General features: G+C 70.6%; 202 protein-coding genes, 1 tRNA gene and 8 pseudogenes (1 of these 211 cut by a window edge). 85 read left to right on the forward strand and 126 right to left on the reverse strand.

The annotated features are described in order from the left end of the window. On the reverse strand, positions 1-252 hold a 252-nt coding region (locus ABTY98_RS07820; protein ID WP_502994169.1), incomplete at its 3' end, for a hypothetical protein. An 873-nt stretch (positions 253-1,125) separates the two neighbouring features. On the opposite strand from ABTY98_RS07820, the gene ABTY98_RS07825 reads away from it, so the two are divergent. Continuing rightward, entirely contained in the window at positions 1,126-2,328 is a 1,203-nt protein-coding gene (locus ABTY98_RS07825) for an amino acid deaminase/aldolase (protein ID WP_352219985.1), read from the forward strand. Between the two features lie 4 nt (positions 2,329-2,332). Here ABTY98_RS07825 and ABTY98_RS07830 read toward each other — a convergent pair whose 3' ends face one another. Genes ABTY98_RS07830 through ABTY98_RS07845 form a run of 4 tightly spaced genes read right to left on the reverse strand, consistent with a single transcriptional unit; the run spans position 2,333 to position 6,722 of the window. Further along, the gene (locus ABTY98_RS07830; protein ID WP_352220195.1) at positions 2,333-3,148 is read right to left on the reverse strand and encodes a DUF2510 domain-containing protein; all 816 of its coding nucleotides are present in this window, start codon (positions 3,146-3,148) and stop codon (positions 2,333-2,335) included. Between the two features lie 39 nt (positions 3,149-3,187). Further along, complete coding sequence (locus ABTY98_RS07835; protein WP_352219986.1) at positions 3,188-3,979, reverse strand: 3-oxoacyl-ACP reductase; 792 nt, start codon at positions 3,977-3,979, stop codon at positions 3,188-3,190. Then, positions 3,976-5,355: an aldehyde dehydrogenase family protein gene (locus ABTY98_RS07840; protein ID WP_352219987.1), complete on the reverse strand. Its 1,380-nt coding sequence runs from the start codon at positions 5,353-5,355 to the stop codon at positions 3,976-3,978. Before ABTY98_RS07840 ends, ABTY98_RS07835 begins: the two co-directional genes overlap by 4 nt. Before the next feature lie 8 nt (positions 5,356-5,363). Then, entirely contained in the window at positions 5,364-6,722 is a 1,359-nt protein-coding gene (locus tag ABTY98_RS07845) for a glutamine synthetase family protein (RefSeq protein WP_352219988.1), read from the reverse strand. A gap of 95 nt (positions 6,723-6,817) precedes the next feature. Here ABTY98_RS07845 and ABTY98_RS07850 point away from each other — a divergent pair, with 95 nt between their 5' ends. After that, complete coding sequence (locus tag ABTY98_RS07850; RefSeq protein WP_352219989.1) at positions 6,818-7,552, forward strand: FadR/GntR family transcriptional regulator; 735 nt, start codon at positions 6,818-6,820, stop codon at positions 7,550-7,552. A 54-nt stretch (positions 7,553-7,606) separates the two neighbouring features. Beyond that, a complete protein-coding gene (locus ABTY98_RS07855; RefSeq protein WP_352219990.1) occupies positions 7,607-8,293 on the forward strand; it encodes a gamma-glutamyl-gamma-aminobutyrate hydrolase family protein in 687 nt (228 codons plus the stop codon). A 471-nt stretch (positions 8,294-8,764) separates the two neighbouring features. Here ABTY98_RS07855 and ABTY98_RS07860 read toward each other — a convergent pair whose 3' ends face one another. Then, on the reverse strand, positions 8,765-9,685 hold the full coding sequence (locus tag ABTY98_RS07860) for a LysR family transcriptional regulator (RefSeq protein WP_352219991.1): 921 nt from the start codon (positions 9,683-9,685) through the stop codon (positions 8,765-8,767). A 70-nt stretch (positions 9,686-9,755) separates the two neighbouring features. Here ABTY98_RS07860 and ABTY98_RS07865 point away from each other — a divergent pair, with 70 nt between their 5' ends. Continuing rightward, on the forward strand, positions 9,756-10,874 hold the full coding sequence (locus tag ABTY98_RS07865) for a TDT family transporter (protein ID WP_352219992.1): 1,119 nt from the start codon (positions 9,756-9,758) through the stop codon (positions 10,872-10,874). Here ABTY98_RS07865 and ABTY98_RS07870 read toward each other — a convergent pair. The 6 genes from ABTY98_RS07870 to ABTY98_RS07895 form a co-directional block, all read right to left on the reverse strand. Next, positions 10,786-11,505 (reverse strand): helical backbone metal receptor, encoded by a 720-nt coding sequence (locus ABTY98_RS07870; RefSeq protein WP_352219993.1) that lies wholly within the window; start codon positions 11,503-11,505, stop codon positions 10,786-10,788. The genes ABTY98_RS07865 and ABTY98_RS07870 overlap by 89 nt on opposite strands. Beyond that, entirely contained in the window at positions 11,505-12,074 is a 570-nt protein-coding gene (locus tag ABTY98_RS07875) for a helix-turn-helix domain-containing protein (RefSeq protein WP_352219994.1), read from the reverse strand. The genes ABTY98_RS07870 and ABTY98_RS07875 overlap by 1 nt, the downstream gene beginning before the upstream one ends. Positions 12,075-12,191: 117 nt before the next feature. Then, complete coding sequence (locus tag ABTY98_RS07880) at positions 12,192-12,659, reverse strand: hypothetical protein (protein ID WP_352219995.1); 468 nt, start codon at positions 12,657-12,659, stop codon at positions 12,192-12,194. Positions 12,660-12,787: 128 nt separating this feature from the next. After that, complete coding sequence (locus ABTY98_RS07885; protein WP_352219996.1) at positions 12,788-13,201, reverse strand: hypothetical protein; 414 nt, start codon at positions 13,199-13,201, stop codon at positions 12,788-12,790. Between the two features lie 173 nt (positions 13,202-13,374). Next, the gene (locus tag ABTY98_RS07890) at positions 13,375-15,162 is read right to left on the reverse strand and encodes an ABC transporter permease/substrate binding protein (RefSeq protein WP_352219997.1); all 1,788 of its coding nucleotides are present in this window, start codon (positions 15,160-15,162) and stop codon (positions 13,375-13,377) included. Continuing rightward, positions 15,155-16,228: a quaternary amine ABC transporter ATP-binding protein gene (locus tag ABTY98_RS07895; protein WP_352219998.1), complete on the reverse strand. Its 1,074-nt coding sequence runs from the start codon at positions 16,226-16,228 to the stop codon at positions 15,155-15,157. Before ABTY98_RS07895 ends, ABTY98_RS07890 begins: the two co-directional genes overlap by 8 nt. 186 nt (positions 16,229-16,414) lie before the next feature. Between ABTY98_RS07895 and ABTY98_RS07900 the strand changes: the two genes are divergently transcribed. Together ABTY98_RS07900 and ABTY98_RS07905 are read left to right on the forward strand one after the other, a co-directional pair. Then, entirely contained in the window at positions 16,415-17,344 is a 930-nt protein-coding gene (locus tag ABTY98_RS07900) for a 5'-3' exonuclease (RefSeq protein WP_352220196.1), read from the forward strand. A gap of 115 nt (positions 17,345-17,459) precedes the next feature. Next, positions 17,460-18,311, forward strand: a complete 852-nt coding sequence (locus ABTY98_RS07905; protein ID WP_352219999.1) for a siderophore-interacting protein — start codon at positions 17,460-17,462, stop codon at positions 18,309-18,311. Between the two features lie 90 nt (positions 18,312-18,401). Here ABTY98_RS07905 and ABTY98_RS07910 read toward each other — a convergent pair whose 3' ends face one another. From ABTY98_RS07910 to ABTY98_RS07920, 3 genes are all read right to left on the reverse strand, one after another. Continuing rightward, a complete protein-coding gene (locus tag ABTY98_RS07910) occupies positions 18,402-19,178 on the reverse strand; it encodes an ABC transporter permease (protein ID WP_352220000.1) in 777 nt (258 codons plus the stop codon). Next, a complete protein-coding gene (locus ABTY98_RS07915) occupies positions 19,175-20,182 on the reverse strand; it encodes an ATP-binding cassette domain-containing protein (RefSeq protein ID WP_352220001.1) in 1,008 nt (335 codons plus the stop codon). Before ABTY98_RS07915 ends, ABTY98_RS07910 begins: the two co-directional genes overlap by 4 nt. A gap of 178 nt (positions 20,183-20,360) precedes the next feature. After that, positions 20,361-20,993 (reverse strand): PadR family transcriptional regulator, encoded by a 633-nt coding sequence (locus tag ABTY98_RS07920; protein ID WP_352220002.1) that lies wholly within the window; start codon positions 20,991-20,993, stop codon positions 20,361-20,363. A gap of 211 nt (positions 20,994-21,204) precedes the next feature. On the opposite strand from ABTY98_RS07920, the gene ABTY98_RS07925 reads away from it, so the two are divergent. From ABTY98_RS07925 to ABTY98_RS07935, 3 genes are all read left to right on the forward strand, one after another. After that, positions 21,205-22,731 (forward strand): amino acid permease, encoded by a 1,527-nt coding sequence (locus ABTY98_RS07925; RefSeq protein WP_352220003.1) that lies wholly within the window; start codon positions 21,205-21,207, stop codon positions 22,729-22,731. Between the two features lie 599 nt (positions 22,732-23,330). Then, positions 23,331-24,341 (forward strand): hypothetical protein, encoded by a 1,011-nt coding sequence (locus ABTY98_RS07930; protein WP_352220004.1) that lies wholly within the window; start codon positions 23,331-23,333, stop codon positions 24,339-24,341. 99 nt (positions 24,342-24,440) lie between these two features. Beyond that, complete coding sequence (locus ABTY98_RS07935) at positions 24,441-25,382, forward strand: RluA family pseudouridine synthase (protein WP_352220005.1); 942 nt, start codon at positions 24,441-24,443, stop codon at positions 25,380-25,382. A 21-nt stretch (positions 25,383-25,403) separates the two neighbouring features. On the opposite strand, the gene ABTY98_RS07940 is transcribed toward ABTY98_RS07935, so the two are convergent. From ABTY98_RS07940 to ABTY98_RS07965, 6 genes are all read right to left on the reverse strand, one after another. Next, complete coding sequence (locus ABTY98_RS07940) at positions 25,404-26,876, reverse strand: cytochrome P450 (protein WP_352220006.1); 1,473 nt, start codon at positions 26,874-26,876, stop codon at positions 25,404-25,406. 50 nt (positions 26,877-26,926) lie between these two features. Further along, on the reverse strand, positions 26,927-27,547 hold the full coding sequence (locus ABTY98_RS07945) for a GTP-binding protein (RefSeq protein WP_352220007.1): 621 nt from the start codon (positions 27,545-27,547) through the stop codon (positions 26,927-26,929). Next, entirely contained in the window at positions 27,528-27,941 is a 414-nt protein-coding gene (locus ABTY98_RS07950) for a DUF742 domain-containing protein (protein WP_352220008.1), read from the reverse strand. The genes ABTY98_RS07945 and ABTY98_RS07950 overlap by 20 nt, the downstream gene beginning before the upstream one ends. Then, entirely contained in the window at positions 27,938-28,345 is a 408-nt protein-coding gene (locus tag ABTY98_RS07955; protein WP_352220009.1) for a roadblock/LC7 domain-containing protein, read from the reverse strand. Before ABTY98_RS07955 ends, ABTY98_RS07950 begins: the two co-directional genes overlap by 4 nt. Next, complete coding sequence (locus ABTY98_RS07960; RefSeq protein WP_352220010.1) at positions 28,342-29,928, reverse strand: sensor histidine kinase; 1,587 nt, start codon at positions 29,926-29,928, stop codon at positions 28,342-28,344. Before ABTY98_RS07960 ends, ABTY98_RS07955 begins: the two co-directional genes overlap by 4 nt. A gap of 323 nt (positions 29,929-30,251) precedes the next feature. Next, positions 30,252-30,878, reverse strand: coding sequence for a TetR/AcrR family transcriptional regulator (locus tag ABTY98_RS07965; protein ID WP_352220011.1), 627 nt, complete (start codon positions 30,876-30,878; stop codon positions 30,252-30,254). Between the two features lie 185 nt (positions 30,879-31,063). On the opposite strand from ABTY98_RS07965, the gene ABTY98_RS07970 reads away from it, so the two are divergent. From ABTY98_RS07970 to atzF, 4 genes and pseudogenes are all read left to right on the forward strand, one after another. Then, positions 31,064-31,888, forward strand: coding sequence for an urea amidolyase associated protein UAAP1 (locus ABTY98_RS07970; protein WP_352220012.1), 825 nt, complete (start codon positions 31,064-31,066; stop codon positions 31,886-31,888). Then, positions 31,885-32,487: an urea amidolyase associated protein UAAP2 gene (locus tag ABTY98_RS07975; protein WP_352220013.1), complete on the forward strand. Its 603-nt coding sequence runs from the start codon at positions 31,885-31,887 to the stop codon at positions 32,485-32,487. The genes ABTY98_RS07970 and ABTY98_RS07975 overlap by 4 nt, the downstream gene beginning before the upstream one ends. After that, positions 32,484-35,996, forward strand: coding sequence for a 5-oxoprolinase/urea amidolyase family protein (locus tag ABTY98_RS07980; RefSeq protein WP_352220014.1), 3,513 nt, complete (start codon positions 32,484-32,486; stop codon positions 35,994-35,996). The genes ABTY98_RS07975 and ABTY98_RS07980 overlap by 4 nt, the downstream gene beginning before the upstream one ends. A 4-nt stretch (positions 35,997-36,000) precedes the next feature. Continuing rightward, positions 36,001-37,677: pseudogene (gene atzF / locus ABTY98_RS07985) on the forward strand (allophanate hydrolase); the annotation flags it as partial. Positions 37,678-37,750: 73 nt separating this feature from the next. Here atzF and ABTY98_RS07990 read toward each other — a convergent pair. The 11 genes from ABTY98_RS07990 to ABTY98_RS08040 all read right to left on the reverse strand — a co-directional run bounded on the left by ABTY98_RS07990 (position 37,751) and on the right by ABTY98_RS08040 (position 49,166). Then, on the reverse strand, positions 37,751-40,603 hold the full coding sequence (locus ABTY98_RS07990) for a DEAD/DEAH box helicase (protein ID WP_352220197.1): 2,853 nt from the start codon (positions 40,601-40,603) through the stop codon (positions 37,751-37,753). A 94-nt stretch (positions 40,604-40,697) separates the two neighbouring features. Beyond that, on the reverse strand, positions 40,698-41,642 hold the full coding sequence (tatC, locus tag ABTY98_RS07995) for a twin-arginine translocase subunit TatC (RefSeq protein ID WP_352220015.1): 945 nt from the start codon (positions 41,640-41,642) through the stop codon (positions 40,698-40,700). Between the two features lie 47 nt (positions 41,643-41,689). After that, positions 41,690-41,974, reverse strand: coding sequence for a Sec-independent protein translocase subunit TatA (gene tatA, locus ABTY98_RS08000; protein WP_352220016.1), 285 nt, complete (start codon positions 41,972-41,974; stop codon positions 41,690-41,692). 260 nt (positions 41,975-42,234) lie between these two features. After that, positions 42,235-42,429 (reverse strand): hypothetical protein, encoded by a 195-nt coding sequence (locus ABTY98_RS08005; protein ID WP_352220017.1) that lies wholly within the window; start codon positions 42,427-42,429, stop codon positions 42,235-42,237. 10 nt (positions 42,430-42,439) lie between these two features. Next, positions 42,440-42,700: a hypothetical protein gene (locus ABTY98_RS08010; protein WP_352220018.1), complete on the reverse strand. Its 261-nt coding sequence runs from the start codon at positions 42,698-42,700 to the stop codon at positions 42,440-42,442. Between the two features lie 84 nt (positions 42,701-42,784). Then, positions 42,785-43,804, reverse strand: a complete 1,020-nt coding sequence (locus ABTY98_RS08015) for a helix-turn-helix transcriptional regulator (RefSeq protein WP_352220019.1) — start codon at positions 43,802-43,804, stop codon at positions 42,785-42,787. 19 nt (positions 43,805-43,823) lie between these two features. Further along, complete coding sequence (locus tag ABTY98_RS08020; protein ID WP_352220020.1) at positions 43,824-44,777, reverse strand: helix-turn-helix transcriptional regulator; 954 nt, start codon at positions 44,775-44,777, stop codon at positions 43,824-43,826. Between the two features lie 206 nt (positions 44,778-44,983). Next, entirely contained in the window at positions 44,984-45,355 is a 372-nt protein-coding gene (locus ABTY98_RS08025) for an FKBP-type peptidyl-prolyl cis-trans isomerase (RefSeq protein WP_352220021.1), read from the reverse strand. A 74-nt stretch (positions 45,356-45,429) separates the two neighbouring features. Next, complete coding sequence (locus ABTY98_RS08030; RefSeq protein ID WP_352220022.1) at positions 45,430-46,431, reverse strand: FKBP-type peptidyl-prolyl cis-trans isomerase; 1,002 nt, start codon at positions 46,429-46,431, stop codon at positions 45,430-45,432. A gap of 104 nt (positions 46,432-46,535) precedes the next feature. After that, on the reverse strand, positions 46,536-47,897 hold the full coding sequence (gene pafA, locus ABTY98_RS08035; protein WP_020117715.1) for a Pup--protein ligase: 1,362 nt from the start codon (positions 47,895-47,897) through the stop codon (positions 46,536-46,538). Positions 47,898-47,906: 9 nt separating this feature from the next. Beyond that, on the reverse strand, positions 47,907-49,166 hold the full coding sequence (locus tag ABTY98_RS08040) for an MFS transporter (protein WP_352220023.1): 1,260 nt from the start codon (positions 49,164-49,166) through the stop codon (positions 47,907-47,909). Positions 49,167-49,254: 88 nt separating this feature from the next. Here ABTY98_RS08040 and ABTY98_RS08045 point away from each other — a divergent pair, with 88 nt between their 5' ends. Continuing rightward, entirely contained in the window at positions 49,255-50,271 is a 1,017-nt protein-coding gene (locus tag ABTY98_RS08045) for a LacI family DNA-binding transcriptional regulator (protein WP_352220024.1), read from the forward strand. 77 nt (positions 50,272-50,348) lie between these two features. On the opposite strand, the gene prcA is transcribed toward ABTY98_RS08045, so the two are convergent. From prcA to arc, 6 genes are all read right to left on the reverse strand, one after another. After that, entirely contained in the window at positions 50,349-51,116 is a 768-nt protein-coding gene (gene prcA, locus ABTY98_RS08050; RefSeq protein WP_352220025.1) for a proteasome subunit alpha, read from the reverse strand. A gap of 71 nt (positions 51,117-51,187) precedes the next feature. Next, on the reverse strand, positions 51,188-52,033 hold the full coding sequence (prcB, locus tag ABTY98_RS08055) for a proteasome subunit beta (RefSeq protein WP_352220026.1): 846 nt from the start codon (positions 52,031-52,033) through the stop codon (positions 51,188-51,190). After that, on the reverse strand, positions 51,985-52,218 hold the full coding sequence (locus ABTY98_RS08060; RefSeq protein ID WP_352220027.1) for an endonuclease VII domain-containing protein: 234 nt from the start codon (positions 52,216-52,218) through the stop codon (positions 51,985-51,987). The genes prcB and ABTY98_RS08060 overlap by 49 nt, the downstream gene beginning before the upstream one ends. A 297-nt stretch (positions 52,219-52,515) precedes the next feature. Continuing rightward, entirely contained in the window at positions 52,516-52,734 is a 219-nt protein-coding gene (locus tag ABTY98_RS08065) for a ubiquitin-like protein Pup (RefSeq protein WP_351739822.1), read from the reverse strand. 188 nt (positions 52,735-52,922) lie between these two features. Further along, on the reverse strand, positions 52,923-54,434 hold the full coding sequence (dop, locus tag ABTY98_RS08070; protein WP_352220028.1) for a depupylase/deamidase Dop: 1,512 nt from the start codon (positions 54,432-54,434) through the stop codon (positions 52,923-52,925). A 244-nt stretch (positions 54,435-54,678) separates the two neighbouring features. Further along, a complete protein-coding gene (gene arc / locus ABTY98_RS08075; RefSeq protein WP_352220029.1) occupies positions 54,679-56,445 on the reverse strand; it encodes a proteasome ATPase in 1,767 nt (588 codons plus the stop codon). A 536-nt stretch (positions 56,446-56,981) separates the two neighbouring features. Between arc and ABTY98_RS08080 the strand changes: the two genes are divergently transcribed. Next, complete coding sequence (locus ABTY98_RS08080) at positions 56,982-57,287, forward strand: ferredoxin (protein ID WP_352220030.1); 306 nt, start codon at positions 56,982-56,984, stop codon at positions 57,285-57,287. 45 nt (positions 57,288-57,332) lie between these two features. Here the strand turns inward: ABTY98_RS08080 and ABTY98_RS08085 are convergent, their stop codons facing one another. The 3 genes from ABTY98_RS08085 to ABTY98_RS08095 form a co-directional block, all read right to left on the reverse strand. Beyond that, positions 57,333-57,914 carry a hypothetical protein gene (locus tag ABTY98_RS08085; RefSeq protein WP_352220031.1) on the reverse strand — a complete coding sequence of 194 codons (582 nt, stop codon included), beginning with the start codon at positions 57,912-57,914 and terminating at the stop codon, positions 57,333-57,335. 291 nt (positions 57,915-58,205) lie between these two features. Continuing rightward, a complete protein-coding gene (locus tag ABTY98_RS08090) occupies positions 58,206-59,108 on the reverse strand; it encodes a tRNA (adenine-N1)-methyltransferase (RefSeq protein WP_352220032.1) in 903 nt (300 codons plus the stop codon). Positions 59,109-59,338: 230 nt separating this feature from the next. Next, a complete protein-coding gene (locus ABTY98_RS08095) occupies positions 59,339-60,826 on the reverse strand; it encodes a site-2 protease family protein (RefSeq protein ID WP_352220033.1) in 1,488 nt (495 codons plus the stop codon). A gap of 140 nt (positions 60,827-60,966) precedes the next feature. Here ABTY98_RS08095 and ABTY98_RS08100 point away from each other — a divergent pair, with 140 nt between their 5' ends. Both ABTY98_RS08100 and ABTY98_RS08105 read left to right on the forward strand, forming a co-directional pair. After that, positions 60,967-61,908 carry a RecB family exonuclease gene (locus ABTY98_RS08100; protein ID WP_471505162.1) on the forward strand — a complete coding sequence of 314 codons (942 nt, stop codon included), beginning with the start codon at positions 60,967-60,969 and terminating at the stop codon, positions 61,906-61,908. Positions 61,909-61,923: 15 nt separating this feature from the next. After that, positions 61,924-62,595, forward strand: a complete 672-nt coding sequence (locus ABTY98_RS08105) for a response regulator (protein WP_020939010.1) — start codon at positions 61,924-61,926, stop codon at positions 62,593-62,595. 103 nt (positions 62,596-62,698) lie between these two features. Here ABTY98_RS08105 and ABTY98_RS08110 read toward each other — a convergent pair whose 3' ends face one another. The 3 genes from ABTY98_RS08110 to metH all read right to left on the reverse strand — a co-directional run bounded on the left by ABTY98_RS08110 (position 62,699) and on the right by metH (position 69,081). Continuing rightward, positions 62,699-64,303, reverse strand: a complete 1,605-nt coding sequence (locus ABTY98_RS08110; RefSeq protein WP_352220034.1) for an ABC transporter substrate-binding protein — start codon at positions 64,301-64,303, stop codon at positions 62,699-62,701. A 422-nt stretch (positions 64,304-64,725) separates the two neighbouring features. Beyond that, positions 64,726-65,427, reverse strand: a complete 702-nt coding sequence (locus tag ABTY98_RS08115) for an HAD family hydrolase (protein ID WP_352220035.1) — start codon at positions 65,425-65,427, stop codon at positions 64,726-64,728. Positions 65,428-65,565: 138 nt separating this feature from the next. Further along, a complete protein-coding gene (gene metH / locus ABTY98_RS08120; RefSeq protein WP_352220036.1) occupies positions 65,566-69,081 on the reverse strand; it encodes a methionine synthase in 3,516 nt (1,171 codons plus the stop codon). Positions 69,082-69,446: 365 nt separating this feature from the next. On the opposite strand from metH, the gene ABTY98_RS08125 reads away from it, so the two are divergent. From ABTY98_RS08125 to ABTY98_RS08155, 7 genes and pseudogenes are all read left to right on the forward strand, one after another. Further along, on the forward strand, positions 69,447-70,211 hold the full coding sequence (locus tag ABTY98_RS08125) for an IclR family transcriptional regulator (RefSeq protein ID WP_352220037.1): 765 nt from the start codon (positions 69,447-69,449) through the stop codon (positions 70,209-70,211). Positions 70,212-70,611: 400 nt separating this feature from the next. Next, complete coding sequence (locus tag ABTY98_RS08130) at positions 70,612-71,406, forward strand: MIP/aquaporin family protein (protein WP_352220038.1); 795 nt, start codon at positions 70,612-70,614, stop codon at positions 71,404-71,406. Between the two features lie 81 nt (positions 71,407-71,487). Then, positions 71,488-73,026, forward strand: a complete 1,539-nt coding sequence (gene glpK / locus ABTY98_RS08135) for a glycerol kinase GlpK (RefSeq protein WP_352220039.1) — start codon at positions 71,488-71,490, stop codon at positions 73,024-73,026. Positions 73,027-73,079: 53 nt separating this feature from the next. Continuing rightward, positions 73,080-74,696: a glycerol-3-phosphate dehydrogenase/oxidase gene (locus tag ABTY98_RS08140; protein ID WP_352220040.1), complete on the forward strand. Its 1,617-nt coding sequence runs from the start codon at positions 73,080-73,082 to the stop codon at positions 74,694-74,696. A gap of 148 nt (positions 74,697-74,844) precedes the next feature. Continuing rightward, positions 74,845-75,611 (forward strand): annotated as a pseudogene (locus ABTY98_RS08145) (phosphorylase family protein). A gap of 55 nt (positions 75,612-75,666) precedes the next feature. After that, positions 75,667-76,338, forward strand: coding sequence for a FadR/GntR family transcriptional regulator (locus ABTY98_RS08150; RefSeq protein WP_352220041.1), 672 nt, complete (start codon positions 75,667-75,669; stop codon positions 76,336-76,338). A gap of 163 nt (positions 76,339-76,501) precedes the next feature. Beyond that, positions 76,502-77,542: a PAC2 family protein gene (locus ABTY98_RS08155; RefSeq protein ID WP_352220042.1), complete on the forward strand. Its 1,041-nt coding sequence runs from the start codon at positions 76,502-76,504 to the stop codon at positions 77,540-77,542. Positions 77,543-77,599: 57 nt separating this feature from the next. Here ABTY98_RS08155 and ABTY98_RS08160 read toward each other — a convergent pair whose 3' ends face one another. The 5 genes from ABTY98_RS08160 to ABTY98_RS08180 form a co-directional block, all read right to left on the reverse strand. Beyond that, positions 77,600-77,998: an SMP-30/gluconolactonase/LRE family protein gene (locus ABTY98_RS08160; RefSeq protein ID WP_352220043.1), complete on the reverse strand. Its 399-nt coding sequence runs from the start codon at positions 77,996-77,998 to the stop codon at positions 77,600-77,602. Between the two features lie 171 nt (positions 77,999-78,169). Next, a complete protein-coding gene (mshC, locus tag ABTY98_RS08165; RefSeq protein ID WP_352220044.1) occupies positions 78,170-79,399 on the reverse strand; it encodes a cysteine--1-D-myo-inosityl 2-amino-2-deoxy-alpha-D-glucopyranoside ligase in 1,230 nt (409 codons plus the stop codon). 103 nt (positions 79,400-79,502) lie between these two features. Then, positions 79,503-80,318: an SCO1664 family protein gene (locus tag ABTY98_RS08170; RefSeq protein ID WP_352220045.1), complete on the reverse strand. Its 816-nt coding sequence runs from the start codon at positions 80,316-80,318 to the stop codon at positions 79,503-79,505. Further along, a complete protein-coding gene (locus tag ABTY98_RS08175; RefSeq protein ID WP_352220046.1) occupies positions 80,282-80,872 on the reverse strand; it encodes a DUF3090 domain-containing protein in 591 nt (196 codons plus the stop codon). Before ABTY98_RS08175 ends, ABTY98_RS08170 begins: the two co-directional genes overlap by 37 nt. A 108-nt stretch (positions 80,873-80,980) precedes the next feature. Next, positions 80,981-81,667 carry a histidine phosphatase family protein gene (locus ABTY98_RS08180; RefSeq protein WP_352220047.1) on the reverse strand — a complete coding sequence of 229 codons (687 nt, stop codon included), beginning with the start codon at positions 81,665-81,667 and terminating at the stop codon, positions 80,981-80,983. A 62-nt stretch (positions 81,668-81,729) separates the two neighbouring features. Between ABTY98_RS08180 and corA the strand changes: the two genes are divergently transcribed. Continuing rightward, entirely contained in the window at positions 81,730-82,731 is a 1,002-nt protein-coding gene (gene corA / locus ABTY98_RS08185; RefSeq protein ID WP_352220048.1) for a magnesium/cobalt transporter CorA, read from the forward strand. 19 nt (positions 82,732-82,750) lie between these two features. Here the strand turns inward: corA and ABTY98_RS08190 are convergent. Both ABTY98_RS08190 and ABTY98_RS08195 read right to left on the reverse strand, forming a co-directional pair. Next, positions 82,751-83,407: pseudogene (locus ABTY98_RS08190) on the reverse strand (ferritin-like domain-containing protein); the annotation flags it as partial. A 192-nt stretch (positions 83,408-83,599) separates the two neighbouring features. Continuing rightward, entirely contained in the window at positions 83,600-84,655 is a 1,056-nt protein-coding gene (locus ABTY98_RS08195) for an LLM class F420-dependent oxidoreductase (protein ID WP_352220049.1), read from the reverse strand. Positions 84,656-84,819: 164 nt separating this feature from the next. On the opposite strand from ABTY98_RS08195, the gene ABTY98_RS08200 reads away from it, so the two are divergent. Beyond that, positions 84,820-85,803 carry an aldo/keto reductase gene (locus ABTY98_RS08200; RefSeq protein ID WP_352220050.1) on the forward strand — a complete coding sequence of 328 codons (984 nt, stop codon included), beginning with the start codon at positions 84,820-84,822 and terminating at the stop codon, positions 85,801-85,803. Beyond that, the gene (locus tag ABTY98_RS08205) at positions 85,800-87,980 is read left to right on the forward strand and encodes a helix-hairpin-helix domain-containing protein (RefSeq protein ID WP_352220051.1); all 2,181 of its coding nucleotides are present in this window, start codon (positions 85,800-85,802) and stop codon (positions 87,978-87,980) included. The genes ABTY98_RS08200 and ABTY98_RS08205 overlap by 4 nt, the downstream gene beginning before the upstream one ends. A gap of 87 nt (positions 87,981-88,067) precedes the next feature. On the opposite strand, the gene ABTY98_RS08210 is transcribed toward ABTY98_RS08205, so the two are convergent. Next, the gene (locus tag ABTY98_RS08210; protein WP_352220052.1) at positions 88,068-88,781 is read right to left on the reverse strand and encodes a hypothetical protein; all 714 of its coding nucleotides are present in this window, start codon (positions 88,779-88,781) and stop codon (positions 88,068-88,070) included. A 47-nt stretch (positions 88,782-88,828) separates the two neighbouring features. Here ABTY98_RS08210 and ABTY98_RS08215 point away from each other — a divergent pair, with 47 nt between their 5' ends. Continuing rightward, positions 88,829-89,017 carry a DUF5703 family protein gene (locus ABTY98_RS08215; protein WP_046732800.1) on the forward strand — a complete coding sequence of 63 codons (189 nt, stop codon included), beginning with the start codon at positions 88,829-88,831 and terminating at the stop codon, positions 89,015-89,017. A gap of 85 nt (positions 89,018-89,102) precedes the next feature. On the opposite strand, the gene ABTY98_RS08220 is transcribed toward ABTY98_RS08215, so the two are convergent. The 4 genes from ABTY98_RS08220 to ABTY98_RS08235 all read right to left on the reverse strand — a co-directional run bounded on the left by ABTY98_RS08220 (position 89,103) and on the right by ABTY98_RS08235 (position 93,521). Further along, complete coding sequence (locus ABTY98_RS08220; protein ID WP_352220053.1) at positions 89,103-89,963, reverse strand: chaplin; 861 nt, start codon at positions 89,961-89,963, stop codon at positions 89,103-89,105. A 133-nt stretch (positions 89,964-90,096) separates the two neighbouring features. Continuing rightward, positions 90,097-90,330 carry a chaplin ChpH gene (chpH, locus tag ABTY98_RS08225; protein ID WP_352220054.1) on the reverse strand — a complete coding sequence of 78 codons (234 nt, stop codon included), beginning with the start codon at positions 90,328-90,330 and terminating at the stop codon, positions 90,097-90,099. Positions 90,331-90,631: 301 nt separating this feature from the next. After that, the gene (locus ABTY98_RS08230; protein ID WP_352220055.1) at positions 90,632-92,059 is read right to left on the reverse strand and encodes an IS1380 family transposase; all 1,428 of its coding nucleotides are present in this window, start codon (positions 92,057-92,059) and stop codon (positions 90,632-90,634) included. A gap of 136 nt (positions 92,060-92,195) precedes the next feature. Next, the gene (locus ABTY98_RS08235; protein ID WP_352220056.1) at positions 92,196-93,521 is read right to left on the reverse strand and encodes a M20/M25/M40 family metallo-hydrolase; all 1,326 of its coding nucleotides are present in this window, start codon (positions 93,519-93,521) and stop codon (positions 92,196-92,198) included. A 209-nt stretch (positions 93,522-93,730) separates the two neighbouring features. Between ABTY98_RS08235 and ABTY98_RS08240 the strand changes: the two genes are divergently transcribed. Continuing rightward, positions 93,731-93,818: transfer RNA gene (locus ABTY98_RS08240), tRNA-Leu, on the forward strand. 52 nt (positions 93,819-93,870) lie between these two features. Here the strand turns inward: ABTY98_RS08240 and ABTY98_RS08245 are convergent. Beyond that, on the reverse strand, positions 93,871-94,098 hold the full coding sequence (locus tag ABTY98_RS08245) for a DUF397 domain-containing protein (RefSeq protein WP_352220057.1): 228 nt from the start codon (positions 94,096-94,098) through the stop codon (positions 93,871-93,873). Positions 94,099-94,101: 3 nt separating this feature from the next. Continuing rightward, the gene (locus ABTY98_RS08250) at positions 94,102-94,968 is read right to left on the reverse strand and encodes a helix-turn-helix domain-containing protein (RefSeq protein ID WP_352220058.1); all 867 of its coding nucleotides are present in this window, start codon (positions 94,966-94,968) and stop codon (positions 94,102-94,104) included. 211 nt (positions 94,969-95,179) lie between these two features. Here ABTY98_RS08250 and ABTY98_RS08255 point away from each other — a divergent pair, with 211 nt between their 5' ends. The 4 genes from ABTY98_RS08255 to ABTY98_RS08270 all read left to right on the forward strand — a co-directional run bounded on the left by ABTY98_RS08255 (position 95,180) and on the right by ABTY98_RS08270 (position 101,787). After that, positions 95,180-95,650: an ATP-binding protein gene (locus ABTY98_RS08255; RefSeq protein WP_352220059.1), complete on the forward strand. Its 471-nt coding sequence runs from the start codon at positions 95,180-95,182 to the stop codon at positions 95,648-95,650. 313 nt (positions 95,651-95,963) lie between these two features. Then, positions 95,964-99,830 (forward strand): Pls/PosA family non-ribosomal peptide synthetase, encoded by a 3,867-nt coding sequence (locus tag ABTY98_RS08260; protein WP_352220060.1) that lies wholly within the window; start codon positions 95,964-95,966, stop codon positions 99,828-99,830. Positions 99,831-99,910: 80 nt separating this feature from the next. Next, positions 99,911-101,284 carry a M1 family metallopeptidase gene (locus ABTY98_RS08265; protein WP_352220199.1) on the forward strand — a complete coding sequence of 458 codons (1,374 nt, stop codon included), beginning with the start codon at positions 99,911-99,913 and terminating at the stop codon, positions 101,282-101,284. A gap of 83 nt (positions 101,285-101,367) precedes the next feature. Next, a complete protein-coding gene (locus ABTY98_RS08270; RefSeq protein WP_352220061.1) occupies positions 101,368-101,787 on the forward strand; it encodes a YchJ family protein in 420 nt (139 codons plus the stop codon). Positions 101,788-101,794: 7 nt separating this feature from the next. Here ABTY98_RS08270 and ABTY98_RS08275 read toward each other — a convergent pair whose 3' ends face one another. Beyond that, positions 101,795-102,496, reverse strand: coding sequence for a FadR/GntR family transcriptional regulator (locus ABTY98_RS08275; protein WP_352220062.1), 702 nt, complete (start codon positions 102,494-102,496; stop codon positions 101,795-101,797). A 160-nt stretch (positions 102,497-102,656) separates the two neighbouring features. On the opposite strand from ABTY98_RS08275, the gene ABTY98_RS08280 reads away from it, so the two are divergent. Genes ABTY98_RS08280 through ABTY98_RS08295 form a run of 4 tightly spaced genes read left to right on the forward strand, consistent with a single transcriptional unit; the run spans position 102,657 to position 106,414 of the window. Continuing rightward, a complete protein-coding gene (locus ABTY98_RS08280) occupies positions 102,657-103,178 on the forward strand; it encodes a gluconokinase (RefSeq protein ID WP_352220063.1) in 522 nt (173 codons plus the stop codon). Between the two features lie 38 nt (positions 103,179-103,216). Next, entirely contained in the window at positions 103,217-104,614 is a 1,398-nt protein-coding gene (locus ABTY98_RS08285; RefSeq protein WP_352220064.1) for a GntT/GntP/DsdX family permease, read from the forward strand. 13 nt (positions 104,615-104,627) lie between these two features. Beyond that, a complete protein-coding gene (locus ABTY98_RS08290; protein ID WP_352220065.1) occupies positions 104,628-105,386 on the forward strand; it encodes an SDR family oxidoreductase in 759 nt (252 codons plus the stop codon). A gap of 14 nt (positions 105,387-105,400) precedes the next feature. Continuing rightward, complete coding sequence (locus tag ABTY98_RS08295; RefSeq protein WP_352220066.1) at positions 105,401-106,414, forward strand: L-idonate 5-dehydrogenase; 1,014 nt, start codon at positions 105,401-105,403, stop codon at positions 106,412-106,414. Positions 106,415-106,421: 7 nt separating this feature from the next. Here ABTY98_RS08295 and ABTY98_RS08300 read toward each other — a convergent pair whose 3' ends face one another. The 3 genes from ABTY98_RS08300 to ABTY98_RS08310 all read right to left on the reverse strand — a co-directional run bounded on the left by ABTY98_RS08300 (position 106,422) and on the right by ABTY98_RS08310 (position 108,796). After that, complete coding sequence (locus ABTY98_RS08300) at positions 106,422-107,045, reverse strand: cytochrome b/b6 domain-containing protein (protein WP_352220067.1); 624 nt, start codon at positions 107,043-107,045, stop codon at positions 106,422-106,424. Further along, entirely contained in the window at positions 107,029-107,751 is a 723-nt protein-coding gene (locus ABTY98_RS08305; protein WP_352220068.1) for a molybdopterin-dependent oxidoreductase, read from the reverse strand. Before ABTY98_RS08305 ends, ABTY98_RS08300 begins: the two co-directional genes overlap by 17 nt. 76 nt (positions 107,752-107,827) lie before the next feature. After that, complete coding sequence (locus ABTY98_RS08310) at positions 107,828-108,796, reverse strand: hypothetical protein (protein WP_502994171.1); 969 nt, start codon at positions 108,794-108,796, stop codon at positions 107,828-107,830. Positions 108,797-109,170: 374 nt separating this feature from the next. On the opposite strand from ABTY98_RS08310, the gene ABTY98_RS08315 reads away from it, so the two are divergent. The 4 genes from ABTY98_RS08315 to ABTY98_RS08330 all read left to right on the forward strand — a co-directional run bounded on the left by ABTY98_RS08315 (position 109,171) and on the right by ABTY98_RS08330 (position 111,386). Next, positions 109,171-110,064: a DMT family transporter gene (locus ABTY98_RS08315; RefSeq protein ID WP_352220070.1), complete on the forward strand. Its 894-nt coding sequence runs from the start codon at positions 109,171-109,173 to the stop codon at positions 110,062-110,064. Positions 110,065-110,097: 33 nt separating this feature from the next. Continuing rightward, the gene (locus ABTY98_RS08320; RefSeq protein WP_352220071.1) at positions 110,098-110,607 is read left to right on the forward strand and encodes an NUDIX hydrolase; all 510 of its coding nucleotides are present in this window, start codon (positions 110,098-110,100) and stop codon (positions 110,605-110,607) included. 75 nt (positions 110,608-110,682) lie between these two features. Beyond that, the gene (locus ABTY98_RS08325; protein ID WP_352220072.1) at positions 110,683-111,075 is read left to right on the forward strand and encodes a YidH family protein; all 393 of its coding nucleotides are present in this window, start codon (positions 110,683-110,685) and stop codon (positions 111,073-111,075) included. Then, positions 111,072-111,386 carry a DUF202 domain-containing protein gene (locus ABTY98_RS08330; RefSeq protein ID WP_352220073.1) on the forward strand — a complete coding sequence of 105 codons (315 nt, stop codon included), beginning with the start codon at positions 111,072-111,074 and terminating at the stop codon, positions 111,384-111,386. The genes ABTY98_RS08325 and ABTY98_RS08330 overlap by 4 nt, the downstream gene beginning before the upstream one ends. A 41-nt stretch (positions 111,387-111,427) precedes the next feature. On the opposite strand, the gene ABTY98_RS08335 is transcribed toward ABTY98_RS08330, so the two are convergent. Then, the gene (locus ABTY98_RS08335) at positions 111,428-112,369 is read right to left on the reverse strand and encodes an NADP-dependent oxidoreductase (RefSeq protein ID WP_352220074.1); all 942 of its coding nucleotides are present in this window, start codon (positions 112,367-112,369) and stop codon (positions 111,428-111,430) included. 128 nt (positions 112,370-112,497) lie between these two features. On the opposite strand from ABTY98_RS08335, the gene ABTY98_RS08340 reads away from it, so the two are divergent. The 3 genes from ABTY98_RS08340 (at position 112,498) to ABTY98_RS08350 (ending at position 115,207) form a co-directional block, all read left to right on the forward strand. Continuing rightward, positions 112,498-112,794, forward strand: a complete 297-nt coding sequence (locus ABTY98_RS08340) for a hypothetical protein (protein WP_352220075.1) — start codon at positions 112,498-112,500, stop codon at positions 112,792-112,794. Between the two features lie 169 nt (positions 112,795-112,963). Continuing rightward, positions 112,964-113,986, forward strand: a complete 1,023-nt coding sequence (locus tag ABTY98_RS08345; RefSeq protein WP_352220076.1) for a phosphotransferase family protein — start codon at positions 112,964-112,966, stop codon at positions 113,984-113,986. 6 nt (positions 113,987-113,992) lie between these two features. Beyond that, positions 113,993-115,207, forward strand: a complete 1,215-nt coding sequence (locus ABTY98_RS08350) for an acyl-CoA dehydrogenase family protein (RefSeq protein WP_352220077.1) — start codon at positions 113,993-113,995, stop codon at positions 115,205-115,207. Between the two features lie 100 nt (positions 115,208-115,307). On the opposite strand, the gene ABTY98_RS08355 is transcribed toward ABTY98_RS08350, so the two are convergent. The 3 genes from ABTY98_RS08355 to ABTY98_RS08365 are packed head-to-tail and all read right to left on the reverse strand — an operon-like array spanning position 115,308 to position 118,368. After that, on the reverse strand, positions 115,308-115,901 hold the full coding sequence (locus ABTY98_RS08355) for a TetR/AcrR family transcriptional regulator (protein WP_352220078.1): 594 nt from the start codon (positions 115,899-115,901) through the stop codon (positions 115,308-115,310). Between the two features lie 29 nt (positions 115,902-115,930). Beyond that, positions 115,931-117,607 (reverse strand): class I adenylate-forming enzyme family protein, encoded by a 1,677-nt coding sequence (locus ABTY98_RS08360; RefSeq protein WP_352220079.1) that lies wholly within the window; start codon positions 117,605-117,607, stop codon positions 115,931-115,933. Beyond that, entirely contained in the window at positions 117,604-118,368 is a 765-nt protein-coding gene (locus ABTY98_RS08365; RefSeq protein ID WP_352220080.1) for an SDR family oxidoreductase, read from the reverse strand. The genes ABTY98_RS08360 and ABTY98_RS08365 overlap by 4 nt, the downstream gene beginning before the upstream one ends. 185 nt (positions 118,369-118,553) lie before the next feature. Between ABTY98_RS08365 and ABTY98_RS08370 the strand changes: the two genes are divergently transcribed. Together ABTY98_RS08370 and ABTY98_RS08375 are read left to right on the forward strand one after the other, a co-directional pair. Continuing rightward, positions 118,554-119,792, forward strand: coding sequence for an exo-beta-N-acetylmuramidase NamZ family protein (locus ABTY98_RS08370; RefSeq protein ID WP_352220081.1), 1,239 nt, complete (start codon positions 118,554-118,556; stop codon positions 119,790-119,792). A gap of 80 nt (positions 119,793-119,872) precedes the next feature. After that, the gene (locus ABTY98_RS08375) at positions 119,873-121,192 is read left to right on the forward strand and encodes a serine-threonine protein kinase (RefSeq protein WP_352220082.1); all 1,320 of its coding nucleotides are present in this window, start codon (positions 119,873-119,875) and stop codon (positions 121,190-121,192) included. Positions 121,193-121,267: 75 nt separating this feature from the next. Here ABTY98_RS08375 and ABTY98_RS08380 read toward each other — a convergent pair whose 3' ends face one another. Continuing rightward, positions 121,268-124,057 carry a penicillin acylase family protein gene (locus ABTY98_RS08380; protein ID WP_352220083.1) on the reverse strand — a complete coding sequence of 930 codons (2,790 nt, stop codon included), beginning with the start codon at positions 124,055-124,057 and terminating at the stop codon, positions 121,268-121,270. A gap of 271 nt (positions 124,058-124,328) precedes the next feature. Here ABTY98_RS08380 and ABTY98_RS08385 point away from each other — a divergent pair, with 271 nt between their 5' ends. Then, positions 124,329-124,931 (forward strand): hypothetical protein, encoded by a 603-nt coding sequence (locus ABTY98_RS08385; protein ID WP_352220084.1) that lies wholly within the window; start codon positions 124,329-124,331, stop codon positions 124,929-124,931. Between the two features lie 85 nt (positions 124,932-125,016). Further along, positions 125,017-125,748, forward strand: a complete 732-nt coding sequence (locus tag ABTY98_RS08390) for a 3-keto-5-aminohexanoate cleavage protein (protein ID WP_352220085.1) — start codon at positions 125,017-125,019, stop codon at positions 125,746-125,748. A gap of 52 nt (positions 125,749-125,800) precedes the next feature. Here the strand turns inward: ABTY98_RS08390 and soxR are convergent, their stop codons facing one another. Continuing rightward, positions 125,801-126,259, reverse strand: a complete 459-nt coding sequence (gene soxR / locus ABTY98_RS08395; protein WP_352220086.1) for a redox-sensitive transcriptional activator SoxR — start codon at positions 126,257-126,259, stop codon at positions 125,801-125,803. A 113-nt stretch (positions 126,260-126,372) separates the two neighbouring features. Here soxR and ABTY98_RS08400 point away from each other — a divergent pair, with 113 nt between their 5' ends. Then, the gene (locus tag ABTY98_RS08400; protein ID WP_352220087.1) at positions 126,373-126,834 is read left to right on the forward strand and encodes a MaoC family dehydratase; all 462 of its coding nucleotides are present in this window, start codon (positions 126,373-126,375) and stop codon (positions 126,832-126,834) included. A gap of 213 nt (positions 126,835-127,047) precedes the next feature. On the opposite strand, the gene ABTY98_RS08405 is transcribed toward ABTY98_RS08400, so the two are convergent. The 3 genes and pseudogenes from ABTY98_RS08405 to ABTY98_RS08415 all read right to left on the reverse strand — a co-directional run bounded on the left by ABTY98_RS08405 (position 127,048) and on the right by ABTY98_RS08415 (position 129,261). After that, complete coding sequence (locus tag ABTY98_RS08405; protein WP_352220088.1) at positions 127,048-127,671, reverse strand: TetR/AcrR family transcriptional regulator; 624 nt, start codon at positions 127,669-127,671, stop codon at positions 127,048-127,050. 91 nt (positions 127,672-127,762) lie between these two features. Further along, positions 127,763-128,050, reverse strand: a pseudogene (locus ABTY98_RS08410) (YiaA/YiaB family inner membrane protein). Between the two features lie 59 nt (positions 128,051-128,109). Next, positions 128,110-129,261, reverse strand: a complete 1,152-nt coding sequence (locus ABTY98_RS08415) for an acyl-CoA dehydrogenase family protein (RefSeq protein ID WP_352220200.1) — start codon at positions 129,259-129,261, stop codon at positions 128,110-128,112. Positions 129,262-129,326: 65 nt separating this feature from the next. Here ABTY98_RS08415 and ABTY98_RS08420 point away from each other — a divergent pair, with 65 nt between their 5' ends. Both ABTY98_RS08420 and ABTY98_RS08425 read left to right on the forward strand, forming a co-directional pair. Beyond that, a complete protein-coding gene (locus ABTY98_RS08420; protein WP_352220089.1) occupies positions 129,327-129,974 on the forward strand; it encodes a TetR/AcrR family transcriptional regulator in 648 nt (215 codons plus the stop codon). Between the two features lie 87 nt (positions 129,975-130,061). Then, on the forward strand, positions 130,062-131,003 hold the full coding sequence (locus ABTY98_RS08425; protein ID WP_352220090.1) for a DMT family transporter: 942 nt from the start codon (positions 130,062-130,064) through the stop codon (positions 131,001-131,003). 14 nt (positions 131,004-131,017) lie between these two features. On the opposite strand, the gene ABTY98_RS08430 is transcribed toward ABTY98_RS08425, so the two are convergent. From ABTY98_RS08430 to ABTY98_RS08470, 9 genes are all read right to left on the reverse strand, one after another. After that, positions 131,018-132,106 carry a Zn-dependent alcohol dehydrogenase gene (locus tag ABTY98_RS08430; RefSeq protein WP_352220091.1) on the reverse strand — a complete coding sequence of 363 codons (1,089 nt, stop codon included), beginning with the start codon at positions 132,104-132,106 and terminating at the stop codon, positions 131,018-131,020. 13 nt (positions 132,107-132,119) lie between these two features. After that, positions 132,120-133,508 carry an aldehyde dehydrogenase family protein gene (locus tag ABTY98_RS08435; RefSeq protein WP_352220092.1) on the reverse strand — a complete coding sequence of 463 codons (1,389 nt, stop codon included), beginning with the start codon at positions 133,506-133,508 and terminating at the stop codon, positions 132,120-132,122. Between the two features lie 89 nt (positions 133,509-133,597). Then, on the reverse strand, positions 133,598-134,050 hold the full coding sequence (locus ABTY98_RS08440; RefSeq protein WP_352220093.1) for a DUF3574 domain-containing protein: 453 nt from the start codon (positions 134,048-134,050) through the stop codon (positions 133,598-133,600). Positions 134,051-134,490: 440 nt separating this feature from the next. After that, the gene (locus ABTY98_RS08445) at positions 134,491-135,138 is read right to left on the reverse strand and encodes a class F sortase (RefSeq protein ID WP_352220094.1); all 648 of its coding nucleotides are present in this window, start codon (positions 135,136-135,138) and stop codon (positions 134,491-134,493) included. Then, positions 135,125-135,904 carry a hypothetical protein gene (locus tag ABTY98_RS08450; protein ID WP_352220095.1) on the reverse strand — a complete coding sequence of 260 codons (780 nt, stop codon included), beginning with the start codon at positions 135,902-135,904 and terminating at the stop codon, positions 135,125-135,127. The genes ABTY98_RS08445 and ABTY98_RS08450 overlap by 14 nt, the downstream gene beginning before the upstream one ends. 101 nt (positions 135,905-136,005) lie before the next feature. Further along, positions 136,006-137,250: an MFS transporter gene (locus tag ABTY98_RS08455; protein WP_352220096.1), complete on the reverse strand. Its 1,245-nt coding sequence runs from the start codon at positions 137,248-137,250 to the stop codon at positions 136,006-136,008. A 22-nt stretch (positions 137,251-137,272) separates the two neighbouring features. Then, positions 137,273-138,652: a CitMHS family transporter gene (locus ABTY98_RS08460; RefSeq protein ID WP_352220097.1), complete on the reverse strand. Its 1,380-nt coding sequence runs from the start codon at positions 138,650-138,652 to the stop codon at positions 137,273-137,275. Positions 138,653-138,811: 159 nt separating this feature from the next. After that, the gene (locus ABTY98_RS08465) at positions 138,812-139,429 is read right to left on the reverse strand and encodes a TetR/AcrR family transcriptional regulator (RefSeq protein WP_352220098.1); all 618 of its coding nucleotides are present in this window, start codon (positions 139,427-139,429) and stop codon (positions 138,812-138,814) included. Between the two features lie 64 nt (positions 139,430-139,493). Further along, positions 139,494-140,063 carry a hypothetical protein gene (locus tag ABTY98_RS08470; RefSeq protein ID WP_352220099.1) on the reverse strand — a complete coding sequence of 190 codons (570 nt, stop codon included), beginning with the start codon at positions 140,061-140,063 and terminating at the stop codon, positions 139,494-139,496. A gap of 157 nt (positions 140,064-140,220) precedes the next feature. Between ABTY98_RS08470 and hmgA the strand changes: the two genes are divergently transcribed. Genes hmgA through ABTY98_RS08485 form a run of 3 tightly spaced genes read left to right on the forward strand, consistent with a single transcriptional unit; the run spans position 140,221 to position 143,516 of the window. After that, positions 140,221-141,576, forward strand: coding sequence for a homogentisate 1,2-dioxygenase (gene hmgA, locus ABTY98_RS08475; RefSeq protein ID WP_352220100.1), 1,356 nt, complete (start codon positions 140,221-140,223; stop codon positions 141,574-141,576). Positions 141,577-141,602: 26 nt separating this feature from the next. After that, a complete protein-coding gene (locus ABTY98_RS08480; RefSeq protein ID WP_352220101.1) occupies positions 141,603-142,352 on the forward strand; it encodes a GntR family transcriptional regulator in 750 nt (249 codons plus the stop codon). Positions 142,353-142,364: 12 nt separating this feature from the next. Continuing rightward, a complete protein-coding gene (locus ABTY98_RS08485) occupies positions 142,365-143,516 on the forward strand; it encodes a type ISP restriction/modification enzyme (protein WP_352220102.1) in 1,152 nt (383 codons plus the stop codon). Positions 143,517-143,535: 19 nt separating this feature from the next. Here the strand turns inward: ABTY98_RS08485 and ABTY98_RS08490 are convergent. Continuing rightward, positions 143,536-143,853: pseudogene (locus ABTY98_RS08490) on the reverse strand (TetR/AcrR family transcriptional regulator); the annotation flags it as partial. A gap of 81 nt (positions 143,854-143,934) precedes the next feature. Here ABTY98_RS08490 and ABTY98_RS08495 point away from each other — a divergent pair. Further along, positions 143,935-145,131: a CaiB/BaiF CoA transferase family protein gene (locus ABTY98_RS08495; protein WP_502994174.1), complete on the forward strand. Its 1,197-nt coding sequence runs from the start codon at positions 143,935-143,937 to the stop codon at positions 145,129-145,131. A gap of 15 nt (positions 145,132-145,146) precedes the next feature. On the opposite strand, the gene ABTY98_RS08500 is transcribed toward ABTY98_RS08495, so the two are convergent. From ABTY98_RS08500 to ABTY98_RS08510, 3 genes are all read right to left on the reverse strand, one after another. Further along, the gene (locus tag ABTY98_RS08500; RefSeq protein ID WP_352220104.1) at positions 145,147-145,416 is read right to left on the reverse strand and encodes a hypothetical protein; all 270 of its coding nucleotides are present in this window, start codon (positions 145,414-145,416) and stop codon (positions 145,147-145,149) included. A 126-nt stretch (positions 145,417-145,542) separates the two neighbouring features. After that, a complete protein-coding gene (locus ABTY98_RS08505; RefSeq protein WP_352220105.1) occupies positions 145,543-146,346 on the reverse strand; it encodes an anti-sigma factor in 804 nt (267 codons plus the stop codon). Beyond that, positions 146,343-146,885: a sigma-70 family RNA polymerase sigma factor gene (locus ABTY98_RS08510; protein ID WP_352220106.1), complete on the reverse strand. Its 543-nt coding sequence runs from the start codon at positions 146,883-146,885 to the stop codon at positions 146,343-146,345. The genes ABTY98_RS08505 and ABTY98_RS08510 overlap by 4 nt, the downstream gene beginning before the upstream one ends. Before the next feature lie 207 nt (positions 146,886-147,092). On the opposite strand from ABTY98_RS08510, the gene ABTY98_RS08515 reads away from it, so the two are divergent. The 4 genes from ABTY98_RS08515 to ABTY98_RS08530 all read left to right on the forward strand — a co-directional run bounded on the left by ABTY98_RS08515 (position 147,093) and on the right by ABTY98_RS08530 (position 153,583). After that, the gene (locus ABTY98_RS08515) at positions 147,093-148,622 is read left to right on the forward strand and encodes a DUF4331 domain-containing protein (RefSeq protein WP_352220107.1); all 1,530 of its coding nucleotides are present in this window, start codon (positions 147,093-147,095) and stop codon (positions 148,620-148,622) included. Between the two features lie 201 nt (positions 148,623-148,823). Further along, the gene (locus ABTY98_RS08520) at positions 148,824-150,233 is read left to right on the forward strand and encodes a tetratricopeptide repeat protein (RefSeq protein ID WP_352220108.1); all 1,410 of its coding nucleotides are present in this window, start codon (positions 148,824-148,826) and stop codon (positions 150,231-150,233) included. Further along, positions 150,230-151,933, forward strand: a complete 1,704-nt coding sequence (locus ABTY98_RS08525; RefSeq protein WP_352220109.1) for a nickel transporter — start codon at positions 150,230-150,232, stop codon at positions 151,931-151,933. The genes ABTY98_RS08520 and ABTY98_RS08525 overlap by 4 nt, the downstream gene beginning before the upstream one ends. A gap of 12 nt (positions 151,934-151,945) precedes the next feature. Further along, positions 151,946-153,583, forward strand: coding sequence for a serine/threonine-protein kinase (locus ABTY98_RS08530; RefSeq protein WP_352220110.1), 1,638 nt, complete (start codon positions 151,946-151,948; stop codon positions 153,581-153,583). 26 nt (positions 153,584-153,609) lie between these two features. On the opposite strand, the gene ABTY98_RS08535 is transcribed toward ABTY98_RS08530, so the two are convergent. Next, on the reverse strand, positions 153,610-154,410 hold the full coding sequence (locus ABTY98_RS08535) for an SGNH/GDSL hydrolase family protein (RefSeq protein ID WP_352220111.1): 801 nt from the start codon (positions 154,408-154,410) through the stop codon (positions 153,610-153,612). Between the two features lie 328 nt (positions 154,411-154,738). Here ABTY98_RS08535 and ABTY98_RS08540 point away from each other — a divergent pair, with 328 nt between their 5' ends. The 6 genes from ABTY98_RS08540 to ABTY98_RS08565 all read left to right on the forward strand — a co-directional run bounded on the left by ABTY98_RS08540 (position 154,739) and on the right by ABTY98_RS08565 (position 163,388). Next, positions 154,739-155,947 (forward strand): S8 family peptidase, encoded by a 1,209-nt coding sequence (locus ABTY98_RS08540; protein WP_352220112.1) that lies wholly within the window; start codon positions 154,739-154,741, stop codon positions 155,945-155,947. A gap of 161 nt (positions 155,948-156,108) precedes the next feature. After that, positions 156,109-156,555: a hypothetical protein gene (locus ABTY98_RS08545; RefSeq protein ID WP_352220113.1), complete on the forward strand. Its 447-nt coding sequence runs from the start codon at positions 156,109-156,111 to the stop codon at positions 156,553-156,555. Positions 156,556-156,976: 421 nt separating this feature from the next. After that, positions 156,977-157,798, forward strand: a complete 822-nt coding sequence (locus tag ABTY98_RS08550) for a glycosyltransferase family 2 protein (protein WP_352220114.1) — start codon at positions 156,977-156,979, stop codon at positions 157,796-157,798. Then, positions 157,795-158,793 (forward strand): glycosyltransferase family 2 protein, encoded by a 999-nt coding sequence (locus ABTY98_RS08555; protein WP_352220115.1) that lies wholly within the window; start codon positions 157,795-157,797, stop codon positions 158,791-158,793. Before ABTY98_RS08550 ends, ABTY98_RS08555 begins: the two co-directional genes overlap by 4 nt. Further along, a complete protein-coding gene (locus ABTY98_RS08560) occupies positions 158,786-159,586 on the forward strand; it encodes a polysaccharide deacetylase family protein (RefSeq protein WP_352220116.1) in 801 nt (266 codons plus the stop codon). The genes ABTY98_RS08555 and ABTY98_RS08560 overlap by 8 nt, the downstream gene beginning before the upstream one ends. Continuing rightward, positions 159,579-163,388, forward strand: a complete 3,810-nt coding sequence (locus ABTY98_RS08565; protein WP_352220117.1) for a lipopolysaccharide biosynthesis protein — start codon at positions 159,579-159,581, stop codon at positions 163,386-163,388. The genes ABTY98_RS08560 and ABTY98_RS08565 overlap by 8 nt, the downstream gene beginning before the upstream one ends. 43 nt (positions 163,389-163,431) lie before the next feature. Here the strand turns inward: ABTY98_RS08565 and ABTY98_RS08570 are convergent, their stop codons facing one another. Then, entirely contained in the window at positions 163,432-164,853 is a 1,422-nt protein-coding gene (locus ABTY98_RS08570; protein WP_352220118.1) for a GH39 family glycosyl hydrolase, read from the reverse strand. Positions 164,854-165,028: 175 nt separating this feature from the next. Between ABTY98_RS08570 and ABTY98_RS08575 the strand changes: the two genes are divergently transcribed. After that, positions 165,029-166,123 carry a DUF5925 domain-containing protein gene (locus ABTY98_RS08575; RefSeq protein ID WP_352220119.1) on the forward strand — a complete coding sequence of 365 codons (1,095 nt, stop codon included), beginning with the start codon at positions 165,029-165,031 and terminating at the stop codon, positions 166,121-166,123. A gap of 16 nt (positions 166,124-166,139) precedes the next feature. Further along, entirely contained in the window at positions 166,140-166,910 is a 771-nt protein-coding gene (locus tag ABTY98_RS08580) for a DUF72 domain-containing protein (RefSeq protein ID WP_352220120.1), read from the forward strand. Between the two features lie 34 nt (positions 166,911-166,944). Here the strand turns inward: ABTY98_RS08580 and ABTY98_RS08585 are convergent, their stop codons facing one another. Next, positions 166,945-167,313 (reverse strand): GntR family transcriptional regulator, encoded by a 369-nt coding sequence (locus ABTY98_RS08585; RefSeq protein WP_352220121.1) that lies wholly within the window; start codon positions 167,311-167,313, stop codon positions 166,945-166,947. 68 nt (positions 167,314-167,381) lie between these two features. Here ABTY98_RS08585 and ABTY98_RS08590 point away from each other — a divergent pair, with 68 nt between their 5' ends. Both ABTY98_RS08590 and ABTY98_RS08595 read left to right on the forward strand, forming a co-directional pair. After that, complete coding sequence (locus tag ABTY98_RS08590; protein WP_352220122.1) at positions 167,382-168,311, forward strand: GNAT family N-acetyltransferase; 930 nt, start codon at positions 167,382-167,384, stop codon at positions 168,309-168,311. After that, positions 168,292-168,792 (forward strand): ribonuclease FAU-1 family protein, encoded by a 501-nt coding sequence (locus ABTY98_RS08595; RefSeq protein WP_352220123.1) that lies wholly within the window; start codon positions 168,292-168,294, stop codon positions 168,790-168,792. Before ABTY98_RS08590 ends, ABTY98_RS08595 begins: the two co-directional genes overlap by 20 nt. Before the next feature lie 41 nt (positions 168,793-168,833). Here ABTY98_RS08595 and ABTY98_RS08600 read toward each other — a convergent pair whose 3' ends face one another. After that, a complete protein-coding gene (locus tag ABTY98_RS08600; RefSeq protein ID WP_352220124.1) occupies positions 168,834-169,448 on the reverse strand; it encodes a class I SAM-dependent methyltransferase in 615 nt (204 codons plus the stop codon). Positions 169,449-169,588: 140 nt separating this feature from the next. On the opposite strand from ABTY98_RS08600, the gene ABTY98_RS08605 reads away from it, so the two are divergent. Further along, positions 169,589-169,723, forward strand: coding sequence for a hypothetical protein (locus ABTY98_RS08605; protein WP_352220125.1), 135 nt, complete (start codon positions 169,589-169,591; stop codon positions 169,721-169,723). 21 nt (positions 169,724-169,744) lie between these two features. On the opposite strand, the gene ABTY98_RS08610 is transcribed toward ABTY98_RS08605, so the two are convergent. After that, positions 169,745-170,194, reverse strand: coding sequence for a GNAT family N-acetyltransferase (locus tag ABTY98_RS08610; protein WP_352220126.1), 450 nt, complete (start codon positions 170,192-170,194; stop codon positions 169,745-169,747). Between the two features lie 183 nt (positions 170,195-170,377). On the opposite strand from ABTY98_RS08610, the gene ABTY98_RS08615 reads away from it, so the two are divergent. Then, positions 170,378-171,340, forward strand: a complete 963-nt coding sequence (locus tag ABTY98_RS08615) for a lytic polysaccharide monooxygenase auxiliary activity family 9 protein (RefSeq protein ID WP_352220127.1) — start codon at positions 170,378-170,380, stop codon at positions 171,338-171,340. 74 nt (positions 171,341-171,414) lie between these two features. On the opposite strand, the gene ABTY98_RS08620 is transcribed toward ABTY98_RS08615, so the two are convergent. Continuing rightward, the gene (locus tag ABTY98_RS08620) at positions 171,415-172,275 is read right to left on the reverse strand and encodes an esterase/lipase family protein (RefSeq protein WP_352220128.1); all 861 of its coding nucleotides are present in this window, start codon (positions 172,273-172,275) and stop codon (positions 171,415-171,417) included. A gap of 169 nt (positions 172,276-172,444) precedes the next feature. Beyond that, positions 172,445-172,891 carry a MarR family winged helix-turn-helix transcriptional regulator gene (locus ABTY98_RS08625; RefSeq protein ID WP_352220129.1) on the reverse strand — a complete coding sequence of 149 codons (447 nt, stop codon included), beginning with the start codon at positions 172,889-172,891 and terminating at the stop codon, positions 172,445-172,447. A gap of 94 nt (positions 172,892-172,985) precedes the next feature. Between ABTY98_RS08625 and ABTY98_RS08630 the strand changes: the two genes are divergently transcribed. Continuing rightward, complete coding sequence (locus ABTY98_RS08630) at positions 172,986-173,360, forward strand: cupin domain-containing protein (RefSeq protein WP_352220130.1); 375 nt, start codon at positions 172,986-172,988, stop codon at positions 173,358-173,360. A 229-nt stretch (positions 173,361-173,589) separates the two neighbouring features. Here ABTY98_RS08630 and ABTY98_RS08635 read toward each other — a convergent pair whose 3' ends face one another. Continuing rightward, positions 173,590-174,039: a DNA-3-methyladenine glycosylase I gene (locus ABTY98_RS08635; protein ID WP_352220131.1), complete on the reverse strand. Its 450-nt coding sequence runs from the start codon at positions 174,037-174,039 to the stop codon at positions 173,590-173,592. A gap of 78 nt (positions 174,040-174,117) precedes the next feature. Next, the gene (locus ABTY98_RS08640; RefSeq protein WP_352220132.1) at positions 174,118-174,837 is read right to left on the reverse strand and encodes a hypothetical protein; all 720 of its coding nucleotides are present in this window, start codon (positions 174,835-174,837) and stop codon (positions 174,118-174,120) included. A gap of 187 nt (positions 174,838-175,024) precedes the next feature. Here ABTY98_RS08640 and ABTY98_RS08645 point away from each other — a divergent pair, with 187 nt between their 5' ends. Further along, positions 175,025-175,804 carry an endo alpha-1,4 polygalactosaminidase gene (locus ABTY98_RS08645; protein ID WP_502994177.1) on the forward strand — a complete coding sequence of 260 codons (780 nt, stop codon included), beginning with the start codon at positions 175,025-175,027 and terminating at the stop codon, positions 175,802-175,804. Positions 175,805-176,035: 231 nt separating this feature from the next. Here ABTY98_RS08645 and ABTY98_RS08650 read toward each other — a convergent pair whose 3' ends face one another. The 3 genes from ABTY98_RS08650 to ABTY98_RS08660 all read right to left on the reverse strand — a co-directional run bounded on the left by ABTY98_RS08650 (position 176,036) and on the right by ABTY98_RS08660 (position 180,249). Next, positions 176,036-177,481 (reverse strand): ricin-type beta-trefoil lectin domain protein, encoded by a 1,446-nt coding sequence (locus tag ABTY98_RS08650; protein ID WP_352220133.1) that lies wholly within the window; start codon positions 177,479-177,481, stop codon positions 176,036-176,038. A 61-nt stretch (positions 177,482-177,542) separates the two neighbouring features. Beyond that, positions 177,543-178,679: a ricin-type beta-trefoil lectin domain protein gene (locus ABTY98_RS08655; RefSeq protein WP_352220134.1), complete on the reverse strand. Its 1,137-nt coding sequence runs from the start codon at positions 178,677-178,679 to the stop codon at positions 177,543-177,545. Positions 178,680-178,809: 130 nt separating this feature from the next. Then, complete coding sequence (locus ABTY98_RS08660) at positions 178,810-180,249, reverse strand: RICIN domain-containing protein (RefSeq protein ID WP_352220135.1); 1,440 nt, start codon at positions 180,247-180,249, stop codon at positions 178,810-178,812. A gap of 352 nt (positions 180,250-180,601) precedes the next feature. Between ABTY98_RS08660 and ABTY98_RS08665 the strand changes: the two genes are divergently transcribed. Next, entirely contained in the window at positions 180,602-182,944 is a 2,343-nt protein-coding gene (locus tag ABTY98_RS08665) for an alpha-L-fucosidase (RefSeq protein ID WP_352220136.1), read from the forward strand. A gap of 171 nt (positions 182,945-183,115) precedes the next feature. Here ABTY98_RS08665 and ABTY98_RS08670 read toward each other — a convergent pair whose 3' ends face one another. Continuing rightward, positions 183,116-184,744, reverse strand: a complete 1,629-nt coding sequence (locus tag ABTY98_RS08670) for an RICIN domain-containing protein (protein WP_352220137.1) — start codon at positions 184,742-184,744, stop codon at positions 183,116-183,118. 363 nt (positions 184,745-185,107) lie between these two features. After that, positions 185,108-185,425, reverse strand: a pseudogene (locus ABTY98_RS08675) (aldo/keto reductase); the annotation flags it as partial. 753 nt (positions 185,426-186,178) lie between these two features. Between ABTY98_RS08675 and ABTY98_RS08680 the strand changes: the two are divergent. Together ABTY98_RS08680 and ABTY98_RS08685 are read left to right on the forward strand one after the other, a co-directional pair. Beyond that, positions 186,179-189,631, forward strand: a complete 3,453-nt coding sequence (locus ABTY98_RS08680; protein WP_352220138.1) for a DNA polymerase III subunit alpha — start codon at positions 186,179-186,181, stop codon at positions 189,629-189,631. After that, complete coding sequence (locus ABTY98_RS08685; protein WP_352220139.1) at positions 189,628-190,641, forward strand: DNA polymerase Y family protein; 1,014 nt, start codon at positions 189,628-189,630, stop codon at positions 190,639-190,641. Before ABTY98_RS08680 ends, ABTY98_RS08685 begins: the two co-directional genes overlap by 4 nt. A 48-nt stretch (positions 190,642-190,689) precedes the next feature. Here the strand turns inward: ABTY98_RS08685 and ABTY98_RS08690 are convergent, their stop codons facing one another. From ABTY98_RS08690 to ABTY98_RS08730, 9 genes are all read right to left on the reverse strand, one after another. Then, on the reverse strand, positions 190,690-192,777 hold the full coding sequence (locus ABTY98_RS08690) for a SpoIIE family protein phosphatase (protein ID WP_352220140.1): 2,088 nt from the start codon (positions 192,775-192,777) through the stop codon (positions 190,690-190,692). A 208-nt stretch (positions 192,778-192,985) separates the two neighbouring features. Further along, positions 192,986-194,065 carry a S1 family peptidase gene (locus tag ABTY98_RS08695; protein ID WP_352220141.1) on the reverse strand — a complete coding sequence of 360 codons (1,080 nt, stop codon included), beginning with the start codon at positions 194,063-194,065 and terminating at the stop codon, positions 192,986-192,988. A gap of 241 nt (positions 194,066-194,306) precedes the next feature. Next, entirely contained in the window at positions 194,307-195,146 is an 840-nt protein-coding gene (locus ABTY98_RS08700; RefSeq protein ID WP_352220142.1) for a slipin family protein, read from the reverse strand. Positions 195,147-195,272: 126 nt separating this feature from the next. After that, positions 195,273-196,172, reverse strand: coding sequence for a S1 family peptidase (locus tag ABTY98_RS08705; RefSeq protein WP_352220143.1), 900 nt, complete (start codon positions 196,170-196,172; stop codon positions 195,273-195,275). Between the two features lie 251 nt (positions 196,173-196,423). Continuing rightward, entirely contained in the window at positions 196,424-197,203 is a 780-nt protein-coding gene (locus ABTY98_RS08710) for a DUF1684 domain-containing protein (protein WP_352220144.1), read from the reverse strand. A gap of 90 nt (positions 197,204-197,293) precedes the next feature. Further along, on the reverse strand, positions 197,294-198,109 hold the full coding sequence (locus ABTY98_RS08715) for an LLM class flavin-dependent oxidoreductase (RefSeq protein ID WP_352220145.1): 816 nt from the start codon (positions 198,107-198,109) through the stop codon (positions 197,294-197,296). 22 nt (positions 198,110-198,131) lie between these two features. Further along, positions 198,132-198,893 carry an amino acid ABC transporter ATP-binding protein gene (locus ABTY98_RS08720; protein WP_352220146.1) on the reverse strand — a complete coding sequence of 254 codons (762 nt, stop codon included), beginning with the start codon at positions 198,891-198,893 and terminating at the stop codon, positions 198,132-198,134. Positions 198,894-198,932: 39 nt separating this feature from the next. Then, the gene (locus ABTY98_RS08725; RefSeq protein WP_352220147.1) at positions 198,933-200,690 is read right to left on the reverse strand and encodes an FAD/NAD(P)-binding protein; all 1,758 of its coding nucleotides are present in this window, start codon (positions 200,688-200,690) and stop codon (positions 198,933-198,935) included. After that, positions 200,687-201,544: an amino acid ABC transporter permease gene (locus tag ABTY98_RS08730; protein WP_352220148.1), complete on the reverse strand. Its 858-nt coding sequence runs from the start codon at positions 201,542-201,544 to the stop codon at positions 200,687-200,689. Before ABTY98_RS08730 ends, ABTY98_RS08725 begins: the two co-directional genes overlap by 4 nt. A 441-nt stretch (positions 201,545-201,985) precedes the next feature. Between ABTY98_RS08730 and ABTY98_RS08735 the strand changes: the two genes are divergently transcribed. After that, a complete protein-coding gene (locus ABTY98_RS08735) occupies positions 201,986-202,948 on the forward strand; it encodes an ABC transporter substrate-binding protein (RefSeq protein WP_352220149.1) in 963 nt (320 codons plus the stop codon). A 307-nt stretch (positions 202,949-203,255) separates the two neighbouring features. Beyond that, positions 203,256-203,696, forward strand: coding sequence for a cell division protein SepF (locus ABTY98_RS08740; protein WP_351699550.1), 441 nt, complete (start codon positions 203,256-203,258; stop codon positions 203,694-203,696). A 37-nt stretch (positions 203,697-203,733) separates the two neighbouring features. Here ABTY98_RS08740 and ABTY98_RS08745 read toward each other — a convergent pair whose 3' ends face one another. Then, positions 203,734-204,927 (reverse strand): acyl-CoA dehydrogenase family protein, encoded by a 1,194-nt coding sequence (locus ABTY98_RS08745; RefSeq protein WP_352220150.1) that lies wholly within the window; start codon positions 204,925-204,927, stop codon positions 203,734-203,736. 227 nt (positions 204,928-205,154) lie between these two features. Then, positions 205,155-206,756, reverse strand: coding sequence for an MFS transporter (locus tag ABTY98_RS08750; protein ID WP_352220151.1), 1,602 nt, complete (start codon positions 206,754-206,756; stop codon positions 205,155-205,157). A 261-nt stretch (positions 206,757-207,017) separates the two neighbouring features. On the opposite strand from ABTY98_RS08750, the gene ABTY98_RS08755 reads away from it, so the two are divergent. Both ABTY98_RS08755 and ABTY98_RS08760 read left to right on the forward strand, forming a co-directional pair. Further along, the gene (locus ABTY98_RS08755; RefSeq protein ID WP_352220152.1) at positions 207,018-208,349 is read left to right on the forward strand and encodes a mannosyltransferase family protein; all 1,332 of its coding nucleotides are present in this window, start codon (positions 207,018-207,020) and stop codon (positions 208,347-208,349) included. Positions 208,350-208,587: 238 nt separating this feature from the next. Beyond that, positions 208,588-209,619, forward strand: a complete 1,032-nt coding sequence (locus ABTY98_RS08760) for a phosphatase PAP2 family protein (RefSeq protein ID WP_352220153.1) — start codon at positions 208,588-208,590, stop codon at positions 209,617-209,619. 106 nt (positions 209,620-209,725) lie between these two features. On the opposite strand, the gene ABTY98_RS08765 is transcribed toward ABTY98_RS08760, so the two are convergent. Then, positions 209,726-209,941 (reverse strand): I78 family peptidase inhibitor, encoded by a 216-nt coding sequence (locus ABTY98_RS08765; RefSeq protein ID WP_352220154.1) that lies wholly within the window; start codon positions 209,939-209,941, stop codon positions 209,726-209,728. A 474-nt stretch (positions 209,942-210,415) separates the two neighbouring features. Next, positions 210,416-211,111, reverse strand: coding sequence for a transglycosylase family protein (locus ABTY98_RS08770; protein WP_352220155.1), 696 nt, complete (start codon positions 211,109-211,111; stop codon positions 210,416-210,418). Positions 211,112-211,653: 542 nt separating this feature from the next. On the opposite strand from ABTY98_RS08770, the gene ABTY98_RS08775 reads away from it, so the two are divergent. Together ABTY98_RS08775 and ABTY98_RS08780 are read left to right on the forward strand one after the other, a co-directional pair. After that, complete coding sequence (locus tag ABTY98_RS08775; protein ID WP_352220156.1) at positions 211,654-212,439, forward strand: DUF8842 C-terminal domain-containing protein; 786 nt, start codon at positions 211,654-211,656, stop codon at positions 212,437-212,439. Positions 212,440-212,542: 103 nt separating this feature from the next. Beyond that, a complete protein-coding gene (locus tag ABTY98_RS08780; RefSeq protein WP_352220157.1) occupies positions 212,543-212,950 on the forward strand; it encodes a hypothetical protein in 408 nt (135 codons plus the stop codon). Between the two features lie 53 nt (positions 212,951-213,003). Here ABTY98_RS08780 and der read toward each other — a convergent pair whose 3' ends face one another. From der to ABTY98_RS08810, 6 genes and pseudogenes are all read right to left on the reverse strand, one after another. Further along, the gene (gene der, locus ABTY98_RS08785; protein WP_352220158.1) at positions 213,004-214,482 is read right to left on the reverse strand and encodes a ribosome biogenesis GTPase Der; all 1,479 of its coding nucleotides are present in this window, start codon (positions 214,480-214,482) and stop codon (positions 213,004-213,006) included. 77 nt (positions 214,483-214,559) lie between these two features. After that, the gene (locus ABTY98_RS08790) at positions 214,560-215,162 is read right to left on the reverse strand and encodes a lysophospholipid acyltransferase family protein (protein ID WP_352220159.1); all 603 of its coding nucleotides are present in this window, start codon (positions 215,160-215,162) and stop codon (positions 214,560-214,562) included. Between the two features lie 47 nt (positions 215,163-215,209). Continuing rightward, the gene (cmk, locus tag ABTY98_RS08795; protein WP_352220160.1) at positions 215,210-215,896 is read right to left on the reverse strand and encodes a (d)CMP kinase; all 687 of its coding nucleotides are present in this window, start codon (positions 215,894-215,896) and stop codon (positions 215,210-215,212) included. Positions 215,897-215,990: 94 nt separating this feature from the next. Next, the gene (locus tag ABTY98_RS08800) at positions 215,991-217,076 is read right to left on the reverse strand and encodes a prephenate dehydrogenase (protein ID WP_352220161.1); all 1,086 of its coding nucleotides are present in this window, start codon (positions 217,074-217,076) and stop codon (positions 215,991-215,993) included. Then, the gene (gene aroH / locus ABTY98_RS08805) at positions 217,073-217,435 is read right to left on the reverse strand and encodes a chorismate mutase (RefSeq protein WP_352220162.1); all 363 of its coding nucleotides are present in this window, start codon (positions 217,433-217,435) and stop codon (positions 217,073-217,075) included. The genes ABTY98_RS08800 and aroH overlap by 4 nt, the downstream gene beginning before the upstream one ends. Positions 217,436-217,532: 97 nt before the next feature. Further along, a pseudogene (locus tag ABTY98_RS08810) lies at positions 217,533-217,952 on the reverse strand (YidB family protein); the annotation flags it as partial. 158 nt (positions 217,953-218,110) lie between these two features. Here ABTY98_RS08810 and ABTY98_RS08815 point away from each other — a divergent pair. From ABTY98_RS08815 to ABTY98_RS08825, 3 genes and pseudogenes are all read left to right on the forward strand, one after another. Next, positions 218,111-218,188, forward strand: a pseudogene (locus ABTY98_RS08815) (DUF6529 family protein); the annotation flags it as partial. 33 nt (positions 218,189-218,221) lie between these two features. Further along, on the forward strand, positions 218,222-218,737 hold the full coding sequence (locus tag ABTY98_RS08820; protein WP_352220164.1) for a Rieske (2Fe-2S) protein: 516 nt from the start codon (positions 218,222-218,224) through the stop codon (positions 218,735-218,737). A gap of 22 nt (positions 218,738-218,759) precedes the next feature. Next, positions 218,760-219,503, forward strand: coding sequence for a nucleotidyltransferase domain-containing protein (locus ABTY98_RS08825; protein ID WP_352220165.1), 744 nt, complete (start codon positions 218,760-218,762; stop codon positions 219,501-219,503). On the opposite strand, the gene ABTY98_RS08830 is transcribed toward ABTY98_RS08825, so the two are convergent. The 9 genes from ABTY98_RS08830 to ald all read right to left on the reverse strand — a co-directional run. Continuing rightward, the gene (locus ABTY98_RS08830) at positions 219,429-220,187 is read right to left on the reverse strand and encodes a nucleotidyltransferase domain-containing protein (protein ID WP_352220166.1); all 759 of its coding nucleotides are present in this window, start codon (positions 220,185-220,187) and stop codon (positions 219,429-219,431) included. The genes ABTY98_RS08825 and ABTY98_RS08830 overlap by 75 nt on opposite strands. Positions 220,188-220,191: 4 nt before the next feature. Further along, positions 220,192-221,214, reverse strand: coding sequence for an ADP-ribosylglycohydrolase family protein (locus tag ABTY98_RS08835; protein ID WP_352220167.1), 1,023 nt, complete (start codon positions 221,212-221,214; stop codon positions 220,192-220,194). Then, positions 221,211-221,930, reverse strand: coding sequence for an NUDIX hydrolase (locus ABTY98_RS08840; RefSeq protein WP_352220168.1), 720 nt, complete (start codon positions 221,928-221,930; stop codon positions 221,211-221,213). Before ABTY98_RS08840 ends, ABTY98_RS08835 begins: the two co-directional genes overlap by 4 nt. 178 nt (positions 221,931-222,108) lie before the next feature. Beyond that, positions 222,109-223,230 (reverse strand): pseudouridine synthase, encoded by a 1,122-nt coding sequence (locus ABTY98_RS08845; protein WP_352220169.1) that lies wholly within the window; start codon positions 223,228-223,230, stop codon positions 222,109-222,111. After that, complete coding sequence (scpB, locus tag ABTY98_RS08850) at positions 223,230-223,883, reverse strand: SMC-Scp complex subunit ScpB (protein WP_352220170.1); 654 nt, start codon at positions 223,881-223,883, stop codon at positions 223,230-223,232. Before scpB ends, ABTY98_RS08845 begins: the two co-directional genes overlap by 1 nt. Then, positions 223,880-224,998: a segregation and condensation protein A gene (locus ABTY98_RS08855; protein WP_352220171.1), complete on the reverse strand. Its 1,119-nt coding sequence runs from the start codon at positions 224,996-224,998 to the stop codon at positions 223,880-223,882. Before ABTY98_RS08855 ends, scpB begins: the two co-directional genes overlap by 4 nt. A gap of 18 nt (positions 224,999-225,016) precedes the next feature. Beyond that, positions 225,017-225,643, reverse strand: coding sequence for a hypothetical protein (locus tag ABTY98_RS08860; protein WP_352220172.1), 627 nt, complete (start codon positions 225,641-225,643; stop codon positions 225,017-225,019). Further along, positions 225,628-226,755, reverse strand: a complete 1,128-nt coding sequence (locus tag ABTY98_RS08865; protein WP_352220173.1) for a ParA family protein — start codon at positions 226,753-226,755, stop codon at positions 225,628-225,630. The genes ABTY98_RS08860 and ABTY98_RS08865 overlap by 16 nt, the downstream gene beginning before the upstream one ends. Positions 226,756-227,167: 412 nt before the next feature. Next, positions 227,168-227,440 carry the end of an alanine dehydrogenase gene (gene ald, locus ABTY98_RS08870; RefSeq protein ID WP_352220174.1) on the reverse strand. It continues 852 nt past the right edge of the window, so only the last 273 of its 1,125 coding nucleotides appear in the window; its start codon lies off the right edge, out of view; it ends in the stop codon at positions 227,168-227,170.

Consider the following 227,440-nt stretch of genomic DNA (forward strand, 5'->3'; position numbering starts at 1 on the left):
CTCCTGCCCGGGGGACACGGGCGGCACCGTCCGACCCGGCTCCAGACCCGAGGCGGCAGACGGCGTGGCACGGCCTGCCTCCCGCCCAGAAGACGCGAACGGCTCGATCCGCCGGGCCTCCTGCCCGGCGAACGCGGACGACACCGTCCGACCCGGCTCCACACCGGAGGCGGCAGACGGCGTGGCACGGCCTGCCTCCCGTCCGGGCGACGCGAACGGCTCGATACGGCGGGCCTCCTGCCCGGGGGACACGGGCGGCACCGTCCGACCCGGCTCCAGACCCGAGGCGGCAGACGGCGTGGCACGGCCTGCCTCCCGCCCAGAAGACGAGAACGGCTCGATACGGCGGGTCTCCTGCCCCGGCAACGCGGACGGCACCGTCCGGCCCGGCTCCAGAGCGGAGGTGTCAGGCGGGGTGTCCGGGAAGCGGGCCGGGGCCGGCGGTCGGGGGGGTGACGAGGTGGGCTCGCTCTGCGGGGGGCGGAGGTCGGGGTAGCGGGGACGCGTGATGCGTTCGGCGGACGTCTGGCGGTCGACCGCCCGGTCCCCCGGACCCTGTTCGCCCTGCGCCACCGCACCGCCCCGACTCGTCCGGTCATCACGACTCTGCTGCACGCCGGGCCGTCCCGGCAGCTGGTCCCGCCCGGTGGTGTCGGCCCTACCCGTGGATACGTCGGACCGCTGCGACCAGTTCACTCGGCTCGGCCGGTCGAAGAACCCCGGCCCGTCGGTCCGCCCGGACGCATCGGCCGCAGCCGCACCTGGCGGCTCACTCCCGCCGGCCGCCCCGTCGGCGTCCGGCGCGGGGTCGGGCGAAGGGCGTCGCGGGATCGGGGCGTGCCGCGCTTCCGTGCTCATGCGCCCCCCGTTTCCTCCTGCCCGGGCCAACTCCGCGTACGGGCCGCCGGCGTGCTCCCCGGCGCGGAGACGTCCGCCCCCGGGCACGCATACCCACACGTGCGGATCCACATCCCGGCGCGGGTCAGGCGCCCGGGGGCGTTCCGCCGTACGTGCGCGTCACTCTACGGGTTGTACGAGGGCGAACGGGAACCAGTCCACGCCCCCGGGGCATCTGCCCGTATCGTCCCCCTACCCTGCGGTAATCCTGTCTGGCAGGCTTCGTTCATGACTGCGCGCGCCGCCGACCGGGCCCGTTACGACCGGGCCACAGCCCATCTTGACGCCCCTCTCGCGATCGTCGATCTGGAGGCCTTCGACGCCAACGCGGACGATCTCGTGCGCCGGGCCGGCGGCAAGCCGGTACGGGTCGCGAGCAAGTCCGTGCGCTGCCGGCACCTGCTGGAACGGGTCCTCGCGAAGGACGGTTTCGCCGGGATCATGTCCTTCACGCTCGCGGAGTCGCTGTGGCTCGCGCGCTCGGGGTTCGAGGACATCCTGCTGGCCTATCCGTCCGCCGACCGGACCCGGTTCGCCGAACTGGCCGCCGATCCCAAGCTCGCCGCCGCCGTGACGGTGATGATCGACGACCCGGCACACCTCGACCTGATCGACGCCGCGCGTGACGGCGGGAGCGAAGTGGTGCGGGTCTGCCTGGAGTTGGACACCTCGCTGAAGCTGCTCGGGGGCCGGCTGCGGGTCGGGGCCCGGCGTTCACCGCTGTACTCCCCCGCCCAGCTCGCCGACCTGGCGCGGACCGTGGCCCGGCGGCCGGGCTTCAGGCTGGTCGGGATCATGGGGTACGAGGGGCACATCGCCGGGGTCGGGGACGATGTCGCCGGCCGGCCGCTGCGCTCCCGCGCGGTCCGGCTGATGCAGGCCACCGCCCGCCGTGAGCTGGCCGAGCGGCGCGCCGCCGTGGTGCGGGCGGTCCGGGCGGTGGCGCCGGAACTGGAGTTCGTCAACGGCGGCGGCACGGGCAGTGTGCAGACCACGGCGGCGGAGGACGCGGTCACCGAGATCGCGGCCGGGTCAGGCCTGTACGTGCCCCGGCTCTTCGACAACTACACGTCGTTCACCGGCCGTCCGGCCGCCCTGTTCGCCATGCCGGTGGTACGGCGGCCCGGTGTCAGGGTCGTCACCGTCCTCGGCGGCGGCTACCCGGCCTCGGGTGCCGCGGGTCCCGACCGGCTGCCGGTGCCGTACCTCCCGCAGGGGCTGTCGTACGACCCGCAGGAGGGCCCGGGCGAGGTGCAGACCCCGCTGCTCGGCTCCGCGGCGGACGATCTGCTGATCGGCGACAAGGTGTGGTTCCGGCACGCCAAGGCGGGCGAGCTGTGCGAGCGGTTCGCCGAGCTGCATCTGGTCGAGGGCGACCGGGTGACGGCGACCGTACCGACGTACCGGGGTGAAGGTCAGACCTTCCTCTGACCGTTCAACCCGTCGGCTTCTGGCCCACGGCTCGGATGCCGCTGGTGATCGCGTCCATGTCGGACAGCGGCGGTCCGTCCGGGCCGGCGTCGAAGACGAACCGGACGACGGCCGGGGCCGGGATGCCGGAGTGGGAGGGGAAGGCGAGGGACTGGACGTAGCCGCCGGGTCCCTGGGCCGTCTTCACCCGCCAGCGCACCAGGTAGCCGTCACGGCCGGCGACCGCGACCCGCCCTGACTTGACGACCCGATGGGACCGGATGCCGCCGAAGGGCCGCCGGCCGCCGGGATCGTGCCCGTACGCCGCCTCGGCCGCGTCCGGTAGGTCCCGTTCGGCGACGGTGCGCGCGGAGGCGCCGTGGGCATCGGAGGCCGTACGGCTGATGACCTCGCCGTGGCGGCACCGGCCGGTGTCGGCCGGGCAGTGGTAGGTGCCGTCGGTGGTCATCACTATGTCGTTCTGGGCGAGGTCCGAGGAGCTGGTCCAGCCGGTCGGGACCGGCAGGGTGATGCCGTTGAGCTGGTCGACGACGAGGGACGGGGGCGGTGGGCCGGTGGGGGCGGTGTTGAGCGTGGTGTCCATGCCGTCGCGCACCTCGTCCGTGCGGAGCACGCTCGCGCCGCCGACGATCGCCGTCGCCAGCACGGCCCCGGCGGATATCAGCGCGATCGCCTTGGCGCGTCCGGACGCCCCGGCCGCCGGGGTCGGCGGCGCGGGGAGGCCTGACGCGGTGCGCCGGTGCTCGGTCCAGGTCCTGCCGTCCCACCAGCGCTCCAGGTGCGGGGCCTGTGGGTCGGAGTACCAGCCGGGCGGCGTCATGCTCACTCCCGCACTGTAGGGCGGGAGTCGAGACGGCTCCTACAGGGGTGTGACATACGCCCCGGAGATCCCGCCGTCCACCAGGAAGTCGCTGGCGTTGACGAAGGAGGAGTCGTCGCTGGCCAGGAAGGCGACGGCGGCGGCGATCTCCTCGGCCTCGGCGAACCGGCCCAGCGGGATGTGGACCAGGCGGCGGGCGGCCCGCTCGGGGTCCTTGGCGAACAGCTCCTGGAGGAGGGGGGTGTTGACCGGTCCCGGGCACAGCGCGTTCACCCGGATGCCCTCCCGGGCGAACTGGACGCCCAGTTCCCGGGACATGGCCAGAACTCCACCCTTGGACGCGGTGTAGGAGATCTGCGAGGTCGCCGCGCCCATCCGGGCCACGAAGGACGCGGTGTTGATGATGGAGCCCTTGCCCTGGCGCCGCATGTAGGGGATGGCGGCCTTGCAGCACAGGTAGACGGAGGTCAGGTTGACCTCCTGGACGCGCTTCCAGGCCTCCAGGCCGGTCTCCAGGATGGAGTCGTCGTCGGGCGGCGAGATGCCGGCGTTGTTGAAGGCGATGTCAACGCTGCCGTAGGTGTCGTAGGCGGTCTTGAAGAGCGCCTCGACCTGTTCCGGGTCGGTGACGTCGACCTTCACGAAGAGCCCTCCGACCTCCTCGGCGGCGGCCTTGCCACGGGTGTCGTCGACATCGCCGCAGACGACGTGCGCGCCCTCGGAGGCCAGCCGCCGCGCGGTGGCGAGCCCGATGCCGCTGCCGGCTCCGGTGATGACGGCGGTACGGCCGACGAGTCGGCGGCAGACGGTCTCTTCGGTGGATGCGGTCACTGTGCGGGGCCCTCCGTGCTGATGAAGACGTTCTTGGTCTCGGTGAAGGCGGTGAGCGCGTCCGGGCCGAGTTCGCGGCCGATCCCCGACTGCTTGAAGCCGCCGAAGGGAGTCCAGTAGCGGACGCTGGAGTGGGAGTTGACGGACAGGTTGCCGGCCTTGACGGCTTGCGAGACGCGCAGGGCGCGGCCGACGTCACGGGTCCAGAGGGAGCCGGAGAGGCCGTAGTCGGTGTCGTTGGCGATGCGGATCGCGTCGGCCTCGTCGTCGAAGGGGATGACCGCGGCGACCGGGCCGAAGACCTCCTCGACGGCCACGCGCGCGTGCGGGTCGACGCCGGTGAGGACGGTCGGCGGGAACCAGAAGCCGGGGCCCTCGGGGGCCTTGCCGCGGATGCCGGGCGCGTCGGTGTCGACGTACGAACGGACGCGTTCCAGCTGAGCCTTGGAGATCAGCGGGCCCATGTCGGTCCTCTCGTCGGCCGGGTCGCCGACGATGACGGACTCGATCGCGGGGGCGAGGAGTTCCAGGAAGCGGTCGTGGACGGCCCGTTGGACGAGGATGCGGGTGCGGGCGCAGCAGTCCTGCCCGGAGTTGTCCAGGAAGGACATGGGGGCGGCGGCCGCGGCGGCCTCGATGTCGGCGTCGGCGAAGACGATGTTGGGGCTCTTGCCGCCGAGTTCCAGGGTCACGCGCTTCACCTGGTCGGCACAGAGCGCCATGATGCGCTTGCCGACGCGGGTGGAGCCGGTGAACACGATCTTGGCGACGCCGGGGTGGCGGACCAGGGCCTCGCCCGCGATGTCGCCGCGGCCGGGCAGCACCTGGAAGAGGTGCTCGGGAAGACCCGCCTCCAGGGCGAGTTCGGCGAGGCGGAGTGCGGTGAGGGGGGTGGTTTCGGCGGGCTTCAGGATCACCGCGTTGCCGGCCGCGAGGGCTGGGGCCGTGCCCCAGGCCGCGATGGGCATGGGGAAGTTCCAGGGGGCGATGACACCGACGACCCCGAGGGGTTCGAGGAGGGTGACGTCGAGGCCGCCGGGGACCGGGATCTGGCGTCCGGTCAGGCGTTCCACTCCGCCGGCAGCGTAGTCGAGCAGGTCCCGGACGTTGCCCGCCTCCCAGCGGGCGTTGCCGACGGTGTGCCCGGCCTCGCGGACCTCCAGCCGGGCTAGTTCCTCGCGGTGTTCGTCGACGACGACGGCGAACCGGCGCAGCAGCCGGGCCCGGTCGGCGGGTGCGAGCGCGGCCCACCGCTGCTGGGCCTGGGCGGCCCGTCGTACGGCGGTGTCCACGTCCTGTTCCACGGCTCCCGGGACGGTCGCGATCACCTCCTCCGTGGCCGGGTTGAGGACGTCGAGTTCGTACTGTTGCGACAAGGGATGCCTCACATGCGTTCGAAGGAGCGGCGCAGCTCCCAGTCGGTCACCGCGGCGTCGAAGGCCGCCAGTTCGACGCGGGCCATGTTGCGGTAGTGCGCTACGACCTCGTCACCGAAGGCGGCCTTGGCGATGGGGCTGTTCTCCCAGAGCTCGGCGGCCTCCCGGAGCGTGGTCGGGACATGCGCGAAGTCGGCGGTGTAGGCGTTGCCGGGGCAGGGCTCGGGGAGTTCGAGCTTCTGCTCGACGCCGTACAGCCCGGCCGCGACCAGGCCGGCGACGGCAAGGTGCGGGTTGACGTCACCACCGGGCAGCCGGTTCTCGAAGCGCAGCGAGCGGCCGTGGCCGACGACCCGGAGGGAACAGGTGCGGTTGTCGTGGCCCCAGGCGACCGCGGTCGGGGCGAAGGAGCCCGGCTGGAACCGCTTGTAGCTGTTGATGTTGGGCGCGTAGAGGAGTGAGAAGTCACGGAGCGCGGCGAGCTGTCCGGCGAGGAAGTGCCGCATGACCTCGGACATGCCGTCCTCGGAGGCGAAGACGTTGGCGCCGTCCGCGTCCGTCAACGACAGGTGAATATGGCAGGAGTTGCCCTCCCGCTCGTTGTACTTGGCCATGAAGGTGAGGGAGACGCCCTCCTGGGCGGCGATCTCCTTGGCGCCGGTCTTGTAGACGGCGTGCTGGTCGCAGGTGACCAGGGCCTCGTCGTAGCGGAAGGCGATCTCGTGCTGGCCGGGGTTGCACTCGCCCTTGGCGGACTCGACCGTCAGGCCCGCGGCCGCCATCTCGTTCCGGATCCGGCGCAGCAGCGGCTCGATCCGCCCGGTCCCCAGCACCGAGTAGTCGATGTTGTACTGGTTGGCCGGGGTCAGCCCGCGGTAGTTGGCATCCCAGGCCGCCTCGTAGGTGTCCTTGAACACGATGAACTCCAGCTCCGTACCGACCTGTGCGGTGTAGCCGAGTTCGGCGAGGCGCTCCAGCTGGCGGCGGAGGATCTGCCGGGGCGCGGCGACGACCGGGGAACCGTCGTTCCAGGCGAGGTCGGCGATGAGCATCGCGGTACCCGCGTTCCAGGGCACACGGCGGAGGGTGGCGAGGTCGGGATGCATGGCGAAGTCGCCGTAACCGCGGTCCCAGGAGGACATGTCATAGCCCTCGACCGTGTTCATCTCGGTGTCGACGGCGAGGAGGTAGTTGCAGCCCTCGGTGCCGTGGCGCAGGACCTCGTCGAGGAAGAAACGGGCGGCGAACCGCTTTCCCTGCAGTCGCCCTTGCATGTCGGGGAAGGCCAGGACGACAGTGTCGATCTCACCGCTCGCGACAAGGGTGTGCAGTTCCTCGACGCTGAGCGGGGGTGTGCGGTCTGCCACGGGAGGACTCCTTGGGCTTCATCGCGCTGCTGCGGCCGGGCCGGGAGCTCTAAGGTATTGGTGAGAACCATTGCTTGGGAAGGGGGTACGGCCATATGTCGCTGGATGCGGACGGCGCCCTCGACGACCCGTTGACGCCGGTGCTGCGACCGGTACGGGCGGGCAACGGCTTCGAGGAGGCGCTGGAGCAGATCCTCCAGGTCGTCCGGCTGGGCCTGGTTCCGGGCGGGGAGCGGCTGCCCGCCGAGCGGGAACTGGCGGAGCGGCTGGGGATCAGCCGGGTGACGCTGCGCGAGGTGCTGAAGGTGCTCCAGGACCAGGGTCTGGTGGAGTCCCGGCGCGGCCGGTACGGCGGGACGTTCGTGCTGCCGCGCACCGACGCGGGCGGCGAGGACGAGCTGCGGCGCCGGATCGCCGAGGTCGACATCGAGGACGTGCTGCGCTTCCGCGAGGTGCTGGAGGTGGGCGCGGCCGGGCTGTGCGCGGCGCACGGGCTGACCGACGACCAGGCGGGCCGCCTCCGGGAGGCCCTGGCCCGCACCCATGAGGCACCGCTGACGGACTACCGCCGTCTCGACACCCTGTTGCATCTGACGATCGCCGAGTTGTGCGGCTCCCCCTCCCTCACCGCCCAGTACGCCGGAGTACGGGCCACGGTCAACGACCTCCTCGACTGCATCCCGCTCCTGGTCCGCAACCTGGAGCACTCGCAGCGCCAGCACATCGCCCTGGTGGAGGCGGTCCTGGACGGGGACGCGGACGGCGCCCGGGAGATGATGCGGGAACACTGCGCGGGGACGGCCGCTCTGCTCCGGGGCTTTCTGGCGTAGCGGCCGGTCGTCGTGCCATAAAGGTGCGGACGCACACCTTTGAGGGAGGGGCCCATGGCCGGACGGCCGCTGATCGGCGTGAGCACATATCTGGAGGCCGGGGCGCGCTGGGGCGTCTGGGAGCTGGAGGCGGCCCTGCTGCCGGCCGGCTACCCACGTCTGGTCCAGCGGGCGGGTGGCCTGGCCGCGCTGCTGCCGCCGGACGACCCCGGGCACGCGGCGGCTACGGTGGACCGCCTTGACGGCCTGGTGATCGCGGGCGGCCCGGACGTGGAGCCGGTCCGCTACGGCGCCGAACCCGACCCCCGCACCGGCCGCCCCGCGCGTGCCCGGGACGCCTGGGAGCTGGCCCTGATCGACGCGGCGCTGACGGCGGGCACACCGCTGCTGGGGATCTGCCGGGGCATGCAGCTCCTGAACGTCGCCCTCGGCGGCACCCTCGTCCAGCACATGGACGGGCACGCGGAGGTGCCCGGTGTCTTCGGCCGCCACGAGGTGAAGCCGGTTCCCGGGACCCGGTACGCCGACACGGTCCCGGAGGAGACCGCCGTCCCCACCTTCCACCACCAGGCGGTGGACCGCCTCGGCAACGGCCTGGTCGCCTCGGCGTACGCGCCCGACGGCACGGTCGAGGCGATCGAACTCCCCGCCGACCGCGGCTGGGTCCTCGGCGTGCAGTGGCATCCCGAAATGGGCGAGGACCTGCGGGTGATGCGCGCACTGATCACAGCCGCGACCTGAGCGGCGCCGGGGCGGCGTCGGCCTGAGCGAGGCCGGCGCAGCACCGGGCTGCGCACGCCGGCGCGGCATCGGCCTGAGCGAGGCCGGCGCAGCACCGGGCCGCGCGCGCCGGCGCGGCATCGGCCCGAGCGAGGCCGGCGCGGCACCGGGCTGCGCACGCCGGGGCGGCATCGGCCTGAGCGAGGCCGGCGCGGCATCGGCCTGAGCGGGGTCGGCGCGGCACCGGGCTGCGCGCTGGGGCGGCGTCGGCCTGAGCGGGGTCGGCGCGGCACCGGGCTGCGCGCTGGGGCGGTCGCGGCCATGGGTTCCGCCCCCGCCGCCCCTACCCGTCCCATCACCAGGGGGCTGCGCCCCCCTTCCACCCCCGCTTCCGGGGGCTGCCGCCCCCAGGCCCCCGCTTCGGCCTGAACGGCCTCGTCCTCGAACGCCGGACGGGCTGGCCGAGCGGTGGGTGGGCGAAGGTCTCCGGCGTCAGCCGCGGGTCAGGGAAAGCAGTTCGCGCGCCGGGCCGGTCGGGCGGTGGCCCGTCGGCCAGACCGCGCGCAGGTCACGGCGCAGCGCGATCCCCTCCACCGGGATGCTGACCAGCCGTCTCATCGCCAGTTCCTCCCCCACCGCCAGTTCGCTCAGCACCGCCGGGCCCGCGCCGCTGACCGCCGACGCCTTCACGGCCGTAGTGGACGACAGTTCGATCAGTGGGCGGGCCAGGCCGCCCAGTGCCGCGTCCAGGACCTGGCGGGTGCCGGAGCCGCGTTCGCGGAGGATCAAGGGGGTCGCCGCCAGTTCCTCGGCCGCCAGCGGGCGTCGGCGGCGGGCCCAGGGGTGCGCGGGGGCCGTCACCACGATCAGGCGGTCGTGGGCTATCACCGCAGAGTCCAGGCCCTGCGGAACCGTCAGCCCCTCCACGAAGCCCAGGTCCGCCTCGTCCGCGAGCAGCCGTTCCGCCACCGCCGCCGAGTTGCCGGCGAGCAGGGAGACCGCCGTGTCGGGGCGCTGGGCGCGCAGCGCGAGCAGCCAGCCGGGGAGGAGGTACTCGGCGATGGTCATGCTCGCCGCGACCCGCAGGCGCGAGTCCCGTCGGTCCCGCAGCGCCTGCGCCCCCGCGTCGAACGCCTCCGCCGCCTCCACCACCCGCCGCGCCCAGTCGGTCACCAGCGCCCCCGCGTCGGTGAGCCGCGAGCCACGTGGTGAGCGGTCGACGAGAGCCACGCCCAACTGCCGTTCCATCGAGCGGATCCGGCTGCTGGCCGCCGGCTGGGTGATGCCGACCTCCCGGGCCGCCGCCCCGAGGCTGCCCAGCCGCGCCACCGCCAGGAGCAGCTCCAGCGCACCGAGATCCGGCACGCGATGCGCCAGCGCGCCGCCTGCCGCCCGACCCTCCGTCTCGCTCATAAGACCAGCTTATGCCCCCATAGAACCGGACTCCCTGGTCGTGGCCCCGCGTCGGGAGCACGGTGGGCTCATGGTCACCGCACTCCGGCATCTCGGCCCCAACTGGTACGCCTCCGTCATGGGCACCGCAGCCCTCGCCCTCGGCGGCGCCGCGCTCGGCGACGACGGCTTGCGGGAGCTCTTCGTCGGCATCTGGGCACTGTCCCTTCTGCAACTCGTGGTCCTGCTGACCGCCCGCGCCCTGCACTGGACCTACCATCCCGACCAGGCCCGCGCCCACCTCCGCGATCCGGCCATGGCCCCCTTCTACGGCTGCCTCTCCATGGCCCTGCTCGCGGTCGGCGGCGGCGCCCTCACGCTGGGGCGGGACTGGATCGGCGAGCCCGCGGCCGTGGACCTCGACTCCGTGCTGTTCGTCGCCGGGACCGCCGTGGGGCTCGCGGCCGCCGTCGCCGTGCCGTACCTGCTGGCCGTACGGCACCGGGTCGAGCCCGGTCAGGCCACCCCGGTGTGGCTGCTGCCGCTGGTCGCACCCATGGTGTCGGCCGCGCTCGGCCCGCTGCTGGTCCCGCATCTGCCGGCCGGGCAGCCGCGCGAGACCCTGCTCTACGGCTGCTTCGCACTCTTCGGGCTGAGCCTGCTGGCCACCCTGCTGATGCTGACGCTCGTCTTCGCCCGGCTGGTCACCAGTAGTCCGCTGCCCCTCGTGCTCATCCCCACGATCTTCCTGGTGCTGGGCCCGCTCGGGCAGTCCACGACGGCGGTCGGCGCCTTCGCGGACCTCGCCCCCGGGGTCGTACCGCCCCAGTACGCCACCGGTTTCGGCCTCCTCGCGGTGCTCTACGGCGTTCCCGTCATGGGATTCGCGATGCTGTGGCTGGCGCTGGCAGTCACGCATGTGGTGCGGGCGCGGCGGCACGGCATGGGGTTCGCCATGACGTGGTGGGCCTTCACCTTCCCGGTGGGGACGTGTGTCACGGGCGCCGCCGCGCTGGGGCGGCACACCGGTCTCGCCGTGTACGACTGGCTGGCGGTGGGTCTGTACGCCGTGCTCGTCGTCGGCTGGCTCGCGGCCGCCTCCGGCACCGTACGCGGGCTGCTCAGCGGTGAACTGCTCGCAGGGCCTCGTCCAGCACCCCTGGCGCCTCGGCCAGTGACGGCCCGTACCACGTCAGGTGCCGTCCGCTGACCAGGGCGCACGGCAGGCCGGGGAAGGCCTCCGGACCGTCGTCGGCGGTGAAACGGTAGGGCTCGTCCGGGAGGACGACCAGGCCGGGCCGCGCCTCGATCAGTTCCTCGACCGCGATGCGGGGATACCGCTCGGGGTGAGCGGCGTAGAGATTCTCGAGGCCGAGCCGCTCGAGGACATCCCCGGCGAAGGTGTCCCTGCCCAGGACCATCCACGGCCGCCGCCAGATCGGTACGACCGCCGTCGCACGGGGTCCAGCGGGCACCGGCGCGGACCAGGCCGCCTCCGCCTCGTCCAGCCAGCGGGGCCGGCCGCTCACCCCGCACGCGGTCAGCACGCGGGCCAGCTCCCGGAACGCCTGGGGTACCTCCCGTACCTCTGTGACCAGCACCTCCACCCCGGCCGCGCGCAGGGCGTCGAGGTCGGGGGCGCGGTTCTCCTCCTCGTTGGCGATCACCAGGTCGGGGGCGAGGGCGAGGATCCGGTCGAGCTTGGGGTTCTTGGTGCCGCCGACACGGGTGACGTCGAGGTCGGCCGGATGGGTGCACCAGTCGGTGGCGCCGACGAGGACGTCCGGCGCGGACACGGCCACCGTCTCGGTGAGCGACGGGACCAGGGAGACCACCCTCATCAGCGGGGGCGGTCCTGGACCGCCTCGATGTGTTCCGCCACCGCCACCACGATCACCCGGGTGTCCGGGACCGTCGCCCGCCAGCGGTGACGGACTCCGCCGGTCAGATAGAGGGTGTCGCCGCGGCCGAGGCGGTAGGCGCGGCCCTCGGCCTCGATCTCCACCGCGCCGTCGGCGACGTACATCAACTCGTCGTTGCGGTGCTGGAATTCGCGGCCGGCGTCGTGGTCGCCGGTGAACTCGGAGGCGTGCAGCTGGTGGTGGCCGCGCACCAGGGAGCGCACCCTGGGTGCGAAGTCCGGTTCGGTGACGTCGGCGCGTACGACGTCCACGCTGCACGCCGGGTCGGCGGCGGCGAGGAGTTCGACGGCCGTGGTGCGCAGGGCGTCGGCGACCTTCTCCAGGGAGGTGCGGCTGGGCCGGGCTCTTTCGTTCTCGATCTGGCTCAGGAAGGGCACCGAAAGGCCGCTGCGCTCGGCCACGACGGCGAGGGTGAGCTCCAGCGCGCGGCGGCGCCGCCGGACTGCCGCGCCCACCCGCACGGGCTGCTGGTCTTTGTGGTCGCCCATCGCTCCGGCTCCCTCCTTCGCTCGTCGTTCCGTCTTCCGGGTGCCCCGCTCGGGCCGGACCCCTTCGTCGGGTTCTCTGCACCCTACGCATGTTCGGCAAACCGTTTCAGGCGGGCGTCACATCCCCGTCACGTCAGGTGAGGGCGACCCGCACAGTTCGCGCCAGTAGACGAGCTCGCCGGACTCGCCGGGTGCGGACTCCTCCTTCGGGATGAAGACGCTGACCAGGAGGGCCGGGCGGCCGTCGGGGTCGGTGAGCGGCGTGGCCGACGGACTGGCGAAGGCGCGACTGCCGCCGGGGGTGCGCAGGCTCAGCCGGTCGGCCCGGCCGGAGGCGGGGTCGTAGGCGCAGGTCGACCAGCTGCCGAAGTCGTTGCGCAGGCGCTGGCCCTCGATCAGGACGAGGGGGCGCCCCATCAGTTCAATGCGTGAGCGGTCCCCGATGTTCCCGGCGGTGCCCCAGGCCAGGAGGGCCAGGTCGAGACGCTGATCCGGGCCTGCCCGCCAGACGCTGAAGTCCCGCAGGGTGGCGCGGAGTTGGCGGTCGGTGGCGCAGTCGGCGCGGTAGTGGCCGGTCAGTTCCACGGTGTCGCCGTGGACCGCGGTGATGTCCGAGGTGCCCTCGGCACAGCGGGACAGTGTGCGGGGCGCGTCGAACGCGCGGTCGGCCGTTCCGGTCAGCAGAGCGGTGAGGCTTGGGCAGTGCCGTAGCGCTATGTGGTTGGCCGGATCCTTTTCGTAGGCGAGGACCCGTCCGCCGCTGCCGTCGGTGTGCAGGGAGGGCCGGCTGGTGCCCGGGCCGAAGTCGTGGCGGCGGGTCCAGGTGCGCAGGTCGATGGAGGTGGCGACGGCCGAATGGAAGCGGCCGTCGGCGGGGGTGGTGTGGTGGACGGCGAGGCAGCCGCCGCCGTCGCCTCGGGTACCCGGGTGATCTCGGCGGTGTCCATGGTGCGGCCGGTGTCGTCCCGTGCGTCGAAGACCGCGCCGTCCGCCAGCGTCGCGTCCGCGGCGAGCGCCTCGAACCGGGAGGTGGCGACCGAGGCCGGGTCCGGGCTCGCCTCGGAGAGCTGCGGCACGGCCACCGCGGCCGTCAGCAGCAGCAGAAGCGGCAGAAGCCGGCGGATCACGGGCTGCTCACAGGAAGGGGCGGGACCGGGGCGTCAGAGGGTACGGGCCCCGCCCCCACCCGAAGCGGGCCGGAGAAGGTGGGCTTCGCCACATAGACGCGTCCGGGCAGCCCCGGGACGATGCCCGGCAGCCCTGGGGCTGACGGGGAGGTGCCCGTCAGCCCCTCCCCCGGTCACTTCTGGATCGGCGTCCACTTGTCGGTCAGCCCCGGGTTCCGCTTCAGCCAGGCCCGCACCGCGTCCTGTTCCTTGCCCTGGCCGGCCTTCTGGATCTCGGCCTCAAGGCCGGTGAGCTGCTGCTCCGTCATCGAGAAGTCCTTGAGCCACTTGCCGATCTGGGGGTTGTCCTCGGCGAAGCCCTTGCGGGACAGGGTGTGCACGCCGTCGCCGGAGCCCCAGGCGCCCTGCGGGTCCTTCAGCTTCTTCAGGTGGTAGTCGCTGTAGGCCCAGTGCGGCGACCACAGGGTGACGAGGATCGGCTGCTGCTTGGCGTAGGCCCGCTTGAGCTCGGCGAGCATGGCGGGCGTGGAGCCGTCGACGACCTGGTAGCTGCCGTCGAGACCGTACGCCTTGAGGACCTTGGACTTGAGCAGGCCCATCATGCCGGCGCTGGGTTCGATACCGACGATCTTCCCGCCGAACTCGGAGGCGTGGTTCTTCAGATCCGCAAGGGAGTTGACGTCCTTCACATACGACGGGACGGTCAGCTCCAGCGAGGTGGGGCCGTACCAGGAGCCGAGGTCGTCGAGCTGCTTGCCGTACTTCTTCCAGTACTCGGCGTGCGTGGTGGGCAGCCAGGAGTCGGTCTCGAAGTCCAGCTGGCCGGTGGCGAGGCCGGTGTAGAGGGGGCCGGCCGCGTACTGGCTGGTGGTGACCTGGTAGCCGCGCTCCTCCAGGAGTTCCTTCCAGAGGAAGGTGGAGGCGATGCCCTCGTCCCAGGGGATGTAGCCGATCTTGATCTCCTTGCCCTGGCCGACGTTCGTGGCGGACGCCTGGGTCGTGCCGGGCGAGGAGCCGAAGACGCCCATGCCGCCCGCGACCAGGGCCAGGACGACCACCCCGACGACGGCGACGGCCGGACGGGGGCGGTAGGTCCAGGGGGTGGGGCGGACCTTGGCGGCGGCGCGGCGGCCCAGCGGGGAGAGCTGGGTGCCGAGCGCGCTGGTCATCCGGTCGAGGTAGATGGCGAGGACGACGATGCCGACGCCCGCCTCGAAGCCGAAGCCGATGTCGAGCTGACCGATGGCCTCGTTGACGGCGCCGCCGAGACCGCCGGTGCCGACCATGCCGGCGATGACGACCATCGACAGGCCCAGCATGATGACCTGGTTGACGCCGGCCATGATGGTCGGCAGCGCGAGCGGCAGCTGGACGCGCAGCAGGGTGTCACGGGGTGTGGTGCCGAACGCCTCGGCGGCCTCGACCAGTTCGGCGTCCACCTGGCGGATGCCCAGCTCGGTCATGCGGACGCCGGGGGCCAGCGCGAAGATCAGGGTGGCGATCACGCCCGCGGCGGTGCCCAGGCCGAAGAAGAGGATGGCCGGGATGAGCAGGACCATCGACGGCATGGTCTGGAGCAGGTCCAGGACCGGTCGTACGGCCGCGCTGACCGCCCTGGAGCGGGCCGCCCAGATGCCCAGCGGGACCGAGATGACCAGTGCGATCACCGTGGCGACCAGGACCAGCGCCAGGGTGGACATCGCTCGGTCCCACAGGTCGAGGGAGTCCACGAGCGCGAATCCGGCGAAGGCGAGGACGCCCGGGGCCACTCCGCGCAGCCACCAGGCCAGTACCGCGAAGATGCCTGCCAGCAGCAGGGGTTCGGGGGCGGTGAGGACGCCGTCGATGCCGTCGTACATGCCCTCGACGACCGCGCGGATCGCGTCGAAGAGCCAGGACATGTGCGCGACCAGCCAGTTCACACCGGAGTCGACCCAGTCGCCGAGATGCAGCCTAGGCACGGGCGGTCACCTTCTCCTCGCCGTCGCAGACGACGGGTTCACCCGGGTCCTCCGCGAGGAAGCCGACCAGACGCTCTCGCGCTACGACGCCCACGACAGCGTTGTCCTGGCCCAGGACGGCGACCGGGTGGGGCAAGCGGGCGCTGAGCGCGCACAGTTCGGTGAACGAGGTGTCCGGGGTGGCGGTGGCGCAGCCGCAGTTCGCCTCGTCGCCGTCCACGTCGGTGTCCATGACGGCGGCGGCGGTCAGGACGCGGGAGCGGTCGACGTCCTGGGTGAAGGAGGCGACATAGTCGTCGGCGGGGCGCAGCAGGATGTCCTCGGCGGTGCCGGTCTGGACGACACGGCCGTCGCGCATCACGGCGATGCGGTCACCCAGGCGCATCGCCTCGTTGAGGTCGTGGGTGATGAAGACGATCGTCTTCTTCAGGGATTTCTGCAGTTCAAGGAGCTGGTCCTGCATGTCGCGGCGGATCAGCGGGTCCAGGGCGCTGAACGACTCGTCCATGAGCAGCAGATCGGCGTCGGTGGCCAGGGCGCGGGCCAGGCCGACGCGCTGCTGCATACCGCCGGACAGTTCGTCGGGCCAGGAGCCCTCCCAGCCGGCCAGTCCGCACAGGGCGAGCGCCTCGTCGGCGCGGCGGACGCGCTCGGCGCGGGGCACGCCCTGCACGGCCAGGCCGTAGGCGGCGTTGTCGCGGACGCTGCGGTGCGGGAAGAGCGCGAAGTGCTGGAAGACCATGCTGATCTTCTTCGAGCGCAGCTCGCGCAGTTCGCGGTCGGTGAGCGTGGTGAGGTCCTGGCCGTCGAAGCGGACCTGTCCCGCGGTCGGTTCCAGCAGGCCGTTGAGCATGCGCAGCAGAGTGGACTTGCCGGAGCCGGACAGGCCCATCACGACGAATATCTCGCCGGGGTCGACCCGGAAGGAGGCGTCGATCACGGCGGCGGTGGCGCCGTCGGCGCGCAGTTCCTCCCGGTCGGCTCCCTGGCGGAGCCGCTCCACGGCGGTGTCCGGTCGTCTGCCGAAGACTTTGTACAGGTGCTCGGTCTCTAGCCTGGGCGTCACGCGAACCTCTCTCTCGGGGGCGCAAGGCCTTGGAAACGCAGGGCCCAGCGCCTCGGGGGCAGGGGACAGGAGCCGCGCCTGCCCTGGTCGGCGCGGGTCAAACCCACAAGTGGGCCAGGTCACGAGGTCTCCGCAAGCCGCACCTCGGCACGGAGCACCCCGCCGCTGTCAGTGCCGTGCGGCATGATGCGAGGCGTGACCGCACGACTGATGCTTCTCGACACCGCCTCGCTGTACTTCCGCGCCTACTTCGGCGTCCCGGACTCCGTGAGGGCGCCGGACGGCACGCCGGTGAACGCCGTGCGCGGGCTGCTGGACTTCATCGACCGGCTGGTCAAGGACCACCGTCCGGACCGGCTGGTGGCCTGTATGGACGCCGACTGGCGGCCGCAGTGGCGGGTCGACCTCATCCCTTCCTACAAGGCCCACCGCGTCGCCGAGGAACACGAGGCTGGACCGGACGAGGAGGAGGTGCCGGACACCCTCTCCCCGCAGGTGCCGGTCATCGAGGAGGTGCTGGACGCGATCGGTGTCGCCCGGGTCGGCGTCGCCGGCTATGAGGCGGACGACGTGATCGGCACGTTCACCGCGCGCGCCGACGGCCCGGTCGACATCGTCACCGGCGACCGTGACCTCTACCAGCTGGTGGACGACGGGCGCGGGGTGCGGGTGCTGTACCCGCTCAAGGGCGTCGGCACGCTGCAGACGACCGACGAGGCGTGGCTGCGCGAGAAGTACGGGGTGGACGGACGCGGGTACGCGGATCTGGCGCTGCTGCGCGGCGACCCGAGCGACGGTCTGCCGGGCGTGCCGGGCATCGGTGAGAAGACGGCCGCCAAGCTGCTCGCCGAGTTCGGTGACCTGGCCGGGATCATGGCCGCCGTCGACGACCCGAAGGCCAGGCTCACCCCGTCGCAGCGCAAGCGGCTCGACGAGGCCCGGCCGTATGTGGCCGTCGCGCCGACGGTCGTCCGGGTGGCCGGGGACGTCCCGTTGCCGGACGTCGACACCACGCTGCCGAAGGCCCCGCGCGATCCCGCCCGGCTGGACGCGCTGTCGGCGCGCTGGGGACTGGGCGGCTCGCTGCACCGGCTGCTGCTGACACTCGGCGGGTGACTGTCGGAGAATTGTTCCGGCAAAACCCGCTCATCAAGTGTTCATGGAGGAGGTGTTAACTGGGAAGGAGATGCTAACTTAGGCAAACCTAACCAGTGGAGCAGGGAGGCCGGTCATGGCAGAGCGCCCGGGACGTAAGCCGCGTAAGCCCCATTCCGCCCAGGTGGTGCGCACCGAGCGGCTGAGCCCGCATATGCAGCGCGTCGTTCTCGGCGGTGACGGACTGGCCGGTTTCGCCGCGGACACCTGCACCGATCATTATGTGAAACTCCTCTTCGGTGCGGAAGGTGTCACCTATCCGGAGCCCTTCGACATGGAGCGGATCCGCGCCGAGTTCCCACGCGAGCACTGGCCCGTTACCCGGACCTACACGGTGCGTTCCTGGGACGCCGAACACCGCGAGCTGACCCTGGACTTCGTCGTGCATGGCGACGAGGGCCTGGCCGGCCCCTGGGCGTGCCGTGTCCAGCCCGGCGAGACGGTGCACTTCATGGGCCCCGGCGGCGCCTACGCCCCCGACGCGGACGCCGACTGGCATCTGCTCGCCGGCGACGAGAGCGCGCTGCCCGCGATCGCCCGCTCCCTGGAGTCCCTGCCCCCCGAGGCGAAGGCCTTCGCCTTCATCGAGATCTCCGGCCCCGAGGAGGAGCAGAAGATCGACTCCCATGTGGAGGTCGTCTGGCTGCACCGGGGCGAGCGGCCCATCGGCGAGGCCCTGGTCGCGGCCGTACGGGCGCTGGAGTTCCCGGAGGGCCGGGTGCACGCCTTCGTCCACGGCGAGGCGAGCTTCGTGAAGGAGCTGCGGGCGCTGCTGCGCGTCGAGCGCCAGATCCCGCGCGAGGATCTGTCGATCTCCGGCTACTGGCGCCTGGGTCACAACGAGGACGGCTGGCAGGCCTCCAAGCGCGACTGGAACGCCCGTATCGAGGCGGAGCAGGAGGGCGGCGCAGCGGCGGCCGCCGCCTGAGAGGTTCCCCGAGGCCACGAGGCCGTACGCGGTTGGGCCGCGCGGCCTCGGGACCGGCGGCACCCGGAGGCGCCGCCGGTCCCGTGTCGGTCACACCGAACGCTGGTACGACCGGAACGTCCTGATGGACAGCCACACGGCCGCGACCGCCAGCGCCAGCAGCGCGCCGCCGCGGCCGAGCACCGCACCCCAGTCGGGATCCGCCGACATCGCCGAACGCCCGGCCACCATCGCCCAGTTGAGCGGATTGAAGTCGGCTGTGTGCCGCATCCAGCCCGGCATCTGGGACGGCGCCATGAAGGCGCTGGACAGGAAGGTCAGCGGCAGCAGCAGGAAGGTGTTGATCCCGATGAGCGACTCCCGCTCCTGCACCAGCATCCCGAGCGCGTTGGACAGCGCCCCGAAGACGGTGCCGAGCAGTACGGCGGCCACCACCAGAACCGCGATGCCCCCGATCCCGCCCGGGTAGTCGGCGCCGCCCAGCAGCCCGAGCAGCACGATGATCAGCGACTGGCCGGCGGTGACCAGGCCGTTGTTCACCACGTTGCCGTTCATCAGCGCGGCCCGGCTGACCGGTGTGGTCAGGAAGCGGTTGAGGGTGCCGCGCTGAATCTCCTCCAAGGTACCCATGCCCGCCCACATGTTGGCACTGAGGGCGCTCATCACGACCACGCCCGGCACCAGGTAGTCGAGATAGCTGGTGGTGCCGAAGCCGCCCAGCTCGACGACCTTCTTGAAGAGGTTGCCGAACAGGAACAGCCAGATCACCGGCTGGATCAGGGTGATGACGGCGTAGGCGGGCTGGCGGGCGAACACCAGCAGCTGGCGCTGGGTCATGTACCAGGTCTGGGACAGGGCGTTGCTCATCGGGCACCTCCGGCCGGGGCGAGCGTGTCGGCGGTGTCGGCCTCGGCGTAACGGCGGCCCGCGTAGCGCAGGTAGACGTCGTCGAGGGAGGGGCGGGCGACGGTCGCGGCCACCACGGTCACCCCGGCCCGCTCAAGGACGGCGAGCAGTGCGGGCATGGCGGCGGCGCCGTCGTCGGCACGGGCACTGATCCGGCGGCCGTCGAAGAGCGTCTCGCGCACGCCCGCCAGTCCGGTCAGTGCGCCCGTGAGCAGGGTGCGGCCGGCCTCGCCGGGCGCCTCGCGCAGCTCCACATGGACGGCGTCGCCGCGTAGTTCGCCCTTGAGGGAGTCGGGGGTGCCCTCGACCACGACCCGGCCGCGGTCGACGATCGCGATCCGCTCGGCGAGCCGGTCGGCCTCCTCCAGATAGTGGGTGGTGAGCAGGATGGTCAGGCCCTCCTCCCCGGCCAGCCGGCCGATCTCGTCCCACATCGCGGTGCGGGCCTCGGGGTCGAGACCGGTGGTGGGCTCGTCGAGGAACAGCACCTCGGGGCGGTGGACCAGGCCGAGGGCCACGTCGAGGCGGCGCCGCATCCCGCCGGAGTAGCCCTTGACCTGACGCCCTGCGTCGTCGGTGAGGGTGAAACGGGCCAGCAGCTCGTCGACCCGGCGGTTCAGCGCGGCTCCGCGCAGGCCGTAGAGCCTGCCCTGGAGCTGGAGGTTCTCGCGGCCGGTGGCGACCGGGTCGGCGCCCGAGTTCTGGGCGACCACGCCGATCGCCCGGCGCACCCGGTCCGGATGGCGCAGCACGTCGTGGCCGGCCACGGTGGCGGTGCCCGAGTCGGGGCTGGCCAGAGTGGTGAGGATCTTGACGGTGGTGGACTTGCCGGCGCCGTTGGGCCCGAGGAGCCCGAAGACGGTGCCGGGTTCGACGGTGACGTCCATGCCGTTCAGCGCGGTGACATCACCGGGGTAGGTCTTGATCAGCTGGCGCGCCTGCACTGCGGGCGCACGGGTGTTCATGACAGGGCTCTCCTGAATGAGCGGATGACAGGGGATGACAGCTGATCCGCCTGAGGAGCGCCGGGATATCCTGGGTGTGCCGCACCTCGATCGCCCGGATCTGCCTCACGGCGGATTCAGCTCGGGGTTCGAGACCCTGGCGGAGCTGCTGCAACAGCTCTGCCGGGGTCTGTTTCTGTTACTGGTCCACCTCCGTGAACTCCGGCGGGTACTCGCCGGTCTCATGGAACCGGCGCCAGCCCTCGACGCCCGCCAGTGAACCGTCCTGTATCTCCCGCACGAAGCCGCGGACCCATTCCGTCTGCGCCTCCAGCATGTGCAGGTGGTACTCGACCTCGACGACGAACAGCCGGGGCAGCGTCTCGTGCAGCTTCTCCAGCACGGCCCGGCCGCCGGTGACCTCCACCTCCAGGGAGCGCAGCCGCTCCTCCAGCAGGCGCGCGACCTCGTCGGGCGGCAGGGCGCCCATCAGTGAGAGCGCTGTCTCGAAGATCGGGTACTCCTTCACCGGGACGGCCACCAGGTCCGACAGCCAGTGGACCATCTCCTCGCGCCCGGCGTCGGTGATGCCGTAGACCGTGCGCTCCGGGCGGTTGCCCTGCCGCTCCACGTCGGCCACCTCGACGAAGCCGTGCTTCTCCAGGTTCTGCATGACCGTGTAGAGCGAGCCGTAGTTGATCCGGGTGCTGGTGTCCTTGCCCTGACGGCGCATGGTCTGGGCGATCTCGTACGGATGCATCGGCTTCTGCCAGAGGGTCGTCAGCACGACGAGCGCCAGCGGATTGCTGAGCTTGCGCCGCTTCGCCGCCATATCGAACCACCTCGCTTCCGAATATCCGCGGCCGAACATATCGCGTCCCCAGCGTGACCGTCAATACACACGATGTATCGCGTTCGGAGTGGCTTCGCAAGGGCGTGAGGACTTGGGCCCGCCCCGGATACGCCGGCGTGACGCCGTCGAAACAGCGTGTCCCTAATTTCTGTCGCCCGACAGGAAATCCGCCTGACAGGCAGGTACCGCCGTGACGACCACCTACGACCGCTCCCTGAAGGAGACCGACGACCACTCCCTGGAGGAGTTCGGCTACCGCCAGGAGCTGCACCGCAGCCTCGGCCGGTACGCCTCGTTCGCCGCCGGGTTCTCCTTCATCTCCGTACTGACGACCGTCTTCCAGTTCTTCGCCTTCGGGTACGCCTTCGGCGGCCCGGTCTTCTTCTGGGCCTGGCCGGCCGTGCTGATCGGCCAGTTGCTGGTGGCCGCCTGCTTCGCCGAACTCGCGGGGCGCTATCCGATCTCGGGCGCGATCTACCAGTGGTCCTCACGCCTGTCGAACCCGTCCTTCGGCTGGTTCGCCGGCTGGATCATGGTGATCGGGCAGATCGTGGTGGTCGCGGCGGCGGCGCTGGCCCTGCAGATGGTGCTGCCCGCGCTCTGGTCCGGCTTCCAGCTCGTCGGCACGGACTCCGCGCCGACTTCGGCCGACGGAGCCGCCAACGCGGCCGTCCTGGGCGTCGTCCTGCTGCTGCTGACCACCCTCGTGAACATCATGGACAACCGGGTGATGTCCGTGATCAACCGGGTCGGGGTGACTGCCGAGATCATCGGCGCGGTCCTGATCATCGTGCTGCTGCTCACCCATTCCAAGCGCTCCCCCGGCATCACCTTCCACACCGGGACGGCCGCGGAGGGAGGCCTGCTGGGCGCCCTGCTGATCGGTTCGTTCACGGCCGCCTACGTGATGATCGGCTTCGACAGCGCGGGCGAGATGAGCGAGGAGACGCACCAGCCGCGGCGGACGGCGCCGCGCACGATCCTTACGGCGCTCGGGGCGGCGGGGCTGCTGGGCGGCCTTGTCGTCCTCGGCGGCCTGCTGGCCGCGCCGAGTCTGACCGACGGGCGGCTGGGAGTGGACGGGCTGAGTTACGTCCTGACCAGCAGCCTCGGCGACGGGGTGGGCCGGGCGTTGCTGGCCGACGTGGTGGTGGCCATCGCGGTGGCGACGCTGGCCATCCAGACCGCGGCCTCTCGCATGCTGTTCTCCATGGCCCGTGACGGGCAACTGCCGTTCGCCGGCCGGCTGGCGCGGGTCAATCCCCGTACGGGGATGCCAGGAGCGCCGGCCGTGGTGGTCGGGGTGCTGGCCGCCGTGTTGCTGCTGCTCAACTTCGCCTCGCCGGATGCGTTCCTGGCGATCGGTACGACGTGCATCGTGATGCTGTATCTCGCGTACGCGATGGTCACCGGGCCGCTGCTGGTGCGGCGGCTGCGGGGTGAGTTCCGTGCCGAGGGGACGGACGAGACCGGGGCGGCGTTGTTCTCGCTGGGGCGGTGGGGGGTGCCGGTCAACGCGGTCGCGCTGCTGTACGGGCTGGCGATGTCCGTGAACCTGGCCTGGCCTCGGGGGGCGGTGTACGACCCCAGTGGGGGCCACTGGTACTTCCGGTGGTTCACCGTCCTCTTCCTGGCGGTGACGGTTGGACTGGGTGCCTTGTGGCGGTTGACCCGGGCCGAGCAGCCGGCGGCGGTGGCCGTGCCGGAGGCGGCCTAGTGATCTGGTCTTGAGTTCACGTCCCGCCACATGCGTCGTCGGCGTCACATCACCCCCGTGCGACCGAACAACGTCAGAAACGATCAGATGTCGCAAGACCTGAGGGTGTATGAGAATCAACTATTGCCTGATCAAGCCCAACAGCTATCATCGGTGACGACATTTCAGCCAAGTGCGCCCCCTCGTATGCCGCTGTACGCTCGCAATACGCCCCTGCACGGCGACCGACGTCGACGCACGCTTGGCATCACGGCCAGAAGTGGGAATTTCTTGCGGAGGCTCGGGCTATGACAGCAAGTGGCGTTGAGGTCGGGACAATAACCCCGGACATGCTCGCTTGGAAGGGCTCTGCCCAGGAGGCTCTGGAGCAGCTGTCAGAATCACAGGGCACTCAGGAACTGCTGCATCGTGCGCACGATCTTTGGTGCGGACGGGACTGTGATCGCAGTACGGCGTGTACATTCCTGCACTACCCGCGAAATCCGGCGACAACTGTCCGCCCCTCGACCATGAGGTCGCGTTACAACAAGCAGACCGCTCATCTGTACGCCGTTATGGGGGGAAAGGGCTACGTAGGCCCGGTCACACAGCGCCACCGCGTGAATGTGTGGCCGTTACTGGACAAGGTCGTAGAACAGTGGGACACGGCCGGAGGACGACGCGTCAGGAACCCGGAACACTACTCCGACTGGACAAAGAAGCATGATGTCAATGCTGCTGACACGGTGTCACGCGCATGCCGTGACACCATCCAGTGGATGGCCTGTTGGTGTGGCGAGCGGTATGGCGCGGATCCGCTGGGCCTTCACTACATAGCCTTCGCCACCATCATCGACGACATCTGCATCCCCCCGCTCGATCTGGTCAATGGCCGCTTCCGCATGTACGGCCGGTCCGTACCTGACCTGGTGCAGGCGATGGACGCGGCCGACTGGGGGCGTGACGCGACCCATGCGTTGCTGTCGCTGGTCCGGCAAGCGGTGGTCCAGTACGCGGAGAAGATGGACTTCCACCCGGGGAACGAACAAATCGGCCTCCACGCCGAGCTGAGCGACTCGCCGGACATGTGGGACGGGGTCATGTTCCGGGGTAACACCGGAAATGCCTATGGCACCGCCATCATGGTTGCCCGGAACAGCGGAACGGGCCCGGTTTCCTTCAACTGGCTCATGGACAGCGCCATTTGCGACTGCCTCTCCATGGATCTGTGCAAGTCGGCGCTCGGCATCTACTCGGTGGACAACCATCAGCCGACATCAAATGAAACCCGGTCGGAGGAAAGGAAGGCAAACTACCGGTCGATCTACCTCGACCTCATCGACGACCTGGTCTTCTCCGGTGCACCCGAGCCATTGGTTCACTTTGGCCGCAGCGGCTTTCTCTTCGTGCAGATTCAGGACCGTTACCAGGAACGCCGACATGGAAGGCGGTTCCCGCTGGCTCCGCCGATGGCCCGCGAGCTCGAGCGGCTCTTCGGCAAGGTGCCGACAGATGAATGGCTCGAGAAGGTATTCGATGCGGCAAGGCGGCATCGGATCGCCGAGTCGTGCGGTCACCCCCTCCACCAGAGTGCGCGGCCGGAGACACAACCGACGAGGCTCCCCGCCTGAACAGGCGAGAGAGCAAGCGCCTCGGGAGCCGACCTGCGGCGCAAGAACCACTGGACGAGCGCCGAGCGAGCTCGCCACGGCCCTCGTATGCTTGATCGGATGAGACGCCGTGCTCCGTCCCCGCCCTCTCCCCTGCCGCAGCGCGAGGGAGTGGATGCGGTGCGGGTGCGGTTGCCTGCCGGGGACGCGTGGGCGACCGTGCGGGATCATCTCGTGGCGCGGCTCGCGGCCGAGGCCGGGGTGATCGACGGAATGCTCGACGCGGGGCGGATCGTGGACGTCCACGGGCGTCCGGTGCCGCGGGACATGGCGTACGTGCCTGGGATGTTCATCTGGTTCCACCGGGAGCTGCCAGCCGAGGAGCAAGTGCCCTTCACGGTCGAAGTCCTCTACCAGGACGAGCACGTGGTGGTGGCCGACAAGCCGCACTTCCTGGCCACCACGCCGCGTGGCAGCCATGTCGCCGAGACGGCCCTGGCACGGCTGCGGAGGCAGCTGGGCGTCCCGACGCTGGGCGCTGCACACCGGCTGGACCGGTTGACGGCCGGGCTGGTGCTGTTCACCGTGCGGCCCGAGGAGCGCGGCGCGTACCAGTCGCTGTTCCGGGACAAGCGGGTGGCGAAGGAGTACGAGGCCGTGGCGCCGTACGACCCCGTGCTGGTCCTGCCCCGTACCGTGCGCAGCCGGATCGTCAAGGAGCGCGGGGTCGTGGCGGCTCGCGAGGTCGACGGCGAGCCCAACGCCGTTACCCGGGTCGAGTTGCTGGAGCACCGGAACGGGCGTGCCCGGTACCGGCTGATGCCTCGTACCGGGCAGACACACCAGCTGAGGGCGCACATGAGCGCGTTGGGGGTGCCGATCCTCGGCGATCCTCTCTATCCGGTGGTCACCGGCCCCGTGGCGGCCGGTGACTTCCGTCGTCCGCTCCAACTGCTGGCGCGGGTCCTGGAGTTCACCGACCCGGTCACGGGCCGCGAGCACCGGTTCGTCAGCCCGCGTGTGCTGAGGGCCTGGTCGTCGTACGAGGAGTGGGCGGCATAGCCCTCCCGGTGCCCGGTCGGCTCAGTTGCCGCGCCACCATTCCAGGATGCGCCGGAACACGCCCGGTCGGCGCGCCGGTTCGGGTGCCGACGTGGGCTCGCCGGCCGGGATGGGCGGCTCCGGAGCCTCTGGCTGTGGCTGCTCCGTGCCGGTCTGCCGGCTGTTCGGGCGCTGCGGCGGCACCGGATTGACAGCGGGCCGCTGCATGATGTCCTGCTGGGGCTTCGGTGCGAACGTCACCGGCAGTTCCACCAGGTGCCGGTTCGAGATGGACGACCGCCAGCGCAGCTCGTCCTCTTCGCAGGCGAGTTGGACGTCCGGGACGCGGGTCAGCAGCGCATCGACGCCGACGTCGGCGATGGCGCGGCCGATGTCCTGACCCGGGCACTCGTGGGGGCCACCGCTGAAGGCGAGGTGGGAGCGGTTGCCCTGCATGTTGGCCCTGAGGTCGGGGCGGACTCGCGGGTCGACGTTGCCCGGTGCGATACCGAGGAGGAGTCCGTCGCCCTTGCGGATGCGCTGGCCGCCCAGCTCGGTGTCCTGCTTGGCGAAGTAGGCGAACACGGTACTGAACGGCGGCTCGTCCCACAGGGTCTGCTCGACCGCCTCGGGCACAGTCATCTGGCCGCCGTTCAGCTGGGCGCGGAAGCCGGGGTCGGTGAGCACCACGCGCAGCACGTTGGCGAGGAGATTGGCGGTGGCCTCGTAGGCGGCGAGGAGCACCACGCGCAGGTGTTCCCTGACCTCGTCGTCGGTGAGTCCGGCCGGGTGCGTGACGAGGTGGCTGGTGAAGTCCTCCTGGGGCTGGGCGCGGCGGCGGGCGGCGAGCCGGCCAAGGACGTCCATGACGTAGGAGTGACTGGCGAGCGCGGTCTCGCTGCCTTTGAGACAGTCGCGGGCGGCCTGCACCAACCGGTCGCCGTACTCCTCAGGCATGCCGAGGATCTCGCACATCACCGCCATCGGCAGGTGCTCGGCGAACTGACCGACCAGGTCTGCGGTGCCCTCCTCGCAGAATTTGTTGACGAGGTACTGCGTCGCGCGGTTGATGTGGCGGCGGATGCCCCGGTGGTCGATGGTCGACATCGCGCCGGTGACCGCGCCGCGCAACCGCAGGTGCTCGTCACCCTCGGCGTGGGCGCAGATGGGCTGCCAGGCGAAGTGCGGCATGAGCGGGTGGTCGGGCTTGACCATGCCGTCCCGCATCGGGGCCCACAACCGGTTGTCCTTGCAGTACTGCGAGGGGGTGCTCACCATGTGCATGTTCTCGCTGTGGCCGAGCACCACCCAGATCGGCACGTCGTCGTGGAGCAGCGCGGGAGCCACGGAGCCGTGTTCGGCGCGGAGTTTCTCGTACACGGCTCCCAGGTCCTCGGCCTCGGCGCCGTAGAGCCGGCGCAGCCCGCCGGGGCCCAGGCCGTGTGCGGGGCAGCCGGGGGGCGGCCCGAGCGAGGGGTCGTCCGTACCGGTCAGGGAGTTGGATTCAGGCGTCACTGTGATCGCTCCGAAACTGAAATGGATCTGCGGATTGCTGATTGCTGCGTTCAGACGGACGTCTTCGCCATCTCCAGGGAATGCAGAAAGCGCATCAGCGTCATGAGCGTGTCGCGGCTGGAGGCCCGGCGGCGTGCGTCGCACTCCACGATGGGGATCTCCGGCGTCAGGTCGAGTGCCGAGCGGAGGTCCTCGATCGGGTAACGGGGCGCATCCGGGAAGGAGTTGACGGCGATGACGAAGGGCACGCCTCGCTCCTCCAGTCGCCCTATGACGTCGAAGCTCACTTCGAGGCGCCGGGTGTCGATCAGGACGACAGCGCCGAGGGCGCCTTCGAACAGGCCGCTCCACAGGAACCAGAAGCGTTCCTGGCCCGGGGTGCCGAAGAGGTACAGCACCAGTTGCTCGGTGATGCTGATGCGGCCGAAGTCCATGGCGACGGTGGTGGCCGTCTTGGTGTCCGAGCCGTAGTTGTCGTCGACTCCGACGCCGGCCTGCGTCATGGTCTCCTCGGTGGTCAGCGGAGTGATTTCGCTGACCGAGCCGACCATGGTCGTCTTGCCGACCCCGAAGCCGCCGACGATCACGATCTTCACCGCGGCCTGGGCCGTGTGCGGAAGATGGTTCTCTGTTCGTGGACCCGTGATGGTGTCAGAGCTTTTGAAGTCCATGCATCACTGTTTCGAGGAGGGAACGGTCGGGGAGCGCCTGGCGGACGATCGGGGCGCGCGCCTGTACCAGTTCCGCCGTCAGCAGCTCGGTGAGCAGGACGGTCACCACGCTGAACGGCAGACTGAGGTAGGCCGACAACTCGGCCACGGACAGGGGGGCCTTGCAGAGCCGGATCAGCGCCGACTGCTCCGGCGGAGAGGACGGCGGCGGGTCGGCGCGCGCCACGATTAAGGTGACCAGGTCGAGGGGCGCGCGCTCGCCGTCCGTGACCGCGCCCGTGAGCACGTACAGCCGCTCGACGTCCTTGTCCTCGCCCTTCTCCTCGCCCGATGTGCGGGGCTCCGGAAGGGGCTCTTCCCTGAGATGGCGCCGCTGGCGTTTCGGAGGAGTCATACGGTCTGCCCGTTGCGCCTGGGGGGACTGGTCAGATGGGCGCCGATCCGCACGACGAGGTCGCGCATGTGGCCACTCATGTACCCGGGTTCGGCGACCACGTCGGAGAGCACCGCGAGGTAGGCGTTGGGTCCCGCGGCCATCAGGTAGAAGTAGCCGCCGTCGATCTCGATGATGACCATCTTCATCTTGCCGGTGCTGTCCGGGATCTCCTGGGCGACGGCGCCCGCCAGGCTCTGCAGTCCCGCGCAGGCCGCCGCGACACGGTCGGCGGCGTCCGGATCGCCGCCGTGGCGGGCGATGCGCAGGCCGTCGGCGGAGAGCACCACGATCTGCTCGATGCCGGGTACGCCGTTGGCGAGATCCCTGAGCATCCAGTCGAAGTTGCCACGCTGCTGGATCACTTGAGGTCCCCCTCGTCATCGGCCTCGTCGCGGGCCGGCTCGGTCTTCTGGGTGATAGCGGTCGGGTCCGGGGCGCCCTTGAGTCCTTTCATGAACGCCTCGACCCACAACCCCGGTTCGGGTTCGTCCCTCTGCTCCGGCTCGGGGTCGGGCGCCCACGGCCGGGCCGCCCGGGCGGCCTCCTCGGCGGCTTCCGCGGCCGCCGCCTCGGCGTACCGCTGGGAGAGTGGGATCTTGACCCGGCTGCGGCGCTGGGGCAGGCCGTTCGCCGTCCACTCGGTGACCTCGGGGACGTCGTCCTCCATGCTGACCGTCACCGGGATCCGCGGTGCGGTGGTGGGGCGGCGACGCTTGGGCGCGCGCTTGGGACCCTCCACGGCACCGAGTTCGAGCTTGGGCGCGGCGGTGGCGCCGATGCCGTGCGCCTTCCCGACTGCGGCGTCGGTGGTCATCATGTCGGACGGCACGATCAGGACCGCGCGGACTCCGCCGTACGCCGACGGCCGCAGCGAGACCTGCATGTTGTACGCCCGGCACAGGCGGCCCACGACGGCCAGGCCGAGACGGGGGCTCTCGCCGAGGTCCTGGAGGTCGACACCGGCCTTGGCCCGTTCGATCATGTCCTCGGCACGGGCCCGGGCCTCCTCGCTCAGGCTGACGCCGGAGTCCTCGATCTCGATGGCGACGCCGGTCTGCACCTCGACGGCGGTGACATGCACCTTGGTCTGCGGCGGCGAGTAGCGCGTCGCGTTGTCGAGGAGTTCGGCGGCGGCGTGGATGACCGGCTCGACGGAGATGCCCTTGATGTTGACCTGGGCGATGGAGTCCAGCGAGATCCGGCGGTACTCCAGGATCCGCGACATCGCGCCGCGCAGCGTGCTGTACAGCGTAATGGGCTGCGGCCACTGGCGGCCGGGCCGGCCGCCGCCGAGGACGGAGATGGAGTCGGCGAGGCGGCCGATCAGCGCGTTGCCGTGGTCGATGCGCAGCAGGTCGTCGAAGACCTCGGGGTTACGACCGTGGTCCTCCTCCATCTCCCGGAGTTCTTTGGCCTGTTGGTGGACGATTGCCTGGACGCGGCGGGCGACGCTGACGAAGGAGCGCTGCGCGGAGTCGCGCATGATCTCCTCGGTGTCCACGATGCCGAGCACGTAGCGGAGCAACGCGCGCTGCGACTCCGGGATGTCACGCCAGGCCGGTTCGCTGTCGACGGTCTGGCGAATCGCCTCTGCGGGGGATTCGCCGGAGCGCAGCCGGTAGAGCGCTTCGGGCAGGATCTCCTGTCCGAAGCGGACGATCTCCTGGTCGTGGGCGGCGATGCGCTGTTCCAAGTACGCGGAGTTACGGGCATGGTCCGCACGCACATCCCGCACAGTGCGGCCGCGACGTACCGCTTCCGCCGCCGTCGCGAGCACCAGCAGCAGGCCGACGGCCCCGCACCCGCCTACGGCGGTTCGGGCAGCGGTCCCCGCCACCAGGATGACGCCGGTCACGGTTGCCGCGGCCATCAGTATGGCGGGCAGCAACAGCACGCGCGCCACGGGAAGTTCACGGCCTTTGGGAGGCGATTGCACACTCACCATGTATGCCTTCTGAGACGAATCGGCTGGGTGTCGGGGAAGTTCGTGGGGGGAAGGTTCATGGAGCAGTCAGGATCTTCCGTATGATTGGGAACAGGCGCCCGAATTCACCTCAACTCGGTGCGCCGCGGGCGAGCTTAGTCCGACCGGATCAACGCCGTGTCATATTCGGCAAGCACCTGAAAGCGCCCAAACGACTGGAGTACCCTCGGTCGTTTTGCACGCAGGGCATTTGTTCGCACACATTGCGTCACGATGTACGGGCGTACGAAGATGACTCACCGTGACGGGTGAAACAGTCCCCCGAGCCGAAACCTCCGCCGGGTTCAGACCCCCGCGATCCGCAGCGCCGCGTCGGCCGTGGCGCGGGCGAACTCGTCGACGGGACGGTCCGGTTCGGAGCGGTGGATCAGGATGACGCCCTCGATCAGCCCGAAGACGAGATCGGTCCGCAGCTCCAGCTCCCCCTTGGCGAGCCCCCCACCGACGACCGTCGCGGCGATCAACTGCCGGTAGGCGTCCTTGAGTTCGGCCCGCACGGCATGGAATCCGGCGAACCGCTCGGTGTGCACCTCGGGCAGCAGGTAGAGCGCGCCGAGGTTGTGCGGCCCGGTGCACAGCAGCTCCACGTCGGCCCGGCACAGGGCCCGCAGCCGCTCCTCGGCCGGGGCCATGTCGTCCGCGAGCAGCTCACGCGCCCAGTCCAGCGACGGCGTGACGGTGGACTCCAGGAGCGCGGCAAGGAGTTCCTCCTTGCCGGAGACGTAGTGGTACATCGACGCCTGCCGCATGCCCGCCCGCTCGGCGACGGCCCGGGTGGTGGTGGCCGCGTAGCCACGGGTGGTGAACAACTCGGCCGCGGCCACGAGCAGTTCGGCCCGCGGGTCCAGGCCGCTGTCCGGCCGCTGCGCCGCCCGCGGCCGGCCGACCCGACGGCCACTGCTCGTCCCCATGCGCTCGATCCTCGCACACGACGCCGTACGACGATCACCACGAGGCCCGGCAGTCCGGCCGCGCTCCCCCGGTGAGCCCTCGGTAACCGGGCCGGAACACCCCGGCAACGCCCTCGACCCGCCCCGCCCCTAATTTCTGTCGGGCGACAGAAACAACACCGAGCCCACGGAGCCGGAGGTCAGCGATGGCGACAGCGACCACGTACGGAGCCCGGGCGCATGCCCGCGCCCAAGAGGGCACCCGCGCCGAGGCCATGCCCGTCGTACCGGCGGCCGACTGGCCGGACCCGCCCTGCGAGGCCGGCCACCTGGTGTGGGCGGAGACGGTGGCGGGGGGCAACTACACGCACCGCGTCCTGGCCCGCGGCACCGAGGTGCGCCTGACCGACCCGCTCGGCGACGCCTGCGCCCACCTCCTGCTCTACGTCGCGGGCCGCCCCTGGGAGCGGCTGAACGTCGCCGACACGGTCAAGGTCCAGTGGAACGCCTACCTCGGCGAGGGTGTGCTGCTCCTCTCCGACCAGGGCCGGGTCCTCGCCTCCGTCGTCGCCGACACCTCCGGCAGGCACGACGCCCTGTGCGGCACCTCCACCCTGGTCCGCAACACCGCCCGCTACGGCGACGGCACCCCGCAGTCGCCCTCCCCCGCCGGCCGCGAGCTGTTCAAGCTGGCGGCGGCCAAGAACGGCCTCGAACCGCGCGACCTGCCGCCGTCCCTGTCGTTCTTCCAGGGCGTGGAGGTACGCGACGACGGCACGCTGGACTTCACCGGCTCGGCCGGCCCCGGCGGCAGCGTCACGCTCCGCGCCGAGCAGGACGTGACCGTACTGATCGCGAACGTCCCGCACCCGGCCGACCCACGCCCCGACTACGTCAGCACCCCCCTGGAGGTCCTGGCCTGGCGCGCCGCCCCGACCCCGCCCGGCGACCCGCTCTGGGACGCCACCCCCGAGGGCCGCCGCGCCTTCCTGAACACCGCCGAATTCCTCGCCGCGAGGGGGCTCGCATGACCACGCAGACCGTCGTCCCGGCCCGCGCCGCCTGGTCCGCCGTCATCCGCGACGGCGAGACCCTGACCATCACCGACCTGCACGGCAACCAGGCCGTCGACTTCCTCGTCTACGACGCCCACGACACGGCGGTCCGCTACAGCGCTCCCGACACCGTCCACGCCCAGGGCGGCATCTTCCTCACCACCGGCAGTGTGCTGCTCTCCAACGAACACACCCCGCTGATGACCGTGGTCGCCGACGAGGTCGGCCGCCACGACACGGTCGGCGGCGCCTGCTCCAAGGAGTCCAACACCCTGCGCTACGGCCACCACACCTGGTCGCAGCACGCCTGCGTGGACAACTTCCTGGCGGAGGGCGCGAAGCACGGCCTCGGCAAGCGCGACCTGGTGTCCAACATCAACTGGTACATGAACGTGCCGGTCGAGAAGGACGGCACGCTCGGCATCGTCGACGGCCTCTCGGCACCGGGCCGGAAACTGACCCTGCGCGCCGAACGGGACGTCCTCGTCCTGGTCTCCAACTGCCCCCAGATCAACAACCCGTGCAACGGCTTCGACCCGACAGCGGTGGAGATGACGATCGGGGCCGCCGGATGAGCTTCGACACCCTGCTGATCGCCAACCGGGGCGAGATAGCCGTCCGTGTCATCCGCACCGCCCGCGAACTGGGCCTGCGCACGGTCGCCGTCTACTCCGACCCCGACCGCTCGGCTCCCCATGTCCGCCTCGCCGACGAGGCGGTACGGCTCGGCCCGGCCCCGGCGAAGGAGTCGTACCTCGACGCCGACCTGGTCCTGAAGGCCGCCAAGGACACCGGCGCGGGGGCGATCCACCCCGGGTACGGCTTCCTGTCCGAGGACGCCGCTTTCGCACGGCGCTGCGAGGAGGCCGGGATCGTGTTCGTCGGCCCGACGCCGGAGCAGCTGGAGCTGTTCGGCGCGAAGCACACGGCGCGGGCGGCGGCTCAGGCGGCCGGAGTGCCCCTCGCACCGGGCACCGGGCTCCTCTCCGACCTGGCCGAGGCGCTGCGCGAGGCGTCCGCCATCGGCTATCCCGTGATGCTCAAGGCCACCGGCGGCGGTGGCGGCATCGGTATGTCGGCATGTCGATCGGCCGCCGAACTGACCGACGCCTGGGACCGGGTCCAGCGCGTGGCCGCCGCCTCCTTCTCCTCCGCCGGGGTCTTCCTGGAACGCCTGGTCGAGCACGCCCGCCATGTCGAGGTCCAGGTCTTCGGCGACGGCACGGGCAGGGTCGTCACCTTCGGCGACCGGGACTGTTCCCTCCAGCGCCGCAACCAGAAGGTGGTCGAGGAGGCCCCGGCCCCCGGCCTGCCGTCGCAGGTGCGTGCACAGCTCGCCGCCTCCGCGCGCGACCTGTGCGCTGCGGTGGGCTACCGCTCCGCGGGCACCGTCGAGTTCGTGTACGACGCGGCACGCGAGGAGCCCTACTTCCTGGAGGTCAACACCCGGCTCCAGGTGGAACATCCGGTCACCGAGGAGATCTACGGCGTCGACCTCGTCGCCTGGATGCTCCGCCTGGCGAGGGGCGAGAGCGACGTCGTCCGGGATCCGGGCGAGCCGCGCGGTCATGCCGTCGAGGCCCGTGTCTACGCCGAGGGCCCCTCCCGCGACCACCGGCCCAGCGCCGGTCTGCTGACCCGGGTGGAGTTCCCGGAGGGGGTACGCGTCGACGGCTGGGTGGAGACCGGCACCGAGGTGACGACGTCGTACGACCCGATGCTCGCGAAGGTGATCGCCTACGGCCCCGACCGCACCCAGGCCCTGCGCGCCCTCGACGAGGCGCTGGCCCGCACCCGTGTCGACGGCATCGAGACCAACCTGGGTCTGGTGCGTGCCGCACTCACCGAACCGGACTTCCGGGCCGCCGCCCACTCGACGGCGACCCTCGCCACGGTCACCGACCCGACCCCCCGGATCGAGGTCGTCGCCGCCGGCACGCTCACCACGGTCCAGGACTGGCCGGGCCGCACCGGCTACTGGCAGGTCGGGGTGCCCCCGTGCGGTCCGATGGACGACCGCTCCTTCCGGCTCGGCAACCGCGCACTGGGCAACCCGGAGGGCGCCCCCGGCCTGGAATGCACCCTCCAGGGGCCGGCCCTGCGCTTCACCCACCCCACAACCGTCTGCGTGACCGGCGCCCCGGCCCCGGTGACCCTCGACGGCACGCCGATCGCCCAGTGGGAGCCTGTGACGGTCCCGGCGGGCGGGCTGCTGGAGATCGGCGCCCCCACCGAACACGGCCTGCGCACCTACGTCCTCTTCGCCGGCGGCGGCCTGGACGTGCCCGCCTTCCTCGGCAGTGCGAGCACCTTCACGCTGGGCCGTTTCGGCGGCCACGGCGGCAGGGCGCTGCGAACGGGTGACGTCCTGCACGGCGGCGCCGTCGCGGACGGCGAGCCCGTCGCCGAGCGCCCGCGCTTCACCGCCGTCTGGCACATCGCGGCCGCCGAAGGCCCCCATGCCGCCCCGGAGTTCTTCACCGAGGACGACATCCGCGACTTCTACGCCGCCGAGTGGAAGGTGCACTTCAACTCGGCGCGCACCGGGGTCCGGCTGGTCGGCCCCAAACCGCGCTGGGCACGCACCGACGGCGGCGAGGCGGGTCTGCACCCGTCCAACATCCATGACACCCCGTACTCGGTCGGCGCCGTGGACTACACCGGCGACATGCCCGTCCTGCTCGGCCCCGACGGCCCCTCCCTCGGCGGCTTCGTGTGCCCGGCGACCGTTCTGAGCGGCGAGCGCTGGAAGCTGGGCCAGCTCCGCCCCGGCGACACGGTCCGATTCGCCCCGGTAGACGTGACGGGCGCGCCCCGCCCCGAGATCGTCGACGGCGGTGTCCTGGCCCGCGACGGGGACGTGACCTACCGTCGCAGCGGCGACGACAACCTGCTGGTCGAGTTCGGCCCGATGCAACTGGATCTGGCCCTGCGGATGCGCGTCCACGCGCTGATGGAGGCGGTGACGGCAGCGGACCTGCACGGCGTCACCGACCTCACCCCGGGCATCCGTTCGCTCCAGATCCGGACCGACCCGGGTCTTCTCACCCAGTCCGAACTCCTTTCCGCCGTAAGGGAGATCGTCGTGGGACTCCCGCCCACCGACGAACTGGTGGTCCCGTCCCGCACGGTCCATCTCCCCCTCTCCTGGGACGACCCGGCGACCCGTGAGGCGATCGCCCGCTACATGGCGGGCGTCCGCGACGACGCCCCCTGGTGCCCGTGGAACATCGAGTTCATCCGCCGGATCAACGGCCTGGACTCGGTCGAGGACGTCTATCGCACGGTCTTCGACGCGGAGTACCTGGTCCTGGGCCTCGGCGATGTCTACCTGGGAGCCCCGGTCGCCACCCCGCTCGACCCGCGCCACCGCCTGGTCACCACGAAGTACAACCCGGCCCGGACCTGGACCGCCGAGAACTCCGTCGGCATCGGCGGCGCCTACCTGTGCGTCTACGGCATGGAGGGCCCGGGCGGCTACCAGTTCGTGGGCCGTACGACCCAGGTGTGGTCGGGCTGGCAGCAACGCGGGGCGTTCGAGCCGGGCTCGCCGTGGCTGTTGCGCTTCTTCGACCGGATCAGTTGGTATCCGGTGTCCGCGGAGGAACTCCTGGACCTGCGGGCCGACATCACCTCCGGCAGGTTCGTGCCGCGTATCGAGGAGGGGACCTTCTCGATGGCGTCCTACCAGGAGTTTCTCTCCGAACACGCGGATGCCGTCGAGGAGTTCAGGACACGCCAGCAGCAGGCCTTCGCCGCGGAGCGCGACGCCTGGGAGGCGGCCGGCGAGTTCGCGAGGGCACAGACGGCGACGGCACCCGCCTCCACCGCACCGGCCGAGGTGTCCGTCCCGCCGGGCGGCCGTCTGATAGAGGCCGAATTCGCGGCCTCCGTATGGCAGTTGAACGTGGCACCCGGCGACGAGGTGACCACCGGCCAACCCCTCCTCGCCCTGGAGGCGATGAAGATGGAGTCCAGGGTGCATGCGCCGATGGCCGGAGTGGTGACGGAGATCCTGGCGAGGCCGGGCGACCAGGTGGAGGCGGGGACGGCACTGCTGGTCCTCGCACCGAGCGCGAACTGACCGACAGGAGCAAGAGAGCATGTCCAGCACCGTCTCCCGTGTCCGTGCCGCCTACGCGCGTATCGAAGCGGTCGACCGCCCCGAGATCTGGATCGACCTGCGCCCACGCAAGGAGGTGGAGGCGGAGGCCCGAGCGATCGACGAACGGGTGGCCACGGGCGAGCGCCTCCCCCTCGCCGGGCGCCTGTTCGCCGCCAAGGGCAACATCGACGTACAGGGACTGCCCACGACGGCGGGCTGCCCGGCATACGCCTACGAGCCGGAGGGCGACGCCCCGGTGGTGGCCCGCCTGCGCGCGGCCGGCGCACTGGTCCTGGGCACCACCAACCTCGACCAGTTCGCGACGGGCCTGGTCGGCACCCGTTCCCCGTACGGCGCGGTCCGCAACGCGATCGACCCCGCCAGGATCAGCGGCGGCTCCAGCTCGGGTTCGGCGGTGGCGGTGGCCCTCGGGATCGTCGACTTCGCCCTCGGCACGGACACGGCGGGTTCGGGCCGGATCCCGGCCGCCTTCAACGGCATCGTCGGACTGAAGCCGACCAGGGGCCTGGTGCCCACGGCCGGGGTGGTCCCGGCCTGCGCCTCGATCGACTGCGTGACGGTGTTCGCCCGCACGCTCCCGGAGGCCGAGCAGGCACTGTCGTACATGGCGTCCCCGCCGGACCGCACACTCCCGCCCCTGCCCCAGCGAGCCCCGGGCCCCTGGCGGATCGCCGTCCCGCCGCTCTCTCAGCTCGGCGAACTGGACGAGGGCTGGGCGGAGGCGTACGAGGAAGCGGTCGCGCGGCTGGCCGCTTCGGGCGCCTCGATCCGCCCGCTCGACCTGACCCCCTTCGCCGAGGCGGCGGCGATGCTCTACGAGGGCGCGTTCGTGGCCGAGCGCTACACGGCGGTGGGCTCCTTTGTCGACAAGTTGCTGTCTTCCGGCGGCGAAGGCCTGGACCCCACGGTCACCGGCATCATCACCCGGGCCCGCGACATCACGGCCCACCGACTCTTCACCGACCAGGACCGCTTGTCCGCCCTGCGCGCCCGCGCCCTGGCCGAACTGGCCGACGCGGATGCCCTGCTGCTCCCCACGGCCCCCGGCCACCCCACCCTGGCCGAGGTGGCGGCCGACCCCCTGGGCGCCAACGCCCGCCTGGGCCGCTTCACCAACTTCACGAACCTCTTCGACCTGGCGGCGGTGGCGGTGCCGGCGGGAGAGGTGAACGGACTGCCGTTCGGTGTGATGCTGATCGGCCCCGCCTTCACCGACGACCGCCTGGCCACGATCGCCCGCTCCCTGGAGCCAAGGGTGAGCCTTGCGGTGGTGGGCGCACACCTGACAGGCCAGCCACTGAATTCACAGCTCCTGGCCATGGGAGCCGTACTGGACCGCACGACGACGACAGCACCGACGTACCGGCTCTACGCCCTGCCGACCACTCCACCGAAGCCGGGCCTGGTGCGGGTGGACGAGGGAGGTGCAGCGATCGAGACGGAGATCTGGCGCCTACCGGCGGAGGGCCTGGGCCACCTGCTCGCACAGCTCCCCCACCCGATGGCTCTGGGCAGGGTGGACCTGGCAGACAACACAAGCGCCCCCGGTTTCCTGTGCGAACCGAGCGCTTTGAGGGGCGCCGAGGACATCACGTCGTACGACGGCTGGCGCAAGTACTTGGAGCGCCGGGAAGCGTGACCTACCCAAAGGGGCGCGGGGGACTGCGCGACCAGCCCCCACCCACCCGCACCCGCACCCGCCGCCGAAGCCGTCACCCCACCGACGAGTAGGCCACGACTCCCCGCAGTACCAGATCAACCGCCTTCCGAGCGGTCTTCGCCACAGTCGGCCCCTCCACCGGAGCCGCCGCGGCAATCTGTCCGAGCACGTCGATGACCTGCTTGCACCACCGCACGAAGTCCCCCGCGGGCATCTCCGCCTCCCGCAGCACCTCGTCCAGCCCCGTCCCCGACGCCCACATGTACGCGGCCCAGGCGAAGCCGAGGTCCGGTTCCCGCTGACCGACGCCCTCGGTCTGGGTGATCCGGAACTCCTCCTCCAGCGCGTCAAGCCGCCCCCAGATCCGCACCATCTCACCGAGCGCGGCCTTGGCCTTCCCGGAGGGCAGCTTCGGGGCCATCGCGTCGTCAGCGGCACGCGACTCGTAGACCAGCGCCGAAACGCACGCGGCCAGTTCGGCGGGACCGAGCCCCTCCCAGACCCCGGCCCGCAGGCATTCGCTGGCGAGCAGATCCAGCTCGCCGTACAGCCGGGCCAGCCGCTTTCCGTGCTTGGTGACCTCGTCGCCGCGCAGGTAGTCCAACTCGGTCAGCAGTGCCACGATCCGGTCGAAGGTGCGGGCGATGGTGTTGGTCCGACCTTCGATCCGCCGCTCCAGCTGTGAGGTGTCCCGCATCAGCCGGTGGTAGCGCTCGGCCCAGCGGGCGTGGTCCTCCCGGTCGTTGCAGCCATGGCAGGGGTGCGCCCGGAGCGCGGTCCGCAGCCGTGCGATCTCGCGGTCGTCGGCGGCCTGAGACCGCTTCTTGCGGGCCCGCTCCGGCGGAATGTGCCCGGCCTTGGTGCGCAGCGCGGACGCGAGGTCGCGACGGGACTGCGGGGAGCGGGGGTTGAAGGACTTGGGGATCCGCATCCGCTCCAGCGCCTCGACGGGCACCGGGAAGTCCATCGATGCCAGCCGCTTGACCTGTCGTTCGGCGGTCAGCACCAGCGGCCGTGGCCCGTCGTGCTGCTCGAAGCCGCGGTGGCCGTTGGACCGCCCGGCGGGCAGCCCGGGGTCCAGCACCAGGGCGAGCCCGGCGTACTTGCCCGTCGGCACATGGATGACATCGCCCGGCTTGAGCTTCTCCAGCGCCACCGCCGCCTCGGCGCGCCGATCGGCCGCGCCCTGCCGAACGAGTTCGGTCTCGCGGTCCTTCAGCTCACGCCGCAGTCGCGCGTACTCCTCGAAGTCGCCGAGGTGGCAGGTCATGGACTCCTTGTAGCCTTCGAGTCCTTCCTCGTTGCGCTGCACCTGGCGGGAGATCCCGACGACCGACTTGTCGGCCTGGAACTGCGCGAACGAGGTCTCCAGGAGTTCCCGCGACCGGTGCCGCCCGAACTGCTCGACCAGGTTGACCGCCATGTTGTACGACGGCTTGAAGCTGGAGCGCAGCGGATAGGTACGCGTACCCGCGAGCCCTGCGAGATGCTCGGGGCTGAATCCCCGCTGCCACAGCACCACGGCATGACCCTCGATGTCGATGCCCCGCCGGCCCGCACGGCCCGTCAGCTGGGTGTACTCGCCGGGGGTGATGTCGGCGTGCTGCTCGCCGTTCCACTTGACGAGCTTCTCCAACACCACCGAGCGCGCGGGCATGTTGATGCCGAGCGCGAGGGTCTCGGTGGCGAACACGGCCTTCACCAGGCCGCGTACGAAGAGTTCCTCGACGACCTCCTTGAAGGTCGGGAGCATGCCCGCGTGGTGGGCGGCGATACCGCGCTCCAGGCCCTCCAGCCATTCGTAGTAGCCGAGGACGTGCAGGTCCTCGTGCGGGATCGACGAGGTGCGCTCCTCTACGAGGGCGCGCACCCGTTCCCGCGCTTCGTCGTCGTTGAGCCGGAGGCCGGCGTACAGGCACTGCTGGACGGCGGCTTCGCAGGCGGCGCGGCTGAAGATGAAGGTGATGGCGGGCAGCAGGCCCTCGGAGTCGAGCCGCTCGATGACCTCGGGGCGTCCGGGTGTCCACACCCTGGACCGCTGCCGGCGCTCCCGCTCCCGGTCGGCCTCGCGCATGGCACGCCCGCGCCTGCGGTCCTGGTAGGACGGTCTGCTCGCCTCCATCCGGGCCAGCCGGGTGAGGTCGGGGTTGACGGCCTTCTTCTGACCCTCGCCCTCCTCGAACAGGTCGTACATCCGGCGTCCGGCGAGCACATGCTGGAACAGCGGGACGGGCCGGTGTTCGGAGACGATGACCTCGGTGTCGCCGCGGACCGTGTCGAGCCAGTCACCGAACTCCTCGGCGTTGGACACGGTCGCCGACAGGGAGACCAGGGTCACGGACTCGGGGAGATGGATGATCACCTCTTCCCAGACGGCGCCGCGGAAGCGGTCGGAGAGGTAGTGGACCTCGTCCATGACCACATAGCCGAGGCCGAGGAGGGTCTGGGAGCCCGCGTACAGCATGTTCCGCAGGACCTCGGTGGTCATGACGACCACGGCGGCGTCCGGGTTGATGCTGTTGTCTCCGGTGAGCAGGCCGACCATGCCGTCGCCGTAGCGGCGGCAGAGGTCGGCGTACTTCTGGTTCGACAGCGCCTTGATGGGTGTCGTGTAGAAGCACTTCTTGCCCTGCATGAGGGCGAGGTGGACGGCGAACTCGCCCACGATCGTCTTGCCGGAGCCGGTGGGGGCGGCCACCAGTACGCCCTTCCCTGCTTCGAGCGCCTGGCAGGCCTCGATCTGGAAGGGGTCGAGGCCGAATTCGTACATCTCGCGGAAAGACGCGAGCGCGGTGGCCTGCTCGGCGGCCCGCCTGCGGGCCGCCGCATACCGCTCGGCCGGTGAGAGGTCCTCTGTCATCGTGCTTTCGAGCGTACCGGTCCCCACTGACAACAGGACGATCATTATCCGGAACATGGGACAACGGACAACAACGAGGTGCCCGCGTCGTGGGACGCGGGCACCTCTCGGTGGCTTCGGTGACTGGCGCGGGTCCCGGTCAGGTCACGTCGTCGTAGCCGTTGACCCGCTCCGGGGTCTCGGGCAGCGCGCGGGTGGCGGAGACGGTCTCGATCTCGCCGATGTCCTCGGGGGTGAGGTCGAGGTCGGAGGCCTCGTCGTCGTCGGGCCCGTCGGCCTCGCGGCGGCGCTTGCGCCGGTCATTGCCCAGCGAGAAGAGGACGGCGCCGAAGTACAGCACCCAGATCGGCCCGGCGAGTGCCAGCATGGAGAGCGGGTCGGTGCTCGGCGTGGCGACGGCGGCGAAGACCGTGATGCCGAGGATCATGCCCCGCCACCAGCCGAGCATCCGCTTGCCGGTGATGATGCCGGTGAGATTGAGCATCACCAGCAGCAGGGGAAGTTCGAAGGAGAGCCCGAAGACGATCACCATGCGGGTGACCAGCTGAAGCAGGTCGTCCAGTGGCAGCAGGTTGGTGATGCTGCCGTTCGGCGTGAAGTCGATCAGCACCTTCGCGGTGGTGGGCAGCACCTCGTACGCGAAGAACGCGCCGGCCAGGAACAGCGGGGCGCCGGTGAAGACGAAGGCGTACGCGTACTTCTTCTCGTGCCGGTGCAGACCGGGCGCGACGAAGGCCCACAGCTGGTACAGCCAGATCGGCGACGCGAACACGACACCGGCCGTCAGCGAGACCTGGAGGGCGAGCGTGAAGGGGGCGAGCAGACCGTTGATGGTGATCTGCGCGCACTTCTTGTTGTCGCTCGCCTTGGCCAGCTCAGCGAAGGTCTGGTGGCAACCGACCGAGTCGAGGATCGGCGTGGTCAGAAAGTTGATGATGTCGTTGTAGAAGAAGGCGGCGACCACCGTCACGATGACGATGGCCAGCATGGCCTTCGCGAGCCGGTTGCGGAGCTCACGAAGGTGATCCGCGAGGGGCATCCGCCCCTCGGGATCCCTCTCCTGTTTGCGGGCAGACTTGGGCAACCCACGTCCTCATCTCGTGCGGCAGGCCGGGGGTCACCGGCCTTGCGTCAGCGCTGGGTGGTGTCCGACGGCTCGTTGACCGGGCGGGAGCTGGTCACGTCGCCGGGGGACGCCTGGATGGTGCGCTGGGCCTGGGCCTGCTCGCCGGAGGCGGGCGCCTGGGCGGAGGAGGTGCTGTTGCCGTCTTCCTTCATCGCCTTGGCCTCGCTCTTGAGGATGCGCGCGGACTTGCCGAGCGAGCGAGCCATGTCCGGAAGCTTCTTCGCGCCGAACAGCAGGATGACGACGACAAGGATGAGAATGATCTCGGGAGCGCCGAGCCTTCCGAACATAAGTCTTTACCTTCTCACCGAGGCGGCTGGGTGGGGTGCTGTCCGATCAGCCGGACATCTGTCCGAGTAATCGTGCTCACAGCGATCGTAACGCTCAGGGGTAAACGTCAGGCAATCCCCGTGCGTACGCCCGGTCCGCGGTACGGGCCTCGTTCTCCGCCCCGCGAGCAGCAGCGTACCTGCCGGGGCGGGCACCGTGACAGGGCGAAGTGACACAAACCGCTTACGGCGCAGTACTCACACCGCTTCCACAGCAGGTCTCAGAGGGTGTCCACAGTACGGGCGGCACTGGCCGCGGCCCGCTCCAGGTCCTCGGCGGCCCGGTTGATGCGCCGTGCCGAGTCCGCGACCTGCGCGCCGAGGCGCCGTGCCTCCAGGAAGACCCGGACGGCGAGCACGCCGAGCACGGCGAGACCCACGAAACCCACAGCTACCGCGAACATCGGCCAGAACATGCGGGTGAGCCTAGACGGTGGGGTGCAGCCGCAGGGTCCTGACCCCGCCGCCGGTCAGCAGCTCGATGATCCGCTCGCCCGCGGGCTTGCGGACCAGGACGCCGCAGTCGGGGCAGGTGAAGGAGTAGAACGTGGTCTTGCTGGTGGCTCCGATGGCCAGGCGCAGGGCGCTCGCGGCGAGCTCGAAACTGCCCCGGCAGTCCGGGCAGCCGGCCCTGAACACCACGGGGACCGCTCTTCTCATCCCGGCGAATGCGGCCGCGACCGTCATGTCCCTCGCGCCTGCGACACCGGAACCCGAAGCCTCGTCCAAATCCCTCGGCCCTCCTTCTTGATCGTTCGCCTTCGGAGCGGCTCAGGCTCCCTCATGCCCTTCGTCATCGCCGTACACAGCATGGTCGTCGTACGCCGCCAGGGCCTCGCGGGCCGCCCGGCGGGCGCTGTCGGCCAGCTCGGGCGGTGACACGATCCGCCCGTCGCCGCCGAGCCTGAGTGCCAGCCGGCGCAGGGAGGCCGGTTCGGGGGTGCGCAGACTGATACGCAGACCGCCGTCGGGAAGCTCATCGGCGCTGTCGTGCGGGTAGTACTCGGCGACCCAGCGGCCTGCCGGGCCGACCTCGACGACCACCTCCGGGTCCTCGGCGGCCGGCTGCACCAGGGCCTCGGACAGGTCCCGCAGCTCGATCTCGGGGGGCGCGGACGGCTCGTCGAGGATCTTGATCTCGGCGACGCGGTCGAGGCGGAAGGTGCGCCGGGCCTCGGAGCGGCGGCACCAGGCCTCCACATAGGTGTGGCCGACGCTGACCAGGCGGATGGGGTCGATCTCGCGCTCGGTGACCTCGTCGCGGGCCGGCGAGTAGTAGCGGATCCACAGCCGGCGGCGCTCGGAGATCGCCCGGTCGACGTCGGCGAAGACCCCGCCCTCGGACTCGAAGGTCACGGAAAGCCGGGCGCTGGCGCCGGCCGCCTCGCCGGCCGCGGTCTCCACCTTGGCGGTGGCCCGCAGCAGGGCCTGCCGGTCGCCCTCGCGCAGTCCGGGCAGGGTGGACACGGCACGGGCGGCGACCAGCAGCGCGGTCGCCTCGTCGGCGGCCAGTCTCAGCGGCTCGGCGGCCTCCTCGCCGAGGGCGGCCGCGTTGTGCCACCAGATGCGCTCGCCGTCGGTGTCGATGTCCAGCAGATCGCCGCCCCGGAAGCTGGTGCCGCACATGGGCAGCACATCGAGGTCGGAGACCAGCTCGTCCTCGGTGATGCCGAAGGCACGGGCCACGTCCGCGACCCGGGCGCCGGGGCGCTCGCGCAGATAGGTCACCAGGGAGAGCATCCGTCGGGTCTGGTCGATGGCGTTCACGGGCCTGACCGGTTTGCCTGCCACTGTCTTGCTCCGCTCCCCCTCAGCCCTTGGCCACGGCACGCAGCCGGTCCACCACGTCCGCGCGCAGCTCGGCCGGCTCCAGCACCACCACGTCCGGCCCGAACTCCACCAGCCAGGCGTCCAGGCCGTGCCCGTACGGAATCTCCAACTCGTCCCAGCCGTCGCCGAGTTCCCGCACCGCCGTGGCCTTCGCCCGAAGGGGGTAGCCGGCGCCGGAACGCAGCCGGATCAGGGCCGAGCGGTCGGCGATCTCACCGGCCCAGCTCGAGACGGTCTCCCGGACGGTGACCACGTCCGGGACCGGCGCGGTGAAACGCGTGCCCCGGGAACGGACCCGGCCGGTGATCCGGGACAGCCGGAACACCCGCTCGGCGCCCCGGTCCCGGTCCCAGCCCGCCAGATACCAGTGGCCGCGCCAGCACTCCAGCGCCCACGGCTCCACATTCCGGGTCTCGGGGCGGGCGGCGGTGGCCTTGCGGTAGTCGAAGACGACCGGGCGTCGGTCGCGGCAGGCCAGCATCAGCGGCTCGAACGCGGCCTCGTGCACCGGGATGCGCGGCTCCAGGGCGCTGTGCGCCTCGTAGGGGTCGACGTCCTCGGGCAGCCCGGCCGCGCGCAGCTTCTGCAGGGCGCCGCTGGCCGCGCCGGCGAGCCGGGCCTGCTGCCAGACCTTGGCGGCCAGCCCCAGGGCGGCGGCCTCCTCGGCGTCCAGGGTGATGGGCGGGAGGCGGTTGCTGTCGCGGCGGGCGAGATAGCCGACCTCGCCGTCCAGGTTCTCGACGGTCTCGATCACCAGTCCGAGCTCGCGCAGATCGTCCTTGTCCCGCTCGAACATCCGGCTGAAGGAGTCGTCACTGCCCGCCTCGAGGTAGGCCTCGATCGATTCGCGCAGCTCGCGCTTGCTGAGCGGCCGACTCGTCCCCAGCAGACACAGCGCCAGGTTCATCAGCCGCTCGGCCTTGGCAATGGCCATCGACGCCCTTCACCTTCCCTATGGTGCTTCTGATCGATGACCGTACCGCTCCGGAGTGTCACGGCAAAAGCCAGTACAAACGACGAGGACCGAAACGGACAGGCCACGACAGACAACAAGGGCCCGCGCGTGCGGCACGGGCCCTCGTCCAGCCGGTTTCCGACCAGGTACGGTCAGCGCCGGACGGCGCCGACCAGGCACGGGGATCAGACCCCGAGCAGGTCCACGACGAAGATCAGCGTCTCCCCGGGCTGGATCGCCGGCGTCGGGCTCTGGTTGCCGTAGGCGAGGTGGGCCGGGATGGTCAGCTGGCGACGGCCGCCGACCTTCATGCCCTCCACCCCCTGGTCCCAGCCCTTGATGACACGGCCTCCGCCCAGCGGGAAGCGGAACGGCGTACCCCGGTTCCAGCTGGCGTCGAACTCCTCGCCCGTGCTGAACGCGACACCCACGTAGTGCACGGTGACGGTCTGGCCGGCCTTGGCCACCTCGCCGTCGCCCTCCCAGATGTCCTTGATCTCCAGGTCGGCCGGGGGCTCGCCGCCGGGGAAGTCGATCTCGGGCTTGTCGATGCTCACGTCTCTAGCTCCTGCTTGTGTACGACACGGAACCCGGCCAGTCTTTCATCCCCGCCCGCGTCCCGCCCGCGTGACTACATCGCCGCCAGCACATCCACCGAGAACACCAGCGTCGAACCCTTCTTCACCACACCACCGCTCGGCGGGTTGTTCCCGTAGGCCAGATCCGGCGGTACGACGATCATCAGCCGGCTGCCCACCTTCTTCCCGGTGATCCCCTGCGCCAGCCCCTTGACGACCTCCTGCATCTGCGCGATCGCGAACTGGGCCAGGCGCCCGCTGTCGTACGTCTGCTCGAAGGCCTTGCCGCTGTCCCAGACCACGCCCTTGAACTGGCACAGGATCGTCTGCGACGACTTCACCTCCGGGCCGTCGCCCTCAAGGACGTAGTTCGCCACCAGCTTCTTCGGCGGGTCGGTCTTGGGAATGTCGATCGACGGAGCCTTCCCGTCGGTGTTGGTGCCGATCTTGGGCAGCGCGGAGTCGCTCTGCGCGACCTCCTTGCCGGTGCTGGAGCTCTTGGAGTTGAACGAGTTCAGCACATCCACGACGAACACCAGCGTGTCCGTGCCCTTGATCCCCGCCTGCGGGTTGCCCGACGAGCCGTAACCCCAGGTCGGGGGCACGGCCATCAGCACCCGGCTGCCGACCTTCTTCCCGGCCAGCGCGTACCGCCAGCCGTCGATGATGCTGCCCTGGGCGAGCTGCATGAGCAGCGGCGTACGGTCGTACGACTGGTCGAAGACCTTCGCCGTGGACCAGATCTGCCCGAGGTAGTTGGCCTGGATGAAGTCGTTCTCCGCGACCGACTTGCCGCTGCCCGCGACCACCGTCTTGACCGCAAGGTCCTTCGACGGGTCCCCGGAACCCTTGGCCACCGTCGGCTTCTCGTCGAACTTCGTACCCGCCGTGATCGCCGGCAACGGCCCCTCCACGATCTTCGGCGGCGGCACCGAGGAAGCGGAACCCGACGGTGCCGCGCTGGCCTTGCTGGAAGCGGACTTGTCGTCGCCACACGCGGCAAGCGTGACCAGTCCTGCGGGTACGGCGGCAAGGAGAAGAGAGCGTCGGCGCACGGAAACAGCCTCATAATCGGTCGATCTTGCGGATGCGTGCGCGCAACTCTACGACGTGACACGGGCGCCGTACGGTAAACGTACGGCGCCCGTGTGGCGTTCGCTCACATACCGGCGATGAGCTTCTCCACCCGGTCGTCGACCGAACGGAACGGGTCCTTGCACAACACCGTCCGCTGCGCCTGGTCATTGAGCTTCAGATGCACCCAGTCGACCGTGAAGTCCCGCCGCTGCTCCTGAGCCCGCCGGATGAAGTCACCGCGCAACCGCGCCCTAGTCGTCTGCGGCGGCACCGACTTGCCCTCGAAGATCTTCAAGTCATTGCAGATCCGCGCGGCTTGACCCTTCCTCTCCAGCAGGTAATACAGACCCCGACGACGGTGAATGTCGTGATAAGCGAGGTCTATCTGCGCCACCCGCGGATGAGACATGGTCATGTTGTGCTTGGCCCGGTACCGCTCGATGAGCTTGTACTTCATCACCCAGTCGATCTCGGTGCCGATCCGGTCCAGGTCCTCGGCCTCGATGGCGTCCAGGGTGCGGCCCCACAGCTCCAGGACCTGGTCGACCGTGCCGGTACGGATACCGCGGCGCTCGACGAAGTCCACGGCCTTCTCGTAGTACTCCCGCTGCACCTCCAGGGCGGAGGCCTCACGGCCGCTGGCCAGGCGCACCTTGCGTCGGCCCGTGATGTCATGGCTGACCTCGCGGATCGCCCGGATCGGGTTCTCCAGGGTCAGGTCCCGCATCACCGTGCCCGCCTCGATCATGCGCAGCACCAGGTCGGTGGCGCCGACCTTCAGCAGCATGGTCGTCTCGGACATGTTCGAGTCGCCCACGATGACATGCAGCCGGCGGTAGCGCTCGGCGTCGGCGTGCGGCTCGTCGCGTGTGTTGATGATCGGCCGGGAGCGGGTCGTCGCCGAGGAGACGCCCTCCCAGATGTGCTCCGCCCGCTGGCTGACGCAGTACACCGCACCGCGCGGTGTCTGCAGCACCTTGCCGGCGCCGCACAGCAGCTGCCGGGTCACCAGGAACGGAATGAGGATGTCCGCGAGCCGGGAGAACTCCCCGTGCCGCGCCACCAGATAGTTCTCGTGGCAACCGTAGGAGTTGCCCGCCGAGTCCGTGTTGTTCTTGAAAAGGTAGACGTCGCCCGCGATTCCTTCCTCGTGCAGGCGTCGTTCGGCGTCCACCAACAGTCCTTCGAGAATGCGCTCGCCGGCCTTGTCGTGGGTGACCAGTTCGGTCACGTTGTCACATTCGGGTGTCGCGTATTCCGGATGTGAGCCCACGTCGAGATAGAGCCGGGCGCCGTTGCGAAGAAAGACATTGCTGCTACGGCCCCATGACACGACACGGCGGAAGAGGTACCGCGCCACCTCGTCAGGCGACAGGCGGCGCTGTCCCCTGAACGTGCACGTGACGCCGTACTCGTTCTCCAGCCCGAAAATGCGGCGGTCCATGACTGAACATTACGCCCGATCCCCTGAGCTGAAACGGGGTTCGGCAGCACGATTTGGATCATTTTCCGATGAAGCCGCAACCACCGCGCCCCCACCGGGAGCTGCGAGGACCCGACCCGTGACCGCCAGGACCAGCAACGACACACCCCCCGCCGCCCCCGGCACCGCGAACCCCCACAGCGCCCCGCCCGCCTCTACGACCGGTCCCGCCAGGCCCGTTCCCACCGACGCCCCCACTGTGAACGTCGTCACAAGCCAGGAGAAAGCCTCGGTGACCGTCCCCGCCGGCGCATGCCGGTCCACCAGCACGAACGCACATGCGATCGCCGGCGCCAGGAACACCCCCGCCAGCACGGTGAGCAACACCATGGCCGGCGCACCCGGCATCACCATCAGCGGCAGATAACACACCGCCAGAAGCGCCACCAGGACGCGCAGTCGCACCGCCGGCTCCCCCCGCCAGAGCCGCGCCCCGTACACCGAGCCACCGAGCAGCGCACCCAACCCCAGCCCCGCCATCATCCAGCCGTACACCCCGTCACCACCGTGCTCGTCCGCGTACGGCACCGACGCCACCGTGATGGAACCCAGCGCGATCCCGACGAACAGAAACGCACCCAGCAGAGCCAGCAACCCGGACGACCGCAGCGCACCCAGCCAGTGCGCCGCACGCGGCGCCGAACGCCACGCGCGCGAAGGCGGCGAGACGACCACGGAGAGCGCCCCGAGCACCCCCACCGCGTTCACCACCAGCAGCGCCGCCTGCGCCGACCAAAGCGACACGCACAACGTCACCAGCAACGGCCCCACCGTGAACATGACTTCCTGGGCCACCGCGTCCATCGCGTACGCCGTGTGCACCTGGTCCTCCCTGCCGAGCACACTCGGCCACAGCGCACGCAGACCGCCCTCCAGAGGCGGCGTGAACAGCCCCGCCGCCGCCACGCACGCACAGGCGAGCGGCAGCGGACCGGTGCCGGCGAAGGCGAACCCGGCCATGGCCAGAGCCGACGCGAGAGCGGCGGGCAACTGGACACGCGGCTGCCCGTGCACATCCACCAGCCGGCCCAGCACCGGCTGACCCACCGCGTTGGCGACGCCGTACACCGCCGCGAGCGCCCCCGCCAGGCTGTACGTGCCACCCTCCGCACGCACGAACAGCACGATCGCGAGCGCGGCCGTGGCGTTCGGCAACCGCCCCACCAAGGTGCCCGTCAGCAAGCGGACCGCGTGCCTCGCCCTGAGGATCTCCAGGTACCCCGCGGCCATGCCCCGCCTCCAAGTTTTACGTATAACCCTTGCTTCCATACGTACCATGTGCGCTGTTCACACGTCCAGACGAAGGAGCCCACACCCGGTGGCACGCAGCAGCACGCGCCCGACGAGCCGCGACGTCGCCCAAGCCGCCGGCGTCTCCCAGGCAGCCGTCTCCCTCGTCCTCGGCGACAAATGGCGCGGCCGCGTCTCCGAGGCCACCGCCGAACGAGTCCGGGAAGCCGCCCGCGACCTCGGCTACCGGCCCAACCTCGCCGCCCGCAACCTCCGCCTCGGCCGCACCCGCACCGTCCTCCTCGTCGTCCCCGCACTCACCACCGAGTTCTTCGCCGGCGTCTACACCGGCGCCGCCCGCGTGGCCGCCGACAACGGCTTCGGCGTCGTCCTCTATCCCTCCCCCGAAGGCATCGGCCCGGCCCGCGACCCCTTCGCCTCCTCCCAGGCCGCCCTCGACGGCGTCATCGCCTCCTCCATGGCCGCCGACGCCCTCACCGCCATCCGCGGCGACCAGCTCCCCCTGGTCATGCTCGACAGCGACCCCGAAGGCAGCCTCGGAGCCGCCACCGTCAACCTCGACATCGCCGACGGCGTACGCCAGGTCGCCGAACACCTGCTGGCCCTCGGCCACCGCCGCTTCCTGCACCTCGCCGCCGACGTCGCCTCCTGGACCTTCGAGGTGCGCGCGCGCGAACTGGCCGCACGCACGGCAGAGGTGCCCGGCACCTCCGTACGCACCGTCCACGCCCCGATCTCCATCGAAGGCGCCCTGACGGCCACCGAAGCCGCCCTCGCCACATCCGGCCCCCACCCCACCGCCCTCGTCTGCGACGACGACAAACTCGCCGCCGGCGCCTACAAGGCCCTGCGCCGCCGAGGCCTGCGCATCCCCGACGACATCTCCGTCACCGGCCTCGACGACCTGGCCCTCGCCACCGCCATCGACCCCGAGCTCACGACCGTACGACTGGACGCGGAACTCTTCGGCGAACGCGGCATGCACGCCCTCCTCGCCGTCCTGGAAGGCCGCGAACCGGAGGGCCGGGACATCCCGGTAGAACTGGTCGTACGAGGCTCCACAGCACCCCCACGGCAGCCCTAGGCCCTGTCGTCACAAACACCCGCGCCCCACCCGGAGGACTCGCCGGGCGGGGCGCACAGAGCGGGGTGGGAGCGGGGTTACTCGACGTCGCCGCCGGAGTCCTCCGTCGCGTCGGCCTCATCGGCGGCCGTGGCGGTGGCCGCGCCCTCCGACTCCAGCAACCGGGACAGCTGCGGACCGCCGATGCGCTTGAACTTGCGCTTCTGCGGACGCGTACGGTCCAGCACCGCAACCTCCAGACCCTCGGCCGGAATCTCCCGCTGAGTGCCGTTCGACTCCCGCGACAGAGCCGTCACAGCCAGCTTCAGAGCCTCCGCCAAGGTCATACCGTCCCGGTGCTCACGGTCCAGATAACTGCTGATCTGCTCCGCATTGCCACCGACCGCGACCGAACCGTGCTCGTCGACGATCGAACCGTCATGCGGCAGCCGATAGATCTGGTCGCCCTCCGGGGTCTCCCCGACCTCGGCCACCACCAGCTCCACCTCGTACGGCTTCTCGGCCGCACTGGAGAAGATCGTGCCCAGCGTCTGCGCATACACGTTGGCAAGACCACGCGCCGTCACATCGTCACGGTCATAGGTGTAACCACGCAGGTCGGCGTAGCGCACCCCACCGATCCGCAGATTCTCGTACTCGTTGTACTTACCGGCGGCCGCGAAACCGATCCGGTCATAGATCTCGCTGAACTTGTGCAGCGCACGGGACGGGTTCTCACCGACGAACACGATGCCGTCGGCGAACTGGAGCACAACCAGACTCCGGCCGCGCGCGATGCCCTTCCGGGCGTACTCCGCACGGTCCGCCATGGCCTGCTGAGGTGAGACATAGAACGGCGTCGACACCGGTATCCGTCCCCTTCCTTAGGGTTCCGTCGAAGTCACTGGGATCACCTTCACAACAAGCGCCGGGCGCCTCAGAGCAGCGCCGCGCGCGGGCCGTCCGGCTCCTCCAGACGGCGCGCCAGCACCGCGCGGGCGAGCTCGGAGGACTCGTCGTTGGTGAGCCGACGGAACCCGTCCTCGGTGATCACGGTGATGATCGGGTAGATCCGGCGGGCGACATCCGGACCACCGGTCGCCGAGTCGTCGTCAGCCGCGTCATACAGAGCCTGCACCACCAGTGTGGTCGCCTGCTCCTCGCTCAGGTCCTCACGGAACAGCTTCTTCATGGCCCCGCGCGCGAAGATCGAGCCGGAACCCGTCGCGGAGAAGTGGTGCTCCTCGGAACGGCCACCCGTCACGTCGTACGAGAAGATCCGCCCCTTCCCCCGGTCCACGTCGAACCCGGCGAACAGCGGCACGACCGCCAGGCCCTGCATGGCCATACCGAGGTTGGAACGGATCATCGTCGACAGCCGGTTCGCCTTGCCCTCCAGCGACAGCTGCGCACCCTCGACCTTCTCGAAGTGCTCCAGCTCCAGCTGGAAGAGCTTCACCATCTCCACGGCGAGACCCGCGGTGCCGGCGATACCGACCGCCGAGTACTCGTCGGCCGGGAAGACCTTCTCGATGTCGCGCTGGGCGATCACATTCCCCATCGTGGCCCGGCGGTCACCGGCGAGCACCACGCCCCCGGGGAAGGTCACCGCGACGATCGTCGTCCCGTGCGGCGCCTCGATCACTCCCTGCGTGGGCGGCAACTGCCGCTTGCCGGGCAGCAACTCCGGCTGGTGGTCGGAGAGAAAGTCCATGAACGAAGAGGACCCAGGCGTCAGGAAGGCAGCTGGTAGACGCCCGGTGCTACGAGTGTTGGCTTCCACGCGTTTCCTTCCAGATAGGCGGCGGCCCGGCGAGCGACGTCGGGCTTGTCCCTCAATTTACCGATGGCCGAATTGCAGTTGAAGCACAGTACGCCTCGGACCCTACCCGTCTTGCGGCAGTGATCCACATGAACGGGCGGGGCATCGAGACAGATCACACAGAGCCCGCGCTGAGCAGCGATCACCGCGTCGCGCCCGGCTTCGGTGAGCCCGTAGTTGCGCTTCAGATGGTGCGCACGTCCGTGGACAACCCGACAGGCCCTGCCCGCAAGACCGGCGGAGCTTGTACCCCTCCGGTACCTCCACCTTCTCGCGAACCGTCTTACCCCGGGCTTTCCGGCGACGTCGGTAGTACTCGGCGGCGCAGTCGCGACGATTGGCCTGCAGGCCGTCAGCCCGAGACTTGTTCGCCGCGACTGCGCCGACCGGAAGCACCTGCTGGCACGCCGAGCACTTCGACCCCCCGTCGTTCATGAAGGTGACTACTGTCCACCCTTTTGAACGAAGGATCGCACGAAGTCCTCCGCGTTCTCCTCCAAGACGTCATCGATCTCGTCCAGGACGGAGTCCACGTCGTCGCTCAGCTTCTCGTGGCGCTCCTTGAGGTCTTCCGAGGCCTGCGCTTCCTGTGTCTGCTCCTCGGCCTCCTCGGTGGAGCGCGTGGCCTTCTGCTGTCCGCCGCCGGTGTCCTTGGTTGCCATAACCGTCACCCCGCTCAGTTCGCCCGACATGGTCGACAGGTCGGCTTTCCTGCCGATCGGTGATGATCAGACCCTACAAGCCGGGTCCGACATCGGCCCCGCAGTTTCTCCAACGTACGGGGGCCACCTCGATGATTCCCGGGCAGCGGGATTTTGACCCCGGCCGCCCGGTGCGGTCCGAGTCCCGTTCAGCCGCCGGAGAGGACCCTGACCAGGTCTTCCGCGGTGCGGCAGCGGTCCAGGAGCTCCTTGACGTGATTTCGCGTTCCGCGTAGTGGTTCCAGGGTTGGGACGCGCTGGAGGCTGTCCCGGCCCGGGAGGTCGAAGATGACCGAGTCCCAGCTGGCGGCGGCGACGTCGTCGGCGTACTGCTCCAGGCAGCGGCCGCGGAAGTACGCGCGGGTGTCCTCCGGCGGGTTTGTGCGGGCCCTGTCGACGTCGGCCTCGGCCAGGAGGCGCTTGATGCGCCCGCGGGCCGCGAGGCGGTTGTAGAGGCCCTTCTCGGCCCGTACGTCGGCGTACTGGAGGTCGAGGAGGTGGAGCTTGGCGGCGTCCCAGTCGAGGTCGTCGCGGCGGCGGTAGCCCTCCATGAGTTCCTTCTTGGCCACCCAGTCGAGTTCGCCGGAGAGACTCATGGGGTCGTTCTCCAGGCGGTTGAGGGTGTCCTCCCAGCGCTGCAGGACGTCCCTGGTCTGTTCGTCGGCGTCGGCGCCGTAGCGCTCCTCGACGTATTTGCGGGAGAGCTCGTAGTACTCCATCTGGAGCTGGACGGCGGTGAGCGTGCGTCCGCTGCGGAGAGTGACGAGGCGCTTGAGGGTGGGGTCGTGGGAGACCTGGTGGAGGGTGCGCACGGGCTGGTCGACGGCAAGGTCGACGGCGATGAAGCCGTCCTCGATCATCGAGAGGACCAGGGCCGTGGTCCCGAGCTTCAGGTAGGTCGAGATCTCCGACAGGTTCGCGTCGCCGATGATCACGTGCAGGCGGCGGTACTTCTCGGCATCCGCGTGCGGTTCGTCGCGGGTGTTGATGATGGGGCGCTTGAGGGTCGTCTCCAGGCCGACCTCGACCTCGAAGTAGTCGGCGCGCTGGCTGAGCTGGAAGCCGTGTTCGTGGCCGTCCTGGCCGATGCCGACGCGGCCGGCGCCGGTCACGACCTGGCGGGATACGAAGAACGGGGTGAGGTGGCGCACGATGTCGGAGAAGGGGGTTTCCCGCTTCATCAGGTAGTTCTCGTGCGTGCCGTAGGAGGCGCCCTTGTTGTCGGTGTTGTTCTTGTACAGGTGGATGGGCTGGGCGCCGGGGAGCTGGGCGGCTCGTTCGGCGGCCTCGGCCATGATGCGCTCGCCGGCCTTGTCCCAGAGGACGGCGTCGCGCGGGTTGGTGACCTCGGGGGCGCTGTACTCGGGGTGCGCGTGGTCCACGTAGAGCCGGGCGCCGTTGGTGAGGATGACGTTGGCGAGGCCGATGTCCTCGTCGGTGAGCTGGCTGGCGTCGGCGGCCTCGCGGGCGAGGTCGAAGCCTCGGGCGTCCCGCAGCGGGTTCTCCTCCTCGAAGTCCCAGCGGGCCCGGCGGGCCCGGTGCATCGCCGCGGCGTAGGCGTTGACGATCTGGGATGAGGTGAGCATGGCATTGGCATTGGGGTGGCCGGGGACGGAGATGCCGTACTCCGTCTCGATGCCCATTACTCGCCGTACGGTCATGCGGCCCTCCTTGCCCGGCGGAGCCCTCGGTCGTGGGCTCCGCTCGCGTACCGCTGGCGCTCCGGTGCGTGTGCGGTGCCCGTCCCCGCACTGCGCGACTCGGCGGTAGGAAAGAGCCTAGAACGCCTTTGCGCTGGTGGGGAGATCATTTGCGTCATTGCCTTGCTCGCCTCGGTTCCGGTTCTGGCCGGAAAAACAGTCGGCTGCGGGTACCCGGTGGGGGCACCCGCAGCCGCCCTGTGTTTTACAGGTACTGCCCGGTGTTTGCCACCGTGTCGATGGAGCGCCCGGTGTCCGCGCCCTGCTTTCCGGTGATGAGGGTACGGATGTAGACGATCCGTTCGCCCTTCTTTCCGGAGATTCGGGCCCAGTCGTCGGGGTTGGTGGTGTTCGGCAGGTCCTCGTTCTCCTTGAACTCGTCCACGCAGGCCTGGAGGAGGTGGGAGACGCGGAGGCCCTTCTGCTTGTGCTCGAGGAAGTCCTTGATCGCCATCTTCTTGGCGCGTCCGACGATGTTTTCGATCATTGCGCCGGAGTTGAAGTCCTTGAAGTAGAGGACTTCCTTGTCGCCGTTGGCGTAGGTGACTTCCAGGAAGCGGTTCTCCTCGGATTCGGCGTACATGTGTTCCACTGCCGTCTGGATCATGCTGGCGACGGTGGTGGCCTTGCTGCCGCCGTGCTCGCCGACGTCGTCGGAGTGCAGCGGGAGGCGTTCGGTGAGGTACTTGCCGAAGATGTCCTTGGCTGCCTCGGCGTCCGGGCGCTCGATCTTGATCTTCACGTCGAGGCGGCCGGGGCGGAGGATGGCGGGGTCGATCATGTCCTCGCGGTTGGAGGCGCCGATGACGACCACGTTCTGCAGGCCTTCGACACCGTCGATCTCGGCGAGCAGCTGGGGGACGATGGTGTTCTCCACGTCCGAGCTGACACCGGAGCCTCGGGTGCGGAAGAGGGATTCCATCTCGTCGAAGAAGACGATGACGGGGGTGCCCTCGCTGGCCTTCTCCCTTGCACGCTGGAAGACGAGGCGGATCTGCCGCTCGGTCTCGCCGACGTACTTGTTCAGGAGCTCGGGGCCCTTGATGTTGAGGAAGAAGCTCTTGCCGGCGGCCTGGCCGGTGACTTCGGCGACCTTCTTCGCCAGTGAGTTGGCGACGGCCTTGGCGATGAGCGTCTTGCCGCACCCGGGGGGTCCGTAGAGCAGGACGCCCTTCGGGGGCCGCAGTTCGTGCTCCTTGAACAGGTCCGGGTAGAGGTACGGCAGCTCGACCGCGTCGCGGATGGCCTCGATCTGGTTGCCGAGGCCGCCGATCTGGTCGTAGCCGATGTCGGGTACTTCTTCGAGGACGAGTTCCTCGACCTCGCTCTTGGGCACGACTTCGTAGACGTAGCCGGAGCGGGGTTCGAGCAGGAGGGCGTCGCCGGGACGGATGGTGACGTCCAGGAGCGGCTCGGCGAGCCGTACCACCCGTTCCTCGTCGGTGTGCCCCAGGACGAGGGCGCGTTCGCCGTCCTCGAGGATCTCCTTGAGGGTGACGATGTCACCGACGCGCTCGTACTCCATGGCCTCGACCACGTTGAGCGCTTCGTTCAGCATGACTTCCTGGCCGCGCCTGAGCTCGTCCAGGTCGACGCTTGGGCTGACGTTCACCCGCAGTTTGCGGCCGCCGGTGAAGATGTCTGCGGTGCCGTCCTCGTTGGCTTGCAGGAAGACACCGAAGCCGGCCGGCGGCTGTGCGAGTCGGTCGACTTCCTCCTTGAGGGCCACGATCTGGTCGCGGGCCTCGCGGAGTGTGTTCGCGAGTCGCTCGTTCTGGGCGGACACGCCGGCCAGGTTCGTCTGCAGCTCGACGATCCGCTCTTCGAGAATCCTCGTGTGTCGCGGAGAGTCGGCGAGCTTGCGTCGCAGGACGGCGATCTCCTGCTCAAGGTATGCAATCTGCCCGGCCGGGTCGTCGGACCCTCGTCCCGGGCGGATGCCGCGGTTCATGTCGTCGTCGTGGGCTGCCACGGTCCTCACCTCCTCCAAGGGGAGCTGGACGCTTCCAGACCCTACCTGGGTGGGTGTCGATTGAAACCCCTAGATCACCAAGACTGTCAAGGTGTGTCGTCGGTCACCCATCGCTTCTCCCTCGTGCCCGGTGGATACCCACTCAACGCGATTCGGAAGCTGCGTGTTCCAGGCCTGGAGCGGTCAAAACCCTTCGTGACTGACCGGAGTTGTCCGCTCGATGCCGGTTCAGGGGTTGTGCCCCGGTGAGGCCGTCCTTACACAGAGCAACCGGACGGGCGGTGTGGGTGATCGAGAACACGGGTTGAGGGTTGGCTCAAGTCGATCGATCCGGTGGCCGAGCGCCGTCGTCCCGCGCGGCCCGGTGCGCCGTGCGCGCGGCCGGAAGGGGCGCCGGGCGCGGGCGGGTGCCCCCGGCGGAGGGCACGGCCGGGGGTGGTTCGGGCGGAGGTAGGGTCGAAGGAGTTCAACACCCGCCGGGGCGGGACCGGGTGACCGCCGGGTCCGGCCGTCCGGCGCTTTCGACGGCAGGAGAGATGACCGTGCAGCAGGAGGCCCTGGCCGGCGCGGAGGCGCTTGAGGTCTGGATCGACCAGGATCTTTGTACGGGTGACGGGATCTGTGCCCAGTACGCCCCGGAGGTGTTCGAGCTGGACATCGACGGCCTGGCCTATGTGAAGGGCGCCGAAGACGAACTGTTGCAGGCGCAGGGGGCGACGGCGCCGGTGCCGTTGCCGCTGCTGACGGATGTGGTGGATTCGGCTCGGGAGTGTCCGGGTGAGTGCATTCATGTGCGCCGGGTCGCGGACCGGGTCGAGGTGTACGGGCCGGACGCGGAGTGACTTTCCGGCCACCCCGCGTGGCCCGGGGTCGGGCTGGTGCGGCGGTCAGACGCTGTGGGCGGCCGCGGGGGTGGAGCGCACGAAGGTGTGGCCGTTCCACTGCCAGGTGGCGCCGGTCTTCACGTCCGGACAGCAACTGGGCACATTGTCCGAGGAATAGCCGAGCAGGGTCGCGGTGACCGTTTTGGCGGCGACCGTGAAGTCGGTGACCGTGAGCCGGTCCTTGGGGTCGACGAGGGTGGCGACGACGCGCGGGCGGGTGGCGTCGGCGGCCTGGGTGAGGACGTAGACGCCGTCGGGCGGCGTGCCCATGGCCGAGTCGCAGTGGACCACCGCCACGGTTTCCGGTCTGCCGTCGCCGTCGAGGTCGCCGGTGACCTTCTTGACGACCCTCTCTTTCACGGGGCCGCAGTCGAGGGGGAAGTCCACGCCGGTGGTGCTGGGCGGCGCGGTGGCCGCGGGGGCGGGCTTCGTCTCGGAGCCGGCGGCGGGCTGGGCGGCTTTGGCCGCGCCCGGCTGGAAGAGGGACGACAGAGCGATGACGCCCGTCACGGCAGTGGCGGTGGCGAGCCAGTGCATGGGGCGGGTGTCGGTGTGAGCGAGCTCCGGGACCACGGATTGCTGCACTAGGAGTGTCTCCTGCGAGGCCTGTGCCGGTGGGGGATGGCCTGCATGGTGCCACACGTCACAGTGGGTGGGAACGGCGGGGGTGGGCTTCTGCGACGGCGGGTGGGTTTCCGCGACGGCGAGGTGGACTTCCGCGACGGCGGGGGTGGTTTGTGCGGGGTCCCGGGGCCGCGCGGTCCTGCGCCGGGTGGACGTGCTGCCGCGTCAACGCGTGAGCGCCGCTGCCCAGTTCCGGTCGGTCGGAGGGAACTGGGCAGCGGCGCTCGTACGTTGAAGCGGCGACGGGACGGCTCAGCGGCCGGCGCCACCGTCGGCGTTGGGGCCCTCGTAGTCCTCGCCGTAGGCGCCCTTGGCGGGGCGGCGGCGGCGCATGGGGGGCTCGACGCCGTCGGCGAGGCGGCGGGCGGTGAGCAGGAAGCCGGTGTGGCCGATCATCCGGTGGTCGGGGCGGACGGCGAGGCCCTCCACGTGCCAGTTGCGGATCATCGTCTCCCAGGAGGTCGGCTCGTTGAAGCAGCCGATCTCGCGGATGGACTCGACGGTCCGCGCGAGCTGGGTGGTGGTGGCGACGTAGCAGCACAGGATGCCGCCGGGCACGAGCGCCTTGGAGACGGCCTCCAGGCACTCCCAGGGGGCGAGCATGTCGAGGATGACACGGTCGACGTCGGTGTCCGACAGGTTGTCCTGGAGGTCGCCGACGGTGAGCTGCCAGGCGGGGTGCGGGCCGCCGAAGTAGCGTTCCACGTTCTGCTGGGCGATCTCGGCGAAGTCCGCGCGGCGCTCGTAGCTGTGCAGCATGCCCTGGTCGCCGATGGCCCGCAGCAGGAAGCTGCTGAGCGAGCCGGATCCGACGCCGGCCTCGACGACGCGGGCGCCGGGGAAGATGTCGGCGAAGGAGAGGATCTGCCCCGCGTCCTTGGGGTAGACGACGGCTGCCCCGCGGGGCATGGACAGGACGTAGTCGGGGAGCAGGGGGCGCAGCGCGAGGTAGGCGACGTTGCCGGTGGTGCGGACAACGCTGCCCTCGGGAGCGCCGATCAGTTCGTCGTGCGGGAAGGAGCCCTTGTGGGTGTGGAAGTTCTTCCCGGCTTCGAGCGTGAACGTGTAGTGGCGGCCCTTGGGGTCGGTCAGCTGTACCTGGTCCCCGACCTTGAAGGGCCCGCGCCTGCGGGCGGCACCGGTCGGTTCGGACATGTGAACAGCCTACCGGGGTTTGTGGAGGCCACCGACCACGGGGAACGCGCACCGCTGCGGCGTCGGTGAGGGTCCTCGACCCGGAGCAGACGGGTCTGCTCGGACGGACCCGGGTGCGCCAGGAAGCAGCCCTGTCCGGTACACCCCACTGCGACCGCGTGGTCCGGCGGGACCGTGTGATGCGGCCGTCCGCTCGCCGGAGTGTGGGACCCGCTTCGGGAAGAGCGGGCTCAGCTTGGGCGGGCCATGGCCCGTACGAAGGCGCGCTCGACGTCCGCCGCCGACAGGACACCGTAGATCTCACCGGTCTCCTCCACCACCAGGTACTCGGTGGCGGGGGTGGCGCGCAGCACGTCGAGGAGGTCCTCTCCCGCCAGTTCCGCGGAGACGCGCATCCCGTCGGTGAGTTCCTGGGCGAGGCCGCTGACGGCGACCCAGGGGCGGCGGTGCTCGGGTACGCCGACGATGGCGGCCTCGCGGACCAGGGAGAGGGGGTTGCCGTCGGCGTCGACGACGACCAGGGCGCGGGCCCCGGCGGCGTTGGCGCGGCGCAGGGCCTCGGAGAGGGGGGTCTCGGTCTCGACGGGGACGGCGCGGCGGGTGAGGGTGCGGGCGCGCAGCTCCGGGAGGTGTTCGCGCAGCCGTGCCATGCGCAGGCTGTTGCCGGCGCCGGTCCAGATGATCGCGGCGAGGACGGCGGCGAGCAGGCCGTCGGTGAGTGCGTCCATGCCGTTGGCGTCGGAGGTGCCGCCGCCGAAGGCGCCCGAGTAGTTGAGCAGCGGGAGGCCGATCAGGACGGAGACGGCGAGGGCGCGGCCGACCCACGCGGCGGCGATGGTGCCGCTCATGGGTCTGCCGGTGATCTTCCAGACGACGGCGCGGAGCATCCGGCCGCCGTCGAGGGGCAGTCCTGGCAGCAGGTTGAAGATGGCCACGATGAGGTTGGAGACCATCAGGCCGGCCAGCAGGACGCCGGGGACCGTGCCGGGTTGGACGGGCTGCATGGCGAGGTAGAAGAGGCCGGAGAGGACGAGGGAGAGCAGCGGGCCGACGAAGGCCAGCACGAACTCCCGTCCGGGGGTCTCGGCCTCTTTCTCGATCTCGGAGACGCCGCCGAAGAACTGGAGCTGGATGCGGCGGACGGGGAGATCGAACCGGATCGCGGCGACCGTGTGGGCGAGTTCGTGGACCAGGACGGAGGCGTAGAAGGCGATGGCGAAGAAGAGGGAGACGAGGTAGCGGGCGGCGCCCAGTTCGGGCAGCACGCGGTCGAGCTGGCCGCCGAAGACCCAGGTGATCAGCGCGGCGACGACGAACCAGCTGGGGGCGACGTACACGGGCACGCCGAAGGGCCGTCCCATGAGCAGCCCGCCGCCGGGTTCCTTGGGCCGCTGCGGCGGCTGCCCCTTGGCCATGCCGGCGTGAGCGTGCGCGCGGGCGTGGCCGTCGGTTTCGTCGGGGCCGGAGGCCGGTGGCCCGGGAGGCGTCCGGGCGTTCTCATCCTCCGGTGCGGGTGCTTCCGCGGTCGGCTCCGCGGACGGCTCCGGCTTCGGCTCCGGTTCGCCGGTGTCGGCGGGTGCCTCGGCGCGTGGAGGAGCCGTGGGGGCGTCGGTGGGGTCCGGGCCTCCGTCGTTGGTCGGGGCCGTAGGACCTGCGGGCTGCTCGGTCGGTTCGGCGTCGTCCGACCGGGGCTGCCCGCTGCCGCCGCTCACGTCCACGGTGTCCCCTCGTTAGAAGCATCGTCTCTGGTCGATGGTATGCGGCCGTCGGGACGCGTTTCGCCCCGGCACCCCTGGTGTTGGCCGGGGCGTCGTGCGGGTTGGGTGACTGTCAGTGGCGGGCCGTATGGTCTGTGGTCATGGAGAGCAGCATCGAGGACGCCTCGCGGGCTCAGGGCGCGGACGTCGCGCAGGGGGAAGGGCCGGTCATGCCGGTGCGGGCGGCGGCGGCCGGGCCGCCGGCCTCGCTGTCGCCGTCGCGGGCCAGTGACTTCATGCAGTGTCCGTTGCTGTACCGATTCCGGGTGATCGACCGGCTGCCGGAGAAGCCGAGCGAGGCGGCGACCCGGGGGACGCTGGTGCACGCGGTCCTGGAGCGGCTCTTCGACGCGCCCGCGGCGGAGCGGACGGCGCCGCGGGCCAAGTCGCTGGTGCCGGGGCAGTGGGACCGGCTGCGGGAGAGCAGGCCGGAGGTCGGTGAGCTGTTCGCGGACGATCCCGAGGGCGAGCGGCTGGCGCGCTGGCTGGGTGAGGCGGAGCAGCTCGTGGAGCGCTGGTTCACGCTGGAGGATCCGTCGCGGCTGGAGCCGGTGGAGCGGGAGCTGTTCGTCGAGACCGAGCTGGAGTCGGGGCTGCGGCTGCGCGGGATCATCGACCGGGTCGACGTGGCGCCGACGGGTGAGGTGCGGATCGTCGACTACAAGACCGGCAAGGCGCCGAGACCGGAGTACGCCGAGGGCGCGCTGTTCCAGATGAAGTTCTACGCCCTGGTGGTGTGGCGGCTGAAGAACGTGGTGCCGAGGCGGCTGCAGCTGGTGTATCTCGGCAGCGGTGATGTGCTGACGTACGACCCGGTGCTCGCCGACCTGGAGCGGGTGGAGCGCAAGCTGCTCGCGCTGTGGGAGTCGATCCGGCGGGCGACGGAGTCCGGGGACTGGCGGCCGCGTCCGACCAAGCTGTGCGGGTGGTGCGACCACCAGGCGCACTGCCCGGAGTTCGGCGGCACTCCCCCGCCGTACCCGCTGCCGGTGAGGTCGGTCGAGTCGGGTGACCTTCCGCAGGGCAGAATGGGCGCGGACTAGCGAAGGAGACTCACCGTGGCCATCCGCGTCCTACTGGTCGACGACCAGCCGCTGCTGCGAACCGGGTTCCGGATGATCCTGGAGGCCGAGCAGGACATCGCGGTCGTGGGCGAGGCCGGAGACGGCCTGCAGGCCCTCGACCAGGTGCGCGCCCTCCAGCCGGATGTGGTGCTGATGGACATCCGGATGCCGCGGATGGACGGCGTGGAGGCGACCCGGCAGATCACCGGGCCCGGCCGGGACGGACCGGCGAAGGTGCTGGTGCTGACGACGTTCGATCTCGACGAGTACGTGGTGGAGGCGCTGCGCGCGGGCGCCAGCGGCTTCCTGCTGAAGGACGCCCCGGCCAATGAGCTGGTGCAGGCGATCCGGGTGGTGGCGGGCGGCGAGGCGATGCTGGCGCCGAGCATCACGCGTCGGCTGCTGGACAAGTACGCCACGCATCTGCCGTCCGGTGAGGAGCCGGTGCCGGACACCCTGCACACGCTCACCGACCGTGAGGTGGAGGTGCTGAAGCTGGTCGCGCGGGGGCTGTCGAATGCGGAGATCGCCGCCGACCTGTTCGTCAGCGAGACCACTGTGAAGACGCATGTGGGGCATGTGCTGACCAAGCTGGGGCTGCGGGACCGGGTGCAGGCGGCGGTGTACGCGTACGAGAGCGGCCTGGTGCGTCCCGGCGCCCAGTAGAACGCGCCGCGAAGCCCGGTAGGACGCGCTGACGACGGGAAGGGCGCCCCACTCCGTGGAGTGGGGCGCCCTTCCCGTCGTATGAACCGCGTATGACCGGTCGTCAGCTGCTGGAGCCGCGGCCGAGCTCCCACAGCTGGAGGCTGGCGGAGGAGTTGAGGGCGTAGGCGACGCCCGTGATGTCGTCGCGGGCGGCGACGTACTGCTTGCCCTGCCACAGCGGCAGCACCGGAACGTCGTCGGCGACGATGTCCTGGATCTCGGTCAGGCTGCTGGACGCGGTGAGCCGGTCGGCCTCGAGGCGGGACTTGGGGATCAGCGTGTTGATGATCTTGTTGTTGGCGTAGGGCGAGGCGAGGAAGTTGTCCTTGTCGAGGAACGGCGCGAGGAAGTTGTCGGCGTCCGGGAAGTCGGGGAACCAGCCCATGCCGTAGACGTCGTACTCGCCCTTGCGTTCGGCCGTCTGGTAGGTCGACCAGGGGGTGCCCTCGATGCTGACGTCGAACAGGCCGCTGTCGTTGAGCTGCTGCTTCAGGACCTCGAACTCCTGCTTGGTGGCGGAGCCGTAGTGGTCGGTCGTGTAGTGCAGCGTCAGCTTCACGGGCGTGGTGATGTTCGCCGCGGTCAGCAGGTTCTTGGCCTTGGAGACGCTGGGGTCGCCGTACTTGTTGAAGAAGGAGTTGGAGTGGCCGGTCACGGAGGCCGGGACCAGGGAGTACAGCGGCTCGGCCTGGGAGCCGTACACCTTGGCGACGAGTGCGGCGCGGTCGATGATCTGGGCCATCGCCTGGCGGACGGCCTTGGACTTGACCGTGGGCGCGTTGGTGTCGAAGCCGAGGTAGCGGATCTCCAGGCCGGACATCTCGACGAGGTCGACGTTGGAGTCGTCGCCGGCGTCGAGCTTGTTGATCTGGGACGGCGACATGGTGCGGGTCATCACGTCGATGTCGCCCTTGTCGATCGCCTGGCCCATGGCGTCGGCGTCCTTGAAGGAGCGCATGACGACCTGCTCGTTGTTCACCGTCACGCTGCCCTTGTAACTGGGGTTCTTGGTGAAGGTGGCGGAGACGAGCTCGTCGTTCTGGACGTCGGCCTTGAAGGTGTAGGGGCCGGAGCCGTCGATGTCGAAGCCGTCGCGGAGCTTGTCCTTCGCGTAGTCCTTCGGGTTCACGATGCCCGCGACCGGGGTGGACAGCTTGTACGGGAAGGTGGCGTCGGCGGACTTGAGGTGGAAGATGACCTCTCGGTCGCCCTGGGTCTCGATGGTGTCGATGTTCGAGAGGAGGGCGAAGACACCGGTGTCGGCCTTGATGCGCAGGGCGCGCTCGATGGAGTACTTGACGTCCGCGGCGGTGACGGCGTCGCCGTCGGAGAACTTCAGGCCCTCGCGCAGCTTGCAGGCGTAGCGCTCGCTGCCGCTGTCGGTGAAGGAGCAGCTCTCGGCGGCGTCGGGGACCGGTTCGCCGTCGCCCTTCGGCTGGGACATGAGGGTCTGCACGGTCTGGCGCAGGATGTTCCAGCCGCCGACGTCGTAGGAGTAGGCGGGGTCGACCGGCGCCGGGGCGTCCTTCGAGGCGGTGAACCGGTCGGTGGTGCCGACAACGATCGCGCCGTCACTCTTGCTTCCACTGTCGGATCCACCGCACGCGGCGAGAACCGGAGTGAGCAGACCGACGACGGCCGGCAGCACCAAGGTCTTGCGGTTCATGCTCGAAGTTCTCCAGAGCTGTTCGAGTCCGTGTATCCGGCATGCAGGGGTGTCGAAGCGGATCACGGGGGTAACGGCGATGTTCTCGCGATGAGATTAGTCCGCGCCCGCAGGAGGGTTCACAGGCGCGTGAGTTGAGGTCCCATCACGCAGTGGAACCGGCTGCGGACAGACCGAAAACCCGACGGCGGCAGGATTAGTGCAGCGTCTCCCCAATCGGGACACAAGGGCGCCTGAAATCCCCCCGATCGGGGGCGAGCGGCACACCAGGGCAACGTTGTCGACCCCTTTGCGCGTGGGGAACGTCACACGCTCAATTGTGGGAGCAGGTAGCGGAATTCAGCCGGTTGAACAGTTGCGAATTCCGTTGAATGACCGCCGCCGGGATTTCACCCAATGCTCTTTGCACGCTGGGTGAACGGCTAGCGCATTTCCGTCATCAGTCCGCGCAGGAATGCCAGGTCGACCTCTTCCAGTGAGGTGACCACGGTGCGCCGTGCGGCCGGGGCGATGGGTGCGACGGACGGGACGGCGACCACCTGGCAACCGGCGGCCTCGGCGGCGGCCACGCCGGTCGCGGTGTCCTCGACGACCGCGCATCTGGCCGGATCGACCCCGAGGCCGGCGGCGGCCAGCAGATACGGGTCCGGATAGGGCTTGGTGCGGGAGACCTCGTCGCCGGCGACGGACAGGGTGAAGTACTGGGGGCCCAGTGAGGCCAGGACACGGTCGATGATGCGCCGGTGCGAGGCGGAGACCAGGGCGGTGGGAATCTGCTGCTCGTAGAGTTCGGCGAGCAGCCTCTTGGCGCCCGGCATCAGCGGCAGGGCGGCGCCGATGCGCTCCTCGAAGCCGTCGTTGAGCAGCACGCTGAGTTCGGCGAGCGTGATGGCCGCGCCGGTGGCCTCGATGAGGAACCCGGCGCTGCGGGTCATGGGGCCGCCGACCACGACATGGCGCCAGGACTCGTCGAGGGTGTGGCCGAGGCGGGCGAAGACCTCGACCTCGACGTCCCACCAGAAGCCCTCGGTGTCCACCAGGGTGCCGTCCATGTCGAGGAGCACCGCCTGAAGCGCGGAGCCTTCCGCCGTACGGGTTCCGAGCGCGGGGACCGTACTGGTCATCCGGGCGCACCTCCTTGAGGGACGACCAGGCCGGTTCCCATGCGGGGAACCGGCCTGCTGTGGACCGACCAGTGTACGACTTATCCGATCAGTGTGCTGTGTGGCACGCGTCTCGCTGCCGCGCAGCACCCATACGGCTCAGCGTGCGTTGAAGTACTTCGCCTCCGGGTGATGGATCACGATGGCGTCCGTGGACTGCTCGGGGTGCAGCTGGAACTCCTCGGACAACTGGACGCCGATCCGCTCGGGGTGCAGCAGGTCGGCGATCTTGGCGCGGTCCTCCAGGTTGGGGCAGGCGCCGTAACCGAGGGAGAAGCGGGCGCCCCGGTACTTCAGGGCGAACATCGCCTCGATGTCGCCGGGGTCCTCGCCGGCGAAGCCCAGCTCGGAGCGGACGCGCGCGTGCCAGTACTCGGCGAGGGCCTCGGCCAACTGGACGGACAGGCCGTGCAGTTCCAGGTAGTCACGGTAGGAGTTGGCCTCGAAGAGCTTGGCGGTCTCCTCGCCGATGCGGGAGCCGACGGTGACGACCTGGAGGCCGACCACGTCCGTCTCCCCCGACTCCTCCGGGCGGAAGAAGTCGGCGAGGCACAGCCGGCGGCCGCGGCGCTGACGCGGGAAGGTGAACCGGGTGCGCTCGTTGCCGCGTTCGTCCAGGATGATCAGGTCGTCGTCCTTGGAGACACAGGGGAAGTAGCCGTAGACGACGGCCGCTTCCAGCAGGTTCTCGGTCTGGAGCCTGTCCAGGAGACCGCGCAGCCGGGGGCGGCCGTCGGTCTCGACGAGTTCCTCGTACGACGGTCCCTCGCCGGTGCGGGCCTGCTTGAGGCCCCACTGGCCCTTGAAGAGGGCGCCCTCGTCCAGCCAGCTCGCGTACTCCTTGAGCTGGACGCCCTTGATGACGCGGGTGTCCCAGAACGGCGGGGTCGGCACCGGGTTGTCGACGGCGACGTCGGAGCGGACATGGCCCTCCTCGGGCCGCTCCTCGACCTCGACGGTGGCGGTCGGCCGCACCCGCCGCTGCTTCAGCTCCGGCAGGCTGGCGCCGGGCACTCCGCGCTTGACGCCGATGAGCGCGTCCATCAGGCGCAGGCCCTCGAAGGCGTCGCGGGCGTAGCGGACCTCGCCCTCGTAGATCTCGTACAGGTCCTGCTCGACATAGGCGCGGGTGAGGGCGGCTCCGCCCAGGATCACCGGGTAACTGGCCGACAGGCCGCGCTGGTTGAGCTCCTCCAGGTTCTCCTTCATGATCACCGTGGACTTGACCAGCAGGCCTGACATGCCGATGACGTCGGCCCGGTGCTCGTCGGCGGCCTCCAGGATCGCGGAGACGGGCTGCTTGATGCCGAGGTTGACGACGTTGTAGCCGTTGTTGGACAGGATGATGTCGACGAGGTTCTTGCCGATGTCGTGGACGTCGCCGCGCACGGTGGCGAGGACGATGGTGCCCTTGCCCTCGGCGTCGGACTTCTCCATGTGCGGTTCGAGGTAGGCGACCGCGGACTTCATGACCTCGGCGGACTGGAGGACGAACGGCAGCTGCATCTGGCCGGAGCCGAACAGCTCGCCGACGACCTTCATGCCGTCCAGCAGGGTCTCGTTGACGATGTCGAGGGCGGGGCGGTCCTGGAGGGCCGCGGCCAGGTCGTCCTCCAGGCCGTTCTTCTCGCCGTCGATGATGCGGCGCTTGAGGCGCTCCTCCAGCGGGAGGGCGGCCAGTTCCTCGGCCTTGCCGGCCTTGAGGGACTTGGCGGTGGCGCCCTCGAAGAGGGCCATCAGCTTCTGGAGCGGGTCGTAGCCCTCACTGCGGCGGTCGTAGACGAGGTCGAGGGCGGTCTGGACCTCTTCCTCGGTGAAGCGGGCGATCGGCAGGATCTTGCTCGCGTGCACGATCGCGGAGTCCAGGCCCGCCTTGACGCACTCGTCGAGGAAGACGGAGTTCAGCAGGATGCGGGCGGCCGGGTTGAGGCCGAAGGAGATGTTGGACAGACCGAGGGTGGTCTGGACGTCCGGGTGGCGGCGCTTGAGTTCGCGGATCGCCTCGATGGTGGCGATGCCGTCTTTCCGGGACTCCTCCTGACCGGTGCAGATGGTGAAGGTCAGGGTGTCGATGAGGATGTCCGACTCATGGATGCCCCAGTTCCCGGTCAGGTCCTCGATCAGCCGTTCGGCGATCTCGACCTTCTTCTCCGGGGTACGGGCCTGGCCCTCCTCGTCGATGGTCAGCGCGATGAGTGCGGCGCCATGCTCGCGGGCCAGCGTGGTGACCTTCGCGAAGCGGGACTCCGGGCCGTCGCCGTCCTCGTAGTTGACGGAGTTGATGACCGCGCGGCCGCCGAGCTTCTCCAGACCCGCCTGGATGACGGGGACCTCGGTGGAGTCCAGGACGATCGGCAGGGTGGAGGCGGTGGCGAAGCGGCCGGCCAGCTCCTCCATGTCGGCGACGCCGTCCCGGCCGACGTAGTCCACACAGAGGTCCAGCATGTGGGCGCCCTCGCGGATCTGCTCGCGGGCCATCTCCACACAGTCGTCCCAGCGGCCCTCCAGCATGGCCTCGCGGAACTTCTTCGAGCCGTTGGCGTTGGTGCGCTCGCCGATCGCCAGGTACGAGGTGTCCTGGCGGAACGGGACCGTCTGGTAGAGGGAGGCGGCGCCCGGCTCGGGGCGCGGATGGCGCTCGGGCGGGGTGACGCCCTGGACGCGCTCGACGACCTGGCGCAGATGCTCGGGGGTGGTGCCGCAGCAGCCGCCGATGAGGGAGAGGCCGTAGTCCCGTACGAAGTTCTCCTGGGCCTCGGCCAGGCCCTCGGGGCCGAGCGGGAAGTGGGCGCCGTCCTTGGTGAGGACCGGCAGACCGGCGTTCGGCATGCACAGCAGCGGGATGCGGGAGTGCCGGGTGAGGTAGCGCAGGTGCTCGCTCATCTCGGCGGGGCCGGTCGAGCAGTTCAGGCCGATCATGTCGATGCCGAGCGGCTCCAGGGCGGTCAGCGCGGCGCCGATCTCGGAGCCGAGGAGCATGGTGCCGGTGGTCTCGAAGGCCATGGAGACCAGGAGCGGGACGTCGATGCCGAGGGCGGCCATGGCGCGGCGGGCGCCCAGGACGGAGGACTTGGTCTGGAGGAGGTCCTGGGTGGTCTCGACGATCAGGGCGTCGGCGCCGCCGGTGAGCAGGCCCTCGGCGTTCCGCTGGAAGCCGTCACGGATGGTGACGTACGGCACATGGCCGAGGGTGGGGAGCTTGGTGCCGGGGCCGATGGAGCCGAGCACCCAGCGCTGCCGGCCGTCCCGCGCGGTGAAGTCGTCGGCCACCGCGCGGGCGATGCGGGCGCCGGCCTCGGACAGTTCGTGGACGCGGTCGGCGATGTCGTACTCCGCCATGGCCGCGTGGTTGGCCCCGAAGGTGTTGGTCTCGACGCAGTCGACGCCCACGGCGAAGTACGCCTCGTGGACGGAGCGGACGATGTCGGGGCGGGTGACGTTGAGGATCTCGTTGCAACCCTCGAGATTCTCGAAGTCCTCCAGGGTGGGGTCCTGGGCCTGGAGCATGGTGCCCATGGCTCCGTCGGCGACCACCACACGGGTGGCGAGCGCCTCTCGGAGCGCGGACACACGGGTCCGGCTGTCGGCGGAAGGGGACGGCGGCAACGAGGCCATGTAGGGCTCTCCCTTGGATGCGACGGCTGTCGGCTATGCGGCTTCCCGGAGCGGTCCCGGGTATGGACGCACGGCGCCAGCGTAACCGGGAGTGGGCTTGCATGGGCAGGGCGTCCATGTGGCGGACGAGTGAGGCACGCGGCCGTCACGGAAGGCTCACATGTGGAGCCGAGTGAGGCACTCTGCCGTCACGGACCGGTCATGTGCGGGGCGGGTGAGGGTGACCGGTTCGCCACAGCAGGTGTAACAGGTGTCGACCGACCATTGGCGGTGAGTCGACGTGGACCGGTAGTGTTCGGCATTGCCGAACGGCGGTTACGGCAGTCGTTACGGCGAAGGTCAAGGGGACGGAGGCAGCAACGCCGATGGCACGGAACATCCAGTCGCTCGAACGGGCGGCCGCGATGCTGCGCCTGCTCGCGGGCGGCGAGCGACGGCTCGGCCTCTCCGACATCGCCTCGTCACTGGGCCTTGCCAAGGGCACCGCGCACGGCATACTGCGCACCCTCCAGCAGGAGGGGTTCGTCGAGCAGGACGACGCCTCGGGGCGCTACCAGCTGGGCGCCGAGCTGCTGCGGCTCGGCACCACCTATCTGGACGTGCACGAGCTGCGGGCACGGGCGCTGGTGTGGACGGACGACCTGGCCCGGTCCAGCGGGGAGAGCGTCTACCTGGGCGTTCTCCATCAGCAGGGCGTGCTGATCGTGCACCACGTCTTCCGGCCCGACGACAGCCGGCAGGTGCTGGAGATCGGGGCGATGCAGCCGCTGCACTCCACAGCCCTGGGCAAGGTGCTGTCGGCCTACGACCCGGTGGCACACAGCGAGGCCCTGGAGGCCGACCGCAAGCCCTTCACGGACCGCACGACCTGCGACCTGGGCGCTTTCGAACACGTCCTCGACATCACGCGCGCGCGGGGGTACGCGGCGGACGTGGAGGAGACCTGGGAGGGCGTGGCGTCGGTCGCGGCGCCCATCCACGACCGGCGGCGCATGCCCGTCGGCGCTGTGGGCATCACGGGTGCGGTGGAACGGCTCTGCAAGGACGGGGAGTTGCAACCCGAGCTGATCGCCGCGGTGCGGGACTGCGCCCGCGCGGTGTCGCGGGACCTGGGCGCCGGGCGGTTCTGACCGCCCGCCACCGACGGACGACCGAGGCCGGTTCGCGTTTCGGCGAACCGGCCTCAGTCGTACCCTGAGATGGACAAAGCAGGATAAAACCGCAGTTCAGTGACGCTATCCGGGCACACCCGGCGTACGACCCCGACGTAGATCGATTTGGTCCGACTCAGACAGACGACCCACAGCAATCAATAACGATCGTGCTTACGAGAACAGAACTCTTGACGCATGCGTAACGCCGGGGCGAGACTCCCGTCCATCGGTCGGCATTGTCGAACACCTACCGGCAATACGCGCTAGAGTGTGACAACGCCAAGGGCCGGATTCGCTCTCACCCACGAGGGCGGCGCCAACACCCCGAAGGGACTCGGGGTTCGGCTTCCCTGGACGAAGGACAAAGGAGTCGCGGGTGTCCAGCTCCGACATCTTCATCGGCGAGACCATCGGTACCGCCATACTCATCCTGCTCGGCGGCGGTGTGTGCGCCGCCGTCACACTCAAGGCCTCCAAGGCCCGTAACGCCGGCTGGCTCGCCATCGCCTTCGGTTGGGGCTTCGCCGTCATGACGGCGGTCTACATCTCCGGACCGCTGTCCGGCGCCCATCTCAACCCGGCCGTCACCGTCGCCCTCGCGATCAAGAACAGCGACTGGAGCAACGTTCCGGTCTACTTCGCCGGTCAGCTGCTCGGTGCGATGATCGGCGCGACCCTGGTGTGGGTCGCCTACTACGGCCAGTTCCACGCGCACCTGACCGACAAGGAGATCGTCGGCGGTCCGGGCGCCCAGGCCACCAAGGTCAAGGCCGTCGAGGCGCAGGAGAAGGGCGCCGGCCCGGTCCTCGGCATCTTCTCCACCGGCCCGGAGATCCGGAACGTGGTGCAGAACCTCGCCACGGAGATCATCGGCACCGTCGTGCTGATCCTGGCGGTCCTCACCCAGGGCCTCAACGCCAACGGCAACGGCCTCGGTGTGCTGGGCGGCCTGATCACCGCTCTGGTGGTCGTCTCGATCGGTCTCTCGCTCGGCGGCCCGACGGGTTACGCGATCAACCCGGCCCGTGACCTCGGCCCGCGTATCGTGCACGCGCTGCTCCCCCTGCCCAACAAGGGCGGTTCCGACTGGAGCTACGCCTGGATCCCGGTGGTCGGCCCGCTGGTCGGCGGAGCGATAGCCGCAGGCATCTACAACGTCGCCTTCGCCTAGAAGCAGGCCTCCGCTGCCGGCAGACCTCCGCCGAAGCAGCAGACGTACCGCCTCACACCACGGATCTTCGAGGAGCACACAGTGACCGACGCCCACACCGCAGGCCCCTTCATCGCCGCGATCGACCAGGGCACGACCTCCAGCCGCTGCATCGTCTTCGACAAGGACGGCCGTATCGTCTCGGTCGACCAGAAGGAGCACGAGCAGATCTTCCCCAAGCCGGGCTGGGTCGAGCACAACGCCAACGAGATCTGGACCAACGTCCAGGAAGTCGTCGCCGGAGCCATCCAGAAGGCCGGCATCACCCGCGACGACATCAAGGCCATCGGCATCACCAACCAGCGCGAGACCACCGTGCTGTGGGACAAGAACACCGGTGAGCCCGTCCACAACGCCATCGTCTGGCAGGACACCCGCACCGACGCCCTCTGCCGGGAGCTCGGCCGCAACGTCGGCCAGGACCGCTTCCGCCGTGAGACCGGCCTGCCGCTGGCCTCCTACTTCGCCGGTCCCAAGGCCCGCTGGCTGCTCGACAACGTCGACGGCCTCAAGGAGCGCGCCCAGGCGGGCGACATCCTCTTCGGCACCATGGACTCCTGGGTCATCTGGAACCTGACCGGCGGTGTCGACGGCGGCCGACACGTCACCGACGTCACCAACGCCTCCCGCACCATGTTGATGAACCTGCACACGATGCAGTGGGACCCGAAGATCGCCGAGTCCATCGGTGTGCCGCTGCAGATCCTGCCCGAGATCCGCTCCTCCGCCGAGATCTACGGCGAGGTCACCGGCGGACCGCTGGGCGAGCTGCTCGGTGGCATCCCGGTCGCCTCCGCGCTCGGCGACCAGCAGGCGGCCCTGTTCGGCCAGACCTGCTTCTCCGAGGGCGAGACCAAGTCCACCTACGGCACCGGCACCTTCATGGTGATGAACACCGGTGACAAGATCATCAACTCCTACGCGGGCCTGCTGACCACGGTCGGCTACAAGATCGGCGACCAGCCGACGGTCTACGCGCTCGAGGGCTCGATCGCCGTCACCGGCTCGCTGGTGCAGTGGATGCGCGACCAGATGGGCCTGATCTCCACCGCGGCCGAGATCGAGACGCTCGCGCTCTCGGTCGAGGACAACGGCGGCGCCTACTTCGTGCCGGCCTTCTCCGGTCTGTTCGCCCCGCACTGGCGCTCCGACGCCCGCGGTGTGATCGCCGGCCTCACCCGGTACGTCACCAAGGCGCACCTGGCCCGCGCGGTCCTGGAGGCCACCGCCTGGCAGACCCGCGAGATCGCCGACGCCATGGTCAAGGACTCCGGCGACGAGCTGATCGCGCTCAAGGTCGACGGTGGCATGACCTCCAACAACCTGCTGATGCAGACCCTCGCGGACGTCCTGGACGCACCGGTGGTGCGCCCGATGGTCGCCGAGACCACCTGCCTCGGCGCCGCCTACGCCGCCGGCCTCGCCGTCGGCTTCTGGTCCAGCACCGACGAACTGCGCGCCAACTGGCGCCGGGCCGCCGAGTGGACCCCCCAGATGGACGCGGAGACCCGCGACCGTGAGTACAAGAACTGGCTCAAGGCCGTCGACCGGACCATGGGCTGGATCGACGACGAGAGCTGACGAGAGCGAGCGCGCTCTCACGATCGAGCTCTGACGAGGAGTAAGAACCCGACATGACCAGTCAGTCCACCCTGCAGTCCGTGCCTGCCCTGGGGACGCACCCGGCCTCCGGCTCGCTTCCGAGCCGGGCCGAGACCAGGGAGCAGCTCTCCAAGGCGTCGTACGACCTTCTCGTGATCGGCGGCGGCATCCTGGGCATCTCCACCGCCTGGCACGCCGCGCAGTCCGGCCTCAGGGTGGCCCTGGTCGACGCCGGCGACTTCGCCGGCGCCACCTCCTCCGCCTCCTCCAAGCTCCTCCACGGCGGTCTGCGCTATCTGCAGACCGGCGCGGTGAAGCTGGTGGCGGAGAACCACTTCGAACGCCGTGCGGTCTCCCGCCAGGTGGCCCCCCACCTGGCGAACCCGCTCACGTTCTACCTCCCCGTGTACAAGGGCGGTCCGCACGGCGCGGCGAAGCTCGGGGCGGGCGTGTTCGCCTACTCCGCGCTCTCCGCGTTCGGTGACGGCGTCGGCCACCTGCTCTCGCCCGCGCGGGCGCAGCGGGACGTGCCGGAGCTGCGCACCGAGAACCTCAAGGCCGTGGCCGTGTACGGCGACGACCAGATGAACGACGCGCGCATGGCGCTGATGACGGTCCGCGCGGCCGTCGAGGCGGGCGCGGTCGTCCTCAACCACGCCCAGGTCACCGGTCTGCGCTTCACCAGGGGCCGGGTGACCGGCGCCGACCTGAAGGACGCGGTCTCCGGCGAGGAGTTCGGCGTCAACGCCCGTCTGGTGCTCAACGCGACCGGCCCCTGGGTCGACCACCTGCGCCGGATGGAGGACCCGAACGCGGCCCCGTCCATCCGTCTCTCGAAGGGCGCGCACCTGGTCCTGAAGCGGACGGCCCCGTGGAAGGCCGCGCTGGCCACCCCCATCGACAAGTACCGGATCACCTTCGCCCTCCCCTGGGAGGACATGCTCCTGCTCGGTACGACCGACGAGGAGTTCGAGGGCGACCCGGCGGATGTCGCCGTCACCGAGAAGGACATCGCCCAGATCCTGGACGAGGCCGCGTTCTCGGTGCGGGACCAGCAGCTCCAGCGTGATCTGATCACCTATGCCTTCGCGGGCCTGCGGGTGCTGCCGGGCGGTCCCGGCGACACGGCGAAGGCCAAGCGTGAGACGGTCGTCACGGAGGGCCGCGGCGGCATGCTGTCGGTCGCGGGCGGCAAGTGGACCACCTTCCGGCACATCGGCCGTACGGTGATGGAGAAGCTGGAGGCGCTGCCGGGCCACCCGCTGGGCGACGACTTCGAGCCGATCTCCTCGCTGCCGAAGAAGCTGCCGCTGCCCGGTGTCGCCAACCCGCGCGCCGTCGCCCACCGTCTGCTGGTGGACAACCCGGCCCCCGGCCCGCGCATGGCCGCCGACACGGCGAAGCACCTGGCCACCCACTACGGTTCGCTGGCCTTCGACATAGCCCGGCTCGCCAACGAGCACCCGGAGCTGGCCCAGCGTGTCCACCCGGACGCCCCGGAGATCTGGGCGCAGGTCGTCTGGGCCCGGGACAACGAGTGGGCCGAGACCACGGACGACGTGCTGCGCCGGCGGACGACCCTGACGATCCGCGGTCTGGCCACGGACGACGTCAGGGCCAGGGTCCAGGACCTGCTCGACAAGAAGTGACCCGCCGCGAGGCGGACGAGATACGGGCGGCGCGCCGGGTCCCCTGACCGGTCCGGTAGCCGCTGGAGCCCCGGCCCCGCCGTACCGGGGCCGGGTCTGCGAGGGGGTGGCTCCTCTCCCCTAGGGAGCCGCCCCCTTCGCGCGCCCGTTGTCAGTGCCGGGGCTGCCGGCCCACGCGATCGTGGTCGGGGACCCGGCACGGGCGGCGGCGGTGGCCGCGCTGCTCGACGGTGCCGAGGAGGTGTCGTACCACCGCGAGTACCGGGTGTTCGGCGGGAGTCGGCAGGGGCTGCTGGTGGCGGTGGCCTCGCACGGGGTGGGGCCCCGGGGGCGATCCTGCTGTTCCAGGAGATGGCCGACGCGGGGGTGACCACCTTTCTGCGGTTCGGTACGGCTGGGGCGATGAAGCCCGGGATCGGGGACGGTGACCTGGTCATCGCGGAGGCGGCCGTGCGGGACGACGGGGTGCCCCAGCAGTTGCTGCCGCCCGAGTATCCGGCGTACTCCTCGCCGGAGGCGGTGTTCGCGCTCCAGCGGGCCGCGCGGCAGGCGTGCGCGCCGCACCACCGGGGTGTGGTGTGGACGCGGGCGGCCTTCCAGCCGGGTCTGCTGCCGCTGTTCTCCTACCGGGGCGCGGGGCTCGCCGCGATCGAGATGGAGCTGTCCGCGCCGCTGGTGACGGCCTCGCCGCGCGGGCTGGTCGCGGGCGGGGCCGTGATCGTCGACGGGGTCAACGCCGACGAACTGGTCGACGCCCGGGCCACCGGCGGGTACAACCCGCGCCGGGACGTCGTCGCGGCCGGTGTCGAGCGCGGGGCGGTGGTGTCCCTGGAGGCGCTGCGCCTGCCGGCGGAGGACAGCGGGGCGCTCACCGGTCCCGGCCGGTGCCCGGCACCACGGTCTGCCCCTGCCTGACCAGGCCGCATAATGTGGCTGAGACATCGGATGTCTAAGCCACAAGGAGGCCGGTATGGCAGTCACCGATGAGGCGATCGAGAAGATCAAGGACATGATCGTCTCCGGTGCGCTGCGCCCCGGTGACCGGTTGCCGAAGGAGAGCGAACTCGCCGCCGAACTCGGCCTGTCCCGCAACTCGTTGCGGGAGGCGGTGCGGGCCCTGTCGCTGATCCGGATCCTGGACGTACGACAGGGCGACGGTACTTATGTCACCAGCCTGGACCCGCAGTTGCTCCTGGAGGCGATGAGCTTCGTCGTCGACTTCCATCGCGACGACACGGTGCTGGAGTTCCTGGCGGTGCGCCGGATCCTGGAGCCGGCCGCGACCGCGATGGCCGCCTCCCGGATCAGCGAGCAGCAACTGGGCGCGCTGGACGCCCAGTTGGACGCGCTGGGTGCCGCGCCCTCGGTGGAGGAGCTGGTCGCCTGCGACCTGGAGTTCCACCGGGGCATCGTGCAGAGTTCCGGGAACTCGGTGCTCTGCTCGCTCCTTGACGGGCTGTCCGGGCCGACCACCCGGGCCCGGATCTGGCGCGGACTCACCCAGGAGGACGCGGTCGCCCGGACCCTGCGCGAGCACCGCGCGATCCTGGCCGCGCTGCGCGACCGGGACGCGGAGGCGGCCCGCTCCTGGGCGACCGTGCACATCGCGAGCGTGGAGCAGTGGCTGCGCAGCAGTCTGTGAAGCGCTTACTGCCCGTGGCCGGTTCCTCGCCGAAACGGGGTGTTCGAGGGCGGCGAACGGGGCAGTGATCCGTTCACTCCCCCGTGCAAGGGGGCTGCGGGCGCCCCCGCCAGACGCCGTAAGGTTGGGGCGTACGCGAGGGTACGTCGGAAGGAGGCGCTGGGTGATCGAGCTGGAGGGGGTTCCCGAGCTGATCGACCCAGTCATGGTGGCCGCGTTCGAAGGCTGGAACGATGCCGGCGACGCCGCCTCCACCGCGGTCGCGCATCTGGAGCGGGAGTGGAAGGGCGAGGTGTTCGCGGCGCTGGACGCCGAGGACTACTACGACTTCCAGGTGAACCGCCCCACGGTGTGGATGGACGCCGGCGTGCGAAAGATCACATGGCCGACGACACGGCTGTCCGTGGTCCGGGTCGGCGGCGACAAGCCGCGCGACCTGGTGCTGGTGAGGGGCATCGAGCCGTCCATGCGCTGGCGCTCGTTCTGCAACGAGCTGCTCGGCTTCGCCCATGAGCTGGGCGTGGAGCTGGTGGTCATCCTGGGTGCCCTGCTCGGTGACACCCCGCACACGCGTCCGGTGCCGGTCAGCGGGGTCACGTCCGACTCGGACCTGGCCCAGCGGATGGACCTGGAGGAGACCAAGTACGAGGGTCCGACGGGCATCGTCGGCGTCCTCCAGGAGGCCTGCACCCACGCGGGCGTCCCGGCGGTCTCGCTCTGGGCGGCCGTCCCGCACTACGTCTCCCAGCCGCCCAACCCGAAGGCCACGCTGGCGCTGCTGAACCGTCTGGAGGACCTGCTCGACCTGCGGATCCCGCTGGGCGAGCTGCCCGAGGACGCGCGTGCCTGGCAGGTCGGCGTGGACCAGCTGGCCGCCGAGGACACCGAGGTCGCGGAGTACGTACAGACGCTCGAGGAGGCCCGGGACACCGCCGAGCTGCCGGAGGCGTCGGGCGAGGCGATCGCCCGTGAGTTCGAGCGCTATCTGAGGCGCCGGGATGTGAACCCGCCCGGCGGCCACGCCACGGCGGACGGCACGGACAGCGCGTCGTACCTGCGGGACAACCCGAGCGGCAAGACCCGGCCGCCCAGACCCCCGAAGCCCGACACGCCCGGGAACACGGGGAATCCCGCGGACCCCGACGATTCCACGGACTCCGGCGGGGATCCCGGCCCGGACGGCGAGGACACGTCCGAGGACTGAACGAGTCCGAACGAGGGCGGTACGCGCGGTGCGTACCGCCCTTCTTCATGTCCTGTCTCAGGCGTCGACCGCGGTGACGGAGTACGTAGTGCCGGGTGTCGGCGTGGTCGTGAAGCGTGCGTTGGGCAGATACAGCCGCCCGCGGGCGTCGAGTTCGAGGCCGACGGCGGGGGTGCCGGGGCCGGTGGAGATCACCTTTCCGGTGCCGGTGCGCAGGTCGGCGCGGTAGATGGAGCCGTCGGTGAGGGAGCCGAGGTAGGCGTAGGGGGCGGCGCCGATGGCGATGCCTTCCGGCTGCCAGCCGTTCGGTTCGGGAGGGGAAGGGAGGTGGGGCAGGGGCCCGCGTCTGCGCGGGTGCCTATGGCGAAGGCGCCGAGAGTTGCCGTGCCGATGCCGAGCAGTCGGCGTCGGCTCACGGGGTGGGCCACGGGGTGCCTTGCGCGTGGGGACCGGCAAACAGTTGGCCGGTCCGTTCGGTCAACTGACCGTAATGGCCCATCACATGAATCGCGTCGGCCGCAGGGGTCGACAGGGGGGTACGCGTCGAGACGCGCCTGCGGGTGGGTTGTGGCTGGTCGCGCAGTTCCCCGCGCCCCCAAGCGGAGGCGCGGGGTGCCGGCGTCTGTTTTAAAGGGCCACGCCCAGCAGCGCGTCCACCGCTCGCGATACGACCCCGGGTGCGCCCGTGTCCGTACCGCCCTGGTCGTGCTGGAGCGCCGCCCAGCGGTCCACCGCGGCCAGCGCAGCCGGAGCGTCCAGGTCGTTGGACAGGGCCTCGCGGATCTCCTCCACCAAGGCCTCCGCCGGCGGGCCGTCCGGGCGGGAGACCGCCGCTCGCCAGCGGTCCAGGCGGGACACCGCGTCCGCGAGGACCTGGTCGGTCCACTCCCAGTCGGAGCGGTAGTGGTGGGAGAGCAGGGAGAGGCGGATGGCGGCCGGGTCGACGCCGTCGCGCCGCAGCCGGGAGACGAAGACCAGGTTTCCCTTGGACTTGGACATCTTCTCGCCGTCGAGGCCGACCATGCCGGCGTGGACGTACGCCTTGGCCATCGGGAACTCGCCGGTGAGCACCTGGGCGTGCGAGGCGCCCATCTCGTGGTGCGGGAAGGCGAGGTCGGAGCCGCCCCCCTGGACGTCGAAGGTCATGCCGAGGTGGTCGAGAGCGATGGCCACGCACTCGATGTGCCAGCCCGGCCGGCCGGCGCCGAGGGAGCCGCCGTCCCAGCTGGGTTCGCCCTCGCGGGCGGCCATCCACAGCATCGGGTCGAGGGGGTTCTTCTTGCCGGGGCGGTCCGGGTCGCCGCCGCGCTCGGCGGACAGCAGCCGCATGGCGGCGGCGTCGAGGTTCGAGACCTTGCCGAAGTCGGGGTCGGACTCGACCGAGAAGTAGGTGTCGCCTTCGAGTTCGTAGGCGGCGCCGAGGTCGCGCAACCGCTCGACCAGCGGCACGATGCCGGGTATGGCCTCGACCGCGCCTATGTAGTGCTGCGGCGGCAGCATCCGCAGGGCGGTCATGTCCTCGCGGAAGAGGGTGGTCTCCTTCTCGGCGAGGGCGACCCAGTCGACGCCGTCGCGCACGGCGCGTTCCAGGAGCGGGTCGTCGACGTCCGTCACGTTCTGGACGTAGTGCACCTGCCGCTTGGTGTCGAGCCACACGCGCTGAACCAGGTCGAACGCGTTGTAGGTCGCCGCGTGCCCCATGTGGGTCGCGTCGTACGGCGTGATGCCGCAGACATAGATACGGGCGACGGGACCGGGGTCAAGGGTGACCAGACCGCCGGTCGCGGTGTCGTGGATCCTCAGGTCGCGACCCTGACCAGGCAGGGCGGGGACCTCGGAAGCGGGCCAGGCATGCATGTACATGAGCGTAACCGGACCCGAGTTCGGTATACGAACCGGACCGGTCCGGATGGCCGGGAAGGCACTCTTGATCTTGCGCCCGCGATGTGCTGCGGGCCGGTTACACGGGTGGCCAGGGGATGGCCGGCCACTCACCGCTCGGCTCCGGGTGCTTTCCGGCGGTGAGCAGCGCGTCGACACGCGCGCGCGTGGCATCGAGTTCGGCTGGGGTGATCAGCTCGGCCAGCCGGGCCCCCAGCGCCCCGCCGAGCCCCTCACGGAGCCCCTTGAGGGCCTCCACGGCCTCACCGGTGAGCGACTCCCCCGCCCACCCCCACAGCAGGGTGCGCAGCTTGTTGTCGACGTTGAAGGTGACCCCGTGGTCGATGCCGTACAGCCGTCCGTCGGCGGTGGGCAGCAGATGGCCGCCCTTGCGGTCGGCGTTGTTGATCACGGCGTCGAGAACGGCGAGCCGGCGCAGCCGTTCGTCGTCGGCGTGCACGAGGAGCGCGGTCTTTCCCTCGCCGACCTCGGCGAACCCGATCGCCTTCCAGCCGGGTTCCGGCTCCTCCGCGTCGACCAGGGCGAGCAGGTCGGCGCCCTCGGGGTCGACGTCGATCCACAGCTGGCACATGCCCTCGCCGTAGGGCCCGTCGCGCAGCACGGTGGGCGGGACCAGGTCCCAGCCGGTGGCCGCGGAGACCTCGTAGGCGGCGACCTCGCGCTGCGCGAGGGTGCCGTCGGGGAAGTCCCACAGCGGGCGTTCCCCGGCGACCGGCTTGTAGACGCAGGAGGCCTCCTCGCCGTCGTGCGCGACCGTGCAGAACAGTGCCGCGTTGGAGGCGTCGCGGATGCGGCCGCGTACCTTCAGCTCACCGTGGGCGAGCAGCTCGGCGGCGGTCACGCTCCGCGGCGGTATCCGTTCTGGCGCGGACATACGTGTCCTTCCGGGTCGAGCGGGAGGCTGCACAGCGGGCACGGCGGCCGCCCGGCGTTGACGACGTCGAGGGCGCGCTTGGCGAAGGCCCTGGCCTGCGCGCCGGTCAGCCGGACCCGCAGCATCGGGGGCCCGTTCTCCTCGTCCTGGAGGAGCCGCTCCTCGGCCTCGGCGAGGTCCTCCTCGGAGTCGGCGTCCAGTTCCACGAGGGCCTGCGCCTCGACGATCATGCGCTCTTCCTCGCCGTCCCAGGCGAGCGCCATGGTGCCGACGCGGAACTCCTCCTCGATGGGGGCGTCCAGCGGGCCGCTGTCGGCGATCTCGGTGGGCGCGACGGCGGGGACGGCCGCGTTGCCGCCGCTGCGCCGTACGACCTCGTCGAGGAGCTCGTCCATGCGTTCGGCGAGCGCGGCGACCTGGGTCTTCTCCAGGGCCACGCTGGTCGTCCGGGGGCCGGCCGTGGCCTGGAGGAAGAACGTACGGCGTCCGGGCAGTCCGACCGTGCCCGCCACGAAGCGGTCCGGCGGATCGTAGAGGAACACCTGACGGGACACGTCCTGTCTCCATGGGAATCGAGAGTGCGTGGGATCGGAAGGGCGACTGACCGTGCGGGGCGTCGGTCGGCGACTACGTGGATCGCTTCACCCTACTGCGGCTGACGATCACGGCGCGCCGGCACCGCCACCGACCGGGGCGTCTTCCCCGGGAGGTTCCTCGCGGGGGGCAAGGGAGGCGAAATCCCCGGTGTCCCCGAGACGAACGAGAAACGGCCTGAGACGGGTGTAACGGATCGCGGTGATGGAACACGGTTCGACGGAGATCCGCTGGAAGAGGTCGAGATGCATACCGAGCGCGTCCGCGACGAGCGACTTGATGATGTCGCCGTGCGAGCACATGAGGTAGACGGCGTCGGCGCCGTGGTCGCGCTCCACGCGCGCGTTCCACTCGCGAACGGCCTCGGCGGCGCGGGTCTGCATGGCCCGCATGGACTCCCCGCCCGGGAAGGCGGCCGCCGACGGGTGCGCCTGCACCACCTCCATCAGCGGCTCGTCCTTGAGCTCGGCGAGCTTGCGGCCGGACCAGTCGCCGTAGTGGGCCTCCCCGATCCGCTCGTCGCTGTGGGCGGTGAGTTCGGGGTGGGCCTCCAGCAGAGGGCGGATCGTCTCCTGGCAGCGCTGCAGAGGGCTGGCGACGACCTCCGAGATCGGCAGCCCGGCGAGCCGGCCGGGCAGCGCGGCGGCCTGGGCGGCCCCGCGCTCGTCGAGGGCGACGCCGGGCGTCCAGCCGGCGAGCAGCCCGGAGGTGTTGGCGGTGGACCGTCCGTGCCTTACGAGGATCAGCGTGGGCATGCGGCCCAGGGTAGGCGTACGCCGGAATGCGGTGCGGACCGGGCGACGGGAGAATACTCTCAGTGATCGTCGACTGTGCCATCTACCGGGACGGGGAGCGGACGGAGACCCCCCAGGACTTCTCCGACGCCCTCGCGGAGGCGCGCGCGCGTGGCAACAGCTTTCTCTGGATCGGCCTGTACGAGCCGACGGAGCACGAGTTCAGCCTGGTCACAGACGAGTTCGGGCTGCATCCGCTGGCCGTCGAGGACGCCCTGACCGCCCACCAGCGGCCCAAACTGGAGGTGTACGACGACTCGCTGTTCGTCGTACTGAAGCCGGTGACGTACGAGCCGAAGAGCGACACGGTGACCTCCGGCGAGCTGATGATCTTCATCGGGGACTCCTTCGTGGTCACCGTGCGCCACGGGACGCCCTCGCCGCTCGGGGACATCCGGCGGCATCTGGAGGAGCAGCACGATCTGCTCAAGCACGGGCCGACGGGGGTGCTGTACTCGATCTCCGACGCGATCGTCGACAGCTACCTGGAGGTCGCGACCGAGCTGCAGAACGACCTGGAGGAGCTGGAGGCCGAGGTGTTCTCGCCGATCGGCGGGAGCTCCCGGCACACCGCGTCGCGGATCTACGGCTTCAAGCGGCAGATCCTGGAGTTCCGCCGGGCGACCGTGCCGCTGGCCCTGCCCACGACGAAGCTGGCGGGAACGGGCCCGTACGGCGGTACGACGGTGCCCTTCGTGCACGAGGAGGCCCGCCCGTTCTTCCGGGACGTCAACGACCACCTCCAGCGGGTGAACGAGAGCGTGGAGGGTCTGGACCGGCTGGTCTCGGACGTCCTCAGCGCCCATCTCGCACAGATGAGCGTGCGGCAGAACGACGACATGCGGAAGATCTCCGCGTGGGCGGCCATGGCGGCGGTCCCCACGATGATCGCGGGGATCTACGGCATGAACTTCGACCACATGCCCGAGCTGCACTGGATCTGGTCGTACCCCGCGGTGATCGCGATCATGGCCGTCCTGGAGATGGTGCTGTACCGGCTGTTCAAGCGCCGCGGCTGGATGTGAGGTTGGCGTCGGGCCGGCGCTAGGCGAACTCGGGGGCGGGGGCCGCGGGGCCGCCCGGGGCGTTCGTGTGCTCCGGCATCCGCAGCGAGACCATACGGCGCCAGCCGACGGCCCGCTCGTAGGCGTAGACGGCGTGGATGCCGAACGCGAGCAGCGCGGACCTGCCCTTCGGCCGGCCGAGGATGCGGCCAATGTGGGCCATGACGGCGAGGCTGACGTCCCGGTAGATGCGGATCTCGGCGAGCGCGCATGCGCGGAGTGTGCGCTGGATGGCGCGGCCGTGCCCGGCGGCGGCGAACCGCAGCAGTTCCTCGTGGCAGTAGGCGAGGTGGTTGCTCTCGTCGTCGGAGATCATCCGTACCGCGCGGCCGATGTCCGGGTGGTCGGCGAAGTGCCTGCGCAGCAACTCCATCTGTTCCGAGGCGCGCTGCTCGGTGACCCTGCTGTGGGCGAGGTAGGTGACGATGTCCTGCACGGTGAGCGGGCGGTCGCCCCTGAGCTTGTCGTGGGCGAGCCCGATGCCGTGCCTTTCCAGGAGCATCGTGTAGTCGGTGTCCTCGTCGGCGCCATGGCGGGTGATCTTGGGGACGAGGTCGCGTTCGCCCTGCGGCACCAGCGCGGCGACCCGCGCGTTCTCCCAGCCGCCCTGCGCCTCCCCACTGGCCGCGATGGAGCATCTTTGCGGGTCAAATGCCGCATCCGGATCGTGGCAACAGCTGTGCGGGCGAGCTCGGGCGAAAGGAGGAGCACCTGGGTCACGTCGGGGGCGTAACCGCGCGGGCGCGGGCGCGTTGTTCCGCCTGACGGCCGTGGCGGGGAAGACCCCCGAGCCCCCACCACGGCCGCGGACTTCGCCCGCCGAGGCGGCCTACGCGAGCCCGGCGCGCTCCAGGGCCTCGGCGCCGGCCCGCAGCGAGGCGAGCCGCTCGTCCAGGGCGAAGCCGGCGGGCGCGAGGGACAGCGTGGTGACCCCGGCGGCCGCATAGGCCTTCATCCGGTCGGCGATCCGGTCCACGGACCCCAGCAGCGTGGTCTTGTCGATCAGGTCGTGCGGAACGGCGGCCGCGGCCCCGTTCTTGTCCCCGGACAGGTACTTGTCCTGGATGTCGGCGGCCTCCTGCTCGTACCCCATGCGCTGGGCGAGCTGGTTGTAGAAGTTCTGCTTGCGGCTGCCCATGCCGCCGACGTACAGCGCGGTGTACGGCCGGAAGGTGTCGGCGAGCGTGGCCACGTCCTTGTCGTCGCCGACGGCGAGCGGCAGCGTCGGGCAGATGTCGAACCCGTCGAGGGTCTGGCCGGCCTTCTCCCGCCCCGCGCGCAGGTACTTGACGGCCGTCTCCTCCAGGTGCTCGGCGGAGGGGAAGATGAGCAGCGCGCCGTCGGCGATCTCGCCGGTCTGCTCCAGGTTCTTCGGCCCGATGGCGGCGACGTAGACCGGGATGTGCTCGCGCTCGGGGTGCACGGTCAGCTTGATCGGCTTGCCGGGCCCGCCCGGCAGCGGCAGCGTCCAGTGCTCGCCCTCGTACGACAGCCGCTCGCGGCTCATCGCCCTGCGCACGATCTCCACGTACTCGCGGGTGCGGGAGAGCGGCTTGTCGAACTTGACGCCGTACCAGCCCTCGGAGACCTGCGGCCCGGAGACGCCGAGGCCGAGCCGGAAGCGGCCGCCGGAGAGGGAGTCCAGGGTCGCTGCGGTCATCGCGGTCATCGCGGGCTGGCGGGCCGGGATCTGGAAGATGGCCGAGCCCACGTCGATGCGCTCGGTCTGGGCGGCGACCCAGCTGAGCACGGTGGCGGCGTCGGAGCCGTAGGCCTCGGCGGCCCAGCAGACGGCGTACCCGAGCCGCTCGGCCTCCTGCGCCACGGCCAGATTGTCCCCGTCCATCCCGGCACCCCAGTAGCCGAGGTTGATCCCGAGCTTCATGGCCGATCCCCTTACCGATCAGTAACGTCGCTGTTGCGGAGACGATAGCGTGACGGGACCCACCCCGGCAGCGCGGGACCGCGGCCGACCAGGGGCGCGGGCACGTGCCGATGGTTATCCACAGGCAACCCAACGCACCAACTGTGGCCAGTAATCTCGCGGACATGGAGCAGAGGCATCTCGGCCGTACCGGCCTGCGCGTGTCCCGGATCGGGCTAGGCACCCTCACCTGGGGCCGGGACGTCGACGAGCACGACGCCGCGGACATGCTGAAGGCGTTCTGGGAGGCCGGCGGAACCCTCGTCGACACCGCGGACGTGTACGGCGACGGAGAGGCCGAGTACCTGCTCGGACAGCTCATAGAAGGGCTGGTGCCACGCCGGGACCTGGTCATCTCGACGAAGGCCGGCAGCGTTCCCGACCCCGACCGCCGTTTCGACGGCTCGCGCGGCCATCTGCTCGCCGCGCTCGACGCCTCCCTCGCCCGCCTCGGCACCGACTACGTCGACGTCTGGCACGTGCACGCCTACGACCCGGACACCCCGTTGGAGGAGACCCTCCAGGCCCTCGACCTGGCCGTCAGCAGTGGCCGCGCCCGGTACGCCGGGATCTCCAACTTCTGCGGCTGGCAGCTCGCGAAGGCGGCGACCTGGCAGCTCGCGGCGCCGGGCACCCGCACCCGGCTGGCCAGCACACAGCTGGAGTACTCGCTGCTCCAGCGGGGCGTGGAGCGCGAGGTGCTGCCGGCCGCGCTGGACCTGGGCATCGGCCTGCTGCCGTCCTCGCCGCTGGGCCGGGGCGTGCTGACCGCGAAGTACCGCCACTCCACTCCCCCGGACTCCAGAGGCGCCTCCGAGCATCTGGCGCCGTTCGTCGCGCCGTATCTCGACGACACCGCGACCCGGATCGTGGACGCGGTGCAGACCGCGGCGGACGGGCTCGCGGTGACACCGCTCCAGGTGGCGCTCGCCTGGGTGCGGGACCGGCCGGGCGTGGCCGCGCCGATCGTCGGCGCGCGCAACGCGCAGCAGCTCACGGGGGCGTTGTCAGTGGAGGCGCTTAGTCTTCCTGACGAGATCTGCCGGGCGCTCGACGACGTGTCGGCGCCCGTGCACCGCTATCCCGATCACGACTGGAGCACGCTGTGAGCACGGAGCCGGAGACCACGGGGCCGGGCGCCGAAGCCGACGCCGAAGAGGGCGCGACGGCCGGGGGGACGACGGGGGCCGAGGAGGACAGCGGCAGGGTCGAGGGCGGCGAGTCCGCCACCGCCGTCGCGGCCGGTGACGCGGAGGCCGGTGGGTCCGGCTCGGGCGACGGTGACTCGGCGGGCGCCGCCCAGCTGTCCGAGGCCGAGGCCGAGTTGGCCGCCCAGCGAGTAGAGCGGGAGCGGATCGAGCGTCGGAAGGCCGAGAAGGCGGGGCCGGTCGAGGCCGGGGCCAAGCTCAGCGGCAAGGCGGCCGACCTGCTCGCGGCGATCCGGGCGGTGGAGAGCGGAGAGAAGCCGACGGCCACCGTGTTCGCCGACCCGGAGCCCGCCCCGCGCCGGGCACCCGCCGCGGAGCCCGTCCGCGCCCCCCAGCCGGCGCCTGCCGCCGCGCCCGCCGCGGAGACGGTCGCGGCGGTACGAGGGGCGCTGACCGAAGGCGGTGCGCCCGAGTCGCTCGCCCCCCAGGTCGCCGCCGCGCTCGGTGAGGGAGCGGACATACTGCTGCGGGATGACCCCTGGCAGCTGCTCCGGATCACCGGCGTGCGGCCGGACCAGGCGGACGGGTTCGCGCGGGCGCTGCTCGGCGCGGAGTGCGGTCCGGACGACGAGCGGCGCGGCCGGGCGATGACCGGCTGGCTCCTGGAGCAGGCCGCCCTGGCCGGGCACACCGCGCTGGAGATGCCGGCGCTCCTCGCCGCGCTGGCCCAGCGGTCGGTGCCCGACCCGGAGGCGGCCGTGCAGAGCGCGGTCGCCGAGGGGGACGCGCTGGTCTTCCAGGACGCCCTGGATCCGGGCGCCCCCGAGCCCGAGGACGACGAGGAGGAGCGGCCGGTCCGGGTCCTGGTCGGTCTGGAGCGGTACGCGCTGGCCGAGGAGAGCCTCGCCGACGGACTGGCCCGGCTGGTCAACTCGCAGTCCAAGGACGCCTCGGCGCCCTGGGAGGAGGCCGCCGCGGCGGCCTCCCGCGGCGCGGCCGAGCTGGCGGCGGCGGTCGCCGGACACGGCCTGGTGCTGCACACCGGCGGCGAGGCGGCCCGCACCGAACCGGCGGCCCTGCTGACCACCGCCCGAAGCGCCGGGCTGCGTGCCTTCGCCGCCACCCACACCCCGGAGGGACACCGCCGTCTGACGGCCCTGCTGGAGGACGGCGAGGCAGCCGTCGGCACGGTCGCCGGTCTGCTCTCCGGCGCCGAGGGACCGGGCCGGGACGCGGAGGGTGCCCTGGACCTCGACCTGCTGATCGTGCTGGACGCGCCCCAGCTGGACGTGGAGGGCGCGGCGATGCTCGTGGAGGCGCTGCCCGACGGGGCCCGGCTGGTGCTGAGCGGGGATCCGGCGGTGCTGTGGTCGGTGGGCCCCGGGCGGGTCTTCGCCGACCTGCTGGCGGCCCGTGTGTGCCCGCAGATCGCCTCGCGCACGCCCGACCCCGGCCCGCTCGGCGAGCTGGTCTCGGGGATCGGTGCCGGTGAGCTCCACCAGGTCGAGGCGCCCGGCAAGGAGATCGTGATCGTGCCGGTGCGGGACGCGGGCGAGGCGGTGCACCGGACGGTGCAGCTGGTCGCCGACTCGGTCCCGCGTGCCATCGGCGTCCCCGCGGAAGAGACCGTGGTGATCACGCCGGGCCATGGCGGCGCGGTCGGCACCCGCGCCCTCAACACCGCCCTCAAGGAACGGCTCAATCCGGGCCCCGGCCGCTTCGGCGGCTTCGATCCGGGCGACCGGATCGCCTACTCCCCCGCGCCGGGCCGTACGGTCCCGGGACAGGTGGTGAACGCCGACGCCGACGGACTGCACCTGTCGTGCGCGGGCGCGCCCGTCGTCGTACCGGAGGAGCGGGTGGAGCAGGCCGTGCGGCACGGCTGGGCGCTGACCGCCCACCAGGCGGTGGGCGGTCGCTGGCCGGCGGCGGTCGTGGTGCTCCCCGGAGACGCGGCCCCGTCCCTCAGCCGCCCCTGGGTGTACACGGCGTTCAGCCGGGCGGAGCGGCATCTTTCGGTGGTCCACGGCGTGGCACAGGCCCTGCCGAAGGCGGTGGCCGAGGCCCTGCCGAAGCCCCGGACGACCCGCCTGCCGCTGCTGCTCAAGACACAGGTTCCGGCGCCGACCGAAGCGTGACCCATCCCCTCTTCTCCGCTGCTTCCGCAGACCGGCGGTGCCTTACCGGGCCCAACGCCCGCAAGGCACCGCCGGTCGACCGGAAGGTCAGCGCTCGGCGTCCAACGGCTCCAGGTCCTCGTCCTCATCCAGGTCGAGGTCGTCGTCCGCCTCGTCCGTGTCCACGGTGTCCTCCGTGTCCTCGCTGTCCTCGTCGTCGAACACCGCGCTGACGTCGAACCGGCACACGACCCGCTCCGGATCGACACCCTCGAACGGGGTCTCCAGCCACTCGCCGGGCTCGGTCTGCTCGTCCGCCGCGGTCACCCACAGCGTGGAGTCGCCCTCCTCCAGGCCGAACTCCTTGTGCCGGGAGGCGATCTCGTCCGGTTCGAACTCGCCGAACAGGATCCCCAGCGCCCCGTGGATCGTGCCGGCGGCGTCCTGGTCCGCGCCGGGGCCGTCGTCGTACTCCGCGGCCTCGACCCGCTGGGCCTGCGCCAGCAGCCGCTGTGGTTCCGCCACGGCGTAGTCCCGGCGGATCAGCACGCTGATCGCGTTCGGTTCCTCAGGCCCCGCGTACGGTGGCAGCGAGTCCTCGGTACCGGGGATCTCGAAGGGCGTGACCTCGTCGTAGCGGTCGTAGAGCAGCTCGTCGTAGACCTCGGCGGCCGCGGCCAGCTGGTTGAACGCCTCGTAGACAGCCGGGTCGTCCTCCCCCGACCTGCGTTCGACCGCGGCCAGATGGCGGTCGAGCGCGGTCTTGACCGCCTCGGCGGCGGCGCGTACCTCGGCAGCGGTGGGCTGCGCAGCATCAGACATAGTGCAGACGCTATCCGTACCGGGCACCAGCCCGCACAATAGATGCGATGCCGGAATACGAATTTGTCGACGTGTACGTGCCTCGCGGGGTGTCCCGCAAGGAGGCGACGCGTCTGCTGACGGACCATGCCGAGTACGGACACTGGGAGTTGGACCGACTGAGCCTCATGCGTGACGGCAGCCGCAGGGTGCGGTTGCGCCGGCGGATCATCCGCCAGGTGCGTGCCACATGGTGAGACTGGCCGCATGACGGAAGGGGCCCCGCATCGACGGGGCCCGCTCCGTTCCACGCACCGTCGCCGGTACGTCACCATCCGTGGGCTACGCCGAGGCGCGCGCCTTGCGGTAGAGCACCGCGCCCGCGAGCAGCGCGCCGGCGCCCGCCGGGAGCGCGAGACCCAGCGGCAGGTCACTGCCGGTGTGCGCGAGCTGCGCGGCCGCGACGGGCTGGGTCACCGAGGGGCTGCCCAGCGGGGCGACGTGGGTGGAGCCGTGGGTGCCGGTCGTGACGGTCCGGCCCCCGGAGTGACCGGACGGCGTCCCCGGCATACCCGGGTGCTGGCCGGGATTGCCGGGGTGACCAGGCTGCCCCGGGGTGCCCGGCCGGCCCGGAGTCCCGGGGTGCCCCGGCTTCCCGGGCGGGTTGCCGTGCCCTCCGTGCCCGGGAGGCGTCCCGTGTCCGGGCGGCTGCGTGGGGTGACAGTCACCGGAGCCACCGGAATGTCCGGAACTCCCCTCGTTCGCGCACTCGTCGCCCACGGCGGCGTTGCCGATCCCGATGACGTCGACGCTGTTGCCGCACACGTTGACCGGAACGTCGATCGGCACCTGCACGGTGTTGCCCGAACCGACACCGGGCGAGCCGGCGGTGTGGCCCCCGGCGTGCGAACCGCCGTGCCCTCCGGTGTGGCCGTGGCCCGCGGAAGCACTGCCCCCGCCGCCGTGGTTGGCGCACTTGTTGCCCATCGCCGGGTTGAGGAGGCCGACGACGTTCACGGTGTTGCCGCAGACGTTCACCGGCACGTGCACCGGCGCCTGCACGGTGTTGCCGGAGAGCACACCGGGTGAGTCGGCGGCGGAGCCGATGGCTCCCGAGTCGGCGTGGGCGTAGCCGCCCGCCGCGGCGATCACACCGGTCGCCGCGGCCACTGTCATGAGGCCCTTGCGGGCGCCCTGTCGCATTTCCGAATTCCCCCCTGCCTTGGATCCTGACCATTGCATTCCTCGCGGAAAGAGCCCGCGAAAACCGGTCGGCCCCGGAGCGCATGGCGCGCGCTCCGGGGCCGACGGAAAGACGCCCCTCAGGGAGTCGGCGTCACTTGTTGATGCAGGTGTTGCCGAAGGCGGGGTTCAGCAGCCCGATCACCGAGATCGTGTTGCCGCAGACGTTCACCGGGACGTGCACGGGAACCTGGATCACGTTGCCGGAGACGACACCCGGGGAACCCACGGCAGCGCCCTGGGCACCCGAGTCGGCGACGGCCAGGCCCGCACCCGCGAGAACCAGACCACCAGTGGCAGCCACAGCAGCGACGACCTTCTTGAGCATTATTCCTCCTTGTTGGCAATGCGATCCCAAGTAGCGGATCGCATTACCTGTAACGAGGAGGGAGTAATGGAGCTACGAGCTTATCGTCGCATTCACTCTTTTCAGTTCATCTCGTACAGCCGCCCGATTAGCCTCGATTCGTCAGAGGGGTTCGGTTGGTGAGCGGTCCGGCGGTTCGCCCGTAATGTCCTCTGCCGTTTGGGGACGGGCCGTCGCGTGACGCCGCGGGGTGCGCCGGGTTCCACGGGCCCGGGGGCTGCGGGTTCTCCTCCTTCCTGATCCTGGTCGGGGGGGCCGGCCGTCAGGCGGCGGCCGGGAATTCGGTGAGCCTGGCCCAGCTGGTGGTGAACGCTTTGGCCCAGGGCCAGGTCCGCTCGATGCGCAGGAAGCGGCGCCGGGCGTGGTGGGCGAGGCGGGCGGGCAGGTGGTAGAGGCGAAAGCGCATGGTGTCCGGCTCGGCGTCGGCGAGGTCGTGCTGGTCGTGCAGGGTGAGCAGTCTCAGCCAGGCGTCCAGGTCGCAGGCGAGATTGGCCGCGAGCATCCATCCGGTGTTGACCTGCCACGACGCGGACGGGAGGTTGTGCAGGCCCATCGCCTTGTTGGTGCGCACGCGGTCTTCGACCTCGGCGTGGTCGCGGTGCAGGGCGTCGAGGAACTGGACCTGGTGGGAGCCGGTGATGCCCCACAGGTGCCGGATGTTCGTCGCGGTGATCGAGTACCGCCAGCCGGTCTCCTTCTCGAAGGCGGTCAGCTTCTTCAGCTGCCGCCTGGACGGGCGGACCCGGCGGACGATCAGCCGCATGCCCTCCGGCCAGCCCTCCCGGGTGTTCACGCCGGTCAACTCGGCGACGTGGTAGCCGGCTTGCAGGGAGCCGTCCTGCCTGAGCGAGGTCTCCCACACGCTTTCGGGGAGCTTCGCGATCGCGGCCTCGTCCTCGGGCGTGATCTTCCAGCCGACCGTGTAGCGGACGGTCCGCCGCGTGGTGTTCAGGGCTTCCAGGTGTTCCAGCAGGCCGTGGGTGGCGCCCGCCCCGTCCACCCGGATGAGCAGCTTGGCCTGCGAGGAGTGCGGGATCTGGCCGAGGCTGGCGGCCAGGACGCGCAGATGGTCCTCCACGGTGTTGGCTCCCGCGTTGCCGGGGCGCAGCTCCATCGCCAGGCTCTCGCCGGTGTTCGCGCACCATCCGGCCAGCGGGTGGAAGCCGAAAGTGCCCTTGAACGTGGCCGCCGCCCCGACTTTCTTGGACGCACTCGTGATGACCGTGGCGTCCAGATCCACGACGATCCACCCCTTCAAGTGCCGTCCGGCGACGGTGAGATAAGGGAAGCCGCCCGGCCGCAGGTGAAGCAGGCACCACACATGGCGACGCACCCGCCGCCGCACCTTCGCGATCTTTTGCAGCGTGTCCTCGTCGAGTCCGGCCAGCACCCGGCGCATCGTCGAGTCCGAGGCCGCAGGTCCGAACAGCCCCCGGTGGTGGACCTGGAGATGCTCGGCCTCCAGCAGGCTTCGCGCGCCGAGCACGATCGCGACCGCCAGTTGGATCAGCACCCCAGCCCTCTCCCGCCAGCCGGCGGCCGTACTTGAGGGCAGCACCCGTGCCAGCCCGCCCGTCAGCCCGACGCGGTCGGCGAGCTTGCGCAGCAGCACCGCCCCCGCATGCCCGACCAGTCCCTTCCCGTCGGCTGCCACGGACAGCCCTCGGTCCCACCCTGTACGCTCGCTCACCAGAAAGGTGTCCTGACTCCTGCACCGGATACGACCTAGACACTCGCATCCTCGCAGGTCAGCGGCACCTTTCTGCTGTCAGGGTGTCAGCTTGCCCAATTCCACTGAATAGCCGGGGTTAGCTGAAGCCACGGCTTCACGACGCGTCGATGAATCGGTCAAGCACCCGCACACCGAACTGCAGACCGTCCACCGGCACGCGCTCGTCCACCCCGTGGAACATGCCCGCGAAGTCCAGCTCCGGCGGCAGCTTGAGCGGTGCGAAGCCGAAGCCGCGGATGCCGAGGTCGTCGAAGGACTTGGCGTCGGTGCCGCCGGAGAGCATGTAGGGGATCGCCTTGGCGGTGGGGTCCTCGGCGAGCAGCGAGGACTGCATGGCCTCCACCAGCGCCCCGTCGAAGGACGTCTCCAGCGCCTTGTCGGAGTGCACGTCCTCGCGGACCACGTTCGGGCCGAGGATCCGGTCGAGGTCGGCGAGGAACTCCTCCTCGTGGCCGGGCAGGAAGCGGCCGTCCACGTGCGCGGTGGCCTCGCCGGGGATGACGTTGACCTTGTAACCGGCGTTCAGCTGGGTGGGGTTGGCGGTGTTGCTCAGGGTCGCGCCGATGAGCTTGGCGATGCCGCCGAGCCGGGCCAGCGTCGACTCCATGTCCTCCGGGTCCAGTTCGGTGCCGAGCGCGTCGCCCAGTTCGTCGAGGAAGGCCCGGGTGGTCTTGGTGACCCGCACCGGGAACCGGTGCCGGCCGAGCCGGGCCACGGCCTCCGACAACTCGGTGATCGCGTTGTCACGGTGGATCATCGAGCCGTGCCCGGCGGTGCCGGCCACCTTCAGCTTCATCCAGTGCATGCCCTTCTCGGCCGTCTGGATCAGATAGAGCCGCCGCTGCTCGTTCACCGTGAAGGAGAAGCCGCCCACCTCGCTGATCGCCTCGGTGACGCCCTCGAAGAGGTCGGGGTGGTGGTCGACCAGGTGCCGGGCTCCCCAGGTGCCGCCGGCCTCCTCGTCGGCGAGGAACGCGAGCACGATGTCCCGGGGCGGCTTCCGGCCGCTGCGCAGCCGGTCCCGTACGACCGCCAGGGTCATCGCGTCCATGTCCTTCATGTCGACCGCGCCCCGGCCCCACACGCACCCGTCCGCGATCTCGCCGGAGAACGGGTGATGGGTCCAGTCGTCGGCGTTTGCCGGTACGACGTCGAGGTGGCCGTGGATCAGAAGGGCGGGCCGGGTCGGGTCCGCGCCCTCGATGCGGGCCACCGTCGAGGCGCGGCCCGGATGCGACTCGAAGATCTCCGGTTCCAGCCCGACCTCGGCGAGCTTCTCGGCCACCCACTCGGCGGCCTTGCGCTCGCCCGGCCCGGAGTGGTCGCCGTAGTTGCTGGTGTCGAAGCGGATCAGCTCGCGGCAGAGGTCCACGACCTCGTCCTCGCCGGTGACGCTCCTGGCCGTGTCCGTCTCGCTCACGCTGCTTCCCTCCGCTGTCACTGCCGGCCGGTCCCTGTCCTCGTCTGTCATCCTCTCTCCCTTCCCGCTCCGAGCCCAAGACCGGTCCCGGTCCGTCACACGCCGTTCACGCCCGTCCGTCGCCGGAACGGGGTGTGATCGGCCACCTCCGAAAGCCTGGTAATGTTTCCTTCGTCGCCGCGAGGGAAACCCCGCGCGACAGACACCTTGTCCGGGTGGCGGAATGGCAGACGCGCTAGCTTGAGGTGCTAGTGCCCTTTATCGGGCGTGGGGGTTCAAGTCCCCCCTCGGACACCACGAAGAAACCCCTGCCGAGCAGGGGTTTCTTGGTTTTCGGGGAGGCGTTCGGTCAGCCGAGGCGGCCTATTCGGCCGTTCCCGGGGGTCACTGCCGAGGTGAACGCGGAGAGTGCCGCCCGGCCCAGCAGCAGCGCGGGCCCGCAGGGCCGCTTGCTGTCGCGGACGGCGACCGTCGCCCCGTCGACGATCCCGCATTCCACGCAGTCGGACTGTGATGCGGACGCCGAGGACTTCCACCAGGTCACCGGCAGAGTCGACGCGTCGTCAACGTGCTTCATTCGCTATTCGTTCTTCCTTATCTGGGTGATCAGTTCCACCGACGCCTCGACGGACTCGGCGGCAGACGTGAGGCGTTGCCACGCGGCCCGGTGCGTGGAGACCCGATCACGTTCCTCGATGTACAGGGCGGAGGTCAGCCCTTCCTGGTGGACGACGTCCAGGTCCGTGTGCGGACCGAAGCCCAGGATGCTGAAGGTGCCGGTCAGCCCGGCGTGCAGGGGGGCGTCCGAGCGCAACACCTGGATGTTGATGTTCGGGCGCCGCCCCATCGTAAGCAGGCGCCCCAACTGCTCGTACATCAGGGCGGGATCTTCGGTCGTGCAGCGCAGGGCCTGTTCGGAGATGATCGCCCAGAGCGCCAGCGGATCGCTGTCGCGGGTGAGGACGGCCTGGCGTGCCAGCCGTACCTCGACCAGCGCGTCGACCCGTGCCTCGACCGCCTCGGACATGGCGGTCGCCCGGATGATCTCGCGGGCGTACTCGGCGGTCTGGAGCAGGCCGGGGATCATTCCCAACTGCCAGGTGGAGACCGTCTCCGCCTCGGCCTCCAGACTGATCAGGTCCTCGTACACCGGTGTGAGGACACCCCGGTACGAGTGCCACCAGTCACGGCGGCCACCCTCCTTGGTGAGTGTGATCAGGGCCGCGCGCAGTTCGTCGCTCACGTCGCGGCCGAGTGCGGTGTACAGGTCGAGCAGCGCCTGGATGTCCGCTGCCTTGGGGGCGGTCTTGCCGGTCTCCATCCGCGACAGCTTCGAGGAGACGAAGGCGCCTTCGGAGTGCTCCGCCACCTCGTCGAGGGTGAGTTCGCCGCGCAGCTCGCGCAACTTCGCACCGAGCCGTCGCCGGCGCACCGTGGGCGTGCTCACGGCTTCCCCCTTCTGTCTGAACTGCCCGACAGTCTGCCGTGCCGCCCCAACCCTCGCCACCGGCTGCCGGCTTGTGCCGCAAGTCTCTCGCAGAGGTGCGCAATTTTTCACATCCTGCGGGACGTATTGCTATCGACTGTGCCGTGAAGGCACCATGAATCCGGGAAATACGAAAGTGACCGCACTCGCATGGCGAACTACCGTGCCTGCGTTGGGACATGCCCGTGAGGGGATCTACATGATCGAACGCCAGCGGAGCACCACGACCGAAACCCGTGCACTGCAAGTCGCCCCGTCGCCCGTCCTGTTACTGGCGAGCGAGCCCCAGTCGGCCAGGGCGGCACGGATGTTCGTGAGCGACTTCATCACCCATCACACCCCGGACGCCTCCCGTGACCATATCGACGCCGTCGCCCTGGTCACCTGCGAGCTGGTCACCAACTCCCTGCGTTACGAGACCGACCCGGACGACCCGGTCCGTCTCCTCATCGACACCGACGGGTCCCGGACCCGGGTCGAGGTGCACGATCCGCTGAACCACCATCCCCGGCTGCGGCCCATCTCCGTCGAACGCGACCGCGGGCGCGGTCTGCTGATCCTGGACGCGCTGTGCTCGGGCCGCTGGGGCGTGGGCAATCTGCCCTGGGGCAAGTCCATCTGGGCCGAGGTCAGTGCCGCCTGACCGTACTGCGCCACGGCGACGGGCCCGTGGAGTCGGCCCGCCTCACGCAGTGTTGGCGTTTCTTACGCTGTGTTGGCCCGTCTCACGCTGTGTGTCCCATCTCTCGTCAGGCTCGGAGAAGGCCTGGTCAGAGATGGCTTAAGATTCAACCGACTGCTCCGAACGGCTGCCTTCAAGTGGCCACAAGATGAACGGGAACCTAGCGTCGTACTAATATTTCCGGCTTGTTACCTAGCCGGAGCCGGATAACCCCAGGCAGACCTGAGGGCCCGCCGGCACCCCGGAGGTTCCGGGAACGAGACGCGAGGACCGGATGGCAGCCATTGACGAGAGCAGTGCTCTCGGCCTGCTCGACGAAGAGATCCGCGAGGAGTTCGGGGACACGGCACGATTCTCGGCGGGAGCGGCAGCGTCGCCGCGCACGCTCGTGGACGTATTCGAAGCAACGGTGCGGGCCCACCCGGACGAGCTCGCACTGGACGACGGCAGCACCCAGCTCACCTACCGCGCGCTCGCGGTCGAGGTGGAGCGGCTGCGGCGGCGGCTCGCCGAGGCCGGGATCGGGCTCGGCGACCGCGTGGGCGTCCGGGTGCCGTCCGGGACCAACGATCTGTACATCGCCGTGCTCGGCGTGCTCGCGGCCGGTGCCGCCTATGTCCCCGTGGACGCCGAGGACCCGGACGAGCGGGCCACGCTGGTGTTCGGGGAGGCGGAGGTCGCGGCCGTCCTCGGCGAGGGCCTGCACATCGATGTCCGCCGCGCGGAGGCCCGTACCGCAGGACGCCCCGGCACCGAGCACGACGCCTGGATCATCTTCACCTCCGGCTCCACCGGCAAGCCCAAGGGCGTCGCCGTCACCCACCGCAGCGCCGCGGCCTTCGTGGACGCCGAGGCCGCGCTGTTCCTGACCGAGGAGCCGATCGGCCCGGGCGACCGGGTCATGGCGGGTCTCTCGGTGGCCTTCGACGCCTCCTGCGAGGAGATGTGGCTGGCCTGGCGCTACGGCGCCTGCCTGGTGCCGGTGCCCCGCTCCCAGGTCCGCAGCGGCGCCGATCTCGGCCCCTGGCTGGTCGAGCAGGAGATCACCGTCGTCTCGACCGTGCCGACCCTGGCCGCGCTCTGGGAGCCCGAGACACTCAATGACGTCCGCCTGCTGATCTTCGGCGGTGAGGCCTGCCCGCCCGAGCTGGCGCAGCGGCTGGTGACCGAGGGCCGCGAGGTCTGGAACACCTACGGGCCGACCGAGGCCACCGTCGTGGCCTGTGCCGAACTGATGACCGGCGAGGAGCCGATCCGCATCGGGCTGCCCCTGAACGGCTGGGAGCTCGCCGTCGTGGACGACGCGGGCGTGCCCGTCTCCCTGGGCGAGAGCGGCCAGTTGGTGATCGGCGGGGTCGGCCTGGCCCGGTACCTCGACGCCGAGAAGGACGCGGAGAAGTACGCGCCGCTTCGGTCTCTGGGCTGGGAGCGGGCGTACCGCAGCGGTGACCTGGTGCGCGCCGACCGCGAGGGGCTGGTGTTCCTCGGGCGCGCCGACGAGCAGATCAAGCTCGGCGGCCGCCGTATCGAGCTCGGCGAGGTCGACACGGCCCTCCAGGCGCTCCCCGGCGTCGCCGGCGCCGCGGCGGCCGTACGGACCGCGCGCGGCGGCAACCAGCTGCTCGTCGGCTATGTGGTCACCCAGGACGGCTGGGACCACGCGGCCGCCGTCGAGAAGCTGCGCGCTGAGCTGCCCGCAGCCCTCGTCCCGCTGCTCGCGCCCGTCGAGGAGCTGCCCACCCGTACCTCGGGCAAGGTCGACCGCAACGCCCTGCCCTGGCCCCTGGAGGGCCTGGAGACGGCCGGTAAGGCCGAGCAGCTGTACGGCACCGAGGCCTGGCTCGCCGAGCAGTGGACCGAGGTCCTCGGCATCCCGGTGACCGGCGCCTGCGACGACTTCTTCGCGATCGGCGGCGGCAGCCTGTCCGCCGCCCAGCTCACCACCCGGCTGCGCACCCGCTACCCGAGCGCGGCCGTCCTCGACATCTACCAGCAGCCCGTGCTGCGCAAGCTGGCCCGCCATCTGGAGGAGTCCGCGCAGGACGACAGCGCGCAGCGGACGATCGCGCCCGTGCCGCGCGCCGCCCGGCTGGTGCAGCTGATGGTGCTGCTTCCGCTCTTCACCCTCCTCGGCCTGCGCTGGACGGTCGCCCTGGCCGCGCTCGGCAATGTGCTGGGCGGCTACGGCTGGCTGCCCACCGCGCCCTGGTGGCTGGTCGCCGTCGGGGCCCTGGTCCTGTACACCCCGCCCGGCCGGATCGCGATCGCCGCAGGTGGCGCGCGGCTGCTGCTGCGGGGCGTGAAGCCCGGCCGGTACCCGCGCGGTGGCTCGGTCCATCTGCGGCTGTGGACGGCGGAGCGGCTGGCCGAGTTCACCGGTGCGACCACGCTGACCGGGTCCTGGCTGGAGCGGTACGCGCGGGCGCTCGGCGCCAAGATCGGTCCCGAGGTGGACCTGCACTCGCTGCCGCCGGTCACCGGCCTGCTCAGGGTGGGGCGCGGCGCGGCCGTGGAGTCCGAGGTGGACCTTTCCGGTCACTGGCTGGACGGTGACCGGCTGGTGATCGGCCCGGTCCGGATCGGCGCCCACGCGGTCGTCGGGACGCGCGGCATCCTCTTCCCGGGCGCCCGCGTCGGCAAGCGCGCCGAGGTGGCCCCCGGCTCGGCGGTCACCGGGCAGATCCCCACCGGCCAGCGCTGGGCCGGCGCCCCGGCCGTCAAGCTGGGCAAGGCCAAGCGGAACTGGCCCAAGCAGCGGCCGCAGCGCGGCACCTACTGGCGGGTGATGTACGGCCTGACGGGCTTCGCGCTCAGCGCGCTGCCGGTGCTGGCGGGTGCCGCCGCACTGCTGGTCGCCGGGCGTTTCGTCGCCCCCGGGGACGGTCTGGCCGAGGCCCTGCGGGGCGCGGCGGGCGCCCTGGTCCCGGCCACGCTGGCCTTCGGGCTCGTGTACGCGCTGCTGATCCTGGTCGCGGTACGCCTGCTCAGCCTGGGCCTCAGGGTCGGCACGCATCCGACGCACAGCCGGATCGGCTGGCAGGCCTGGACGGTCTCCCAGCTGATGGACCGCTCCCGCGACACCCTGTTCCCGCTGTACGCCGGTCTGGTCACGCCCGTGTGGCTGCGGCTGCTCGGGATGCGGATCGGCAAGGGAGCCGAGGTGTCGACCGTGCTCGCGCTGCCGAGCCTGACGACGGTCGGCGAGGGCGCGTTCCTGGCCGACGACACGCTGACCGCGCCGTACGAGCTCGGTGGCGGCTGGATGCGGATCGGGCGTGCGGAGATCGGGCGGCGGGCGTTCCTCGGGAACTCCGGGATGACCGCGCCGGGCCGCAGCGTGCCGGACGGCGGTCTGGTGGGGGTGCTGTCGGCGACGCCGAAGAAGGCCAAGAAGGGCACGTCGTACCTGGGGTTGCCGCCGGTGAAACTGCCGCGCAGTGCGTCGGACGGCGACCAGAGCCGCACCTACGAGCCCCCCGCGCGGCTGCTGTGGGCGCGCGGTCTGGTGGAGCTGTGCAGGATCGTGCCGGTGCTGTGCTCGGTGGCGCTGGCCGGGCTCACGGTCGCCGCGCTGTGCGCGCTGGGGGCCTGGGCGCCGGTGCTGTCCGGGCTGGTGCTGCTCGCCGCCGGTGCGGTCGCGGGCCTGGTGTCGGTGCTGGCCAAGTGGCTGCTGGTCGGGCGGCACCGCAGTGGGGAGCACCCGCTGTGGAGCTCGTTCGTGTGGCGCAACGAACTGGCGGACACCTTCGTCGAGGTGCTGGCGGTGCCGTGGCTGGCCGGCTCGGTTCCGGGTACTCCGGTGCTGACGGCCTGGTTGCGCGGCCTCGGCGCGCGGATCGGCAAGGGCGTCTGGGTGGAGAGCTACTGGCTTCCGGAGACCGATCTGGTGACCCTGGAGGACGCGGCCACCGTGAACCGCGGCTGTGTCCTGCAGACTCACCTCTTCCACGACCGGATCTTGCGGACGGATACTGTGGTTCTCCGTGAGGGCGCCACGCTGGGTCCTGGCGGGATCGTGCTGCCCGGCAGCACGATCGGGGCCCGTACCACCCTGGGTCCCGCGTCGCTCGTCATGGCGGCGGAGTCGGTCCCCGACGACACCCGCTGGCTCGGCAACCCGATCGAGGCATGGCGTCCCTGAGCGCGGGCCGTTCGGTGGCCGCGGGCGGCATCGGTGCACCGAGGGACGGTTCGAGCAAGGCGCAGGGAGCGAACACGGAAGTGGCAGTGCAGCAGTCAGTGGGTCCGGACCCGTACTTCCCGGACAACGGCGATCCCCGGTACCGGGTGCATCGCTATGAGCTCACGCTGGACTACCGGCCCGACCCCAACCGACTGGCCGGCTCGGTCCGGATCAACGCCATAGCGGGCCGGGCGGGGCTGCCCGAGTTCCAGCTGAACCTGGCCGACTTCAAGATCGGCCGGATCCGGGTGGACGGCCGCCAGCCGCACTGGACGCACCGGGGCGGCAGGCTGCGGGTGAAGCCCGCCAAGCCGCTGCGGGCCGGGGCCGCGTTCACCGTGGAGATCCACTGGTCGGGCAACCCCAGGCCGGTGAACAGCCCCTGGGGCGGGATCGGCTGGGAGGAGCTGACGGACGGCGCACTGGTGGCGAGCCAGCCGATCGGCGCGCCCTCCTGGTTCCCGTGCAACGACCGGCCGGCCGACAAGGCGTCCTACCTGATCTCGCTCACCTGCCCGTCGGCCTACTCGGTGGTGTCCGGCGGCAAGCTGCTCACCCGTACCACCAAGGCGTCCACGACGACCTGGGTGTACGAGCAGGCGGCTCCGACGTCGAGCTATCTGGTGGGCCTCGCGATCGGCAAGTTCCAGACGGTGCTCCTTGGCGACCCGGGCTTCGGCGGGATTCCGATGCACGGGCACATACCCGCGCATCTGCTGCCCGAGTTCTCACGGGACTTCGCACGGCAGCCCGCCATGATGGATCTGTTCCAACGGCTGTTCGGGCCCTACCCGTTCGAGGAGTACGCCGTCGTCGTCACCGACGAGGAGTTCGATGTCCCCGTCGAGGCACAGGGGTTGTCGCTGTTCGGCGTCAACCACGTGGACGGGGGGCGGGGGTCGGAGCGGCTGGTGGCGCACGAGCTGGCGCACCAGTGGTTCGGCAACAGCGTGTCCATCGCGGACTGGCGGCACATCTGGCTGAACGAGGGGCTCGCCAAATACGCGGAGTGGCTGTGGTCCGAGCGGTCCGGCGGGCGCAGCGCCCAGCAACTGGCGGCTGTGGCACACCGGTTGCTGTCCGGGCTGCCGCAGGACATCCGGATCGCCGACCCGGGCCGCAAGGCGATGTTCGACGACCGGCTCTACGAGCGCGGCGGGGTCACGATCCACGCGGTCCGCTGCGCACTCGGCGACGAGCGGTTCTTCCACATGCTGCGGGCGTGGGCGGGGCTGCACCGGGGCGGCACCGTGACAACCGCCATGTTCACGGCGCATGTCAACCGGTTCGCGGACGAGCCGCTGGACGGCCTCTTCGACGCCTGGGTGCACGGCGCGGCGCTGCCCGCGCTGCCGACCCCGGCCGTACCGGCACGTCCGGCGCAGCCGCCCACCAACGCCGAGTCGGCGTAGGGGGGCGGCCGCGTCCCGGTCGAAGTCCCGCCCTCCTCGGCTCGTGCAGGGGAGCGGGCTCTGAGCGCTCAGGATTGGATCCCATGTCCCGACGTACCTCGCAGTCCCGGCGGCAGCACGGCTCCGCCCCGGATCACCACCCCTCCTGCCCCTGCGGTCTGCCGCAGTCGTACGACGAGTGCTGTGGCCGGTACCACTCCGGGGCCGCCGCGCCGACCGCCGAGGCGCTGATGCGGTCGCGGTACAGCGCGTTCGTGGTGGAGGACTCGGCGTACCTGTTGCGTACCTGGCATCCACGGACGCGGCCCGCGCGGCTCGACCTCGGCCCGGGGATGCGCTGGACCGGCCTGGAGATCCTGGGCACGGGTGACGGGTCCGCGTTCCACTCCACGGGGACGGTGGAGTTCCGGGCGTCGTACCGGGGTGGGTCCCTGCACGAACTCAGCCGGTTCGAGCGTGTCGACGGGGCCTGGGTGTATCTGGACGGCGACTTCCTGGCCTAGGCCTGTCCTAGGGCGCCAGGATGTCCAGTTCCTGGAGGGCGCCCACCGTGATCTCGCGGGTCAGTTGCTCCGCGCGGGCCGCGTCGCCCTCCCGTACCGCCTCGGCGACCTGGATGTGGAGGGTGACGGCGGCCGGGTCGGGGTCCGCGAACATCACCTCGTGGTGGGTACGGCCCGCGAGGACCTCGGCGACGACATCGCCGAGCCGGGCGAACATCTCGTTGCCGGACGCGTTGAGGATCACCCGGTGGAACGCCATGTCGTGGACGAGGTACTGCTCCAGCCGGTGGCCGCGTGAGTTGGCCACCATGCCGAGCGCGCACTCGGTGAGCTCGGCGCACTGCTCCGCCGTGGCGCTCTTCGCCGCCAGGTGCGCGGCCACCGGCTCGATGGCCGAGCGCAGCACGGTCAGCGAGCGCAGCTGGTGGGGGCGGTCGGCGCCGGCCAGCCGCCAGCGGATGACCTGCGGGTCGTAGACGTTCCACTCGGCCTTCGGACGGACCGTCACGCCGACCCGGCGGCGGGACTCGACCAGGTGCATGGACTCCAGGACCCGGACCGCCTCGCGCATCACGGAGCGTGACACCTCGAAGTGCTGGGCGAGTTCGTCCGTGCGCAGGACGCTGCCCGGCGGGTACTCGCCGGCGGTGATCGCGGGGCCGAGGCTGTCCAGTACGCGGCCGTGCAGCCCCCGGCCCATGGTGCTCATGCACTCAGCGTACCGAGTGGATCACGCAGCCAAAAAGTCAGACTTATTTGTCACAGACTCTTGAATTCGTCGTACCTAATGGGTTTCAGTGAGGCCGACACCGGATGTCGTACACCGGTGTCTCTCGTTGAGGAATCCCGAGGAAGACAGCGAGGCAGTGATGCGGACCCCCCACGTCGTCGTGGTGATGGGCGTCGCCGGCACGGGCAAGACCACGATCGGTCCCCTGCTCGCCGCCCGGCTCGGCGTCCCGTACGCCGAGGGCGACGACTTCCACCCGCCGGCCAACATCGCCAAGATGTCGGCCGGCCACCCGCTCGAGGACGCCGACCGGTGGCCGTGGCTGGACGCCATCGGCTCCTGGGCGCACGGGCGGGAGGGGCTGGGCGGGGTGGTCAGCAGCTCCGCGCTGAAGCGGGCGTACCGGGACCGGCTCCGCGCCGCCGCCCCGGGCATCGTCTTCGTGCACCTCACCGGTGACCGGAAGCTCATCGAGGACCGGATGTCGCACCGGCAAGGTCACTTCATGCCGACCGCGCTGCTGGACTCCCAGTTCGCCACGCTCCAGCCGCTGGACGCGGACGAGCCGGGCGTCGCCGTGGACGTCACCGGCGGCCCCGAGGAGATCACCGCACGGGCCGTGCGGGCGCTGGCCGCGCTGCCCGACCTCACCCCGCAGTAACACTCCCCTCTTTGTCCCCGTAGCTGCAAGGAACCCCCGTGACCAGACTCAGCGTCGAGATGCTGGCAGCGGACACCGTCGCGCCCATCACCTCGGCCGGACATGCCCAGCTCGGCATCGCCGTCCTTGCGGGCATCGCCGTCATCGTCCTGCTCATCACCAAGTTCAAGCTTCACGCCTTCCTGGCGCTGACCATCGGCTCGCTCGCGCTCGGCGCGTTCGCCGGGGCGCCGCTGGACAAGGTCATCACCAGCTTCACCACCGGCCTCGGCTCCACGGTCGCCGGCGTCGGTGTGCTGATCGCCCTCGGCGCGATCCTCGGCAAGCTGCTCGCCGACTCCGGCGGCGCCGACCAGATCGTCGACACCATCCTCGCCAAGGCCGGCGGCCGGGCCATGCCGTGGGCGATGGTCCTGATCGCCTCCGTGATCGGACTGCCGCTGTTCTTCGAGGTCGGCATCGTGCTGCTGATCCCCGTGGTGCTGATGGTCGCCAAACGCGGCAACTACTCCCTGATGCGCATCGGCATCCCGGCGCTGGCCGGGCTCTCCGTGATGCACGGTCTGGTGCCGCCGCACCCCGGCCCGCTGGTCGCGATCGACGCGGTCGGCGCCAACCTGGGCGTGACCCTGGCCCTCGGCGTCCTGGTCGCCATACCGACCGTGATCATCGCCGGTCCGCTGTTCTCCAAGGTCGCCGCCCGCTGGGTGGACGTCCCGGCCCCCGACCGGATGCTCCCCCAGCGCCCCTCGGAGGAGCTGGAGCGGCGCCCCGGCTTCGGCGCCACCCTCGCCACCATCCTGCTCCCCGTGGTCCTGATGCTGGCCAAGGCGCTGGTGGACATCGTCGTCGACAACCCCGCCCACACCGTCCAGCGTGTCTTCGACGTCATCGGCTCCCCGCTGATCGCCCTGCTCGCGGCCGTGATCGTCGGCTTCTTCACGCTGGGCCGACCGGCCGGGTTCTCCAAGGGGCGGCTCCAGCAGACGGTCGAGAAGGGCCTGATGCCCATCGCGGGCATCCTGCTCATCGTCGGCGCGGGTGGTGGCTTCAAGCAGACGCTGATCGACTGCGGTGTCGGCCAGATGATCCTGGAGATCTCCAAGGACTGGTCGATCCCTGCGCTGCTGCTGGCCTGGCTGATCGCGGTGGCGATCCGGCTGGCGACGGGCTCGGCGACGGTGGCGACCGTCTCGGCTGCGGGCCTGGTGGCTCCGCTGGCGGCGGACATGTCGACGGCCCACACGGCCCTGCTGGTCCTGGCCATCGGCGCCGGTTCGCTCTTCTTCAGCCATGTCAACGACGCCGGGTTCTGGCTGGTCAAGGAGTACTTCGGGCTGAGCGTCGGGCAGACCGTCAAGACCTGGTCGATCATGGAGACGATCATCTCGGTGGTCGCGGGCGGCCTGGTCCTCCTCCTCTCCCTCATCATCTAGGCGGGCTACGACGGTGACGGCTCATCCCCTCTTCGACATCGGCGGCCGGACCGCCCTGGTCACCGGGTCCAGCCGGGGCATCGGCCTCGCGCTGGCCCGGGGGCTGGCGGAGGCCGGCTGCAGGGTGGTCCTCAACGGCCGGGACCCGGACCGGCTGGCCGAGGCGGCGGCCGGGATCCCTGGCGCCCGTACGGCCGTGTTCGACGTGACCGACGGCCCGGCCGTGGCCGCCGGCATCGCGGACGTCGAGGAGCGGGTGGGCCCGCTCGACATCCTGGTCAACAACGCGGGCATGCAACTGCGCGCCCCACTCCTGGATTTCACGGACACGGACTGGCACCGGATCCTGAACACCAACCTGACCAGCGCGTTCCTGGTGGGCCGGGAGGCCGCCCGGTACATGACGGCCCGCGGCCACGGCAAGATCGTCAACATCTGCTCGCTGCAGAGCGAGGTGGTGCGCCCCGGTATCGCGCCGTACGCGGCCACCAAGGGCGCGCTGAAGATGCTCACCAAGGGCATGTGCGCCGACTGGGGCCCGGACGGCGTCCAGGTCAACGGCCTCGGCCCGGGCTATATCGAGACCGAGCTGACCCGGCCCCTCGTCGACGACGAGGAGTTCAGCGCCTGGGTGCGCCGCCGCACCCCGGCCGGCCGCTGGGGCCGTACGGAGGACCTGGTGGGCGGGGTGCTGTTCCTGGCCTCCCCCGCCGCCGACTTCGTGAGCGGACAGGTGCTGTACGTCGACGGCGGGATGACGAGCGTGCTCTGAAGGGGGCTGTTCGGATGCTGGCTTGTGTGATCCACGGCCGGGGTGACCTGCGGGTGACGGAGCTGCCGGTCCCTGACCCCGGCCCCAGCGAGGCCCAGGTCGCCGTCCGCTACGGCGGTGTCTGCGGCTCCGACCTGCACTACTGGCGGCACGGCGGGGTCGGCGACTTCCGGCTGCGGGAGCCGATGGTGCTGGGCCACGAGGTGGTGGGTACGGCCCTCACCGGACCGCTCACCGGTCTGCCCGTCGCGGTGCATCCGGCGACTCCGTGCGGGATCTGCCCGGAGTGCGCGGACGGCCGCCGCAACGTCTGCAGGGACACCCGCTACCTGGGCAGCGCGGCACGTTTCCCACATGTCCAGGGCGGGTTCGCCGCGCGCCTTGCCGTACCGGCGGAGCAGTTGCGGCCGCTGCCGGAGGGCCTCCCCCTTCGGCGGGCGGCGCTGGCCGAGCCGCTCTCGGTCGCGCTGCACGCGGTGCGGCGGGCCGGGACGGTCGCCGGGAGACACGTGCTGGTGACCGGCGCCGGGCCGATCGGCTGTCTGGTGGTGGCCGCGCTGCGGGCGGCTGGGGCGGCCCGGATCACGGTGACCGACCTGCTCCCGGAGGCGTTGCGCTACGCGACGGTCGCGGGCGCGGACACGGTCGTACGGGCCGACGATCCCGCCGACGCGAGGTGGCCCGCCGAGGTGGACGCGGCCGTCGAGGCGTCGGGGGTGGCGGCGGGTCTGGACGCCTGCCTGCGGCTGGTGCGGCGCGGTGGTGTCGTCGTCCAGCTGGGCATGCTGCCGCCGGGGCCTTCACCCTTCGCCGGGAACCTGGTGGTGACGCGGGAGGTCGAGCTGCGCGGGGCGTTCCGCTTCGACGGGGAGTTCGACGAGGCGCTGGAGCTGCTGGCGCGGGAGCCGGTGTTCGACGGGCTGATCAGCGCGGTGGTGCCGGCGCGGGAGGCCGAAGGCGCGTTCGAGCTGGCGGCCGACCGGGACCGGTCGTGCAAGGTGCTGCTGGACTTCGAGGGTCAGGGTTAAGGACGGGTCAGGGCCGCCACAGCCGGTGCTCGCGCTTCGCCCACTCCCTGCTCACCGAGCCCGTCCGCAGGCCCCGTCTGGCCTCCGGGTCGGCCATGGCCATCCCGATGTGGCCCGCCAGGACGACGCCGATCGTCAGGGCCAGCCAGTCGTGGACGAAGGTGGCCGAGGTGCGCCACATCAGCGGGGTGAGGTGGGTGAACCACATCAGCAGGCCGGTGGCGAGCATGACCAGGGTCGCGCCGGCGATCCAGTTCGCGTAGATCTTCTGGCCGGCGTTGAACTTGCCCGCCGGGCGTGAGGACGGACGTTTGTCGCGGCTCAGGGCGGCACGCAGCCAGAGCCTGTCGTGGGGGCCGAAGCGGTTCAGGAAGCCGAGGTCCCTGCGGAAGGCGCGGGAGGCGAGCCCGAGGACGACCGGGACGGGGAGGGCCAGACCCGCGCACTCGTGGATGCGGACGACCAGTTCGCGGCGGCCCACCAGGACCGCCAGCTGCGGGATGTAGAGGCAGGCGGCGGTCAGCACGCAGATGCCCATCAGTGCGGCCGTCGTGCGGTGGATCCAGCGCTCGGCGGGGGTGAAGCGGTGCAGCCGGTCCGTGGCGGCCGGTGCCTCAGTTCGTAGGCTCATCGTCGCGTCCGTTCGAGCGGCCGACCCAGGCGTCGACGTCGTAGCCGAGGTTCTCCCAGTATCCGGGCTGCACCTTGTCGGTCACCGTGATGCCGGAGAGCCACTTGGCCGATTTGTAGAAGTACATGGGGGCGACGTAGAGGCGGACCGGGCCGCCGTGGTCGTGGCCGATGGCCTTGTCCTGCATGCGCAGCGCGACCAGGATGTCCGGCCGCCGCGCCTGGTCGAGGGTGAGGCTCTCGGTGTACGCGCCGTCGAAGCAGGTGAAGCGGATCGCCTTCGCGGTGCTGCGCACTCCCGCCAGGTCCAGGAGATGGGAGAGGCGGACCCCCTCGAACGGAGTGTCCGGAACCCGCCAGCCGGTCACGCACTGGACGTCCTTGACCAGCCGGGTCTGCGGCAGGGCGCGCAGGTCGGCCAGGCTGTAGGTGCGCGGTTCGTCGACCAGGCCGTCGATCTTCAGCTGGTAGTCCGCGGCGGTCTTGTCCGGCACCGAACCGGTCACCGAGTAGTAGCGGAAGCCGCCACCGTTCGGGAGCAGGCCGGTCAGGCCCGTGGGGTCCTTGCCGGAGAAGGTGCGCAGGACCGTCTCGGTGGCGCGTTGCAGCACCGGCGCGGTCACGACACCGAGGGCACCCAGGCCGATGGTGCCGAGGAACACCCGGCGGCCGATTGGCCGGCCCTCCTCGGACTGTTCAGAGTTCACGTACTCATTCGAACACTCCCGGGGTGGCCCCGGCCAGGAAATCCCGCGGCCGTAAGAAATCCACAATCTCTTCTCATCAACCGCCGAGCGCGCGCTCCCGGGCCGCCCGGAACGCCTCGCACGGGTCGCGGTCCGGGTAGGACCAGGGGGTCCGGGTGGCATGGCGTCCGATGCGCTGGAACAGGGCCGCGGCCTCGGCGTACCGGCCGGCACCGGAGGTGGCGTGCGCGAGGTGGTTGAGGTCGACATGGCGGCGCGGGTGCTCCTCGATCCCCCACTCCAGCCACCAGTCGAAGGCCGCGCTCAGGGCTCGCCGGGCGGACGGCTCGGCCCAGTGGCCGGCGGCGGCCGGGTCGGCGGGCGCCCGGCCGGTGGCGGCGAGCACGCGGTGCCGCTCGGTGTACGCGACGACGGGGAGCACGGCGAGCGGGGAGTCGGCCGGGGCCTCGGCGGCCGTGCGTTCCGCGAAGGCGCACAGTTCGTACGTCCCCTCGGTCTCGGTCTCCGCGATGCGGGCGGCCATCAGGTGGTGGGCGTGGTGGTGCTCGGGGTGGCGGCCGCGCACCTCGTCGAACATGCGGCGCGTCTCGTCGTCGGTACCGAGGTGGCGGGCCAGCAGGAGGAGGCCGAGCCAGGGGGTGGGGTCGGCCGGGGCGAGCGCGGCGGCGCCGGTGCAGGCCTCGCGGGCCCGGTCGGGGGACTCCTTGCCGCGCAGGGCGTGCCGGACCAGGGTCAGGGCGTGGAGGGTGGCGGCACCGGCGGAGCCGGGCTCGGCGAGCAGCCACTCGCGGGCCCAGGCGCCGGCGTAGGGCTCGCGGGCGAGGACGGTGGCCCGGTGGCCCCGGCGGTCCCAGTCGTCACCCGTGTGGAGCAGCAGGGAGCGGGCGGACTGCCAGCGGCCCTGGGCCAACGCGGCTCGCGCGGAGATGAGTTCGGCGTCGTCGAGGGCGTCGTCGGGACAGTGGTCGCACCCGCGGTGCGCTGTCGCGCGGGGACCTTCGGCGACGGCCCGGCCTGGGCCTAAGAGGGGCGGGGTTGGGGGCACCGCGGAACTTCCTGGTTGTCGTGCTGCCATCGGCCGATCACGCACAGCAAACCCCCCGCCAAGACTTTGCGTCAAGCTGTACAGGGCTCGTACCCCGTTCAACCACCCTGAACAGAGCGGAACTTGACGCGCGCGGGGGCCGCCTGGCGTACCGTGGCCGTGGTGCTCCGGGTTCCGGCTGTGGTGTACGCCATGGCGCGGGCCGCCCGGGCGTCGGACCATGGCCGTACGGTCCCGCCGCCGCCCTGATCCACCCGCCGTGATCGGCTCGGGCACCGTGACCGAGTCAACTGCCCGGTTCCGGGTACTCCCGGGAGCGCTACAGTCGGCCACTACGCACCCCGTAGCCCGGCCGCATGATCGAGGTACGCAGCGTGTCCGTTCTGGTTCTGATTCTCGCCGTGAGTGCGGCCTGTTGCCTCGGCTTCGGGTTCGTGCTCCAGCAGAACGTCGCCCAGAAGGCCCCGCTCAGCGACTTCCTCTCGCCCCGGCTGCTGCTCGACCTGATGAGGGTGCCCCGCTGGCTCGGCGGTATCGGCCTGATGGTGGCCGGCATGATCCTCGGCGCGATCGCCCTCGGCAAGGGCGAGATCTCGCTGGTCGAACCCCTGCTGGCGACGAACCTGCTCTTCGCCCTCGCGCTCTCCCGGCACCAGACCAAGCACCCCCTGAGCCACCAGGGCTGGGCGGGCCTGGTTCTGCTCGCGGGCGGCGTCACCACGTTCATCCTGGCGGGCGAGCCCCGCGGCGGTCATGCCATCGTCAACCCGCTGCGCCACTGGCTGATCATCGGCGTGGTGGTCGGCATCGCCCTGCTGCTCACCACCTGCGCCAAGCGGTCCCGCCTCAGCGCGGGGCCGACCCTGCTCGCCCTCGCCGCCGGCCTGCTGTACGGCGTACAGGACGCGCTGACCCGGGTCACCAGCACCCGCTTCTCCGAGGGCGGCATCACCGAGGTACTGACCGGCTGGCAGCCGTACGGCGTACTGGTGCTGGGGGTCACCGGGCTGATCCTCGTGCAGAGCGCGTTCGAGACGGCGGAGCTGCGCATGTCGCTGCCCGCGCTCACCGCGGCCCAGCCGCTCGCCGGGATCCTGTGCGGCGTCGGCTTCCTCGGGGACCGGCTGCGCACCGACACCGGGGCGCTGGCCTGGGAGGCGGCGGGGCTCGCGGCGATCGTGGCGGGCATCGTCCTGCTCGGGCTGCATCCCGCGATGCCGCGCGGTGCGGCGCCGAAGGAGCCCTCACTGGACCTCCAGCCGCGCTGACGCCCCGGCCCGTCGTCCTGCTTGGATGTCGGTGTGAGCGCTGCTGACGAAATCCTCGACATCGTCGACGAGCACGACCGGGTGATCGGGCAGTCCCCACGCGGTGAGGCGTACGCCCAGGGCCTGCGCCACCGCTGCGCCTTCATCCTGGCCCGCGACGCCGCCGGCCGCGTCTTCGTCCACCGCCGCACCCCGACCAAGCTGGTCTTCCCGTCCCTGTACGACATGTTCGTCGGCGGCGTGGTGGGCGCGGGCGAGTCCTACGACGACGCGGCCCTGCGCGAGGCGGAGGAGGAGCTGGGCGTCACGGGGCTGCCGCAGCCGACGTACCTCTTCAAGTTCCGGTACGACGACGGCGACGGCCACAGCTGGTGGTCGGCGGTGTACGAGGTCCGCTGCGAGCTGCCGGTACGGCCGCAGATGGAGGAGGTGGCCTGGCACGACTTCCTGACGGAGGAGGAACTGGCATCGCGGCTCGGGGAGTGGGAGTGGGTACCGGACGGCTTGGCGGCGTGGGAGCGGTTGCGGGAGTGGCGGGGCTGAGGTGGGGTTGGCCGCCTGCCGCAGCTGGGTAGCCCAACCGTCGGCCCTCCCCACCCCCCGGTAGGCTTCCTGCACGTGATCGAATTCGCGCGGAACGTCCGTTTGTGGTTCGCCCCCGAACAGGTGCGCCGAGAGGGAACGACCCCCGACTACCGTTTCTCCCTCGCCAACGAGCGGACCTTCCTGGCCTGGCTGCGCACCGCCCTCGCCCTGATCGGCGGCGGATTCGCCGTGGACCAGTTCCTGCCCGACCTCCGCTGGGCCTGGCGCGTAGGTCTCGCGCTCGCGCTCCTCGCCGCCGGCGTGCTGTGCTCCCTGCGGGCCGTGAACCACTGGATGCGCTGCGAGCGGGCGATGCGGCGCGGCGAGGACCTGCCGGTCTCCCGGTTCCCGGCGCTGCTCAGCGTGGTCGTCGCGGTGGTCGCCGTGGCGATGGTCATCGTGGTGCTCGTCGGGTGGGAAGGATGACGGCACCGGCCCGTGACCCGGGGCTCCAGCCGGAGCGGACCCGGCTGGCCTGGCGTCGTACGACGCTGTCGGCGACCGTCGCCGCCGTACTCGCCGCGAAGACCGCCCTGCACGGCAGCGCCTCGGCGGGCGGAGTGCTGGCCTGCGCGGCCTGCTGCGTCCTGTGGCTGGGCTTCCTCCTGATCGCCAACCACCGTATCCGCGCCCTCGCGGCCACCGACCGCCCCTCGGCCCTGACCCCGCGGCAGGCGACCGCGGCAGTACTGTGCACGGTCGCCGTCGCCCTCTGCGCCACAGCACTGGTCGTATAGGCCACCCGGGCCACCGCCCCGGCCGTACCGAAGGCCCGGGCCTACCCCTCCTCCGGCCACTCCACCGTGACCACCAGCTTCCCCCGGGTGTGCCCCTCCTCGCTGCGCCGGTGGGCGTCGGCCGTCCGCTCCAGCGGGAAGGTCTCGGAGACATGGACCGTCACCGCTCCCTGTTCGGCGAGCGCGGCGAGCCGTTTCAGGTCCTCGGCGTCGGGCCGGACAAAGCAGTAGCGGCCGCCGAAGTCGACGACGTCCGGGTCGGCGACGGAGGCCATCCGGCCCTCGGGGGCGAGCAGGTTCGCCGAACTGGTCAGGGCCTCGCCGCCGACGGTGTCGAAGACCGCGGCCACGCCCTCCGGGGCCAGTCCCCGCACCCGTTCGGCCAGGCCCGGGCCGTAGGTCACCGGCTCGCCGCCGAGGCCCCGTACGAAGTCGTGGTTGCGCTCGCTCGCCGTACCGATGACCCGGGCGCCGAGGTGGGCCGCGATCTGGACCGCGAGGGAGCCGACCCCGCCGGCGGCCGCATGCACCAGGACCGTCTCGCCGCGCTTGACCTCCAGGGCGTGGATCAGCACCTGGTAGGCGGTGAGCCCGGCCAGCGGCAGCCCGGCGGCCTCCTCGAAGGAGAGGTTGCGCGGCTTGCGGCCGAGGGTGCGCACCGGGGCGGCGACATACTCGGCGAAGGTGCCCCGGGAGAGGAAGTCCTCGCGGACGTAGCCGATCACCTCGTCGCCGACCGCGAACTCGGTGACGGCCGCGCCCGGCTGGACGACGACCCCGGAGACGTCCCAGCCGGGGACCACCGGGAACACGGCGTCGAGGACACCGTCCAGGTGGCCCTCGCGGCACTTCCAGTCGACCGGGTTGACGGCCGCCGCCCGGACCTTCACCAGCACCGTGTCGGGGCCGACCTTCGGGTCCTTGACCTCGCCGTACTGCAGCGCCTCGGGTCCGCCGTACCGGCTGTAACTGATGCCCTTCATGCAAACGACCCTCCGGGGTACTCGAACGCCACGCAACCGGGATGCCCGCATATGTGCCGTTCGCGTGGCAGCCTGGCCGTCGGCGTCACGCCACACTCCTGAACCCCGTACCACTGAAGGCGAACACCATGACCACCCTTCATCAGGAACACACCTCGCACGGCCACAGCCACGGACCGGACTGCGGCCACGACCAGGTGCCGCACGGCGACCACGTCGACTACGCGCACAACGGGCATCTGCACCGCGAGCACGGTGGCCACTGGGACGAGTGCGAACCCGACGGGCACGTGACCCACCAGGGTCACGATCACCGGCACGGCGACGGCTGCGGCCACACCGGTGTGCTGCACGGCGACCACATCGACTATCTGCACGACGGCCACCGGCACGCCGAGCACAACGGCCACTGGGACGACCACTGAGACGGTCCCCGCCCGGACGGCGGCTCCCCGCTCTGCGCGCGCGGGGAGCCGTCACCCTCCGGCCGGATCCCAGGGTGGTCCCGGTCACGTTTCGCTCACCGGCTGGACGGCATACCGACTGGTCGGCATCATAAGTCGGGTCCTGTTCACTCGTTCGTAGGAGCGATGCATGAGCCCCGACCACCCGCCCGGACTGGATCTCGACCGGCTGCGCGCGCTGCTCGACCGTGAGCGCCCCGGTCTGGCGGCCGGTCCCCTGACCGGAAGGCTGATCGAGGGCGGACGGTCGAACCTCACCTACGCGGTCTCCGACGGCACCTCGAAGTGGGTCGTACGCCGGCCGCCGCTGGGCCATGTCCTGGCCACCGCGCACGACATGAGGCGCGAGCACCGGGTGATCAGCGCGCTGTACCCGACCGACGTGCCCGTGCCGCGGACGGTGCTGCTGTGCGAGGACGAGGAGGTCCTCGGCGCGCCGTTCTATGTCATGGAGTTCGTGGCGGGCACCCCCTACCGGACCTCGGAGCAGCTCGTCCCGCTGGGCCCCGAGCGCACCCGGAACGCCGTGCTGTCCCTCGTCGACACGCTCGTCGAGCTGCACGCCGTGGACCCGGAGGAGGTCGGCCTCGCCGACTTCGGCCGTCCGGAGGGCTTCCTGGACCGGCAGCTCCGCCGCTGGGGCAAGCAGCTGGACGCCTCCCGCAACCGTGAGCTGGCCGGCATCGACGAGCTGCACGCGACCCTGGGGCGCCGGCTGCCCGACTCCCCCGCACCCGCCGTGATCCACGGCGACTACCGCCTCGACAACGTCCTGATCGGCGAGGACGACACGATCAGGGCGATCCTCGACTGGGAGATGTCCACGCTCGGCGACCCGCTGACCGACCTGGGCCTGCTGGTGATGTACAGCCTGCCGCTGGGCGCGCCCGACTCACCGGTGTCGACGACCGCCGAGGCGCCGGGCCACCCGGATCCGCGGGAGCTGGTCGAGCGCTACGCGGCCCGCTCGGGGCGGGACGTCTCGCACATCTCCTGGTACACGGCGTTCGCCTGGTTCAAGCTCGCCGTGATCCTCGAGGGCATCCACTACCGGTACACGCAGGGCCAGACTCTCGGGCAGGGCTTCGACCGTATCGGCGAACTCGTCCCCGTCTTCATCGACCACGGACTGACCACTCTTCAGGAAGGCTGACCGGCCATGGACTTCGCGTTCGACGCGCGCACCGAGGAACTGCGCGCCAAGCTGCTCGCCTTCATGGACGAGTACGTCTACCCGGCCGAGGCGGTCGCCGAGGAGCAGCGCGCCGCGCTCGCCTCGCCGTGGGACACCCCGGCCGTGGTCGAGGAACTGAAGGCGGAGGCGCGCAGGCAGGGCCTGTGGAACCTCTTCCTCCCCGACGCCGAGTACGGCGCCGGGCTCACCAACCTCCAGTACGCGCCCCTCGCCGAGATCACCGGCCGTTCCCCGCAGCTGGCGCCCACCGCGCTGAACTGCGCGGCCCCGGACACCGGCAACATGGAGGTGCTGGCCCAGTTCGCAGACGACGCGCAGAAGAAGCAGTGGCTGGAGCCGCTGCTGGCCGGTGAGATCCGTTCCGCGTTCGCCATGACCGAGCCGGAGGTGGCCTCCTCCGACGCCACCAACATCACCACGTACATCGAGCGCGACGGCGACGACTACGTCATCACCGGCCGCAAGTGGTACATCTCCGGGGCGATGAACCCGGACTGCAAGATCTTCATCGTGATGGGCAAGACCGACCCGGACGGCGCCGACGTCCGGCGCCAGCAGTCCATGGTCCTGGTCCCGCGCGACACCCCGGGCGTCACCGTGAAGCGGGCGATGCAGGTCTTCGGTTACGAGGACCACTCCCACGGCGGCCACGCCGAGGTGATCTTCGACCACGCACGCGTGCCGGTGTCGAACCTGGTCGGCGAGGAGGGCGGCGGCTTCGCCATCGCCCAGGCCCGGCTCGGCCCCGGCCGCATCCACCACTGCATGCGGCTGATCGGCATGGCCGAGCGGGCCATCGAGCTGATGTGCAGGCGGGCCGTGTCCCGGACGGCCTTCGGCAAGGCGCTGGCCCAGCAGGGCGTGGTCCACAACTGGATCGCGGACGCCCGGGTGACCGTCGAACAGCTGCGGCTGCTGGTCCTGAAGACGGCCTGGCTGATGGACACCGTCGGCAACCGGGGCGCCCACACCGAGATCCAGTCCATCAAGATCGCCACCCCGCGCGCGGTCGTCGACATCATCGACCGCGCGATCCAGCTGCACGGCGCGGGCGGGGTCAGCCAGGACTTCCCGCTGGCCGAACTGTACGCCGGGGCCCGGACGTTGATGATCGCCGACGGCCCGGACGAGGTACACCAGCGGTCGCTGGCACGCCGGGAACTGAAGAAGTACCTGTAGGCGACACGGCGAACGGGGCCGGACCGAGTACGGTCCGGCCCCGTTCGCCGGCCGGGCGGCTGAGCCGCTCACCGGGGAGCGCTCCCGCAAGCCCGCCGCGTCAGGGGCGCAGCGCCCGCAGCAGCAGGTCGGCCAGTTGGTCGGCGACCTCCTGGGGGGCCATGGGGCCGTCCGGCCGGTACCAGGTCGACAGGTGGTGGACCGAGCCGAAGTGGTAGTCCACGACCAGGTCGGCCGGGGTCGCGGTGGAGAAGACGCCCTCGCGCTGGCCCTCCTCGATCAGCGCGCGGAAGCGTTCGTGGTAGCGCCGGCGCTCGGCGCGCACCTGCTTGTTCTTCTCCGGGCTCAGATGGTGCATGGACCGGAAGAAGATCATCGCGTCGTCGAGGTTCTCGATCGTCGTCACGACGACGTCGGCGGCCGCGCCCCGCAGCCGCTTCTCGATCGGCTCGTCCGCGTTCGCGAAGGCGTCCAGCCGCTCCTGCTGCACGCGCAGCACGCGCGCGTACACCTCGTGCAGAAGGTCGTCCTTGGAGCCGAAGTAGTGGTACAGCGCCCCCTTGGTGACGCCGGCCGCCTCCACGATCTCCTGCACGGAGGTGCGGTCGTAGCCCTGCTCGGCGAAGAGCCGGGTGGCGGCGGCCAGGAGCCGCTGCGGAACAGGAGCTCCGTCGCCGTCCGTCGTCCTGGGCACTGCCGCCACCTGCCTCTCTCGTATGTCTGCTAACCCTGTTGCGGTCGGGAACGAAGTTCCCGTCGGAGGATCTTCCCACTTGCCGTCTTCGGCAGGTCGGGCAGGATCTCCACGAGCCGCGGATATTTGTAAGCGGCCAGTCTCTCCTTGCAATAGAGGGCCAGATCGTCCGGATCGGTTGCAGCACCGGGGCGAAGACTGATGTAGGCCTTGACGGTCTCCCCGCGGTAGGCGTCGGGCACCCCGACGACGGCCGCCTCGCGCACTGCCGGATGCGTGTACAGCACGTCCTCGACCTCACGCGGCCAGACCTTGAAGCCGGACGCGTTGATCATGTCCTTCTTGCGGTCGACGACGTACAGCCAGCCCTGCGGGTCCATGAAGCCGATGTCGCCGGTGCGCAGTTCGCCGTCCGGGAAGGTCTCGGCGGTGGCCTCGGGCCGCCGCCAGTACCCGGGCACGACCTGCGGCCCGCGTACGACGATCTCGCCCTGCTCGCCGAAGGGCAGCTCGTTGCCCTCGTCGTCGACGATGCGGACGACCGTCTCGGGGCCGGGCACCCCGACGGCGAGGGTCCCGGAGACGGGATCCACGGGCGCCTCCAGACTCGGCGGCACGGAGGCGCAGGGCGCGGAGCACTCGGTGAGCCCGTAGCCGTTCCTGATGTACGGCCCGTACTCCGCCCGGAACTTCTCCACCAGGGCCGGCGGCAGGGGTGCGCCACCGGAGGAGATGTTCGCGAAGGAGGCGAAGTGCTCCGGGGTGACGTCCGGGTGGGCGGCGAGCGCCATGAAGGCGGTGGAGGGGCCGACCGTGTAGTGCGGCCGGTGCTCGGCGAAGGCCTCCAGGACCAGGCCCGGCTCGAAGCGGTACGTCAGCACCAGCGTGCCCGCGCTGGTCAGGCAGGCGCCGAGCTGGCAGACCATGCCGGTGATGTGGAAGAGGGGCGCGAGGGCGTAGTAGACCGGCGCCTCGGGCAGCGCGAGGCCGGTCTTCTGCCGCTCGGCGTTGTACATGATGTTGCCGTGCAGGTTGGTGGCGCCCTTGGGGGTGCCGCTCGTCCCGGACGTGTAGCTGATCAGCGCGATCTCGGACGGTGCCGGGTCCCGTCCCTCGGGGGCCTTGCTGCCCCGGCGCGCGACGGCCACCAGGTCCTCGGCGTCGGCGGCCTGCGGCAGCCGCTCGAAGGTCAGCACGCGCGCGTCGTCACGCGTCTGGAAGTCCAGCTCGCTGGCGGTGAGTACGATCCGCACCGTCGAGCCGGCGGCCGTGTCGCGCAGGTACGACTCCCAGGCCCGCTGCGAGCAGACCAGCGCGGCCACCTCACCGTCCCGCAGGACGTGGGCGACCTCCCCCGACTTGTACATCGGGTTGACCGGGACGACGGTCGCGCCCGCCTTCCAGGCACCGAGCAGCGCGATCACGAAGTGCGGCGAATTCTGCAGGAGCACGGCGACCCGGTCCCCGCGCTCCAGGCCGCGCTCGGCGAGGTACGCGGCGACGGAGTCGCTCAGCTCGTCGACCTCGCGGAAGCTGAGCCGGGCGTCGAAGTAGGCGAGGAAGGTGCGGTCGGGCGCCTCGGCGACGGCGGCGCGCAGGGCGTGCACCATCGAGTCGGGGGGATCGACCGGGCCGCGCTGGGCGTCGTTGAGGAGCGCCACCCAGGGCCGGGCGGCGTAGAGGGACTCGGTCTCCGACTGGGTCACCGGGTGGCCTCCCACTTCTGCTGGATGTGGCTCATGTTCGTCAGCCAGCGGTCCGGGTCCGTGGCCCGCGCCTGGTAGAACTCGGCGACCTCGGGATGCGGCAGGATCAGGAACCGGTCCTCCGCCATCCCCTTGAACAGCGCGTCCGCGACGGCCTCCGGCTCGATGGCGGTCGGCTGGAGCACCAGGTCGCCCGCGCTGCCGGTGGCCGCGAGCATGTCGGTACGGACACCCTGCGGGCAGATCGCGTGCGCCTTGAGCCCACGGTGCCGGTACGTCAGCGACAGCCACTCGGCGAAGGCGTACGCGGCGTGCTTGGTCACGCTGTACGGTGCGGCTCCGATCATGGTGAGCAGCCCGGCGGCGGACACGGTGGACACGAACCGGCCGCTGCCCCGCTCCAGCCAGTCGGGCAGCAGTTCCTGCGCGGCCCGCACATGGGCCATGACGTTGACGTCCCAGGCGGCGGCCCACACCCCGGCCTCGGCCGCCTCGGACCCGCCGGAGGCGAGCCCGGCGTTGGCGCAGTACACGTCGACGCTTCCGCCGAGCGCGTCCCGGGCGGCCCCGACGATGCCGGACGCGTCACCCGGAACGGCGATCCCACCGATCTCCTCGGCGACCGCCGCGGCCCTGCCGGCATCCAGGTCGTTCACGACGACCCGGGCCCCCTCGGCGGCGAACCGCCGGGCAAGGGCGGCGCCGATGCCACCCCCCGCCCCGGTGACGACGACTCCCGCATCCTGCACGGCTCCCACCATCGGTCTCCTTCGACACGACGCGACACAACTCGGCTCAGCACCGCCACACTAACCGGTCGGTATGTTTCAGGGAAGGGTGGTTGTTACACCCTCATGGGCGTGGGGCTGTGTCAATATGCGGCTACCGCCGGGTGGGCGCGACCAGCCACACAGGACCCGCACCCGGACGACGACGGAGGCCTCTCATGCGGCGCCCTTCCAGACGAAGTCTGCTGACAGCCGCCACGGCGGCGGCCGTACCCCTCGCACCCACGGCCACCGCGCCCGACGCCCAGGATCGCCTCCGCACAGGCTTCGACCGCCTCTCCGCCACCGGCTACACCCTCCTCGACGGCCAGAAGGTCGGCATCGTCACCAACCCCACCGGCATCACCACCGAGGTCCGCCACATCGTCGACGTCATGCACGCCGACCCCCGGGTCAGGCTGACCGCGGTCTTCGGCCCCGAGCACGGATTCCGCGGCACCGCCCAGGCCGGCGGCTCCGAGGGCCGCTACGACGATCCGGCGACCGGCCTCCCCGTCTACGACACCTACCTCAAGAGCGGCCGGCCCCTCGCCGATGTCTTCACCACCTCCGGCGTGGACACGGTCGTCTTCGACATCCAGGACGTCGGCGCCCGCTTCTACACGTACGTCTGGACGCTGTACGACTGCATGGAGGCCGCCCAGCTGGCGGGCAAGCGCTTCGTCGTGCTCGACCGCCCCAACCCGGTGACCGGCCGCACGGCCCAGGGCCCGGTCCTGCACAGGGAGTTCGCCAGTTTCGTCGGCCGGCAGCCGATCGCGCAGGCGCACGGGATGACCGTCGCCGAGCTCGCGAAACTGTTCAACGCGGAGTTCCTGAGCACACCGGTCGCGCTGGACGTCGTGACGATGACGGGCTGGCAGCGCAACCGCTTCTTCGACGCCTACGGACTGCCCTGGGTGCCGCCGAGCCCCAACATGCCCACCCCGGACACCGCCCTCGTCTACTCGGGAACCTGTCTCTTCGAGGGCACGAACCTCTCCGAGGGACGCGGCACGACCCGCCCCTTCGAACTGCTGGGCGCGGAGGGTATCGACGCGCGGTGGGCGGACGCCGCCGACGGACTCGGACTGCCGGGCGTGCGGTTCAGGGAGGCGTACTTCGCGCCCACCTTCTCCAAGTTCCAGGGCAAGACCGTCGGCGGGGTGCAGATCCATGTGCACGACCGGGCCACGTACGACCCCGTACGCACCGGGATCGCGCTCCTGGTCACCGCCAGGAACGTGTGGAGCGACTTCGCCTGGCGGTCGGACAACTGGATCGACAGGCTCACCGGCTCCACGACCGTGCGCACGATGACCGACGCGGGCGCGGGGACCGACGAGATCGTCGGCGCCTGGCAGGACGAACTCGCCGCGTTCCGCCGGGTCCGAAAGGAATTTCTGCTCTACAGGTGAGGCGCGTCGTATGGCCAATCCTGCCCGGCGGCGGGACGATGCGCGCACATCGCACCGGTTCGGGGCACGAGGAGCCTGGTATGTCGGATGCTGGGATGAGCGTGGCTCCCTACTGGGAGCTGACCTTCGACGCCGACGGCGACCCGGACGGCGCCGAACGCGACCGGCTGCTGGGCGAGGTCACGGCCCACGGCGTCCATGACCTGATCGTCTTCGCGCACGGCTGGAACAACGACCGTTCGGGCGCGACCTCCCTGTACCGGCGGTTCTTCGCGCCGGTCCCGAAGCTCGTGCCGAAGGCGAGGATCGGATACGTCGGTGTGGTGTGGCCGTCGATGCGGTTCTGCGACGAGCCGATCCCCGACTTCCCGAAGTCCGTGGTGGCCATGGAGGCGGAGGAGAGACCGGCCCCCGTCCTCGACAAGGACACCCGGCACGCGCTCCTCGAGACGTTCCCGGGACGGGCCACCGTGGTCGACCAGATCGCCCGATTGCTGGACCAGCGCCCGGCAAGCGAACTGGCGGAGTTCGGGCGGCTGGTACGGCTGCTCGTCGAGGTCCTGCCGGGCGGTCCCCAGCCCCTGTTCGCGGCGGACACCATCGCGGAGGGCGTCCCGCAGAGCGAGCCGGTGCTGTTCACCGGAGACACGACGGCCCTGTGCGAGGAGTTCGCGCAGGCGCTGGCCGCCCTCCGGCAGGGTCCGCACGCGGCGGAGTTCGCGCTGCCCAACCCCTGGGACGGCGCCAAGGAGCTGCTGCGGCAGGCGACGTACTACGCGATGAAGCGGCGGGCCGGGACCGTCGGGGAGCGCGGGCTCGGGCGGGTTGTCGGGCAGTTGGCCGCAGTCGCCCCGGCGGTGCGGGTGCATCTGGTCGGGCACAGCTTCGGCGGCCGGCTGGTGTCGTTCGCGCTGCGCGGGCTGCCGGAGGGGGTGCGCACGGTGAAGTCCGTGACGCTGCTACAAGGCGCCTTCTCCCACTACGCGTTCGCCGCCCGGCTGCCCCACGACCCGCGTGCGGGCGGGGTGCTGCAGGGCCAGGAGAACCGGATCGACGGCCCGCTGGTGTGCTGCTACTCCCGCTTCGACGGCTCGCTCGGCACGCTGTACCCGCTGGCCTCGCGAATGGCGGACGACGACGAGTCGGTACTGGGCATGGACGTGGGCGGGACGCTGGGTGCCCGGTGGGGTGCGATGGGGCACGACGGTGTCCAGGCGGTGCCGGGCACCCGGTCGCTGGATCTGGCGGCGGCCCTGCGCGGCCCGCTCGCCGCGTCGGGTTGCGTGAACGTCGACGCGGCGGCGGTCGTCAGGAGGGGCGACCCGCCGTCCGGGGCACACAGCGACATCGTGCACCCCGAACTGGCCCGGGTGGTGCTGGCCGCGGGGCGCATTGTGTGACCCCGTCGCCAACGGGTGTTGACCACCGGCGTCGGCCAACAGCTGTTTGCCGACGCCGGTTTGCCAACGGCCGTCTCACCGGTGCGAGGTGAACTCCACGACCTGCTGGAAGGTCGGGCGGTTCTGCCAGCTGATGTTGTAGTGCTTGATGCCGCCCAGAGTGCGCTGGACGATCGAGTCGGCACACCACTGGTCGCCGGCCGAGCACAACGAGTCCCCGGGGTAGACCGTGGAGGCACTCGTACCGGCCGCCGTCTTCAGCGTGCTGATCAGGATGTCCCGGCAGGCGCTGAGGCTGCCGCCGCCGCAGTACTGCTCGGCCAGCGGCCCCGACACGCTCTGCCCGAGCACCGATCGGATGTCCTTGTCGACATAGCTCCACCAGCCGTACTGGAAGGAGCTTCCCGCGTGCGAGCCGGTGGGCCCGTGTGCGGCCGACGGGGTCTCGTCGATCGGCAGGTTGGCGGTGATCGCGGTGTACAGGCTGTCGCCGAGGCCGGGCTGGAACTCGGCCTTCACCAGCAGCGGCCACCAGGCGTCCAGGATCCGGATGGCGTCGGCGTTGGCGTAGGTCTTCGAGCCGGCCGCAGTCTCGGTGCGTTTGCCGCCCGCGGTCAGCCAGGTCTGGAGCTTGGCGACGGCAGCGGCGGCCGTGGGGTCGGTCACCGTACTGCTGTTGACGACCTTCAGCAGATCCGGCAGCACGTCCTCGGCCCGCAGGTCGGTGAGCGAGGCGTCTGCCATGGCCTTGACAAGCGAAGAGCGGGTGACGCCGCCGGCCGCGACGAGTTTCCTCACCCGGTCGTCGAGCAGGTTGCCGCGGTGGACGGATCCGTCACCCCAGCTCGCCGTCGTGTAGTTCAGCGCCTGCTTGTTGTTCCAGGAGACGTAGTAGTCCTGGTCGATGGAGTTGGGGTGCTGGGAGGCCGGGGTGTAGTCGGCGGTGTTGGTGTCCGGGTTCCAGTTCCGCCACTCGTAGGCCGCCTGCCCCCAGACCGGGAACTCGGGGTCGACACCGCTCGGGCGCACCGGGTTGTCACCGCTGTTGTAGTACGCGGTGTGCGTGGAGTCGGCGTAGAACCAGTTGAAGGTGTAGTTGATGTGCTGCACCGCGCTCTGGAAGGTCTGCGGGCTCTTCACGTAGTCGGGGTCGTTGAGCATCTGGAAGCCGATGATCGAGTCGGCCTCGTGCATGTAGGAGGAGCGCAGGGTGGTGTAGGCGACCTTCTTCCCTCCGACGGTCGCGCGGTACTGGACGGGTCCGTACTTCGTCTTCCACACGCGCATGGTGTACGAGCCGGCGGCCGTGCCGTCGGCGGTCGTCGGCTTCCAGGAGTTCTTCTGCTCGACCTTGTCCATGGCCGTGCAGGTGCCGTGGTAGAGGTAGTGGTAGTCGTCCTGGCAGAGTTCGACGGCGTAGCTGTCGATGATGTCCTGGCCGGAGGTGGTGGCGGACCAGGCGTAGTCCTGTCCCCGGCCCAGTTCGACGTACATGCTCAGACCCGCGAAGGAGGCGCCGCGGGCGCTGATGCCCGGGCCCTGGATCTCCTGGAGCATGAGCAGCTGCGGGGCGAAGTAGCCGGTCTGCGGTCCGAAGACGGCGACCGGGTGACCGCTCGCGGTGTACTTGCCGCTGACCACCAGCGCGTTGGACATCCCGCGCCTGGCCGAGCTGAGGGCGCTCGCGGTCGCCGCGGCGGAGGCGGCGACGGCGCTCTGGTCGGCGCCGGTGCCCGTGGCGTCGTAGACCAGTGGCTCGGTCGCCACCGAACCGGAGTCCGGCAGGGCCTCGCCCTGCGGGTCGGACGGCTTGGTGCCGTACGGGAAGCTCTCGCCGTTGTGGACGGTGAGCGCGGCCTCGGGGTCGTTGCGCTCGCGGAACGACTCCCAGACCTTGGTGCCCTGCACCACGCCGTACTGCTCCTGTGCGGCGAGCAGCGAGATGGCGTTGTTGACCTCACCGCCACCCCCGGAGCCGAACAGCGAGCCGATGACGGAGGCCAGCGCCACCAGGTCGGTGATCTTGAAGTGGTCGATGGTGCCGGCGTTGGTGATCGAGTCCTTGTGACCGGTCAGGACGTACTCGCCGGGGAAGTAACGACCGCTGTCGGAGGCGTCTATGTAGGAGTTGATGCCGGCGAGATAGGCGTTGGCGTCGGCGAGGGCCTGCTGGCCGCGGGTGCCGTTGTTGGCGACGGCGTTGTCGATCTGCGCCTGGAGGTCGGCCTCGGTGTACGGGGCGTTGCGGTAGAACTGCTGCTCAAGGCCCTGGTTTGAGGCGGCACCGCCGGCGAAGGTGGTGAGCTGGCCGCGGCCGACGTGCCGGAACACGTCCATGAGCCACAGCCGGTCCTCAGCGGCGGCATAACCGGCGCCGAACTCGGTGCCGTATCTGGTGGTACCGGTGATGTGCGGCACGCCCGTCTTCTTGTCGCGGACGATCGTCACATCGCTGCGACCCGCCGGACTCTCCGTGGAGGCGACTTGATCGGAAGCGACCCCGAACGACGAGTCGTTGAAGAACGTGTTGATCTTCGCGTCGGTGAGACCGGAGTAACCCGTGGCCAGGTTGTTGTAGGGGCCGAGCTGGTCCTCGGCGTGGTCGGGCTGGGTGCCGAAGACCTGGTTGAGCAGGACCTGGGCGAGGGTGGCGTTGCCGTTCTCACCGGGCGGCAGGATGTCCGAACACCGGCCGCCACAGTAGTCGCTGGAGGCGGTGGCCGCCGCGGCCGGAGTCGCCTGGGCCAGCGGGGAGAGCAGGCCGGCGACGAGGACGCATACAGATGCCGCTTTCAGGAACCCGGGGAGCTTGCGGGGAGTTCTCAGTTTGTCGAACAACGCGGGATGTCTGGTGCGCCGGGGCATGGCGACTCCTCACGACGGGGGTGGGCGGGCCGGACGTTACCGCCGGTATCCCCGCGATTGAAGATGAACATGCGTCAAGTTTTGGAGTGGTCGGCCCCGGTGGCGCTGCGGCCCGCCGTCGGTCAAGACCGGCGGCCTTATGGACGGCATCGGAAATCGGATGGAGCCGAATCGAGTGTCGATACGTCTATACGGCAACGCCGCGCGAAGTCCGTGCGACGCCGCCGAAGTGACCGAAGTACAGCTGCAGGTGTGACGGAGGTGCAGGGCGATGGCCGGTTTCCGGAGTCTGGCGAGACAGGCGCGAGACCCACGGTGCGATCTGGCGCTACGGCGTTACTCACTGCGTAAGTGCCTGGAGCGGTTCGCTCCTTACGGGCACCGCGCGACCTGGGACCATCTCTGCTCGCGGGCCGGGTTCGGTCCTGAGGACCGGTCCCCCGATCCGGCGCGTCTCGTGGGCGCACTGGATGAGTTGGAGGAGGCGCGGGCGGTCTGGCTGGCCTATGAGGTCGAGTTCGCCGAGCGCCGCAAGAAGGAGAAGCACGACGGGCTGCGCCGCCCGGGCAGCGTGGACGACTGGCACCGGCTGACCTGGGGCGGATTCGGAGTGGCCTGGTGCGACGACCCACGGGTCCACCCCGACGAACCACTGGCCGAGGTGCTGCGACGGCTGATCGCCGCCCTGGAGCGCGAACCGGGCGCGGTCTGCCCGGTGTGCGCAGGGGAGCGCCTCATCTGGAAGTACGACCTGGACCACGAGCCCTCCGCCGGTCCGGTCTGCGCGGACTGCGGGATTCTGGTGCCGCGTCCGGTGCTCAACGCCGAGGCCCTGGCCTATGCCAGGCGCGGGCGGCTGCTCATGTCGGCCTGACCACGTGGGGGTGCGCCGGGGATGCCGCACCCCCAACTGCCGGGGAAACCGGCCCACTGTCAGTGGTGACTGGCAGCATCAGGACATGAAACAGCGGCTTCAGGTATGTCTCAACGGACGCCGTGGGGGCGCCGACGGCGCGGGCGTGCCGTTGTCACCGGCGGCGCTTGCCGAGTCGGCGGCCGAGGCGGTCGCGGCGGGAGCCACGGAGATCCATGTCCACCCCAGAACACCCTGCGGGCGGGAGAGCCTGTCCCCGCGGGTGGTCGGCCCGACGCTGGAAGCGATCCGGGCGCGGGTGCGGGTTCCGGTCGGGGTGACCACGGGCGCCTGGGCGGAACCGGATCCGGCGCTACGACTGGAGCGTGTCCGGTCCTGGTCGGTACGGCCCGACTTCGCCTCGGTCAACTGGCATGAGCCGGGCGCCGCGGAACTCGCCGGGGAGCTGCTGGCCATGGGGGTCGGCGTGGAGGCGGGCATCTGGTCCGGGACGGACGGAGCCGCGAGGTTCGCGGTATCGCCCCTCGGGCCCTCGGTGCTCCGGGTACTGGCGGAGGTGACGGACCCGGACCCGGTCACCGCCGAGGAGTCGGCGCGGGCGCTCCTCACCGAGTTGGGCGCGGCCCACGGCCGGCCGGTCCTCCTGCACGGCGAGGAGGGCGGCACCTGGCCGGTGCTGCGGCTGGCGGGGCGGCTGGGGCTGGCGACCCGGATCGGTTTGGAGGACACGCTGCTGCTGCCCGACGGCGAACCGGCCCTGACAAACGCCCGGTTGGTGACTGAGGGGCTGGCCCAGTACGACCGTTCTCTTCCCTGACCAGGAGGCGAGCAGGAGGCCGCGCCCCTACGAGCGCTCTCGCCGGCCGGGCTCAGGGGTGTTCCGGCAGCAGACGTGAACCCGCCCGGCGCTGGCCGAAGGCATCGTCGGGGTTGGACAGCACACAGGTGTCCAGGGACAGACAGCCGCAGCCGATGCAGTCGGTGAGGTGATCGCGCAGCCGGTTGAGCTGCTTGATGCGGTCGTCCAGTTCCGCACGCCACGCCTGCGAGAGTCGGGCCCAGTCCTCCCGGGTCGGGGTGCGTTCCTCGGGGAGTTCCAAGAGGGCCTCGCGGATGGTGGTCAGGGGGATGCCGACGCGCTGTGCCGCCCGGACGAAGGCCACACGACGCAGCGTGTCGCGGGTGTAGCGACGCTGGTTGCCGGAGGTCCGCCGACTGCTGATGAGCCCCTTGGCCTCGTAGAAGTGCAGTGCGGAGACGGCGGCGCCGCTGCGCGCGGACAACTGACCGACGCTCAGCTCTTGGATCTTCTCGGGAATCTGCGGCACCCCTCAGAGCCTACCGACCCGCGTGGGCCGCGCTCCGTTGACAGGGAGCCCGCACCCGACCATGCTAAGCAGTTGCTTAGGTATGGACGCGCGATCGCGAGAGGGCCGGGAACATGGCAGAACCGAGGATCTTCACCTCCCCCGACGAGCTGAAGGCGGCCGTGGGCGAGCAGCTGGGCCACACCGACTGGCTTGAGGTCGACCAGAAGCGGATCGATCTGTTCGCGGATGCGACGGGCGACCACCAGTGGATCCACGTCGACCCGGAGAAGGCGGCCACGGGCCCGTTCGGGACGACCATCGCGCACGGTTATCTGACCCTGTCACTGCTCCCGCTCTTCGGGCCACAGCTGATCAGGGTCGAGGGCGTGAAGATGGGCGTGAACTACGGCACCAACAAGGTCCGTTTCCCCGCCTCCGTGCCGGTCGGTTCCCGGCTGCGCGCCACCGCCACGATCACCGGCGTGGAGGACGTGACGGGCGGCGTCCAGGTGAGCGTCGCCTTCACCGTGGAGCGCGAGGGCGGCGACAAGCCGGTCTGCGTGGCGGAGTCGGTGTCCCGGTACTACCTGTAGGGCCTCCTGCCCGGAGGGGCGCGGTGCCATGACAGGATCGCCCTGTCCCACAGCGGAGTTGTCGGACCTACCGCCGGACGGGCGGGAAGTCAGGCCTGCGGAGGCCGTGTAAGACCGATCTTCACCGGTCGGCAGTGGCCTGTGAAACAGGAACCCGAGGTGGTACCACGTAGCGGTACGGACCGGAATCTCCTGCACCCGCAGGAGAGGGCGTCAATCGGCCCCCACCATCCGCAGCACGAGGTCGGCGTAGAGCGCGCCGACCTGCTCGGGGGTGCGGGGGCCGTTCACGTTGAACCAGCGGGCGACGTCGATACAGAGGGAGAGCACCGCGAGGGTCGTGCCGTGGATGTCGATGACGTCGAACTCCCCGGACTCGACGCCCTCCTGGATGATCCCCCGCACCTCGGCGTCGACCTGGCGGCGCAGCGCGAGGATCTCGGCACGGGCGTCGGGGCCGAGGGCGTCCAGTTCGTACTGCACGACCCGGGCGGTGGTGCGCCGCCCGGCGTGCCAGCGGACGAAGGAGCTGACGCCGTCCGCGAGCCGCTCGGTGGCGGTGCCCTCGCGCCGGGCGGCCGTCCGGAGGATCTCCAGGGCCTTGTCGTGACCGATGCGGCTGATCCGGTGGAGCAGCTCTTCCTTGGTCTTGTAGTGGATGTAGAGCGCGGCGGGACTCATACCGGCGCGGCCCGCGATGTCGCGGGTGGTGGTGGCGTGGTAGCCGCGCTCGGCGAAGGCCTCCACGGCGGCGACCAGCAGACGCCGGGCCGCGTCAGGGGTGACCTCTTCCCACGGCTCGACCTCGCCGCCGGTCGTCTCCTCCGCCGTACTCATCGCTCACTCGCCCCTCTCGATACCGGAGCACCACCATACCGCCGAAGCTGAGCGAGCGCTTAGTGTGCCCGCTCAGCGCTTGTCCCGCGGTTCAGAGCTTCTCGAAGGGGTCGTGTTCGGCGAGCAGCTTCTCCAGCCGGGCCAGGTCAACGCGGCTGACGATCTACCCGGCCTCCTGGCGGTCGCGGATGACCTTCGCGAGCGTGAAGGCCGAGGTGACGAGGTAGAGGACGGCGATGGCCAGGAAGGCGCGCACCCAGGCGTCGGCGTGCAGCCGGAAGATACCGATGGCGGTGGCCGTGATGGCAACGGCGAAGGAGGCGACGGCCTGACCGTAGTAGGCGGCCGTGTTCTGCTGTCTGACCGGTGTGTCATTCATGACTCGATCATCGGCGGACGTGGCCCACGCCACATCCGTCGGAATACTCAGAGACCTACTCAGAACGCCGAAACGCCTGTCAGCGCCCGCCCGATGAGCAGTTTCTGGATCTGGCTGGTGCCCTCGTAGAGGGTCATCACCCGGGCGTCGCGCAGCAGTTTGCCGACCGGGTACTCGTCGATGTAGCCATAGCCGCCGAAGACCTGGAGGGCGTTGTTCGCGGCGCGGACGGCGGCCTCGGAGGCGAAGAGCTTGGCCTTGGAGGACTCGGTGGCGAACGGCAGGCCGCGGTCGATCAGATCGGCGACCCGCCAGGTCAGCAATCGGGCCGCGTCCACGTCGACGGCGATGTCGCTGATGAGTTCCTGGACCAGCTGGTGCCCGGCGATCGGCGTACCGAACTGCTCACGCTGCCCCGCGTACGTCACGGCCGCGTCCAGCGCGGCCTGGGCTATGCCGACGCAGCCGGCGGCGACCGACATCCGCCCCTTGGCCAGCGCGGACATGGCCACCGAGAAGCCCTTGCCCTCCGGTCCGAGCATCGCGGCGGCGGGGACACGGACGTCCTCCAGGACGATTTCCGCGGTGGCCTGTCCGCGAAGGCCGAGCTTGCCGTGGACGGCGCGGCGGGTCAGGCCGGGGGTGTCGGTCGGCACGAGGAAGGCGGAGACGCCCTTGTGGCCGGGCGCGTCGGTGGAGCGGGCGAACAGGAGCACCACGTCGGCCCAGGTGCCGTTGGTGATGAACATCTTGGAACCGTTGACGACATAGTCGTCGCCGTCGCGAACGGCGCGCGTGGTGAGGTTGCCCGCGTCGGAGCCGGTGCCGGGTTCGGTGAGGCCGAAGCAGCCGAGGTACGCGCCGGAGGTCAGCCCCGGCAGCCAGCGCCGCTTCTGCTCCTCGCTCCCCCAGGCGGCGACGGACTTGGCGACGAGGCCCAGGGAGACCGACACGATTCCGCGCACGGAGGAGTCGCCGCGACCGAGTTCCTCGGTGACCAGGCAGTACGACAGGTGGTCGCCGCCCGAGCCGCCGTACTCCTCGTCGACGGTCAGGCCGAGGAAGCCGACCTCGCCGAGCTTCTTCACGATCCCCCGGTCCACCTCCTCGGCGCGGTCCCAGGCGATCACGTGCGGGGTGATCTCGCGCTCGACGAAGTCCCGGGCGAGCTGCCGTACGGCGGTCTGCTCCTCGCTGAGTCCCAGGTCCACCATGCGATCACCCCACATCTAAATTAGCACTGCTAGTTTCTTGGCGCAGCCCTACTATGTGCGCCATGGCCCGACCGCGCAAGCCCCTCCTCAGCACCGACCGGATCGTCCGGGTGGCCCGGGAACTCGTGGACGCGGAGGGCCTGGCGGCCGTCTCCACCCGCCGGCTCGCGGCCGAACTGGGGGTGAGCGGGCCCTCCCTCTACAACCACTTCCGCACCAAGGACGAGATCCTGGAGGCGGTCGCGGACTCGGTGAGCGCGCAGGTCGACCTGTCGATGTTCGAGGCCGGCGGCGGGCGGGACTGGCGGACCGCGCTGCACGACTGGGCGGTGTCGTACCGGGCCGCGCTCCGCGACCACCCGAACATCGTCCCGGTGCTGGCCGGCGGTCCCGGCCGCCGCCCCGCCGGACTGCGGCTCGCGGACGCGGTCTACGGCGCGATGGTGGACGCGGGGTGGCCACCGTCGCAGGCGACGTCGATCGGGGCGCTGATGCGGTACTTCATCATGGGGTCGGCGCTGGGATCGTTCGCCGGGGGGTTCGTGGACGACGCGAGCGCGTACGACCCGGCCGACTATCCGCATCTCGGGCAGGCGCATCTGCTGGCGGAACAGCAGGAGAAGATCGACGAGCGGGCGTTCGAGACGGGCTTGCGGGCGCTGCTGGACGGGTTGCAGGAGCAATTTACGCGGGTGGGGCAGGGCGCGTAGGGGTACCGCGCACCCGGACCTCGCCCACCAGCCCCCCGTCCGGAATCCGCGAGCCCCCGCACACCCCTTCTCTCTACCCTCGGTGACATGACCGATCGCACCGCCCCCGCACCCCGCCCGCTCCCCGCCCTCGCCGCCGTCGTCACCGTCGTGCTCTGGGCCTCCGCCTTCGTGGCCATCCGGAGCGCGGGCGACTCCTACTCCCCCGGAGCCCTCGCCCTCGGCCGGCTGTTCTCCGGCTCTGTCGCGCTCGGACTGCTCTGTCTCCTGCGGCGCGAAGGGCTGCCGCCCCGGTCCGCCTGGCGGGGTATCGGGATATCCGGCGTGCTGTGGTTCGGCTTCTACATGGTCGCCCTGAACTGGGGCGAGCAGCAGGTGGATGCCGGGACGGCCGCCCTCGTGGTGAACGTCGGCCCCTTGCTGATCGCCCTGCTGGGAGCACGGCTGCTCGGCGACCCCATGCCGCCCCGGCTGCTCGCGGGGATGGCGGTGTCGTTCGCGGGTGCCGTCACCGTGGGGCTGTCGATGGCCGGCGGGGGCGGCTCCTCGGTGCTGGGTGTGGTGCTCTGCCTGCTCGCGGCCGTCGCCTACGCGGCCGGTGTCGTCTCCCAGAAGCCCGCCCTGGCCCGGGCGAGCGCGCTCCAGGCGACCACGTACGGGTGTCTCGTCGGCACCGTGGCCTGTCTGCCGTTCGCCGGGCAGCTGGTGCACCAGGTGGCGGGCGCGCCGCTGTCCGCGACCCTCGACATGGTGTATCTCGGTGTCTTCCCGACCGCGCTCGCCTTCACGACCTGGGCGTACGCGCTCGCTCGGACCACCGCGAGCCGGATGGGCGCGACGACGTACGCCGTGCCGGCGCTGGTCGTGCTGATGTCCTGGCTGGCCCTCGGCGAGGTGCCGGGGCCGGTCACCCTGGCGGGCGGGGTGCTGTGCCTCGCCGGTGTGGCGGTGTCCCGGTCGCGGGCACGGACACGAGCTCCCCGTACCGTCCCGGCGGCCGGGGAGCCGCACTCCGAACAGGTGCCGTAGCGGTCATATGACGGTCAGAACACGACCAGCGCGCGGCCGCCCTTGCCCGCCAGCATGTTCTCGAACGCCGCGGGGATGTCCTCCAGGGCGATCCGTTCCGTCACCAGCGCGCTCAGGTCCAGGCGACCCGCCCGGACGTGTCCGGCGAGCACCGGCAGGTCGCGGGCCGGGTCCGAGTTGCCGTAGACGCAGCCGGAGAGGGTGCGGCCCCAGTGGAAGAGCTCCAGGGCGTTGAAGGTGACCTGCTCCGTCTTGCCGCCGATGCCGACCACCGTCGTACGGCCGCCCCGCCGGGTGGACTCCCAGGCGGCGCGGATGCTGACCGCGCGGCCGACGCATTCCACGGCGACGTCGACGCCCTGTTTGCCGGTGAGGGCGCGGATCGCGCGGGGCGTGGTGTCGGAGGCGACCACATAGTCGGTGGCCCCGGCGGCCCTGGCCAGCTTCTCCTTCTCCTCCGAGACGTCCACCGCGATGATCCGGGACGCGCCCGCGATCCGCGCCGCCTGCACCGTGGCCAGGCCCACGCCGCCGACGCCGAACACCGCGACGGTCTCGCCCTCCCGGACGCGCGCCGAGTTGTGGACCGCGCCGTAGCCCGTGAGCACCGCGCAGCCGAGGAGGGCCGCGTCGGTGAGCGGGATGCCGGCGGGGAGCGGCAGGACGCATGACTCGGCGACCACCGTCTCCTCGGCGAACGCGGCGACGTTCAGGCCGGGGTGGAGGTCGGTGCCGTCCGCAGTACGTGCGTAGACGTCGGCGGCGCCGGCCAGCGCGTTGGCGCACAGCCAGACCTCGCCGAGCGCGCAGGCGTGACAACGTCCGCAGGAGGGTGCCCAGTTGAGGACGACCGGGTCACCGGATGACAGCCGGGTGACCCCCTCCCCCACGGCCACAACCGTGCCCGCGCCCTCGTGGCCGAGGACCGCCGGGACGGGCACCCGCATGGTGCCGTCGGACAGGGAGAGGTCGGAGTGGCAGACACCGGCGGCGGCGAGGCGGACCCGGACCTGGCGGGGGCCGGGGTCCGGGAGGTCGATCTCGGTGACCGCGAGCGGGGCGCCCACGGCGGGCAGTACAGCGGCTCGGACCTTGGCGGACATCAGAGCAACCTCCTCAGAACTGAAGGGACTTGGTCTGGAGGTACTCGGCGAGGCCGTGCGTGCCGAGTTCGCGGCCGACACCCGACTGCTTGTAACCGCCGAACGGCGCAAGGGGGTTGAAGCGGCCGCCGTTGATGTCCACCTGCCCGGTCTCCATGCGCCGGGCGAAGGCCACCGCTTCCGCGTCGTCCCCGGCCCAGACGGCTCCGGCGAGCCCGTAGACCGTGCCGTTGGCGATCCGGAGCGCGTCCTCCTCGTCCACGTAGCGCAGGATCGACAGCACCGGGCCGAAGATCTCCTCCTGCGCGATGGTCATCTCGGGGGTGACGTCGGCGAACACGGTCGGGCTGACGAAATAGCCCTGCTCGCGCGGGGACTCGGGACCGCCGGCGACCAGCCGGGCGCCCTCCGCGATGCCCTTCTCGATGTAACCGCGCACCCGCGCCTGCTGCCTGGCGCTGACGACCGGCCCGATCCGCTCGCCGTACTTGGCGGCGGCGGCAGCCGCCAGTTCCACCGCCTGCGCGTACTGGTCGGTGTGCACCAGCATCCGCGTCCAGGCGCTGCACGTCTGGCCGGAGTTGGACATCACGTTGGCCACCCCGACGTTGACGGCCTTGGCGAGGTCGGCGCTCGGCAGGATGACGTTGGCGGACTTGCCGCCCAGTTCGAGGGCCACCTTCTTCACGGCCGCGCCGGCCACCGCACCGATCTGCTTGCCGACGGCCGTGGAACCGGTGAAGGAGACCAGGTCGACACCGGGGTGCTCGGCGAGAGCCTGCCCGGCGACCGGGCCCAGGCCGGTGACCAGGTTGAACACACCGGCCGGGAAGGCCGCCTCGGCCACCGCCTCCGCGAACAGCTGGGCGGTCAGCGGAGTGTCCTCGGCGGGTTTGAGTACGACCGTGCAGCCGGCGGCGAGCGCAGGGGCGACCTTGGCGACGATCTGGTGCAGCGGATAGTTCCAGGGCGTGATCGCGCCCACCACACCGACCGGCTCCTGGTGGACGGCCGAGTTGCCGACCTTCTCCTCGAAGAGATGGGTCGCTGCCAGCTCGGCGTAGGAGCCCGCGACCGCGATCGGCAGCCCCGCGTGGACGGCCTGCGAGAACTGCGGCGTCGAGCCCAACTCCGCGGTGACCGTCTCGGCGATCTCGTCCTTGCGGGCCGCCAGGACGTCGCGCAGCGCGCCGAGCCGGGCGGCCCGCTCGGCGGGCGGGGTGGCGGCCCAGACGGGGAGAGCGGCACGGGCGGCACGTACGGCGGTGTCGACGTCCAGCGCACCGCCCGCCGGGACCCGTCCGATGACCTGCTCGTCGACCGGGTTCACGACCTCGATCACGTCCTGGCTCTCGGCGGCGCGCCAGGCACCGTCGATGTACAGGCCGTCGTGTGCCTTCATGCTGCTTCCTCCCGGCGGGGCTGGTCTCCGATCTCACAAACTAGCGGCGATAGTTTTTCGGCGCCAGAGACAGGTTCGTGGCCGGACCGTCAGAAGTCGACCTGGGCCCGTTCGTCCACCCGTCCCACGCTCTCCTGCGCGTACGCCTTCTCATAGGCCCGCCGGATCTCCTCGATCTTCCGGTCGCTGCCCTTCGCCACCGCCTCGGGATACAGCAGGATCAGCTCGTACGACCGCTCCTTCTCGATCGTGCCGCGCGTGTCCCGCCACTGCCCGCGCCCGCCCTGCACGGTGAGCCCGTCGGGGAAGTCGGGAGTGATCTCCTTGTCGACGAAGGCCGTGAACTGCCGGTCGGTGACGGCGGGGCCACCGTCCGGCCGGGCCGTGCCGAAGAACAGCCGTGTCTCGACGTAGGGTTTGCCACGCGTCGGCGCGGCCGCGGGCCGGTCGTCGGCCAACGCCGTGTACGCGGCAGGGGTACCGGCGAGCAGCACTCCGGCCAGGGCCAGGACCGACCGGTTACGGAGCGAATGAGTACGCATGCCCCCTTCCTAGGGGGTTCGGCCCTGACAAGTCCCCGATTCCGGCCGGGGTTCACCCATCCAGGTCGGGCAGCCGCGCCGGGGACGGGCAGATTCGCTCGCCGCGCTGATCGAAGACGAACCACTGCCCCTGGAGCACAGGTTGCTGCGGGTGCGGCAGGGCGGGGAGGTGGCACTGGACACCCGTTCCCGGCAGTTCGAAGCGGGGAGGGACCGGTCGTGGTACCGGGCGCGCAGGAGATTGACAACGCGGGGTGCCGACGAAGGCGGCGACGAAGATGTTGCGGGGCGGGGCGTGGACCGCGCGCGGGCTGCCGACCTGGTGGAGCGCTCCCCCACGCGGACGGTGACATTCGGCGCTCCGGGCGGGGCCACAGCGACTGTCGGCGGCCTGGCGGTGCGACGGTGCGACGGTGCGCTCAACCGCCCGCACCGCCGGGTCACTCCGTCGCGGTCAGGTGGGCGAAGACCACCACGTTGCTGGTGTAGCCCGTCCTCCGGCTGAAGAGGCCACCGCAGGTGATCACGCGGAGTTCCGGACGCCGGGTCGGACCGTACACCTCCTTGTCGGGAAAGCCGGCCTTGTCGTAGACCTTCACCCGGTCCACGGTGTAGACGGCGGTACGGCCGTCTACACGCCTGGCCTCGATCCGTTTGCCGGGCTTCACCTGGGCGAGCGCCGCGAAGACGGCGGGCCCCGTCCTTGTGTCGCGGTGGCCGACGGCGACCGCGAGGCCGGACTCGCCCGGCGTGGCGCCGCCCTGGTACCAGCCGATCAGCTTCGGCTTGTCGACCGGCGGGGTCTCCAACTGCCGGCCCCGGTCGAGGCGGACGCCGATGACCGGCGCGTCGACGCCCAGGGAGGGGATGCGCAACGACGTCGGCCGGGACCGGGGCAGCGGGCGGGGCGGCGGCATGGGCCGGGCCGCGGGACGGGCCCCGTCGGACTCGTCCCGCCCCGCGCCCGGCCCGTCGTGCCCCCCGCACCGGACCACTGTCACCAGGACGATCGCCAGCAGGGCCGTCCTGGCGAGGCGGTAGGCGCGGGTCCGGTACCAGGGCCTGCGTCTGCGCCTACGCGGCGCCATGGGGCCGACGGCGGATCAGCCGGACGTACACCACACCGCTGGCCGCGACCAGGCCCACGGCCGCGGCGGCGGTCACGGGCGAGAACGCGGCCGCCGTGTCGACGAGGCCGCCGCCACCCGCGTGCACCCCGCCCTGCGGGCCGTTGTGGTCGCCGCCCTGTCCCCAGCCCGCGTCGCCACGCTGGTTGTCCTCGATCTGCCCGTTCGGGCCGTTTTGACCATTCGGGCCATTCTGACCGTTCGGATCGCCCGGTCCGTTGGGGCCGCCCTGGCCGTTCGGGCCGTTTTGGCCGTTCTGGCCGTTCGGGCCGTTCTGGCCGTGCTCCCCGTCCTGCTTTCCGTCATGGCAGTTGACCCGGAAGACCTTCTCCTTCACCGCGCCGCCCACGCCGCCCACGACCCACGTGATCTTGTACTGTCCGTCCGCCAGACCCAGCGGGTCGGTGTGGCCGGCGCCGCCCGCGAGCTGGATGGTGCCGGCGACGGTGGCGGCAGTGGGCAGCGGGGGCTGCGGCGTGATGGTGTAGGCGATGGCGGTGAGGACGTCGAAGTTGACGGCGTCGAGATAGAACTTGCAGACCACCGGGTCGTCCTTCGAGACGCCGAAGGGCACGCCCACACGGTGGATCCTGATGTCGCCGTTCTCCCCTTGGGCCACCGCGTTCGGCGCAGCCACCCACGATGCGCCCGCCGCGGCGAGGGCGCTGAGGACGACGGTTGCACCCGCACGGGAACCGGCGGAGCGTGGAAGTGTGAGGGTGGGCATGCAGGCTCCTCCAAGTTAGACGATTTTCATACAAATCGACCTTTCGCCTGGACTGTCACTCATGCACCCCACGGACCGTGGCATCAACGCCCGACGCGCCGTCAGATATCGCTCGTACGGCGCAACGCCGAACCCTTACGCCCCGTCCGCGGCACCGGACCGGCACCCTCGGACGGCCCCACCGCCCCCGGCGAGCGCACCGCCACTCCCGCCGACAGCAGCAGCAAAGCCCCCAGCATCACGAACGGCGCGGCCACCCCCGCCACGCCCGCGACCAGGCCCGCGGCGGCCGGGGCGGCGACCTGGCCGAGCCGGTTGCCGGTCAGACGCAGGGCCAGCGCGGTGGACCGGGCGCCGTCGGGCGCGGCCTGGACGACCGTCGTCATCGACAGCGGCTGCCCGACTCCCAGGCAGAACCCGAGCGCAGCGAGCATCAGCCCGAGCACCCACACCGGCACCGGCAGTGCGATCCCCGCGCACAGCACGGCCGCCAGAAGACACGTCACCGTCAACAGCACCGGCCGCCCGAGCAGTCGTAGCAGCGGCGTGAGGACCAGCCGGCACGCGATCGTCGCCCCGGCCCGCACGCTCAGCAGCACGCCGATCACCGCCGGCGCGATGCCCCGGTGCTCGCCGACCACCGGGAGGTACGCGGTGAGGATGTCCGTCGCGGACAGGACCGAGAGGCTGATCAGCATGCCGGCCGGGACACCCCGGGCGCGCAGGATGCCGCCCACCGGGACGCGGCCGCCCTTCTCGGGACGGGACGTGGCCGCCGTACGGTCCTCGATGCGCCACAGCGAGGTGAACGCGATCGCCGCCCCCGCGCCCGCCACCACGAGGGCGAGCGCGCTGCTGCCCGCCATGTCGGGGCCGCCGATCAGCGCACCCGCGGCGATCGGCCCGACCAGCTGGCCCAGCGACGCACCGATGGTGAAGTGACCGAAGTTGCGGTCCTGTTCGTGCGGGGCCGACTGACGGGCCACCAGTGACTGGGCGCCGATCACGAAGCAGAGGTGGCCGAGGCCCATCACCCCGCTCCACAGGGCCATCGCCCAGAGGGAGTTCGCCAGCCCGCTGAGCGCACAGCCACCGGCTATCAGCACCACTCCGACCGGCAGCAGGGGCGCACAGCGGCCGTGGTCGGTACGGCGGCCGAGCGGTACGGCGGCGAAGAGGGGGAGCAGCGCGTAGACACCGGCGATGACACCGACGGCCCGTTCGTCGGCGCCGAGCGCGAGGGCCCGGTAGGAGACGGCGGGCCGGGCCATCGACACCGCCCCCTGCGCGAAGCCGAAGGCGATGACGAGGCGGAGCAGCCAGCCGCGGTTCCTGCCGGGCGCCATGGTGAAGTCCTCCGTGGAACAGTCAGACGATCCCGAACAGGATTCCTGCCCCGAGCACCACGAGGGATGTGAGCGCGGCCCACTTGACGACGAAGCGTGTGTGGTCGCCGAACTCGACCTTGGCCATGCCGACCAGGACGTAGACCGCGGGCACCAGCGGGCTGGACATGTGCAGCGGCTGGCCGATGATCGAGGCGCGGGCGATCTCCACGGAGGAGACTCCATGGGCCTGGCCAGCCTCGGCGAGGACCGGGAGGATGCCGAAGTAGAAGCCGTCGTTCGACATGAAGTACGTGAGCGGGATGCTGAGCACACCGGTGACGAGGGCCATGTGCGGGCCCATGCCGTCGGGGATGTTGTCGACGAGCCAGGTGGCCATGTGGTCGACCATGCCGGTGCCCTGGAGGACGCCGGTGAAGACGGCGGCGGCGAAGACCATGCCGGAGACGTTGAGGACGTTCTCGGCGTGGGCGGCGAGGCGGGCCTTCTGGGCGGGCATCTGCGGGAAGTTGACGGTGAGCGCCAGCGCCGCGCCGAGCAGGAACAGCACCGGGATCGGCAGCAACTCCATGATCATGGCGGTGAGCAGGGCGACCGTGAGCAGCGCGTTGAACCAGTACAGCTTGGGGCGCAGGGTCTCGCGGTGCGGGTCGAGGCCCTTGAAGTCGTCGTCGGCCGCCGGCTCCTCGGGCAGGCCCGGACCCGAACCGCCGGTACGCGCGAGGGACTTGCCGGCACCCACGAGGACCGTCTCGGTCTCCTCCACCAGCACCTGGTCCAGCGTCAGCACGCCGAGCCGTTTGCGTTCACGGCGGCCGAGGACGTAGGCGAGGGCCATCACGAAGACCAGGCCGACGGCGAGGGCGGGGATCATGGGCACGAAGATGTCGCCGGCGTCCAGTTTCAGCGCGGTCGCGGCACGGGCCGTCGGTCCGCCCCAGGGCAGGGTGTTCATCACGCCGTTGGCCATCGCGGCGACACCGGTCATCACGACCAGGCTCATCTTCAGGCGCTTGTACAGCGGGTACATCGCCGAGACGGTGATCATGAAGGTGGTGGAGCCGTCGCCGTCGAGGGAGACGATCGCGGCGAGCAGGGCCGTGCCGACGACGATCCGCAGCGGGTCGGCCCTGCAGAACCTCAGGATCCCCTTGACGATCGGGTCGAAGAGGCCGACGTCGATCATCACACCGAAGTAGACGATCGCGAACATGAGCATCGCCGCGGTGGGGGCGAGGCTGGTGACGCCGTCGATGACGTAGTCGCCGAGCTTCGCGCCCTTCCCGACGAACACGCAGAACAACGCGGGGATCAGCACGAGCGCCGCGATCGGCGACATCTTCTTCAGCATGATCAGGACCAGGAAGGTCGCGATCATGGTGAAGCCGAGGATGGTCAGCATGAATGGAATACCTAACGTTCGCCCTTGAACTCCCACCAGGGACGGCGGTGCGATGACGTTAGGTCCCGTCAAACGGCGTTAACAAGACGTTGACACGCGAGCAATAAGCGCAAAACTCCAGGTCACAGGGTTGTCCCTGGAACGGGGGCGGTTTCCTCGTCAGTCCAGGACGCGCGCCAGATAGGCCCGCAGCAGTTCCCGGGTCTCCGTGATGATCGCCTCGTCGCCCTCCGGGTCCATCCGGAAGGACAGGTGGACCAGGGTGTCGGCGGTCTCCACGGCCACCAGGAACGTGCGGCGCAGGGCCTCGTCGGGGGCGCGGCCGAGGTAGGCGGAGAGCAGGTCGGTGAGGCGGTCGGCGACCCTGCGGTTGGGTTCGGCGTGGCGGGCTCCGACCGGGATCTGGTTGCCGAAGTCGACGAGCGAGAAGCCGGGGGCGGTGCGCTTCATGGCCAGGTACTCGTCGAGGACCGCGTCCATCGCCACCCGCCAGTCGCCCTTCGGCGCGTCCTTCAGGCGCTCGGTGACCCGCTCGGTGTAGCGCTCCAGGTTGCGCTGGGCGAGGGCGTCGGCCATCTGCCGCTTGTTGCCGAAGAACCGGTAGACCGAGCCGATGGGCACCCCGGCCCGCACCGCGACGGCCCGGGTGCTCAGCTCCTCGTAGCCCACCTCGTCGAGGAGGTCGGCGCAGGCGTCGAGAATCCTGGTCAGCCGTTCCGCACTGCGGCGCTGGACGGGAGCTTTGCGAAGCGAGGGCGCTTGGGGCACGGGCTTCATGATGCCTTTCCGCGGGGATCAGGTGAACCTCGCCCCCCAGTACGGAGACGGATGGCCCATGCACTCATCCGAGGGGCGTGCTGTCGGTGCCGGCCACGACCCCGTGCGTGGCCGTCGGTGCCGCCTTCGCCGTCTCCGCGCCCGACGCCGTGACGTCCGCCGTGCTCTCGACCGGCTTGCCGTGCACCGCCCACACGGTGGCGTCGTCCGCGTAGAGCCGGGCGGTGATGTGGTGGGTGCCGTGCGGGACGAGCCGGGCGGGGAGGTGGTACGCGGGGGTGCGCAGCCGGGTCACCAGGTCGCCGTCCACGAAGAGGTAGGCGAGGCCGCGCCCGGCGACCGCCCGGGCCGTGGTGCCGGCCCGGGAGAAGCGGAAGCGGTGCACGTCGAGCCGTACGTCCCAGCCGCCGGCGCTGTCGGGCGTGACCACCGTGTCCACCTCGGGCGCCTGCTTCTTGTCGATCTCCCGGTAGCGGCGTCCGCTCTCGTCCGTGTCGTCGAGGATCTTGCCCACCGGTGAGGGCGACCCCGTCTCCCGCTGCGCGTGCGCCTCCCCGGTCCCGCAACCCGCCGCCGCGACCAGCAGCGGCACGCAGACCGCGAGCGCGCCCGGCAGTCCACGCGTCCACGACATGCCCGGGAGCGTAGAACAGCGCGTCGGAGACCGGATCCCCCTGAAGTCGGGTTCTCGCCGTACGACGCTGGGATGATCCCGGCCCTCTTGCACCCGCCCCCACTCAATCCTACGGTGATACATAGGAATCGGGGACTCAGAGGGCCAGGGAGCGATCATGAGTGATGGGGGCACCTCCCGCGCGGGCGTGTTCGAGCGTGAGGGAGCACGGAAGACCGCCGAGGGACTGTCGTATCTCTCGGGGTTCGGCAACGAGCACTCCTCGGAGGCGGTGCCGGGCGCCCTGCCCGAGGGCCGCAACTCCCCGCAGCGCGCCCCCCTCGGCCTCTACGCGGAGCAGCTCAGCGGTACGGCCTTCACCGAGCCCCGGGCCCACAACCGCCGCTCCTGGCTGTACCGGATCCGCCCCTCGGCCGCCCACCCGGCGTTCACCCGGGCCGCCGGCGACGGGACGCTGCGCACCGGCCCCTTCACGGACGTCGCCCCGGACCCGAACCGGCTGCGCTGGAACCCGCTGCCGGAGCCGGCGCCCGGTACGGACTTCCTCGCCGGCCTGTGGACGCTCGGCGGCAACGGCGACGCGACCCAGCGCACCGGCATGGCCGTGCACCTCTACCACGCCAACTCCTCGATGGAGCGGGTCTTCTCCGACGCGGACGGCGAGCTGCTGGTCGTCCCCGAGCACGGCGGACTGCTGCTGCGCACGGAGTTCGGCCTGCTGCATGTGGAGCCGGGACATGTGGCGCTGATCCCCCGTGGGGTCCGCTTCCGTGTGGACCTGCTGGATGCCACGGCCCGGGGGTATGTGTGCGAGAACTACGGCTCGCCCTTCCGCCTTCCCGACCTGGGCCCGATCGGCGCCAACGGCCTCGCCAACGCCCGGGACTTCCAGGCCCCCGTCGCCGCCTACGAGGACGTGGAGGGCCCGGTGGAGGTGGTCAACAAGTTCTGCGGCAACCTGTGGACGGCCACCTATGACCACTCCCCACTGGATGTGGTCGCCTGGCACGGCACACATGTGCCGTACCTCTACGACCTGCGCCGTTTCAATGTGATCGGCACCATCTCGTACGACCACCCCGACCCGTCGATCTTCACGGTGCTGACGTCCCCGTCGGACACTCCCGGCCTGGCGGGCGTCGACTTCGTGGTCTTCGCCCCGCGCTGGCTGGTGGGCGAGAACACCTTCCGGCCGCCCTACTTCCACCGGAACGTGATGAGCGAGTACATGGGCCTGATCGAGGGCGCCTACGACGCGAAGGCGGAGGGCTTCGTTCCCGGCGGGGGCTCCCTGCACAACATGATGTCGGCGCACGGCCCGGACCGGGAGACGTTCGACCGGGCGAGCGCGGCCGAGCTGCGTCCGCAGAAGGTCGACGACGGCCTCGCCTTCATGTTCGAGACCCGCTGGCCGGTGACGCTCACCCCGCAGGCGGCGACCGCCGAGCATCTGCAGCAGCGCTACGACGACGTGTGGCAGGGCCTGGAACGCCACTTCCGGCCCTTGCACTGAAGATCCCCTACCGGTACGGATGGCCCGTGACCTCCTTCGCCCCGGACTCGATCGTCCTGAACCGCAAGCTGCCGCTCTGGTATCAGGTGTCGCAGTCGCTGCGCGCCTCGATACTCGGCCGCTCGCCCCGGGACCCGCTCCGGCTGCCCACCGAGGAACAGCTGGCGGAGCACTACGGCGTGAGCGTGCTGACCATGCGGCAGGCGCTGAAGGAGTTGGAGGACGAGGGCCTGATCAGCCGGCACCGGCGCCGGGGCACCTTCATCGAACCGGACGCCCGGCGGGGCACTCCGGTACGGCTGCTCGGCTCGGTGGACGCGATCGTGGCCCAGCAGTCCGGTATGACAGCCGAGCTGCTTGACCACGGCACGGCACCCGTGACGGGCGAACTCACCGAGTACTTCCCGGATCTCGACGAGGTGGCGACGTACCACCGCCTGCGCAGTGACGAACAGACGGGCGAGCCGACCAACCACGCCCGCAACCACGTCCGCCCCGAACTGGCCGAGCGCATCGACCCGGAGGACCTGGCCCGCCGGCCCATGACCAAGGTGCTCCGCGATGTGGTCGGCGCGGACATCAGCCGCATCACGGACACGGTCGAGGCCCGCCTGGCCGACCCGGAGACGGCCCGGTTGCTCCAGGTGCCCCTCCTCAGCCCGATCCTGCACTACACGGGTGTCACCTACGACACCGCCGGCCGGGTCCTGGACCTGGCGGTCATCCACTACCGGGGCGACCGTTTCTCCTTCACGGTCACCCTCGACGCCACCTGAACTCGTCGTACGATGCCGGGCGTGACGCACGACGACGCTCCGCTCCTTGCGGACCTCATGCCGTGGTCCGTCGCACCACTACGGCTCGGCCGGGGGTGGCCGACGGCCCCCGATCCGGCGACCCTCAGGGCCCGCTGGGACGCCCTTCTCAAGGCCGAGGGCCCCGACCGCGAGACCCTGTTCGAACCGACGCGTGCCCGGACGGTCCACTCGGCGGTGGCCCAGCTCCCGGGCCGGGCGACCGGCACGGAGCGGCTGGAGCAGGCCTCGTCCCTCTGTCCGGACCCGGTCCGCGTGCTCTCGGCCCCCTTCGACGAACAGTGGCTGATCCCGGACCACCGCCTGATCGACACGGCCCGCCCGGAGTTGTGGCGGACGGCGGACGACCACCAGATCTTCGCGGTGGAGTCGGCGGAGGGCGTGCCCCTGCTGGCGACCTCCCTCCTCCCCACTCTGCGTGCCGGCCGCATCCGCCCCCTCTACCGCCGCCCCGGCGGCACGGAACCGAATCTGGCACCGGGCCTGCTGAGGTACCTGGCCGACCGCCTGGACCGCGCTCTCACCCCGCTGGACGTCCTGGCCTGGGCGGTGGCGACGATCCGCCCGGACCACACGGTCCCGCTCACCGAGGACCCCGCCCTCTGGTCGCAGGGCGTGGAGTTGGGCCGCCGAGTTCTCTGGCTGCTCCGCCGCGACGGCGAACGCCCCAAGCTCCCGGGCGGCCGCCGCCCCTACGTCCGGGCCCCTCTCCCCACCCGCCCGCTCACGATCGGCTACGACCCGGAGGAGGAGACCCTCCGCATCGACGAGGGCCGCATCTCCCCGGTGCCACCGGAGGCGTGGGAGTTCGCGATGGGGGAGGTGAAGATCCTGGAGGCGTGGTTCGCGGCACGGACGACGACGGCGGAACCGGGAACTCTGGCGGCGATCACTCCGCAGACCTGGCCCCAGTCATGGACGTCGGACCTGCTCGAACTGATCACGGTCCTGGCCCTGCTGTCCGAAGTGCGCGACCGACAGACCGAGTTGGAGATCAAGGCACCGATCACGTCAACGGACCTGACGGCAGCGGGCGTACTCCCACCGCCGGAAGCGTCCCGCAAACCGGCATCGATCCTGGAGCACACGGAAGAAGGACCGGCCGGCCAGCTCACGCTGCTGTGACCGGCCACGACCCCGCGGCCTACGACGCGAACCCGTCCAAAACCCTCTCCAGAGCCCGCCTGAGGACCCCCTCCAGATCAATGGGCCCCGAATCCTCCGCAAACGCCGCGGCCATCCGCGGATACGCCCCCGAGGCGATCTGCCCCCCGAGACAGGCGATCCGCACCGCGTTCTCCTGCTCCTCCGACCACGGCAGACTCCGAGCCCGCTCCGCCGTGTCGATCTCGTTGCGCACATAAGTGGTCACCACCCCGTTCAGCATGGCGACCAGCTCCAGCTTCGTCCCGTACGGCGCGTCCAGCGAATCCAGGCAGGCCAGGCAGTGCTCCGCGGTACGGCCGCGGCTGACCTGACCCGCGGCGCTCGGCAGCAGCAGTGCTGCTGACAGAAGAGCCGGTCGCGGGACATGATCCAGCCCATGGACCGTCTCCCGCTGCCCCTGGAGGGCATCACCGTCGTCGCCGTCGAACAGGCCGTGGCCGCGCCCTTCGCCACCCGGCAGCTCGCCGATCTGGGTGCCAGGGTCGTCAAGGTCGAGCGGATCGACGGCGGCGACTTCGCTCGCGGTTACGACACCACCGCCCACGGGCTCTCCTCGCACTTCGTGTGGTGCAACCGGGGCAAGGAGTCCATCGCGCTGGATCTGAAGGACCCGCGCGGACTGGATGTCGTGATAAGGCTCGTCGCGGACGCGGACGTCTTCGTGCAGAACCTCGCGCACGGGGCCGCCGCCCGGCTCGGTCTCGACGCGGCCACGCTGTGCGCCGCGCACCCCCGGCTGGTCGCCGTGGACATCTCCGGATACGGCGCGTCGGGGCCGTACGCCGGCAAACGCGCGTACGACATGCTGGTGCAGTGCGAGGCGGGCCTCGTGTCGGTCACCGGGACGCCGGAGCAGCCCGTGAAGGCCGGGATTCCGGCGGCGGACATCGCGGCGGGCATGTACGCGTTCTCGGGCGTTCTCGCGGCGCTGGTGCGGCGCGGGACGACCGGGCGGGGCGGTCCTGTGGAGGTGTCGATGCTGGACGCGCTGGCCGAATGGCTGGGGCATCCGCTGCATCACACCCTGCACGGCGGGACCCCGCCCGAGCGCACCGGTCTGGCGCACGCGGTGATCGCGCCGTACGACGCCTATTCGACCGCGGACGGCGGCCGGGTGCTGCTGTCGGTGCAGAACGACCGGGAGTGGCGGCGGCTTGCCGAGCAGGTGCTCGGAAGGCCGGAGTTGGGTGCGGATCCGGCGTTCGCGACGAACGCGGCGCGGGTGGCGAACCGGGCGCGGACCGACGAGCTGGTCGCGGCGGCCCTCGGGGCGGTCGGCGCCGATGCGGCCTTGGGGCGCCTCGAAGCCGCGGGCATCGCGTGCGCGCGGCTGCGGGATCTGCACGAGGTGGCGGAGCATCCGCAGCTGGCGGCCCGGGAGCGGTGGCGGGAGGTGGGGTCGCCGGTCGGGCCGCTGCGTGCGCTGCTGCCGCCCATCACGCTGCCGGGCGGGGACGAGGCGCGAATGGGGGACGTACCCGCGCTCGGACAGCACACCGAGGCGCTGCTGCGTGCCGTGGGGATGACGGACGCCGAGATAGCAGCGTTGCGCCGGGACGGTGTGGCTGCCTGAGCGCGAGCCTGGTGGTCAGTGCTTGTTGCCGCCGAACAGCGAACGGCGCAGCCGACGCAGCGGCGCGAAGAGGGAGACGCGGCTGACCCGCGCACCCCGGTCGCTGCGCTGCGCGGGTTCACGCGCGGTCAGCTCACGCATCAGCGACGTCGCCTCGACCGCCTGCTGCTGCGGTATGGCGGGACCCGCCAGTACCGACAGATGGCGGTCGAGGCGCGAACTGGTCGCGCTGCTCCCGCAGGTGATCGCAGGAACCCTCGCCCTGCTGCGTGTTATCTGCTCCATGTCACTCCCCACCCGTACGAGTCCACCCGGCCCGGGCAGGGTAACCCTATCGCCCCGATGGGGCACTCGTGTATCGCGGTCACAGGATTCACCTTTTCCGCAAGGCTGTTGACGACCCCTTTGCGACTACTCTCCGAATCCAGCCGATTTCAGGGCGAGTTGGACAACTGGCTGGCTGGTGGGTTGCGCCGAGCCTCCCGCGGGCTCGACGGTTACGGCGAGTGATGTGGCGGACTTGTCGAGACCCGTGGCGACCAAGGGCGTGTCGGCCTTGAAAAGCCCGAGGGAGCGCGGTTGCACACGAGGGCGCATGAGCCAGAGCTGGTGCACGCGCCCCTTCGGCAGGGTCCCGTATCCGCTGAGCGTGACGACGGCCTCCCCCGCCGATGCGGAGACCACCGCTCCGATACTTCGGCCCTGGGCGTCCTTACTGCTGGTCGCACGGGCATCGGTCGCGGCCAGAACGTGGGCGATCTCACGCGACTGGGCCCGCTCGGCGTCCAGTTGGTCCTGGGTCCGGCCGGCCTGCACCGCGAAGAGGGAGGCGACGACCAGCGCGGCGGCCGCGGTGGCGGTGGCGAACGGCACGAACAGCGGGCGCGGCCGTCTGCGCGGCGGCGGGGGCTGCGCACCCCAGACATGCGGCGGCAGGTTGGGGACGTGCTCACGGCCGGGGGCCGGTTCCTGCCGGGTGGCGCGTACGGCGGACAGGACGCGGTCGCGCATCGCGAGGGGCGGCGGGGCCGCCGTGGACCAGGCCAGCCGTACCGCGTCCTCGGTCAGCGCCCGGACCTCGGCGGCGCACCGGCCGCAGTCCCCGAGGTGCTTCTCGAACCGGCGCCGCTCGCCGGGCTCCAGGGCGTCCAGGGCGTAGGGCGCGGCCAGGGAGTGCAGGTCCTCGCGGTGCAGCAGCCGGCCGACCAGGCTCATGCGGCGCCTCCCAGGCAGTCGCGCAGCCGGGTCAGTCCGTCGCGCATCCGTGTCTTGACCGTGCCCAGCGGCAGCCTGAGCCGCTCGGCGACCTCACGGTACGTGTAGCCGTCGTAGTAGGCGAGGGTGACCGACTGGCGCTGGAGGGCGGTGAGGCGGTCCAGGCAGCGGCGTACCCATTCGCGCTCCAGGCCGGCCTCCACCTCCTCGGCGACCTGGTCGAAGGCCGGTTCGCCCGCGCGCAGCGCCTCGCGCTGTTCGCGTTCGCCGGCCGCGCGGGCGCTGCGCACCCGGTCGACGGCGCGGCGGTGGGCGAGGGTGAGGACCCAGGAGAGGGCACTGCCCCGGCCGGGGTCGAACTTGGGTGCGGAACGCCAGAGTTCGAGGAGCACCTCCTGAGCCACCTCCTCGGACTGGGCGGGGTCACGGACCACGCGTCGTACGAGCCCGAACACCGGACCGGACACCAGTCCGTAGAGGTCCTCGAACGCCTTCTGGTCGCCGGCCGCGACGAGCACCAGCAGTTCGTCCGCCTCCACCCCGTTCCCCCTTCTGTGGCCGCACCCGGCCCGCCCTCCCACACCAGGCATTCGCAACTGACACACCTCCGGCAGAAGTACGTACGCAAGGGCCGAAAACGCGGGTCGAGCAGGAAGAAAAGATTTTTTTCCTTCGGACCAATCCAATCGGCCGTCCTGCTCCGTATACCCGTCCGTCAAGCAAGTTGGGACCGAGGGACGGACGGCATGACACCTCTAATCTCCAGGAGCGGCGCGGGGCGCAAGGGCCTTGTCTCGCTCGTCTGTGGGGCACTGGCCACCGGCGGGATCACAGCCGCCAGCGTCGCCGCGCTGGAACCGGGAGCGGCCTCTGCCTCCTCCCACCGGGAAGCCCCGCTCATCTCGGGCACCCCGCAGTACGACAACACCGACCTGTACGCGTTCGTCAGCCCGGACAAGCCCGACACGACGACGATCGTGTCGGACTACATCCCCTTCGAGGAACCGGCCGGCGGCCCGAACTTCTACCAGTTCGCCGACGACGCCCAGTACGACATCCACATCGACAACGACGGTGACGCGCTGGACGACCTGATCTTCCGCTACACCTTCCACACCCAGATCAAGAACAAGAAGACGTTCCTCTACAACACGGGGGTGGTCGACAACCTGACCGACCCCGACCTGAACGTCACACAGTCGTACGACATCGACCTCATCAAGCTGAAGAAGGGGAAGGAGCAGCACACGACGAGGATCGCCAGCGACATCCCGGCGGCTCCGTCGGACGTCGGCAAGGCGTCGATGCCGGACTACGGGAAGCTGCGCTCCCAGGCCGTCTACAAGACGGTCAACGGCGGCGCGACCTTCGCGGGCCAGGCCGACGACCCGTTCTTCGCCGACCTGCGCGTCTTCGACCTGCTGTACGGCGGCAACCTCAGCGAGGTCGGCCGGGACACCCTCAAGGGCTACAACGTCAACACGATCGCCCTCCAGGTGCCGAACGCCCTGATCCGGCAGTCGGCGTCGCGTCCGACCGTCGGCATCTACGCGACGACCCAGCGCAGGAACGCGCGGGGCTACTACGCGCAGGTCTCGCGCCTCGGCAACCCGCTGGTCAACGAGGTCGTCAACCCGCAGAAGGACAAGGACAAGTTCAACGCGTCCCAGCCCAAGGACGACGCGCAGTTCCTGAAGAACGTGACCAACCCGGAACTGCCGAAGCTCATCCAGCAGATCTACAACATCAAGGCGCCGTCCGAGCCCCGCAACGACCTCGTCGACGTGTTCCTCAAGGGCGTCAAGGGCCTCAACCAGGAGCAGCCGTACGCGACGCCGTCGGAGATGCTCCGCCTGAACACGTCCATCAAGCCCACCGCCAAGCCCAAGCGGCTCGGTGTCCTGGACGGTGACAACGCGGGCTTCCCGAACGGGCGCCGGCTCACGGACGACGTGATCGACGAGGCGCTCCAGGTCGTCGAGGGCGAACTGGTCGGTTCCAAGAACGACCTGGGCGACGCCGTCGACAAGAACGACAAGGGCTTCGAGAAGTACTTCCCGTACGTGGCCGAGCCGACGTCCGGTTCGCGCGGTGCGCTCGCCAAGGGCACGGCCGCCGGGAGCAGCACGAAGAGCGCGCTGGGTGACGCCCTGTCCGGCTCCGGCAGCAGCAACACGACGCTGATCGCCGGGTCCGCGGCCGCGGGTGCGGCGGGCGTGCTGCTGATCGGTACGGCGTTCGGCTGGTGGCGGCGTCGGATGCGGCGGCCGTACTAGGCGCCGTTGCGGTTTGAGGTAGCCGGGTGACCGCGGGCCGCTCATGGCTGGTCGCGCCCACGCGGCAGCCGCTCATCCCACGCGGCCCCGAGCCCCTCACGGGGCGCTGATGCGCCCCTCACTTGCCGGCGCGGCCCGCACCCACCCAATCCCCCACGGCGCGGGCCGCGCCACCCCATGCGACAGCTACTAGGAGAGGGCATGGCCCCGGGTACGAACGACAAGCAGCCCGCCGAACCGAAGGACGACGAGCGGGTCACCGCCCTGCGCCGCTTCGCCGCCGCAGGCCGGAACTGGCGACGGGCTCGACTCGCCGGTTCCGCCGCACTGTTGGCCATCGCGCTGACCGGCGGGGCGATCGCCTTCGGAGCCGCCCGGGACGGCGGTACGGCGCCGGTGGCCGCGTCGAGCGCCGTGTCACCGGCGCTGCTGGCGAGCGGGGATCTCGACACCGGCATCGCCTCCCTCCAGGCCCATCTCCGCACCCAGCCGATGGACTCCGACAGCTGGGCCACCCTGGGCCTGGCCTATGTCGAGCAGGCGCGTACCAAGGGCGATCCGTCCCGCTACCCGCAGGCCGAGAAGGCCCTCGAGCGTGCCCTCCGGATCACCCCTGACAACGACCAGGCGCTGGCCGGCGAGGCCGCGCTCGCCGCCGCCCGGCACCAGTTCGCGCAGGCGCTCAGCTACGCGGACCAGGCCCTCGAGCAGAACCCCTACAGCGCGGGCGCCCTGTCCTCCCGCGTCGACGCCCTGGTCGAGCTCGGCCGCTACGACGAGGCGGCGAAGGCGGCCGACCTGGCCGACCAACGCGAGCCGGGCGTACCGGTGTTCACCCGCTACGCGTACGTGCGGGAGCTGCGGGGTGATGTGAAGACGGCCCAGCAGGTACTGCGACAGGCGCTGTCCACGGCCACCTCCAAGGGCGACGTCGCCTACGTGGCCGCGCAGCTCGGTCTGCTCGCCTGGAACCAGGGCGACTACAAGAGCGCGCTCGACTACTACGCCCGCGCCCTGGCCGCCGACGAGAACTACCTCCCCGCGCTGGAGGGCCGGGCCCGCGCCCAGGCGGCGAGCGGCGACCGGGCCGCCGCCATCAAGGGCATGGAACTGGTCGTCTCCCGGTACCCGCTGCCCCAGCCACTCGTCGAGCTGGGCGAGTTGTACGAGGACCGGGGCGCCGAGGGCGACAAGGCGAAGGCCGCGGACCAGTACGCCCTGGTCGACGCCTGGATCGCGCTCGCCCGCGCCAACGGCGTCAACGCCGACCTCGACACCGCCCTCGCCGCGGCCGACCACGGCAACAAGGCCGAGGCCCTGAAGGCCGCCCGCGCCGAGTGGGCCCGCCGTCACACCGTGCACACGGCGGACGCGCTGGCCTGGGCGCTGCACGTCAACGGCAAGGACAAGGAAGCGCTGCCGTACGCCCGCCGGGCCACCGCAACCGGCTACCGCAACGCCTCCTTCATCTACCACCTGGGCATGATCGAGCTGGCCGACGGCGACAGGACGGCCGGCCGGGCTGCCCTCACCAAGGCCCTGAAACTCAACCCCGGCTTCTCCCCGCTGGGCGCCCGCACGGCCCGTAAGGCGCTGGAGGCCTCCAAGTGAACCTCCGCCGCATCACAGCCCTCTTCGTCCTGGCCTGCGCCCTCACGCTCCTCCCGGCCACGGCCGCGAGCGCCCACCCGCTCGGCAACTTCACCGTCAACCGGTACGACGGTCTCGTCGCCGCCCCCGGCGGGCTCCGCGTCGACCATGTCGAGGACCTGGCCGAGATCCCGGCGACCCAGGTCAAGCCCGACCTGAAGCGGCTGGGCACGGCCAAGTGGGCCGAGCAGCGCTGCGCGACCGCGGCCGACGGCAGCAAGCTCACCGTCGACGGCAGGGCAACCCCCCTCGCCGTCCGGACCAGCCACGCCGAACTGCGCCCGGGCCAGGCCGGTTTGAACACCCTCCGCGTCGAGTGCCGCTTCACCGCTCCCCTCCCCAAGGGCACCACGGCCGCCCTCTCCTTCCACAGCGAGGGCACCACCACCGGTCCCGGCTGGCGGGAGATCACCGCGCGCGGGGACCGGACGACGCTGACCAGGACGGACGTACCGAAGACGTCCGTCTCCCACGAACTCACCAGGTACCCCAAGGACCTGCTCTCCTCCCCGGCGGACATCACGACCGCCGCCGTGCGCATACGGCCGGGCGGCCCGGCTCTCGCGGAGGAACGCCAGGACGCACCGGGCGCCGCGATCCTCCCCAGGGGCGTAGACCGCTGGACCCAGACCCTCACCGACCTGGTCGCCCACAACCACCTCACCGTCGGCTTCGCGGCGCTCGCGCTGTGCGTCGCGATCGGCCTCGGCGCGATGCACGCGCTCGCGCCGGGCCACGGCAAGACGCTGATGGCGGCGACAGCGGCGGCCCGCGGCGGCCGCGCCCGCCTCCGCGACGTCCTCCCGCTGGCCGCGTCGGTCACCGTCACCCACACGCTGGGCGTGGTGGCCCTGGGCGTCCTGGTGACGGCCGGCTCGGCGGCGACGCCGTCGGTGATCGCCTGGCTGGGTATCGCGAGCGGCGCCCTGATCCTGGTGGCGGGGGTGAACCTGGCACGGAGGGCGTGGCACAACCGGGCGCACGAGCAGGCGCATGCCCACGGCCACCACCATGACCACGATCACGACGACCAGCACGAGGTGGCCGAGAAACGGGAACTGGCCGTGGTCGGCGCACACGAGCACGCCCGCGCCCACACCCACACGCACGACCACCCTCATGAGCACGGCCATGCTCATGGCCACGGCGAAGGCGCCCGGCCACACGCTTCAGCCCGTCCGGGGGTACCCCCTCTGGGGGAGATCGAGGACAAGGCCGTTCAGGCCGAAGGGGGGTCCGGGGGCGCGGGCCCCAGTGCCGGCCACACCAACACGCTGCACAGTCACGGCGGGTTCACCCATACCCATCCCACGGCTCCCACGCTGCGCGGCACGATCCTTCTCGGCTTCGCCGGGGGCATGGTCCCCAGCCCGTCCGCCGTCGTCGTGCTCGTCGGTGCCGCGGCCCTCGGGCAGGCCTGGTTCGGGCTGCTCCTCGTCGTCGCCTACGGCGTCGGTCTCGCGCTGACGCTGACCGCCGCCGGGTTCGCCGTCGTCAGGCTGGGTACGGGAATGACCCGGGTGCTGGACAAACGCCCTCGCTGGACCACCCACCCCATGGCCACGCTGGTCCGCAGGACCATCCCGCTCGCCTCGGCGCTCGTGGTCGTGGCCCTGGGCGCCGGACTGGTGCTCAAGGGGGCCGCATCCGCACTGGGCTGAGTTACGTTTGTGATGAGTCCGCGCGAGCTGCCGTGGGGAGCACCCGTGACCGAAGAGCCGGGCCGTGAGCGAGTGATCGCGGGCCGCTACCGACTGTTGTCCCCGCTCGGCGAGGGCGGCATGGGCACCGTGTGGCGAGCCCGGGACGAGGTGCTGGGCCGCGAGGTCGCCGTCAAGGAGGTGCGGGCGCCGGCCGGGCTGCCCGGCCCCGACGTCGAGCGGATGTACGCCCGTCTGGAGCGCGAGGCCTGGGCCGCGGCCCGGGTCGCGAACCGCAATGTGGTGACGGTGTACGACGTGGCGATGGAGGGCGGACGGCCCTGGATCGTCATGGAGTTGATCCGCGGGGTGTCCCTCGCCGAAGTGCTGGACGCGGAGGGCCCTATGTCCCCGCAGCGGGCCGCCGGCATCGGCGCCGAGGTGCTGTCCGCGCTGCGGACCGCGCATGCCGCCGGGGTGCTGCACCGGGATGTGAAGCCGGCCAACGTTCTGCTGTCGAACGACGGACGGGTGGTGCTCACCGACTTCGGGATCGCCACCGTCGAGGGCAGCTCGGCGCTGACCATGACCGGCGAGGTGATCGGTTCGCCCGAGTTCCTCGCCCCGGAGCGGGCGTTGGGGCGTGCGTTCGGCCCGGAGTCCGACCTCTGGTCGCTCGGTGTGCTGCTGTACACGGCGGTGGAGGGCACCTCCCCGTTCCGGCTGGACACCCCGCTGAGCACACTGCGTGCCGTGGTGGACGAGGAGTTGCCGCCGCCGTACCGGGCCGGACCGCTCGCGCCCGTCATCGAGGGACTGCTCCGCAAGGACCCGGCCCACCGGCTGCCGGCCGAAAGGGCCGAGCATGAAATGCGGTTGGTCGCGGCAGGCGATACGCCGTCTTCCTGGGGCACACCCGGCACCGCCGCCACCGTCCCGATCCCGGGGCGGTACGAAGCCCCGACCCGGGTCGTCCAGTCTCCACCCGCCTCCCCCACAGCGCCGTTGCCCGCCCCGGCGGCCACCCAGCCGCCCGCTTCCGGCCGCGACGGCACCCGGAGCGGCGGGGTGCTGCTGCTGGTCGGTCTGGTGCTGGTCGTCCTCGCACTGGGCGGGTTGACGTACGTCCTGCTCAACCGCGGCGACGGCGGCGGGAGTGGCGACAACGCCGGCGCGAGCCAGTCGGCCGGCAACCTCAACTCCCCGGCGCCCGGCCGGAGCAGCGGCTCGGGGTCCAAGTCCCCGTCGGCGTCCGCGAGCAGCAGCGCGCCCGCGCGGAGTGTGAAGGTCAGTGTGGCCGGGTCGCGCACCGACTACTCGGGGAGCTGTCCGCCGTCCACCGCGCAGGCTCCCGCCTTCACGGCGACGTTCACGGTCGGGAGCGTGCCTGCCGAGGTGCAGTACCGGTGGGTGCTGAAGAACGGGTCGTTCGACGACCAGGGATGGAAGACGCTGTCCTTCCCGGGCGGCGGCGGGAAGACCCGGCAGGCCGGGGTGACCGTGACGACCTGGTCCGACAGCGGGACGCTGAACGACGCGATCGCCGTCGAGGTGCGCAGCCCGGTGAGGACGACATCCGACTCGGTGCCGTTCTCGGTGACCTGCACCAAAACGACGGAGACCCCGACCAGCGGGGCCTCCTCTTCGCCTTCACCCTCAAGCTCGTACTGAAAGACGCGGTACTGACGTACCGAAGATCACGCGTTGTTGGTCAGGACCGGCAGATAGCCGCCGGACTGGCCGGCCGCGGTGGGGTGGTACGACTCGCCGATGTCCAGCCAGTTGACGCTGTGCAGCCAGGAGCTGCCGGAGCAGATCTCGTGGCCGGTGAACGTGGAGCGGACGTCGCCGAAGACGAAGCCGTGGTCGGCGGCGCGTTTGGCGATCGCGGCGTCGATGTAGTCGGCGGCGTTGTTGATCGCGGAGCGCTTGGTCTCGGAGAGGCCGAGGCAGGTGGTGCCCAGCTTGTAGAAGCGGGGGTAGCTGAGGACGACGACCCGGGCGTTGGGGGCCTTGGAGCTGATCGCGTTGTAGACGTTGTCGAGCTTGCCGGGGAGCGTCGAGTCGACGTAGGTCTTCGCGGTGTTGATCCGGGACAGACAGGTGCTGTCGGAGCTGGTCACACAGGTCGTCATGACATCGGCGAAGCCCGCGTCGTTGCCGCCGATGGTGATGGAGACCAGGGTGGTCGAGGAGCTGAGCGAGCCGAGCTGGCCGGAGAGCACGTCGTCCGTGGTGGCGCCCGAGCAGGCGGTGAAGGAGAACGAGGACGGGCTGTGGGCGGCGTTCCAGAGGTAGGGGTAGGAGTTCGTGCTGCGGTCGCAGCTGCCGCTTGAGCTGATGTAGCTGCCGGCGCCGACGCCGGAGGAGTACGAGTCGCCGAGCGCCACATAGCCCCCGGTAGCGGCCTGCGCTTCCGTCGCGGCCGCGCCGGTGAGGGCGAGGCCGGTGGCGAGGAGGAGTGAAGTCACGTATGCCGTAATTCGGGAACGTCTCATGGAACCTCCCATTAGCAGGATCTCTGCCACAACTGTCGTACCAACTACGCGTGTTGACGGGAAGTGTTCATGCCAAAACTTTTCAGGGCCTCAACCAGCCCCAACCGGATCGATCCCGCGCGTTCCCGGCGCGTTTGATTACGTGTCCATGACAGCCGTGTGACACGTCGTCAACTCCCTTGCTCTTTGCCTGCGGAAAACCGATTCTTTACTCGGCCCCCGAGCGGAACGCGACGCTCCCGGGCCGTGTGCGCGAAGCCGTGCGCACACCCCCACACCTGCGCGCGGCCGGCCCGGACGCGCGCCGCCTGAGGAGGACTCCCTCGTAATGGCACATCTGCGTACCCAGAAGCTGCGGTTCGCCGCCGTCACCACCGTGGCGGCCGCCGCCCTCGTCGGCGGACTCACCGCACTCCCCGCCCAGGCCGCACCCGCCACCGGCAGGGTGCTGCACGCCGGCTCCCCCACGGCCGTCAAGGGCAGCTACATCGTCACCCTGAAGAACGGCGCCGGCTTCAAGGCCTCCTCGACCGAGGGCAAGGGCCTGATCAAGGGGTACGGCGGCACGGTCAGGAAGACGTTCGGCAAGGTGCTGAACGGCTACTCGGCCAAGCTCTCGGCGGCCCAGGCCGCGAGACTCGCCGCCGACCCGTCGGTGGCCGCGGTCGAGCAGGACCAGACGGTCCACCTCACCGACACCACCCAGTCCAGCGCCCCCTGGGGCCTGGACCGCATCGACCAGGCGAGCCTTCCGCTCTCCGGCACCTACACCTACCCGGACACCGCGGGCAGTGGTGTGACCGCCTATGTCATCGACACCGGTGTGCGCATCACCCACACCCAGATCAGCGGCCGTGCCTCCTACGGCTATGACGCGGTCGACGGCGACACCACAGCCTCCGACGGCAACGGCCACGGCACCCATGTGGCAACCACCATCGCCGGCTCCACCTACGGTGTGGCGAAGAAGGCGAAAATCGTGGCCGTGCGGGTGCTGGACAACAACGGCTCGGGCACCACGGCCGGAGTGATCGCGGGCATCGACTGGGTGACCTCGAACCACACCACCCCGGCGGTCGCCAACATGTCGCTGGGCGGCTCGGCCTCCACCTCGCTCGACACCGCGGTCGCCAACTCCATAGCCGGCGGAGTGACCTACGCGATCGCGGCCGGCAACAGCAGCGCCAACGCCTCCTCGTACTCCCCGGCCCGGGTCGCGAGCGCGATCACCGTCGGCGCCACCACCAGCTCCGACGCCAGGGCCAGCTACTCCAACTACGGCTCGGTCCTGGACATCTTCGCCCCCGGCTCCTCCATCACGGCGGGCTACAACACCAGCGACACCGCCACCGCCACCCTGTCGGGCACCTCGATGGCCACCCCGCACGTGGCAGGGGCGGCCGCCGTGTACCTCGCGGGCCACACCTCGGCCACCCCGGCCCAGGTCGCCACGGCACTGGTCAACGGAGCGACCTCCAACGTGCTCACCAGCGTGGGCACCGGCTCCCCGAACAAGCTCCTGAAGGTCGTGCCGTAAGGAACCCGAAGCTCATGTCGTAAGGAAAACGAACGACTTGTTCCCCGGAGGCACCAGGTGTCTCCGGGGAACGGTCATGTCCGGAGATCCGCTTGACGCCCCCCGTTCTCCTGCGCGACATTGAAGCCCGGCATCCGACGCCTTGGGGGGCAAAGTCGGCCATGCAGACCATACGGCTCAAGACACCATCGCCCGAGGGCGACGAACGGGCACGGCCGGGACCGGGGAGGGACCTGGGGCCACTGCTCGCGGGCGCCGCCACAGCCGTCGCCGGAACCGGCGCGCTGCTCGCACTGACCGACTCGGACTCGCCACTGCGCGGCCCGTTCACGCTGTTCTTCCTGCTCGCCGCGCCGGCCGCGGCGATCGGTCTGGCGCTGCGCGGGCTCGATCCGTTCGCCCGGGTGCTCACCGCGGTGGCAGGCGCCGTCGCCCTGGACATGCTGATCGTCCAGGGCATGCTCGCCACACACCGCTGGTCCTGGCGCGGCGGAATCGTCGCCGTGACCGCGGTCAGCGTTCTCCTGCTTCTCCTGGTACGGCTGCGACCAGTGGAACGAATTCTCAAACGGACACCCCGAAGGACCGGGAAAATCCGTTCGAGTTGAAGAATGAGTTCGGCCAAAGTTGCGTAACGGCCAAACCAACAAAAACGTGAGGCTCAGTTCCAGGCCTTGCCATACTGGTCCAATCATCAATACCGTCGTACATCTCACCCGCATCGGATCGTCATCAAGCGGCTCTAGGGGAGGGCTCAAGGACCGCGATGTTCCGGAGCGGGGCGCGGTAGGGGGGTGCCGTGCTCGGTGACCACAATGACCACTGTCGTTTCGTGTGTGACCACTGTCGTTTCCGAGCCGTGCCGCGCGACCGGCTGCCGTTTTCCGGCAGACCGGCCAGCTTTGCCAGCTCATCCGCGGGTACGGAGATCCATTTTCCGTGCCACGGGTGAGAACCCCCCTTTCGAACCGGACACAGAAGCGGGCCGCCCAGGGGCGGGCGGTCCACCGGACGAGAGGGACAAGACTCATGAGTTCTGTTCTGCAGCCGCCGACTTCGGACCAAGATCCGTTAATGGCGGCCGAATACCGGCCGATCTCCTCTCACCTGGCGATCACACCGCCGGTGAGCGTGGTGATCCCCGCCATGAATGAGGCGGAGAATCTCCCCTACGTCTTCAAGACACTTCCGGGCTGGATACACGAAGTGATCCTTGTGGACGGCAATTCCACCGACGACACCGTGGAAGTGGCCCGGGACCTGTGGCCCGGCGTGAAAGTCGTCGAACAGAGCGGCAAGGGCAAGGGGGACGCCCTGATCACCGGGTTCGAGGCGTGCACCGGCGACATCATCGTCATGGTGGACGCGGACGGCTCGGCCGACGGCCACGAGATCGTGTCGTACGTATCCGCCCTGGTCTCGGGCGCCGACTTCGCCAAGGGCTCGCGCTTCGCCAACGGCGGCGGCACGGACGACATGACCTTCATCCGCAAGCTCGGCAACTGGGCGCTGTGCACGATCGTCAACCGCAAGTTCGGCGCCCGCTACACCGACCTCTGCTACGGGTACAACGCCTTCTGGCGGCACTGCCTCGACAAGATCGACCTCGACTGCACCGGCTTCGAGATCGAGACCCTGATCAACGTCCGGGTGGTCAAGGCGGGCCTGAAGGTGCAGGAGATCCCCAGCCACGAGTACCTCCGTATCCACGGCACCAGCAATCTGCGTGCCGTACGGGACGGGTTCCGGGTCCTCAAGGTGATTCTCGGGGAGCGCTCCAACCGACGTGCCCTGCGCCGGCGGGTGCGGCACTCCCCGATGCTCACCATGGGCCGGGGAGAGTCGTCTTGAGCGATCCCGACATCTCCGTCGTGATCTGCGTGTACACCGAGGACCGCTGGGAGGACATCCTCGCGGCGGTCTCCTCGGTGCGCGCACAGTCGTATCCGGCGCTGGAGACCCTGCTGGTCGTCGACCACAACCCGGCGCTCCTGGAACGGCTCACGAAGGAGTACAAGGAGTCCGAAGAGAACGCCTCCGTCCGGGTGCTCGCCAACGCGGGCCCCCGCGGCCTGTCCGCGGGCCGCAACACCGGTATCGCGTGCTCCTACGGCGAGGTGATCGCCTTCCTCGACGACGACGCCGTGGCCGAACGGGACTGGCTGCGCCGCTTCGCCGAGGGGTACGCCGACCCGAGGGTGATGGCCGTCGGCGGCCGGACGATGCCGATCTGGGCCTCGGGCCGCCGCCCGGACTGGTTCCCGGAGGAGTTCGACTGGGTGGTCGGCTGCACCTACCGGGGGCTGCCACCGGGCCGCGTCCGGGTCCGGAACGTCCTCGGCGGAAACGCTTCTTTCCGGCGTACGGCGTTCGACGCGGCGGGCGGTTTCGCCACGGGCATCGGACGGGACGGCGACAAGCGACCGCTGGGCTGCGAGGAGACCGAGCTGTGCATCCGGCTCGCCCGGGCCCGCCCGGACGCCGTGCTGCTCATCGACGACCGCGCGGTGATCCACCACCGGGTGCCGGAAGCCCGTGAGCACTTCGGCTACTTCCGCACCCGCGCCTACGCCGAGGGCCTCTCCAAGGCTCTGGTCGCCCGGAGTGTGGGCGCCGGCAAGGGACTTGAGTCCGAACGCCGGTACACCACCCGTGTGCTGCCCGCGGGGGTCGCTCGTGGCCTGCGGGACGCACTGCTGGCCCGGCCGGGGGGCGCCGGCCGGGCCGGGGCGATCGTCACCGGGGCGCTGACGGCGGCGGGCGGCTATGTGGTGGGGAGTGTGCGGGCACGGCGGGGCGGGGCGACCTTCACCGTCGCCGAGATCGAGGGGGGATCCCATGGCTGAGGCACCGGTGCCGATCCTCATGTACCACTCGGTCGCGACCGCGCCGAACGAGGCCACCCGCGCGCTGTCGGTGGCACCGGAGGCGTTCGCCGAGCAGATGGCACTCATCGACGAGCTGGGCCTGACCCCTGTCAACACGGCTGAGCTGGCCGCGAGCTGGCGCTCCGGCAGCGCGCTCCCCGACCGGCCCGTCCTGATCACCTTCGACGACGGCTACGAGGGCGTGCACCGGCACGCCCTCCCCGTCCTCGCCAAGCACGGTTACGCGTCCACCCTGTTCGTCTCGACGGGCTGGATCAGGGGCGCGTACGACACCGGAGGCGGCCTGGACACCATGCTCGACTGGGACCAGGTGCGCGAAATCGCTCACGGCGGCTGCGAGATCGGCGGGCACAGCCACACCCATCCGCAGCTCGACCAGCTGGACGACGACCGGCTGCGGACGGAGCTGGTGCGGTGCCGGGAGATCGTCACCGAGCAACTGGGCTCCGTACCGGCCTCGTTCGCCTACCCGTACGGCTACTCCAGCCGCCGGGTCCGGCAGGCCGTGCGGGAGGCCGGATACGCCCAGGCGCTCGCCGTCGGGAACGGCCTCGCCCGCCGCCGTCAGGGCCCGTACGCGCTGCACCGCGTCACCGTGCGCCGCAGCACGGACGCCACGGAGTTCGCACGGCTGCTCGAAGGCCGTGCGATCCCCCCTAACTTCGCCAGGGACCGTGCCCTCACCAAGGGTTACGCCGTTCTCCGCAGAGTCCGCCAGGTCCGCCGGAAGGCCATCCGTTCCCGTGTCTGACACGACGACCACCACAACCGAGGCCGCACCCAACGACACAGCGGCGCCCGAGCAGTCGGGGCGCCGCCTTCGCCTGCCCGGCAGAGGCAGTTCGTCCGGCGGCAGCCCGCTCTTCCGGAACGCCTACGCGCTGATGCTGAACACCGGCATCTCCGCCGTGCTGGGCCTGGGCTTCTGGCTGGCGGCGGCCCGCTACTACTCCGAGTCCGCGGTTGGCCAGGGCTCCGCCGCGATCGCCGCGATGAAGTTCCTCGCGGGCCTGACCGCGGTGACCCTGACCGGCGCCCTGGCCCGCTTCATCCCGGTCGCCGGACGCCACACGGGCCGGCTCATCTTCCGTACCTACGCGGGCAGCTCGCTGATCGTGGCGCTGGCGGCCGGCGTGTTCCTGTTGACGCTGGACGTGTGGGGGCCGTCGTACCGCTTCCTGCACGGGCCCCTCAACGGGCTCGGGTTCGTGGTGGCGGTCGTCTCCTGGAACCTCCTCACGCTCCAGGACGGCGTGCTGACCGGGCTGCGCAGCGCGCCCTGGGTGCCGGTGGGCAACACCGTGTTCTCGGCGGTCAAGCTGGGGCTGCTGGTCGCCCTCTCCGTGGCGATCCCGACGGCCGGTGTCTTCGTCTCCTGGGTCGCCGCCATCGCCACCTCGGTGATCCCGCTCGGCTGGCTGGTGTTCCGGCGCCTGGTGCCCCGGCACATCAAGGCGACCGAGGAGCACGCCAAATCGCCCACGCTGAGGGAGATCGGCAGGTTCCTGTCCGGTGACTACACCGGTTCGCTGTTCTCCCTCGCCGTGGTGTACCTGATCCCGGTGATCATCGCCTCGCAGGTCAGCGCCGAGGACAACGCGTACTTCTACATCACCACCACCATCGGCGGCACCACCAACCTGCTCGCCATCAACATGGGCGCCTCGCTGACAGTGGAGGGCTCGCACGACCCGGCGCGGCTGGCCGCCAACACCCGGGCCGCACTGAAGCGGATGGCCCGGATCATGATCCCCATCTGCTCGCTGCTGTTCTTCGGTGCCCCCTGGATCCTCGGTGTGTTCGGCCCGGGCTACGCGGACGCGGCGACCCCGCTGCTGCGCTGGTTCGCGGTCGGCGCACTGCTCAGGGTCGTGATGGAGACGTACTTCGCGGTGCTGCGCGCCCAGAGCCGTACCGCGGGACTGGCCTGGCTGCAGGGCCTGTTGTGCCTGCTGGTGCTCGGGCTGACCCTGCTGCTCCTGCCCCGGATGGGGCTGACCGGCGCCGGCGTGGCCGAGATCTCCAGCCTCACGGTGATCGTGACGATCGCGGCACCCCGGCTGTGGAGGACGCTCCGGGCGGCCCCGGCCGACGTCCCCGAGGACGCGGCGCCGGACGGGGACCTCGCCGACCTGGGGGCACTCGAGGCCCCGGCCACTTCCGTACCCCGCAAGCGGGGCCCGGCCTGGGCGCTGGACACCGACACGCTCGCCCTCGGCATCCATGTGGACTTCGACCATGTGGAGCGGCGGCCGGACGTCCGTCCCGGTCCTGGAACCCCGCCCACGGGCACGCCCGTTGTCCGCCCGGACGACCGGCCGACCTGGGCGCTGCGGCCACCGCGGAATCCGGGGCTGCCGGTGGAGGAGAGGGAGCCTGGCTCGGAGGCCTCGCTCGGACCGGCCGAGGCCTCGCTGCTGAAGGAGGCGGAGGTCGACGCGCCGTTCGGGGAGGCGGTCGTACCGGAGGAAGAAGTGGTGCCGGCCGAGCCTCCCGAGGAGCCGGCGGAGGAACCCGCGCGCTCCCTGCGGGAGCGGCTGGTCCCCACCCGCCGGGGAGTCGTTCTCGGCTGTCTGCTGATCGCCGCCCTCCTGCTCTACTGGGTGCCGGCCGCCCGGCTCGACGACTCCGACCTGGACCGGATGGGCGGGCTCGGGCTGATCTCGGTGCTGCCGCTGCCGACGCTGGTCGGAGCGGCGCTGCTGGTCACGGTGTTCGCCGCACTTCTGTGGCTGCGCCGCGAGCACAGGGCGCTGCTCCTGGTCACCCTGCTGGCGACGGTCGTGTCCCTGCACGCGCTGCCCGCCGTGATCGAGACGGAACCCCGGTTCCCGACCGCCTGGCAGCACCTCGGGTTCATCGACTACATCGACCGCACCGGGTCGGCCGTGCCCGACCTGGACGCACGCTGGAGCTGGCCGGGCTTCTTCGCGGCGGCGGCCTTCATCGGCAGGGCCTGCGGGGTCACGAACTTCACCGAGGTCATCCGCTGGTGGCCGACGTTCATCCAACTCGCTTACCTGGCACCGATGTTCCTGCTCGTACGGTCGCTGCGGGCGAGCTGGCGGGCGAAGTGGACCGGCATCTGGATCTTCGTGCTGTGCGGCTGGGTCGGCCAGGACTACTTCTCCCCGCAGGGCTTCACCTACCTCCTCTATCTGATGTTCGTGGCGATCCTGCTCGTCTGGTTCCGCGCCCCGCACGTCATCTGGACGAGGTTCCGCCCGGGCGAGGCGGAGGTCGAGCCGACCGACCGCCGCCAGCAGGCCGTGCTGCTCATGGTGTTGATCGGCCTGTACGCGGCGACCGTCCCGGCACACCAGCTGACCCCGTTCGTGATGCTGGGCGTGCTGGCGGCCCTGGTCCTGGCCGGCAGGTCCGAACTGCGCGGCCTGCCCATCCTGTTCGGGGTGGTCGCGGCCGTCTGGCTGGGCTTCATGGCCGAGCCGTACTGGTCCGGTCACTTCAACGATCTGTTCGGCGGGGTCGGCGGGGTCGGCAGCAATGTCTCGACCTCGGTCTCCGGCCGTATCCAGGGCGGCAGCTCGACCCACAAGCTGGTCCTGTACGTCCGGGTCCTGCTGGCCGGGAGCATGATGGCCTTCGCCGTCTGGGGCTGGTGCCGCCGCCGCCTCCACAGGTACCGCGAGCGGTCCCTGCTGGTCCTGACCTTCGTCCCGTTCCTGGGCTTCGGCATGCAGTCGTACGGCGGCGAGATGGCCCTGCGGGTCTTCATGTTCGCGGTGCCGGGCGCGGCCATGCTGGCGGGTCTCGCCCTGTTCCCGCGTACCGGCGCCACGGCGAAGGAGCGCGAGAGGGAGCGGGTCAGCCTGGCCCCGGTGGCCGCGCTGCTTGCGGGTCTGCTGCTCCTGGGCGGCTTCCTGGTGGCGCGTTGGGGCAACGAGCCCTTCGAGCGGGTCCGGCCCGGCGAGGTCGCCGCGATGGACTATGTCTACGCCCATGACAAGCCGACCGTACGGCTGCTGTGGCTGAGCAACGACACGGTCAACGACGTGACCCCGGCGATTCCGTGGGGCGCGAAGGACATGGAGCGGGTCGACTATGTGCCGACTTCGGCGCCGACCGATCCGGTGCTGGTGTCGGGCCTGGTCAAGGCGCTCAAGGACGCCGGCCCGAACTCGTATCTCATGATCAACAGGAGTCAGGTCGTCTATCTCCAGATGGACGCCGGCTACTCGGCGACCTGGGAGAGCCGGCTGATCGAGAACCTGGACGACCGGCAGGATCTGACGAAGGTCATGGTCAACGACGACGTGACCATGTACACGCTGCGTACACGGCCCGTGGGCGCGGTGGAGAATCCGCATCCGGGGCCGATCGGGCCCCGGATCACCTGGACGCCGTGGTCGGTGGTCGGCGGCCTGGCCGCCGTGGCGCTGATCCTGCTGCTGACGGCACGCGAGGTGGCCCGGGTCGCGGTCCGGCCGGGAGTGCGTCAGCTGCGGTGGCTGCAGGGCAGCTTCTGGTTCTCGCTGCCCCTGCTCGCGGTGCTGCTGGCGTCGCTGGCGCAGCGGTTCCTGACACTCAAGTAGAAGGGAGGGAGTGGCTCACCCGGCTCAACCGGGCTCACCCAGCTCACCTGGTGAGCCACTTCACCTCGTACCCCTTCATGTCGAACCGCTTCCCGTCCACCTGCGCGCTGATCGTCCGGCCGAGGGTGTTGACGACGAGGACGGTCCTGCCGCCGGCGAGGACACGCACGTTGGGCGCGTCGTCCCTGGCGACGGAGACCGTCTCGTACCGGGTCCCCGGCGGGAACGCCTTCGCGAACCTCGACACCAGGTCGTACATGGGCAGTTGCCGTCCCCCGTCGGCGCTGTCGGTCGTGGTCCACAGACAGCCGGCGCAGTCGCCGCCCTTCTCGTCCTCCGGGTTCCAGTAGAAGCCGGAGTCGGCGCCGCCCCTGACCATGGCGATCATGCCGGCGGCCTGGACGGCGACCCGGTGCGGTTCGGTCCAGCCGTCGCGTGAGTCGCCGTCGGCGGGCTCGACGTAGTACTCGGCCCACCACAGCGGCAGGTCGTGCGTCTGCCTGCGCACCCACTCGCTCACATACGTCAGCTTGTCGGTGGCCGCGAACTCGTCGGGCAGCATGTCGTCGTCGTTGGTGTAGCTGGACCCGTCGACGACCACGAAGTCGGCGCCGGCCTTGTGGGTGTTCCAGTAGTCGAAGGCATCGACGACCCGCTGGTCCATCACGCCCCAGGCGCCCTTGAGGGTCGGGGAGGCGTTCTCGGTCTGGCGCGGGTCGAAGCTGTCCATGACGAGATACGGTCCGCCGACCATGATGTCCTTGTCGACGGCCTTCAGCGCCTGGTAGACGAGGTTGTAGAGCTCGGTGTAGCCCTCGTAGTCCCAGCGGGCCTTGTCGTTGTTCCAGAAGCCCTTGAACTCGTTCCAGACGAGGAAGTGCCGTACGTCCGGATAGCGCCTGGCGACGGTCGCGGCGAGGTTCGCGTAGTCCTGGTAGTGCTCGGGGGTGGGGGCGGTCTCCAGGGCGGCCTGGCTCCAGTCGGTGTTGTTCACACCGGCCTTGCCGCCCTTCATCCAGTCCGGCGAGCAGCACAGGGTGATCACCGGGGTGCCGCCGGACCTGCGCATGAAGTCGACCCGGCGGTCGAGGGCGCCGAAGTCGTAGCGCCCCTTCACCGGCTCGGGGTTGTCGGCGCCCCAGCCCATGACGGCCTGGTCCTGGGGCAGCCCGCCGTCCCCGGCCAGCAGGTTCTCCACCCGGTCGGTGGCGGTCGTACTGCCCTCGTCGGCGCTGTACTGGGTGTGGGTGAAGCCCCAGCCCACATACGGCTCGGCCGCGTCCGGCGGGGTGGCCGGGGTGCCGTGCACCTTGTCGCCGTCGCGGGTCGTGCCCGCGGTGCCGCCGCCGCCCCCGGGCAGCGTGTTGATCAGTGTCACGATCAGGGCGAGAGCGGCCACGCCCACACCGAGCAGGGCGGTGAGCCGCCACCGCCGAGCCCCCGAATTCCACCCATGACGTCCCATCAAGGACAACAGTAGGGGCGGAAATCGTCCCGGGGGCAGGTATCGGGAATCGACAGGTGTGTAACAGGGCCGGGGGTGCACACCGGATACTCCGGAAGCTCGGCACACACCCGACACTCTCCGCCCACTTCGGAAAACGGGTGCGCGCCGGGCCCCGGTGGCGGATCATGGCGGCATGTCTGCAAAGCCGCACGAGACGCTGCCGATCCGGCTCAACGTCGACGACTCCGACTCACCGTCCGATGTCGTCGACGCGCTGTTCCTCGGCCGCTTCGCGACGGGCGAGCAGCCGTACTCGCACGCGGCCAACATCGACCGGGTGCGCACCGGGGCGACCCTGCTCCCGGAGGAGGCGCGGGTGTTGCGGGTGGCCCGTGACGACGACCGCAGCGCGACGCTCGCGGAGGGCGACGGCTGGACGCTGCTGGTCTCCCGCTGGAACCGGGGCGCGGACGTCACCGTCACCGCGACCACCGCCGAGCTGGCCGCGCAGGTGCTGAACGAGGCGACGGACGGCGCGGCGGACGAGCCGGAACCCCAGCCGGACAACGTCACCATGGGGTTCTGGTACGTCTCCCCCAGGCGCGGCCCGCACCGCACCACCCGGCAGATCTCCGCCGGCACCTGGGACGACGTCCGCGCCAACTACACGGCACCGGTGGCGGACGCGATGGACCGTCTGATGAAGACGACACCCGAGGACATCGCCGGCCGTCTCCTGCTCCTGCACGGCCCGCCCGGCACCGGGAAGACCTCCGCCCTGCGCACGCTCGCCCGTTCCTGGCGGGACTGGTGCCAGGTGGACTGCGTCCTCGACCCCGAACGGCTCTTCTCCGACGTCGGCTATCTGATGGACATCGCGATCGGCGAGGAGGACGGCGCCGGCAAGGGCCGCTGGCGGCTGCTCCTGCTGGAGGACTGCGACGAGCTGATCCGCGGCGAGGCCAAGCACACGGCGGGGCAGGCCCTGTCGAGGCTGCTGAACCTCACCGACGGGCTGCTCGGCCAGGGCCGCAACGTGCTGGTCGGCGTCACCACCAACGAGGACCTGGAGCGCCTGCACCCCGCCGTGGTCCGCCCCGGCCGCTGCCTCGCCCGTATCGAGGTGGGCCCCCTGACCCACCGCGAGGCGGTGAACTGGCTCGGCACGGAAGAGGGCGTGGGCCGCGAGGGAGCGACCCTGGCAGAGCTGTACGCGCTGCGCCGGGGCACGGCACCGACATCGGTACCGGGGGCACGGGAGGGCGCGGACGCGGGGCTGTATCTGTAGTGCTTTGATGGGAGGTATGCCCCTGTTCATCGGAACCTCGGGCTGGCAGTACAAGGACTGGCGGAACGTCCTGTACCCGGCCGACGTGCCCATGCGGTCGTGGCTGGAGGCGTACGCGGAACACTTCACGACCGTCGAACTGAACAACGCGTTCTACCGCCTGCCGAGCCGCGAGAACTTCGAGTCCTGGCGGGACCGGGTCCCCACGGACTTCGTGATGGCGGTCAAGGCGAGCCGCTATCTCACGCACATCAAACGCCTGAAGGACCCCGGGGAGCCGGTCGACCGCCTGATGACCCACGCGGCGGGCCTGGGCGACCGGCTGGGCCCGGTCCTCCTCCAGCTCCCACCGACCCTCAAGGCCGACCCGGCCCTGCTGGACGCCTGCCTTGCGTGCTTCCCGCGCGGCACGAGGGTGGCGGTGGAACCCCGCCATGACTCCTGGTGGACGCGGGAGACCCGCCAGGTCCTGGAGTCCCGGGCCGCGGCCCTGTGCTGGTCCGACATCCAGGCCCGCCCCATGACCCCCCTGTGGCGCACCACCGACTGGGTCTACGTCCGCTTCCACCAGGGCCGAGCCACTCCCTGGCCCCGCTACGGCCGCCGCTCCCTGGAAACCTGGGTCGACCGCATCACCACGGCGTACCCCAAGAAGGCCGATGTCTACACGTACTTCAACAACGACCCGGGCGGAGCGGCGGTGAGGGACGCGGTGGCGTTCAGGAGGATCGCGGAGAGGGCGGGGCTGCCGGTGACCCGAACACCGGAACTGAGCCCCAGCGGCTGACCTTCCCCCCGCCGCTGTTTCCTCACCGGAACTCCTACTCCCCATAAGCCGCCCGCAGGGCATCCCGCACCGCGGCCAGCGCTTCCTTCTCCCCCAGCCCCAGTCGGCGCACCCGCTCCGCGTACGCCTGTGCGGCCGACGACGCCTCGCGCTCGGCGGCCGACCCGGCGGCGGCGACGAACGTGCCGTTGCGGCCCCGCGTCTCGATCACCCCGTCCGTCTCCAGCGCCCGGTACGCCTTGGCCACCGTGTTCACCGCCAGCCCCAGCGACTCGGCCAGCCCCCGCACCGTCGGCAGCCGGTACCCCACCGGCAGCACCCCGCCACGCGCCTGCTCGGAAATCTGCGCCCTTACCTGCTCGTACGGCGGCGCGCTGTCATCGATGTGGATCTTCAAGGTCACGGCCCGATTCTCCCGTATCCGCCGGAAAATGAGAGGCACCCGCACTCGCCCCCGCATAGCGTGCGCCCATGACAGTGATCGTGCGCGATCTGCGCCCCGACGCCAGAGGGGACGCCGAAGGCTTCGTCCGGGTCCGGCAGCTCGCCCTCCCCTACATGCTGTTCACTCCGGAGTCCCTGCTCCACGATCTGACGCACACCCACCCCGACGCCGGCTTCCGTCAGCTGATCGCGGAGGAGGACGGCGAGATCATCGGCACGGCCCAGGTCGGCCTCGCCCACGAGAGCACGGAGCCGGGCCAGGGCTTCGCCAACGTGTACGTCCATCCGGAGCGCACCGGCCGGGGCGCCGGCACCCTCCTCGTCCGTACGGCGGAGGCTCACCTGTCGGAATCCGGCGCGACCACGTCCTACGCCTGGGCCCTGGACGTCCCGTCCAACCGGGCCTTCGCCGAACGCCGCGGTTACACGGCGAGCCGCTCCGCCCACTTCCTCCGCCTCGACCTGGCGCACGGCACACTCCCCCCGCTCCGGACTCCCCCGCCCGGCGTCGAACTTCGCTCCGCCGCCGATCTCGCCGACGACCCGCGCCCCCTCTTCGCCCTGGACGCGGAGACGACGCTGGACGAACCGGGCGACATCGACACCGAGTTCGCCGACTACGAGGCCTGGCTGAACGAGACCTGGCGGCATCCGCTGTTCAGCCGGGAGCTGACCTCGGTCGTCCTGGTGGACGGCCGCCCGGCCGCGTTCAGCGCGGCGCGGACCGACGGCGGTACCCGCTATGGCACTGTCATGACCGGCACCGCCCGTGCCTTCCGCGGCCGGGGCCTGGCGAAGCTCGCCAAGAACGCCTCCCTGCACCGCGCCCGAGCCGCCGGCTGCACGGAGGCGCTCACGGGCAACGACAGCGGCAACGGCCCGATGCTGGCGATCAACAAGTGGTTCGGGTACGACATCTGCGCGACGGAGGTCAGGTATGTCCGCGAACTCGGCTGAGCCGACGGCCACGGTGGACGTCGTCCTGGTCAAGGCGGGCCGCACGAAGATCCGTTACCCCGCGCGGTTGCTGCACGACGACGGCACCCGGATCGCCGTACGCGCGCCGTGGGCCGGTGACACGCCCCGCGACTTCGGCTTCGTCCGTTTCGAACAGGGTGATGTCTTCACCGAGTTCTACTGGCGCGACCGCTGGTACGCGGTCAAGGAGGTCCGCGCCGCCGACGGCACGCTGAAGGGCTGGTACTGCGACGTCACCCGCCCCGCGACGCTCACCGGCGGCGCGCTGGTCGTCGAGGACCTCGACCTGGACCTGTGGCGGTCCGCCGACGGCACGGACGTACGCCGGCTGGACGAGGACGAGTTCGCCGAGAGCGGGCTGGCCGACCGGGACCCGGCGGCCGCCGCGGCCGCCGTGACGGCGCTCGACACGCTGGAGACGCTGGCCCGCGAGGGCGGTTTCGAGGCCCTGCTGTCCTGACGGTCACGCGGCGGAGCCGCATATCGGCACAGCCGCGCCGCTCACACGGTCGCCACCACCGCGTACCGCTCGTCGCTCACCTCCTTGCCCCACAGCAGCGGCTGCTCCGACAGCCGCTCCACGCGTACGTCCGCGGCGAGCGGGGCCAGCAGGGCGGTGAGCCGGTCGGCGGGTATGCCGACCGGGGCCACGGTCCCCCACACCCCCTCCACCAGCACGAACCGTCCACCGGGCCGCAGCAGACCGCGCCAGTGCCGCAGCACACGCGCAGGGTCGGGCAGCGCCCACAGCACATGCCGTACGAGCACGGTGTCGAAGAGCCGCTCCCCCACCGGTGGCGCCGCCGCGTCGCCGAGGAGGAACACCGCGTCACGACCGGCGAGCTTGGCGCGGGCCCGCTCCACCATCGCCGGGGAGCTGTCGACCCCGGTGACCCGGTGGCCCTGCTCGGCGGCGAGGAGGGCCAGGCTGCCGGTGCCGCAGCCGAGGTCGAGGAGGTCGGCGGGGCGTCCGGGCAGCCATGTCCGCAGCCGCTCCGCCCAGGCCGCGCGCACCTCGGGCGAGCCCAGCCCGTGATCCGGCTCGGCGTCGAAGGTGGCGGCCTGCGCATCCCAGTCGACACTCACCGCAACGGTCCGATCACTCTGGTTCGTCATGCCCCCAGGGTGACACCCGCCACTGACACTCGGTCCGTGTGACAGCGGCCACTGACAGACCGGCACCGATGAGGAACTCTCACCGAAAGCGTCTACCTCCGTGACAACACGGAACTCGGTAGGCACTGAAGGAGGCAGCCATGCGCCGCGCAACCGTGCAGAAGCCCCTGAAGAAGACGGACAGCCGCCGGATCCGCGAGGAGGCCGACGAGCGCCCCGCCGGCCGCCCCGAGGTGCGGAAGGACATCGCACGCACCTGGTGGCCGGACGGCTGACCGCGGCCGTCCCCGCGCCCTTCAGCCCAGCCGCTTGCGGTAGTGGACACGGTCGTACGGCCCGTCCACACGCCGCCCGACGACTTCGTAGCCGTACTTCGGGTAGAGCTCCTGGTTCTCCCACATCAGCGCGTTGGTGTAGAGCCTGACCTCTGGCAGGCCGAGCGCATGCGCGCGTGCGTCCACGAACTCCAGCAGCCGCCGTCCCACCCCCTGCCCACGCGCGTCGGGGTGGACGGCGATGCTGTCGAGGAACAGATGATCGTCGTGGGCCTCGATGACGACGAGCCCGCTGACCGGTTTCCCGACGACGAACACCCTGCCCGCGGCCACGTTCGCCATGTGGTCCGCCTCCATGGGCTGCGGCACCACCCCTATGCGCGCGATGTAGTGGTGGTACGCCATGTCGGTCACGGCCTTCACGGCCGGTACGTCGGCGGCCCGGGCGGGCCGGATCTCGTCGTTCGTCATGGCGGGAACGCTAGCTTCCTCAGCGCAGCCTGAGCACTCCCTTAAGACGACCATAAGGATCTCCTTCGCCCGCTCCCAGCAGGCGATTTCACGGTTTCTTGGGGCTAGCTTTCTGATCGCCCCCACGGGATTCAGCCTGGCGGGACCGAGCCCGCCCCGAGGACCGTTCCGAGGAGTTCCCGCATGTTCGCAACACGCCGTAAGGCCGCCGTCGCCGTCGCGCTCGGTGTGGGAGCGGTCACGTTCACCGCCGCGCCCGCGTCCGCGCACGGCACGATGGGCGACCCGGTCAGCCGGGTCGCCCAGTGCTACGCGGAGAACCCGGAGAGCCCGAAGTCGGCCGCCTGCAAGGCGGCGGTGTCGGCGGGCGGCACCCAGGCTCTCTACGACTGGAACGGCATCCGCATCGGCGACGCGAACGGGCAGCACCAGGCGCTGATCCCGGACGGCAGGCTGTGCAGCGCGAACAACGACGAGTTCAAGGGGCTCGACCTGGCCCGTGCCGACTGGCCGGCGACGAACGTCGGCAGCGGGTCGTACACCTTCAAGTACCGGGTGACCGCGCCGCACAAGGGCACCTTCAAGGTGTACCTCACCAAGGCCGGTTACGACCCGGCCAAGCCGCCGGCCTGGGCGGACCTGGATCTCGACCACCCCGTGGCAACGGCCACCGACCCGGTCGCCACCGGCGGTTTCTACACGTTCTCCGGCACGCTCCCCGAGCGCACCGGCCGCCAGCTGCTGTATGCGGTCTGGCAGCGCTCGGACAGCCCGGAGGCCTTCTACTCCTGCTCGGACGTGGACTTCGGCGGCGGCAGCACCAGCACCAGCACCGGTACCGGTACGACCACCAGCGCTTCCCCGGCCCCGACCGCCTCCTCCCCCACCGACGAGCAGATCGCGGCCGGTGCCGACAAGTCGACGATCGAGCACCACGGTCACGGCGACGACGACGCCGGTACGCCGGCCGAGCCGAGCAGCCCGCCGGCCAACGCACCCGCCGCGGCCGGAAGTTCGGAGACGGTCCTCGCGGAGACCGGCGGCAGTGGCACCACGCCCTGTCTCGCGGTCGGCGGGGCGGCCGCCCTGGCACTGGGCTCCGGCGCGCTCTTCATGTCCGTACGGCGGCGGGCGCACCGGCGCTGATCCCTCATGGCTCCGGGGCCTGACCGGCGGCTCAGACCGGACAGGCCCCGGCGGCGTTCAGTTGGGCGGCCCGCTCAGCTGAACGCCGACGCGCAGCTGGTGGCGGTGGCGTGTGCCGGGTCGAGCGCGTTGGCCACCTCGTGGAAGGCGATCCGGTCGAAGAGCCCGATCGCCACGTGTTCGGAGAGGTCCAGCGGGCACAGGTTCTGGAGCAGGACGTTGTCGACGTCGGAGCCGCTCAGGTACTGGCTCTGCCAGGGGGTGGCCACCTCGTCGTACTTGGTGGCGATGACCGTGTAGTGCACGCCGGGGACGGTGTCGCCGCCCGCGTTGAGCTTGGTGAGGAAGGCGGAGCCGGGGATCTGGTCGGCGAGACCGGGGGTGGTGGCCGTGATCAGGTTTTCGGCGCCGGGGAAGTAGGGCAGCAGGTTGGTGAGGCCGCTGATGGTGGCACCGTGGTTGTCGGGGGCAAGACCGACGAGGGCGTTCACCTTGGCGGCACCGCCGAGGAACCTGAGGTAGTAGCGGGGCATCATGCCGCCCTGGGAGTGGCCGACGAGGTCGGCCTTGGCGGCGCCGGTCGCGCTGAGCACCTTGTCGACGTAGGCGGAGAGTTGCTCAGCCGACTTGTCGATGGGTCCGAGGCCGTAGAAGACCGGGACGCCGTTCAGCTGGCCGTAGTCGAGGGAGAAGACGCAGTAGCCGCGGCCCTCCAGGTACGGGGCCAGGGAGAGCCAGTTGTCGACGGAGTTGCCGAGTGTTCCGTGGACCAGGATCACGGGGCGGGGATGGGCGGCGGAGGGGCGGCAGGAGTAGTCGTTCCAGCCGGTGCTGGGGGCGCTCGACGCGTGGGCGGTGGCGGCGGGGACGGTGGCGACGGCGGCGGCGAAGAGGAGTGCGGTCAGGGGTCTGAGCACTCGTTTCCAGGGCAGCATCGTGTGATCTCCTTGCGGCTCAAGGGAGTTGCGACGGCCTTACGCCCTGTGATCCGGATCACGAGGATGCTGTTCACCCATCAAGTTACGGACGAGTAGTGCAACCGTGAAGTTACGCGTCGGTAAAACTTCCGGGTAACCGGTCGCGCACTACCCACCTGATGGGATGTCACCAGCTGGGCCTGAGGGGACCATAGGGGGCGATGCGCGCCAAACTGTCCCGCAACACACGCACTTCACCCTCCCCCAGCACATCGCCCCAGCCCCGCACGACCTCCGCGGCCGCCTCCTCCGCCGCCCGCGTGCACGCCCACCCCCGATCGGTGAGCACGAGCAGCCGGGCCCGCGCGTCCCCGGGATGCGGCCGCCGCTCGACATACCCCTTGCGTACGACTTCATCGACAAGCTGACTCGCCGCCTGCTTGGTCACCCCGAGGTGCGCGGCGAGCTCGGTGACGGTCGCCCCGTCCGGGGCGAGTCGCGCGAAGGCGAAGCCATGGGCGGGCCTGATCCCCTCGAAGCCGCGAGCGCCGACCCCCTCGTTGATGCGCTGGGTCAGCTCACCGGCGGCGGCGAGCAGGGCTGCGGACAGGGCCATGGCCTCGGAGTTCTGCACGGAGGCATTGAAACACCCTTGACGGAATGGTCAAGCAGCTTGACCATAGAGACCAAGTAGTCAAGCAACTTGACCAAATCACCCGGAGGCAGCCATGCCCGTCGTCCGTTCCGCCGAGTCCGTCACCCACGAGATCCACGGCGCCCGTTTCGTCTCGTACGCCACTCCCCGCACCGGCAGCGAGGAGCTGTGCGCGTGGCGCGGTGAGATCCCGGCCGGGACCAGGGCCCCCGCCCACACCGTCACCCGGGAGGAGATCTTCCATCTGCTCGTCGGTGAGCTCCTGGTCTCCCTCGACGGCCGCACCGACCGCATCCGGGCCGGCGACACCGTCATCGTCAACGCCGGTGCCACCTTCGCCGTCGAGAACCCGACCGACCACACCGCACTCTCCTGGGTCACCACGTCCGTCGGCCTGGAGGCAGAGATGACCGACGGCACACGAATCGCACCGCCGTGGGCCAACTGACGTACTGACGTACAGGAAAAGAGCGTTGCGGGCCGGCGCATCCGGCATCACCGCGGGCGCCGCGTCCCTCCTGGATCGACCGCAGCACTCCGCCGGTCGGCAACACCCTCGACCAGGCGCCGGCCCGACGCAGGTGCCCCGGGAGGGACGCCGCAGATCCTGGCGAGCGGGTTCACCGAGGCGCCGGCCCGGCCGCCGACGACGACGCGGGCACGCCCACACTTGATCGTTACGGAACGTGTCGCCCGTACTGCATTCCGCCATCACCCACCCCACCCTGCGCCCGCCACGGGGGCGAATCCCCGCGACTCCCGCGATAGTCGCTCGTGCGGAAGCAGCCGTGCACGTGGTCGTTGACCACCCCGGTGTTCTGCATGAAGGCGTACACGCTCGTAAGGCCGACGAACCGGTAGCGCTGGCCATTGAGTTGTCTGGCGAACTGCGCGGACTGCGGCGTCGAACCGGGCAGATCCGCGATGGGTCGCGGCGCCCGCTTGCGATCTACCTGGTGGGACCTGGCCAGGGCTATCTCGGCGACTTTCTCCGCGGCGAAGCCCTTGAACGCGCGACGGAACGCGTCTGGCTTTCCGAACCCGACGGCCCAACTCAGTCCGACCTCGAACACACCCAAGGTGAGTGCCAGGTGGAGGCGGCTTCCCCAGGCCCGGCCCAGGCGCAACGCGAGGTGCCGTCGGGACCGATGACGATGTCGCTCATGCGCGGCTCATCCCCCGCTGGTCGGGCCGCTGGCGCCTGCCTAGCTGAAGCGGACTTCCTTCACGTCGATCGCCACCATCACCAGGCCGGGCCAGGCGCGGCCGGAGCTGTCGCGGCGAAACGCCCTTCGCACCGAAGGCAGTCGGATCCCGTCGGCTTCGATGATGTCGTAGACATACTGCGCAGCCGCGAACCCGCCTGCGACATCGACGTGGTAGTCGTGCCTACGCAGCAGGTTGTCGGAGCCGAAGTAGAACTGCTGATGCTCGCTATGGCTCGGGGTGGACGGCGGAAACGTCACGTCGAGCCCGCGCCAGACCTGTTCGTCCTCGTGCCACGGCTCGATCTCCTCCACCTTGAACCCCGGCAGGGTGAACAGGAACGGTGTGGTGAAGTACGTCCACATGGCGTACCCGTTGAAGTAGGCGCGGTCCAGCGCGTCCCATGGAGTTTCGAGCACGTGACCGGCGAAGGACTCGCGCGGGTTCTCGCGCTCGGACACTACCTTCCCGCCTGTTGTTTCGATCTTCAGGCGGTTCGGAGTGAACTGGGTCCGGCGGTCCTCGGCACCGTACGGGAAGAGCGAGGTGCGCTCCTCGTGCAGCCACACCGTCTGCTGCCGCGGCGCGGGATCCTGTGGGGTGCCTTTGATCACGAACAGGTCCCCGCCGCTGACGACTGTGGCCTGCAGCTTCGTGAACCGGTTCCACTGCTCGAGGCCGCCATGCGCCTCGAGGACGTTCTCAAGGAGGCTGGTCACCCTCGGCCACCGCCTTCAGACGCCGGTGCGACCGGATCGGGCATCGATCTGTTCATGGCCTGCCTCCCACTCTCCTGAGAACATCTTCACCACCAGACTTTGCCCACCGCCAACGGCGCGTCTCTCCCCTGAACACGTGACGCGGCGGCCTCTGGCGTCTCGAACCGGTGTGCTGCGCCGTCGCGGCCTGGCCACTCTCGCGCTCGCCGCGGCCGCGGTGAGCGCATGCTCGTCAGCCACGTCGGCGTCCGCCGCCACGGTGACGCTGCCCCCGACACACGTGGGGTGGGACTACCAGATCAACCGCGGGTACACGCCCCCGGCCGACGCGAAGGTGGTCAGCCGCGACCACGACGAAGAGCCCGCCGCGGGCCTGTACAACATCTGCTACATCAATGCCTTCCAGGCGCAGAAAGGCGCGGAGGGTGACTGGGACGACGACCTGCTGCTGCGCGACAGCGGTGGAAATATCGTCTACGACCAGAGCTGGGACGAGGCGGTCCTGGACATCCGCACGGACGCCAAGCGCAAGCGCATCGCCGCCAAGGTGGACACCTGGATCGACGAGTGCGCGGCCAAGGGCTTCAATGCCGTCGAGCCCGACAACTACGGCACCTTCACTCGCTTCGGGGACTACCTGAACGCCGACCACGCCAAGGCATTCATGAAGCTGCTGTCGGCGTACGCCCACGGCAAGGGCCTGGCCATCGCCCAGAAGAACACCCTGGAGTTCGCGTCCGACCGGACATCCGTGGGCCTGGACTTCGCCGTGGTGGAGGAGCGCGGCAGGTGGAAGGAGTGCGGCGAGTTCGCCGACGCCTTCGCCAACAACGTTCTCGTGGTCGAGTACACGGCAACGGGCCTGTCGCAGGCGTGCTCCGGCTGGGGCAGCACCCTGAGCATCGTCCGCCGTGACCCCGAGGTCCTGCCGAAGGGCGAGAGCGGCTACCTCCGCAAGACCTGCTGAGCGGTTCCGTACTCACTGAGGTGAAGAGGCGGGCCAGGACGCCCTGGAGATCCCGTCCGCCATGTCGGCGAGTCGCCGGTGAGGCGCGACACGGCGAGCGGGATCGCGGCGATCTTCCCGACCGCTGGCCTCCCCACCGCGAGCCGGTCTTCTTTCAGTGGGCGCAGACCCGCGCCGAGGGCCTCCGGGACTCGGAGACCCGCCGGCGCGGGCGGTCAGCCCGGGGTCGGCTTACTGCCGGGTCCATTTCTGGTTGCTGCCGCCGTTGCAGTTCCACAGTTCCACGGGTGTTCCGTTGGCAGTGGATGCTCCGGTGACATCGAGGCAGAGGCCGGACTGCACGTTGGTGACGGTGCCGTCGCCGTTGACGTTCCACTGCTGGTTGGCGCCGCCGTGGCAGTCGTAGATGATCACCGCGGTGCCGGCGGCCGTCCCGGCGCCGGAGGCGTCCAGACACTTGCTGCCGTACACGACCAGTTCCTTGGCGGAGTTCGGGCTCCAGGACTGGTTGGTGCCGCCGTTGCAGTCCCAGATCTCGGTGCGCGTGGAGTTGGCGGTGCTGAAGCCGGGCACGTCGAGGCACCGGTTGGAGCCGACGCCGCGCAGCACTGCGGTGGCGCTGCCACCACCGCCGGGGTTGGTGCCGATGCCCCAGCCCCACCGGAGACGGTCCAGACCGGACTGGTTGGTGACGCTCAGAGAGAGGTTGGTGCCGCTGCCGGTGAGGGAGGTGATGGCGCAGGAGGCGTTGTCGCAGGGGCCGGGGCCCTGCGTCTGTGTGCCCTCTTTGACGCCGGTCCACAGCACGGAGCCGATGCCGAGGCTGCGGACGGTGTCGGTGATGGCGTAGAAGTAGGAACGGTTGTTGGTGCCGTCCTTGGGGCCGTTGTAGTCGACACCTGTGTTCATCGGGACGCCGAACTCGGTCAGCACGGCGCGGTCGGCGTAGCCGCACAGGTTGCCGGTGAAGTCGTTGACCCAGTCGGCCTCGGTGGTGTGGGAGTCGCCGAACATGCTGTAGATGTGGATCGACAGCAGTGTGCCGGCCAGCCGTGAGTCGCCGCCCACCGCGCACAGGTTCCCGTCGGAGTACAGGCCGGGCACGATCATGTGGTCGCGGGGCAGACCGGGATAGCGGGCCAGCCAGGCGGCCTCGAAGTCGGTGAGGTCGGTGGCGTTGTAGCCCCAGGGCTCGTTCATCATGTCGAAGTAGAAGTTGCCGTGTCCCCCGTACTTGTTGATGACCGTGTCCCACATCCGGTAGAAGGACGCGGTGTCGCTGACCTTCCCGTTCTGCAGCCAGGGCGCGACGATGACCTTCATGCCCAGCGCGGTGGCGGCGTCGAGGGCGGCGGTGTAGCTGTTCCACCACGTTCCCGAGGTGGTCGCCTCGTTGAAGCCCAGGCGGACCGTGTTCGCACCCAGGCCCTGGAAGCCTTTGAGGATCGCCGTCGATTTCGTGTACGTGGTCGTGTAGTCGTCCGCCGTGGACAGGCCGACGGGCACGTTCGGGCCTGTGATGAAGTTGTCGTTCGGGTCCGCCCAGTTCACCCCCTGGAACTGGCCGGTCGCCGCGTGCGCCGCGGGAGCGGCGTGCGCCTGGAGGCCCAGCCAGCCCAGCAGCAGGGCCAGGACCATGCCGACCGGAGCCAGCCGGCCCCGCAGATGTCTGTTCATTGTCGTCAGTCCTCCCATGAGTACACTCATTTCCCGCCGGATCGGGCGTATCGCGCAGGGGTCATGAGACGGGCAGCGTGGTCCACTGCTGGTTGGCGCCGCCGTTGCAGTCCCACAGCACCAGTTGGGTGCCGTCGGTCGAGGAGGCACCGGGATCGTCCAGGCAGCGCCCCGACATCGGATTGCGGTAGCCGCCGTTGTAGGCCTGCCACTGCTGGTTGGCGCCGCCGTTGCAGTCCCAGATCTCCACCTTGGTGCCGTTGGCAGTTCCCCAGCCGGTGGCGTCCAGGCAGTTGCCCACAGCCCGCAGAGTGCCGTCGGCGTAGGCGGTCCACTGCTGGCCCCGGGTGCCGTTGCAGCCCCAGATCTGCACGGCGGTGCCGTTCGCGCCGGAACCGCCGTTCACGTCCAGGCACTTGCCTGCGACACCGGATCGTACGGAGGCGGTGACGGTCGCGGGCGGCTGTATCCAGCCCGCGGCGTCCGCCGCCTGGATGCCCTTGTTCCAGGCGGCGGCCATCTTCTGGTACCCGCTGTCGTTGGGATGCAGGCTGTCGGCCAGGTCGGCGGTGGTCAGGGCGCTCATGTCGACGTACGCCACATGTCTGCCCGCCGCCTGCTCCGCCTGGACCATCTTCGGTATCGACGCGTTGTACGCCGGTCTGGCCGCCTCGACCGACGGGGCCGTCGAGACGATCAGATCGGCGACGAGCACGGTCGCGGTCGGATCGTCCGCCGTGATCTGGTCGACCAGCGCGTGGAGCCGGTCGGGAGCGCCGGCCACCTGGTAACCCTGGTTGAGATCGTTCGTGCCGATCATCAGGGTCACCACGTTCGGCTGGTAGGTGGCCAGGGAGGCGTCCGTGATATCGGCGATCTGGTCGATCCGCCAACCGGAGTGGCCTTCGTTGTCCGGGTCGGGCATCGTGCCCGCCCGCACTGAGCCGACGAAGTCCAGGGGATGCCCCTCGGCCGCCAGGTCGTTCCACAAGGGCTCCCGGTAGCCGTTGCCCGTGCTGCTCCCGACGCCGTAGGTGATCGAATCACCGAGTGGCAACACCCGTGACCTCGATGCCTGCGCGTTCGGGGCGGCGCCGGTGGCAGTCGCGTGCGTGGTCTGCGCCCGGGCAACCTCGTCGGCGGCCTGCGCCGGCGACTGCGTTCCCGTGGTCACGCCGAGCGCTGCTGCCAGGGCCATGATTGCGCTGCTCAGCGCCAACCGTCTCATGATCTTCCTGCCTCTCGCCTTGGGGGAAACGTGACTGCTGCTCAGGGCTTGGGGCTGCCGCCGTCGTGCATCGCGTTGCGGCGCATAGCTGCGGCGGCCGTCACGCCGGGCGCCGCTGGAACCGCTGGTTGGCGCCGGCGCCGCAGGGCCACTGGATGAGGCGGGCGCCGTTGGCGGTGGAGGCGTCCGAGACGTCGAGGCACTTGCCGCTGTGCCGGGCCACCAGGTGGTAGTAGCCGCCTGACTGGTCCTGGAACTGCCACTGCTGGTTGGTGCCGTTGGTGCAGTGGTACTGGTTCACATAGGCGCCGTCCGCGGTGGATCCGCCGGCGACGTCCAGGCACTTGCCGCTGTGCTGGGCGAGGACACGGACGTAGCCGCCACCCGCGTCCTGCAGGCGCCACTGCTGGTTGAGGCCGCTGTCGCAGGTGTACTGCAGGGCGGTCGCATTGTCGGCGGCGGAGTTGTCGGTGATGTCGAGGCACTTGCCGCTGTGTTCGGCCACGAGGTTGTAGTACGGGCCGCCGCCCACGCCGGTGACCGTGCCGGCCGCGGTGTCGACGGCGATCTGCGGATACCAGGGCAGATCCATCGTGGTCCTGGTGGGAAAGGTCAGCGGAAGCCAGACGTACTGCGAGTCGTTGACGGTGCCGCCCATGGAGTTGCCCCAGCGGTCGCCCAGGTAGAGGTACGAGGTGCCCGACGCGCCCTGGACGGGCAGCACGTAGGCGGTCTGGGATCCGTAGGCGGTGGCGTCGCCGACGTCGGTGAAGGTGGTCCAGGGCCCGGCGAGGCTGGTGGCGGTGGCGTACTTCTGCTGGTTGGGATTCCAGCCGCTGGTGCCGGACGTCAGCATGAAGTAGACGCCGTTCCGCTTGAACAGTGCGGGTGCCTCACGGTAGTTGCCCGGCCAGGGGTTGGCGGTGAGGCTGTCGTAGCCGGTGTAGTCGGGGGTCAGCCTGTAGATGTGCAGATCTGCGTTGCCGGCCGCTGAGGTGACCTGGTACGCGGTACCGTCGTCGTCCTTGAACAAGGTCATGTCGCGGGACGTGGTCCCGGACGGCGGGCGGAAACTGCCCTTCCAGGTGTAGTCGCCATCGATCGTGTCGGAGACGGCGACGGCGGCGCGGGCCTGGTTGTAGTCGCTGCCGTTCTCCTTGTGCATCCACATGACGTACTTGCCGGTGGTGCTGTTGTAGATGACCTTGGGCCGCTCGATATTGGCGACCGCCAGCTCGGGATCGCTCGCCTGGGTCAGGACGTCGCGCCGGAACTCCCAGGTCTTCAGGTCGGTCGAGCGGTAGGCGGAGACGGCCTTGAAGGTGTTGTCGGGGTTTCGGTTCTCACCGAACCAGTAGTAGTACGGGCCCACTTTGATCATCCCGCCGCCGTGAGCCTGCACGACGGCTCCCGTGGTGTCGGTGAACTGGGTCGCGTTGGTCACGGTCACCGGGGCGGCCTGGGCCGGCGTTCCCGCGGCCAGCATCGTGAACACGCCGAGCAATAGGGCGAGCAGGGGCGTGAGGGCACGTCTGAGCATCGGGCAGCACGCCCTCTCAGGTCTGTTGGATTGTGTGCGGATCTGTCGGAAGACGGTAGGCACTCGCCATGCGCCCGTCAACCGTTACCGCGAGGTAAATACATCCCATGTTCAGAGTGGCTTGTTCGGCCTGGCACCTGAATCACCTGCAACTTTCGATGATGTCTGTCCGACCTCTGGACAAAAGCCTTCACGATCCTCGTTAATCCATCCCATGTTGCTCTCGCGCGACAGCGTGAGCGTCTGGCGTGGCGCCCCGAATTCCCGCCGTGAGGGCGCCCCTTCGACGTACTCGCTCCGGACCCGAGCCGCCCCTCGTCCGTGCTGTTCTGTGAACAGGCAGGAGAGAACCTTGTCCGAACTGATCAGTCGCCGAAGCGTGCTGACCGGCATGGCCGCCGCGACGGTCGCCGCGGTCATCGCACCGATGCCGGCGACACCCGCACACGCCGCCTCCTCCCCCCAGCCGCTCCCCCTCCTCCCCCTGCGCATCCCCGCACCGGACATGGGCGTCGAGCAGCAGCCCGATGACAAGGTCCAGTGGCTGCAGGACGCCAAGCTGGGGATGTTCATCCACTGGGGCGTCTACTCCGGCCCTGCCAAGGGCGAGTGGTACATGGAGAACGCCGCCATCACGCCGGAGGACTACCGCAAGTACCTCACCGACGCGACCAGTGAGCAGTTCACCGCGAGCGCCTACGACCCGGCCGACTGGGCGCAGCTGGCCAAGGACATGGGCGCCGGGTACACCGTCCTGACGGCCCGCCACCACGAGGGCTTCGCGCTGTGGCCGTCCACCCACCCGAACGCCTGGACCGCCGGACAGGCCCCCCTGCGGAAGGACCTCGTCGGCCAGTACGTCACCGCCGTCCGCGACGCCGGGCTCAGGGTCGGCCTGTACTACTCCCCGCTGAGCTGGCGCTACCCCGGCTACTACGACGTCTACGGCACCAACTGCCTTCCGAACGCCTGGGGTTACACCACCGATCCCGCGCACAAGGAGAACGCGCGGATCTTCAAGAACGAGGTGTACCAACAGGTCAAGGAGCTGGTGACGCAGTACGGCAAGATCGACGACATCTACTGGGACGGCGGCTGGCTCGGCCAGCAGGGCTCGGACCGGGACGCCGCGTTCTTCTGGGAGCCCGGCGAGTACCGCGACACCGCCAACGAGTGGCCGGTGGACGCCGCCTACAGCGAAACCGACCCCGCCACCGGCCGTCCTCTCGGCCTGATGGGCGTGGTGCGCAGGCACCAGCCCGACGTCGTGGTCAACCCGCGCTCCGGCTGGATGGGCGACTACACCAGCGAGGAAGGCAGCGCCGTCCCGACCGGCGCCATACGCACCGGCCACCTGGCCGAGAAGAACTTCACCATCGGCGGCGCGTGGGGCTACAAGGCGGGCAGCCCCGTGATGAGCTACGGCAACATCATGAGCATCCTGGTCAACTCCTGGGTGCGGAACATGACCGTCCTCCTCAACGTCGGCCCGGACCGCACCGGTGCGGTGCCCGCCGACCAGGCGGCCGCGGTACGCAAGGTCGGCTCCTTCCTGAGCACCTGTGGCCAGGCCGTGTACGGCACCCGCGGTGGCCCCTGGAACCCGGTGGACGGCCAGTACGGATACACGTACACGGGCGACACGTTCTACGTTCACCTGCTGCCCGACTACAGCGGCACCGGCTTCACCACCCCGTCCACCGGCGACGCGAAGGTCACCCGCGTCTTCGACCTAGTCTCGGGCACCGACCTGCCGTACACCGTCGGCTCGGACGGCAGGGTGACGGTCACCGGCATCGATCGCGTCCGTACGCCCGAGGACAGCATCGTCGGCGTCACCCTGGACCGCTCCGTGCAGCCGGCCGACATCGCCCTCGGCGCGACGACAACGGCCAGCAGCGAGGAGACCTCCAAGGGCAACACCGCGGCGAGGGCCGTCGACGGCTCCACCGCCACCCGCTGGTCCGCGAGCAGCGGCAGCACGGGACAGTGGCTGAAGGTGGATCTGGGGGCGGTGAAGTCGCTGACGGGAACCCGTATCGCCTGGGAGTCCGACGCCACGAACTACCGCTATCGGATCGAGGGTTCGACGGACAACTCCACCTGGACCACGCTGGCGGACCTGACCGCCACCACCGGTACCGCTCAGGTGCAGGTCTCCGTCTTCCGCGCGCAGGCACGGTATGTGCGGGTGACGGTCACCGGGCTTCCCTCCGGCGCCTGGGCCTCGATCCGCAACCTGGAGATCTACGACCGCCTCTTCAGCGCGGACATCGGCACCTTCCGGCTGGTGAACCGCAAGAGCGGCAAGGTACTGGACGTCAGCGACGGCTCCACCGCCGACGGCGCCGCCGTCATCCAGTGGCCGTGGAACGGAGGCGCCAACCAGCAATGGAAGCTGGTGCCGAACGCCGACGGCTCCTACCGGCTGGTCAACGCCCACAGTGGCAAGGTCCTGGACAGTCCTGGCGGCTCCGGCCAGGGCGCGGGCTTGGACCAGTGGACCGACGACGGCGGTGACAACCAGTCGTGGAAACTCGTCCCCTCCCCGACCAGCGGCTACTACCAGCTCGTCAGCGTACGCAACGGCTGGTGCGCCGACGTCAAGGACGCCTCCACCGCGGACGGCGCCAAGATCATCCAGTGGCCGGCCACCGGTGGCTCCAACCAGGACTGGCAACTCCTGGCCCTGTGACGGCATCGGGTGCGGGGCCGTGTGAAACGGCCCCGCACCCCTCCTGGCGCCTCTACGGCTCAGTCCGCTGCCGCTTCGTCAGCTCCAGCGGCATCCGGGAAGTTCTCAGCCCGACGAAGAGGACGAAGCCGGCCCCATCGAAGAGCTGGCCGGCCGGCTGCGCACCTCCGCCTACTTGAGCGCTGTACCACCCGAGTTGTGGTAGGCGATCGTCTTGTTGATCAGGTTTCCGCCGTCGGTCTCGATCGACGTCTGTTCCTCCTGCCCGGCACCGAACAGCAGGCCGGCGATATGGGCGTTCGCCACCTGGTCCATGTGCGCGAAGAACCAGTCCACCTTGTCGTCCTTGTAATGGTGGAGGGTGTTGTTCTGCGCCATGTTGCCCACGGGGATCTGCCACAGGACCACCGGCTTGCCCACGGACTCGGCCATCGTCCTGTAGAACGCCAGCGAGGCAGCGGCCTTCTGGTCGGTCCAGAAGTTGTCATGGCCGCCATGTGCCGACTGTGCGTACCAGCCTGCGTCACGGTCCGACACATCGGCGACCAGGAAGTCGGCGTTCTGTGCCCCGAGGTTCGCGTAATCCTTGGCGCATCCCTGTGTGTTGCTCGGCCAGTCCCAGCAGGAGAGATGCATGCCCACGGTGGTGTTCGGCGCGTATTTGTGCGCCATCGCGATCAGGCAGCGGACGAGTCCGGATGCGCTGTTTTCCTGCGATCCGCAATCCGCCGGATTCGCGCCAGAGACCTGCGCGGCGACCTGGTGCGGATTTCCGAGCGACCGGACGTAGCCCCAGAAGTCAGGCTCGAGGTCGATCATGTCGTGCGAGTTGCCGATCTTCTGGAGGAAGAACCGGTAGTCGTTCATGTACCGGGTGAGCAGGTCGACCCTGTTGATGGCCTTGACCTCGCCCGGACCGTCGCCCGAGCCCGCCAGATCCCCGAGGTCGCGCAATGAGTACCAAGTCCAGAAGAACTTCTGCGCGCGCGGGCTGCCCTTGTAGGTCGCCTGGGCCGCATGGGTGTCCGACCAGGTCACGTAACTGCCGGGCGCCGTGGTGCTGCCGCCCCAGCAGCCCCACCAGTTCGTCCACCCGGCCTGGCAGAGCGATGCAGAGTAGTAGGCCGACGAGGGCGCGGGCCGGCTGTGCACATAGGCGTATCGCACGTCGAACGGCGCGGCGGTCGCCGAGGCGTCGGACATCGAGCCGCCGATGAGCACCGTGCTGCTGCCCATGAAACGTGTCGTGCCGCTCGGAGCCTGGCTTGCGGGAACACTGCCGCCCGACCCGGTGGGCGTGGGCGTGCCGACGCTGCCGGCCGGGACGAGTTGCCATTGCTGGCTGGCGCCGCCCCCGTCGCGGTTCTGGACGACGTGGCCCCCGTCAGCCTTGGAGGCGTTGTGGACCTCGACGGCCATGCCACTGAAGCGATTGATCAAACGCACGTAGCCGTTCGCCGACTTCGCCAGTTTGAACTGCTGGTTGCGGCCGTTCAGGTCGCTCCACTGCACGATGCCGGAGCCGGCCCTCTTCGACCAGTTGTGGTCGTCCAGCACCTTGCCGGAGTTCCGGTTCTGCAGCCGGTAGTACCCGTCACCCGCGTCGATGAACCGCCACTGCTGGTTGGCCCCGCCGTGACGGCTCCACTGCACCACCGCCGCGCCGTTGTTCGTGGCGAAGGCGTTGCCGTCCAGCACCTTGCCGCTGTTGCGGTTGACCAGTACGTACCACGCCTTCGGATTCACGGTTCCCGCCGAGGCCGTGCTGACCACGACAGCGGAGCCGGCCACGACAGCCATGACGATGGCAGCCCAGACACTCCGACGCGCGAACAACCGACGGCCACGGTGCATCACTTTTCGTCTCCCCGTGACGGCTGAGCGGGACGACCGGCGTCGACCGCGGGCCTGGCCTCGCGGCACGGCGGCTGCCAGCGCGGTACGCCACCGATGACGTGAGTGGGCGAGGGACATGTCTGTGCTCTCTTTCAGCCGTTGCGTCTGACCGGACCACCTGGCCGGACACCACTCAGTGGTCCGGGGAGGCCGGAAAGGTTGCCGCGTGCGCGAAGATTCCCAGATTCTTTTTTCCGCCCTGACCGCTTCCCGTTCGCCGCGGAGCGCGGCACGGCGATGGCCGGCGGCGCACCTGCCCGGGAGCGGTCAGCGGCGGCGTAGCGACGGGTCGAGCAGGGCGGGCGGGGTGTCCGTCTTTTCGTGGGCCGCGAGGTCGACGCCGGGGGCGACGATCGCGTCGAGTACGTCGGCGGAGAGCACCGTGTCCGCGGCGGCGAGCTGCGAGCGCAGGTGGTCCAGCGTGCGGGGGCCGATGAGCGCGCTGGTCACGGCGGGGTGCGCGGTGACGAAGCCGAGCGCCGGCTGGATCATCGTCAGGCCGGCCTCGTCGGCGACCTTGGCCAGCTTCTCGACCGCGTCGAACCTGGCCCGGTAGGAGGGGAGGGAGGTGTCGAAGAGCTGCGGCCAGAAGGCCGAGCGGTTGGGCCTGCCCGGCATACCGCCCGCCTTCGGTGCCGCGGGGGGGGCTGAGCGCACGGTCCGGATGGGCGAGCTGACAGAGGCACTGTCCGAGGCCGTCACCTCTCAGGATGTCCTACAGGCCGTCGCGGAGTACGTCCTGCCTCCACTCGGTGCCGACGGGCTCATGGTCTGGGTGCTCGAAAACGGCCGACTGAACGTGGTCGGTGACGCCGGATATCCCCAGGAATTCGTCACTCTCATCGACCACGACCGCACCTACCACGCCCTGGCCCGAGATGTGCTGCGTACCCGTACACCCCGGTTGATCGAATCCACTGCGGAGGCCGTCAGTCGCTATCCCCGGGCCAAGACCCTGTTGCAGGCATCGCCGAAAAACGGGGGCTTTTCACGCGTTCGTGTCGAGTCACCGATTCGGGCGGTTGGCAATTGCTCTCCCGGAGCTGTCAGCCGTCGGTCGTTTCAGGGGGTTGGCGTCTGTTGCCCAGAGTGGCGAAGAGCTCGTCGAGCCACTTGGCCGCAGCGCTACCGGGTCATGCCGGAGCTGCGGCAGCCCTGCCCGGCTGGGAACTGACGGCATGATGCCCGTTTTGGGTAACTTCCCACCCCTTCAAGAATCGCCGATGCGTTCGACTGCGGGTCGCTGGCCGGGGCTGATGGGGTTAGAGTAATCGAACGAGCGTACGATGAACATATCGGACGCATGGCCGAAAAGGGGTGGAGTGATGGAGGTGCGGCATGACGGGCTTCGCCCATCTGCACGTCGCGTCCGGTTACTCCGCCCGCTACGGCGCATCTCACCCCGAGCGGCTCGTCCGGCGAGCGGCCGAGCGGGGCATGTCGGCGCTCGCGCTCACCGATCGGGACACGGTCACCGGAGCTGTTCGATTCGCGCAGGCCTGCGCGAAAGACGGCGTCCGGCCGGTTTTCGGTATCGACCTGGCGGTGCAGGCCCTCGCACCCCCGCCGCCCACCCAGCGCCGCCGCACCCCGGCGCGCGGTGGCGCACACGTCGTGGAGCCGCCGCTGCGGTTCGTGCTGCTCGCACAGAACCAGGAGGGATGGGCACGGCTGTGCCGCATCACGTCGGCGGCTCACGTCGGTGCCGTGTCCGGTACGCCCCCGGTGGTGCCGTGGCAGGCACTGCGGGAGTACGGCGGCCCCGGCCTGGCCGTCCTGCTCGGTCCGCTCTCGGAGCCGGTGCGGGCGCTGTCGGTGGGCCGGGAGGACGTCGCGATGAAGCTGCTGGCGCCCTGGACGGAGATCTTCGGGAGAGAGGTCCGGTTGGAAGTCATCGCGCAGAAACGTTTCGGCATGGATCCCGGGTCCCTGCGCCTCGCCGCCCGCACCCTCTCCCTGGCCGACCGCACCCGCACCACCGCCGTACTCTCCAACGCCGTCCGCTACGCCGACCCCGACCAGCACCGCCTCGCCGACGTACTGGACGCCGCCCGGCTGCTGCGCCCCATCGACCGACGCCACCTGGACACCGGACAGCGCTGGCTCAAGGACGAGCGAGGAATGGAGACCGTCGCCCGGATGATCACCGAATGCGCCGGAGAAGACATCCGCCGGGCCCGCCGGCTGATGGCGGACACCGCCACCACGGCGGCCGCGTGCACCGTCGACCCGGTAGCGGACCTCGGACTCGGCGCCCGGCACTTCCCGGAACCGTCCCTCTTCGGCGCCGAGCCCCGGGCGGACGGAGCGGCCCAGCTGCTGCGCGGGCAGTGCGAGGCCGGCCTGGCCAGACGTGGCCTCGACCGCGACCGTACGGTGCTCGACCGGCTGGACGAAGAGCTCAAGGTGATTGCCGCGCTGAACTACGACTCGTACTTCCTCGCCGTCGGCCAGGTCGTCGCCGACATCCGGGCCAAGGGCATCCGGGTCGCCGCCCGCGGCTCCAGCGCCGGATCGATGGTCTGCCACGCCCTGGACATCGCCACCGCCAACCCGCTCGACCACCGTCTGCTGTTCGAACGCTTTCTGAGTACGCGCCGCAAGTCGCTGCCCGACATCGACATCGACGTGGAATCCGCCCGCCGCCTGGAGTGCTACGACACGATCTTCGAACGCTTCGGCAAGGAGCGGGTCGCGGTCACCGCCATGCCCGAGACCTACCGTGCCCGCCGGGCCCTGCGGGACACCGGCCTGGCCCTCGGGATCGCGCCCGGGGACGTCGACCGGATCGCCAAGAGCTTCCCGCACCTGCGCGCCTGCGACATCACCGGAGCCCTCGCCGAACTGCCCGAACTACGGCAACTGGCCGCCGAGGCACCCCGGTACGGCCCGCTGTGGGAACTCGCCGAGGGCCTCGACTCCCTGGTCCACGGCATGGCCATGCACCCCTGCGGCGTGGTCATCAGCGACGCCACACTCCTGGACCGGCTGCCGGTGCAGCCCACGCCGCAGGGCGACTACCCCATGGCCATGGCCGCGAAGGAGGAGATCGAGGCACTGGGCAACATCAAACTCGACGTCCTGGGCGTGCGCATGCAGTCCGCCATGGCCCACGCCGTCACCGAAATCGAACGGACCACCGGCAACCGCATCGACCTCGACAACCCCAAGCAGGTGCCGCTCGACGACGTCTTCGCGTTCAAGCTCATCCAGGAGAGCCAGACCCTGGGTCTGTTCCAGCTGGAGTCCCCCGGCCAGCAGGACCTCCTCTCCCGGCTGCAGCCGCGCGACGTGCAGGACGTCATCGCCGACATCAGCCTCTTCCGCCCCGGCCCGGTCGCCGGTGGCATGCCCGAGCGCTACATCGCCGCCCGCCACGGCGGCACGCCCGACTACGCCCACCCGGACCTCGAACCAGTGCTGTCCGACACCTACGGCGTGACCATCTGGCACGAGCAGATCATCGAGACGCTGTCGGTGATGACCGGCTGCGACCGGGCCTACGCGGAGTTCACCCGGCGGGCGCTCGGCGACAAGAACGAACTGCCGAGGATCAGGGACTGGTTCCATGGCCTGGCACGCGCGCGTGGCTACAGTGCGGCTGTCCGGGACGAGGTCTGGAGGACCGTCGAGGCTTTCGGCGCGTACGGCTTCTGCCGCGCCCACGCGGTCGCCTTCGCCGTACCGGCCCTGCAGAGTGCCTGGCTGAAGGCGCACTACCCGGCGTTCCTGCTGGCCGGCCTTCTCGAACACGACCCCGGGATGTGGCCCAAGCGCGTCCTCGTCTCCGACGCCCGTCGGCGCGGTGTCCCCGTCCTGCCTGTCGACATCAACCGCTCCCGGGTGAGACACACGGTGGAGAAGACCGACGCAGACCAGTGGGGCGTACGGCTTGCCCTGTCCGCGGTGCACGGCATCAGCGAGGACGAGTGTGCCCGGATCGAGGAGGGTCAGCCGTACGGATCGCTGTCGGACTTCTGGCAGCGGGCCCATCCCAGCAGACCGGTCGCCGAGCGGCTCGCGCAGATCGGTGCGCTCACCTGCCTGCACGACGGCCGCCTCACCCGCCGCGACCTGCTGCTGCAGATCGCCGAACTCCATCGCCAGTCCCGCACCCGGTCCGCGCACGAGGGACAACTGCCCATCGCCGCGGACGCCGTCGGTGGGGCGGAGCCGAGTGGCCTGCCGGAGATGACCGGACGCGAGGCCCTGAGCGCCGAGCTGAGCACCCTCGGCATCGACGTCTCCAGGCACCTCATGGAGCACCACCACCGGCTGCTGCGCGAGATCGGCGCGACCGACGCGGCCCACCTGGCCGGACTGCGCGCCGGTCAGCAGGTCCTCGTCGCGGGTGTGCGGGCCTCCACCCAGACCCCGCCGATCGCGAGCGGCAGGCGGATCATCTTCGTCACCCTGGAGGACGGCTCCGGCCTGGTCGACCTGGCGTTCTTCGAGGACTCCCACCCGGCCTGCGCGCACACCGTCTTCCACAGCGGGCTGCTGCTGGTGCGCGGCACGGTGCAGGTGCGCGGCAGCCGTCGTACCGTCGTCGGCACCATGGCCTGGGACCTGGACGAGATCGCCGCCGCCCGCCGCGACAACGGCCCCGAGGCCGCGCTCGCCCTCCTCGGCGCCAGCCGCCCGCACCCGACGCCCGCCCAGCCACAGCGCACCCTCGCCAACGGCACCACCGGCGCCCGTCTGCACCCCTACGCCGACCTCCAGCCCGCCGGCACCCGCTCCGCCGACCTGAAGAAGTTCGGCCACCGAAGCCCAGGGAGCGCGGGATGAGCAGACGGCAGCGGCACATCGCCCACCTCCACCTGCACGCCGCACTGACCGAGGAACAGTACGCCGACGTGATCGAATACCTGTCCGGCATCACGCCCCACGTCCACGCCGTCCCACCCGACGCCGTCCAGCTCGACCTGACCTCGGCACTCCGATACTTCGACCTGCCCCCCTACGACATGGTCCAGACGACGATGATGAGGCTGAAGCTTCTCTACGGCATCGACTGCAGCGCCGGACTCGCGAGCAACCGCATGCTCGCGGCCATGGCCGCCGACGCCTCCGCACCGGGAGAGACCACCTGGGTTCCCGCCGAGCAGGCCGCCGACTGGCTGTACCCCCGCCCGGTCGTCGCACTGCCGGGCATCGGCCGCGCCACGGCGACCACCCTCAACCGGTACGGCCTGCACACCATCGGTCAGATCGCCGACCTGCCCGCGGCGACCCTGCAACGCCTTCTCGGCGTCGGCCAGGCCCGGCTGCTGTCCGAACGCGCCCGCGGCCACGACCCCCGCCCGGTCACCCCCACGGAACCGGCGACACACCTGAGCGCCGACCTCGTGCTGGAGCGGGACTGTCTCGACCCGGCGCAACACCACCGGGCGGTCTTGGGGCTTGCCGAGCAGATCGGGCAGCGCCTGCGTGGCGAAAAACAGGTCACGGGCCGCATCACCCTCACGGTGCGGTACGCCGACCGCAGCACCACCACACGCACCCGCAAGCTCGAAGAGCCCACCGACCACTCACCCGCCCTCGCCACGGCCGCTCTCGGCCTGCTGGCCGGCCTCGGGCTGCAACGCGCACGAGTGCGTGCCTTCACCATCCGCGCCGACGACCTGCTACCTGCGGCCGCCGCCCACCGCCAGCTCTCCATGGACCCCGGCGACGATCACGCCCGCACCGCCGAAGCCGCCGCGGACAGAGCCCGCCGCCGCTTCGGGCCGGAAGCCGTGGGGCCCGCCGCTCTCGCCGGCGGCCGCCAGGGACGCCGGAGCCGGGCCATGAAGTGACCCCGTGCCGGAACGACCGACCTCGGCAGGCAGAGGCCGAAGCACAGCCTATGGCCGCTGTCGGTGGCCGGATGTGGCTGAACGCGGGAGAGGCTGTTCGGCCCAGACGGTCTTGCCGTCGGGCGTATGGCGGACGCCCCAGTTCTGTGCGAGTTGGGCGACGATGAACAGGCCGCGCCCGCCTTCGTCGACAGTGTTCGCGTGGCGCAGCCGTGGCGCGAGGAAGTCTCCGTCGTGGACTTCGCAGGTGAGTGTGCGGTCCTTGATGAGCTGCAACCGGACAGGCGGGGCGCCGTAGCGGACGGCGTTGGTGACCAGTTCGCTGACGATCGTTTCGGTGGTGTAGGCGGTTTCCTCATCGACGCTCCACCGGACGAGCTGGTGGCGGGCGTGGCCGCGCGCCGTGGCGACAGCCTTGGGGTGGTGGTCGAGATGCCAGGTGGCGACCTGGTCGGCGGGGAACGGGTTGGTGCGGGCGAGAAGGAGGATGACGTCGCCGTGGCGGGTGTCGTTGCGCAGCCGGTAGAGCACGTCGTCGCACAGGTCCTGCAGTGGCCGCTCCGGGTGGGCCAGCACCTGTCGGAGGGTGTCCGGGGACGGTGAGGTGTGCAGCAGGGACGGGGTGTAGAAGGCGAGGACGCTGCCGTCGGCGACGGAGACCGTGGTGGCGGCGAAGGGGGGTCCCGCGCCGCTGCCCAGGGAAGGCCCGCTCGGCAGGTCGGGTATCTCGGTGGTCCCGTCGGGGTGGGCGATGACGGGTGGGGGATGGCCGGCCAGGGCGATGGTGCAGGTCTGGGCGAACGGGTCGTGGACGGTGTACACGCAGCTTCCCGTGAGGGGCATGGGATCGCCGGGCGGCAGAGCCGCGCGCTCCTCGGCGAGGCTGGTGGCGGTGTCGTTGAGGCGGGCGAGGAGCTCGTCGGGCCCCAGGTCGAGTGCGGCCAGGGAGTGGATGGCGGTCCGCATCTGTCCCATCGTGATGGCCGCGTGGACGCCTTGGCCGGCGACTTCGCCGACCATCAGGGCGGTGCGAGCGCCGGACAGGGCGAAGGTGTCGAACCCGCCGCCTCCGCCCGCCGCGGAGGGCACGTGCAAGTGCGCGGTTTCGACGGTCGTCCATGTCGCGGGTTGGGGCGGCAGCAGGTGACGCTGGACTGTCAGGGCGATGGTGTGTTCACGGGTGTAGCGGCGGGCGTTGTCGATGCACAGCGCGGCGTGAGCGGCCACTTCGAGGGCGAGGGTGACATCGCCCTCGTCATAGACGGCCTGGTCGGTGCGGTACAGGCTCAGCAGTCCCAGCACGGTTCCGCGCAGTGTCAGGGGTGCCGTGATGAGAAAGCGGGCGCCGGAAACACGGATCGCCTCGGCGCGGGGCGGGTCGGCCGCCAGCCAGGGGGTGTCAGGTGCCAGGGCGACGAGGCGGGGCTTGAGGTCGGTCAGCGTCTGGGCGTAGGGCGTGGGGAACGGCAGCGAGCGTACGTCGCCCACCGGATGCGCCTGGATCAGCTTCTCGTCGCCGCGGTGACCGTAGGCGGCACGGCGCAGCGGCACCTCCGCTCCCAGCGGGCTCAGGGGAGGTTCCTCGCCTCGTACCACGGCGTCCACCACTTCGACCACGGCGATGTCGGCGAGGTCCGGCACCACTGCCTGCACCAGTTCCTCGCAGGTGGCCACCACGCCGAGGGTCCGTCCCACGTGCTCGCGCACGGCGCCGAGGACCCGCATACGGGCGCCCACCCTTTCGCGCTCGGTGACATCGAGCATCTCCGTGAGCACGCCCCACACCCTCCCCTGCGCGTCCTCCAGACGGGACGCCGAGACGGAGAACAGGTACTCCGGCCCCGGTGCGCCCTTCGGACGCACCCCCACGAGTCGCCCCCGTACCGGCGCGCCGTTCTCCAGCACGCCGCGCAGCATCGCCGCCACCTCACCGGGTGCGGAAAGGTCGTACACGTCGGTGACCCGTAGGCCCACGACCTGTTCGGAGGGCGCTTCGTGCAGATCCGGTCTGGTGAAGTTGATCCGTACGATGCGCAGCTCCGTGTCCAGGATCAGCAGGCCGGTAGGCGACTGATGGAACAAAGCTTCCAGCACTGCGGCACCCTTGCCCGGTGAGACGGCTTCGTTGTGCGCCACGGCGACCCACCTCCCTAGTCCAGCCTGCACCGAGCCTCTCGGCGCCGCTCCCTCGACCACTGGCTGCCTTCTCGACCGGTTGTCGTGTCATGAACGCGGCATGGCTGTGCAGGCTCGCGTACATGTCCGGCTGACGCTGCCCGGCTCACGGCATGGAGATGCCCCGCCCCTCGGACAGGGGCGGGGCATCTCGGGCTTTCGGCGCGGGTCAGCCGATCTGGGTGCCGGTGGCCGACAGTGCCTCCGTCACCGGCTGGAAGAACGTCTCCCCGCCGGAGGTGCAGTCGCCGCTGCCGCCCGAGGTCAGGCCGATCGCGTTGCTGCCGGAGAAGAGCGAGCCGCCGCTGTCGCCCGGCTCGGCGCACACATCGGTCTGGATGAGCCCGCTCACCGTGCCCTCCGAGTAGTTCACGGTGGCGTTGAGACCGGTGACCGTGCCGTCGTGGACCTGGGTGGTGGAGCCGCTGCGGGACACCTTCATGCCCACGGTCGCCTCGGCCGCGCCCGTGATCTTCTGGGTAGAGCCGTTGTAGAGGTCGACCTCGCTCGGGTGGTCCACCGCGGAGGTGTACTTGACCAGACCGAAGTCGTTGCCGGGGAAGCTGGACTGGGCGTTCTGGCCGATCACGTTGCCGGAGGAGTCCGACCAGGTGGAGATGGCGTCGGTGCAGTGCCCGGCGGTCAGGAAGTACGGCTCGCCGCCCTTGACCACGTTGAAGCCGAGCGAGCAGCGCCCGCCCGACCCGCTGATCGCGTCACCGCCGGCGATGAAGGGCTTGAACTCCCCCTTCGAGTGCCGGAGTTCCACCTTCTCGCCGAGCCCGTCGACGACCTTGGTGAGCTTGGTCAGCGCGGCCCCGGCGACCGTCTTGTCGGCGGTGACGACGACCTTGTTGGTGACCGGGTCGGTCGCCCACGAGGTGCCGGGGATGGTGGCGTCCTGCTTGAGCGTGGTCCGCGCGCTGTCGAGTTCGGCGAGGGAGTTGGCGACGAGTCTCGCCTTCGCCCCGGCCGCCTCGACGGTCTGCGCGGCGGTGTCGTCGAGCACGTTGACGACGAGGTTCCTGGTCTTGGCGTCGTAGTACGTGCCCGCCGCGTCGGTACCGAGGTCGGCGGCGAGCGCCGAGGCGAGCTTTCCGGCCGCCGGCACGGACAGGATCTGCGGTGCGGCGGCCTTGGCGGGCTCGCTGGCGTTCGCACTCTGGAAGGTCACTCCGGCGGCGACGAGCGCGGCTATGCCCGCGCCGGCGAGGACCGCCCGGCGCCTGGGTATGCGTCGGTGCTTCAACTCATGTCCTCCTGTGGGGGGTCGGCCCGTAAGGTTGTGGGGACCTCGGAGCCGGAAGGCTGGTTGACGGGCGCCCACTATTCCGAGACCCACAGGGAGCACACAAGGTCGAGTTCAGGACGCGCGTGCGCGGATGTTGTGCGCCCCCTGTGCCCGAGCCGTTCACAGCCACCCACGGAGGGCCCAGGAGGATTCGCACTGCAAACACTCCGGGCGAGTAACCATCGAAGGAGAGTGGCCTTTACCCCTGTCCGGAATTCGCCTCTCCAGGCTCGCTCTTGGCACCGATCCCCCCGGACCCGTCCGCCCCCGGCGGCAGTTGCTGCTGAGCCCGCTCCAGGAACCGCAGCAGCTCCACCGGGAACGGCAGCACCAGGGTCGAGTTCTTCTCGGCGGCGACCGCCACCACCGTCTGCAGCAGGCGCAGCTGGAGCGCGGCGGGCTGCTCCGACATCTCCTTGGCCGCCTCGGCGAGCTTCTTGGAGGCCTGGAGTTCGGCGTCGGCGTTGATGACCCGGGCCCGGCGCTCCCGGTCGGCCTCGGCCTGCCGGGCCATGGATCGCTTCATGGTCTCGGGCAGCGAGACGTCCTTGATCTCGACACGGTCGATGGTGACACCCCACTCCACGGCCGGGCTGTCGATCATCAACTCAAGGCCCTGGTTGAGCTTTTCACGGTTCGACAGCAGGTCGTCCAGCTCGCTCTTGCCGATGATGGACCGCAGTGAGGTCTGCGCCATCTGCGAGACCGCGAACCGGTAGTCCTCGACCCGGACGACCGCCTCGGCGGGCGCGGTCACCTTGAAGTAGACGACGGCGTCGACGCGGACGGTCACGTTGTCGCGGGTGATGCCCTCCTGTGCGGGCACCGGCATGGTGACGATCTGCATGTTGACCTTCTGGAGCCGGTCCACGAACGGGACGATCATGGTGAACCCGGGCTCGCGCACCTCCGGTCGGAGCCGACCCAGGCGGAACACCACGCCTCGCTCGTACTGTCTGACGACCCGCGCCGCGGCCAGCGCGTAGACCGCGCCGACGGACACGAGAGCGGCTCCGGCCGCCACCAGCGCCTCGACCATGCCGGCCCCCAGGGGGTGACTCCAATGGTCCTTCGACGGTAACCCCGGCACCCGCCCAAAAGGGAGCCCCCGCACGCCGGTTGCGTACGGGGGCCCACTGGGCTGGGAGCGGATCCGGGAGGATCGTCAGCCGACGCTCACGCCGTAGTAGCTCAGCGCCTCGGTGACCGGCTGGAAGAAGGTCGTACCGCCGGAGGTGCAGTCGCCGCTGCCGCCGGAGGTCAGGCCGTAGGCCACGGAACCGCCGTAGAGCGGGCCGCCGCTGTCGCCGCCCTCGGCGCAGACCGTGGTCTGGATCATGCCGTAGACGACGTCACCGCTGCCGTAGTTGACGGTGGCGTTGAGGGCGGTGACCCGGCCGCTGTGCGTGCCGGTGGTCGAACCGCGGCGGTACACCGTCGTACCGACGGCCGGGGTGGCCGCGCTGGAGATGGTCTGGCTGCCGACCGCGCTCGGGTGCGCGATCGAGCTGTTGGTGTACTTCACCAGCGCGAAGTCGTTCGTCGGGAAGCTGTAGCTGACGTTGGTGCCCAGGACCGTGGTGTGGCCGGAGTTGCTGTACCAGGTCGAGGCCACCTGACCGCAGTGCCCGGCGGTCAGGAAGTAGTACGTGCTGCCGCTGTGCACGTTGAAGCCGAGCGAGCAGCGGTAGGCGCCGCCGTAGATGGCGTCGCCGCCGGTGATCAGCTTCTTGAAGGTGCCGTTGGTGTGCTTGATGGTGAGCGCGCCGGAGTTTGCGCCCGCCTGCCGCTTGATCTTGGCGATCTCGGCCTTGGAGACCGTGTTGTCGACGGTGACGACGACACGGTGGGTCTTGCTGTCGACGGCCCAGGCGGTGCCGGGGACGTTCGCTTTCAGAACGGAGCTGTTCACGGCCTTCAGTTCGCTTGCGCTGAAGGTGTGAGCGTCACTCGCGCTCGCGGTGGGGACGGCGAACGCTGCCGCGGCCAGGAAACCGGTGCCCACGGCGATCAGTCGGGTCCGTCTCGAGATACCGCTGCGGGGGGTGGTGCGCTTGATCCTCACTTGTCGTTCCCTCCCAGGGGAAGTCAGGGGGCCCGCGTGGGGTCGGGGCCCGTGAGGCGCAGCCAGGGGCGGCGCCCGGGTTCCGGACACGTAATGCTCCTGACAAGCGCTGAGGGGGAGTATTCGGGCGAACGACCGGTACCCGCAAGAGTGCCTTTCGGCCGCGCGACTGTGTTCGAACCATGTCGACTTTGTGTGATCTTGTTGTGATCCGGGCGAGTTGACGCCCGGTCACAATTCCTGCGAAAGCGTCAGGCCACTATGCGCTCCCCCGCGTCGACCCCGAGGCCCAGCCTGTTCCCCGGCGGCGGGAAGGGGCAGATGAAGTGGTCCGCGAAGGCGCACGGCGGCAGCTGCGCCCGGTTGAAGTCGACGGTGGTGGAGCCGTCGGCGGCCGGGGCGGCCGAATAGAGGAACCTGAACCGGTAGCTGCTGACCCCGCTGGTGGCGTCGGAGAACACCGCCCACAGCCGGCCGTCGGCCTGCTCGGCGACCTGGAGCGTCAGGTCCTCGCCCGCCAGGGTGAAGGCGAGTTCCCCGGCGAGCACGAGCGCGCGCTCCACTCCGTCCGCGGTGTCGACGCGGACGGTGCGCCGGTCGTCGTCGTACGGGGTGAAGCGGCCCGGCACCGACCAGCGCGGGTCGTAGGCGGCGGCGTCGATGCCCAGGAAGGTGCGGCGGGTCTCGGCGGCCGGGTCGTAGTCCCGTACGCCCCAGACGCCTTCGCGGATCAGCACGACCAGGCGGCGCTCGCCGAGCGTGACCCGGGCCGACGGTTCGCGGTCGGCGGCGAGCCGGACCTCACCGGCGAAGGGTTCGCCGTCCACGGCCAGGCCGTCGGCCTCCGTGGCGGTGAGCAGCACGGTGTCGCCGTCCACCGCCCAGACGCCGGGGACACCGGGAAGGCGGCCTTCCGGATGGTCCTCGATCCAGTTGGTGCCGGTCAGCGCGAGCGGCCCGTAGGGAGCCGACACGGTCTCCACCCGGTGCTCGTGCCAGCGCTTCCAGTCGCCGGATGCGTCCGCGGTCATACGATCAGCCCTTCCACAGCTCTTAGCATGATCCCTATCATCTGTTTCATATGCACTCAACCGGTCCATATCGGCCGGGAGCCCCGTTTTTCAGGGTGCCGCCAGCTGGCCGGCGGCCCGAGCGAGGCCGAGGTGCTCGCGCAGGGTGCTGCCCGGGTAGAAGGTCCGGAACAGCCCGCGGTGCTGGAGGAGCGCCACGGTGCCGTTGACCAGCCGCTCCAGATCGCGGCGCGGTTCGGCGGGGACGAGGTGGAAGCCGTCGGTGGCGCCCTCGCCGTGCCAGCCGGCGATCAGCTCCGCGAGGTCCACCGGGCCGCCCCGGTACAGCGGGCCCTGCACGGTCTGCCGGGGGCCGCCGCCACCGTGCCCCGGCTCGGCCGCGCGCTCCCCGTCCCCCAGATCCACCAGCAGACTCACCAGCACCCGCAGCGTGTCCGGCTCCCGCCCGAACTCCCGTGCGTGTTGCCGCAGTTCCTCGCGTACGGCGGCGGCCTGCGCGGAGTTCGCGGCCCGCACCAGGACGACATCGGCGTACCGGGCGGCGGTCCGCCGGGCGGCCCCCTCGGCGGCGTGGGCCACCCGGACCGGATGCCCCGGCGAGGGCCCGGGCGCGTCGCTCCACCAGCCGGCCCGGCCCCGGCTGATCTGGTCGAGGTGGGCGAGGGCGGTCTGCGGGGCGGTCACCAGCGGCACCAGCCCGATCCGCCGGGTGGCCGGGGCCACCTGCGACAGCACGGCGAGCGCGTCGGTCTCGGTCCACCCGAACCGGCCCTCGAGCGTGACGAAGTCCAGGCCCCCGCTCTCGGCGAGCCGCACCAGCTCGACGTAACGCTCCGCGTCGAACACGCCGACCTGGTCCACGGCGGCGGCCAGATGCAGCAGCCCCCGGCCGTACGAGCCGGTCATGACAGACCATCCTCTCCGCACATCACAGCACCTTGGAAAGAAACGCCCGCGTCCGCTCCTCCCGCGGAGCGTCCAGCACCTCCGTCGGCGGTCCCGCCTCCACGACCCGTCCGTCGGCCATGAAGACGACCGTGTCGGCGACCTCCCGGGCGAACCCGATCTCATGGGTCACGACGATCATCGTGGTCCCCTGCCGGGCCAAGTCCCTTATTACGTCGAGGACTTCGCCCACCAGCTCGGGGTCGAGCGCGGACGTCGGCTCGTCGAACAGCAGCAGTTTCGGCTCCAGCGCCAGCGCCCGCGCGATCGCCACCCGCTGCTGCTGACCACCGGAGAGCTGCCGCGGATAGGCGTCGGCCTTGTCGGCGAGCCCCACCCGCTCCAGCAACCGCCGGGCGCTCGCCACGGCCTCGGCACGCGGGCGTTTCAGCGCGGCGACCGGCGCCTCGATGACGTTCTCCACCACGGTCAGGTGCGGAAAGAGATGGAAGTTCTGGAAGACGAACCCGATCCGGGTCCGCTGCTTCAGCACCTCCCGCTCGGGCAGCTCGTACAGCCTGTCCCCGGAGCGCCGGTAGCCGATCCGCGTGCCGTCCACGCTGATCACCCCCTGGTCGACCTTCTCCAGGTGGTTGATGGTGCGCAGCAGCGTCGACTTGCCGGACCCGGAGGGCCCGAGGACGACGGTGACCTCACCGGCCCACACCTGGAGGTCGATGCCCTTGAGCACCTCCAGCGTGCCGAATCTCTTGTGCACGGACCTGATGTCGACCATGACGGTCATGGAGTGGATCCCTCGCAGATCTGAGTCGTCGGAGGCGGACTAGGCGGCGACCCGGCCCGTCACGTCCGCCAGGAAGGCCAGCGCCGCCCGCGCCGTGGCGTCGTTCTGCCGGAACGCGGGCCCTCCGGTGCGCGGCCGGGTGAACGCGCCGGGCGTACGGCCGTCCGTGAACGGCCCGAGCGCGAACCGCCGGGGATGCGGTCGGCCGTCCTCGTCGAGGATCCGCCCGTCCACGGGGTCCACCCTGAGCAGCCCGTCGGGCGTCTCGGCGGCCCCGTCGGTCTGGAGTTCGCGCAGCAGCGTGTCCCGGGCCCGCCCCACGGTCGGTTCGGGCAGCCGCGCCTCGACCAGCGCCCGCGCCTCGACAAAGGACCCGGGCACGGTGTCCGCGGACGCCCGGAACACCCCGTCCCGCGCCTCCACCGTCATCCCGGCGCCGAGGAACCTGACCACCCCCGCCCGGGACAGCGCGAGCAACTGCCGCAGCCGGGGCCCGGGCGGCCCCGAGGCGAGACAGCTGAAGAACCCGTGCCACCAGGACCCGATGTCACCGAGCCGCACCAACTGCCCGTAGACGGAGAGCAGTCCGAGGAACACCGCCAGGTCGGGGCTGTACGAAGGGTCATGGCGGCGGCTCAGGTCCCCCTCGATGTAATCCCGCAGCCCCTTCTGGAACTCCTCGTGCGATCCGTACCGCACCCCGTCCAGCGGTCGGTCCAGCGCAGCGAGATCGAGCCGGTCGGCCTGGTCCGGTACGGCGGCCGCCACCAGCGCCCGCGCTTCGGCGTCGCCCTCGGCGGCGGCGTACTTCTCCTCGAAGTCCGGCCAGGCGACGGCCGTCCGCTCGGGGTGGACGGTGAACAACCGGTGGTAGTGGGCGAAGCCCAGCTCCTTGGTGACCAGCGGCCACACGTCCCGCCGGAAGTCGAACCCGCCCGGCCGGGCGAGCAGTTCCTCGACCTCGCCGGGGCCGAAGAAGCGGGGCAGCGGCGGGCGTTCGCCGGTCCAGTCGTATCCGATCTTCGAGTGGTACGGCACTCCGCGCCGCGAGCCGACGTACAGCACCGGCTCCCGCCCGGACGGCACATAGGTGTCACCGTCGTACCGCCCGCCCCGCCCCTCCGTGAGCAGCACCATCAGGTCGACGAAGGCCAGCCCGAAGCCGCGTACCAGCACCGGCTCGCCGGGCCGCAGTGCGGACAGGTCGCTGTCGGCGGTGAAGTCCGGCGGCAGGTGGACCAGCCCGTGCGTGCCGGCGTAAGCGGCCAGGGCGGCCTGCTCGGGGTCGGGTTCGGCGTCCAGATGGCCGAGGGCGAGAACGACGAGGTCGGCGAGGAGCGGACGCGGGCGGCCCTCCAGCCAGACCTGCTGGCGCCCCTCGCGGGGCCCGCTCACCCGCAGGGCACGGCGGGGGTGGTGGTGCACCGTGACGCCCTCGGGAAGGTCGGCCACGGCTCGGTCGTAGACGTGCCGCAGATACCGGCCCTGGATCTGCCGGTCGGCGAAGGTGCGGCCGGCCAGGCCCGCCCACTCGTGCAGGGTCGGCCCCTCCCGTACCGGACCGGTCATCCGCACCGTCTCGTCCGTGAACATGGTGACGTCCTCGGCGTGCGAGTTCATCCACAGCAGCGGCGACTGGGCGGCCCGCCAGATGCGGCCGGCGCCCGGCGGATGCGGGTCGACCAGATGGATGTCGAGGCCCGAACCGGCGTACAGCTCGGGCGCGTTGGCGGCGATGCGTTCGAGGAGACCGGTCCCCCGCGGCCCGGCCCCCACGATCACCAGCTGGGGCCTCATCGGGCCGTCTCCGTGCCGCGCGCATAGTGCTTCTCGACGTAGTACTGGCCGATGCCGAGCACGGAGGTGACGACCGTGTACCAGAGGGTGGCGACCATCAGCAGCGGGATGACCTGATAGGTCTGGTGGTAGATCAACTGTGCTGAGAACAGCAGGTCGTTGACGGCGATGACGCTGACGATCGAGGTGCCCTTGAGGGTGCCCATCAGCATGTTGCCGGCCGGCGGCACGATCGCGCGCATCGCCTGCGGCAGTACGATGCGCCGCCAGCGCCGCCACCGGCTCAGGCCGAGCGCGTTCGCGGCCTCGATCTGGCCGCGGTCCACGGAGAGGATGCCTCCGCGCACCACCTCGGCGGCGTAGGCGGCCTCGTGCAGGGTGAGGCCGACGATCGCGACGGCGACCGGGCTGAGCAGGTCGACCGTCCGGACGCCCAGTACCCGCGGGTACAGGGCGCCGATGTTGAACCAGAGCAGCAGCTGGACCAGGATCGGGATCGACCGGAACAGCCAGACGTATCCCCAGCTGACCGTCCGCAGCACGGGGTTGGCGGAGAGCCGGAACGCGGCGAGCAGGGTGCCGAGCGCGAAGCCGAGGACCATCACGACGGCGGTCAGCCACAGAGTGAGCCACAGTCCGCGCAGCACGGAGTCCGAGGTGAAGTAGTCGGCGACGACGTCCCACTGGAACGCCTTGTTGCGCACGACCGAGTCGATCGCGAGCCCGAGCAGGACGAGAACGGCGGCGGCGGCCACCCACTGCCCGTACCGGCGCTGCGGGACGATTCTCAGGACGTCCGCGCGCTCGGGTATGTCGGGGGCGGCGGGGGCTTTGGCGAGGGTGTCGGATGACATGCGAAGACTCCGTGACGGATCAATCGAGCACGGTGGACGCGCACACGGTGGTGCGGCGGGTGCCTTCACACGGAGCACCGCCGGGCGGCGCTCTTACGGCCGAGCCCCTCAGCAGGGCCGTCCGTCGACTGTACGGGGCCGTTTCCCCTCTCTGTCAAGGGTGTCCGGAGTGTGAGCAGCGCGTCTCAAGTCAGTTGACGGGGAACCGGTGACCTGTTCCACTTGGCCCATGCATCCACAGCAGTGGCTGGTCACCCGCTCCCACATCGACTTCGGTCGCGTGTGGTCCTGTTCCTGTTGAGCTGACCCACTGCGCGCCCCGCCTTCGGCGGGGGCTCTCCGCGTTCTCCCTCGCGCTCCTCGCTTCGCCTTCACACGCGCACCCCTCCCCTCGCCCCCCCGCGCTCCGCACGCCTGCTGATCCCAGGAGACCGCTCGACGATGCGTACGCCCACACGTGCCCGTTATAGGAAATTCGCTCCCTTTATTACGATCACCTCGGCCGCGGCCCTGCTCCTCACCGCCTGCGGTTCGGGCTCCGGCGGTTCCTCGGGGACCGGCGGCACCCAGGGGGTGGCCGCCGAGAGCAACGCGATCCCCACCACGGACGTGGTCTCCGCGACTCGCAAGGACGACAAGGCCGCCGGGCTGCTGCCCTCGGGCGTCACCGGTCTCACCGTCGCGGTCACGGTCGGCGGCACCCCGCCCGGCACCGCCTATCTGCCCGACGGCAAGACCCTGACCGGCCAGGACGTCGACTTCACCAAGGCCGTGGCGAAGGTACTGGGTATCAAGCTCAAGATCGAGCAGGCCAGTTTCGAGGCGATCCTGCCCGCCCTGGACAGCGGCAAGTACGACTTCGGTGCCGCCAACTTCGGGGTGACCGACGAGCGCCGCAAGGCCATCGACTTCGTCACCTACATCAACGACGGCCAGGGCTTCGCCACCCGTGCGGACAGCACACTGCCGAAGATCACCGACCTACGGCAGCTGTGCGGCCTGAACGTCGCCACCGGCGCGGGCACCACCTTCGAGGCGACCCTGGAGGAGAACAAGAAGGTCTGCACGGACGCCGGCAAGAAGGCGTACAGCGTGCAGACCTACGGCGAGCAGAGCGCCATCTGGTCGTCCGTCCAGCAGGGCCGCAGCGATGTCGTGATGTCCACGATCAACGGCCTGCGCTATGCCGTCGCCCACCAGCCGGGCCTGAAGTTCCTCAACGAGTACCACCGTCTCGATGTCGGCTTCGCCTTCAAGAAGGGCACGAAACTGGCGCCCGCGTTCCAGGCGGCCGTGAACAAACTCATCACCGACGGTACATACGACCGGATCCTGAAGAAGTGGGGGACGACCGCGTCGGCGATCGACGCCTCGCGGATCTCCCCGCCGGAGCTGAAGAACTGACAGTACGTCAGGGCCGATACGACGCTGAGCTGCGCTGTCGTATCGGCCGACTGTCGGTTCATCACCCGCCGCCCGTTCACCCGGACGCACCGCTCATCACCCATACGCCCGGAACAATCATATTTCACTCACAGTCAGCAGCCGTGCGTGCAACGGCCCTTGGTACACCTGGCCTCTCGACGTATTCGCTCTGCACCAGTACCGTCACAAACCCCCCGCGCGGCGTCTATCCACTTGGCGCGCCATCCGCATCATGGACGACCATAGGGATGCGGAGCATGAAAGACCGCTGTGAGAGGAGGCGTCCATGGGATCGGTACGCAAGGCGAGTGCCTGGCTTGGCCTCGTCGACGACAACGATGACGAGCGCTACTACGACGACGACTACTCCGAAGGGACCGAGCAGCCCGGGGATGCCTGGGTCACCGACCCCCGGGTCAAGGTGGCCTCGGACACCGCCGAGGAGAAGGGCCGCCGGATCGGCACGGTCACCCCGGACAGCTTCCGGGACGCCCGCGCGATCGGCGAGCTGTTCCGCGAGGGCGTGCCGGTCATCGTGAACCTCACGGCCATGGAGGCCGGCGACGCCAAGCGGGTCGTCGACTTCGCGGCCGGGCTGATCTTCGGTCTCCGGGGCTCGATCGACCGGGTGTCCAACCGGGTCTTCCTGCTGTCCCCCGCGAACACGGAGATCGTCAACGGTGAGCCGGCCTCGCGCCGGGAGGACGGCTTCTTCAACCAGAGCTGAGGCAGGGCCGCTGACCGGCCCTGCCCCCGCGCAGGGTTCACCGGAAGGCGTCGAGCCCGGTGAGCGCCTTGCCCAGCACGAGCTGATGCATCTCGACGGTGCCCTCGTAGGTGAGCACCGACTCGAGGTTGGTCGCGTGCCGCATCACGGGGTACTCCAGCGAAATCCCGTTCGCCCCCAGGATCGTCCGTGCCGTACGGCAGATCTCGATCGCCTCTCGTACGTTGTTGAGCTTGCCGAAGCTGACCTGCTCGGGACGCAGGCGTCCGGCATCCATCCGCCGCCCCAGGTGATGGGCGAGCAGGATCCCCTTGTGCAGTTCGACCGCCATGTCGGCGAGTTTGGCCTGGGTGAGCTGGAAGCCGCCGATGGGCCTGCCGAACTGCTCCCGCGACTTCGCGTAGTCGACGGCCGTCTCGAAGCAGCTGCGTGCCGCGCCCATGGCGCCCCAGACGATGCCGTAGCGGGCGTGCGACAGACAGCTGAGCGGGCCCTTGAGGCCGGTCACCTCGGGCAGTACGGCATCGGCTGGGAGCCGCACGTCGTCCAGGACCAGCTCGCTGGTGACACTCGCCCGCAGCGACCACTTGTGCTTGATCTCCGGCGCGGAGAACCCCGGCGAGTCGGTGGGCACGACGAACCCCCGGATGCCGTTCTCGCTCTGCGCCCATACGACGGCCACCCCGGCCACCGACCCGTTGGTGATCCACATCTTCCGCCCGTTGAGCACCCAGTCGCCGCCGGCGTCGCGCTTGGCGTGGGTGCGCATGGCGGCCGGGTCGGAGCCGTGGTCGGGTTCGGTGAGGCCGAAGCACCCGATGACGTCACCGGCGGCCATGGGCGGCAGCCAGTGCTGCTTCTGCGCCTCGCTGCCGAACCGGTGAATCGCGTACATGGCCAGTGATCCCTGCACGGACACGAGCGAGCGGATGCCCGAGTCGGCGGCCTCCAGTTCCAGACAGGCGAGCCCGTACTGCACGGCGGACGCACCGGCGCAGCCGTACCCGGTCAGCGACATCCCGAGGGCCCCGATCCCGCCGAGCTCCTTGGCGAGCTCCCTGATGCCCGGCAGCTCCCCGCTCTCGTACCACTCGGCGACATGCGGCAGCACCCGGTCCGCCGCCCAGCTCCGCACGGTCTCGCGTACGGCGAGATCCTCCGGCTCCAGAAGATCGTCGATGCCGAGGGGGTCACCGGCATCGAACGGAGGCAACGTCACGGACGCGGACATGAAAACCCTCCCAAAACTAGCACCGCTAGTTGCACCAGACTACGTGCAGTCTCCCTGCTCCCCCACCCAGACACCACCCCCACGAGCCCCCGCCACCTGCCCACACGGGCGGTGCACGGGTGGGAGAAGGCTTCCACCCGCACCCACCAAAGGCGAGGCACCCCCGCGAGCGACGCCCACCCCGCCACCCACCCACACGGGCGGTGCGTGGGTGGGAGGGCGGCGGGTCACGCTGAGACGCGGGACCTCTGGGGGCCCCTCGGGGCCGGGACCTCCACCGGTGCCTCCTCGCACTGCATCGCCCGCGGCAACCGCAGCGCCATCACCGCCCCCAGCAACAGCAGCCCCGCACTCACCAGCAACGTCACATGCAAACCGTGCACGAAGGAATCCCGCGCCGCCCGGCGCAACGCCGCGCCCGTCGGCCCGCCGAGCCGTCCGGCGACCTCGTAGGCCTCGCCCAGTGAATGCCCCGCCGCGGCGGACGCCGACTCCGGCACGCCGGGCACCCGGGACAGCCCCGGCGCGTACGCCGCGTTCATCACACTGCCGAGGAGCGCGATCCCGATGCCCGCCCCCAGCTGGTAGGACGTCTCGCCGACCGCCGCCGCCCCGCCGGCCTGCGCCGCCGGCGCCTCGCTCAGCATCGACTCGTACGCCCCGAAGAGCGTGGTCTCCAGGCCGAAGCCGAGCAGGACGAAGCCGCACAGCAGCAGACCCGCGTTGTCCACCCCGCCCATCGCCGTCAGCGTCAGCACGGCCGCCGCGGTCAGGCAGAAGCCGAAGCACACCATCCGGCGCGGCCCGAAGCGCCGCAGCAGCCGCGCCCCGGCCAGCCCGGCCGCCATCGCGGCGAGCGTCAGCGGCAGCAGTCGTAGCCCCGTCTGCAACGGGGAGAGGCCCAGCACCAGTTGCAGATACTGCGCGGCGATCAGTTCGAGACCCACCAGCGCGAGCATCGCCAGAACGATGCAGCCCACCGCCGTACTGAACGCCGGCCGAGCGAACATCTTCAGGTCCACCAGCGGGAACGTACGCCGCCGTTGCCTTCGCACGAAGAGGAACAGCAGCAGTGCGCCCAGCAGAAGCGGGGCCACCGTGAGCGCACTGGCCGCCGGCTCGCCGCCGCCCAGCCGCTTCACGGCGAACACCACGCCGAACAGACCCGCCGCCGCCATCAGGGCGCCCACGACGTCCCAGGGGCCGTTGCGGTCGCCGCGGGACTCGGGGAGGAGAAACCGCCCCACCGGGAGACTGACCAGCATCAGCGGGATGTTGACCAGGAAGACCGAGCCCCACCAGAAGTGTTCGAGCAGGAAGCCGCCCAACAGCGGCCCGACGGCCGCGCCGACCGCCGCCACCGCGCTCCAGATGCCGATGGCGAGGGCCCGTTCGCGGCGGTCGGGGAAGACCTGCCGGAGGATCGACAGCGTCGCCGGCATGATCATCGCTCCGCCGACGCCGAGCAGCGCCCTGGCCCCGATCAATGCCTCGGCACTGGGTGCGACGGCCGCCACCGCGGAGGCCACCCCGAACAGGGCGTACCCGAGCAGCAGGACGCGCCGCCGGCCCACGCGGTCGCCGAGCGTGCCGAAGAGGATCAGCAGCGAGGCGCAGACCAGCGGATAGACGTCGACGATCCAGAGCAGTTGCATGGCGCCGGGCTTGAGGTCCTCGGTGACGGCCGGCACCGCGACATGCAGCACGGTCGCGTCGAGGGCGACCAGCAGCAGGCTGACGCAGAGGACGACGAGGACGACCCAGCGGTTGGCACCGGCCCCGGTCGCCCGACGGCGCGGCCGTACGGCTGCCGTGGTCGTCCTGGACATGTACGTACCTCCCAGATGATCCCTCGCGTGCGGCGGATCGGCGGGGCGGGGACTCCCCGTCGTACGGCCGGAGAGGAGCGGGGTCTCCCGGCCCGCGCATACGAACGCGAGTGACAAGTCAGCGTACGCGAGTTCGTTCCGGGGGCACGTGGCGGACCTCTCACACGCTCCACAGAACTCATGTGGCGTACGCCACTGGCCCCGCTGTGCACCACGTCCGGGTGAGCCCGCCGGTTCCGCGTCCCGTCGATAATCGAGCCCGTGACCGATCCTGAAGCGCCCGTGACGGCACCGGGTGGCCCGGCCCTGCGCCGAGCGGCGCCGGCCCTGCTCGGGTACGTGGGCGTGCGCGCCCTCGGCCTGCTCGCGCTGGCCGTGTGGAGCGGGGCGCGCGGCAAGAGCGCGTACACCTTGTTGACGGCGCGCTGGGACTCGCTGTGGTACACGCGGGTCGCCGAGCTGGGGTACGGCTACGAGGTGCGGCTGCCGAACGGCGACGTCCACTCCAACCTGGCCTTCTTCCCGCTGCTGCCCTGGCTGGAGCGGGTGCTGCACGCGCTCACGCCCCTGTCGTACGCCGGTGCGGGCTTGACGGTCAGCCTGCTCGCCTCGCTCGCCGCGGCCTGGGGGATCTTCGCGGTCGCCGACTTGGTGTACGGCCCCCGGGTGGGCAGCTGCGCGGTGCTTCTGTGGGCCGTCCTGCCGGTCGGGATCGTGCAGTCGATGGCGTACAGCGAGTCGCTGTTCACGGCGCTGGCCGCGTGGTCGCTGTACGCCGTGCTGACCGGTCGCTGGGTGACCGCGGGCGTACTGGCCGCGCTGGCGGGGCTGACCCGGCCGGTGGGGCTCGCCGTGGTGGTGGCGGTGTGGACGGCGGGGGTGGTCTCGTTCGTGCGGGATCGGAGCGGGGGCGTGCGGGACCGTAGCGAGAACCATGCGCACGGCGCGTGGGACGACGGACGCGCCCCCGAGCCGTCCACCGCCGCTCGCACCCGGCGCGTTCCGCGAACAACCGGCGCACCCCACACAGCAGGCGCCCCTCACACGACACGCACCCCTCGCACCACAAGCAGCGCACCCGCCTCCGGCGCACCTCCCTGGCGCCGGGTCCTCGGTATGCTCCTCGCCCCCGTCGGGGCCGCCGCGTACGTCCTGTGGGTCGGCCACCGAACCGGCAAGGGCCCGCTCGGCTATCTGGACGTCCAGGCGGGCTGGCGCAACGGCTTCGACGGCGGGTACGCGTTCGCACACTTCGTCGCCGACAAGTTCACGTCATTTCCGTCCGCTCTGGCCGGAGTGGGTTTGATCGCCGGCGTCGGCCTGCTGTTGTGGCTCTACGTGATCGGGATCCGTCAGCGGCAGCCGCTTCCCCTGCTGGTCTACACGGGTGTCGTCGTCGCGCTCGCGCTGTGCGCGTCGAGCTACTTCGGCTCCAAGCCACGCCTGCTGATGCCGGCCTTCCCGGTGCTGCTGCCACTCGCCCGGGCTCTCGCCCGGCCGCGCACCAGCAGATCGGTGCTGGTCACGGCAGTGGTGGCGGTGGCCTCGGCGGTGTATGGCGCGTTCTGGCTGAACGGTTCCGGGCCACCATGATCATCGCCGTCGCGTGGGTGAGCAGCGGGGGAAGTCCACACCACGCCTCGGTTAACGAATTCATAAGTGCCATAAAACGGCCGCCCGGCATGATCAAAGGAATTGAAGGGCGGACACGCCGCGGATTACGGAATCCTTAGAATTCAGAGACCTCTTGAGAGGTTTCCCACATCACATCGTCATCACAAAGCCGCAGTTTCGACCGGGAACAGAGCTCACTCGCTGTAACGTCGATTGGGTGCGTACCGAACGAAACCTCACCCGTCTGGACCGGGTGTTCGCCAGGCTGGACCGTGAGCCGGAACGGCCGGCCCACATTGATGTGCCGAAGATGAGCCGGCACCGGGTCGTGTTGTTCACCGCGACCCTCGCCTTCTACCTGGCGATCGTGTGGGCCGTCGTGATCACGTCCTGGCTGGTCCGGCTCGACTGGCAGGTCATGTTCTTCCGGCCGTACCAGCAGTGGTCGGGAATCCACTGGTTCGTCGATTACTACGTGGTCCTCGGCCAGCGCGGCCCGACCGCCGTGATGGTCGCGGCCTGGCTGGGCTGGCGCTCGTGGCGGCAGCACACCCTGCGCCCGCTGCTGACGCTCGGCGCCTCCCTGCTGCTGCTCAACATCACGGTCGGCGCCGCCAAGCTCGGCATGGGGCGCCTCGGACCGCACTACGCGACCGTGATCGGCTCCAACGAGATGGGCCTCGGCGGCGATATATTCCCCAGCGGCCACACCGCCAACGCGGTGGTGACCTGGGGAATTCTGGCATATCTGGCCTCCACCCCGAGAGCCCGCCGCTGGCTTTCCGCGGCCTCCGCGGTCACCTCGCTCGGCGTCGGCATGTCCACCGTCTACCTCGGTACGCACTGGCTGAGCGACGTGTTGCTGGGCTGGGCCGCGGGGCTGCTGATCCTGCTGGCGCTGCCGTGGTGCGAGCCGTTCATCGCCCGTGCCGAGACCTGGCTCTTCGACCTGCGCGACCGCTGGCGCGCCCGCGCCAGCGGTACGGTGCCTCTTCCCGCGCCCGTCCCGGTCGCGCCGGTCGCGCTCAAGCCGCGTACGGCGCCCGCCGAGGACGCCCCGGCACCGGAGCGCGAGCCGGTCTCCTCGGCCCGCTCGCCCCGGGCCCCGATCCATCTGGCGCCCGGCCCGCACACGGCCCGCTCGGAGCGCACGCCGGTGACCCCGGCGGGCAGCCGTCGCCCGCAGCACCCCGAGCGTCAGCCGCGCGGCGGCGCCCCCCAGCCGGCCCGCCCGCTGACGGGCGGCTGACGGCCGTACGGACGCGGCAGCGCAGGAGCCCGGTACGCACAGCCGGCCCCCGCGCCGAAGGCCCCGGTTCCCCACTGCGGGAACCGGGGCCTTCGCCGTCGTACGGTCAGCCTTTCCAGGCGCGTGCCACGACGCCGTCCCTCACCTCGAAGTTGAGCCGTCCCACCCGGTACTCCATGGTGATGATCGCGCCCGGCGGCAGCGACCGCACCGTCGGCCACCCCCGCTGCCGCGCGAGCCGTTCCGCGTCGCCCGCGTCGAGGCCTACGTACCCTTGCGGGCTGTCCTGGGGCTCCTTCGGCGGAGCCGGATTCGGTGCCATGCGGCCACGCTAGGCCGCTTCCGGCGGGGACGGAAGTCGAGAACGGCCGGCGAAGTCCCCTGCCCGTCTCCGGTCACGCTTCTGTCACAGAATCACGACACGCGTTTCGGTCGAACTCTGTCACACGTACGAGCGGTTCAGTACGCCTTCCTGGCGCATTCCAGCGCAATTCTCTGACGCCGGTAGGGTCTTCCGAAAAGCCAGCCGGAAAGAACCGGAAGTAAGGATCACGGACGCGCACGGGAGCCCATTCCATTCCGAATCCACGGGTCGCCGGGGAACCTGACACCGCATAAGAGATTCACCACTTCGGCACAGAACCCCCGTACACCCCGGGCCGGGGCCGGCCTGCGGCAGCGTGCTGCGGCGCGAACCGGAAGCCCCGCGCCCTCGCCTGAATCAGCCTCACAATGCACCGGGCCCCGCCCGGTCGGAACCGGGCGGGGCGTGACGGTGGCGGGGCAGGGGCGCGCGTCAGAGCGCGAGGCGCTGCCCGGGCACGATGAGGTTCGGGTCGGCGCCGATGACGTCCTCGTTGGCGGCGTACAGGCGCTGCCAGGTGGTGCCGTGGCGCTCGGCGATCTCGCTCAGGGTGTCGCCCTCGCGGACGGTGTAGTCGCCCCGGGCGGAGTCACGGCCGGCGTGGGCCGTCGGGCGCTGCGGCTTCTTCGCCGCGGGGGCCGACTTGGTGGTGGTCGACCTGGTGGCCGACTCACCGGTCGACCTGGTGGCCGACTCGGTGCTGCTCTGCGTGGTCGCCGAGGCACCCTCGGGCGCCGAACCGGTCGCGCCGGCCCGCCCGGAGCAGACCGGCCACGCGCCCCAGCCCTGGGCGTTCTGAACCTTGGTGGCGACGGCTATCTGAGCTTCCCTGGAGGCCTGATCGGCCGTCGACGCGTAGGCGGTGCCGCCGTACGCGCGCCAGGTGGAGGCGGAGAACTGGAGTCCGCCGTAGTAGCCGTTGCCGGTGTTGATGTGCCAGTTGCCGCCGCTCTCGCACTGGGCGATACGGTCCCACACTCCGTTGTCCGCCGCCTCGGCGTTGCCGGTCGCGGCCAGCAGGCCCAGCGGGGCGAGCAGGGCCGCTCCGGCCAGGGCCGCCGTCGTACGGCCCTTGCGGGAGCCGTTCTTGGCGACGGTCTCACGGGTGGTATCGGCACACTCGGACATGTATTTCCCTCTCCACATACCCGGGCTCCCCCAAGCGGGACGCGGTCCCCGCGCGATGGACGCGGTTCGTCGCGCTCGCCCCGTCCGCCGCGGCCGGTACTGCGATGGTGCTCTGCCTGGTGCCGGCCGGCGGACGTACCCGAGCGGTGCTCGTTGCACACGGCGGAGGAATCTAGAGAGCGGGAACGCCCGAAATCAACCAACTACCCGTCGTTCCAGGCCAGTTGGGCGTTACCGGGGGTAGCGGCGATTTCAAGCCACCCACTACATCCATTGATTTCATGATTTATCTACCATGTGATCGATGGATCTGTGATTCACTTCACCGCGTCAAATTCCTTTGGCTTGCGAAGAGTTGACGGTGAGTGTCGAATTTCGCACGACGAGTGACCCTGCGCAGTGGATGGTTGGATCCCGATCCCCCCGATGCGTGACCACCACCACAGATCGCCCGTTGTCTTCTTCATGAGCCCGCAACCCCCCTGGGGCTCATGGACCGGGATCCACCCGGGCCTTCACGCACGCATCCCGAGGGAGCCACCGTGCCGCGCATGCTCGACGTCAGCGACGAGGTACGCGCCGAGATCGGCGACGAAGAAGCCGACCGGCTGCTCGCCGGAGACAACGCCCCCGGCAGTTACGACTGCACCTCCTGCCGCACCCCGGGCGACTCCGAACAGGAGCGCACCAGCACCGTCCTGTTCATCGGGGACGAGACCGCCGTCCTCGCCTTCGCCCACGCCGGCTGCCTGCCCTCGCAGGTCGTCCAGGTCACCGAGGAACAGTTGCAGGGCGCGGTCCGCTCCATCAGCGGTGAGAGCGCGCCCGGCGGCGGCCCGCAGAAGTCCCTGCCCCAGCAGGCGGTGCTCGGGGTGACCAGCGGACTCGTGCTGATCGCCGGGGAGCTGCACCCCGCGCTCGTCGTCGAGCCGACCTCGCCGATCGTGCGGCCGGGCACGGAGGGGGTGGGCGACGACTTCCTGCCGCTCCTCATCGAGCAGGGCTTCATGCCGGTGACGGAGCTGGCCGCGGTGCCGCCGGTGCTGCACGGGTGGTCGGTGCTGCTGGCGGTGGGCCGGCTGCACGCGGTGCTGCAGCCGGGAGGCAACGGCGGGCAGCCGATGGCCTGGTGGCAGGCGCACCAGCCGCTGCAGGTGACCGACGGATGGCGGGCGGCCGCCAACAAGCACCAGCAGGTGCTGATGTTCGCGGCGCCGGTGGGGTCGATCGGGCGGCAGCCTCGGGAGGATCTGCTGCGCGGTGCGCTCGACAAGGCCGCCGCGAACGGGAAGCTGGTGGCGGCGGCGCTTCCACTTGCGGGTGTCTGAGGGGCGCCCAGGGAGCCGCGAGCTCCGCCGAGCCGGCGGGTGCGGGTTGTTAAAGCAAGTCGGTGAGCCGCATCTCTTGAACTGTCCGGTCGTTTGGACATACGTGCACGCATACGACTTTTCGCCCCGCCGACCGTCCTTTGCCACTATTCCGTCCGCTCGGGTGGGACAGGAGGCCCCAGGCGGGCACTCGGCCACGCCGATCTACGACTCGCTCTACGCGGAGTGGGTCAAGAGCTTCCGTACGCTGCCGGGCGACCGCAGCGGTGAGGAGTCGATGGGGTTCGTCGCCTTCGGGACGACCCCGTTCAGCACCGGCACATACGGGCTGGGGTCGTACGGGGGGAACTCGTACAGCGCGTACAGTGCGGGCGCCTACAGCGCCCGGCACGGCAGCGAACCGCCGCAGCCGCCGCAGTGGCAGCGGATCGGGACGCTCGGGCGCTCCCACGACACCGGGAGGAGCCCCGTACCGGCGGCGCTTCCGCCGGGGCCGCGCCGGGGTCAGTGACATATGCGGGAGGGGCGGCCACCGATGACGGTGGCCGCCCCTCGCGCGTGCGTCTACTTCTTCTTGCCGCGCTTCTCGCGCACCCGTACGGAGATATGGATCGGGGTGCCCTCGAAGCCGAACTCCTCGCGCAGCCGGCGTTCGATGAAGCGCCGGTAGCCCGCCTCGATGAAGCCGGAGGCGAAGAGGACGAACCGCGGGGGCTTGGTACCGGCCTGGGTGCCGAACAGGATGCGCGGCTGCTTGCCGCCCCGGACCGGGTGCGGGTGGGCCGAGACCAGCTCGCCGAGGAAGGCGTTGAGGCGGCCGGTGGGGACGCGGGTCTCCCAGCCGGCGAGGGCGGTCTCGATGGCGGGGACCAGCTTTTCCATGTGCCGGCCGGTCTGCGCGGAGACATTGACCCGGGGCGCCCAGGCGACCTGGGCGAACTCGGTCTCGATCTCCCGCTCCAGGTAGTAGCGGCGCTCCTCGTCGAGGGTGTCCCACTTGTTGTAGGCGATGACCATCGCCCGGCCCGCCTCGACGGCCATGGTGACGATCCGCTGGTCCTGGACGGAGATGGACTCGGAGGCGTCGATCAGGATGACCGCCACCTCGGCCTTCTCAACGGCGGCCGCGGTGCGCAGCGACGCGTAGTAGTCGGCGCCCTGCTGGAGGTGGACGCGCTTGCGGATACCGGCGGTGTCGACGAACTTCCAGGTGATACCGCCGAGTTCGATCAGCTCGTCGACCGGGTCGCGGGTGGTGCCGGCGATCTCGTTGACGACCACGCGCTCTTCCCCGGCCACCTTGTTCAGCAGCGAGGACTTGCCGACGTTCGGGCGGCCGATGAGAGCGATCCGGCGCGGGCCGCCGACCGCCGTGCCGAAGGTCTGCACGGGCGCCTCCGGCAGCGCCTCCAGGACGGCGTCGAGCATGTCGCCGGTGCCGCGGCCGTGCAGGGCGGAGACCGGGTGCGGCTCGCCGAGGCCGAGGGACCAGAGGTAGGCCGCGTCGGCCTCGCCGCTGGGGCCGTCGACCTTGTTGGCGGCCAGCACGACGGGCTTGCCGGCCTTGCGCAGCAGTCGTACGACCGCCTCGTCGGTGTCGGTCGCGCCGACCTTCGCGTCGACGACGAAGACGACCGCGTCGGCCGCCTCGATCGCGTACTCGGCCTGCGCTGCGACGGAGGCGTCGATGCCGAGGACGTCCTGCTCCCAGCCGCCGGTGTCGACGACCTTGAAGCGGCGGCCGGCCCACTCGGCCTCGTAGCTCACGCGGTCGCGGGTGACGCCGGGCTTGTCCTCGACGACGGCCTCGCGGCGGCCGATGATGCGGTTCACCAGAGTCGACTTACCGACATTCGGGCGGCCGACCACGGCGAGCACGGGCAGCGGGCCGTGGCCCGCCGCCTCGATGGCACCCTCGACATCCTCGATCTCGAAGCCCTCTTCGGCGGCGAGCTCCATGAACTCCGCGTACTCGGCGTCGCCGAGCGCCCCGTGGTCGTACTCGTGCTCAGCCGAGTCGCCGGGCTGGATCTGGTCGCTCATGAAGTCCGTACCTCGTCGTTCATCGTGGTGATCGGTGGACCGTGCCCGTTATAGGCCGATCCACTACTTAGTCTCGCCTAGCGTCCGGTCAGACGCCTGGCGTTTTCCAGGTGGCTGGTGAGCTGCTTCTGGATGCGCTCGGTGGCCTGGTCCAGGGCGCTGCGGGTGCGTCGGCCGCTGCCGTCGCCCGCCTCGAAGGGGTCGCCGAAGACGACGTCGACGCGGGCGCGCAGTGGGGGCAGCCCCTTGACCAACCGTCCGCGGCGCTCGGAGCTTCCCAGGACGGCCACCGGCACGACCGGCGCCCCGGAGCGCACCGCGAAGTACGCGAGGCCCGCGCGCAGCGAGGCGAAGTCGCCCTCGCCCCGGCTGCCCTCGGGGAATATGCCGAGCACTCCCCCGGCCGCCAGCACGCCGAGCGCGCGGGTGACCGCCGTGCGGTCGGTGGACTGCCGGTCCACCTTCAGCTGACCGATCCGGGTCAGGAACGGGTCCAGCGGCCCGATGAACGCCTCCTTCTTGATGAGGAAGTGCGTCGGCCGGGGCGACACGCCCATGACCATCGGGCCGTCGATGTTGTGGGAGTGGTTCACGGCGAGGATCGCCGGGCCGTGCGCCGGCATCCTCCAGGCACCGAGCACGCGTGGCTTCCACAGCCCGTACATGAGGCCGACACCCATGCGCCGCCCCATCTCGGCGCTCCGCTGCGACGGAATCGACGGAAGGCTCACTTGCCCGCCCGCTTCTCCTCGACGAGGGTGACCACACACTCGATGACCTGGGTCAGCGTCAGCTCGGTGGTGTCCACCTCGACCGCGTCGTCCGCCTTGGCGAGCGGCGAGGTCTTGCGGGTGGAGTCGGCCGCGTCCCGCTTGATCAGGGCCTCGCGGGTGGCCTTGACGTCCACGCCCTTGAGTTCACCGCTGCGCCGGGCCGCGCGGGCCTCGGCGGAGGCGGTGAGGAAGATCTTCAGGTCGGCGTCGGGCAGTACGGTCGTGCCGATGTCCCGGCCCTCGACGACGATGCCCGCCTCGGTGCCGTGGGCCAGCGACCGCTGCAGCTCGCTGATCCGCGTCCGGACCTCCGGTACGGCGCTGACCGCGCTGACCTTGGAGGTGACCTCCTCGGTGCGGATCGGGCCGGCGACGTCCACGCCGTCGACGGTGATCTTCGGGTGGGCCGGGTCGGTCCCGGAGACGATCTCCGGCTTGCCGGCGACCGCGGCGATGGCGGTCGGGTCGGTGAGGTCGATGCCGTTGTTCACCATCCACCAGGTGATCGCCCGGTACTGGGCGCCGGTGTCCAGGTAGCTCAGGCCGAGCTTGGCGGCCACGGCCTTGGACGTGCTCGACTTGCCGGTGCCCGAGGGGCCGTCGATCGCGACAATCACGGGCTTTACGGCGCCGTTTTCCACGGGGGGACACCTTCCGGGTGCAGGGTGGTGGGTGGTGTGCGGGGCCATCGCGCCCCGCACAAGGTTACCGGCCCCCGCGACCGCCGGATTCAGCCTATTGCCGCAGTGCCCAGCCGCGGTCCCGCAGCGCGGACGTCAGCACCGGCACCGCCTTCGGCTCCACCCAGATCTGCACGTGACCGGCCTGCTGTCCGGTGGCGTGCTCGATGCGGACGTCCTCGATGTTGACCCCGGCCGCGCCGGCATCCGCGAAGATCCGGGCCAGCTGGCCGGGCTGGTCGTCGATGAGCACCGCCACGACCTCGTAGGCGCGGGGCGCGGACCCGTGCTTGCCGGGTACCCGGACCTGTCCGGCGTTGCCGCGCCGCAGCAGGTCCTCGACGCCGGAGCCGCCCTCGAGCCGCTTGGCGTCGTCGGAGGACTGAAGGGCCCGCAGCGCGCGCACGGTCTCGTCGAGGTCGGCGGAGACGTCCGCGAGCAGGTCGGCGACCGGGCCGGGGTTCGCGGAGAGGATGTCGATCCACATCCGGGGGTCGGAGGCGGCGATCCGGGTCACGTCCCGGATGCCCTGCCCGCACAGTCGTACGGCCGCCTCCTCGGCATGCTCCAGACGGGCCGCGACCATGCTGGAGACCAGGTGGGGCATGTGGGAGACCAGGGCGACCGCGCGGTCGTGGGCGTCGGCGTCCATGACGACCGGGACGGCACGGCAGTGCGAGACCAGCTCCAGGACGAGGTTCAGAACCTCGGTGTCGGTGTCCCGGGTCGGGGTGAGCACCCAGGGGCGGCCCTCGAAGAGATCGGCGGTGGCCGCCAGCGGCCCGGACTTCTCCCGGCCGGACATGGGGTGCGTCCCGATGTACGACGTCAGGTCCAGGCCCCGCGCCTCCAGCTCGCGGCGCGGGCCGCCCTTGACGCTGGCCACGTCGGCGTAGCCGCGGGCCAGGCCCCTGCTCATCGCGTCGGCGAGGACCGCGGCCACATGCGCGGGCGGGGCGGCGACGATCGCCAGGTCGACGGGACCGTCCGGGGTCTCGTCGGTGCCGGCGCCGAGCGCGGCCGCCGTACGGGCCTGCCCGGGGTCGTGGTCGGCGAGGTGGACGACGACGCCCCGCCGGGAGAGGGCGAGCGCGGCGGACGTACCGATGAGACCGGTACCGATGACGAGCGCGGTTCTCACTGGGCGATGTCCTTGCGCAGGGCGGCCGCGGCGCCGAGGTAGACATGGTTGATCTCGGTACGGGACCGGTCGGACTCGATGTGCGCCAGTATCCGTACGACCCGGGGCATGGCGCCCTCGATGTTCAGCTCCTGGGCGCAGATCAGGGGTACGTCGACGATGCCGAGCTTGCGCGCGGCGGCCGCCGGGAAGTCGCTGTGCAGGTCGGGTGTGGCCGTGAACCAGATGCTGATCAGGTCGTCGGCGGTCAGCCCGTTCCGCTCGAGGACGGCGGTGAGCAGCGCTCCGACCTGCTCGTCCATGTGACCGGCCTCGTCCCGCTCCAGTTGGACCGCCCCCCGGACCGCTCGTACCGTCACGGCGCTGCTCCTGTTCTGACGTCGGCGTCTTGGTCCGTCCAGCCTAGTCAGACCGCCGCGGGGCCCGTGCGCGGTGCCCGCCCGCTGAGACGGCGGCTCACCGGGACTCCTGCCGGACCAGGTCCTCGGTCGAGGCCCGCGGCACCTCGCCCTCGGGGGTGAGACCGTCGACGGCCTCGGGCAGTTCCCGGGCGATCCGGCCCGCCGCCTTCCGCGGGCTCACGCCGGCCTGCTCGGCGACCTGCTGGAGGGTGTCGTCGGGCGGGGCCTGCTGGATCTGGTCGCCGGTGACGGGCTGGTCGGTGCCGGTGCCGACCCGGGAGTCCTTCTGTGTGGTGAGACCGGACCTGGCCAGGGTGTCCAGGAGGCCGTCCGGCGAACCGCCGCCCTGACCCTGGCTGAGCGCGCCGATCAGCGCGAACAGCAGTCCGGCATCCTTCCCGTCGCCGCCGAGCAGGCTGCCGAGCATGCTGTCGAGATCGTTGCCTGCCATGGTGGTGCCTTTCGGAGGCTTCGAGGGGGCGTCAGCGGACGCCCGCGGACCCCCTGGTCAATGTCGTCCGAATCACCGCGTCCCGCTACTCGGGGGCGGCCCGTCATGAAAGGCCGGTGCCGCATCGTCCGGACGTCGTGTTGAGCTATCGGACGTACGAAACACGGCTTTTATGACGCTCCATCCCGGGTTGCTTCTTCTTCGGTGCTTTCAGTGCCAAGATGCTGCTGCTCCGCTCGGAGCGAATCCCTGGCGTCCGCCTTCTGGTTCTTCCGCACGTTCGGAGTGACGACATGACCGACGGATCCACCCGGCGCACAGTGCTCACGACGGGCGCGTCGGCGCTCGCCGTGTGCTGTGTGGGATGCAGCAACAACAACGGAAGCAGCTCCTCCAGCTCCTCCGAGTCACCCGGCGCCTCGGCGTCGGGCTCGGCACCCGCCTCCGCACCCGCCTCCGCACCCGCCTCCGCGTCGGCTTCCGCCGGAGCGTCCTCCTCCGGATCGGAGAGCGCGTCCGCAGGGAAGGCACTGGCCCAGACCAGTGACATCCCGGAGGGTGGTGGCATGGTCTTCAAGGACCAGAAGATCGTGGTGACCCAGCCGAAGACGGGCGAGTTCAAGGCCTTCTCGGCGATCTGCACCCACCAGGGCTGCACGGTGAACCAGGTGGCGGACGGCACCATCGACTGCCCCTGCCACGGCAGCAAGTACCACATCGCCGACGGCTCGGTCGCCCACGGCCCGGCGACGAGGCCGCTGCCGGCCGAGTCCATCACGGTGAACGGAAATTCGATCACCCTGGCGTGACCGGCCGCGTACGCTCCGGGGCATGCAGCCCGAGGACCTGGTACGCGACCACACGATCTATGCCTGTGTCATGGGGTCGAGGGCCTTCGGTCTGGCCACGCGGGACAGCGACACCGACCGCCGGGGCGTGTTCCTCGCCCCCACGTCCCTCTTCTGGCGCTTCGAAAAGCCGCCGACACATGTGGAGGGCCCCGGCGAGGAACGGTTCTCCTGGGAGCTGGAGCGGTTCTGCGAGCTGGCGCTGCGGGCCAACCCGAACATCCTGGAGTGCCTGCACTCGCCCCTGGTCGAGCACATCGACGACACGGGCCGCGAGCTGCGCGACCTGCGGGGCGCCTTCCTCTCCCGGCAGGCGTACGACACCTTCACCCGCTACGCCCTCGGCCAGCGCCGCAAGCTCGACGCCGACGTCCGCACCCACGGCGTCCCGCGCTGGAAGCACGCGATGCATCTGCTGCGGTTGCTGACGAGCGCCCGCGACCTGCTGCGCACGGGTGAGCTGACGATCGACGTCGGTGATGCGCGCGAGTCGCTCCTGGCGGTGAAGCGGGGCGAGGTCCCCTGGGCGGAGGTCGAGTCCCGGATGGCCCGGCTCGCCGAGGAGACCGAGCGGGCGCTGCCCGGCACCCCGCTCCCTGCGGAGCCGGACCACGTGCGCGTGGCGGACTTCCTGCTCCGGGTCCGCCGCGCCTCAGCCCTGCAGCCGTACCCGGACCAGGAGGTCGTGCAGGGCGTCGTGGGCCCTGGGCGCGTCGGGCAGCGCTGACGCGTTCTGCGCCGCGTCGAGCAGCTCGTGCAGCCGCTCCACGTCGGCCTGCACGCGCGCGTGCTCGACATCGGCGCCGCCGTGCTCGTGCGCGGCCTTGGCGGCGATCAGCTCGGGCAGGTAGGCGGGGGCCGCGGGCACCTCGTCCAGGAGCGTGGGCAGATGGGCCTGCACCTCGCCGCTGCGCATCAGATGGATCCCGGTCAGCAGCGCCCGGAACGTGTAGAGCAGCGGCTTGAGTTCCCCGGTCTTCTCGAACAGCCGCCACTGGGTGACGCCGAAGCCCCGGTAGTGGTGCGCGTGGTGACTGGTGAGAACGTCCGGGGTGAGGGCGGCCAGCTCCCGATGGGTGTCGCCGGTGTGCGCGACCAGCGGCGACAGGAGCTGCTCCAGCACATAGCCGTTGCGGCGCAGCATCAGCCGGACGAACTTGCGCAGGTCGTGGGTGACGAGGTCCATCTCGACGCCGTCGCGGATCCACATCCGTGAGCGGGTCTCCACCGGCTCGCGCAGCCCGACCAGGTCGGCGGCGGGCAGCAAGTGGGCTCCCCGCAGGTCCACGTCGGAGTCCCGGGACGGGAAGCCGTACAGATGCGCCCCGGAGACGGTCGCGAACAGCAGGGGATGGGGCTGCTCCGCGACGACGGGTGCCAGGTCGAGGTCCGGATCCAGGTCGTCGATCATGTGGTCAAGCGTCCCAGAGCGCGCCGAGCGTCAGCAGGTCGCCCCGGTACTCGATCCGGTCGGCCCACTCCGCCGGCCAGGCGTCCGCGCCCAGCCAGGCCCCCGCGAAGGCCCCGGTCAGGCAGGCGATCGAGTCCGAGTCGCCGGAGGAGCAGGCGGCCCGGCGCAGGGCCGTCACCGGCTCGTCGGGGAAGAGCAGGAAGCACAGCAGACCGGTGGCCAGGGCCTCCTCGGCGATCCAGCCGGCGCCGGTGGCCAGGCACGGGTCGGTCTCCGGGGAGGCGGTCCGCACGGCCTCCTGGAGGCGGTCGAGGACCGCCAGGCACTCGTCCCAGCCGCGCGCGATGAACTGCTCCGGGGCCGCGTCCTGGCTCCGGGTCCACAGGTCGCCCAGCCAGGTGTGGTGGTAGTGGGTGCGGTTGTCGAGGGCGTACGACCGCAACTGCCCGACCAGACCGGCCGGTTCGGTCCCCGTCGCCAGCAGCCGTACGGCTCGCGCGGTGAGGTCGGAGGCGGCCAGGGCGGTGGGGTGGCCGTGGGTGAGGGCCGCCTGAAACTGGGCGGCACCGGCCCGCTGTTCGTCGCTCAGCCCGGGCGCGAGCCCGACCGGCGCGACCCGCATGTTGGCCCCGCACCCCTTGGAGTCGATCTGGCTGGCGTCCTGCCAGATACGCCCCTCCTCCTTCAGAAGATTGCAGGCCCGCAGGCAAGTCCGTCCGGGCGCCCGGTTGTTCTCGGGCGACTGGTACCAGTTCACGAACTCCTCCCGCAACGGCCGCTCCAGCCGCTTGGGCGCGAGAACTCCCCGGTCCATGGCGGTGCGCAGCCCGTGCCCTACCGCGAGCGTCATCTGCGTGTCGTCGGAGACGACGGCCGGCTTCGGCAGCGCCATCTCCCGCCACGGCCCGTACTTGGCGAGGATGGAGGGCACGTCGTTGAACTCGGTCGGAAAGCCGAGCGCGTCCCCGAGGGCGAGACCTGTCAGAGAGCCGCTGGCGGCGCGCTTGTACGCGTGGGTCGAGGTCATGCGGGGCGTCCTTCCCGGGACGGGCGGAGCAGGGGTGGATGCAGCGTGGTGGCAGTGCCCGCGCGGTAGAGCGCGGCGGGCTTGCCACGGCCGCCGGTCAGCCGGGCGGCGCCGGGGACCGGTTCGACGAACCCGGGCGTGGCGAGCACCTTGCGGCGGAAGTTGGGGCGGTCCAGCTCTACGCCCCACACGGTCTCGTAGACGTTCTGCAGCTCGCCGAGCGTGAACTCGGACGGGCAGAAGGCGGTGGCCAGGCAGCTGTACTCCAGCTTCGCGCCGACGCGGTCGTGGGCGTCGGCCAGGATCCGGTCGTGGTCGAAGGCGAGCGGCCGGGCCGGGTCGTACGGCAGCCAGAGCGCCTGGGCCGCGTCGCCGCCGCCGTGCGGCTCGGGCGCGTCGGGCAGCAGTGCGGTGAAGGCGACGGAGACGACCCGCATCCTCGGGTCGCGGTCCGGCTCGCTGTAGGTGCGCAGCTGCTCCAGGTGCAGCCCCGACACGTCCGACAGTCCGGTCTCCTCGGCGAGTTCCCGCCGAGCCGCCGTCTCGGCCGACTCCCGGGGCAGCAGGAAGCCGCCCGGCAGCGCCCACTGTCCGGCGTGGGGTTCCTGTCCGCGCTCGACGAGCAGTACGTGCAGGGCACCCGCGCGGAGGGTGAGGACGGCGAGGTCGACGGTGACGGCGAAGGGTTCGTAGGCGTACTTGTCGTAGCCCCGCATGCGCCCGTCCACCCCCTCAGAAGTCGCTCCACTAATAGTCTAAGCGACTATAAAGAACCGTCGATCACCGCGCAAGCCCTCAGGGGCCGCTGGAGCCCCGTTCCCGGATACGACGACGGCCGGGTCCGGGCTACCCGGAACCGGCCGTCAGAAAGCCGCGCAAGGCCCTCTACGGGGTTTAGAGGTCGACTTCCTGCATGAGCATCCCGACCTCGGTGTTGGACAGGCGGCGCAGCCAGCCCGACTTCTGGTCTCCCAGGGTGATCGGCCCGAAGGCGACCCGCACCAGCTTGTCCACCGGGAAGCCCGCCTCGGCCAGCATGCGCCGCACGATGTGCTTGCGGCCCTCGTGCAGGGTGACCTCGACGAGGTAGTTCTTGCCGGTCTGCTCGACGACCCGGAAGTGGTCGGCGCGCGCGTAGCCGTCCTCCAGCTGGATGCCGTCCTTGAGCTGCTTGCCGAGGTCGCGCGGGATCGGGCCCACGATGTGCGCGAGGTAGGTCTTCTTCACGCCGTACTTGGGGTGGGTCAGCCGGTGCGCCAGCTCTCCGTGGTTGGTGAGCAGGATGACGCCCTCGGTCTCGGTGTCCAGGCGCCCCACGTGGAAGAGCCGGGTCTCCCGGTTGGTGACGTAGTCACCGAGGCACTGCCGCCCGTCGGGGTCCTCCATGGTGGACACCACACCGGCCGGCTTGTTGAGCGAGAAGAACTGGTACGACTGTGTGGCGACGGTCAGCCCGTCGACCCTGACCTCGTCCTTCTCCGGGTCGACCCGCTTGCCCTGCTCGGTCACGATCTCGCCGTTGACCTCGACCCGGGACTGCTCGATCAGCTCCTCGCAGGCGCGCCGGGAACCGTAGCCCGCGCGGGCGAGGACCTTCTGCAGCCGCTCGCCCTCCTGCTCGGCGCCCGGGAAGGTCTTGGGGAGCTTCACGTCCGGCTTGCCGGCGTACCGCTCGCGGTTGCGCTCCTCGGCCCGGGCGTCGTACTCACGGGAGCTCGCCGGAGCCGTGCGGCCGCGCCCGGTGCCCTGGCCCTGCCGGGGGCCGCCCTTGGCGCCGCCGCGCGCCGAAGCACCGCGCCCCGACTTCGGGCCGTCCTGGGTGGCGCCGGGGCCCACGTCGTAGCGCCGCTCCTCCGGGCGCGGCTTCTTCGGCCGGCCGTCCTGCTTGTCGTCGCGGGCGTTCCCGGCGGCGCGGTAACCACCGCGGCCACCGCTGCTCCCGCCGCGGCCGCCGCTGTTGCCACCACGGCTCCCGCCGTTGTTTCCGCTGCTGTTCCTGCCGCTGCTGCTTCGCATCAAAGTTCCGTCTTGTCGTCTGCGTCCTCGGAATCCGGAGCGTCCGGATCGAACGACGGCACGCCCTCCTGGGTCTCGGCCTCGATCGCCTCCGCCTCCGGGAGGAAGGGCGCGAGTTCCGGAAGCTCGTCCAGGCCACGCAGGCCCATCCGCTCCAGGAAGTAGTTCGTCGTCCTGTACAGGATCGCACCTGTTTCGGGTTCCGCGCCCGCCTCCTCGACCAGACCGCGCTGGAGCAGGGTGCGCATCACACCGTCGCAGTTGACTCCTCGTACGACTGAGACGCGGCTGCGGCTCACCGGCTGGCGGTACGCGACGACCGCGAGGGTCTCCAGCGCGGCCTGGGTGAGCCGGGCGGTCTGGCCCTCCAGGACCAGCCGTTCGACGGCGGGCGCGTACTCGCCTCGCGTGTAGAAGCGCCAGCCGCCCGCGACGAAGCGCAGCTCGAAGCCGCGGCCCTGGACGGTGTACTCCTCCGCCAGTGCCCGCAGCGCCTTCGTGATCGTCTGCTTCGGCCGCTCCAGGATCTTGGCCAGGTGCTCGACGGTGGCGGGCTCGTCCACCACCATGAGGACCGCCTCCAGGGCCGGCCTGAGGTCGAGTTCGGCGACCGGGCGCAGCCCGGCCGGCAGCTGTGTGGTGTCCTCGCTCACGCCTTGTCCTCCTTGGGCGGCTCGGGCGGCCGGTCGAACTCGTCGGTCACCATCGGCTGGGTCTCGCCGTCCCCGCCGGTCCACCGCACGATCAGATCGCCGAGCGCGGTCTCCTGGTCCAGGGCGACGGCCTTCTCGCGGTACAACTCGAGCAGGGCCAGGAAACGGGCGACGACGGTGAGGGTGTCGTCGGTGTCCTCGATGAGCGCCTGGAAGCTGACCTCGCCCAGCTCCCGCAGCCGTGCCACCACGATCCCGGCCTGTTCCTGCACGCTGACCAGCGGGGCGTGGATGTGGTCGACGTAGACCTGCGGCCTGGGCTTGGGCTGCATCGCCTTGACCGCGAGCTTGGCGAACCCTTCCGGTCCGATGCTGATGACGACCTCGGGCAGCAGCTCGGCCAGATGCGGCTCCAGGCCGACGGTACGGGGCCAGCGGCGGGCCTCGTCGTCCAGGCGCCGGTTGAAGATCTCGGCGATCTGTTTGTACGCGCGGTACTGCAGCAGCCGCGCGAACAGGAGGTCCCGGGCCTCGAGGAGGGCCAGGTCGGCCTCGTCCTCGACCTCGGCGGCGGGCAGCAGCCGGGCGGCCTTGAGGTCGAGCAGAGTGGCGGCGACGACGAGGAACTCGGTCGTCTGGTCCAGGTCCCAGTCCGGCCCCATGGCCCGGATGTGCGCCATGAACTCGTCGGTGACCTTGGAGAGCGCGACCTCGGTGACGTCCAGCTTGTGCTTGGAGATCAGCTGGAGGAGGAGGTCGAAGGGCCCCTCGAAGTTGGCGAGCCGGACCTTGAACACACCGTCGGGGACGGGCTCCGGCTCCGTGACCTCAGCAGGAGCTTCGCCGGCCTCGACCGGAGCGGCCTCCGGCTCGGGCCCGGGTTCCGGCTCAGCCTCGGGCCCGGGTTCCGGCTCAGCCTCGGGCCCGGGTTCCGGCTCAGCCTCGGGCTCGGGTTCCGGCTCCCGCTCGGGTTCCGGCTCCGGTACGACGGCCTCGGCGTCGAACTCGGGTTCCGGCTCCACGGGAACGGCCGGAGCCGCCGCGCCCGGCCCCCGTCCCAGCGCACGCCGACGGCCGCCGGAGGGGCCGGAAGCGGGAGCGTCGGTCGAGGTCATGGCCCCCGCAGGCTACCTCTACCGCCCGCGCAGCCGTCGTACGAGGATGCTCGCGTCCCCTCGGGACTCCAGGTCGGCCAGCACCACGGCGACCGCCTCGCGGACGATCCGGCCCCGGTCGACGGCCAGTCCGTGTTCGCCGCGGAGCACCAGACGGGCGTGCTCCAGGTCCATCAGCTCCTCGGCGGAGACATAGACGGTGATCTTCTCGTCGTGCCGTTCGCGGCCGCTGGGCCGCCGCGCGGCCGCCCGGCTGCCGCGCTTGCGGGGCTGGGCCTGCTCGGCGGAAGCGCCAGAACCTTCCTGCGCCGCCTCCCGCCGCCCGGACCGGTCGGCCGACGGCGTGACCGTGGCCGAGGACCCTGCCGGCGCCGAGGCGTGGTTGCGGGACTCCCCGGCGTCGGCCGGGTCGGCCTCCGCCGCCACGTGCTCCGCGCCCTCGCCGTCGCCGCCCTGCACGGGCACCGAGTGCGGCGCGTCGTCGGCGGCCTCGGCCGCCGTGTCGTCGCTCTCCGCGGGACTCGCGGGAGCCGGCACCCGGGCCTCGCCGTTGGCCGGGCGCCTGGGAGTGGACGGCTGCAGCGCCATCCCCCCGGTCGTGCGGAACAGTTCGTCGGCCCCCGGCAGACTCACTCGGCGTGACACCGGGCGAGCACCTCCCTGGCGAGCTGGCGATAGGCGGCGGCACCGACGGAGTTGGAGGCGTACGTGGTGATCGGCTCACCGGCGACCGTGGTCTCCGGGAAGCGGACCGTGCGGCCGATGACCGTGTGGTAGACGTGGTCGTCGAAGGCCTCGACGACACGCGCGAGCACCTCACGGCTGTGCACGGTGCGGGAGTCGTACATGGTGGCGAGGATGCCGTCGAGCTCCAGTTCCGGGTTGAGCCGCTCCTGGACCTTCTCGATGGTCTCGGTCAGCAGGGCGACACCACGAAGGGCGAAGAACTCGCACTCCAGCGGCACGATCACCTTGTGAGCGGCCGTCAGCGCGTTGACCGTGAGCAGGCCGAGCGAGGGCTGACAGTCGATCACGACGTAGTCGTAGTCGGGCAGCAGCGGCTTCAGGGCGCGCTGCAGCGTCGACTCTCGGGCGACCTCGGAGACCAGCTGGACCTCGGCGGCCGACAGGTCGATGTTGGAGGGCAGCAGGTCCATGTTCGGGACCGCCGTCTTGAGGAGCACCTCGTCCGCCGACATGCCCCGCTCCATGAGCAGGTTGTAGACGGTGAGGTCGAGCTCCATCGGGTTGACACCGAGACCGACCGACAGCGCGCCCTGCGGGTCGAAGTCCACGAGCAGCACACGCCGGCCGTACTCCGCGAGCGCGGCACCCAGGTTGATGGTCGACGTCGTCTTGCCGACGCCGCCCTTCTGGTTGCACATCGCGATGATCTTCGCGGGGCCGTGGTCGGTCAGCGGGCCCGGGATCGGGAAGTACGGCAGCGGGCGACCGGTCGGGCCGATGCGCTCGCGGCGCTGGCGGGCCGCGTCGGGCGCGAGCGTGGCCGCGTACTCCGGATCGGGCTCGTACTCGGCGTCGGGGTCGTAGAAGTGCCCGTCGGGCAGTTCGTCGTAGTCGGCGAACTGGCTGTGGGGCGCGCCACTTCCGTCGCCGGCCATGGCGTTCACGTGATGGCCATCCATGCTCTGGTGTGCTGTCCGCGTGGTCAGCGAACTCTGATGGGCTGCGAAGGTGCGCACCGCGACGGAGCCGACAGCCTCGAACCCCGCGGGACCCTGGTCCCTCACCGGCATTCCTGGTTGACCACCCCCGGGAGAAAATGTCGACTCATTCACAAGTCGTCTTACCTCCTTGGTGACCAGGAAACTTCTAGACAGGTCAGCGTGGCACCATGCCGACAGTCGGCGACTCTATGGCGTGTCGGGCGTCCGCAGCAACACAATCCGCCGGACCCGGCCGGATGTGTCGGCAATGAAACATCCCGCTGTCAAGGGCGTACGGCCGTCGCACGGCAGGTTTCACCGGTGTGCGAATCGGTCGAAGGGTTACGTTCGAGGCGAGTTGACCGAGCGTCGCAAAGTGACCATACACACATCCGGCCGGACCTTGTCGGGCAAGGTCCGGCCGGGTGTGCGCGATTGACGCGGCTTGTTGACGTATCGCCTTTACGAAAAGGTGACTTAGTCACCGCCTCGGCGGAACGGCTCAGTCCAGCAGCGTGTCGAGCTCCACGTGCTCCAGACCGTGTGCCTCGGCGACCTCGCGGTAAACAACCTTGCCGTCATGGGTGTTGAGGCCCCTGGCGAGCGCGGCGTCGCGGCGCAGCGCCTCCACCCAGCCGTTGTTCGCGAGCGACACGATGTACGGCAGCGTGGCGTTGGTGAGCGCGTAGGTGGAGGTGTTGGGCACCGCGCCGGGCATGTTGGCGACGCAGTAGAAGACCGACTCGTGGACCCGGAAGGTCGGATCGGCGTGCGT

It is taken from the genome of Streptomyces sp. NPDC096040, from assembly GCF_040303265.1.
In the GTDB taxonomy this organism is placed as follows: Bacteria; Actinomycetota; Actinomycetes; order Streptomycetales; family Streptomycetaceae; genus Streptomyces.

Bases quoted from the DNA above. Each gene is read 5' to 3' on its own strand.
- ABTY98_RS08195 (WP_352220049.1), bottom strand. From the start codon at position 84,655: ATGAAGCTCGGGATCAACCTCGGCTACTGGGGTGCCGGGATGGACGGG.
- ABTY98_RS08090 (WP_352220032.1), bottom strand. From the start codon at position 59,108: ATGTCCGAACCGACCGGTGCCGCCCGCAGGCGCGGGCCCTTCAAGGTC.
- ABTY98_RS08605 (WP_352220125.1), top strand. From the start codon at position 169,589: ATGCGCCGCGCAACCGTGCAGAAGCCCCTGAAGAAGACGGACAGCCGC.
- ABTY98_RS08830 (WP_352220166.1), bottom strand. From the start codon at position 220,187: ATGATCGACGACCTGGATCCGGACCTCGACCTGGCACCCGTCGTCGCG.
- ABTY98_RS08620 (WP_352220128.1), bottom strand. From the start codon at position 172,275: ATGCTGCCCTGGAAACGAGTGCTCAGACCCCTGACCGCACTCCTCTTC.
- ABTY98_RS08200 (WP_352220050.1), top strand. From the start codon at position 84,820: ATGGAGCAGAGGCATCTCGGCCGTACCGGCCTGCGCGTGTCCCGGATC.
- ABTY98_RS08440 (WP_352220093.1), bottom strand. From the start codon at position 134,050: ATGCGTACTCATTCGCTCCGTAACCGGTCGGTCCTGGCCCTGGCCGGA.
- ABTY98_RS07860 (WP_352219991.1), bottom strand. From the start codon at position 9,685: ATGAGCGAGACGGAGGGTCGGGCGGCAGGCGGCGCGCTGGCGCATCGC.
- ABTY98_RS08750 (WP_352220151.1), bottom strand. From the start codon at position 206,756: ATGTCCAGGACGACCACGGCAGCCGTACGGCCGCGCCGTCGGGCGACC.
- ABTY98_RS08100 (WP_471505162.1), top strand. From the start codon at position 60,967: ATGGAGAGCAGCATCGAGGACGCCTCGCGGGCTCAGGGCGCGGACGTC.
- ABTY98_RS08280 (WP_352220063.1), top strand. From the start codon at position 102,657: ATGCGGACCCCCCACGTCGTCGTGGTGATGGGCGTCGCCGGCACGGGC.
- ABTY98_RS08500 (WP_352220104.1), bottom strand. From the start codon at position 145,416: ATGGAGCAGATAACACGCAGCAGGGCGAGGGTTCCTGCGATCACCTGC.
- ABTY98_RS08650 (WP_352220133.1), bottom strand. From the start codon at position 177,481: ATGAACAGACATCTGCGGGGCCGGCTGGCTCCGGTCGGCATGGTCCTG.
- ABTY98_RS07970 (WP_352220012.1), top strand. From the start codon at position 31,064: ATGGCGACAGCGACCACGTACGGAGCCCGGGCGCATGCCCGCGCCCAA.
- ABTY98_RS07990 (WP_352220197.1), bottom strand. From the start codon at position 40,603: ATGATCGTCCTGTTGTCAGTGGGGACCGGTACGCTCGAAAGCACGATG.
- ABTY98_RS08545 (WP_352220113.1), top strand. From the start codon at position 156,109: ATGCAGACCATACGGCTCAAGACACCATCGCCCGAGGGCGACGAACGG.
- ABTY98_RS08445 (WP_352220094.1), bottom strand. From the start codon at position 135,138: ATGGCGCCGCGTAGGCGCAGACGCAGGCCCTGGTACCGGACCCGCGCC.
- ABTY98_RS08435 (WP_352220092.1), bottom strand. From the start codon at position 133,508: ATGAAGGCACACGACGGCCTGTACATCGACGGTGCCTGGCGCGCCGCC.
- ABTY98_RS08365 (WP_352220080.1), bottom strand. From the start codon at position 118,368: ATGGTGGGAGCCGTGCAGGATGCGGGAGTCGTCGTCACCGGGGCGGGG.
- ABTY98_RS08335 (WP_352220074.1), bottom strand. From the start codon at position 112,369: ATGAAGGGCATCAGTTACAGCCGGTACGGCGGACCCGAGGCGCTGCAG.
- ABTY98_RS07825 (WP_352219985.1), top strand. From the start codon at position 1,126: ATGACTGCGCGCGCCGCCGACCGGGCCCGTTACGACCGGGCCACAGCC.
- ABTY98_RS08615 (WP_352220127.1), top strand. From the start codon at position 170,378: ATGTTCGCAACACGCCGTAAGGCCGCCGTCGCCGTCGCGCTCGGTGTG.
- ABTY98_RS08270 (WP_352220061.1), top strand. From the start codon at position 101,368: ATGTCCCGACGTACCTCGCAGTCCCGGCGGCAGCACGGCTCCGCCCCG.
- ABTY98_RS08820 (WP_352220164.1), top strand. From the start codon at position 218,222: ATGACCGACGGATCCACCCGGCGCACAGTGCTCACGACGGGCGCGTCG.
- ABTY98_RS08595 (WP_352220123.1), top strand. From the start codon at position 168,292: ATGTCCGCGAACTCGGCTGAGCCGACGGCCACGGTGGACGTCGTCCTG.
- ABTY98_RS08405 (WP_352220088.1), bottom strand. From the start codon at position 127,671: ATGAGTACGGCGGAGGAGACGACCGGCGGCGAGGTCGAGCCGTGGGAA.
- ABTY98_RS08720 (WP_352220146.1), bottom strand. From the start codon at position 198,893: ATGACCGTCATGGTCGACATCAGGTCCGTGCACAAGAGATTCGGCACG.
- tatA (WP_352220016.1), bottom strand. From the start codon at position 41,974: ATGTTCGGAAGGCTCGGCGCTCCCGAGATCATTCTCATCCTTGTCGTC.
- ABTY98_RS08575 (WP_352220119.1), top strand. From the start codon at position 165,029: ATGTCTGCAAAGCCGCACGAGACGCTGCCGATCCGGCTCAACGTCGAC.
- ABTY98_RS07865 (WP_352219992.1), top strand. From the start codon at position 9,756: ATGGTCACCGCACTCCGGCATCTCGGCCCCAACTGGTACGCCTCCGTC.
- ABTY98_RS08535 (WP_352220111.1), bottom strand. From the start codon at position 154,410: ATGAGACGTTCCCGAATTACGGCATACGTGACTTCACTCCTCCTCGCC.
- ABTY98_RS07905 (WP_352219999.1), top strand. From the start codon at position 17,460: ATGGCAGAGCGCCCGGGACGTAAGCCGCGTAAGCCCCATTCCGCCCAG.
- dop (WP_352220028.1), bottom strand. From the start codon at position 54,434: ATGACCGTACGGCGAGTAATGGGCATCGAGACGGAGTACGGCATCTCC.
- ABTY98_RS08465 (WP_352220098.1), bottom strand. From the start codon at position 139,429: ATGAAGCCCGTGCCCCAAGCGCCCTCGCTTCGCAAAGCTCCCGTCCAG.
- ABTY98_RS08040 (WP_352220023.1), bottom strand. From the start codon at position 49,166: ATGGCCGCGGGGTACCTGGAGATCCTCAGGGCGAGGCACGCGGTCCGC.
- ABTY98_RS08390 (WP_352220085.1), top strand. From the start codon at position 125,017: ATGAAACAGCGGCTTCAGGTATGTCTCAACGGACGCCGTGGGGGCGCC.
- ABTY98_RS08380 (WP_352220083.1), bottom strand. From the start codon at position 124,057: ATGCCCCGGCGCACCAGACATCCCGCGTTGTTCGACAAACTGAGAACT.
- ABTY98_RS08340 (WP_352220075.1), top strand. From the start codon at position 112,498: ATGACCACCCTTCATCAGGAACACACCTCGCACGGCCACAGCCACGGA.
- ABTY98_RS08610 (WP_352220126.1), bottom strand. From the start codon at position 170,194: ATGACGAACGACGAGATCCGGCCCGCCCGGGCCGCCGACGTACCGGCC.
- ABTY98_RS08570 (WP_352220118.1), bottom strand. From the start codon at position 164,853: ATGGGACGTCATGGGTGGAATTCGGGGGCTCGGCGGTGGCGGCTCACC.
- ABTY98_RS08330 (WP_352220073.1), top strand. From the start codon at position 111,072: ATGACGGCACCGGCCCGTGACCCGGGGCTCCAGCCGGAGCGGACCCGG.
- ABTY98_RS08735 (WP_352220149.1), top strand. From the start codon at position 201,986: ATGCGTACGCCCACACGTGCCCGTTATAGGAAATTCGCTCCCTTTATT.
- ABTY98_RS07900 (WP_352220196.1), top strand. From the start codon at position 16,415: ATGCGAGGCGTGACCGCACGACTGATGCTTCTCGACACCGCCTCGCTG.
- der (WP_352220158.1), bottom strand. From the start codon at position 214,482: ATGAGCGACCAGATCCAGCCCGGCGACTCGGCTGAGCACGAGTACGAC.
- ABTY98_RS08680 (WP_352220138.1), top strand. From the start codon at position 186,179: ATGACGGGCTTCGCCCATCTGCACGTCGCGTCCGGTTACTCCGCCCGC.
- ABTY98_RS08375 (WP_352220082.1), top strand. From the start codon at position 119,873: ATGTCGGATGCTGGGATGAGCGTGGCTCCCTACTGGGAGCTGACCTTC.
- ABTY98_RS08065 (WP_351739822.1), bottom strand. From the start codon at position 52,734: ATGGCAACCAAGGACACCGGCGGCGGACAGCAGAAGGCCACGCGCTCC.
- ABTY98_RS08740 (WP_351699550.1), top strand. From the start codon at position 203,256: ATGGGATCGGTACGCAAGGCGAGTGCCTGGCTTGGCCTCGTCGACGAC.
- ABTY98_RS08170 (WP_352220045.1), bottom strand. From the start codon at position 80,318: ATGTCCGCGCCAGAACGGATACCGCCGCGGAGCGTGACCGCCGCCGAG.
- ABTY98_RS08670 (WP_352220137.1), bottom strand. From the start codon at position 184,744: ATGGCTGTCGTGGCCGGCTCCGCTGTCGTGGTCAGCACGGCCTCGGCG.
- ABTY98_RS08710 (WP_352220144.1), bottom strand. From the start codon at position 197,203: ATGACCGCGGACGCATCCGGCGACTGGAAGCGCTGGCACGAGCACCGG.
- ABTY98_RS08840 (WP_352220168.1), bottom strand. From the start codon at position 221,930: ATGCGGGGCTACGACAAGTACGCCTACGAACCCTTCGCCGTCACCGTC.
- ABTY98_RS08150 (WP_352220041.1), top strand. From the start codon at position 75,667: ATGGCAGTCACCGATGAGGCGATCGAGAAGATCAAGGACATGATCGTC.
- ABTY98_RS08210 (WP_352220052.1), bottom strand. From the start codon at position 88,781: ATGTCTGATGCTGCGCAGCCCACCGCTGCCGAGGTACGCGCCGCCGCC.
- ABTY98_RS08600 (WP_352220124.1), bottom strand. From the start codon at position 169,448: ATGACGAACCAGAGTGATCGGACCGTTGCGGTGAGTGTCGACTGGGAT.
- ABTY98_RS08455 (WP_352220096.1), bottom strand. From the start codon at position 137,250: ATGGCGCCCGGCAGGAACCGCGGCTGGCTGCTCCGCCTCGTCATCGCC.
- chpH (WP_352220054.1), bottom strand. From the start codon at position 90,330: ATGCTCAAGAAGGTCGTCGCTGCTGTGGCTGCCACTGGTGGTCTGGTT.
- ABTY98_RS08420 (WP_352220089.1), top strand. From the start codon at position 129,327: ATGGCCCGACCGCGCAAGCCCCTCCTCAGCACCGACCGGATCGTCCGG.
- ABTY98_RS08580 (WP_352220120.1), top strand. From the start codon at position 166,140: ATGCCCCTGTTCATCGGAACCTCGGGCTGGCAGTACAAGGACTGGCGG.
- ABTY98_RS08590 (WP_352220122.1), top strand. From the start codon at position 167,382: ATGACAGTGATCGTGCGCGATCTGCGCCCCGACGCCAGAGGGGACGCC.
- ABTY98_RS08010 (WP_352220018.1), bottom strand. From the start codon at position 42,700: ATGACGGTCGCGGCCGCATTCGCCGGGATGAGAAGAGCGGTCCCCGTG.
- ABTY98_RS08845 (WP_352220169.1), bottom strand. From the start codon at position 223,230: ATGCGAAGCAGCAGCGGCAGGAACAGCAGCGGAAACAACGGCGGGAGC.
- ABTY98_RS08715 (WP_352220145.1), bottom strand. From the start codon at position 198,109: ATGACCGGCTCGTACGGCCGGGGGCTGCTGCATCTGGCCGCCGCCGTG.
- ABTY98_RS08385 (WP_352220084.1), top strand. From the start codon at position 124,329: ATGGCCGGTTTCCGGAGTCTGGCGAGACAGGCGCGAGACCCACGGTGC.
- ABTY98_RS07960 (WP_352220010.1), bottom strand. From the start codon at position 29,928: ATGGTGAGTGTGCAATCGCCTCCCAAAGGCCGTGAACTTCCCGTGGCG.
- ABTY98_RS08540 (WP_352220112.1), top strand. From the start codon at position 154,739: ATGGCACATCTGCGTACCCAGAAGCTGCGGTTCGCCGCCGTCACCACC.
- ABTY98_RS08685 (WP_352220139.1), top strand. From the start codon at position 189,628: ATGAGCAGACGGCAGCGGCACATCGCCCACCTCCACCTGCACGCCGCA.
- ABTY98_RS08825 (WP_352220165.1), top strand. From the start codon at position 218,760: ATGCAGCCCGAGGACCTGGTACGCGACCACACGATCTATGCCTGTGTC.
- ABTY98_RS08260 (WP_352220060.1), top strand. From the start codon at position 95,964: ATGGCAGCCATTGACGAGAGCAGTGCTCTCGGCCTGCTCGACGAAGAG.
- ABTY98_RS08630 (WP_352220130.1), top strand. From the start codon at position 172,986: ATGCCCGTCGTCCGTTCCGCCGAGTCCGTCACCCACGAGATCCACGGC.
- ABTY98_RS08300 (WP_352220067.1), bottom strand. From the start codon at position 107,045: ATGAGCCTACGAACTGAGGCACCGGCCGCCACGGACCGGCTGCACCGC.
- ABTY98_RS08005 (WP_352220017.1), bottom strand. From the start codon at position 42,429: ATGTTCTGGCCGATGTTCGCGGTAGCTGTGGGTTTCGTGGGTCTCGCC.
- ABTY98_RS08470 (WP_352220099.1), bottom strand. From the start codon at position 140,063: ATGTCGTGGACGCGTGGACTGCCGGGCGCGCTCGCGGTCTGCGTGCCG.
- ABTY98_RS08560 (WP_352220116.1), top strand. From the start codon at position 158,786: ATGGCTGAGGCACCGGTGCCGATCCTCATGTACCACTCGGTCGCGACC.
- ABTY98_RS08550 (WP_352220114.1), top strand. From the start codon at position 156,977: ATGAGTTCTGTTCTGCAGCCGCCGACTTCGGACCAAGATCCGTTAATG.
- ABTY98_RS08495 (WP_502994174.1), top strand. From the start codon at position 143,935: ATGGACCGTCTCCCGCTGCCCCTGGAGGGCATCACCGTCGTCGCCGTC.
- ABTY98_RS08515 (WP_352220107.1), top strand. From the start codon at position 147,093: ATGACACCTCTAATCTCCAGGAGCGGCGCGGGGCGCAAGGGCCTTGTC.
- ABTY98_RS08770 (WP_352220155.1), bottom strand. From the start codon at position 211,111: ATGTCCGAGTGTGCCGATACCACCCGTGAGACCGTCGCCAAGAACGGC.
- ABTY98_RS07870 (WP_352219993.1), bottom strand. From the start codon at position 11,505: ATGAGGGTGGTCTCCCTGGTCCCGTCGCTCACCGAGACGGTGGCCGTG.
- ABTY98_RS07915 (WP_352220001.1), bottom strand. From the start codon at position 20,182: ATGAACACCCGTGCGCCCGCAGTGCAGGCGCGCCAGCTGATCAAGACC.
- ABTY98_RS08865 (WP_352220173.1), bottom strand. From the start codon at position 226,755: ATGCCGGTGAGGGACCAGGGTCCCGCGGGGTTCGAGGCTGTCGGCTCC.
- ABTY98_RS08220 (WP_352220053.1), bottom strand. From the start codon at position 89,963: ATGCGACAGGGCGCCCGCAAGGGCCTCATGACAGTGGCCGCGGCGACC.
- ABTY98_RS08700 (WP_352220142.1), bottom strand. From the start codon at position 195,146: ATGGTCGAGGCGCTGGTGGCGGCCGGAGCCGCTCTCGTGTCCGTCGGC.
- ABTY98_RS08430 (WP_352220091.1), bottom strand. From the start codon at position 132,106: ATGTCCGCCAAGGTCCGAGCCGCTGTACTGCCCGCCGTGGGCGCCCCG.
- ABTY98_RS08140 (WP_352220040.1), top strand. From the start codon at position 73,080: ATGACCAGTCAGTCCACCCTGCAGTCCGTGCCTGCCCTGGGGACGCAC.
- ABTY98_RS08370 (WP_352220081.1), top strand. From the start codon at position 118,554: ATGCGGCGCCCTTCCAGACGAAGTCTGCTGACAGCCGCCACGGCGGCG.
- ABTY98_RS08765 (WP_352220154.1), bottom strand. From the start codon at position 209,941: ATGGCACCGAATCCGGCTCCGCCGAAGGAGCCCCAGGACAGCCCGCAA.
- ABTY98_RS08745 (WP_352220150.1), bottom strand. From the start codon at position 204,927: ATGTCCGCGTCCGTGACGTTGCCTCCGTTCGATGCCGGTGACCCCCTC.
- ABTY98_RS08530 (WP_352220110.1), top strand. From the start codon at position 151,946: ATGAGTCCGCGCGAGCTGCCGTGGGGAGCACCCGTGACCGAAGAGCCG.
- ABTY98_RS08425 (WP_352220090.1), top strand. From the start codon at position 130,062: ATGACCGATCGCACCGCCCCCGCACCCCGCCCGCTCCCCGCCCTCGCC.
- ABTY98_RS07855 (WP_352219990.1), top strand. From the start codon at position 7,607: ATGGCCGGACGGCCGCTGATCGGCGTGAGCACATATCTGGAGGCCGGG.
- ABTY98_RS07980 (WP_352220014.1), top strand. From the start codon at position 32,484: ATGAGCTTCGACACCCTGCTGATCGCCAACCGGGGCGAGATAGCCGTC.
- metH (WP_352220036.1), bottom strand. From the start codon at position 69,081: ATGGCCTCGTTGCCGCCGTCCCCTTCCGCCGACAGCCGGACCCGTGTG.
- ABTY98_RS07935 (WP_352220005.1), top strand. From the start codon at position 24,441: ATGAGACGCCGTGCTCCGTCCCCGCCCTCTCCCCTGCCGCAGCGCGAG.
- ABTY98_RS08450 (WP_352220095.1), bottom strand. From the start codon at position 135,904: ATGCCCACCCTCACACTTCCACGCTCCGCCGGTTCCCGTGCGGGTGCA.
- ABTY98_RS08345 (WP_352220076.1), top strand. From the start codon at position 112,964: ATGAGCCCCGACCACCCGCCCGGACTGGATCTCGACCGGCTGCGCGCG.
- ABTY98_RS08790 (WP_352220159.1), bottom strand. From the start codon at position 215,162: ATGGGTGTCGGCCTCATGTACGGGCTGTGGAAGCCACGCGTGCTCGGT.
- ABTY98_RS08855 (WP_352220171.1), bottom strand. From the start codon at position 224,998: ATGACCTCGACCGACGCTCCCGCTTCCGGCCCCTCCGGCGGCCGTCGG.
- ABTY98_RS08110 (WP_352220034.1), bottom strand. From the start codon at position 64,303: ATGAACCGCAAGACCTTGGTGCTGCCGGCCGTCGTCGGTCTGCTCACT.
- ABTY98_RS08655 (WP_352220134.1), bottom strand. From the start codon at position 178,679: ATGGCCCTGGCAGCAGCGCTCGGCGTGACCACGGGAACGCAGTCGCCG.
- ABTY98_RS08275 (WP_352220062.1), bottom strand. From the start codon at position 102,496: ATGAGCACCATGGGCCGGGGGCTGCACGGCCGCGTACTGGACAGCCTC.
- ABTY98_RS07850 (WP_352219989.1), top strand. From the start codon at position 6,818: ATGTCGCTGGATGCGGACGGCGCCCTCGACGACCCGTTGACGCCGGTG.
- ABTY98_RS08215 (WP_046732800.1), top strand. From the start codon at position 88,829: ATGCCGGAATACGAATTTGTCGACGTGTACGTGCCTCGCGGGGTGTCC.
- ABTY98_RS08180 (WP_352220047.1), bottom strand. From the start codon at position 81,667: ATGCCCACGCTGATCCTCGTAAGGCACGGACGGTCCACCGCCAACACC.
- ABTY98_RS08350 (WP_352220077.1), top strand. From the start codon at position 113,993: ATGGACTTCGCGTTCGACGCGCGCACCGAGGAACTGCGCGCCAAGCTG.
- ABTY98_RS08115 (WP_352220035.1), bottom strand. From the start codon at position 65,427: ATGACCAGTACGGTCCCCGCGCTCGGAACCCGTACGGCGGAAGGCTCC.
- ABTY98_RS08520 (WP_352220108.1), top strand. From the start codon at position 148,824: ATGGCCCCGGGTACGAACGACAAGCAGCCCGCCGAACCGAAGGACGAC.
- ABTY98_RS07950 (WP_352220008.1), bottom strand. From the start codon at position 27,941: ATGACTCCTCCGAAACGCCAGCGGCGCCATCTCAGGGAAGAGCCCCTT.
- pafA (WP_020117715.1), bottom strand. From the start codon at position 47,897: ATGGACCGCCGCATTTTCGGGCTGGAGAACGAGTACGGCGTCACGTGC.
- ABTY98_RS08400 (WP_352220087.1), top strand. From the start codon at position 126,373: ATGGCAGAACCGAGGATCTTCACCTCCCCCGACGAGCTGAAGGCGGCC.
- ABTY98_RS07830 (WP_352220195.1), bottom strand. From the start codon at position 3,148: ATGACGCCGCCCGGCTGGTACTCCGACCCACAGGCCCCGCACCTGGAG.
- ABTY98_RS08125 (WP_352220037.1), top strand. From the start codon at position 69,447: ATGGCACGGAACATCCAGTCGCTCGAACGGGCGGCCGCGATGCTGCGC.
- ABTY98_RS07965 (WP_352220011.1), bottom strand. From the start codon at position 30,878: ATGGGGACGAGCAGTGGCCGTCGGGTCGGCCGGCCGCGGGCGGCGCAG.
- ABTY98_RS08505 (WP_352220105.1), bottom strand. From the start codon at position 146,346: ATGAGCCTGGTCGGCCGGCTGCTGCACCGCGAGGACCTGCACTCCCTG.
- ABTY98_RS07975 (WP_352220013.1), top strand. From the start codon at position 31,885: ATGACCACGCAGACCGTCGTCCCGGCCCGCGCCGCCTGGTCCGCCGTC.
- ABTY98_RS08245 (WP_352220057.1), bottom strand. From the start codon at position 94,098: ATGAAGCACGTTGACGACGCGTCGACTCTGCCGGTGACCTGGTGGAAG.
- ABTY98_RS08725 (WP_352220147.1), bottom strand. From the start codon at position 200,690: ATGAGGCCCCAGCTGGTGATCGTGGGGGCCGGGCCGCGGGGGACCGGT.
- ABTY98_RS07875 (WP_352219994.1), bottom strand. From the start codon at position 12,074: ATGGGCGACCACAAAGACCAGCAGCCCGTGCGGGTGGGCGCGGCAGTC.
- ABTY98_RS08080 (WP_352220030.1), top strand. From the start codon at position 56,982: ATGACCGTGCAGCAGGAGGCCCTGGCCGGCGCGGAGGCGCTTGAGGTC.
- hmgA (WP_352220100.1), top strand. From the start codon at position 140,221: ATGAGTGATGGGGGCACCTCCCGCGCGGGCGTGTTCGAGCGTGAGGGA.
- ABTY98_RS08835 (WP_352220167.1), bottom strand. From the start codon at position 221,214: ATGACCTCGACCCACGCGTACAAGCGCGCCGCCAGCGGCTCTCTGACA.
- ABTY98_RS08295 (WP_352220066.1), top strand. From the start codon at position 105,401: ATGCTGGCTTGTGTGATCCACGGCCGGGGTGACCTGCGGGTGACGGAG.
- ABTY98_RS08660 (WP_352220135.1), bottom strand. From the start codon at position 180,249: ATGCTCAGACGTGCCCTCACGCCCCTGCTCGCCCTATTGCTCGGCGTG.
- ABTY98_RS08730 (WP_352220148.1), bottom strand. From the start codon at position 201,544: ATGTCATCCGACACCCTCGCCAAAGCCCCCGCCGCCCCCGACATACCC.
- ABTY98_RS08485 (WP_352220102.1), top strand. From the start codon at position 142,365: ATGCCGGGCGTGACGCACGACGACGCTCCGCTCCTTGCGGACCTCATG.
- ABTY98_RS07945 (WP_352220007.1), bottom strand. From the start codon at position 27,547: ATGGACTTCAAAAGCTCTGACACCATCACGGGTCCACGAACAGAGAAC.
- ABTY98_RS08020 (WP_352220020.1), bottom strand. From the start codon at position 44,777: ATGGCCATTGCCAAGGCCGAGCGGCTGATGAACCTGGCGCTGTGTCTG.
- ABTY98_RS08460 (WP_352220097.1), bottom strand. From the start codon at position 138,652: ATGCTGACCATCCTCGGCTTCACCATGATCGCGACCTTCCTGGTCCTG.
- ABTY98_RS07910 (WP_352220000.1), bottom strand. From the start codon at position 19,178: ATGAGCAACGCCCTGTCCCAGACCTGGTACATGACCCAGCGCCAGCTG.
- mshC (WP_352220044.1), bottom strand. From the start codon at position 79,399: ATGCATGCCTGGCCCGCTTCCGAGGTCCCCGCCCTGCCTGGTCAGGGT.
- ABTY98_RS07920 (WP_352220002.1), bottom strand. From the start codon at position 20,993: ATGGCGGCGAAGCGGCGCAAGCTCAGCAATCCGCTGGCGCTCGTCGTG.